Here is a 230686-nt window from a genome sequence, read left to right on the forward strand (position 1 = left end):
TGGCGAACTGGGAGGGCCCGGTACGCCAGCACGGCTCCCCCGACGGCGTCCGCTACCGCTTCCTGACCTGGCTGAACGACGGCGTCCGGCTCATCGCGGCGGCCAGCGACGACGGCGACGAGGAGAAGCTGGTCATCCTGGAGGGCGGCGAGGGCGGCCCCGGCACGGAGGTGGCCCGCCTGGGCCGGATCAACGACCTGGTGCCCGATCCTGCCCATGACCGGGTCGCGGTCGTCAACCACCGCCACGAGCTGCACCTGCTCGACCTGGAGACCGGGTGCGCCGAGCTGGTGGAGGCGAACCCGCACGGCCCGCCGGAGGACCCGGCCTGGTCGCACGACGGCGAGTGGCTGGCGTACGCGAGCCCGCTCAACGCCCAGACCACCGCGATCAAGCTGTACCACCCCGGAACGGGACGCACGGCGCAGGCCAGCGAGCCGGTGCTGAAGGACTCGGTGCCCGCCTTCGACCCGCAGGGCCGCTACCTGTACTTCGTCGGCCAGCGCGCCTTCTCCCCCGTCTACGACCAGCTCCAGTTCGACCTGGGTTTCCCGCTGGGCACCCGCCCGTACGCGGTGGCGCTGCGCGAGGACGTGCCGGACCCGTTCGTGCCCCGGCCCCGTCCCCTGCACGACAAGGACGACGAAGACGACGAAGAGGAAGAGGAGGACGGCGAGGAGCCGCTGCGGGTGGACGTGGACGGTCTGGCCCGGCGGGTCACCGCGTTCCCGCTGCCCGAGGGCCGCTACGAGCGGGTGGCGGGGCTGAAGGGGAAGGCGCTGATTCTGACCAGCCCGCTGCAGGGGGACGACACGCTGCATCTGTTCGACTTCGCCAAGGGCGAGAGCGAGACGTTCGCCGACGGGGTGAGCGGGTTCGAGCTGGGGCGCGACCACCGGACGCTGCTGTACCGGGCGGGCAACCGGCTGCGCGTGGTGAAGGCGGGCGAGGTGCCGGGCGAGGAGGAGGCGCCCGGGCGGCAGAGCGGGTGGATCGACCTGTCGCGCATCAAGGTGTCGGTCTGCCCGGAGGCGGAGTGGCGGCAGATGTTCAGGGAGGCGTGGCGGCTGCAGCGGGAGAACTTCTGGACCGAGGACATGGCCGGCGTGGACTGGCCGGCCGTGTACGACCGGTACCGGCCGCTGGTGGATCGGGTGACGACCCGGGGCGAGTTCTCCGACCTGCTGTGGGAGCTGCACGGCGAGCTGGCCACCAGCCACGCCTACGAGAGCGGCGGCGAGTACCGCCCCGGCCCCGACTACAGCCAGGGCAAGCTGGGCGTGGACTGGCGGTTGCGTGACGGCGTCTACCACATCGCCGCCATCGTCACGGGCGACCCGTGGGACCCGCTGGCCACCTCGCCGCTGAACCGGCTCGGGCTGGACGTCCGGACGGGCGACGCCGTGCTGGCCATCGACGGCGCCCCCATCGGGGTGGGGACGGCCACCCCCAACGAACGGCTGGTGAACCAGGCCGGCGAGGAGGTCGAGCTGACGCTGCGCCGCGAGGAGCGCGTCTTCACCGTCACCGTGCGGGCGCTGGCCGACGAGCAGCCCGCCCGCTACCGCGACTGGGTGAACCTCAACCGCGCCCAGTGCCACCAGCGCTCCGGCGGCCGGATCGGCTACCTGCACGTGCCCGACATGGGGCCGGACGGGTTCGGCGAGTTCCACCGGGGGTTCCTGGCCGAGTACGACCGGCACGCGCTCATCGTGGACGTGCGCTTCAACGGCGGCGGCCACGTCTCGTCGCTGCTGCTGCAGAAGCTGGCCAGGCGGCGGCTGGGCTACGACTACCCGAGGTGGGGCGACCCGGAGCCGTACCCGCCGGAGTCGCCGCGCGGCCCGCTGGTGGCCGTCACGAACGAGTGGGCGGGCTCCGACGGCGACATCTTCAGCCACACCTTCAAGCTGCTGAGGCTGGGCCCGCTGGTCGGCAGGCGCACGTGGGGTGGCGTGATCGGCATCTGGCCGCGGCACACGCTCGCCGACGGGACGGTGACGACGCAGCCGGAGTTCTCCTTCGCCTTCGACGATGTGGGCTGGCAGGTGGAGAACTACGGCACCGATCCCGACATCGAGGTGGACATCACCCCGCAGGACTACGCCAGAGGCGTGGACACGCAGCTGGAGCGGGCCATCGACGTCGCGCTGGAGCTGCTGGCCGAGCACCCGCCGCATACTCCCGATCCCCGGCATAGGCCGCGCATGCAACCTTGATGACCTTTCTGGCGTCTAAAGATCATAGGTGGGGAAAGTGCATCGGGGATGAACAGAGTGCACTCCGCCGACGGAGAGACAATCGGCCGGTGGTGAGGCAACCGTTCTCACCACCGGCCACGTGTGTTGAGACTGCTTCCGCGACTAAGGGGGATCTTCCAGGTGCGCGCACTGGCACGCAAGGGCAAGTCGGCGATGCGACGGCTCTATCGGGGTTACAACCGGCGCAAGGCGAGCAGCGCCCCGCCGCCGTCGACCCGGCAGGTACGCATCCTCCTGCTGCACGCCTACGGGATGGGCGGCACGATCAGGACCGTGTTCAACCTGGCCAGCTACCTGGCCGAGAACCACGACGTCGAGATCGTCAGCATCCTGAAGGAGGCGGAGGAGCCGTTCTTCCCCATCGACCCGCGCGTCAAGTTCCGCTTCCTGGACGACCGGGTCGATCCCGGGCATGACCCCGTACGCGCGATGTTGTCGAAGCTGCCGAGCAGGCTCATCCCCAAGGAGGAGTCGGCCTACCACCGCTTCAACCTGTGGACCGATCTGAGGCTGGCGCGTTACATCCGCTCGCTCGACACCGGCGTGCTGATGGCCACCCGCCCGGGGCTGAACCTGGCGATGGCCCAGTTAGCCCAGCCCGGGGTGATCACGATCGGGCAGGAGCACGTGGCCCTGCGCACTCAGCCGGAGCCCGTCCAGGAGCTGATCAAGTGGCGTTACCGCCGCCTGGACGCGCTGGTCACGCTCACCAAGGCCGACCTGCGCGACTACCGCGAGACCCTGCCGAAGAAGCCGCGCAGGCTGGCGCGCATCCCCAACGCCGTGCCGCCGATGACGGGCGACATCTCCAAGCTGGACGCCAAGGTGGCCGTGGCGGTCGGCCGGATGACCCGCATCAAGGGCTTCCACCGGCTGATCACCGCCTGGGAGACGGTCGCCGCCGCGCACCCCGACTGGAAGTTGCGCATCTACGGCGCCGGCCCGCAGCACGACAACCTCGCCCAGCAGATCGCCGAGGCGGGCCTGGAGGGCAAGGTCGAGCTGCCGGGGCCCACCACCGACGTGGGGGCCGAGCTGGAGAAGGCGTCGATCTACGTGCTCAGCTCGCGGCACGAGGGCTTCCCCATGACGATCCTGGAGGCGATGGCCAAGGGGCTGGCCATCGTCAGCTTCAACAGCCCGCACGGGCCCAAGGAGATGATCACGAACGAGGTCGACGGGCTGCTGGTCAAGCCGCGCACCAACGCCAACCTCGCCCAGTCGATCATCCGGGTGATCGAGGACGAGCAGCTGCGCCGCAGCCTGGCCGCGCGGGCGCTGGAGACGGCGCGCACGTACGACGTGGACGTCGTCGGGCGGCAGTGGGACGACCTGCTGGACGACCTGCTGGCCCGCCGCGAGGCCAGGTCCCGCCCGGCCGTCACGCCGGAGCAGCCGCCGCCCTGCCCGTGAGCCCTCCTGCGCGCCCCTCCTGTGAGCCCCTTCTGCGAGCCCCTTCTGCGAGCCCCTTCTGCGAGCCGCAGCGTCACACGCCCGTGCCCGTGAGTTCCACGGGCTCGGCGATGACGTCCACGAGTGCGCCGTTGCGGTGCACGGTGATCGGCAGCGGCCGGCCGATCGCCTCGGCGAACATCAGCCGCTGCAGGCTCTGCGCGTCCTCCACCGGGGCGCGCCCGGCGCTCAGCACCAGGTCGCCGGCGCGCAGCCCGGCCTGGTGCGCGGGCGAGCCCGGCACCACCTCGACCACGCGCAGCGCCCCGTTCTGCCCGGTGCGCCGGCGCAGCTCCTCGGGCAGCGGCGCCGGCGAGGTCACCAGCCCCAGGAACGCCCGCCGCACCCGGCCGTCCCTGATCAGCGCCGCGATGATGGAGCGGGTCGTGCCGTTCATCGGCACGGCCAGCCCCACCCCGACCCCGGCGACCGCCGTGTTGATCCCGACCACCCGGGCCCGTGAGTCGGCCAGCGCCCCGCCCGAATTGCCGGGGTTGAGCGCGGCGTCGGTCTGGATGACGTCCTCGATCAGTCGCACGTTGGCACCGCTGCGCGCGGGCAGCGAGCGCCCTAACCCCGACACCACCCCCGCCGTCACCGACCCGGCCAGCCCGAGCGGGTTGCCCACGGCCACCACGAGCTGGCCGACCACGAGCTCGTCGCTGTCGCCCAGCTCGGCGGGCGGCGGCGTGGCCGACTGCGCCCTGATCACCGCCAGGTCCGACAGCGGGTCCCGCCCGATCACCTGGAAGTCGCCGGACGAGCCGTCGGCGAACGCCACGCTGCCGGACCGGGCTGAGCCCACCACGTGCGCGTTGGTCAGCAGGAACCCGTCGGCGGTGAACACCACCGCGGACCCGCTGCCCCGGCGGGTCCGCACGCCGGCCACCTTGGGCAGCAGCTCGGCCGCCACGGACGACACGACCTGAGAGTAGGCGTCGAGGGGGTCCGCCATGGAGTCCTCCTGATGATTACCTGCTTACACGGTAACTCCTCAGGGGCGTGCCTCGTAGACGATGTTGAACGGCGTCTGCGCCACCCGGCGGAACCGGCCGAACCCCGCCTCCGCCGCCAGCCGCCGCACCGGCTCCTCCCCGGCCTGCGCGCCGAGGGCGTAGCCGCCCTCCTGCGACAACGCGTTCGGCACGCACAGGAACGCCGAGAACGCGTAGTAGGCGCGGCCCACCGGGTTGAGGTTCTCGCTCAGCGACGAGCCCGCCGCCGGCTCCACGATCATCCAGGTGCCGTCGCCGGTCAGCTGCCCGCGCACGCGCCGCGCGGCGCCGAGCGGATCGCCCATGTCGTGCAGCGCGTCGAACGTGGTCACCAGGTCGTAGGGCCCGTCGTCGAAGGTCTGCGCGCTGCCCTGCCTGAACGCGACCCGGTCGCCGAGCCCGAGCGACCCGGCCCGCTCGCGGGCCTGCTCCACCGAGGCGCCGTGGTAGTCCCAGCCGACGAACGTGGACGCGGGGAAGGCCCGCGCCATGAGCGTGGTGGACGCGCCGTGCCCGCATCCGACGTCGGCGACCCGGATCCCGGCGCGCAGCCCCGGCTCCACGCCGTCGAGCGCGGGCAGCCAGGAGCCGACCAGGTTCGCGGTGTAGCCGAAGCGGAAGAAGCGCTCGCAGCCGGAGAAGACGTCGGTGTGGTGCTCGTGCCAGCCGAGGCCCTCGCCGGTGCGGAACGCCTCGGTGATCCGCGGCTCCGCCTTCAGCGCGCCGAGGGCGAGCTGGAAGCCGCCCAGCACCGGGCCGTCCGGGTCGGTCAGCGCGTACGCCTGCTCCTCGGTCAGGAAGTAGCGCCCGGTCTCGGCCTCGTACTCGACGTAGCCGCCTGCGGCCTGCCCGCGCAGCCACTCCTCGACGTAACGCGGCGCCGTGCCCGTGCGGTCGGCCAGTTCCTTCGGCAGCTGCGGCTTGTCGGCGAGCGCCTGGAAAAGGCCGAGCCGATCGCCGATCAGGACACCGCCGGCCGCCATGGTGGCGCCGACGTCGCTGACGAACCTGCCGAGGAACTGCATCAGTCGTTCTTCGTTCATCGCTGTGAACTCCCCTGTCGCGTGCTGGTTCAGTGAGATGCGGTGCCGCGGACCGCCCACGCTGCGGCCGTCAGCGGGATGGAGCCGTCCGCGGCGGTGGGCAGGCGGGCGCGGAGCGACTCCCGCAGGGCGCTCCGGTGCTCCTGCGTGAGGGACGTGACGTAGCCGGGCGCCGGTCCTTGGCCGCCCAGGAACGGCCGCCAGTAGTCGTCGAAGCCGGTGAACGTGGTGGCCGTGCCGATGGCCAGGACCGTCACGCCGTCCAGCCCCGCGTCCGTCCACAGCTCACGCAGCCGGTCCGGCCGGCACAGCGGGAAGCGGCGTCCCTCGTCCAGCTCGGCCGCCGCCGGGTCGAGCGCGGTGGCCGCGTCCCAGAAGTGCCGGATCAGCCGCATGCCGCCCGCGTAATCCCACACGTAGGCGGCGACGGTGCCGCCCCGTGCGGCGACCCTGACCGACTCGGCCACGGCGCGGGCCGGCTCAGGGACGAAGTTGAGGGCCAGGCCGCTGACCACGGCCTCGAAGCGGTGTGCCGGCCAGGGAAGCGCCCGCATGTCACCGGTGCGGAAGGTGACGCGCGGGTCGGTGACGCGGGTGCGGGCCGTGGCCAGGAACCCCTCCGAGGTGTCCAGGCCGACGAGCCGCGCGGGGTCCGCCGTGGCGAGGATCGCCGTGGTCAGCGCTCCCGTGCCGCAGCCCGCGTCCAGCCATCGCCCGCCGGCCGGGAGGCCCAGCCAGCGGACGAAGACCTCGGCGACGGGCCGGCTCCAGCGGCCGACGTACGCCTCGTAGGCGTCGCCGGTGTTCCAGATCTCCGTGGCCATCACGCCCCCCTCTTCCTGGGGGCGTGACATTCCGTTCCATCGGGCGGGGCCGGGTCACCGGCCGCGCCGGGACGGGCCCGCTAGCGCGCCGTCACGCTGCGGGCGACGGCCTGGGCGGAGGCCCAGATGAGGCCGGCGTGCGCGGCGGGCGCCTGGGCGGTGATGACGAGCGCGCGCCCCGCCCCGAACGGCACCAGGTGGTGGGACTGCCGCCAGCTCTCCCCCTCGTGCCGGTACGCCAGGTCCACCGACGACAGCTCGGGATCATGCTGCTCCGACAGCATCGTCTGGCCGGGCCCCGCCAGCTCGACGAGCGGCGGGATACGGCCGCGGTCCAGCGGGCCCTGCGGGTAGATGAGGCATTCGTCCGGCCCCCACAGGTAGAACGGCGTGGAGTCGCCGGTGGGCGCGGACTCGATGGCGAAGGCGTCCGGCCAGATCACCGAGTACTGCGAGGTCTCGATCCGCCAGACCCGCTCCTCGGGCCCCGGCAGCACGTCCACGACCTGCTCCACGGTGCGCGCGTCGGTCACGTCGACGGTCGCGGTGCGGGTCGACTCGCCCGCTCCCTGGATGACGGTCACGACGTCGGGGGTGTCGGGGGAACGCTCGAATCCGTAGGGCCACCAGGGCACCAATGTCACTCCGTGCCCAGCCAGCCGCGCAAGCACATGACCCACGTGTCGTCCCTCCCGCCGGTGATCATACTGCCTGGGCCAGCGCCGCCCCGCAGAAGGCCGCACCCAGCCCGGCCACCACGGAGGCCACCGCGTTGGCGACCGCGTGGAAGCGAGCGCCCTCCTCCACGAGCCGCACCGTCTCGTACCCCAGGGTCGAGTACGTCGTCAGCGCCCCGCAGAAGCCTGTGCCCGCCAGCGCCATCGCCCACCCCTGCGCAGGTAGCGCGGCCAGGAAACCCAGCAGCGCCGAGCCGGCGACGTTGACCGTCAGCGTCCCCCAGGGGAAGACGGTGTCGTGCCGCGCCTGCACGGCCCGGTCCGCCAGGTAGCGCAGCGGCGCCCCGACCGCCGCCCCCAGCACGACGAGCAACACCGTCACCGCGCTCCCACCACCGCTTCCAACACCGCTTCCAACACCGCTTCCAGCACGTCGGGCGCTGTCACCGTGCGGCCGCTCTCGCCCAGGCGGCGGCGCGCCGGGTCAGCCACATGCCGGCCGCCACGGCCGCGAGCGCCGCCAGCATGGTCGCGGCCAGGTAGACCAGCCCGGTCACCGGCGCGCCCGCCGCGACGGCACGCCGCACGTCCACCGCGTAGGTGGAGAACGTCGTGTACCCGCCCAGCACCCCCACCCCCAGGAACGGCCGCACCAGCCGGTGGGCCCGGCGCACCTCGGTGATCACCACCATGAGCACCCCGATGAGCAGACAGCCCGACACGTTGACCAGGAACGTCGCCCACGGAAAGTCGGCGGGGCCGTTCGGCAGCGCCGTCTGCGCGCCGAACCTGGCCAGGGCGCCGAGCGCCCCGCCGGCCGCGATCGCGGCGAGCACCGGCCCAAGCGGCTCGGCCCGCTGCGCCGGCACGTGCAGATCGACATCCGGATCGATGGGACGATCAGTCATACCGGGCACGTTACCTCTAGGTACAAGGAGGTAACGTGCCCGCCCGGGTAGCAGCTCATACCGGGCGTGTGAACCGAGCGGCGGCGGGGGGCGGCGGGGCGGCGCGCCGCGCAGCAGTAGCGGCCTGCCAGGAGGCGGCGATCTGCTCGGCGCTGGCCTTTCGCCACCAGATCTCCCTCCAGGGGCGATGCAGCAGTGGCTTGGCGGCCGCCATCGGGCCGCCGGGGCAGAAGGTCTCCAGCCGGGCCGACCACATCGCCATCACCCCGGCCGCCTCGGCGGCCGCGCTGGCCCAGGCGGCCGTGTCGTCGAGGGGGATCGCCGCCATCTGCTCACGGGCCCGGGCGATGGCACGGACGGCCCGCGCCCATTCCGGCTCGCCGAACCGGTCCCGGTCGCCCGCCCTGCTCACCTCGATCGCGATAGCACTGGCCGGGCGTGCTGGTGCCCGCATGGCAGGCCTGGCCGGCGTGCCGGTCAGCAGATCCACGCTGCTACGGATCCTGCGGGCGCTGCCCGATCCCGAGATAGGGCAGGTCACCGTGTTGGGCGTCGACGACTTCGCCAAAAAGCGCGGACACTCTTACGGCACCGTCCTGGTGGACATGGACATATACCGTCCCATCGATGATGACCTGGCCGCGTGGCTGAAGGACCATCCCGGGGTGCAGGTGATCTGCCGAGATCGGGCCGGCTCCTACGCCGACGGCGCCCGTGAGGGCGCGCCCGACGCCATCCAAGTCGCTGATCGCTTCCACCTGTGGCAAAACCTCGCCACGGCACTGGAGAAGACGATCCGTGCGCACCGATCCTGCCTCCAGGAAGTCTCCGGCCAAGACGCTCCGATCAGAGATGACCTCGGCAGCGGGACCGAATCCGTCCAGGAACCCGTCCAGCGGCCAAGACCCTGGACTCCTACGGCAACGAACGGCCGATGGTGGCGCGGACACACGAACGCTACGCCCAAGTCCAGGAGCTGAGGGCCAAAGGTCTCCTGGCCCCCGACCTTCGCCCGCCCAGCAAGCTGGATGAATTCAAGCCCTACCTCACCCGCCGGTGGAACGAGGGCTGCAGCAACGCCGTCCAGCTCTATGCCGAGATCAAGCTCAGGGATTCACCGGCAGCCGCCGTGCCGTCCAAGGCGGGCTCCAGCCACTGCGCGGATACCAGGAAGTACAGCAAGAACCATGTCCACCGCCCGAACCCCGCCGCGTCACCGGCTGGCTCATGACCCATCCCGACCGGTTGGACACCGAGGAGAAGACGAGACTCGAACAAATCCTGGCCCGCTGCCCCGAACTCATGAACACCGCCGAGCTGGTCCGCAGCTTCGCCGCGACGATGACCAACCGCGACGGCCACCTGCTCGACGACTGGATCGCCGCCGCCGATACCGGAGCCTCGCCTTACCTGGCCACTTTCGCCACCGGCCTGCGACGCGACCACGCCGCAGTGCAGGCCGGGCTGACACTCGATCACAACAGCGGGGCAGTCGAAGAACCGTCAACAAAATCAAATCTTTGAAGCGGCAGATGTTCGGCCGCGCGAACTTCGACCTTCTACGGGCCCGCGTCCTCCGCTACTCCTGACACCCTGCACGTTCTGTCACCGAGATCATCGAGAGGGAGCCGGAGCCGGTTCTCGGCAGTGGCTCGCGACAAGTTGGTGGTCAGTGAGGGTGACACTCCGTTACTGCGCTTCTGGAGGCGCAGCCGGGCGGTGCGCGGCAGGGAAGCCCGTCTCGCGGTGCGTGTGTGTCGACCGGTGCGCTGGGTCGGTGGTCGAGACTGAAGCGGGCGTGCCACCGGCCCCAAGGAGATCCACTGGATCGAGGGTGCCAGCCACGTGGACCTCGAGGACAAGAAGGAGCACATCGACGCCACCGTGGACAAGCTCACCGGCTTCTTCACCGCCCACCTCACCAACGGTTGAGGAGCATGCCGCTCCGGGCTACCGGATGGCCGGCTCCAGGACTCGTGATGGTGCAGCTCGCCCGCCGGGATCTCGGTGTGGAGGCGCTTTCGCATCCCGGCGGCGTCGGTATTTCCTCAGGCAGGGTGATCTCCGGCGATCGGCTGGAGCATACCGGTCGTTCTCCGAGGTGCTAGCCGACCGGGCCCGAGGCGCGGAAGGTGCGCCGGTACGCCGATGGCGCCACGCCGGCCTCCGCCGCCAGGTGCCGCCGCAGGGAGGTGGCGGTGGCGAAGCCGACCTCGTGGGCGACCCGCTCCACCGGCAGGTCGCTGGACTCCAGCAGATGCCGCGCCCGCCGCAGCCGCTGCTGGGTCAGCCAGCGGCCGGGGCTCAGCCCGGTCTCCTGCCGGAAGCGCCGGGCGAAGGTGCGGGTGCTCATCGCCGCGTGCGCGGCCATCTCCTCCAGCGACAGGGGCAGCTCCAGCCGCTGCAACGCCCAGTCGCGGGTCGGCCCCGTGCCGGTCTCGCTCGCCGGTGGCAGCGGCCGTTCGATGTACTGGGCCTGACCGCCGTCCCGGTACGAGGGCACGACGCAGGACCTGGCGACCTGGTTGGCCACCTCCGCGCCGTGGTCCTGGCGTACCAGGTGCAGGCAGACGTCCACCCCGCTCGCCGCCCCCGCCGAGGTCAGCACGTCGCCGTCGTCCACGAACAGCACTCCGGCATCCAGCTCGACCTGCGGAAACAGCTCCTGGAAGACGTCGGTGAGCGCCCAGTGGGTGGTGGCCCGCCGCCCCTCCAGGAGACCGGCGGCGGCCAGCAGGAAGGCGCCGGTGCAGATGGACACCAGGCGGGTGCCGGGACGTACGCGGGCCAGGGCGGCCAGAGCCCGCGGGTCGGGGGACAGGGCAGAGTCGCGGGAGAGCGCGTACGGCGGGATGACCACGGTGTCCGCCTCGGCCAGCACCTCGGGGCCGTGGGCGGGGGTGATGACGAAATCGGAGTCGGTGCGTACGGGCTGGCCGTCCACGCTCGCGCTCACCACCTCGTAACGGCCGCTGGCGGAACCCAGGATGCGGTGCGGAATGCCCAGCTCGAAGGGGTAGACGCCGTCGAGGGCGAGGACGACGACCTTGTGGGAGGACATGGCAAGAATGTATCGGAGGATGACCTTCTTGCCATCGCCCGGGGCGTGACCGTACGGCCAGGATCGAGGCATGACTTCGACGAACGTTCCGAAGATGCTTGCCTTGCACCAGACCGAACTCGGCGGACCGGAGGTGTTGCGGCTGACTGAGCTGCCACGGCCCGTGCCTCGCGTCGGGGAGATCCTGGTTGCGGTGCACGCCGCCGGACTCAACCCCACAGACTTCAAGCACCGCGCCCGGCGCATCTTCCTGCCGCCCCCGCCGCTGACCCTCGGCTGGGACGTCTCCGGCACCGTGGTCGAGACGGGCCCGGGCGTCACCCTTTTCCAGCCCGGTGACGAGGTGTTCGGCATGTTGCCCTACCCGCACGGAGCCGGCTCCCACGCCGAGTACGTGACCGGCCCCGCCCGCGCCTTCGCCGCCAAGCCCGCCGGGATCGACCACGTGCACGCCGCCGCCCTGCCACTGGCGGCGCTCACCACCTGGCAGGCCCTCGCCGAGACCGCGGGTCTGCGGGAAGGGCAGCGGGTGCTGATTCACGCAGCGGCGGGCGGGGTGGGGCATCTCGCCGTACAGATCGCCAAGGAGCGCGGCGCCCACGTCACCGGTACGGCCAGCGCCCCCAAACACGACTTCCTGCGCGAACTCGGCGCGGACGCCTGCATCGACCACCGCACCGAGGACTTCACCGACGCCGGCGAGCGCTACGACGTCGTCCTCGACGCCCTCGGCGGGGAGACCGCCACCCGCTCCGTGGACGTGCTCCGCCCCGGCGGCGTCCTCGTCTCCCTCGTGCCGGGCGCCGAGGACACCCCGGCAGCGGCGGAGAAGGCGCGGGTCCGGGCCATCGTCATGATCGTCGAGCACGACCAGGCCGGCATGCGCGCCATCGCCGACCTCGTCGAACGCGGCAGGCTCCGCGCCCACGTCTCCGGCACCTTCCCCCTCGCGGAAGGCGCACGGGCCCACGAACTGGGGGAGACGGGGCGTACCACCGGCAAACTGGTGCTCACCGTGCGCTGAGGTGCTCTCGGACTTCTCGATCGCCTCGCAGGACCCTCCCGGATCCTCCCCCTCGCCTGACCACCGGCGACGTCCTGCGAGGCGCCGTCATCCACACCAACCTCGAGCGGCCCGGCCGCATCAAGTGCGCCAAATCCATTTACCGCCGGAACTCACACTCTGCTACCGACATCAGCGTCGCGGGACCGGGGCACTCTCCTGCGGCTCAACAGCGAACGACAACGGATAACAGTCGGCCCGACACCGGTGTCAGCAAGATCCCTCACTCTTCGTAACCTCTGGGCCGTTGCGGGACTTTGAGCGCTGAAGGTTCAGGTTCGGGACGATCCTGTAGGGAGTAGGCCGAGTCCGGCTGCGAACCGATCACAGGTCTCCCGCATCCGGTACCAGTTGCCGCGCATCTCGGGGACTCCTCCGTCCTGCCTCGCGAGGGTGGCCACCAGGCGCACGTGGTCGCAGGCGTGCCGAAGTGCGATCCATCGGCAGGGTGCGCCGCGCGGCCGGGATCCGCCGCAGAAGTCGTCAATCCGCGAACGCCGCCGTGTATGACGCCACACATGTCTCCGGCGTGGCACGTGACGCCACGACCTGACCGTCGATGGTCAGCGGCGGGTTGAACGGCACGTGGAGCACCCGGCCGGCGCGGGGGCCGGTCAGTTGCTCAGCCGGCATCAGCGTCCAGCCCGCAGGGTCGCGGCCGACCTCGTACAGCACGTTGAGCAGGTCTCCGGCGGGAGGCCGTGGTGGCGGCGAAGCCAGCATGGCGAGGATCGCGTCGTGCAGCGGAGGGTCACCGTCGCGGGCGGGGAGCCGCAGGCCGTGCGGGTCGAGGTCGTGCAGACTGACCGTGGGCTTGTCGGCGGCGGGGTGGCTGCTGGACAGCACCGCGTGCAGGGGCTCGGACCAGGCGCGGACCACCGTCAGCGCCGGGGCGGTGACCGCGCCGCGGACCAGCGCCAGATCCAGCTCGCCGTCGCGGACGGCGTCGAGGCGCGCGGTCACCGGCAGGTCGATCAGGATCGGCTCGGCGGGGCGTTCGCTGTCGCGCAGGCGAGCCAGGGCGCGCTCCAGCCGTTGGGTGAGGCAGGACGCCACCCCGATCCGCAGCGCGGCTGCCGGTTCGCCGGCCACCACCCGGACGCGCGCCGCCGCGGCCAGGGTCTCCCGGGCCGCGGCGAGCACCCGTTCGCCGGCCGGGGTGAGTCGCACCTTGCGTGAGGTGCGGTCGAGCAGGCGCACGCCGAGCTCGCGTTCGAGCCGGGTGATCTGCTGGCTCACCGCCGGCTGCACGATCCGCAGCCGTTGCGCCGCGCGTCCGAAGTGAAGCTCCTCGGCGACGGTCACGAAGTAGTGCAGGGCCCTCAGTTCCATTCCTTCTGATCTATCACATGATGTGATCGTTGCGGGTGGTGTGTGGCCATTGTTCGCGCAGCTCACTCCGGCTGTGATGGGTGACGGCCCGCCCGGCGCGGGCCTGGACATGAGCTGTCGCGACATCTGGAATCACCCGAACGGAGACAAGAAGTGAGCACAGTCACTCTCGGCATCATCGGCACCGGAATGGTCGGCGCGGGAGTCGCCCGCCGGGCCGTGGACGCCGGCCTCGACGTCATTCTGAGCAACTCGCGCGGTCCGCGGACGCTGGCCGGGCTCGTCTCCGAGTTGGGCCGGCAAGCCCGCGCGGCCACTGTGGCGGAGGCGGCGCGCGAGTCCGACCTGGTCCTCGCGTCCCTGCCGCTGGCCGCCCGCGAGCGGCTGCCCCGCGCGGAACTCGCCGGGAAGACCGTGATCGACCCGATGAACTACGCGCCGAAGCCCGGGTGGAGGATCCCGGAGCTCGACAGCGACGAGCTGACCTCCAGCGAGCTGGTGCAGCGCCACCTCGCCGGCGCCCGGGTGGTGAAGGCGTTGCACAACATCGGCCCCAAGCAGGTGCTGGAGCTGTTCCGCCCGGCCGGCGCCCCCGACCGCACCGCGCTGCCGCTGTCCGGCGACGACCCGGCCGCCAAGAAGGAGGTGCAGGACCTGCTGGACATCCTCGGCTTCGACGCGGTGGATCTCGGCTCGCTGGCCGACAGCTGGCGCAGCGGACCCAACACCCCGCTGTACGCCTTCCCGTACGTGGGGCAGCCGCCGTCCGGTCTGACCGTGCACGAACTGGTGGCCTGGGTCCAGGCTGCACCCGGTGTGCCCGTATCCGCCGCCAGGGTCAAGGAACTGGCCGCCGTTACGGTGCGTGGGCCTGCCGGTTTCGAGATGTAGCGGCTGACAGGTGAACCACGGGCAGCACCAGGGCGGCCTGCTCGTCGTGGATGCGTGGCCGTGGCTGCGCCCGGAGGCGCCTCAGGGGGAAGGCCGGTCAACCGCTCGGTCAGTTCCAGCAGCAGGCTCGTCCGGTCGGTGAAGTGCAGGTACAGAGCCTGCCGGGAGACGCCGGCCCGCTTGGCGATCTCGTCCATCGACAGCCCCACGAGCCGATGGATGAGCGGGCTGGGACGGTGCCGCTCGTGGCTGACCAGGCTGACGTGTTCGACACTGTCGGATACGTCACGATGCCGGTCGTCCTGCTGCTGCTACTGCTGCTGCTGCTGCTGCCAAGATCAAAGTGTGCGTGAGCACTTCCTCGCGATTCGGTTATCAAGAGGTAGATCGGGCCTCCATAATCGCCTCTCAGCGCTTGGTTATGGATCTTGACTACGGACTTGTGTGCATGTGCTGCCCGGTCGCCTAAAGTGCCGCCACGATAGGAAGCGTGGTTGCGGGACAGGCAGGCGGATCGCGGCCGCGGACGATCGGCGTCGCGGTGGCTGTCGTGGTGGCGGTGTCGCTGTGGCAGTCCCGCACCGGCCCCCGGCCCTCCCCACCGGCCGTTGACCCCGCCGTTGACCCCGCCGACGCCCCCGCTGTCGATCCCGCTGTCGCTCCCGCAGAGCAGGGCGAGCGGCGCGGCCATCCCGCACCACCGGGGTCCGGCCGCGCTGTGACCAGGTCTTCGCGTGCGGCGGCGTCATGGAGAATCCGGCTTCGTCCTCGAAGACGAGCCAGGGCCCACGGGCCGCCGCGAGTCTTCCGCGCAGGGCCACACCTCCTTGACCCACCCGGCCACCACCCCGTCGTCCCGCTCCATCGCCCGTCGGGCCGGGACCTTCCAGGACCAGCCGTTACGCGCCAGCAGTTTCCGCACGCCCTGGATCGTGTAGGCATGTGAAAGCGCCGACCGATCACCGTCTTGATCCGCGCCAGTGTCCAGCGCTGGTCCTCCCAGCCGTGCGCGGTCGGCCCCTTGGCCAGCTCCGCCTCCAGCTGCGCGAACTGCTCCTGGCCCAACCTCGGCAGCGATGTCGGCCCCCGCGACCGCAGGGCCCGCGGACCGCCCTGCCCCCACTTCTGCCGCCACCGTTGTACCGAGCGGACGTTGACGCGCAGGGCCTTGGCGATGACCGAGGTGATGACCGAGCTCGCCTCGCCCTGGGCGAACCGCTCGGCCGCCTTGAGCCGTAACTCCTCGCGGAACTGCTGCCGTTCGGCAGTCAGCCCGCCTCCTTGTGGATATCGCCTGCTCCGGTGATACCGCACGGACGACAAGCCATCAGCCCTACGACACCACGAGTTCAACCTCAGGTAGTGCCGGGGGGCCAAAGGCACCACGGGCCCGCCAGTTGATGCTGGCGGGCCCGTGGTGAGCTCCACATCTGCGCGCTCAGCGTGGTCGGGAGGGTGCATACTCAGCCCTTCCTCACCGCGGCCAGAGCAGCATGGCGGGCGCGCTGTTCTGGCCGCGGCTTGTTGACGACCTCGTTGTCGCAGCCGGACGGGCTGGCGAGGCAGTGCACGTGTGGGCTGATGGAGCCCAAGGGCGTGAAGGTGTTGCCCTCCGGATCGGAGGACAGCACGACCTTGGCGTCGTCCGGCCACTCTGAGGCGGGTAGGCAGGCCTCGAAGAGCAACGCCCCGCGGGCCCCCGGCCGGGTCTGCGCCAGCGTCTGGGCCGACATGACGCCGAGCGAGCAGCCGGCGTACACCATCTCGTTCGGCAGGGTGTCGGGGGTGCGGACGCCCTGCTCCAGGAGCTTGTCGAAGCCGATCTTCTCGGCGTGGGCCAGGCCGTCGTCCAGGCCGGCGAAGGTGCGCCCGGCGAAGAGGTCCGGTGTGTGCACGGTGTGCCCGGCCTGGCGTAGCTCGTCGGCGAAGGCGAGGAACCCGGTCGTCTGCGGTGATCAGGTAGCGGTCGATCTGCCGTTGCAGGCAGGTGGACCCGCCGGCGTAGGGCGTGTGGCCGTCGCCGTCCCTGGTCAGCAGCACGCCCTCGGACAGTTGCTCCGCCAGCCTCCTGGCCAGCGCGTACGGCGTCGCCGGGTCGCGGATCGTGCCCACCGCCACGATGGGGGCGAGCCGTGGGCCCGAACCTTCCTGGCGCACCCCTTGCCTTGACCGGCCGGAGATGCCCGGGCCGCCGAAGGCGAGCACCAGCGAGCCGATCTTCCTTCCCGCCGCGGGCGGCCGGATCAAGCTGGACTTCATCTGCTTGCCGCCGGCTTCGTATGGTCCAGTGGACCTTCAGTGAGGCGCACTCGTACCCGTTACCGCACGCCGGCCAGGCCGGCCGCTGCCCGTAATAGTCGAAGGACCGGCCGCTCGCCGTGCCGGTCACACCGGTCACGGCTGCCAGGGCTGCTTGCGGTCACGGGCGACATGGTGGTGATGAAACGTCGCATCCAAGACAAGCTGATCGCTGACCCTTGCGATCCTCTCAACGACGCTGGAACGGATCGCCCGCCGTCACCCGGCCGGGCGGCGGTAGGCGCCGTGCCACCAGATGCGGCCGAGCTCGCGGGCGAAGGAGGCGTCGCCGCTGCCGTCGTCGACGCTGATGTGGCGGGCGATGGCCTGCGCGCCGCCCCAGACGATGATCCGGCTCGCGGCCGCGGCGTCCAGGTCGGCGGGCGTCGTTCCGGCCTTCTGCTCGGCCAGCAGGGTGCCGAGCACGTGCTCGTCGAAGCCCTCCAGGTCGGCGGTGTAGAAGTCGCTGACGTCGGGGTCGTAGGCCGCCACCTCGCGGACGGCGGCGATCACCGGCCAGTGGGCGCGGTGCATGGTGATCACCTCCGCGAAGAACCGGGCGTACCGGTCGGCTCCGTCCTCCCCCGCGCCCGGGTCCCACTGCCGCGCCATCTCCAGGAGCGACGCGTGCAGGCGGCGGGCCAGGCGCACCAGGAGTTCCGACTTGCCCCGGAAATGCGCGTAGAACGTCGCCCGTGACACGCCGGCCTCGCCGATGATGCGCTGGACGCTGATCTCCGTGAAGGGCTCACCCCTGCCGAGCAGCCGTTCCACGGCCGACAGCAACTGGGCCTCGCTGGCGGCCGAGCGCATGGCCTGGTTGCTGGGCTGGTTGCCGGCCTGGTTGCCGGCCTGGCGCCGAGTAACAGAACGCATGAGCACCTTCCGGTCGTCACGGTCGAGCAGGTCAGGTCGCGCGGGGCGCGGCTGACAGGAAACCTACGCCGTTCCGGCGGCCTGGGTGTTCGTCGCGATCTCCACCAGGACCTTCGCGAACTCCTCGGGGTGGGAGTAGAACGGCGCGTGGTGGCCGGGCACGCGGTACACCGTGTCGGCCCGCTTGGCCATGCTCTCGGCGATCGTGCCGGTGAGGGACACGTCGGCGTCAGGGATGACGTAGCTGTTGGGGACGGTCTTCCAGCCCGCCCGCGTCACCGTCTCGTAGTCGGCACGCACCGTCTGCGGGACGAGCCGCGCGGACGCCTCGGCCGTCTCCGGGTTCGCGGGGTCGCCGTCGTAGAAGGCGGCGGGCAGGTTCAGGTCGGGGTTCTCCGGCGGACGTAGCCCGGCGAGCGAGTCGGGGGCGGACAGGCCGTGGGTCTGGAACATGCCCTCGCCGACGTCGAGCATGTAGGCCGCGACGTACACGGCGTGCACGACGTTGGAGGCGTCGGCGATCGCCTCGGTGACAGGCACGCCGGCGTACGAGTGCGCGACCACGATCACGGGGCCGTCCATCTCGTTCAGGGTCTGCTTGATGATCCGGGCGTCGTCGTACATGCCCGGCAGGGGCTCGGAGGCCGACGGGTCGGTCACCGCGCTGGCCAGGGTCACCGTGCGGGCGGCCCAGCCGCCGGCGGCGAGGACCGCTCGCAGCCGGTCCCACACCCACGGCCCGTGGTGGCCTCCCGGCACCAGCAGAAACGTCGGACGTTCCACACTCTCTCGCACAGCATCTCCTCATGCCACGGGCGGCCCCTCGCGGGCCGCGCCGGGCACGGGGCAACCGCCTGACCGGACCCCCGTGCCTTCCGGCAAGTGACCATACATCATGTCTAGTCACATTGTTCAGGCATGTGGTGAGTTCAGGGCAAGAGCAGGCCGCGAGTACCGCGGTAGCTGATCTCGACGTCCCTGGGGGCGGAGCCCTCCCTCCGCGTGCGGGCGCGCGCGAGACCGTGCACATGCACGATTGGGAGAGCGAGCGCGGGCAGAGCGTGGAGGGGCGTGCTCGCCGGCGTCCGGTGGGAGGCCAGGCGCGCCGGGCGCTGGAGCACGGTGTCGAACGCGAGGGCGAGGCGCACACCATCCCGGTCGGCGACGCCGAACGCAAGGGGCGGCACGGAGCAGGCCGGCGGGTGGTGGCGGCCTGCTTCGGATGAGGCCGCCGAAGTGAGCGCGTCGGGTGAGGTGGGGCCGAACGATGGCCGGAATGGCGGGGAAATATCGGGATAAACCAGGGCCACTTTAGTGCCCTCGGTCACAACCTCCTCAACGACAGGCTCGTACGGTGCGGGAGAGGCGTCGACATCATCGCGGCCATCCGGCCGGACAAGCAGACAACCGGGGAACGGGGTAGAGATGATCAGGAAGCTCGTGACCGCCACGACGACGGCGGGTCTGCTGGCCACGGCCATGGTGACGTTCGGCGGGACGGCGGCAGGGGCGGCTTCGTGCACGGGGAGTTGCATTGAGAAGTCTGCGGCGGCGGCGCCGAGCGTGGCGCGGCAGTTCCCCTGGGAGGCATCCGGTGCCCCCATCTCGCCGGACGGCGGGTACCAGCCTGACGGCGGTTATCACAATGACTGACGCCCACGGGGGCGAAGGAGCCAGGCGTGGCGGCCGAACCTTGCGGAGTTGAGGTGCTTGTCGTTGAGCGGCCGTCAGGGTAGCAGAGCCAGGTAGCGGCGCCGCTGCCTGGCGAAGTGCGGAGGGCTTGAGCGCTCCTGACAGCGGACCGGGTAACCCGCACACTGAGGAGCACGACGAGCAAGCCGGACTCCAAAGTCGTGCTGCACAGATGTCCGGAGTCCCCTGCACGCAGCGGTGGGCGTCAGTTGGATTGACGGTGGGCTGTCGATGGCTTCAGGCACATGGCCGCAGAGCTGTGGGGCGCCTTCGGCCTTGTGGTCACGCTCCCAGAGGCATGTGTCGCGCTCGGTTCGCCCGTACCACCGGGGCAGGCTGGCCGAGTGGCGTGCCCGGCCCTGGCCGAGGACCTGACCGTCGGCCCGCGCAAGGCCGGGCAGCGCCACGCCGTGCCCGCCTGGACTCGCATCTGGCCTGGCGTAGGCCCGACAGGGTTGGCGACAACGACTCCCTGTCCAATCCTGAAATCCGTCCGGCCCCATCGGCACCGTCGTTCACTTGATCGCGCGGATACCCTCCGCGATCTTCTTCAGCTCGCTCAAGCCATCGATCTCCTTGGCGTACCCGGGGCCGATGAATACCTTGACGGCCACGTCGTCACGGAGCTTCCAGGTGATCGTGGGCGTGCTCGGCCCGCCGGCGGCGCCGGAATCACCGTCCTTGGACAGCCGCGCCGGCCTGCCGCCGATGTCCATGATCTCGACCTGCGATTCAGGCATGAAGTTGTACAGAGCATCCGCGGACGTGCCATGGGCCACGATCACCTGGACGGAATATTCACCCTCGGGAGCCCCCGGCTTCTGGTAGCTGGTGGTGTAGCTCTCGCCGGCACCGATCACATCGTCGTTCGACCATTTGCCCCATTCGAGACCCGCGGGCAGGTAGGTGAGCCGGATGCCGCCGAACTCCCGCCCGTCGCCGAGGTCTCCCAGCGCCTGCGGCCTCGGCGCGGACGGGAGTTGGGCGAGCTTGATCGGGCTGCCCCATGCGACGACCGTACCGGCGGCGGGCTCCTGCCTGATCACCTTGCCGTTGTGCACCTCCCTCCCGGACAGCACGGCCTTCAGCCCGGCGTCGCGGAGCGCCTGCACCGCCTCGGTGGTGCGCCGGCCCGTCACGTCGGGCACCGTCACGTTGTCGCGTATCACGACGCGGTCCTGGCCGGTGGCGGTCTTGGAGGTGTTCGCGGGTTCGCCGAAGTTCACCATCGCTGGCAGGGCCACGGCCACGGCCGCCGTGACAAGTGCCGCCCCCGCCACGCGGAGCCTGATCACGTGCGCGCGATGCCTGCGGCGTACGGTGCTGCCCAGGCTCGGCGCGGCCTCAACGCCGGAGACATGCGCCGCCATGGCGTTCGCGAGGTCGTCCTCGATCGTCATCTGGTCACTTCCTTTGCGACATCCATGCTTTCGCGGATTTTGGCGAGCCCACGCGCCGCCTGACTCTTGACCGTCCCCACCGAGCAGCCGAGCATGGCCGCGGTGGCCTGCTCCGACTGGTCCTCCCAATAGCGCAGCACGAGCACGGCCCGCATCCTGGGCGGCAGCCTGCGCAACTCACCGATGAGCGTGTCGCGCAGATCGAGGTCGGGAGAGTCGGCGGGGGTCTCAGGCGGCCGGGCGAACATGATCTCCTGGACCACCTTGCGTCGCCGAGCCCTGCTGATCGCCGCGTTCACGATGACCTTCTTCGCGTACGCCTCGGGGTTGCTGTGCCTGATACGGGGCCAGTTCCGGTAGACCCTCTCCAGCGCGTGCTGGACCAGATCCTCGGCGTCGTGCCGCGTCGCCCCGCACACCAGGATCGCCGTACGCAGCAACGAGGTGCTCCTGGCGGCGAGGAACTCGTCGAAGGCCGCTTCGTCATCGTCTGTCATCAGTGAGGATCCCCTTTCGCACTCCCCAACGCGCGAACCCGTCCAGAGGTTGAGTGCCTGTCTCGAGCGACAAGAGGACGGCACGTCCCCTGCGCCAGGTCACGGATGCGAGAGACACGCCACCGGATCGAATCCGGACTCGAGCTACTCCTCACACGGTCGTCTCGGACCTGAACCAAGTGAGCGGCTCAGGTCTCGGATCTGGAAGGCCCAGCGTGAGCGCGGCCGCTGCGTTCACCGGGCCGAGAACCTCCAGGGATCATCTACTCATCCGCCCGAAACGCCCCCGGTGTGCGAAGCAGAGGACGTCGACAAGAAACGTGTCAGTGCGCCATGGAAAGCGCTGTTTGTCCGAATGGAGGTGGAAGACCACCATCGCCCGGCTGTCGTAGCGGCGGGGTGAAGCAGGAGGCAGCCTGAGCCGGGGATCACCGGGAGGGTGGGAGCAGCCTCGACGAAGTCGGGTCGGTCCAGCACTGCCGGATGGGCCGGGCCCGGTGAGCGAGACGGGAAGGTACACGCGAGGAACCGGTGTCTTACGCCTCTTGAATTCTTGCCAGCTCCAACCCGGTGGATGTGGGCTGGTCAGCGGTGCGTACTCGCTCCTCATTACGGGCGAGGAACTTCTGGTCGGGTATTGGCAGCCTGGGCTGGGAGGTCACGGTGAAGGACTACGGCGTGGCCGTGGTGAGGCCGCAGGGGTGGAGCCGGGTGCCTGACCCGTTGATCGGACAGCAGTGAACATGGGAACCGTTCGGGTTCGTTCTCCTGCTGCTTGCCTTTCCAGGCGGGCGGCGGGAGATAGGTGTGATGCCCGCCGAAGGCCCGAGCGGGGCGGAGCCGCCGTAGTACTCGGAGCCGGGGAGAGCCCGGCACGTGGGGAAGGGCGGCAGCGTGTCAGCCAAGGAGAAGAGTGCAATGTCCGAAGATGCGCCGGTGAATGCCGGCGCCGTGAGGTGGCCGGATGCTGAGTCGGCTTACCTGGCGGTACGGAGGATGCAGATCAAGTTGCACCGGTGGGCGGTCGAAGACCCTGACCGCCGGTTTGGTGACCTGTTCAACCTCGTCTATGACCCGGCGTTTCTGATGCATGCGTGGGAACGCGTGTCCACCAACACCGGAGGACGAACTCCGGGAGTCGATCGGGTCACAGCCTTCCAGATCGAGACCCGGATCGGGGTTGAGGCTTTCCTGGCGCAGATTCGCACCTCGCTGAAGTCGGGCGAGTTCGAACCTGCTGAGGTGCGGCAGGTGATGATTCCCAAGGCGGGCGGCAAGTTGCGCAAGCTGGGCATCCCCGCCATCGCCGACCGAGTGGTCCAGACCAGCCTCAAGGCGGTGCTGGAACCCATCTTCGAGGCGGACTTTCTGCCGTCCTCATATGGGTTTCGCCCCAACCGGCGAGCACACGACGCCGTCGCCGAGATCCACCATCTGTAACCCGTCCCTGGCCGGCGTCTATCGCGTGCTGGGCCAGGAGGGCCAGAGCTGACGCGCCGAGTCCGGCAGGCCAGGAAGGTCCTGGAACAGAACGGCCTGCCGCCCGGCCTCACGACCCGTCTCAATCGCACATCAGATGGTCCATCGCGTCGTTGATCAGCTTCTCGATCGGAAGCGCGTTCTCGTTCGGCTGCCACAACGTGGTGAACAGGACCATCCCTCGACGCCCGTCCTCGGTGAACCCACTGTGAGCGGTGTGGCCCGGCGTGTTTCCGGCGTGACCCCAGTACGTGCCACCCGAGGATGGGAACTGACCGATGCCCAGCCCGTAGCGCGCGCCGGGCCAGATGAGATCCCATTCGGCGGCGGGGACGGTCTGTTTCATCGCGGCGAGCTGCGCGGGCTGGAGGAGCTCGCCGCCGAGCAGGGCCTGCCAGAACCGCACGAGGTCGGCTGCCGTGGTGATGAGGTCGCCGGCGGCATCGCACGGGGTGAGGTTCATCTCCGTGGTCTCCACGGGTTCGGCGCTGTCGGGGAACTCGGTGTAGCCCTTCGGATGCGGGTCAGGAAGCCGCGGATCGTCGCCGGGCGCGAAGGTGTGGTCCAGGCCGAGGGGCCGGATGATCCGGTTCGTCACCTCCTGTGCTCGCGAGTTTCCGGTGACCTTCTCGATGATCATCCCGGCGAGGACGTAGTTGGTGTTGGTGTAGCTCCAGCGCTGATCGCCCGGTTCGGGCAGCCACTTCGGTTCATGCCGCATGGCGATGGCCACGAGTTCTTCGGAGGTGTAGGAGTCGTAGCGATGCTCCAGGAAATCGTTCGCCGTGAAGATCGGAACGTCGTAGATGTATTCCGCGAGCCCGCTGGTCTGCTGGAGCAGCCGCCTGACGGTGATCTTGGTGCCGTCGTTGCCGTTGCCGCGGACCACGCCGGGCAGCCAGTCCTCGACGGTGTCGTCGAGGCTGAGCCGGCCCTCGCCCACGAGCTGGAGCACGAGCGTGGCGGTGAACGTCTTGGTGGTGCTGCCCATCCGGAAGTGGCTGCCGTGGGCGATCGGCACATCCGAGGTGCGATCGGCCGAGCCGTAGCCGACGGTGAGCAGTTCCCGGCCGGTGTGTGCCGCGGCGAGCAGCCCGGGGACCCCCTTGGCGTGGATGGCCTTCAGGTCGGTCTCCAGCGTCGATCGGTCGTATGTCTGAGGTGAGTTCGTCATGGATCCGATGCTGGGCCCCTGACGCAGGGTCAAGGTCAAGCCTTTGTGCGCTGCCGGTCTCGAAGGAGCGTGTAGAGCCTCTGGATACCCGGTGATGAGCTGTCGATCAGACCGTCGATCAGGGCGGTGGCCGCCGGCTGGTCCTCACTGGCGGCTGGGCCGGAGCGGGAGATCCAGGTCATGATGCGATCGGCGAGCCGCGGAAGCCGGGGGTCACTCGGCGGCCAGTCGAAGGCTTCGTCCAGGGCGAGGTAGATGCCCTGGGACCCGGGGTCGGCGAGGACCTCCTTCTTCGTCCTCACCCATGCGGACACCGACTGCGGTGACAGCGCCGTCAGCAGGATCCAGACGTCACGCTCGACGTGTACCTGTCGTTCACTGATGCCGATGCCGCGCAGCACATCGAGGAGCTCGATGACGTCGGCGGGCAGAAAAGCCCGGTCTCCGGCGGCGAGCCTGGTGATCCGGCGGCGGTGCTCGGTGAGCTCACTGATCTTCCGCAGCAGGGACGCGTCGATCTCGGTGACGGCCTCGGCGAACTCCGCGGGAGCCGCGCCGATCAACTCCTCGACGCGGGCGAGGGGGACACCGGCGTCGGCGAGCGTTCTGATCTTGATGAGGTCGACGACGGCCTGCGCGTCGTACCTGCGATAGCCGGACTCGTCGCGGGCGGGCTCGGGCAGGAGGCCACGCTGGTGGTAGTGGCGTACAGCCCGAACCGTCACCCCGGCATGGGCGGCGAGCTGACCGATCGTGAGCACGATCCCTCCCGGTCAGAGGCGTCGGGCGGCTGGATGGCGATCTTCGCACATCGCCCTCGATCCCGTCGAAGTGCTCCCATGTGGCCGACAGGGCAGGGGCTGACGGCCCGTGCCGCGGCCGATGCCTTCCTCGACACCGTGGCCAACCCCAACTCCGTGAGCGCCTACGCCGCCCGCGTCGGCAAGACCGCGCTGCGGCTCGGCGAGCAGCGACCGCTCGCGGCGGTGGCCGATGACGAGATCGGCGAGGCCCTGGAGGCGCTGTGGGGCAAGGCGGCGGTCAACACCTGGAACGCCCGCCGCGCCGCCATACTGTCGTGGCTGGCCTGGTGCCGCGAGCACGGCCATGCCGCCCCCGCTGTGCCCGCCTGGGCCAGGCGGCTGGCCGCCCCCGACAGCCAGCCCCCTGCCCGCTCCAGCACCGCGATCGACCGGCTGATCACCCGCCGCGACGTCGGCGTCCGGGAGAAGCCCTCTACAGGCTCCTGTATGAGACGGCCGCCCGGGCTGAGGAAATCCTCACCCTCGACATCGAGGACCTGGAGCTGCCCACCCGCCAGGCACGGGTCAAGGCCAAGGGCGCCCGCGCCAGGACCCGCCGCTTAGGAAAGCACGAGCCTTGTGAGGACGGTCAGGTCGAAGGGCAGGCCGCTCGGCGCGCCTCCCGAGTGTCGTCGTATCGCAGACGGAACTGTCCCCGCCCCGATGACACGCCATGAGGCCAGGCACGCGCTAACGGTCGCTTCAGCGCCGAAGCCGGATGACAGAAGTAGCGGTGATTACAGAGAGCTACGTTGGGGCTGGTGACAGCTTCGGGAGCGGAGGGCCGGCATGTGAGCCAGGCCCAGGTTCGTGACATCGCGGTGAGCACGGCCAAGATGTTGCGCTTGGTCTCCACGGACGTGCTGAGCTTGCGGCCGCCGGCGTGGGGCTGTGGACGGTGGTGCCGGAGAAGCCGCGGTCGATGTAGCTCCAGTCCTGGGGAGCTGCCGGGGAATTCCCGGCAGCCCTGCCTGATCTCCGGTGTAGCGATGTCGCCGGCCGCCCCGATCCGGTCGGTCACTTGTTGTTCGTCTCCACCCGGCGCCTCTTGGGCCGTTTCTCGAAGACGCTGTCGGAGCTGGAGCTGTCGTTCGCGTCGTTCTCCATGGCCGCAGTCTTGGCCCGTTCCACCTCGTTCTTGGAAGGCAGGATCTGGTAGACGATGCCGAGCTCGTGAACATCCTCGGGCCGCAGTTCCTTTGCGCCCTTGGGCCGCTGGATGTTCTCGCCGCCCTTCGTCACGTGAATCGTTCCAGCTCTGGCAAGCTGAAGGGGCGTCTGTGTACCTGCCTTTCTGGTGATCGGCTGGTAGGTGTCGGAGAAGTAGACGCGGTCATAGGTGTCGAGCCACTCGGTGAAGCTCTCCGACACCTTGGCGTTCTCGACGGGTTCGTTGGCCGCCTTCGCGTTCTTCGACTGGGTCCAGTCCGAGGTGAAGAAGACGCCCACGGCCAGGCGAACGCAGTCGGCGTGCTGCTCGTCGACCTCGTCGAGTTTGGCGACGTCTTTCTCGAAGTCGTTTCTGAAGTCCTTGATCCGGCCGAGTGACTGGGTCTTGATCTCGACGATGACTTCGTTGTCGTAATACTTGGCGACTGTGCCGTTGAGCACGAAGTCGGCCATCTTCGGCTTGGGCGCCTTCGTGGTGTAGACCGCTCGCTTGCTCGGATCTCCCAGATCCATCCAGGCGGTCTGGATGTCGTCCTGGGCGTAGGCGGCAAGCGCAGTACGCAGGGAATCCTCCCAGCCCTCTCCCGGCATCGCCCAGTATTTTGCGATGGTGTCGAGATTTTTGTCGGCCCACCGGACCAGCAACTCCAGGAATCCGTGCACGGTGAGGAGCTTGGCTTGCGATTCGGACTCCACCGTGAAGGTAGTTTCGGTCATTTCTCGTGCCCCTCTGTCTCCAGGTCGTTCGTTCGATCCATCAAGGTGCTGGAGTCCGTTCAACAGCTGATTGGCAAACGCTTGGTTTGCTGGTCTGGGGTGGTCTCGATCACGAATTCGCGGCGTCACGGGTCCGTTCACCCTGATCGCGGTGAATGTATGTCATCGGCGTCAAAGAACAGCGGTGCAATCCATAGAGCACTAACGTGCGGTAATTGTCTTGTCCCCGCCGAGCGATCGTTATCTCGATCGGGCTTGACGCTCTGGACGGCGTTCAGTTCGTCATCGGTGCACCAGGCGCAGCGCTTGACCGGGTCGGCCTCGCCGGTCCGGAGCACGCCGTCAGCGCCCTCCGGCGGCTGGTCGACCGCAGCTGGACAGGCGTCGGCACGCTGGCGCCCGGCACCTCGAGCAGCAGAGGTGGGGAAGGCTGCGCCGCGCTGGCGGGGACCTGGTCGACGGCGACCTCGAGGGGCTCGGCGGGCTCCTGCGGAAGACCGTTTCGGGAGGACCGCGAGAGGGAGCGTCAGCCCTCGCCGCGGACCTGCTCGTCCAGGATCCGGAGGAACGTGCGCCAATGTGATCGAAAACCCCTGGTCGAAGCGTGAGCAACACATCGCCGACAGGGGCAGAAATCAAGGCCCGTTGGCAAGAATGGCGCCACACAACCAAACGAGCTGCATAGCGGCAGGTCACGGTATGCAACTGCGGCCCCCACCGAGAACGGTTTCAGTCCGGACGTTCGGGGATGAGTCCGGCGGCGCGCAGTAAGGCGATGACGATGCGTCGCGCGTTTCGCGCAGCCCCCTGGCCGGCTACTGCATCAGCTCGGTGTGCGGATGCTCCGGCGCCGCCGGGCAGACGTAGAGCTGCTGGTTGTCGCCGCGGCCGATGTGGACTGCGGTCGGGTGGCTCGGGTTGGGATAGCCGTAGCCGGTGGACGACACGGCGGCTTGGTCCTCGTACGGGATCCAGCTGTGGTTGCCGGCGTCCCACTCGCACGTGGCGATGGTCAGCAGCGGCTGCATGGATGCGCCACACGCTGGACAGTTCTGAGGAACAGGGTCGGTGAGGCCCCAGCCCGCCCAACCGCCGACCTTCCAGCCGGGTGCGACGGACAACTCATACTGGTAGGTGGCCTCGCCCTCGTCGTCGTCGTTGTCCGGCTTCTTATGCCGCGCACCCCACTCTTCCACCTGCTCGCGAAGCTCCTCGTCCAGTTGGAGAGGGTTGGGGTACTCGGTGACCTGCTCCGGGTCGATCAGGCAAGGCTCGAGCACGTAGTCGTCGAACTGCACCGTGTGCGGCTCAGGGGGCGTGTTCAGGATGTTGGTGACCGCAGCTGTGGACCGCCAGAACAGCGCGGTCTTGGGCATGATCGGGTGGTCGAAGGGGCACCACAGCACCTGGAGCAGGTCCGCCCCTGCGGGCGCGTGCAAACCGGGCACGTCACGCACGTACAGCTGCGCGACCGGCAGCATCGCCATCGAACCGTCATACGGCTGGGGAACCGCCGACTTCAAGGGCAGACCGTCCCAAGGGGGACGGATCCGGTCGAGGGTCTCCCGCTCCTGCGGTGTCATGCTCCTGCCGTTGGCGGCAGCACGGATCCGTCGTTCCAGCCGTACGTCCGCCAGGGACCTGGGCGGGTTCACTCCATCCACTTCGTGGGGGCCGTCGCAGTGCGGCCACGGCTCGGTGGCCGGCCACAGCAGCGGACCGCCGATCGAACTGTCGCGGGTGGACGGCGATCCGGGGCGGGGGTGCAACCGAGTCGCCGTGCGCGCCAGCGGCGCCAATTGGGGGAAGACCGCCGTGATGTCGACTGGCCGCGGGGGCGTGGTGCGGGTCATGCCGACTCCTGGTGACATGGGTTTGTTTCCGAAGTTGATCCACTGGCGAGCTCAACGGCGCCGAGCGGTGGGGCATCACGTTCGTGCTCACCCTCGACAACGGCGAGAAGAAGACGATCCTCCGCCGGCGCGACGAGAACCGCCAGCCCTGGCTCACGAAGAAGGACGCGCAGAAGGCGGTACGCACCGCTCTCGGCAAAGCCGAGAAGGGCGAGTGGATCGACCCGTCGAAGCAGACCGTCGGCGAGTACCTCGACACCTGGGCCGCCGGCCTGCGCCTGGCCGCCACAAGCGGAACATCCGTCTACACATCAAGCCGTACATCGGCGGCCTGGAGATGGCAGTGCTGACCTCGGGGAAGCTCAACGAGATGTACCGCCTCCTTGAAGACAAGGACCACCGCAACCACAAGGGGGAGCTCGACGGGAAGCCGCTCAGCGCCCGCACGGTGCGCTACGTGCACACCATCATCCGCGCGGCGCTCCAGGCCGCCGTGGAGGGCGAGCCGCCGCTGCTCGGGAAGAACGTCGCCGACAAGGCCAAGCCGCCATCGGCGAAGGAAGCCAAGGCGCCGGAGATGCACCGCGACAGTTGGCCGCGTTCCTGGCGTGGACGAAGGGCCACAGCTTCCTGCACGCAGCCTGGTGGGTCCTGGCCATGACGGGCATGCGCCGCGGCGAGCCGCTCGCGCTGCGCTGGCGCGACCTCGACCTCGACCTCGCGGCCGGCACGGTGAGCATCCGCCGGTCGGTGGGCGTCGTGCAGGTCAAGAGCCAGAAGCCGTATCTCGAGGAGGGCCCCACGAAGACAGCGAAGACGCGCGTGGTGGACCTCGACGCGAGCACGGTCGAGGTGTTCAAGGACTGGTACGTCGAGCGGGCGGCACTCTCGGCCGAGCTGGTGCGCGACGACGCGCTCATCTTCGGAACCGAGGAGGGCGGGTGGAGGCACCCTCACGGGTTCTCCACCCGGTTCAAGAAGACGCTCGCCCGGTTCCGGAAGGACCAGGAGAAGGCCGGCGCCGTGCCGGTCCCCGAGGTGCGGCTGCACGACCTTCGCCGCAACCAGCGTGACGCCGCCCATCAGTTCGCTGCCCTCATCGCGGACGCGGGGGTGGGAAGTATCACACCCGTATCAGAGACGGTCTCCACCGCCCCGTAGGCGCTGCTGTCAGCGCCTGTACCAAGGGATTCGCCGAAGCCCGAAGGCGGGGACGATGGGACGATCAGTCACATAACCCTCCCCGTGTCAGAACAGCCGATGCCGGGAATTTCTCTAGACAACCTGGAGCTCACGGAGGCACGTTTGAGCACCAAGGACACCGTCGCGGTCCTCGCCGGAGCCATCATCGTCATTTCCTTCATCGGCAGCGCCAAGACCCCGCCGGCGACGGCGGCCAGCCCCCTGGGCAACATCAGCGGCACTCTGCCGGGTCTGGCCCCCATCATCTCCGACACCGAGAAGTCGGAGGCACGGGGGCTCATCAAGCGCCTGCGGGTCAAGGAGCTCGGCCCCAACACCGGCTACGCGCGCACCCGGTACGGCGAGAACTGGGCCGACGACGCGACCGGGGTGCCGTACGCGCGCAACGGCTGCCGCACCCGCGACGACCTGCTGGCCCGCGACGGGCGGAATGTGAAGCTGAGGGCCGGGTCGAGCTGCGAGGTCGTGTCGATGGAGCTGACCGACCCCTACACCGGGCGGCTGATCCACTGGCACAAGGACAACGCCGACGAGGTGCAGGTCGATCACGTGGTGCCGCTGAACTACGGCTGGCGGATGGGGGCGCCGCGGTGGCCGATGTCCAAGCGGCTGGACTTCGCCAACGACCCGCTCAACCTGCTGCCCGTCGACGGCGACACCAACGAGGAGAAGGACGCCTCGGGGCCCTCGAACTGGCTGCCGCCCCAGCGGGTCGTGCGGTGCGCCTACGTCACCCGGTGGGCCCAGGTGGCGCTGAAGTACGACATCCCGGTCACACCGGCCGACAAGAAGGCCATGCTCGCGCAGTGCCGCTGACGCGGGCAGCATCGGCGCGAGCCGATGGCCGGCTCAGCGCGGGTCGATCCAGGAGAAGCCGCGGGCGTACGTGCGCTCGGCCAGCACCCGCTGCCCCGCCGTGTTGGGGTGGAAGTAGTCCCACTTGCTGACGTGGTCGAGCGTGAACGGGTAGGAGAAGACCGCTCCCCCGTCGGTACGGCAGCGCGGCCCGTACGCGGCGCAGGCCGAGGCGGCGGCGTGGTTGAAGGCCATCACCCGGGCCCGCACCCGGCTGCGGCGCTGCACGTCGGCCCGCTTGGTGGAGGTGGGCTCGGCCAGCATGGACTGGCAGATGCGCCCGGTCGTCCAGAACGTGCGGGCCAGCGCGTTGCCCTTGCCGACCTGCCACAGCCGCCGCACGTCGGGGATGCTGGCGATGAGCACCCTGGCCCCCGGCACGCCGCGGCGCAGCTCGGCCAGCGCCGTGTCCAGGCGCTGCCGGTAGGTGGCGGCGGGGGTCATCGATTGCTCGGTGCGGGTGCAGGCGTCCTGGGCGCCGATGAGGATCGTCACGTAGTCGGCCTTGGCCGCGACCGCCTTCCTCATCTGGGCGAGCAGGTCGGCGCTGGTCGCGCCGGGGGCGGCGTAGTTGAGGTTGTGCCGCTGGAGCGTTCCAGAGAGCTTGGTGAGGCGGGCGTAGTGGCTGGTCACCTCGGCACTGTCGCCGGTGGACCAGGAGCGGGCGGTGCAGGAGACGTACCACCCGCAGGCGTTGAAGCCGGTGGAGATGGAGTCGCCGAGAGCGGCCATGACGGTGGGCACGGGCTGGGCGGAGCTTGCGGCCAGCGCGGGCGGCATGCCGGTGAGGACGACGGCGGCGGCCAGCACGGGCCCCAGGCGAGCGATCATGAGCACCAAGGTAGGGAGCCGATCAACGCCCCACTATGGCCTCGGGGCAAGGCCTGCCAGTTCAGGACCGACTTCATATCGCCGCTTGACAGTCCAGACCGGATCTGGTCCGTCCCAATACTCCTTGGCATCCGGTTTTTTGTGGGTTCTTTGCCCGTAACCGCGCATTCACGGGGGTCCGAGTCGAACGTGTTCAGTTCCCGCATAGAGTGTCTTGGGTGAGTGTCGCGCTCGGAACAACCCGCCCGCTGCCGGTTCGCACCACCCTTGTCGGCGACCCCGGTGACCTGCTGGCTTCCCTCCCCCGTACGGCCCCCTACGCGTGGATCAGAAACGGAGAGGGCCTCGTCGGCTGGGGAGAGGCCGCCCGTGTGGCTGTGCCGCCTGGGCCCGGCAGATTCGCCTGGGCCCGCCAGTGGCTGGCCACCGTGCTCGGGGACGCGCAGGTGCACGACGACGTGCGCACCCCCGGCTCCGGCGCGGTCGCCTTCGGCAGCTTCACCTTCGACGAGGACGCCCACGGCTCCGTCCTCGTGGTCCCGCGGGCGCTGCTGGCCCGCCGCGACGGCCACGCCTGGCTGACCACGATCGGCGACGCGCCGCTGGAGACGTTCACCCCGGTCCGCGACCCGGGCCGGATCAGCTACGGCGACGGCAGCCTGACCGCGCCCGAGTGGGAGCACGTCGTGGCGCGCGCCGCGCGGCGCATCCGCGAGGGCGAGCTGGAGAAGGTGGTGCTGGCCCGCGACCTGGTCGCCACCGCCGAGCGGCCGATCGACGTGCGGCTGCTGCTGTCCAGGCTGGCCGCCCGCTATCCCGAGTGTTACACGTTCTCAGTGGCGGGCCTGGTCGGGGCCACGCCTGAGCTGCTGATCCGGCGTACGGGGCAGGAGATCGAGTCGCTGGTGCTGGCCGGCACGGCCGCGCGCGGCACCAGCGCCGCCGACGACCTCGCGCGCGGGGCGGCGCTGCTCGCCTCGGCCAAGGACCGGCACGAGCACGAGTGCGCGATCGCCTCCGTACGCGAGACGCTGTCGCCGCTGTGCTCCGCGCTGACCACGCCCGACGAGCCCGAGCTGCTCATGCTGCCGAACGTGCAGCACCTGGCCAGCCACGTCACCGGGCGGCTGGCCGACGGGGCGTCGGTGCTGGACGTGGTGGCGGCCATGCACCCGACGGCGGCCGTCGGCGGCACCCCGACGAAGACGGCGATCCAGGTCATCCGCGAGCTGGAGGGCATGGACCGCGCCGGCTACGCCGGTCCGGTGGGCTGGATCGACGCCAACGGCGACGGCGAGTGGGGCATCGCGCTGCGTTCCGGGCTGGTGCAGGGGCGGCGGGCCAGGCTGTTCGCGGGCGGCGGGATCATGGGCGACTCCGACCCGGCCGCCGAGCTGGCCGAGGCGCAGGCGAAGTTCCGCGTCATGCAGTACGCGCTGGAGGGCTGAGAGAGCCTCCCGAGCGGGCCACTCAGGCGGGCCACTCAGGCGGGCCACTCAGGCGGGCCACTCAGGAGGGCCACTCAGGAGGGCCATTCAGGCGGGCCATTCAGGCGGGCACGTGGAGGTCGGCGCCGATCTCCACGCGCGCCCGGCCCGCCGTCAGCGTGGCCACCCAGTCGGCGAACGCGGCCACCTCGTCGTCCCCCACCGCCACGTCGAAGGTGACCTGGCCGGCGTACGTCACCTCCCGCACCGCGTGGCGGGAGGCCCGCAGGTCGTTCTCCACCCGCCCGGCCTGATCGTGCGCGACCGCCACGCGTACGAGCTTGGCGGGGACCATGCGCACGGGGTCGGCCCGGTCGAGCGTCTCGGTGACCGCCGAGCCGTAGGCGCGCACCAGCCCGCCCGCCCCCAGCAGGGTGCCGCCGAAGTAGCGCGTCACGACCGCCACTACGTCGCTGAACCCCCTGCCGACCAGCGCCTGCACCATGGGCGTGCCCGCGGTGCCGCCGGGCTCGCCGTCGTCGTCGCCCTTCTGGATGCGCTCCCCGATCACGTACGCCGTGCAGTTGTGCGTGGCGGCGGGATGCTGCCGCCGGCGCTCGGCGATGAAGGCGGCGGCCTGCTCGACGGTGCTCGCCGGGGCCAGCGCGCAGATGAAGCGCGAGCGCCGCGCCTCGGTCTCGTGCTCGACGACGGTCTTCAAGGTGAGGTACGAGGCAGGCACATTCGCAAGGGTATGCCCTCGCCGCCGGAACTTCGGGAGCTACCATCTCGTCATTCCATACGGACCTATTGGGAGGGTCTCATGGACACTGCGGATGATGTCATGCCCTTCGTCACGGCGGCGATCGACGCCTACGGCACCGGGGTGCTGGCCAAGACCAGCGAGCTGGCCGCGGACACGGAGGTGGCCCGCGGCTCACGCATTCTGCAGCGCGTCTTCGGGCGGGGAGACGCGCAGGCCCACCGGGTGATCGGCCGGGTGGCCGGCGCGAAGCCCGACGACGAGTCGGGCAGGGCCGCGTTGCGGCGCGCGATCCTGGCGGAGTTCCAGGCCGATCCGCTGCTGCGCCGGGAGGTGGCCGCGATGCTCTCGCGCGTGCCGGTCACCGCCTCCGGTGAGCGGTCGGTGGCAGTGGGGGGTCACAACAGTGGCCTGATCGTCACGGGCGACGCCAACCGGATCGAATCCGCCCGCTGAACCCCGGCGGGATGCGGCGGGATGCACTGCCGGCGGGATGCGGCGGGATGCACTGCCGGCCGGGCGGGGATGTGCGGCCCGCACACCGCGGCGGGCCCTGACTCCTCGTACGGTTCTCGGCATGAGCTATCGCGTCGCCATGGACATCGGCGGCACCTTCACCGACGTCGTCTGCTACGACGAGCGGTCGGGTGCCGTCACTGCCTCGAAGGCGCCCACCACTCCGGGCGATCTGGCCGAGGGCGTGTTTGCCGCGCTGGGCCGGGTCGTGGACGATCCGGCGGGCATCTCGTTCTTCGTGCACGGCACCACTCAGGGGCTCAACGCGCTGCTGGAGCGCAAGGGCGCCAGGGTGCTGCTGCTGGCGAGCAGGGGCGGGCGGGACGTCTACCAGATCGCCAGGGGCAACCGGGACCGCATGTTCGACCTGCGTTACCGCAAGCCGGAGCCGCTGGTGCCGCGCCAGGACGTCATGGAGGCGGGCGGCCGGCTCGACTACCAGGGGCGGGAGCTGACGCCGCTGGACGAGGAGTCGGTGCGCGCGGCGGCGCGGCGGGCGCGGGCCGAGGGGTTCGACGCGGTGGCGGTGTGCCTGCTGTTCTCCTACGTCAACCCGGCGCACGAGGTCAGGGCCGGTGAGATCCTGCGGGCCGAGCTGGGCGAGGACGTGCTGGTGGTGCTCTCGCACGAGGTGGCGCGGGAGTGGCGGGAGTACGAGCGGACGTCGTCGGCGGTGCTGGAGGCCTACACCGGGCCGGTGGTGCGCCGCTACCTGACCGGGATCGAGCGGCGCTTCGCCGAGCGCGGGCTGGCCGTGCCGGTGCACGTGATGCAGTCGTCGGGCGGGCTGGTGAACGCCTCCTACGCCAGGCGCCGCCCGCTGCAGACGCTGCTGTCGGGGCCGGTCGGCGGCACGATGGGCGGGGTGGCCGCCTCCCGGCTGCTCGGCCGCGGCAACGTGATCTGCGTCGACATGGGCGGCACCTCCTTCGACGTGTCGCTGGTCGTGGACGGCCGGCCGGACGTCAACAGCGAGGCCCGTATCGAGGGCTACCCGGTGCTGATGCCGATCGTGAACCTGCACACGATCGGCGCGGGCGGCGGCTCGATCGCCTACGCGGAGGCGGGCGCGCTGCGCGTCGGCCCCGAGTCGGCCGGCGCGGTGCCGGGGCCCGCCTGCTACGGCAGGGGCGGCACGCAGCCGACCGTCACCGACGCGAACGTGGTGCTCGGGCGGGTGGATCCGGCGTGGTTCGCGGGCGGGCTGATGGAGCTGGACGTGGAGGCCGCCGGGGTCGCGGTCGCGGAGCTGGCCGGGGAGCTGCGGCTGGATCCGCTGGCGCTGGCGGAGGGCGTCTGCGACGTGGCCAACGCGAAGATGGCGCAGGCGATCCGTACGCTGACCGTGGAGCACGGGGTGGAGCCGCGGGAGTTCGCGCTGGTGGCGTTCGGCGGCGCGGGGGCGATGCACGCGGCGTTCATCGCGCGGGAGCTGGGCATCTCCGAGGTGGTGGTGCCGCGCTTCCCCGGGGCGTTCTCGGCGTGGGGGATGCTGGAGGCGGAGGTGCGCAGGGATCTGACGCATCCGTACTTCCGGCCGCAGGACACGCTCGACGGCGCCGACATGTCCGGAAATCTCGTGACTCTGGAGCGGGAGGCGCTCGACGCGCTCGCCGGGCAGGGCGTCCCGGCGGAGCGGCGGCGGGTGGAGCACGCCGTGGACCTGCGCTACGAGGGCCAGGACTACACGCTCACCGTGCCGCTGCGCGACGCCTCCGAGCCGGCCGAGCCGGGGTTCCTGGCGGAGATCGCGGCCCGGTACGCCGAGGCGCACACCGCGCGTTACGGGCATGCCACACCGGAGGCGCCCGTGGAGTTCGTCATGCTGCGCAGCACCGGGTTCGGCTCGTTCCCGCGCACCGCCGCCCCGGCCGTCGCCGCCGCCGGGCAGGAGACTCCCGACGTACGGGATGTGATCTTCGACGGAGCGGTGCACCGCACCCCCGTGCTGCGCCGCGCGAGCCTGGACGGCGAGCTGGCAGGGCCGGCGATCGTGGTGGAGGAGACCGCGACCACGGTCATCCCGCCCGGCTGCCTGGCCACCGTGGACGACAACGGCTTCCTCATCCTGAAAGTGGACACGTGATCGACCCCGTCACCACCGAGATCATCCGCTGCGCGCTGCTGCAGGCGGCGGAGGACATGAACACCACCCTCATCCGCAGCTCCTACACCCCCGTCATCTACGAGGCCAAGGACTGCGCGGTCGCGCTGCTCGACCGCGACCACAACGTGCTCGGCCAGTCGTCCGGGCTGCCGATCTTCCTGGGCAACCTGGAGGTGTGCACCCGCGAGACCGAGCGCCTGTACGGGCGCGAGGTCTGGCAGGAGGGCGACGTGTGGGTGCTCAACGACTCCTACATCGGCGGCACCCATCTCAACGACGTCACCGTCTACGGGCCGATCTTCGCCGACGGCGAGCTGGCCGGGTTCGCCGCCTCGCGGGCGCACTGGCTGGACGTCGGCTCCAAGGACCCGGGCGGCTCCATGGACTCCACCTCCATCTTCCAGGAGGGCCTGCGGCTGGGCCCGGTGAAGGTGTACGCGGGCGGCGAGCCCTGCCGCGACCCGCATGAGGTCATCTCCCGCAACGTCCGCTTCCCGCACGCCACCCTCGGCGACCTGCGGGCCCAGGTGAGCTGCGCGATGACCGGGCAGCGGCGGCTGAAGGAGATCATCGGCCGGTGGGGCCTGGAGACCGTGCTGGCCGCCCGCGACGAGATCTTCGCCCAGACCGAGCGCATGGAGCGGGCGGCCATCGCGGCCATCCCCGACGGCGTGTACGAGGCGTCGGGCTTCCTCGACAACGACGGCATCGACCTGGCCACGCCGCTGCCGGTGACCGTGCGCGTCACGGTGTCGGGCCAGAGCATGCACGTGGACCTGACCGACTGCGCCGACCAGGCGCTCGGCCCGGTCAACTGCGGCGCGGCGCAGGCGGTGGCGGCCGTGCGGGTCGGCTACAAGCTGCTGGTCTCCGGTGACGTGCCGCTCAACGGGGGCTCGTTCCGGCCGCTGTCGGTCGAGACCAGGCCCGGCTCCATGCTGGCCGCCGAGTCGCCGGCCGCGTGCCAGTACTACTACTCGCACCTGGGGCTGCTCATCGACCTGGTGGTCAAGGCGCTGGCCCCGGCGCTGCCGGACAAGGCGGCGGCCGCCTCGTACGGTGACTCGATGATCGTGCAGTTCACCGGGACGGACCCGCGCACCGGCAAGCTCTACGTCTCCCAGGAGGCCACCGTCGGCGGGTGGGGCGCGTGGGAGGGCGGCGACGGCGAGACCTGCCTGATCAACAACGTCAACGGGTCGCTGCGGGACATGCCCATCGAGGTGCTGGAGACGCTGTTCCCGGTCCGCGTCACCCGCTACGAGATCCGGCCGGACACCGGCGGGGCCGGGCGGTGGCGCGGCGGGAACGGGGTGGTGCGGGAATACGAGTTCTGCGGGGACACCTCGTTGTCGCTGTGGTTCGAGCGGTCGGTCACACCGGCGTGGGGGCTGGCGGGCGGCCTCGCGGGCGCGCCCCCGCGCGTCACGCTCAACCCGGGGACGGATCGGGAGCGGGAGATGCTGAAGGCCAACGCGCTGCCGGTGCGGGCCGGGGACGTGCTGCGGTGCGAGTCGGGCGGCGGTGGCGGTTACGGGCCGCCGGAGCTGCGCGCGGCCGAGGCTGCGGCGGCCGACCGCGCCCAGGGCATGATCACTCGCTGACCTCCGGCACGCCGGCCACCGCACCCGGCCCCCGGCGCACCGCACCCGGCCCGCCATTCGCCGCGCCCGGCCCCCGGCGCACCGCACCCGGCCTGCGATTCGCCGCGCCCGGTGCGGGGGCCGAGGGGGCGGGGCCGGTGCTCTCCTCTGGTGCCGGGGCGGCGGGGCGGCCCCGCAGCCGGTCCATCTCGCGCCACTCCGGGCGCAGTCCGGTCACCCCGGTGGCCACGGCGTAGGCGGCGCCGCAGGCCAGCAGGACCGGTGCCAGGCCCGCCAGCGACACCGCCGCCCCTGCCAGCAGCCCGCCGAGCGGGATACCGGCCCAGGCCAGCGAGGTCTGCAGCGCCCCCACCCGCCCCAGCAGCGAGCGCGGCACCCGCTCGTACGTGATCGCCCCCAGGATCGGGTTCAGGAACCCCCCGGCGAACCCGCCCACCGCGAACACGGCCATGATCCCCCACACCGGCAGATCGGCGGCCAGGACGAGGAACCGGGGCGGCCCGGCCAGCAGGAACGCCACGAAGAACACCGGCCGCCGCCGCATCCGGTGCGCCACCGCCGCCGCGACCAGGCTCCCGCCGACCGCCGTCAGCCCCATCACGCCGCTGGTCAGCCCGAGCACGGCGGGCCCGTGCCCCGACTCCTTGGCCCACACGGGCGCGAGCACCTGGGAGAAGGCCGCGTCCAGCAGGTTCGTGATCCCGACCACGACGATCAGGGCGAGCAGCAGCGGCTGGCCGCGCAGGAACACGATCCCCTGCCGGAACCGCCGCCAATACCCCTCCTCCACCCCCCGCCCGGCGGCCGGCTCACGCGCGAGCGCCCGTTGCCCCCGTTGCCCCCGTTGCCCCCGTTGTCCCATGCCCCGGGGCAGCGCCCACGCCACGATCACCGAGCCCAGCCCGAAACACCCGGCACTCAACCCCAGGCTCGTGATCGGCCCGAACGCCAGCACGATCGCGCCCCCGGCCGCCGGCCCCACCGTCTGCGCCAGCCGTTCGGTGACCCCCATCAAGCCGGTCGCCCGCTCCAGCGGCACCCACCCGCGCTCCGCCGCCTCCGGGACCATGACCTCCTTGGCCAGGTCCCCCGGCCCCCTGGCCGCCCCGATCACCGCCACGAGCGGCACCAGTGTCCCCAGCGACAGCAGCCCGAGCGCATGCAGCAGCACGACCACCGCCGCGGCCGCCGCGCTCACCACGTCGGTCACCCACGACACCCGGCGCGGCCCCACCCGGTCGATGATCGGCCCGGACAGCGCCTTGACCAGCACGTACGGCGCCATCTCGGCGAACGCCACCATCCCCGTCTGAGCCGCGCTCCCGGTGCTCACGTACACGAACCAGGGCAGCGCGATGGCCGACACCCGCGTCCCGGTCAGCGCCACGGCGATGGCGGCCAGCACCCCGGCCAGCGACCGCGACCTCACGACGGCTCCGGCAGGACCTCGGTGATGAGCGAGACCCGGGCCGCGCCCTCGGGAGCCGGCGCACCCGGCTCGTCGCGCCGGTAGCGGGCGATCACCTCGTGCAGGTCCGCGCGCAGCCGCGCCGCCTCCTCCGGGGTCAGGCGCAGCGCGTACGAGCTGAGGTCCAGCGCGTTGCGCCACTCCTTCGGCATGGTCTGCATCTCGTTGAGCGCCTGCTGGGTGCGCAGGTTGTACAGGGCGGCGATGGACTGCATGTACGCCAGCACCGCCTCCGGCTCGCTCTCGGCCAGCTCCTCGTCGCTCAGCCGGGTGATGCGGTGCACCGAGCGCCACCACCGCTCGCGCGCGTTGCCGCGTTCGAGGTCCTCCTCCACGAACCCGGCCGCGCCGAGCCTGCGCAGGTGGTAGCTGGCCGTGCCGGAGTTCACCCCGAGGCGCTCCGCCAGGCGGGTGGCGGTGGACGGGCCGTGCTTGCGCAGCAGGTCCACGAGCTGCACGCGCACCGGGTGGGCCAGGGCCCGCAGGCCCTTCGCGTCGAGGACGACGACGTTCTTGTCGGGTTCGGTCACATTCCGGAGACTAGACCGCAAACACTCCTTCGCAAAGAGTTCTTCGCGAAGAAGTGTTGGCGATTCCTGGATTGGAGTAAACGTCCGATCTGGACATATCATCCGACGCGTGACGCAGACAGACCCGCGCGTGCGGGCGTGGTCGCCCGTGTGCGCGGCCATCGCCAAGCTGCTGGCCCCGCATGCCGAAGTGGTGCTGCACGACCCCGCCACCGACCGCGTCCTGGCCGTCTGGAACCCGCTGACCAGGCGCGGCGCGGGTGACCCGTCGATGCTCGGCGAGCTGGACCGCCTCGACCCGGCCGCCGACGACGTCCACGGCCCGTACGAGAAGACGCTGCCGGACGGGCGGCGGCTCTCCTCCGTCAGCGCCGTGCTGCGCGACGACGGCGGCGAGCCGTCGGCCGTGCTGTGCGTGAACCTCGACCGCACCCCGCTGGAGCAGGCGGCGGCGCTGCTGGCCGCGTTCGCCGCGCCGACCGCGCCGCGCCCCGAGGCCCTGTTCGAGCAGGACTGGACGGATCGGGTGCACCAGGTCGTCGGCGGCTACGTCCGCGAGCACGGGCGCGCCGTCGAGCGGCTGACCCGCGACGACCGCCTCGCCGTGCTGGCCGAGCTGGACGCGGCGGGCGTGTTCGCCGTGCGCCGCGCCGTGCCCGTCGTCGCCGGCGCGCTGAGGACCTCCCGATCCACTTTGTACGCGCTGCTCGCCGACCTCAGAAGGAGCCGACCATGAGCCGACTGCCCGACTTCCGGCTGGAGGTCTACTTCTCCCGCTGGGAGTTCACCGCCCGGCACCACCTGACCGCCTCCGACGCCCAGACCATGAGCATGGCCGAGCTGCTCGCCCTCGCCGGCCCCGACGACCTGCGCGCCTGGGAGACGCTCACCCTCGGCTACACCGAGACGTTCGGCGACCCCGGGCTGCGGCAGGCCATCGCGGAGACGTACGAGCACGTGGGCGCCGACGACGTGATCTGCTTCTCCGGCGCGGAGGAGGCGCTCTACCTCGCCATGCAGGTGCTGCTCGGCCCCGGCGACCACGCCGTCGTGATCACCCCCGACTACCAGGCCGCCGAGACCGTGCCCCTGTCGCTGTGCGAGGTCACCGGCGTCGCCCTCGACCCCGATCACGGCTGGGCGCTCGATCTCGACGCCGTCGAGGCGGCCCTGCGGCCGGGCACCCGCGTGGTGTCGATCAACTTCCCCAACAACCCCACCGGCGCGCTCATCCCCGCCGCCGACCTCGCCCGGCTCGCCACGATGTGCCAGGAGCGCGGCATCCACCTGTTCAGCGACGAGGTCTACCGGGGCCTGGAGCTCGACCCCGCCCGCACGCTGCCGCAGGCCGCCGACCTGTCGCCCACCGCGCTGTCGCTGAACGTCACCTCCAAGTCGCTCGGCCTGCCCGGCCTGCGCATCGGCTGGATCGCCTGCCGCGACCGCGAGCTGCGCGCCCGCCTCGAACGCGCCAAGCACTACACCACCATCTGCAACTCCGCGCCCAGCGAGGTGCTCGCCCGGATCGCGATCAAGGCCAGGGACCGGATCCTGGAGCGCAACCGGGGCATCATCGCCGCGAACCTGCCCCGGTTCGAGGCGTTCTTCACCGAGTTCGGCGACCTGTTCGAGTGGCGCGCGCCCGACGGCGGCTGCGTCGCCTTCCCGCGCTACCTCGGGCGCGACGGCGTCGAGGCGTTCTGCACCCGCCTGGTGGAGCAGGCCGGCGTGCTGCTCCTGCCCGCGAGCATCTACCGCTCGCAGCTCACGGACACGCCCGCCGACCGCTTCAGGATCGGCGTCGGACGCGCCGACCCCGGACCCGCCCTGGACGCCTTCGCCGCCCACCTCAAGGGGCTATGAGCTCGGCAGCACGTCGCGCAGCAGGCGGCGGTTGCCGGGCCGGGGCTTCCACTCCCTCGGGTAGCCGAGCGAGACCTCCTCGAAGCGCACCCCGTCGTACCAGGTCTCGCGCGGGATGTGCAGGTGACCGTAGATCATCGCGGCCGTGCGGTGGCGGCGGTGCCAGTCGCGCGTGGCCGTGGTGCCGCACCACTGCGCGAACTGCGGGTAACGCAGGACGTCCGTCGGCTCGCGTACCAGCGGGTAGTGGTTGACGAACACCAGCGGCACGTCGTCGTCCAGCTCCGCCAGCCGCCGCTGCGTCAGCGCCACCCGGGCACGGCACCAGGCGTCCCGCGAGGGGTACGGGTCGGGGTGCAGCACGTACTCGTCGGTGCAGACCACGCCCGTGCTGTGGGCGTAGGTCAGGGCGCTCTCCTTGGTGTGGTGGCCAGGCGGCAGGAACGTGTAGTCGTACAGGAGGAACAGCGGCACGATCCGCACCGGCCCGCCCGCGCCCGCCCACACCGGATACTCATCCTCCGGCGTGACGACGCCCAGCTCACGGCACATCCGCACCAGGTGCTCGTAACGCGCCACGCCCCGCAGCTCGGGCGGCTCGCCCGGCACCGTCCACAGCTCGTGGTTGCCCGGCACCCACACCACCCGCTCGAACCGGCTCGCCAGCAGGCTCAGCGCCCACGCGATGCCGTCGAGCCGCTCCCCCACGTCGCCCGCCACCAGCAGCCAGTCGCCGGGGGTGACGGGTTTCAGCTCCTCCACGATGGCCCTGTTCTCGGGGTAGCCGATGTGCAGGTCGCTGACCGCCAGCAACCTGCTCGCGCCTGACAGCTCCGCCTCCGCCAAGGGGATCTCCTTCCGGGGGTTCCGGTACGAGCATGCCATGCGCGTTCTCAGCGCAGCATCACATGGCAGGCGAGCTGCAACGCCAGGCGGGTGGCGGCGTCGTCGAGATCGAATCCGGCGGACTTGATGCGGTCCAGCCGGGTGGTGATCGTGTTGCGGTGCACGCCCAGCCGCTCGGCCGCCTTCAGCGCGCCGCCCTCGTCCAGGACCGCGCCCAGCGTCTCCAGCAGCGTGCCGTCCCTGTCGATCGCCAGCAGCGGGCGCAGCACCACCGCCGCCGGCGCCCGCAGCGCGCCCGTCGGGAGCGCGCCGAGCAGCTCCGCCGGGCCGATCCGATCGGCCCGCTGCACCATGCCCGCGCCCGCCACGTACGCCGCCGCCTCCGCCCCGAGCAGCGACTCCGCCATCACGTCCAAGCCCTCCACCTGGGCACCCACTCCCCCGGCGCACGACCACGGCATGCTCAGCAGCACCTGCCGGACGCCTTCCGCCAGCTCGGGCGGGCCCAGCGCCGACCAGCCCGCCCAGCCGTCGCCCCTGGTCATGACCGGGACCTGGCCGAGGGTGGCGGTGATGAGCGTGCAGGCGAGCGGGGCGTCGCCCGGCTCGGTCAGCGGGCGGATCCGGTACGCCGTCAGCGGGCCCCTGACCGGCCAGCCGAGCGCGATCGCGGCGGCCCGCACGCTGCCGTTCGCCGGCGGCTCGGGTTCGGGCGCGGACGCGGGCGTGGGCGTGGACGCGGGTTCGGGTTCGGGTGCGGGCGTGGATTCGGGTGCGGGCGGGGGCGCGGGTTCTGGTTCGGGGGTGGGTGCGGGTTCCGGCTCGGTGAGGACGCGTTCGGCGAGTGACGCCTGCCGGGTGAAGTCGCGCGAGGCGCGCAGGCGTTCATGCGCCGCCCACGCCGTCAGCGGCGCCACCGCCAGCTCCAGCACGGTACGCACCACCGCCGGCCACCCCGGCGACCGCGAAGAACCGGCGGCCACCAGCGTCCCCAGCGCCTCACCGTCGTCGTCGGGCACCACCACCTCGGCCGACCACCGCGCCCGGCCACCGGGCGAGCCCGCCTCCGCGTCGGGCCGCCCCCGCCCGCCCGCCGGATCGCCGAGCGCGTCCCGGCGGCCCGCGAGCGGCAGCCCGTACCGGTCGACGAAGGCGACCGACGTGCCCGGCAGCTCCGCGTTCAGCACCCCGAGCACCCGCCGCGCCGACGCCCCCGCCTCTGCCAGCCTGGTCGCGCAGCGGGCCACGAGCTGGGTGCGGGCCGCGTCGGGACGGGACGCGGCCGACGCCACCCGCACCGCCACGACCAGCGGATCCTCGTCCACGAAGATCAGCGTCACGCCGAGCCGCTCCGCCAGCACCGCCCCCGAGCCCTCGCTCAGCCCGCCCGCCGGCGCGATCACGCACGCCGCCGCCTGCTCCCAGGCCCGGCGCATCGCCATCTCCACCGCCCAGCCGCCGCTGGCCGCCGTCCCGATCAGCACCACCGCCGTGTGCGGCGCGACCGTGGCGAACACCGACGGCTCGTCCACGATCCGCACCCCGCGCACGGGGTTCTCGCCCGCGCCGTACATCCGCGCCCCGGCCAGCGGCCCCGCGTTGACCAGCTCCGCCACCGTGACCGGCGCCTCCCAGCCCGGCCCCCGCACCCCGCTCACAGCGTGATCCCGAACGCGCGCGGCCCGCCCAGCGCCAGCCCCCGGTCCGTGTGCCACACCGGCGCCGCCTTCACCACCATGATGTCCACCTCCAGGCCGGGCTCGGCCTTGTCCACGTCCACCACCATCCCGTCGGCGGTCGAGACCATGCAGATCAGGTCCGGCACGGTCGCCACCACCGCCCCGTCCGCCAGGGCCAGCACGATCTCGTTGTGCGCCTCCAGCCGTACCAGCCGCCGCAGCCCCTCCGACTCCCGCAGCACGATGCTCGACGGCAGCGACGGCAACGCCAGCTCACCCCCGTGCCCGGTGCTGCCCTCCACCGCCTGGATCCGTCCCCGGCACAACGTCCGCACCCCGTACGGCGCCGCCGCCGACCGCGGCGCCCCCGGCTCGCCCGCCCGCATGAGCAGGCTCACCGTGCCCGGCACCAGCACCCGCGCCAGATCCCCCGCCGCCATCGGATAACACGCCGCCACCGCCCACCCACCGACCGACAGCACCACCGGCCGCAGCAGCTCCTCCACCCGGTCGGCCGCCGTCTCCAGCAGCACCAGCTCCCCCGACCCGCCCGCCAGCGCCAGCGGGGCCGCGCTCATCCCGCCCAGCGTGTACGTGGTCTGCTCCACCAGCGGGAACACCCGCCCCGTACCGTCCCCGTCCACCAGCGGCAGCCCCAGCCCGGCAGCCGCGATCAGCGGGATCAGCGCGTTCTCCGCCGCCAGGTTCAGCGCCACCACCGCCCCGGCCCGCTCCCCCAGCCTGCGCTCCAGCGCCCGCACCGCCCGCTCGGGCTCGTCACCGGCAGGCAACTGCTCGCCCAGCGCCGTCGTCGACCCCACCAGGCTGACCACCATGCACAACGTGCCCGGCGCCAGCTCACCGGCCGCCACCAGCTCCACACCCCGCCCGACCACCGACGCCGCCCAGTCGTAGGCCAGGTTGTACGACGACTGCGCCGCCCCCGTCGCGAACAGCCGCGCACCCGCCGAGAACCGGCCGAGCCCCTCCAGATCGATCAACCGGCCCACGGCCGCCCGCCCGCCGTCACCCGCACCCGATACAGGCCGTCCGGCAGGTACGACAGCGGGTTCACCGTGACCTCCTCGATCCCGGCCGACCCCGGCGCCGCCCCCGCGCTGACCACCCGGGTGAGCGCCTCGTCCCTGGCGTCCCGCAGCACCCGGTCCAGCTCCGCCCGGCCCCTGGCCTGCACGATCCGCTCCACGTGCGCCTCCGGCCGCTGGATCGCCACGCCGTACGCGGCCGCCACCCCGTCCGGAACCCTCGCCCCAGGCCCCAGCGCCACGTCGGAGACCCCGTGCTGGATCTCCACGCGGCCCGCGCCCTCGTCGAGCGCCGCCCGCCCCCGCACCAGGCTCGCCGCCGCGCCCCGATCGCACGTCAGCGGAAAGCGCCGGAAGTAGTGCGCCGACACCAGCCCACCCCCCGACCTGGCGAAGTACGCGGGCACCCCCGGCAGCTCCCGCGCCACCTCGTCCGCGATCCGCCCCGCCCCCGGCCCCAGTGCCGCGTTCCGGATCGCGTCCGCCTCCCGCTCCCGCAGCCCCGGATAGCCGAACTCGTACGACAACGTGATCCGCGCCTGCGGCACCTCGGCCGCCACGATCGCCGCCACCGCCAGCTCGTGCTCGGCCAGCATCGGCGAGCCCGTCGCCGTCACCGCGAAGTCCACCAGCCCGCACGTGGCCGCGAACCGCCGCACCGCCTCGGTGTCCAGCGGCGCCAGCGGCCGGCCCGTCACGCTGTGCCCGCCCCGCACGATCGTGGCCACCCCCGACCCCACGACCGGCCGCAACGCCTCCGGGCACGGCCCGCCCACGCGGATCGCCGCCACCGGAGCCGTCGGCACGCCGCCCAGGTCCGCCGCCACGCACACCCGCGACGCCGTCCTGGCCACGCCACGAGCCACCGGCCAGGCCGCGACGCCGCCGCCGACGGCCACGACCGTCGGCGCGGCCTCTGCGAGGGCGACGCCGAGGATCACTCCAGCTCGCGCCCTTCCGTCTCCGGCAACGGCACGGCCAGCAGCGCGGTCGCCACCATGAACGCGTTGATGATCAGCATCGTAGCGGTGAACCCGGTGGCGTTCGCGAGCAGCGCGCCCACCGCCGACGGCGCCACCGTGGTCGCCACGAGCTGCGCCGCCGTGGCCCACGAGTAGCCGGTGCCGCGCAGGGCGGTCGGGTAGAACTCGCCGTTCCAGGTGTTCCAGACGCCCCACGCGCCCATGCTGAAGAACGCCAGCACGAAGTTGCCCGCGTACAGGCCGAAAGAGGACTCGGCGGTGGCGAACCAGAGGCCGCCCAGCGCCGCCGCCACCACGTAGACGAGGAAGACCGGCTTGCGGCCGAACCGGCCGGTCAGCAGCGACGCGCTGACGTACCCGGGGATCATCATCAGCGCGCTCAGCGCGGCGAACCCGAGCGAGGCCGACAACGTCAGGCCGCGCTCCTGCAGCAGCGTGGGCAGCCACGTCTGCAGCCCCCAGTACCCCCAGTTGAAGACGAAGTTCAGCGCCAGCATCACCAGGGTGATCCGCGCCAGCCCGCCCTTGAACAGGTCCAGCGGGCGCCCCACCCGCTCGCTCGCCACCGTGAACGTCGCCTCGGCGTCGGGGCTGCCCAGCGAGCGCAGCACCGCCCGCGCCTCCTCCTGCCGGCCCCGCGCCGCCAGCCAGTACGGCGACTCTGGCACCCACGCCCTGATCGCGAACGCCCACAGCCCCGCCACCGCGCTGGCCACCACCACCACGTGCCAGCCGAGCTCACCCAGCGCCATCGACGCGCCGATCGCGGCGAGCATCCCGATCGGCCACCCGATCGACAGGTACACCGCCGCCCGGCCGCGATGCCGGGTCGGCAGCAGCTCCAGGAAGAACGGGAACGTGATCGTGTAGACCCCGGCCAGCGCCAGCCCCGAGGCCACCCGCAGCGCGATCAGCACCTCCGCGTTCGGCGCGAACGCCGAGGCCAGCGCGACCACCCCGTACGCCAGCAGCGACCAGAACGCCGTCGGCCTGCGCCCGATCCTGTCGGCCACCGGCCCCCACACCAGCACCCCGGGGATCATGCCGAACGCCACCGCCGACAGCACGACCCCGATCCCCGCCTCGCCGAGCCCCAGCTTCGTGCCGAGGTCACCGGAGACGTACACGAGGGCGAGCTGCTCCCACGACTCGATGACGAACGCGACGAACAGCGCCAGCGCGATGAGCACGTGCCTGCGTGTGAACGGCATGCGGTCGAACGCCGCGCCGATCGGCATGGTCGGTGAGTCGATGGCGGTCATGGTGCTCCTACGAAGGGGGGCGGAATCTGGCCGCACCCTACGGCGAGCCCGCACGGCGGGAGCTGTGCGAACCGCCCTGACCAGTGCCCCCGGCCTGTGCGAGCCGCACTGGCGGCCGCCGCTCACCGGCACCCTCCAGCCGGTGCGGGCCGCGCCGCCGCTCCGGGACGCCCGGTGCGGGACGCCCGGTGCGGGCCGCTTCCGTCGCGCGGCCCGCCTGCTCCGGGCGGCCGGGGTAATAACGGCCCCGGGGGTCGCCCGGGCCACAGCTCCACGCCCGGCGCCTTACTCGGTGGATTCCGTCCCGAGCCACCGCCGGAGCATGCCGGTGGCCAGCTCCATGGCCGTCTTGTTGGCGTTCGTGTCGCGCAGCAGGTCGACCATGGCGAAGTCGTGCACCATCCCCGCCAGCCGCACCGCGGTCACGTCGTTGCCCAGCTCGCGCAGCCGTCCGGCGAACGCCTCGCCCTCGTCGCGCAGCACGTCCGCCTCGCCGTTCAGGACGAGCGCGGGCGGCAGGCCGCGCAACTGCTCGTCCTCGGCGCGCAGCGGCGAGGCGTGCGGCTCGGCCCGCTGGGCGGGGTCACTGGTGTACTGGTCCCAGAACCACTTCATCCCGTCGCGGTTGAGGTAGTAGCCGGTGGCGAACTGCTTGTAGGAGCCGGTGTCGAAGTCGGCGTCGGTGACCGGGTAGAACAGCGCCTGGCCGAGCAGCCGCACGTCGCCGCGCTCCTTGGCCATCATGGCCAGCACGATCGACATGTTGCCGCCGACGGAGTCGCCGCACACCGCCATCCGCGACGGGTCGAGGCCCTTCTCCCCGCCGTGCTCCATGACCCACTGGGCGGCGGCGTAGTTCTGCTCGATCTGGGTGGGGTACTTCGCCTCGGGCGCGCGGTCGTACTCGGGGAAGACCACGGCGGCCCCGCAGCGTACGGCGAGCTCGCGCACCAGCCGGTCGTGGGTGCGGGCCGAGCCGAACACCCAGCCGGCGCCGTGGATGTAGAAGATGACCGGCAGCGTGCCGGTGGCGCCCTTGGGCTTGACGATCCGCACCGGGATGACGCCGGTCGGGCCGCCCTGCACCTGGATCCACTCCTCGTCGATCTCGGGCTTGGGCACGTTCGGATCGGACTGGAGCTTCTCCAGGATCTCCCTGCCCTGCTCGGGCGGGAGCTCGTAGATGAAGGGCGGCTTGGCGTTGGCGTCCGCGAACTGCTGTGCCGCCCGCTCCAGCACGACCTGCTTGCTCATCATCGTGGTCATACTGCTCTTGTGCCTGGCCGGCGCTCCAGGCGACCACCGTGACACGTCAAGAGTCCGCCAAGCTCACTCGCGGCCGAGCTCGTGCGCCAGCTCCTCCAGCTCCGCTCCGCCCGCCATGAGCGTGGTCAGCTCCTGGGCGGTGATCTCGCCCTTGCCGTACTCGCCGATGCCGGTACCCCGGTTGAGCAGCAGGAACCGGTCGCCGACCGGGTAGGCGTGATGCGGGTTGTGGGTGATGAAGACGACGCCGAGCCCCCGGTCGCGGGCTCGGGCGATGTAGCGCAGCACCACGCCCGCCTGCTTGACGCCGAGCGCCGAGGTGGGCTCGTCGAGGATGAGGACGCGGGCGCCGAAGTACACGGCCCTGGCGATGGCCACCGACTGCCGCTCGCCGCCGGACAGCGTGCCGACCGGCTGGTCCACGTCCCGGATGTCGATGCCCATGGCGCGCAGCTCCTCGCGGGCCACCCGCCTGGCCTTGGCCACGTCGAACGCGAGCCCCTTGCGCGGCTCGGAGCCGAGGAAGAAGTTCCGCCAGACCGACATGAGCGGGATCATCGCCAGGTCCTGGTAGACGGTGGCGATGCCGCGGTCGAGCGCGTCGCGGGGGCTGGCGAAGCTCACCTCCTGGCCGTCCACCAGGTACGCGCCCGCGTCGTGCCGGTGCACCCCCGACAGGATCTTGATGAGCGTGGACTTGCCGGCGCCGTTGTCGCCGAGCACGCACGTCACCTGCCCTGCCGCCACCCTCATCGACACCTCGCGCAGCGCCAGCACCGAGCCGAACGTCTTGCCGATCCCCCTGGTCTCCAGGATCGCCTGCGGGGTCAATGTCTCACCTCCTCGGCGTACCGCCGCACCAGGCGGTTGGCCAGCGTCGCGAGCAGCAGCATGCCGCCCAGGAAGAACTTGAACCAGTCGGCGTCCCAGCCCAGGAACACGATGCCCTTGTCGGCCATCCCGAAGATGACCGCGCCGATGGCGGCCCCGATGGCGGAGCCGTACCCGCCGGTGAGCAGGCAGCCGCCGATGACGGCGGCGATGATGTAGATGAACTCCTGGCCGATGCCGATGTTGGCCTGCACCGAGGTGTAGCGCAGCGCCAGGATCGAGCCGACCAGCCAGGCCGCGAACGCGGTGGTCATGAACAGCGCGATCTTCGTCCGGGCGGCGGGCACGCCCACCGCGCGGGCGGCCTGCTCGTTGCCGCCCACCGCGAAGATCCAGTTGCCGGCCCTGGAACGCATGAGCACCCAGGTGGCCAGCGCGGTCACCAGGATCCACCACAGGATCGCCACCCGGAACGAGGTGCCGCCGATCTCGAAGGTGCCGGCGAAGATCGCGTTCGCCGCTTCGAAGCCCTCGGCCCGCCGCAGGCCGCTGACCTGCACCGTCCCGGTGATCGCCTTCGTCACGCCGAGGTTGATGCCCTGCAGCATCAGGAACGTGCCGAGCGTCACGATGAAGCTGGGCAGCCGGGTCCGCGTGACGACGAGCCCGTTGGCGAGCCCGACGGCCAGCGCCACGACCAGGCCCACGAGCATGGCCAGCCACACGTTGAAGCCGAACCGGGTGGCCAGCGTGACGAGGATCAGCCCGCTCGTCCCCGTCAGCACGCCCGCCGACAGGTCGAACTCGCCGCCGATCATCAGCAGCGCGACCGCGACCGCCATGATGCCGAGCGTGGCGGCCGGGTCGAGCCAGTTGGCGATGCCGGCCGGCGAGCGGAACACCGGCGACTGCGCGGCGAAGAACACGAACACCGCCACGAGCCCGACCACCGCGCCGAGTTCGGGCCGGATGAGCAGGCGGCGGGCCAGCCCGACGTGGGCGACCCGCTCGTCGCCCGCCGCCTGGGCCGGCACCGTCATCGAGTGCCCGCCTCGGCCAGCTTGGCCACCTGGGAGGCGGTGTCCTTGGTGACGAACCCGGGCCCGGTGTTGACGGCCAGGCCGCCGCCGACCGTGTTCAGGTTCGTCTTGTAGAGCCGGAGGAACGTGATCGGCAGGTAGCCCTGGAGGTACTGCTGCTGGTCCACCGCGAACAGGACCTCGCCGTCGTTGATCGCCGTCACCACGTCGGCCGACAGGTCGAAGGTGGCCAGCTTCGCCTGCGAGCCCGCGTCCTTGATGGCGTCCCTGGCGGCGATCGCGATGGCCGGGTTGAGCGACAGCACGCCGTTGACCTGCTGGTCGGACTGCAGCTTGGCGGTGACCTTGGAGGTGACGTCGGCCAGGTTGCTCACGTCCACCTGCAGCCGCTCGACCGTGCCGCCCAGCGTCTGCTCGGCGCCCTTGCAGCGCTGGTCGAGGCCGACGTTGCCGGCCTCGTGGATCACGCACAGCAGCTTGGTGACCCCGGCCGCCTTGAGCTGCTCGCCCGCGCCGCGCCCGGCCACGTCCTCGGACTGCCCGACGTGCGTGATCGCGCCGAACTCCTTGGACGAGTCGGCCCCCGAGTTGATCGTCACGACGGGGATCTTCGCGGCGACGGCCTTGCCGATGGCCTCCTTCAGCGCGTCCGGATTGGCCATCGACACCACGATGCCGTCCACCTTCTCGGAGACGGCCTGGTCGATGAGCTGCGACTGCTTGGCGGGGTCGCCGTCTCCCTGGTAGGTGACCGTCACCCCGTACTGCTTGCCCGCGGCCTCGGCGCCGTTCTTGACCACGTCCCAGAAGGAGTCGCCGGGGGCGCCGTGGGTGATGACGGCGAAGCTCCCGCCGCCTGTCTGGGGAGCGGCGGCGGAGGTCGCGGGCGGGGCGGCGCTCTGCTGTCCTCCCGCTCCCGAGGAGGAACAGCCGGTCACGGCAAGCGCGCCCAGCAGGGCCAGCACGATCGGGGTACGTCTCACAGGACACCTCCAAGACCAACGGGCTCGCCCTGGTTCTACCTCAATGTCATCTGTTTGTATAGACATGCTGACTTATGCGCGGTACGTTCACTCCGCGTTCACGGTTGTCGATGATCGTGAGGAGATGCCTGTGCGTGCCTTCTTATCCACGGTCCTCCTGCTTGTCACCCCCCTCGCCCCGGCTGCGGCGGAACCCGCCGCCGTCACGGCCGCCACGGAGACACCCCCGCTGTACGACGACGAGGCGGGCGGCTACGCCAACGGCGACGACCCGGCGATCTGGGTGCACCCGACCCGCCGCGGCAGGAGCATCGTGATCACCACGGCCAAGGAGGGCGGCCTGTACGTCTACGCCCTGTCCGGCGCCCAGCTCCAGCACCTGCCCGCCCAGCCGCCGCCCGGCCCCGGCCACGAGCCGGGACGGCTGAACAACGTCGACCTCGTCCGCGGCTTCCGCCTGTCCACCGGCGCCAAGGTGGACCTCGCGATCGCCTCCGACCGAGGCCGCGACCAGCTCCGCGTCTACGCCATCGACCCGGCCGCGGCCGCCGCCGGCCGTCCCCCGCTGACGGACATCACCGACCCCTCGGTGCCGTTCGTCTTCAACGCCACCCAGGAGGAGGTGGACGAGGCGCACACCGCGTACGGGCTGGCCACCAGCGGCACCCGCGTCGTGGTCAGCCGCCGCAACGAGACCACGATCGGCCTGCTCCAGCTCGCCGCCGCCCCCGGCGGCAAGGTCACCTACCACCGCGTCCGCACCCTCGACCTGCCCGCCACCTTCCCCCTCCCGGACGGCACCACCTGGGTCCCGTGCGGCGAGCCCGGGGAGCTGCCGCAGGTCGAAGGCATGGTCGTGGACCGCGGCACCCTGTACGCCGCCCAGGAGGACGTCGGCATCTGGCGCCTGCGCGCCGACCTCACCGGCCGCCCCGTCCTGATGGACAAGGTCAAGGAGTACGGCCGGCAGGACACCTACGACCCGGCGACCGAGGAGTGCCTCCCCGGCCAGGACCGCGGCCACGGCGGATCCCACCTGTCGGCCGACGCCGAGGGCCTGACCGTGTACGAGGACGGGGACGACGGCTACCTGCTGGCCTCCAGCCAGGGCGACGACACCTTCGCCGTCTACGACCGCGACGACAACGACTACGTCGGGCAGTTCCGCGTCGCGGCCGGGAGCCGGGTGGACGGGGCCGAGGTGAGTGATGGGGCGATGGCTACCAGTGCCGCACTGGGGAGCGGGTATCCCGAGGGGATGCTGGTGGTGCATGACGGGGTCGATGCGCCTGGGGACGGGGATCGGGAGGTGACCAACTTCAAGTTCGTGGACTGGCGGTTGGTCGAGGACGCGATCGGCTAGCGTCCGAGTGCTCGGCCGCGGGGCGGGATGTCCGTGCTCCGCGGCCGGCCGGCCTCATCCGCCGCCGATCACGATGATGATGACCGCTCTTTCCAGCGTTGATGTTCTTCCGGCGAGTGCCTTCCGCAGATCCGGCACGTCATGAAGCTCCCTGGGGTCATACGGTTCGATGGACAGGTCCGTGCCTGCCCATCGCTCTGATCGCATCAGAACCCACCCTGGTTTCAGGTCGGCCTCGATCACCCACTCTCGCGCCTGCAAGAGATCAACGGCCTTGTCGATCGCGCCTCGCGAATCCGCCGCACCCACGTCGACGACCAGGAGATTACTGATCTCCGTGCGCCCGCCGACGTCGCTCTTCATCTCGCTCTCACCGTTCACCGCGCCCACGGCGCGGATCTCGTCGAGCGCGCCCGGATCGACCCGCAGGGGTCCCAGGAGCACCCCGCAGCCGACGGCGAGAGGGAGCAGGCAGAGGAGAAGGGCCACCCCGAGGCGACTCCTGAATGACCGCATGGGGCTCATGTTGCCCGAAAGCCCGCTCGGGCGCACCATCGGCCAGATGCAGAAGTCGTAGGCGAAAAAGCAGCCGATGCTTGGTGGTCGGCGCAGCAGGTCGCCTCCACCGGCCATGGCTCGCGAGCCTCGGTCAGGCAGGCGTCGGAGCCGTCCGTCCCGGGCAGGCTTGAAGCGTGCGGTTGTCGCGTGCTGCGCGGCCGGCGGGCCGGACACGGCGGGTGCTGCTGGTGCTCGCGGTGGTTCTGCTGGCACTGGGGCTGGCCGGGTTCCTCGCCGGTGCGCTGGGCGTGCCCGATGACGTGGTGGCGCTGCTGGATCAGCGTGCCAGTGTGATCAGCATGGTCGCCGGGCTGGCCGGGCTGATCGTGCAGCTACGGGTGCCGGCGAAGGCGCCGTCCCCGCGGATGGTGGGCTTACCCCGGCCGCCCGCCCGGCGGTTCGTCGGGCGCGATCACGCCCTGCGGCGGCTCATGGCCGCGCGGGAGGGTGGGGCGGGGGTGCGTGGCCGGGTGATCTGCGGGCTGGGCGGGATCGGCAAGAGCGAGCTGGCCCTGCAGTACGCGCACGCGCATCGTGCTCGTTACGAGCTGGTCTGGTGGATCCCGGCGGAGAGTGCCGGGCAGGTCAGGACCGGGTTGGCCGAGCTGGGGCGGGCGCTGGCCGCGGCGGCGGCTTGTCGCGGGCCGGACGGGCCGGGGTCGCTGGCGGATCGGGATGCGGTCGCGTACGCGCTGGCCTGGCTGGGCGGGCATGGGAAGTGGCTGCTGGTGTTCGATGACGTGCGGGATCCGGAGGAGCTCGAGCCCTACCTGGGGCGGCTGGAGCGGGGGGAGGTGTTGATCACCTCACGGCGGACGACCGGCTGGGACGCGGTCGCCGTCCCGATCTCACTGCCCGCCCTGCCTCCGCAGGCGGCCGTGACGTTGCTCACCGACCTGATCGGCGGCGCGGGGCTGGACGCGGCGGAGGTGCGTGGGCCGGCCGACGGCCCAGGGTCGGAGACGGCGGACCTGCGGGGCCCGGCCAGCGGCTCAGGGACGGAGGCCGCGAACCTGCATGACGCGACCGGCGGCTCGGAGCTGGAGGTGGCGGGCCTGCGTGGGCTGGTTGACGAGTTGGGCTGCCTGCCGTTGGCGCTGGTGCAGGCCGGCGGGTACATCGCCAGGACTCCCGGCATGACCGTGACCCGTTACCGGCGGCTGCTGGCCGCCGCGCCCGGCCGGATGCACGCCGCCGCGCCGCCGGGGCAGAGCGCGGCCGACCGGCACGTGATCGCCCAGGTCTGGCAGGTCACGCGGGACACGCTGGCCGCCCGCGACCCGCTGACGGTCGAACTGCTGCGCCTGCTCGCCTGCTACGCCCCCGACGTCCTGCCCATGAACGCGCTCGGCACCTCGGTGGACGTGGCCGAGTCCGTAGCCCTGCTCGCCGGCTACAGCATGATCACGCTCACCGGGCCGGGCGAGACCGCCGGGCAGCCGCTCATCGGCATGCACCGCCTGGTTCACGCCGTCATCCGGGCCGAGCTGGGCGACGACGACCGCCGGGCGCTGCGCGAGCGGGCCGCCCGGCTGATCGAGGCCGCCCTGCCTGGCGGTCCGGAGGACCTCAGCCGCTGGCCGCTGTACGCCCGGCTCCTCCCCCATGTCCGCACCGTCCTGACCCCGGACTCTCCCGGGACGGCCGAGGCGATCCAGTACCTGGCCGCCCGCGGCGACCTGCGTACCGCACACGCCTGGCAACGTGACCGGCACACCGCCCTGCACGCCGCGCTCGGCCCCGAGCACCCCGGCGTCCTCGCCGCCCGGCACGACCTCGCCCACTACCAGGGCCGGGCCGGCGACGCGCGGGCGGCTCGCGACGAGTTCGCCGCGTTGCTGCCCGTCCGGGAGCGCGTGCACGGCCCGGAGCATCCGCTGGCGCTGGCCACCCGGCACGCCCTCACCCTCTGGACGGGGCAGGCCGGCGACCCGGCGGCGGCCCGTGACGGCGCCGCCGCCCTCCTGCCGATCCGCGAACGCGTGCTGGGAGCGGAACATCCCGACACGCTGATCACCCGGCACGACCTCGCCTACTGGACCGGGCAGGCCGGCGATCCGGAGTCGGCGCGTGACCAGTTGCTGGCGCTGCTGCCCGTCCGCGAGCGGATCTTCGGGCCGGAGCACCTGCAGGTGATGGCCTGCCGGCATGTGCTGACCGTCCTGATCGGCGTGCTGGGCGACGCGCCGGCGGCTCGCGACGAGTTCGCCGCCCTGGCCCGCGTGCAGGAGCGCCTGCGCGGGCCGGACCATCCGGTCACCATGAACGCGCGGCACGAGCTGGCCCGCTGGACGGGCGAGGCAGGGGACCCGCGTTCGGCGCGCAGGCAGTTCGCCGCGCTGTTGCCGGTGCGCCGCCGGGTGCAGGGGCCCGATCACCCCGACACCGTCCTCGCCCGCGACGCGCTGGCGTACTGGGAACAGCGCTGCCGGACGGCGCGGAGGCGTTTCACCGTGGCCCGATCCCGCCCACGGCCACGGACTGGAAGAGCGGCCGCGACCCGCCGGTCTTGATCGGGCCGTGCAGCAGCGCCAGGTCGCCGTCCGGCTCGACGGCGAACGTCAGGAGCTCCGAACGCAGCGTGCTGACGTAGGCCCGCCGCCCGTCGGGGCCCAGCGCGATGCCGACCGGGCCGCGTCCCGCCTCGAACGGGGCGTTGGGGACGGGCTTCAGCGACCCGTCGGCGGCGATGGCGAAGCCCCAGACCTTGGTGGCTAGGTCCGGGTTGACGTTCAGGCCGCCGCTGGTGACGTAGAGGTGCTCGCCGTCCGCGGTGACGGCGGTGCTGATCGGCACGTCGGGGGCGGTGTACGGCGAGCCGGGGACGGGCGTGAGCGAGCCGCCGGCGCCGATGGCGAAGCCGAAGAGCTGGCGTTTCGACACGCTCGTGAGCGCCTCGCAGGCCACGTAGAGGTGGCGCCCGTCAGGGGTGACCGACATGCCGAGGGCGCCGCGCTCGACCGGGACGGGCTTGCCGGCCTTGCTCAGCTTGCCCTCCGGGCCGACCTCGAAGACGACGACGAGGCCGGGCGGCTCGGTGTCCTCCGGGGTGATCGCCGGGCGGCCGTGGCTGACGTACAGGTAGCGGCCGTCGGGGGTCATGGCGAGGCCGCGCGGGCTGTTCTCGCCGGTGGGGACGGGCCGGCCGAGCTCGTACAGTTGCCCGTCGAAACCGATGGAGAACACCGACACGGTGCCGTCGGCGGTGTTGGCGGTGTAGAAGGTCCGGCCCGACGGTGCGCGGAGGCTGCCGAACGGGGAGTCGCCCGTCCGGACGGGGGGCGCGAGGACGGTCAGTCTGCCGTCGTCGCCGACGCGGTACTGGTGGACGCTGTCGTCCAGGGCCGTGGCGACGTAGGCGGTGCGGCCGTCGGTGGAGAGGTGGAGCTGCCTGGGCTGCTGGCCGGTCGGGATGAGTGGCGGTTCGAGTGCGGGCCTGCCTGTCGAGTCGAGGCGGAAGAGGGAGATGTCGTTCGAGTCGCCGTTGGTGACGTAGAGGGTGCCGCTGCCGATGGCGGCTCCGGCCGGTGCGCCGGCGAACAGGGCGGCGGCGGCCAGCGTGGCGAGCGCGGTCAGGGTCAGGCATGGTCCGCGCAGGCGTGATCGGAGTGTGGCGGGATGTCGTGGGGGGCGCGTTGAGTGCATGGGTGTCTCCTGTCGGGATTGTCCGCAGGCTGGCAGTCGAACACGGCCCGTCTTCAAGTCCGCTTCAGTGCGGCTTCACCCCCGCACGGGCCCTGGCCGATCAGCCGACCACGCGCCCGTACCGGCTCCCGGCCGATCAGCGCGACTGCACGCCCGCGCCGCTGATGACCCGGCCGGACGTGGCATAGCCGGGTGAGGCTCGCGCGCCTCCGGTGAGCAGGGCCGTGACGCCTCGCCGTCCAGTGGCCTTCGCGCCATGCGGACAAACCGCCGCCGCGAGGTCCCGCTTGTCCCCCGTGCGAGCTACCGGCGAATGTCCACCGAGCGGGGACGATCTCGCGCCGCCGAATCCGTAGCGTTACGCCGCAATCACCTCACTCCCGCCTTTACTGGAGGACCTCATGCTCGGCAAAATCAGGACCCCCGTCGCGGCCGCGCTCTGCTGCGTCCTGCTCGGCACGGCGGTCGCCGGCTGCGGCGGCGACGCGCTGGAGAACTGGGACCCCCTCGCCCCCGCCACCCCCACCACCACCGCCCCGATCTCCGGCCCCCAGAAGATCAAGGTCGCGGGCCGGTCGGTCAACGTGTCCTGTTCGGGCACCCCGGAGGCGGGCAGACCGGTCATCGTCCTCATGCACGGGGGAGGCGACGGGCTGGACAAGCTGGCCGCCCTCCAGAAGACGCTCAGCGGCGAGCACCGCGTCTGCTCCTACGACCGGCTCGGCGCGGGCGCGAGCGATCAGCCGGAAGGCCCCCAGGACTTCGCCGGCGCCGGGAAGATCCTGACCGGGGTGCTGGAACGGGTCGCCGGCGACGACCCGGTCGTCCTGGCCGGTCACTCGCTGGGCGGGCTGATCGCCGCCAGGTACGCCCCCGACCACCAGGACCGGGTCAAGGGGCTGGTCCTGATGGACGCCACGCCGCCCACGATGCTGGCCGACATCACAAAGTCGATCCCCGAGTCCGCCAAGGGCCCGGCGGCCGAGTTGCGCGCGCAGAACCTGGCGGTCTTCCAGGGCCAGAACCCGGAGCGGCTGGTCATCACCGACGGGAAGGTCCGCTCCGCCGGGGACATCCCGGTGGAGGTGATCCAGCACGGCAAGCCGTACCTCAAGGCTCTGCCCGAGTACGGGCCGCGGTTGGAGCGGGCCTGGGCCGCGGGCCAGCGCAAGTGGCTGGCGCTGTCCAGCCGCGCCGAGCTGAGCACGGCGGCGGGCAGCGAGCACTACATCTACGTCGATCAGCCCGAGGTCGCCGTCCAGGCCATCGAGCGGGTCGCCGCGCAGGCAGCGAAAGGTTAAATGACCGGCTATCCGGTATATGCGCAGGTAGACGACTTGCTGACGGGTATACGCGGTGGAAGACTGGAGCTGACGGAGGGGGACGTCATGATCGAAATCAAGAGCATCGACAAGCCCGACGAGCGCCGCGACTTCCCCAGGGGGCATCTCGAAGTGTGCAACCTGTCCGGGCTGAGCTTCGGCACGGCCACCTTCGAGCCGGGCTGGCGCTGGTCGGAGTCGGTCAAGCCCATCGCGGGCACAGACTCGTGCGAGGTGCACCACAACGGGTTCGTGGTGCGGGGGCGGCTGCACATCCGCATGAACGACGGCACCGAGGCCGAGGTCGGCCCGGGGGAGGTCTTCGTCTGCCCGCCGGGTCACGACGCCTGGGTGGAGGGTGACGAGCAGGTGGTGATGTACGACTTCGCGGGCGGGGCCGCCGAGTACGCCAAGGCCCGCGACTGAGGCTCGACCGGTTATGCGGAAAAGGACGCGGGCCAGCGCTGAACTCGCCTGACCTGGATCGCCGTACAAGCTCTCGTGTGAAGCCGCCGACCGGCTTCACGGAGAGGAGAGATCCATGTTGCGGCGTATCGCAACGCTTCCCCGCCTACTGCACCGCCGAGCAGTGCAACGCGAACGAGATCCGCGTGGTCTACTCGCTCTACCTGGCCAGGAGCTACTTCGGCGGCGGCGGCCACCGGCACGATTTCGAGTACGTGGAGGTCGTCTGGAACAAGGACGCCAACGGGTCCTGGTCCAGGTCCTGGTTCCTGATGAGCACCCGTGGCAAGCATCGCGGCCTGTCCCGGGACCGGGCGGAGAGCGTGAGCGGGTCCGACCGCACCACGGTCGGGCGGGGGCCGGCGCACCCGCGCGCCTACGTCGGCTGGGGCTCGCACGCGATGTTCAACAGCAAGGGCGGGCTGAAGGACATCGTCTCCCAGCTCTACTGGCGTGAATACCGCTCCGACACCTACTCCTCCTGGGCGACGGAGAGCGGCGGGCCGGTCGAGGTGGCGGACGGCAGCGAGCCGGCCGCGCGGTTCGACGCCGCCGCCGGGCACTTCGGCAAGGCCGACAGCGATCCGGCCAGGCTGGGCAGGGAGCTCTGCTCGCACCGGATCGACGTCGACGCCTGACGTACAGCCGCACTGCCAGACGGACGGCCCTTGTCTTTTCTCCCCCCAGGACGCATCATTTCGATCATCGGCTGGGGCGCCCAGGAAGCCGCTGAACCTTTCGTACGCTTCCCCGCGAGCTGGAAGGACAATTCATGATCCGTCGCGTACTGGCCGTCGCCGCGCTGGCGAGTGCCGCGCTCGCCACCGTACCGGCCGCCGCGCAGGCCGCCCCCATCTGCCAGTCCGGCTACCTGTGCAACACCCAGTACTTCTCCGACCCCGCACGTACCAACCTGGTCGGGGTCAAGACGGAATTCTGCAACGGCGAGGTCTCGACCTGGGGCAGGGTCACCGGCTACATCAAGTGGTCCGCGAGCCCCTGCAACTGAGCCCGGGTCGGTGCTGGGCCGGCCCCCCGCGAGCCGGCTCAGCGCCTCCGTCCGGGCTGAGCGCCGTTGTCACCGGCGGCCTTGTCTCCGCGGCCCCCTTCCGCTATCCCGATAGCCATGACTGACGGGGGCGTGGAGATCCGGGTCCTGGGGCCCATCGAGATCCGGCACGGGGGCAGAAAGACCCGGCTCACCGCGCCGAAGGAGTGCGCGCTGCTGGCCGCGTTGTTAGCCGGTTCGGGGACGTCGGTGCCCGCCGCCCGGCTCATCGACGCCCTCTGGCCCGGCGACCCGCCCCCGTCCGCGGCGCACAATGTGCGGCTCTACGTCGCCAGGCTGCGCAGGCGGCTCGGCGACGGCGACCGCATCGTGCATGCGGGGCAGGGGTACGCCCTCATGGCCGGGCCGGAGGAGATCGACGCGCTGCGGTTCGAGGAGCTGCTGGGCACGGCCCGGCGGGCCTCCGGCACCCCGGCGGACGCCGCCCGCCTCTACCAGGAGGCGCTCGCGTTGTGGCGCGGCAGCGCCTTCGAGGGCGCCGGCCTGAGCTCCGGGCCCGCGCGGGACTACGCCGTACGGCTGGACGAGCTGCGCGCCGCCGCCGTCGAGGAGTGGGCCGACGTCGAGCTGGACCTCGGCCACCACCGCTCGCTCATCAGCGAGCTGCGCGGGCTCACCGCCGCCGCTCCCCTGCGCGAGCGGCTGCACGCGCAGCTCATGCTCGCCCTCTACCGCTCGGGACGGCAGGCCGAGGCGCTGGACGCCTACCAGACCGCCCGCAGGACGCTCGCGGTGGAGCTGGGCCTGGAGCCCGGCCCCGAGCTGCGCGCCCTCCAATCGGCCATCCTGTCCGCCGATCCGGCGCTCGACCACGCCGGAGCCACCCACCTCGCTCCGGCGTCCGATCAGGTCGAAGCCATCCGCCCCGCTCCGGCGGTCGACCACCCCGAAACCATTCGGCCCGCTCCGGCCCTCGACCACCTCCAAGCCACCCGCCCCACGCTCGTACGGCTCACCCGTGCCTCCCGGCCCTGGGCGATCGCGGCCGGGCTCGTCCTGGCCCTCACGGTGATCGCCGGCTACCTCACCCTCCCGAGGCTTGAAGAGCCGGCCCCACGCACCACCCCGGCCGTGGCGGAAGGCGGCGGGGACGGCGTCCTGACCGTGGGCACCCTGCTGCCACGCACCGGCCTGCTGTACTTCATCGGCTCCTCCACCAGCAACGGCGCCAAGCTCGCCGTCGCGGACGTGAACGCGGCGGGCGGCGTGCTCGGCAGGCCGGTCCGGCTGCTCGACGCGGACTCCGGCGACACCGAGCCCGACATCGCGACGAGGGGCGTGGCACAGTTCATCGACCAGAACGTGGACCTCATCGTCGGCCCCGCCTCCAACAAGCTCTCGCTGAGCATCCTGGACCCCGCCGCCGACGCCGGCATCGCGATCATCTCCCCCTCCACCACGGCCGGTTACCTGAGCACGGCCTACGACCAGGGCATGTACTTCCGCACCTCGGCCGCCGACACCCTGCAGGGCCGGTTGCTCGGGCTGCTCGCCGCCGAGGACGGCAACCGTACCGCGACGATCGTCACCTTGGACGACGACTACGGCGCGGAGGTGGCCGACGCGGCGGAGCGGTCGCTGGCCGCGCAGGGCGTGCGGCTGCTCGACCGCCTGGTGTTCGAGCCGGGGACGGACGGCTTCGCCCGGCACGTCGCCACGATCGCCGAGACCCGCCCCGACGCCCTGGTGATGATCGGGTACGAGGAGACCGTGGCGCTCGTCCGGGAGCTGCACGAGCAGGGCTTCACCGCCAGGAACCAGAGCTGGTACCTGGTGGACGCCAACCTGATCCACTACGCGGGCGAGGTGCCCGAGGGAGTGATGGCGGGCGCGAAGGGCACGCTCGCCGGGGCCGAGGCCACCGGCGCGTTCGCGGCCCGCATGCGGGCGGCCGATCCTGGGCACGACGACCTGAGTTACGCGGCGGAGTCGTACGACGCGGTGGTGCTGGGGGCGCTGGCGGCCGAGGCCGCCCGCAGCGATCTCGGCCAGTCGATCGCGGCGCGGCTGGCGGACGTCAGCTCGGGCGGGCGGCGGTGCACGTCCTACCGGGAGTGCGCCGAGCTGGCGCGCGCGGGCGTGGACCTCGACTACGACGGGGTCAGCGGGCGCATCGAGTTCGACAGCAACGGTGATGTACGGGAGGGCGCCTTCGGCGTCTACGCCTACGACGAGTCGGACGACTACGAGCTGGTGACCACCCGCCTGGTCAGGGGCTCCTGACCCCGGGGGCCGGCTCAGTCGTCGTGGGCGATGAGCATGAGCTGCCGCCACAGCAGCACGACGAACACCGCGGAGCCGGCGAAGGCGAACCAGAAGGGTGCCGCGACGCCGAACCGGGTGGCCAGGACCCCGCCGATCAGCGAGCCGACCACCAGCCCCGCGTAGACGCAGATGGTGTTCACGCTGCCCACCCGGCCCTGGAGCTCGTGCGGGACCGCGCGCTGGCGGACGGTCGTCGAGGTCGTGCCCCAGATGAACGCGTGCGCACCGAAGACCAGGAAGATGCCGCCGGCGACCCACGGCGAATGGGTCAGGGCCAGGCCCAGGTGGGTGAACGTCTCGATGATGAGCCCGATCCGCATCAACGCGCCCAGGCTCACCTTGCGGGTGATGGCCCCGTACAGGCCGGTGCCGATCAGGCCGCCGATGCCGCCGATGGTGGTCATCAGGCCGAAGCCCACGGCGCCGAGGCCGAGCTGTTCCTGGGTGTAGAGGACGAGCACCGACCAGGCCGCGCCGAACGTGAAGTTGAAGATGAGGATGGTCAGCGCCAGTGTGCGGACCGCCGCGTGCCGGACGGTCCAGCGGAACCCGGCGACCAGCTCCCGCACGGTGTCGGGCTTGGAGTCGCCGGTCCGCCGGCCGTGCGGCGGCAGCACGATCCGGGAGACCAGCACGATGCCCGCCGCCACCAAGAGCAGCTGGCTCGCGAACGGCCAGGTGAAGCCCAGCCCGAACAGCGCGGCGCCGATCGGCGGCCCGGCGAGCTGGTTGAGCGTGATGAAGCCCGTGCCCAGGCGGGCGTTGGCGACGACGAGGTCGTCCCTGTCGACCATCATGGGCGTCAGCGTGGCCGTCGCGTTGTCGGCGAACACCTCGGCGACGGACCGCAGCGTGAGCGCCACCAGCGCCGTCGCCACGGTCACGGTGCCGGTCACCATGAGCGCGACCAGCGCCGCCAGCACCAGCGCGCGCACCGCGTTCGCGACGAGCACGATCCTGCGCCGGTCGTGGCGGTCCGACAGCACGCCCGCGTACAGGCTGAACAGCAGCGGCGGCGCCCAGCTCACCAGGGCCGACAGCGAGATCAGCAGCGGGTCGCGGGTCAGCGTCGCGATCAGCAGGGGGCCCGCGGCGGCCGCGATCCCGTCACCGAGATTCGTCAGCCAGCTCGAGGCCAGCAACCATCGGAAGCCTGTCCCCAGCCGGGCAGGCAGAACGCGCTCCACCACTGTGATCACGAGCGCACCACCATACTTTCCGGCGGTAACTACGGCAACGCGTTTTTGGCCCGGTGTGGGTGGTCACCAGGGAAAGGGTCGGGCCGTGGGCCGCGAATCCGGACACCATCCATCTCTCGGCATCCGATTCAAGCCACGGCCGCACGATCAGGCGATGTAGCCCCGATATGCCGAAATTGTAGGAAAATCGATCAACGTGAACACCGGGCGTCCGCCCGGTCGCACCGTTTTCCCGAGATGCCCGAGATGAAGGGACCGCATTGTCCGACGAAGCGATCAACCGCCGTAAGCTCATCACCCTGGGTTCCGCGGCGGCCGCCGGCAGCCTGTTGGGGCTCCCGCTCGCCACAGGCGAGGCCCAGGCCGGCACGCGTGCCCGCCGCAGCGCGGCCACGTGGGAGAACATCGTCGAGAAGACCTCCTTCAACAGCACCACGGCCTTCACCCAGGAATGGAACTACGGCTATCCCTGGGGCCAATACCACAACGGCGCCGCCAAGATGCTCCCGGGCAAGGTCACGCTGTCCGGCGGGGTGCTGACCCTGACCGCGACCCGGCTGAGCCAGTCCACCGAGCAGAGCCCCAGCGCGCCGAACGCCCCGATCTGGTGGCACTCCGGCACCGTGCACGCCAAGGAACCGATCGTCATCAACGACCAGTTCCCCGAGTACGACATCGAGGGCGAGTTCCGCACCCAGACCGGCGTGGGCATCTGGCCGGCCTTCTGGACCACCGGCATCTACCCCGACTGGCCCCCGGAGAGCGACATCCTGGAGTACGTCGGCGACTCCACGAACCTGTTCAACACCTGGACCAAGGAGGCCGGCGAGAACGACCCCGCCGAACGTCACGAGCTCACCGGCCACGACCCCGGCACCTGGCACAAGTACCGGGTCTGGATGGAGAAGGACGGCGACGACGTCCTGCTCGACTACTACTTCGACGGGGTGTGGAAGGCGAGCCACCGGGGCGTGGGCTGGGCCGGCATCCCGCAGTACCTGATCATCAACCTGCAGATGGGCTCCTGGGCCTCGGGGGTCGAGCAGGGCGACCCCCTCTGGAGCCAGCAGCCCGGCCCGTCCGGCAACACGACCTTCCAGGCACGTAACGTGTGGTTCGGGCGTACGCGTAGCTAGTCGTCGGGGCCGCCAGGGGGCGTGACGGCGTACGGGAACCTGCTCGTGCTCTGCTCGTGATCCGCCTGCGGCAAGATCACGGCTTGTGCGAAAGACGACGATCACGGCCCTGGTGGCCTGCGGCTGCCTGCTGGCGGCGGCCGCCCCCGCCCAGGCCGCCCCCAAGGATCCCGTACGCGCTCTCAAGGCCGAGCTCACCTCCGGCCGCGGCGTACGGTTCACCGAGACCACCGTGCTCTCGGGCGACCGCAAGACCAAGATCCAGAGCCGCAAGGGCACGTTCCAGTTCAACGCCAAGGGGGTGGCGGCCTCCGACATCACCGCCACCCCCGTGGGCCGTCCCCGCGAGCGTACGATCAGCATCGGCGACACCAGCTACACCTCGGGCGGCATGTACTCCGAGCGGTTCCCGGTCGGCGAGGCCTGGCTGAAGGGCAAGGCTCTGCTCGGCGGCGGCAGCGGCTTCTACGGCCAGGTCATCAACCCCGCCGAGCCGAAGACGCTGGCGGCGCTGGTCAAGAAGGGCAAGCTGCGCGGGAGCACGCTCACCGGGAAGATCACCTTCAAGGAGCTGGAGAAGGTGTCGCGCTGGTTCGGGGCCTCGATCCCGCTGCGCATGCACGACGACACGAAGGTCTCCTACACGCTGACGCTGACCTCCGCCGGGCTGGTGAGCAGGGTGAAGTCGTCGTACGCGGCCACGGGCGTGTTCGACACGAACGGGTTCGACGGCAAGACGATCACCATCGACAGCCGCTTCACCGGGTGGGGCGCCAAGGTGTCGATCAAGGCGCCGGATCCCGGGACGGTGACCACCGGCTCGGACGGCTGACCGCCCCTCCCCCTCGCCTGCGGCAGGTCTACTGGCGGTCCGCCTTGCCATGGGTCGTCCGTATGACGGCTGGCGCTGACGAAGAGCTATCGTGTGATCGCACAGGAAGGCCCCGGAAAGGAGCGGGATGCCGGAAATCCGCCCGCTCCGGCCGAGCGATCCCGAACGGGTCGGCCGCTGGCGGCTCGTCGGCGTGCTCGGCTCCGGCGGCCAGGGAACGGTCTACAAGGCGGTCGGCGACGACGGGCGCGAGGTCGCCGTCAAGCTGCTGCACAGCCATCTGAGCGGCGACGGCACCATCACCCGCGGGTTCCTGCGGGAGGCCGAGGCGGCGCGGCGGGTGGCGGCGTTCTGCACGGCGGCGGTGCTGGATGTCGGCACGGCCCACGAGCAGCCGTACCTCGTCAGCGAGTACGTCCCCGGCGACACGCTGCAGCAGGTCGTCCGGTCGTCGGGACCGCGCGCGGGCGGGGCGCTGGACCGGCTGGCGATCTCCACGCTGACCGCGCTGGCCGCCATCCACCAGGCCGGGATCGTGCACCGGGACTTCAAACCGGGCAACGTGCTGATGGGCCCCGACGGGCCGATCGTCATCGACTTCGGGATCGCCAAGGCGCTCGACGCCACGACGATGACCTCCGGGGTGGTGGGGACGCCGACGTACATGTCTCCTGAGCAGTTCGAGGGGCTGCGGGTCGGGCCGGCGTCGGATGTGTTCAGCTGGGCGGGGACGATGGTGTTCGCGGCCACGGGGCAGGCGCCGTTCGCCGGGGAGACGGTACCGGCCATCCTGAACGCCGTGATCAGCGGGGCTCCTGATCTGCGTGGGGTGCCGGCGCGGCTGGTCGAGGTGCTGGGGGACTGCTTCGCCAAGGATCCGGCGGCGCGGCCGGCGCCCATGGAGGTGCTGAAGCGGCTGACCGGCCGCCCGGGGCCGACCGGCGGCATGGGCTCGGCGCCCGACGGTGCGCCGGGGCCGCGACCGGGCGACGGGGTCCACCCGGGTCGAGCGCACGTGGGACAGGCAGGCGCGGGGCACGCAGCGGCGGGGCTCACGGGCGTGGGGCACGCAGCGGCGGGGCTCACGGGCGTGGGGCACGCGGGCGCAGGGCAGGCGCACCCCGGCCAGGCGGGCCCGATGCCGCCGCAGCGGATCGGCTTCGGCGAGGCTGAGACGAAGCCGGGCGGCGGCAGGAAGCGGGTCAGCCGCCGGGCCGTGCTCAGCGCGGGCGCGGCGGCGCTGGCGACGGCGGCGGTGTCGGCGTTCGTCGTGTTCAGACCGGACGAAGGCGGCGACCGGCGGAGCCCGGTGACGGAGCAACCCACCGACCTCACGTCGCCTGCCACCTCGAAGTCCCCCGAACCGGCCCCCACCGCCGAGCCGCTGGGCACGCCGATCGGAGAGCCGGTGGCGCTGCCCTCCGGCGCGGGCACCCCCACCGCGATGACCGCGAGCGAAGCCGCCGTGGCGTGCGGCACGGGCAACGGCTCCATCCTCACCTGGGATCTCACCACGACCACGGTCACCAGGCTCGGCGACGGCGGCGCGGGCACGGCGGCCATCGCGTACGGGCGGCGTGACGGCGCACCGGTGATCGCCTCCGGCCACACCGACGGCAGGATGCGGCTGTGGAGCCCGTCCGGGAAGAGCCTGGACACGGCCGAGGCGGGCGACGCGATCATCGCGGTGACGGTAGCGGGCGAGCGGGTGGTCGCGGTGTCGCAGCGGTACGACGGCATGCGCGACCTGCACGGCACCGTACGCCTGTGGGACGTCACCACCGGCGAGCAGCTCGGCCCCACCAGCACCGACCACTTCCAGGGGATCAGCGGCCTGGCGTTCGGCCGCCTCGGCGGTGCGGACGTGCTGGTGACGGGCGACGGGGCCAACCGGGTGCGGGTGCGCCGCCTGGCCACGGGCGCGGTGACGCACACGTTCAAGACCGAAGAGGTCGGCGGGATCGAGCGGCTGGCGTGCGGCGAGGTGGGCGGCAAGCCGGTCCTGGTCTCCACGCACCTGGACGCCAGCCTGCGCGTGTACGACCTGGCGACGGGCAGGCGCAGGAAGAAGTGGTCGTTCAGCGATCGCAGCCCGGACGATCGGGGCACCGCCGCGCTGGTGGTGGGGACGGCCGGCGGCGTCCCTGTCGCGGTGGTGGCCCACGCGCCGCACGGCGAGGACGCGTTCGTGGCGGTGTGGAGCCTGGACGACGGGGAGATCGTCGGCGAGTTCGGGCATGGTGCGGGGGGTGGCATCCTTGCGCTGGCCCTGGGTGAGCGGGCCGGGCAGCCCGTCGTGGTGACGGCCGGCAAGGACCGGCTGTTACGGCTGTGGAGCCTCGGTCCCGCCTAGTCGCGGGTCTCGCGCGAGGCGTCCCGCTGCCGGCGGGCGGCCTCCCGGCGGCCGTGGCGGGAGTGGGTTAACCGCTCCGTGCCCGGCCGGTGCACGAAGTCGTTGATGGAGCGGAGGTTGAGCTGTGCGCCCGTCTTCTGCCCGGGCCCGTTGGCGGTGGCCTGCTTGGGCGCGTGCCCGTCGAACGCGATCTCCAAGCGCCAGCCGTCACGCTGCAGGATGACGACGGGTCCGGAGGATCGCGGGACGGTGTGCACGTCCCAGCCGTTCCGGTGTGCCCGGTGGGCAAGTGCGCGCGGATTCACCGAGTCGTACTCCTTGTGTCGAACGGGGGTGGTCCAGCGGAGTTTGGCTGCGGGGTGTCACGGGACGGGTGCGGTTGGTGGACGGTCGGCTGATCCCTTCTATGAAAGGGACGGTGGTAAGTCCGGTTCGGGTTCCATCGCGCGCTTTTTGGTCCCGTCCGGACAGGAGGACGTCAGCGGATGCGGCGCCCGGTCTCGGCGCACGAGTACCCGCCGAGCGCCTCCACGGCGGCGCGGAAGCCCGGCCGCTCCAGCAGCTCCCACAGCGGAGCCAGCAGCTCCTCGGCCAGGGTCCCGGTGCGCAGCACCAGGTCGTACGGCTCCTGGGCCACCGGCACGAAGTCGAGCCCGAAGGCGCGGGCGGCGGCGAGGATGCCCAGGCCGGCGTCCGCGCGCCCGGCCGCCACGGCGGCGGCCACCGCCAGGTGGGTGTGCTCCTCGCGGGAGTAGCCGGACACGTCGCCGGGGTCGATGCCGTGGCCCGCCAGCTCGTGGTCCAGCAGCGCCCGGGTGCCCGCGCCGCGCTGCCGGTTCACGTAGCGCAGGTCGGGGCGGGTCAGGTCCTTGATCCCGGTCAGTTCGAGCGGGTTGCCGGGGGCGACGATCAGCCCCTGGTCGCGGTGGACGAGCCGGATGACGGCGACGTCGGTGCCGCCGCCCATCAGCCGGTCCACGTAGGGCAGGGTGTACTCGCCGGTGGCCGGGTCCAGCAGGTGGGAGCCTGCCAGGTGGCACAGGCCGTCGCGCAGGGCCACGAGGCCGCCGAGGGAGCCGACGTTCGAGGAGGCCAGGGTGATCAGCGGGTCGGCGGCGCGCAGGGCGGAGGCGGCCAGGTCGAGCACCATGTCGTGCGAGCCGATGGCCACGATGGTCCGGCCGATCTCGGACAGGCCGCGCAGCAGCTCGACCCTGACCTGCTCCCCCGCGTGGTGCCCCTCCACCCCGGCGGGCACGACGAGCAGGCCGTCGGCGCGCACGAGCGAGGTGAGCACGCCGGCGCCGCGCGGCAGCGGGGTGGCCACGAGCCGGTCGCGCACCCGGCCCAGGCGCACCCGCACCCAGTCGTCCATGCCGATGGAGGAGGGCAGCTTCCTGGCCAGGTGGGCGGTGGTGGCGGGGCGTTCGCGGGGCGCGGCGCCCTCCAGCTCGGCGAGCATCGGGGCCGCGAAGATGTCGAACGTCAGAGCCGCCGACACCGGGTAGCCGGGGACGCCGATCACGGGCGTGCCCTCGGCCGCGCCGAGCACGACGGGGTGGCCGGGGCGCACGGCGACCCCGTGGACCGCGACGACGCCGGTCGCGGCGACGACGCGGGCGGTGTAGTCGTCGCGGCCGGCGCTGGAGCCGGCGATGAGCAGGACCAGGTCGGCCTCGCGGGTGGCCGCGCGCAGCGCCGCGGCGATGGCCTCGGGGTCGTCGGGGACGATGCCGGTCACCCGGGCCTCGCAGCCGGCCTCGCGCGCCTGCGCGGCCAGCATCGTCGAGTTCGTGTCGAGGATGTCGCCGGGGGCCAGCTCGGCGCCGATCGGGCGGATCTCGTCGCCGGTCGGCACGATCACCACGCGCGGCGCGCGGCGCACGCCCAGCTCGACGGCCCCGGCCGCCGCGCAGGCCGCGACGTCCACGGGGCGCAGCCGGTGGCCCTCGGGCAGCAGCAGCTCGCCGGCGCTGATGTCCTCGCCGATGGAGCGGACGTGCTGGTACGGCGGGACGGCGGCACGCAGCTCCGCCTCGCCCGCGGCCGTGCGGTGCACGTGCTCGCGCATGACCACGGCGTCGTAGCCCTCGGGCAGCGGGTCGCCGGTGTCGACGACGGCGAAGGCCCCGGCGGGCAGGAGCACCGGGGTGGTCTCGGCCGCGCCGACGGTGTCGGCGGCGCGGACGGCGATGCCGTCCATGGCGGCGGAGTCGAAGGCGGGCGAGGAGCGCACCGCCCAGACCGGCTCCGCCGTCACCCTCCCCACGGCGGCGCCGACCGGCACCCGGAGCGGCTCGGTGCGGGCGGGGCAGCCCGCCGCGGCGCGCGCCTCGCGCCAGGCGGCCAGGGCCTGCGCCGCGGGGACGTCGGAGACGAAGGGACTTTCCGCGCTCATCAGTACAGGACGACCTCTACTTCGGTGCCCGCGTCCAGCCCGGTGGCCGGCTCGGGCACGATCACGTAGCCGTCGGCGCGGGTGAGCACCGACAGCAGCGCCGACGGGCCGAAGATCGGCTCGGCCACGCCGTCGCGTACGGCGACCTGGACCACGTCGAGGCGGCCGGCCGCCGAGGCCAGGTCGCGCGACAGCCGCGCGCGGGTGCTCGGCTGCGGCGGCGGGCTCTCGCAGCCGCCGATGCGCCACAGCAGCGGCACCCCGACCTGCCCGAAGACGACCAGCGCGGACAGCGGGTTGCCCGGCAGCCCGATGAGCGGGATGCCGGAGCACTCGGCCAGCAGCGTGGGCTTGCCGGGCTTGATGGCGATGCCGTGGCACCAGACCTCGCCGACGGCGGCCACCGCGCCCGCCGTCTCGTCCCTGGCGCCGACCGACGAGCCCGCCGACACGACCACCAGGTCGGCTCCGGGCAGGACCGCCTCCAGCCGTTCCTTGAGCGCGCCCGGCTCGTCGGGGACGATGCCGGCGATCACGGGCTCGCCGCCCGCGTCGGCGACCAGCCCGGCCAGCGCGGAGGCAGTGGCGTCGCGCACCTGCCCGGCGGCGAGCCGCGCGGTGCCGGGCGGCACCACCTCGTCGCCGGTGGAGATGATCGCCACCCGGGGGCGGCGGTGCACCGACAGCTCGGTCACACCCGCGGCGGCCAGGAAGCCGAGGTCGGGGGCGCGCAACGGCCGCCCGCCCGGCGCCAGGACGCCGCCGGGCGCGACGTCCTCGTCGGCCCGGACGACGCCGCCGCCGGGCGCGACGGGCCTGGTCACCTCGATCGTGCCGGGCATCGTCTCCGCGGTGTACTCCACCATGACCACCGCGTCGGCGCCGGCCGGGAGCACGCCTCCGGTGGGCATCGCGACGCAGCCGCCTGGCCGGACCGCGACCGTGGGCTCGGCGCCCATGAGCACGGCGCCGAGCAGGTCGAGATAGGACGGCAGCGCGTCGGAGGCGCCGTAGGTGTCGGCCGCGCGGACCGCGAAGCCGTCGACCGTGGAGCGGGCGAAGCCGGGCAGCGGGCCGGGCGCGGTGAGGTCGGCGACGGGCACCCGGTGCAGCGCTCCGGACAGCGGGACCCGCTCGGCGGGCGTGCGATGTGCGGGCCGGAATCCGGAGCGGACCTCGGCGAGGGTGCGGGCGGTGAAGAACTCTCTGCCGGTCAACGGTCCGGTTGCTCCCTCGCCCCTTCCGGCCTGGGCTGCGGGCGGGCCGCCGCGCCTCCCTTGCGCAGCCCGAGCACGGACACGACCGGGCCCAGCGCCACCTGCCCGAGCCCGCAGATCGAGGTCTTGCGCATGGTCTCCTCAAGCTGGAGTATCCGGTCCCGCCGTACGTCGTCCAGCGTAGACCCGGAATCCAGCACGTCGCGCAGCACCTCGTGCGCCTTGGTGGAGCCGACCCGGCAGGGCACGCACTTGCCGCACGACTCGTTGCGGAAGAAGCGCAGCACGTTGGTGGAGGCGGCCAGCAGGTCGGTGCCCTCGGCGAGCACGACCAGCGCGCCGGAGCCGAGCATGGTCCCGGCCTCGGCGAGCGTGCCGAAGTCGAGCGGCAGGTCGAGCCGGTCGGGGCCGATGAAGTTGGAGGAGGCGCCGCCCGGCTGCACGGCGCCGACCCCGGCGCCGCCGAGCACGCCGCCGGCCAGGTCGATCAGGGCGCGCACCGTGGTGCCCATCGGCACGCAGTAGACGCCGGGGCGCTCGACGTGCCCGGACACGGCGAAGAACTTCCAGCCGACGCTGTCGCCCGCGCCCTGCTCGGCCCACCATTCGGCGCCGCGCTGGAGGATCACCGGCACGTCGGCGAACGTCTCCACGGAGTTGATCAGGGTGGGGCGGCCGTGCAGGCCGTAGTTGCCGGGGAAGGGCGGCTTGTTGCGCGGCTCCCCGCGGTGACCCTCCATGCACTCCAGCAGTGCGGTCTCCTCGCCGAGGATGTAGCCGCCCGGCGAGACGAAGATGTCCAGGTCGAGGCGGCGGCCGCTGCCGCAGGCGTTCGCGCCGATCACGCCGGCCGCGCGCAGCGCCTCGATCTCCGCGTGCAGCACGCGCTCCTCGGGGCCGTACTCGTGCCGGATGAAGATCCAGCCCTGCTCGGCACCGACCACGGCCATGCCGATCAGCAGCCCCTCGATCACCAGGTGCGGCTGGTCGGTCAGGATCTGCCGGTCCTTGAACGTGCCGGGCTCGGACTCGTCGGCGTTGCAGATCGCGTACTTGACGCCGCCCGGCTCGGTGGCGGCGACCAGGCCCCACTTCTTGCCCGTGGGGAACCCGGCGCCGCCCATGCCGCGCAGCCCGGAGGACTCCAGGGTGGCCACCACGCTCTCTCCGGTGATCCGGCCGGCCAGCAGGGCGCGCAGGCTCGCGTACCGGGAGGAGACGTCCGAGCCGACCGGGTAGGGGTCGTTCGGCCACGGCTCGGCGCGTCCGGTGACGGCGGCCTCGGCCAGGTTCTCCTGCCGTGCGGCGGTCACCAGCGCATCGGCGCCGGAGACCGGCGCCGGGTGCTCGTTGACCGCGAGCGCCGGAGCGCTGTCGCAGCGGCCCAGGCAGGACACCTCCGTCAGCTCGATCTCGGTGTCGGCGCCGTAGCGCTCGCGCAGCTCGGCGATCCGGTCGTCGGCCGAGCGCAGCCAGCACGACAGGTCGTGGCAGACGCTGAGGCTCACCTTGGCGGGCGGGGTGGTGCGGAAGTGCGGGTAGAAGGAGACGAGGCCCTCGATCTCGTACAGCGGCCGGCGCATGGTGCGCGACAGCTCCTCGAGCTCCTCGCGCGGCAGCCAGCCCAGCCGCGCCTGGATGGCGTTGAGCGCCGGGATCAGCGACGGCCCGGGGAACTTGCCGGCTCGGGCCTCGACGCCCGGAAGCCGCCGGCGTCCCAACTCGAAACTCAGGGTCATTCAGACACTTCCCATGTTGCCGGGGGCTTCGGCGCCTGCCATGCTCAGCGCCTCGACCTGGATCGCGCAGAACTTGAACTCGGGGATCTTGCCGTAGGGGTCGATCTCGTCGATCGTCAGCAGGTTCGCCGCCGCCTCCCGGAAGTGGAACGGGATGAAGCAGTTGCCGAGCTGCTCACGGTGGGAGACGCGGACCTGCAGCGTGATGGTGCCGCGGCGGGAGCGCACGCGGGCGAGCTGGCCGTGCGACAGGCCGCGGTCGGCGGCGTCCTTGGGGTGCATGTACACCTCGGCGACCGGCGAGATCGTGTCCAGCGCGTACGAGCGCCGCGTCATCGAGCCGGTGTGCCAGTGTTCGAGCAGCCGGCCGGTGTTGAGCACCAGCGGGTACTCCGCGTCGGGCAGTTCCCTGGCCGGCAGCCACTGCGCGGGGACGAGGTGTGCCAGGCCGTCGTCGGTGTTGAACCGCTCGTCGAACAGGACCACGGTGCCGTCGGAGTGCTCGGGGTCGGCATTGGGGTAGAGCTTGCCGGAACGCCCGAGGTTGTCGTGGCGCAGGTTCGCGTACGACGGCATGAGCGCCACCATCTCGTCGAACACCTCGCTGGGCGAGGAGTACGACCAGTCGAGCCCGATCCGGCGGGCGAGGTCCTGGATGATCTCCCAGTCGACCCTGGCCTGCCCCGGCGGGTCCATCACCTTGCGGCCGAGCTGCACGCGCCGGTCGGTGTTGGTGTAGCTGCCGTCCTTCTCCAGGTAGGACGACGCGGGCAGGATGACGTCGGCGAACTCGGCGGTCTCGGTGAGGAAGATGTCCTGGACCACCAGGAAGTCGAGCTGCGACAGCGCCTTGCGCACCTTGTTGATGTTGGGGTCGGACAGGAACGGGTTCTCGCCCAGCATGTACATGCCGCGCACGCCGCCCGGCTTGAGCACCGACCCGATGATCTCGGTGACCGTGAGCCCGCGGTTGGGGTCCAGCTCGGTGCCCCACGCCTGCTCGAACCGGCGGCGGGTGTCCTCGAGGTCGACGCCCTGGTAGTCGGGGTAGAACATGGGGATCAGCCCCGCGTCGGAGGCGCCCTGCACGTTGTTCTGCCCGCGCAGCGGGTGCAGCCCCGTGCCCGGCCGGCCCACGTTGCCGGTGATCGAGCAGAGCGCGATCAGGCAGCGGGCGTTGTCGGTGCCGGTGGTGTGCTGGGAGATGCCCATGCCCCAGTAGATGACGCCGGCCTTGGCCTCGCCCCAGACGCGGGCGACCTCGCGGATCAGGTCCGCGTCGACGCCGGTGATCTGCGCGGCGCGCTCGGGCGGGTAGTCGTTGACCGTGCGCACCAGCTCCTCGAAGCCGGAGACCCGGGCCTTGATGAACTCCATGTCGATCAGGCCGAGCCTGATCACCTCGTGCATGACCGCGTTGTAGAACGCCACGTCGGTGCCGGGCTTGACCTGGCAGTGGTAGTCGCTGTGCTCGGCCACGACGCTGGCACGCGGGTCGACGTAGATGATCTTCGTGCCGCGGCGGCGGGCCTGCTTGAAGAAGGAGCTGGCGACGGGGTGGTTCGCCGTCGGGTTCGAGCCGGTGATGATCACGACCTCGGCGTTGGCGACGTCGCCGTACGTGGTGGAGACCGCGCCCGAGCCGACCCCCTCGAACAGCGCGGCCACCGACGAGGCGTGGCACAGGCGGGTGCAGTGATCGACGTTGTTGGTGCCGAACCCGGTCCTGATCAGCTTCTGGAAGAGGTAGGCCTCCTCGTTGGAGCACTTGGCGGAGCCGAAGCCGGCGATCGCGCCGGGGCCCAGCTCGGCGTGGATCTCCTTGAGCCGGCGGGCGACGAGGTCGAGGGCCTCCTCCCAGGTGGCCTCGCGGAAGTGCGGCAGCACCTCGTCGTAGTCGACGAGGCCGCCCGGCTTGCGCCCGCGGTCCTTGCCGTTCCTGCTCAGCCTGGCGCTGCGGTTGCCTCCGGCGCCCGCGCGGCCCCGGTCGTGGTCCGTGTCGCCGCGTACGTCGGCCGACAGCGGCCCCTTGGGGTAGGACGAGTCCTTCCTGATCAGGGGCACGGTGAGGCGCTGCGGCGAGGCCGCGTAGTCCCAGCCGTAGCGGCCCTTGACGCACAACCGGCTCTGCGAGCCCGGCTGGTCGCGGCCCTCGGCGAAGGCGATCGCGCCGCGCGAGCGGTCGACGTAGTAGGTCAGGGCGCAGCCGACGCCGCAGTACGGGCAGACGCTGTCGACCGCGTCCAGCTCGTGGCGGGGCCGGATGGGGATGTCGTTGATCGGCTTGTTGGTCAGCGCGCCCGTGGGGCAGGCCTGCACGCACTCGCCGCAGGTCACGCACGAGCTGGCGCCCATGGGGTCGTTGAGGTCGAAGGCGATCCTGGTCGAGTAGCCCTTGCCGGAGCGGCCGATGACGTCGTTGCCCTGGATGTCGTCGCACGCGCGGACGCAGCGGTCGCACAGGATGCACGCGTCGTGGTCGACCGTGATCACCGGGTTGGAGGTGTCGAGGCCCCGGCCGGAGCCGCACGGCAGGTCGGTGGTCTCCTTGGCCACGTCGAACCGGTCGGCGAGGTCGAGCAGCAGGTTGTCGCCGGTGGTGGTCTGCTTGCGGTCCTCCTCGCGCGGCGGCTGGTCCGCAAGCAGCAGCTCGGTCAGGGTGGCCCTGTTGCGTTCCAGCTCCGGGGTGCTGGTCCTGACCTGCATGCCGTCCTCGCAGGGGCGCACGCAGGCGGCGGCGAAGGCGCGCCCGCCCGTGTCGACCACGCACATGCGGCACACCCCGACGGGGTCGTAACGCTCGTTGTGGCACAACACCGGAATGTCGATGCCGACCTGCTTGGCGGCATCGTAAATGCTGGTGCCTTCGGGCACGGTGACAACCTGGCCGTCGATCTCGGCGGTCACGGTCCGTACGGCAGTCGCCGGTTCTTCGAGCGTCGTCATCTCAACCTCAGCTTGGCATACAGAATACGGCATACACCATGCCAGCAATCTACCTCCGCGAGTGACCGGTCTTCTACCCCCTCCCTCCGATCTTCTATCCGTCCAGCAGGAGATCGTGGAGGTCGGCCGCCTGCACGCGGCCCTCGGCGTCCAGCCCCCGGGCGGCGTAGTAGCCGGCGACCATCGAGCGCAGGCGGTCGGCGTCCAGTGCCGCGCGGCGGCCTGAGCCCAGCTCCAGCGGCGTCTCCAGCATCCGGGCGGGCAGCGTGTCGTCGGCCGCGGTGGCCCCCTCGCGCAGGTTGAACGCCCGTTTGGCGCGGACGATGCGCCGGGCGGCGGCGCGCAGCTCGGCCGCGTCCAGCGGCCATCCGGTGACCAGCGCGAGCAGCCGGGCCCATTCGGTGAAAGGGTCGTCGAAGACGCCGCGCAGGAACTTGCACAGGATCATCGAGTCCATCACCGCGGCCCGATCCTCGGTGCCGACGGCGGCGGCGACGTGGGCGGCACCGCCGGACAGGCGGTCGAGCTCGCCCGACAGGTCGGCCTCGTAGGCGCCGGAGCGGTTGTGGTCGGCTCCCCTGGCGTTCACCGCGAGCCCGAGTGCCATGGCCTGGAGGCTGCGTGGCTCGTAGCCGGGCAGCTCCAGCCCCTTGACCTGCGGCGCGAAGTCGATCGAGGAGTGCCCCACCACGGCCGCCGCCCGGCGTGAGCCCTGCGCGAGCAGCTCGCCCAGGCCGGGCGAGCGCTCCCCGATCGCGTCCAGGGCGCGCAGCAGCGCGGCGCCGTCGCCGAAGCGCAGCCACGGCTCGTCGAGCAGGCCGCGCTCGGCGCACTCCATCGCCCACGCGATCGTGCCGCCCGCCGAGATGGTGTCGATGCCCAGCTCGTCGCAGCGGGCGCTGGCCGCGAACACCTCGTCGGGGTCGGACACGCCGCACAGCGGGCCGAGCGCGAAGACGTTCTCGTACTCCATGCGCTGCTTGCCGCCGCCCTTGCGGGAGTAGATGTGCTCGCAGCCGATGGAGCACGACGCGCAGCTGTTACGGGCCACGCCGCGCAGCTCGTGCAACTCCTCGGCGGCCAGCCGGGGCGCGCCCTCGAACGTCGCCGCGGTGAAGTTGCGGGTGGGCAGGGTGCTGACGGCGTTGAAGGCCAGGAGGTTGGCCAGCGTGCCCAGCTCACGGTACTTGGCGGTGGCCGGGCCGAAGCTGCGCCGCCGCAGGTCGCGGGCGGCGGCCAGGACCCCGGGCTGGTCCGCCACCGAGACCTTGGTCGCGGCCCTGACCAGCACGGCCTTGAGGTTCTTGGCGCCCATCACCGCGCCCAGGCCGCCCCGGCCGGCGTGGCGGCCGTCATGGCTGATGGTCGCGAACCGCACCTGGCGCTCGCCCGCCGGGCCGATCGCCGCGGTGCGCCAGGTGCGGCCGAACCGCTCCCGCGCCGCGCTCTCCGCCTCGGCCGCGGACATCCCGGCCAGCTCGGGGGCCGGGACGAGCCGCACGCCGTCGCCGTCGATCAGCAGCACCGACAGCTCGTCGGCCCGGCCGCGGATCACGATCGCGTCGTGGCCGGTCAGCTTGCCGGCGATGGCGAACTGGCTGGAGGCCAGGGCGTCGGTGAGCAGGCCGGTCAGCGGCGACTTGGCCACCACGGCGAACTTCGCGCTGGTGGTCAGCGGGGTGCCGACCAGCGCGGAGAACACGAAGGCCAGCGGCGCCTCCGGGCCCAGCGGGTCGGCCCCGGCGGGGGCCAGGCGGTGCAGCAGCCACGTGCCGAGGCCCACGCCGCCGAGGTAGGCGCGCAGCACCCGCTCGTCCAGCTCGTAGGGGGCGGCGCTCGCCTGCCCGCCGCTGACGTCGATGAGCAACGCTTGTCCGAAGAACCCGCCAGGCGTCATGTCCCGACTCTACGACCAGGCGGGCGCGCTCTCAGCCACCGGAACCTCTCCGGGCGGGAGGCTCAGCCGCCGGCGTCGGCGGACAGGAAGGCGACGGTGTCTCCGGTCACCAGCGGCAGGGCGGTGTCGCGGGTGACCTGGTCGCCGTTGAGCGCCGCCACCACGTGCCGGTCCAGGGTCAGCCCCACGGCGGCGGCCGCGGCGCCCAGCGTGGCGGCCCGTACGGCGTGCGGCCGGTGACCGCCGTTCCTGGCCAGCGCCCCGAACCGCTCCACTGTCACCTCGGGCGGCTCCCGGTCACGGGCCGCCGCGTAGTCGTCAGGGGAGTTGACGTTCACCACGGACTCCAGCTCCGGATCGTGGCGGGCCAGCTCCCTGTCGGCCAGCAGCTCCTCGTCGCTCAGCCGGCCGACCTCGCAGTGCTTGAACAGCATGCCCGGCCGCAGGTCCCCCTCGGCGAGCAGGCCCGCGACCAGCCCCGCCAGGGCGGTCCGGTACCCGGCGGCCAGCGGCTGCCTGAAGCCCCTGGCCACCGGCAGTGCGACGTCTGTGCCGGGGGTCAGGGCGCGCAGCACCCGCCGGACGAAGGCCGGGTGCAGGAACGGCATGTCGGTGGAGCACACGAACGCCGTCTCGGCCCGGTCGGCCACCGCCGCGAGCCCCACGGCCAGCCCCTGCATGGGGCCCAGCCCCTCGACGGGATCCTCGGCCACCGAGACGCCCTGCGGCAGCGGCGGCAGCTCCTGCCCCGGCGCGGCGACCACGACGACCGGGCCGTCCACCGTCCTGGCGAGCACCGCCGTCGCCCGGTACAGCAGCGTCGAGCCGTGCCATTCCAGCCAGGCCTTCGGCCGCCCCATCCGGGTGGAGCGCCCACCCGCCAGCACCACGCCCGCAGCAGTCCGCATGCTCGCATGCTAGGCCACGCGGTGGATCAACCACGCCCCGGCGGAGATCCGCCGGCCGCGGGGCGTGCTGCCCTTGACTGCGCCGATTTTCCCTGTCTACTGGTAGGAAGACACGGAAAGGGTGGTGGTCGCATGCCGTACGGCGAACGGGGACGGGCGGACCTGCCGGGCAGGCGCGCGCTGCTGCGCACGATCCCGGCAGTGGGCGGGCTCGCCCTGCTGGGCGGGCCGCTCGCGGGCAGGGCGGCAGGCAGGACGGCGGGCAGGACGGCGGGCCCGCCGATCGTCAAGCCGCTGATCGACGCGGCGGCCTGGCGGTTGCGGGTGCACGGCTCAGGGGTACGGCGGCCGCAGGAGCTGAGCTACGGCCAGCTGCGCTCGATGCCGTCGGTGGCCCTGGACGCGGCGATCGAGTGCGCGGGCAACGGGCGCTCGTTCTTCGCCACCCAGCGGGGCCAGGAGGCGTCCGGCACCCCGTGGCGGCTCGGCGGGATCGGGGTGGCGCGCTGGCGCGGCGTGCCGCTGCCGCCCGACCACGGCTTCCCCGTGCGGGTGGTGGTGCCGTCCTGGATCGGGATCGCCTCGATCAAGTGGGTGGGCGACCTCCAGGTGTCAGCCGAGCCGCTGTCCTCGCCGTGGGATACCCGGTTCTACCGCTTCTTCGGCCCCGGCTACCCGGAGGGTGGCAGCCCGCCGCTAGCCGAGCAGGTCACCAAGAGCGCCTTCGAGCTGCCCTGGGGGGCCGCCGTGCCGTCCGGCTCGCCGTACCCGCTGCGCGGCAGGTCGTGGTCGGGGTGCGGGCGGATCGTCCGGGTGGAGGTGAGCACGGACGGCGGCGCCCGCTGGCGGCCCGCCAGGCTGCCGGACGGCGGGCGCGGCTCGGCGTGGACGCGCTGGCGGGCGACCTGGCCCGACCCGCTGCCCGGCGAGCGGCGGCTGCTGGCCCGGGCCACGGACGAGACCGGGGCCGTGCAGCCTGCCACCACGCGCTTCAACGAGCTGGGTTACCTGTTCGACGCGATCGTCGCCCACCCCGTGCAGGTCAGCTAACGGCGCTGCCGGGGGCGTCGAAGTGGGCGGTGCTGTACTCCACCAGCATCGCCCGGCCCTTGATCTCGGCCGCCGCCTCGGCCCCGACGAGCCCCTGCCCCGGTAGCTGGCCCGCGCCGCGCTCGGGGCCGAGCGGGACGAGGATCACCGCGGGCTGGGGCTCGTAGGCGACGGCCTCGCCCTCGCCGGTGATCAGCGCGCGCAGGTTCGCGGCCAGCAGCTCGGCCTGCCGCCCGGCGAAGCCGGCCATGTTCCTGTCGGCGTCGGAGATGTCGCCGATGGCGTAGACGCGCTCGTGCCCGAGCACCCGCAGGGACGGGTCCACCCGTACGTAGCCCTGGGCGTCCCTGGCCTCGGCGAGGCTTCCGCGCAGGTAGCCGGTGCGGGGCTCGACGCCGAAGCAGCGGAACCAGACGTCGGCGGTCAGCTTCTCCCCCGCCTCGGTCGCGATCGCGATCGGCGCGGCGGTGGCGGGCGGCGCCTCGGGCAGCTCCCGCAGCGGGCTGCCCAGCTTGAGCTCGACGCCCAGCTCGTCGAGCTGCCTGCGCAGCTCCTCGCGCAGCTCCTGCTCGAACGGGCCGGGCAGGATGTCGGGGGCGGCGTCGGCGAGCGTGACGTGCTTGCCCGGGAACGTGGCCTTGATCTCCCCCGCCAGCTCCAGCCCCACCGGCCCGGCGCCGACCAGCAGCACCCGCTCGGCTCCCGCCAGGGCCTCGTGCGCGGCGCGCGCCTCGGCCTTGGCCAGCTCGGCGTCCGGCTTGCCGGCCTTGGCCGGGAACGGGTACGCCGACCCGGTGGCCAGCACCAGGTGGTCGGGTCGCAGGACGGCCCCGGAGGCGAGCGTGACCCGCGTGCCGTCCACGGCCACCGCGTGGTCGCGCAGGAACCGGCCGTGCGTGAGCAGCCGCCGGTACGGCACGAAGATCCGGTCCAGCCACTCCGGCTCGACCAGCGCCCGCCAGGCGGCCACGTTGTGCATGAACGCGTCGGACGGATCCACCAGCGTCACGTCGGCCACGTCGTCGAGCAGCCTGGCCACCTTGGACCCGCCGTAGCCGCCGCCCAGCACCACGATCTCGGGACGCACTCGCGCCTTCTCCCCCATCACGGTCTCCTTACTAGTCATCGAGATGCGCCTAGGTTATTCAGATGGGCTAGCAAAATCAAAGTGACCATGTTTCTGGTAGCTCGGACCTCGCTTGAGAATCGCTTGCGTATCTAAACGTCGTGATCTACGGTGTCCTGCGTTAGATACGGATGCGTACCCTAAACAGTCTTCAAGAACAGGACGCCCTGATGAGCGTGGCCGAGCAGCCATCGAACGTGAGCACCGCCGGGATGCGGCGGATCCTGCCGCCGGAGGTGGTGGAGCGAGGGCCCGACCCCTTCGCCCCGCCGCCGGGCCTGCGGGGCGGCGGCCCGGTCCGGCCGCTGGACCTGCTGAACGGCGCGCGGGCGTGGCTGGTGACGGGGTTCGAGGAGGCCCGTACCGTGCTGTCGGACGCCCGGTTCAGCGCCGACAAGCTGCGCCACCGCGACGCCACGTCGCCGCGCCCGCCCGCGGAGCCGCCCCGGGGCGCGCGTGCGGACGGCGCGTTCGTCTTCATGGACCCGCCGGAGCACACCCGGCTGCGGCGGCCACTGACCAGCCAGTTCACGGTGCGGCGGATGCGCGAGCTGGAGTCGCGGGTCAGGGAGATCGCGGTCGGGCACATCGAGGCGATGCGGGCGGCGGGCACTCAGGCCGACCTGGTGCCGGCGTTCGCGCTGCCGCTGCCGTCGCTGGTCATCTGCGAGCTGCTCGGCGTGGACTACGCCGACCGCGCGGAGTTCCAGGAGCGCACGGCGGTCGGGCTGAGCGCGAGCGCGACCCCGGCCGAGCAGGCCGTGGCGCGCGCCGGGCTGCATGCGTTCATGGGGCGGCTGGTGTCGGCCAAGCGCGCGAAGCCCGCCGACGACCTCCTGTCGGGCCTCGTCCACGACACCGACCCGCCCCTGACGGACGCGCAGCTCACCGACGTCGCCCTGCTCCTGCTCACCGCGGGCCACGAGACCACGGCGAACATGCTGGGCCTGGGCACGTTCGCGCTGCTGGAGCACCCTGACCAGCTCGCGGCGCTGCGGGCCGAGCCCGGCCTGATCGACAACGCGGTGGAGGAGCTGCTGCGCTACCTGTCGATCATCCAGCTCGGGGTCAGCCGCGTCGCCACGGAGCCGGTGACGCTGGGCGGGGTGGACCTGCCGGCCGGCGCCACCGTCGTGATCGCCACGCCCGAGGTCAACCGGGACCCGCGGCACTGGACCGACCCCGACGTGCTCGACCTGCGGCGCCCGCGCACGCCGCACCTGGCGTTCGGGCACGGGGTGCACCAGTGCCTGGGCCAGCAGCTCGCCCGCATCGAGCTGCGGATCGGGCTGGGCGAGCTGCTCTCCCGCCTGCCAGGCCTGCGCCTGGCCGTGCCCGCCGGGCAGGTGCCCCTGCGCGACGAGATGCTCGTCTTCGGCGTACGCTCGCTGCCCGTCACCTGGTCCTGAGAGCGGGGGTCACGCCGCCGTCAGGTAACGGGTGAACATCGCGACCAGCTCGTCCTCCAGCCGCCGCAGATCGACGGGCTCGTGCTCGGCGACGACCTGGTGCACGACCAGCTCGATCGTGGCGTTGATGATTCTGGCGGCAGTCTCGACGTCGGACACCCGCACCTCCGGGTAGCGGCCCAGCAGGTCGCGGGTGTGGGCGTTGCGCATGTCCTTGGTCTCGTAGACCTTGCGCACCAGCTCGGGCGAGCGTGGCGCCTGCTCCACCATGACGCGCAGCAGCCGCGGGTCCTCCAGGTGGTTGGCGATGGCGGCCTGCACGAAGACCCGCATGAGCCCCTCCACGGTGCCGGGCAGCTCCTCAGCCTGACGGCGGGCGGACTCGGCGGCGCCGCTGTCGAGGTGGCCGCGCACCAGCTCCAGGAGGATGGCGTCCTTGTTCGGATAGTACTGATACAGCGATCCGATCGACACGCGGGCGCGCTCGGCGATCCGGTTGGTGGTGCCGGCGGCGTAGCCGTACTCGGCGAAAACGTGAGCAGCCGCCTCGAGGATGCGCTTGCGGGTGAGCTCGGCGCGGACCTGCCGCGGCTGTTTGCGCGGGTGGAGCGGTTGTTCCCTGGGCATCGCCGGTCTCCTGTCGCAGGGCGGGAAAGCGAGTAGTCAAAGAACTGAAGAATTACTCATAATAGTGCTCTGAGCAGGCAAAACGCGACATTCATCGCGCGCTGCCACCCCGCCTCGCCATCGATCCGTGAGGAGAACATCAGGTGCTGCCCAAGGTACGCCTGCCGGAGACCCGACACATGATCACCCTGGAGGTCGTCAGGAACACCAGGCTGAGCCCCCACTTCACCTCCGTCACCCTCGGCGGCCCGGAGCTGGAACGGCTGCACCCGATGGGCTTCGACCAGACCGTACGGCTGTTCTTCCCCCGGGAGGGGCAGGCCGGGCTCCGGATGCCGACGCTGTCCAACGAGGCCTGGATGGCGCAGGTCCTGCTGCTGCCGAAGTCGCGCCGGCCCTGGGTGCGCAACTACACGCTGCGGCGGGTGCGGCCCGAGGTGAACGAGGTGGACATCGAGTTCGCTCTGCACGGCACGGAGAGCCCGGCCTCGGCGTGGGCGCTGCGGGCCCGGCCCGGCGAGCCGGCCGGCATCTTCGACATGGGCATCAGTTACCTGCCGCCGGCGGAGGCCGCCTGGCACCTGCTCGTCGCGGACGAGAGCGCGCTGCCCGCCGTCCTGGCGATCCTGGACAGCGCGCCCGACTCGCTCGTGGCCGAGGTCTTCCTGGAGGTGCCCGAAAGTGCGGACATCCGGGGGGACGTGCGGGGTCCGGCGGGCGTACGGATCCACTGGCTGCCCCGCGACGGCGCCGGCACCATGCCGGGGCAGCTGGCGCTGGAGACCGTCAAGCGGGCGGTCCTGCCCGGCGGGCGCTTCTACACGTGGGTGGCGGGCGAGTCGCGGCTGCCGACCGGGTTGCGGCGGCATCTGGTGAACGATCGGGGGACCGCCAAGGGGGACATCGCGTTCCTGGGCTACTGGCGGCACGGCCGGTCGAGCCCGGGCTGAGTATCGACGATATCTTTTTTGTGGTTCCATCGATATTTCCAGTGATACTCTTCGAGGTGTTTCCATCGGAGGATCACTGGAGTGCGACATGATCATCGTGACCGGCGCCACCGGACAGCTCGGGCGCCAGATCGTCGAACGGCTGCTGGCCCGCGTACCGGCTGACCGGATCGGGCTGAGCGTCCGCGACCCGCGCAAGGCGCGGGTGTTCGCCGAGCAGGGCGTGCGGGTGCGGCGGGGGGACTTCGCCGACGCCGGGAGCCTCGCCCACGCCTTCGAGGGGGCCACCCAGGTGCTGGTCACCTCGGTCGACCGGTTCGGCGGCGAGGCCGTACGGCAGCATCGGGCCGCCATCGGCGCGGCCGTCGCGGCGGGCGCCCGCCGCGTGCTCTACACCAGCCACATGGGGGCGGGGGCGTCCTCACGGTTCCAGGCGTGCCGCGATCACGCCGCGACGGAGGAGGTGCTGCGCGGGTGCGGCGTGCCGTACACCGCGCTGCGCAACGGGTTCTACGCCGCCGCCGCGCTGCAGTTCCTCGGTCAGGGGCCGCAGTCGGGCGAGATCGCGTTGCCCGCGGACGGGGCGGTCAGCTGGACCTGTCATGAGGATCTGGCCGAGGCGGCTGCTGTGATCCTGGCTGATGAGGGGTGCTTCGAGGGGGCTACTCCGCCGCTCACCGCGGGGCGGGCGTTCGGCTTCGACGATGTCGCCCGGGTCGTGGGGGAGGTCACCGGGCGGGCCGTCAGCCGGAGTGTCGTGAGCGATGGCGGGTTTCTGCGGCAGTTGATGGAGCATGGGGTGCCGGGGGAGCGTGCGCAGCACCTACTCGATGTGTTCCTCGCCAGCCGGGCGGGCGAGTTCGCCGCCGTTGATCCGGCGCTGGGCCGCTTGCTGCGGCGCGAGCCCCTCTCGCTGGACACCGTGCTGCGCAAGCACCTGGCCGCCGCTTGAGGCGGCGACCGCCTGCGTGAGCGCCGGCCGCCGTCAGCGCTCGCCGCCGTCAGTGCCGGGCGGCGGCCAGGCGGTCGAGCCATTCGGCGAGGAGCCGCTGCTCGGCCTCGCTGAGCGCCGTCTGCTGGGGCAGCACGGCACGCAGCGCCCGGGCGGCGCCGGCCGGGCCGGGGTCCTGGACGGCCGGTTCGTCCGTCGTGACGGCGGCGACCATGGACTCGCGCAGCGTGCTCAGCAGGGCCGGGTCGCGCCCGTCCTCGGGGAGCGAGAGCCAGGTGAGCACGGCCCCGCGCGCGGTGGCGTGGATGAGGGCGGCGGCGAGCGCCTCGTCCACGCGCAACCGGCCGGCGGCGGCGAGGCGGCGGATGCGCCCGAGGAGGATCTCCATGCCGGCCCGGAACGCGGCCGAGTCCGTGCCGCGCCGGGGCTCGCCGTACATCACCGCGTAGAGCGCCGGGTTGGCGAGCCCGAACTCCACGGCGAGGTCCCAGCCCGCCCGCAGGTCGTCCACCGGGTCCTCAGGGGCGGGGACGGCGCGCTTGGCCTCCAGGAACCGGGCGTAGCCGTGCTCGGCCACGGCGTCGAGCAGCCCGTCCATGTCCTCGAAGTGCCGGTAGATGGCGGGCGGCTGCACCCCGGCCGCCGCGGCGACCGCCCGGGTGGTGACCGCCTCCCTCCCCTCGCGCGCGAGAAGGCCGGCGGCGGCCTCGATGACCCGCTGGCGGGTCAGCTCACGCCCGCCCGCCCCCTCCGGTACGGCGCCCGTCTTCGATCTCCTCGGCATGGAGGCGATGATACCGGTGGCTTCGGATCAGCGTGAGTATCACTGGAACCAAATGAGGGCCGGTCAGGCGGGGGTCTCGGCGGTCGCGGTCAGGACCGCGCGGCCGAGGAGGTGGCCGGCGATGGTGAAGCCGAGGTAGGCGGGGGTGGCCTCGGCCGGGACGCCGATGGTCTCCACGTCGAGGGCGTGCACCACGGTGAAGTAGCGGTGCGGGCCGTGGCCCGCCGGCGGGGCGGCGCCGATGAAGCGGGCCAGGCGGGCGTCGTTGGGCAGCTGGTAGGCGCCCGCGGGCAGGCCGGAGCCGGTGTCGTCGCCCGCGCCCGCCGGCAGCTCGGTGACCTCGGCCGGGATGTCGGCCACGGCCCAGTGCCAGAACCCGGAGCCGGTCGGCGCGTCCGGGTCGTACACCGTCACGGCGTAGCTCTTCGTGCCCTCCGGCGCGCCGCTCCAGGACAGCTGCGGGGAGACGTCCCGACCGGACAGCTGCTCGGCGGGCCAGGGATCGCCGTCGGCCAGCGTGGTGCTGGTGACGGTGAAGGAGGGCACCTCGGGGAGGCGGGCGAAGGGGTTGTTCGGGTTCGTCACGTCGTTCCTCTGCGATGTTGCGGCGGCGCCGCCAGTGGCGCCATCCGGACAGGATCGACGATAACACGAATAATCGATTATTTGGCAAATGGTCTATGCTGAAGGCATGACGCGGACGGCCGACCCATCGTCGAAGCAGATGCTCTCCGAACGGGTGCACGCCCGGCTCCAAGAGGCGATCATGAGAGGCGAGTACGCCCCTGGCGAGGCGCTCAAGCCGCAGGAGCTGGCCCAGCAGCACCAGGTCAGCCTGGCCGTCGTCCGCGAGTCCCTGGTGCGGCTGGTCGGTGACGGCCTCGCCGTGCGGCTGACGAACCGCGGCTTCGCGGTGCCCGACTTCTCCGACCGGCGCTGGGAGGAGATCGCCGAGGCCCGCCGTACGGTGGAGCCGGTCATGCTGCGCCTGGCGATCGAGCGCGGCGACCTCGACTGGGAGGCCCGCGTGCGCGCGGCCCACCACCGCCTGGCCCGCACCCCGGCCCACGTGCCGGAGGAAGGCGAGCATTACAGCAGCGCGTGGTCGGAGGCGCACCGCGTCTTCCACCGGACGCTGCTCGACGGGTGCGGCAATCCCGTGCTGCTGGAGACGTTCGACCGGTTGTGGACCGCCAGCGAGCTGGCCCGCCGCTGGTCCGCCCGCCGCATGCCCGGCCGCGACGGCGTCGCGGAGCATCGCCGCCTGGAGGAGGCGGCCCTGGCCCGCGACGCGGACACCGCCGCCGAGGTGCTGGTCAGGCATCTGACGCTGACCGTCGCCGGGCTGACCTCCTGCTCCTGAAGGCCCGCACGGGGACGACTCCTGAAGGCCCGCACGGGGACGACCTCCGTCGGAGAGCCGCGGCCTTGCGGAGACCCACCGCCGGCGGCAACGATCACAGGGCCGTCCGGCACCGGTACCGTCTCCGCTCACCGCCGACCGTGGTGACGCCTTTCCCTGGGGGCCCGCATGCGCTGGGAAGAGCTCGATCTCACCGACCCGGGCACGTTCCTGCTCGGCGCGCCGCACGAGCTCTTCGCCCGGCTGCGCCGCGAGGACCCGGTCTTCCTGCACCGCCGTCCGGACCGGCCGCACTTCTGGGTCGTCACGGGCTACGCGGACGTGGTGCGGATCTCCCGCGACTGGTCGTCGTTCTCCGCCGGACGCAACGGGGCGTTCCTCGACGAGCAGCCCGATGACGGCGCCCGGACGATGGCCAGCCTGGACCCGCCCGAGCACGGCGAGCTGCGCGCCCTGATCGACGGCGCGTTCACGGCCGAGGCCGTCGCGCGGCGTGCGGGCCGGGTGCGCGCGCTGTGCGGGCAGGTCCTGGACCGGGTCTCCGGACGCGGCGAGTGCGACTTCGTGCGGGACGTCGCGGCCGAGTTCGCGATCGCGGTGCTGGCCGACCTGGCCGGGTTCCCCGACGAGGAGGACCGGCACAGGGTGCTGCGGCTGACCGGCGTCCTCGACGACCCCGAGGAGCCGCCCGGCAGCGCGGCGCGGGCCACGATGGGGATCTTCGAGCTGGCGCACGAGCTGGCCGACTGGCGGCGCCGGGCGCCGGCGGACGACCTGATCAGCGTCCTGGCCGGCGGGCCGCTGTCGCGCCGCGCGTACGAGCTGCTGTTCCTGCTGCTCGCCACGGCCGGGCAGCTGAGCACGCGGCACCTGCTCTCCGGCGCCATGCTGGCCCTGGCCGTCCATCCCGAGCAGTGGCGGCTGCTCGTGGCGGATCCCGGCGTGCTCGGCACCGGAGTGGAGGAGATGATGCGGTGGGTGACACCGGCCATGCGGTTCCAGCGCACGGCCACCCGCGACACGACGATCGGCGGGCGGCGCGTGACGGCGGGCGAGCGGGTCGTGCTCTACCTGATCTCGGCGAACCGGGACGAGAGCGTCTTCGACCGGCCGGAGCGCTTCGACCTCACCCGCACGCCCAACCCGCATGTCGCCTTCGGCGGCGGCGGGCCGCACGTGTGCCTGGGCGAGCACCTGGCGCGGCTGTCGGCCCGGGTCCTGTTCGAGGAGCTGGCCCGCCGGATGCCGGACCTCGAGCTCGCGGGTGCGCCGGAGTACCTGTGCTCGACCTTCGCCAACGGCATCCGGTCGATGCCGGTGCGGTTCACGCCCGGCGGCTGACCACCTTCGAGCCACTGCGGCAGGCTCGTCCCCGCGCCGGGCGGGACGCCGCCGCTCCTGCTGGTCAGCCGGCGGTGACGCCGCTCCCGGTGCTCAGCCCGCGGTCGCGACCTTCCACAGGTAGCCGTCGGGGTCGCTGAAGCAGCCGGAGTAGCCGCCCCACTCGGCGGCCTCCGCCTCCTTGAGAACCGTGGCGCCCGCCGCCACCGCGGTGCGCATGGTCTCGTCCACCTCCTGCCTGGTGGCGGTGATGAAGTGGAAGGAGACGCCGCGGAAGCCCGAGCCCTCGGCCGGGACGCCGGCGTCCTGGGCCACCGCCTCCCAGTCGTAGAGCGCCAGCTTCGAGGACCCCTCGCCCAGGCTGCACCTGACGAAGCCCGGGTGGTCCTGCTCGATCTCGGCGCCCATGCCCTCGACGTAGAACTTCCTGGCGCGGTTCACGTCCTGGACCCCGAGCATGATCACGCTCGCCTGCAGTGACATGGTGGTCTCCACTCGCCCGATGCGGTTCCTGACCTTGCGGGGATCACGCTAGGGGGCGGGCGCCCGGGTCCGCTTCTTGAATCCTGACCGGTCGCGCCGCGGTGAAGACGCGCAGCGCGTCCAGGCCCGACACGCCGTAGACCTCCTCCACCGCGTCGGCCAGCAGGTGGCAGGTCATGAACCGGTCGAGCGGGGTGAGCCCGAGCCGGGTCAGGTGCAGGTAGGTGTAGTTGAGCAGCACCCGGTAGCGGCGGAAGGCCGGGGCGGCGAAGATCGCCTCGTGGTAGGCGGGGTTGTCGAAGACCAGGCGTTGCAGCTCGGTGGGCTCGCGGTGGGCCGGCGGGGGCGGGTCGCCGGGGCGGGTGCCGAACGCCTCGCCCGGCTCGACCGTGGGCTGGACGAGCCGGCCGTCGTCCATCATGGCCGCCACTCGAAGCGGGACTCCGGCGAGTCCAGCGCGTAGCCGATGAAGGCGATCTCCTCCGCGTACGCACGCAGCTCCACCTCGCTCAGCCCGTGCGCCCGCGCCTGCCGCGCGTCCACCACGAACCGCTGCTCGGCGAGCCGCCCCACCAGCCCCTCGACCATGGCCCGCCGGTCGCCAGGAAGGTCCGCGGTGAGCTCGGCCAGCGTGTGGCGGCCGGTCAGCACGGGTGCCAGCCGGGAGAGCCAGGCGTACGCCTGCCGCCCGCGTAGCGTGCACGCACCGTAGTCGCTGTGGACGTAGGCGCCGTCAGGGCATTCGACGAACCGTACGTCGTCCCGTAGCTGCGGTCTCATGGCCGGATCGGCTTTTGGGAGCGCTCCCATGAGCGGGATGTTACGAATGGAAAGCGTTTAAGTAAACCCCATATCACCCCTTTTAAGTGCATCTAATGACAGTTATGATCGCGAAATTCCCCTATTGAATTACGGAATGTCACCTACCAGATAAGGGGGTCAGGTGATCTCGATGTTGGCCATCATGCCCATGTCCTCGTGCTCGGCGTTGTGGCAGTGGAAGAGGTACCGGCCCCGGTAGCCGTCGAAGCGGGTGATGATCTCCACGGACTCCCCGGGACGCAACGAGACGGTGTCCTTCAGGCCCGCGTCGTGGGGCAGGGGCGGCCGGCCGCTGCGCGCGAGCACGCGGAAGCCGGCCAGGTGCAGGTGCACGGGATGGTGCACGTCGGCCACGAGCCGCCACACCTCGACGTCGCCGAGCGCGGTGGTGACGTCGGAGCGTGCCGGGTCGAACGGCAGGCCGCCGATCAGCCAGCCGTGACCGCCGTGCATCCGGCCCGTGCGGAAGGCGAAGTCGCGCACCCGTACGGCATCGGACCGGCGCCAGTCCGGCAGGTCGGCGGCCAGGGCGGCGGGGATCCGGCTGTCGTCGGCCGCCGCGCGCGCGACACGGAAGGCCATCACGTCGCGGGTGCGGCCGGTGCCGAGCCGGTTCAGCAGCCTGACGCGGCCACCGATGGGGACCCCCTTGAAGTCCACGACCAGGTCGTAGCGTTCGGCGGGGGCGATCGGCAGCAGGCGGTGGGTGACCGGCGCCGCGAGCAGGCCCTGGTCGGCGCCGATCTGGACGAGGTCGAGCCGGCGGCCGTCGTCGGTGACCGCTTCGAGCTCGTAGTGGCGGGCGTTGGAGGCGTTCAGCACGCGCAGCCGGTAGCGGGCCGCGTCCACCTCGTGCACGGGCCAGGGGGCGCCGTTGACCAGGATCACGTCCCCCATGACCCCGGCGAGGTAGGGGTCGCGGACGCCGGGCCGCGCGCGCAGGCCGGGGTCGAGCGCGGGGTAGTCGAGGGTGCCGTCGGCGGCGAAGGCGCGATCGGCGATCATGAGGGGCAGCTCGCGGGGCCCCGAGGGCAGGCCGAGCGCCTCCTCGGCGTCGTCGCGGACGATGTGCAGCCCGGCCAGGCCGCGCCAGATCGCCGGGGCGGTGAAGTCCATCCGATGGTCGTGGTACCACAGCAGCGCCGGGCGCTGGTCGAGCGGGAAGGTGTAGTCCCTGGTCAGCTCGGTCACCACCGCTCTCGGGTCGGGCATGCCGTGCCCCGCGTGGCCGCCTGCATGCGTCCAGTTCCGGGGCAGGACGAGGTCGGTGGGGTAGCCGTCGGAGGCGGCCGGGGTGCGACCGCCGTGCAGGTGCACCACGGTCGGCACGGGCAGCTCGTTGCGGTGCGTCACGGTGACCGGCCCGCCGCGTCGCGACTCGATCGTCGGGCCGGGGAAGGTTCCTCCGTACGTCCACAGCGGTGTCCTGACGCCGGGCAGGATCTCCGCGCTCGCCTCGCGCTGGACGATCTCGTACCGGCCCTGGGCGGTCGGCTGCAGGGTGGCGGGGATCGGCAGCGGCACCTGGTACGGGGGCGGCAGGGGCACGGCGCTGGTCAGCTCGGCGCCGGTGATCGACGGGCGCCTGGCCAGCGCGGCCGAGGTCGACAGGCCGGTGGCCGCGATCAGCCCGAGCGCCCCGCCGATGCCCAGGGCCCGCCTCCTGCTGACGCCGCGCTCACGCATCACGGGCCTCCTTCTGCGCGAGCTGCCGACCCCGGACGTCCTCCTGTACGAGCGTCCGACCCCGGACGGCCCCCTGTGCGAGAGGCCGGCGCCAGACGGTGGCGAACAGCCCGGCGAGCGCCACCACGGTGATCACGCCCAGCGGCAGGTGCAGCCACAACGCGCCGTCCAGCCCCGCGAAGTACTGCACGGTCTCGGCCGCCACCACCGCCGCCGTGGCCACGAACGGCCAGGCCAGGCGCAGCCGTACCCACACGACGATCGCCACGACCACCTGCACGTAGCCGAGCGAGCTGACCACGTCGGCGCCGATCGCGTGCCAGCGCAAGCTGTCGTAGTCGCCGGTCAGATACACCCCGGCGAACACCGGCTGCCCGGCGATCGCGGCGACGTGCGCGCTGACCACGGCGCGCAAGGTCCATCCCGCCGGTGTCGTGCCCGATCGCGGGCGGTCGGCCACGGTGGCCATCAGCTCCTCCTCATTCGGTTCCTTGAGCAGCACCGACGATATGCAGATCTGGCTATCCTGTCTAAGATCAATATCGCTATGGCGTTATGTGCGGGGAGGCATGATGGACCTGAACATGCTCAGGCAGTTCGTGGTGGTGGCCCGGCTGGAGCACCTCAGCCGCGCCGCCGACGAGCTCCGGGTCGCCCAGCCGTCGCTGAGCCGTACCATCGGGCGGCTGGAGAGCGAGCTGGGCGCCCCGCTGTTCGACCGCTCAGGCCGGCTCCGGCTGAACGAGACGGGCAGGCTCTTCCGTGGGTACGCCGAGCGCTGCCTCGGCGAGCTGGACGCCGGGCGGCGGGCCGTCGCCGAGGCCGTCAGCGAGGGGGCGGGCAGCGTGCGGCTGGCCTCGGAGACGTTCCTCACGCTCACCGGTCCGCTGGCGGCCTTCAAACGCGAGCATCCCGACGTCGAGGTCGGGCTGCACTGGACCCCCGCCGAGGAGATGGCGCGCCGGCTGCGGGCCCAGGAGATCGACCTGTGCGTGGCCTCGCAGCCGATCCACGCGGACGGGCTGGAGTCGGCGCGGCTGTTCGACGAACCCGTGGGGGTGGGCACGCCGGTCGGCCATCCGCTGGCGGAGCGGGCCGCCGTGAGCATCGACGAGCTCGCCGGCCAGCCCTTCGTCACCGCCCGCCCGGGGCACTGGATCCGCCGGCTGCTCGATCGGCTCTTCGCCGCGCGTGGTCTCACCCCGAAGATCGTCTGCGAGAGCGACGAGCCGAGCGCCATCGCGGAGCTGATCAGCGCCGGGCTCGGCATCGGGCTCGTCCCGGCCTTCGCCCGCCGCGCCGCCGTACGCACCGCCGGGGTGTGGGTCGCCGTCGACAGCCCCGACTGCCGGCGGACGGTCACCCTGTACTGGGGGGCGGACAGCCACCTTTCGACGGCCGCCCGCCTGATGCGCGGCACGATCACCGGCTGGGACTGGGGCACCGGCGAGCCACACGCCTGACCGGCCGACCGCGCCACGCCGGGACGCGGTGCGCACCCGCGCACGCCGACTTGTAGGGTTCCGGCGTGACCGGCACCCCTGATCCTCGACGCGTGGCCGAAGCGATCCTGCGTGAGCATGGCGTGGATCCAGGCGGCGCCCGGCGCGGCCGGGGCTGGACCAACGCCACGTGGCTGACCGACGAGCTGGTCGTCCGCGTCGCATCCAGGCCGGGCACGGCCGACCTGCTGCGCGAGAGGCGGCTGGCGGAGCTGCTTCCGGCGAAGGTCGGCTATCCCCCGGTCGTGGACGCCGGCGTCCGTGACGGTCACGAGTGGGTGCTGACCCGCCGGGTGCCCGGGGAGAACCTGGAAGAGGTGTGGCCGAAGCTGGACGCCGCCGCCCGATCCCGCGCCGTCGAGCAGCTGTGGCAGCGAGCCCGCCACGTCCACCGCGTGGACGTGGCCGCCGCCGCACCGCACGCCCGCGCCCGCTCCCCCTTCTTCCCCGAGACCCCGGCACAGGCGGCGGAGGCCCTGGAACGGCTCGTCTCGGCGGGCGGGCTCACCCCGGCCGAGGCCGAGGGGCTCGGCCGGACGCTCGACCGGTTCTGGGCCGCGCTGCCCCAGGCGCCCGTGGCGCTGAACCACGGCGACCTCTGCACGCCGAACACCCTGTGGCACGACGGCGAGGTCGTCGCCCTGCTCGACTTCGAGTTCGCCGTCGTCGCGCCCGTAGCCATCGACCTCAACGAGATCGTCAAGCTCGCCTTCGGCCCCGGCGACCAGGCGGAGCGGGCGCCGCTGCAGGCCGCCGTCCGCCGCGTCGCCGCGTCGGCGCTCGACGTCGCGGGCGGGCCGGACGTGCTCGTCGGCTACTCCGTGATGCTGGAGATGTGGGTGCTGGAGAACGAGCTCACCGCCGACGATCCCGACGAGAGCGACCGCGCCGACGCAGCCGCCATGCTCGCGGCCTTCGCCGAGGGGGACGGCGGCTACTTCGCTCCGCTCCTGCGCTGATCCCCCGCCGCCGGGCCCGCCCGCACCACCTCAGGGATCTTCTGTCCTGACATGTCGTGACTTGCTTCGAGTTTCGGCGGAAGCCCAACTGGATCGAGCCGGTCACCTGACCGGCACGGGCCGCCCGCCCCTCGGGACGGGCGGCCCGCTCACCTGCAGCACCCCCGCCTAGCCACGCTCCGCCCGCAGCTCCGCGCAGGTCTCGCGGAGGATGTCCAGCACCTCCTCGACCCGGTCCCGGTGCGTACGGTGGCTGACGACGCACACCCCGATCATGTACCGGCCACCGATCCGCGTGCTGGACAGCAGGGCGCGGCGGCGGGCCGTGACGCGGCGCAGCAGCTCGGCGTTGAAGGCGTCGGCGTCGCCGTGCTCCGGCACCCAGCGGAAGGCCACGGCGGTCAGGTCGGGCCGCCACGGCACCTCGAAGCCGTACTCGCGCAACCCCTCGTACGCCAGCTCGGCCAGGTCCAGCTTCTCGTCCAGCGCCTGGCGGAAGGCGGCGAGGCCGTGCAGCTTGATCGGCAGCCACAGCCGCAGGCCGCGCCACTCGCGGGTCAGCTCGGGCGAGTACTCGGTGAAGTTCGGGATGTCCGCCTCCTCGCCGAGGTCCTGGAGGTACTCGGCGCCCACGTGGTGGGCCTGGCGCAGCCGCACGCCGTCGCGTACCAGCAGCGCGCCGGTCCCGTACGGCAGGAACATGGCCTTGTGCGGGTCGATGGTGATCGAGTCGGCCAGCTCGATGCCGCGCAGCCGGGACCGGCCGCGCTCGGTGAGCTGGAACGGGCCGCCGTAGGCGGCGTCCACGTGGAACCAGGCCCCGGCGTCGCGGGCGGCGGCGGCCAGGTCGGCGAGCGGATCGACGGCCCCGGTGTTCGTCGTCCCCGCGCTGCCGATCACCAGGAAGGGCCGCAGCCCGGCCCGCCGGTCGGCCTCGATCGCCGCGGCCAGCGCGTGCGGGTCCATCGCCAGGTTGTCCCGCGCCGGCACCACGCGTACGTGCGCGCGCGGGATGCCCGCCAGCAGGGCCGCCTTGGCGCAGGAGGCGTGGGTCTGGTCGGTGACGTAGGCGGTCCCGTCGAGGAAGTCCTCGCCCAGCAGCGTCGTACGGGCGGTGACGATGGCCGAGAAGTTGGCCATCGAGCCGCCGGAGGTCAGAATGCCGCGCGCCTGGGCCGGATGGCCGAACAGGTCGCAGAGCCAGCGCACGGCCGTGGCCTCGATCTGGGCGCAGGCGGGTGCCAGCTGCCACACGGTGACGTACTTGTTCAGGGCCGCGACCAGGAAGTCGGCGAGCGCCGCCGTGTACAGGCCGCCGCCGGGCACGTACGCGAGATAGCCGGGCCCGGCGCTGATGGCACCGGAGCGGGCCGCCGCGGCCACGGTGTCCAGCAGGCCGGGTAACGCGCTGCCGTGCTCGGGCGCCGGCTCGCGCAGGGCGGCGGCGAGGGCGGCGGCGCCGTCGAGCTCGAAGGCCGGCAGCTCGGGCAGGTCGTCCAGGAACCGCTGCACCAGGGCCAGCACGGCCTCTGCCATCGCGCGGGTCTCGGCGGGGCCGGGTTCGAGTGGGTACTCCTTGGCATCGGACATGATGCGTATCCTGCCGCGATCCAGGACTACTGTGGGCGCACGGGTGAGCACTCCCTGCACCTCCCGTCGGGTGCGAGCGCCGGACGGGCGGGCGCCAGGTCACGCGCGGGCGCCGCCGTCCACCTTGAGCACCGCGCCTGTCACGTAGGAGGCGCGGTCGCTGAGCAGCCAGGCGGCGGCCTGCGCGATCTCCTCCGGGTCGGCGGTGCGCCGCAGCGGGATCCGCGGTGTGAGCCGCTCGACCAGCCCCGGCGAGTACGTCTCCCACGTACGGATCATCTCCGTCACCGTGCCACCGGGGGCGATCGCGTTCACCCTGATCCCCTCCGGGCCGTACGTCACGGCGGCCGACTCGGTGAGGCTGTTGAGCGCCCGCTTCATCGCCCCGTAGGCGGGCAGCTCGGGGTTGCCCGCCCAGCTGCCCACGCTGGAGTTGTTGACGATGGCCCCCGTGCCGGCGGTGGCCCGGATGGCGGCGATCTCGGCCGACATCGCCAGCCACGGCCCCCTGAGGTTGACGGCGTAGAGGTGGTCGAAGTCGGCCTGGCTCACCTGGTCGAGCGGGCCGGGCGGCGTGATGGCCGCCCCGTTGTTGAACGCCACGTCGAGCCGCCCGTACAGCTCCACGGCCCGATCGACGGCGGCGCGCACGGAGTCCGGGTCGGCCAGGTCGCACACCACGTAGGCGGCGGTGCCGCCGGCCGCGCGCACCTCCTCGGTCACCTCCTTGAGCTGCGCCTGCGTACGGGCCGCGAGCAGGACCTCGGCGCCCTCCCTGGCGAACAGCCGCGCCGCGGCGGCGCCGATGCCGCGCCCGGCGCCGGTGATGAAGGCGGCCTTGCCCGCCAGCAGGCCAGGGGACGTGTCGTTGCTGGAATGGGTGTTGTGCATGGCAACGAGCCTGTGGCAGCGGGCGGGGCGCATCCAGGTACAACCAGTACACCCCTGTCCTGCGCGAACTCGGGCAAGCTGGAGCCATGGACAAGCAAGAGCTGGCGGCCTTCCTGCGCAGCAGGCGGGAGCGGATCACCCCCGCCGACGTGGGGTTGCCCGCCGGGCCGCGCCGCCGTACGCCGGGGCTGCGCCGTGAGGAGGCGGCGCAGCTGGCGTTCATCTCGACCGAGTACTACACGCGCCTGGAGCAGGCCCGCGCGCCGCGCCCGTCGCACGAGGTGCTGGCCGGGCTGGCCCGCGCCCTGCGCCTGTCGGACGCCGAGCGCGACCACCTCCACCACCTGGCCGGCGCGCCGCCGCGACCAGCGCCGGGGCCCTCGCGCGAGGTCCGTCAGAGCATCCTCGACCTGCTGCGGCGGCTGCCGCAGGCCGCCGCGTTCGTGACGTCCGCGACGATGGAGGTGATCGCCTGGAACGACCTGGCGGCCGCTCTCATGGAGGACTTCTCCGCCCTGCCGCGGCGCGACCGCAACCTGGCGCGCCGCACCTTCCTCGGGCCGCACCCGCAGGGACGGCGGCTGTTCGGGGTGTCGGACGTCGACGAGTTCGCCCGCCGGTCGGCCAGCCACCTGCGTGCCGCCGCCGCCCGCTACCCCGACGACCCCGAGACGGCCGAGCTGGTGCGCGAGCTGCGCGAGGGCAGCGCGGAGTTCGCCCGGCTGTGGGACTCGCACGACGTGGCCGTCGCGCCCGTCATGATCAAGACGTTCCGGCATCCGCTGGTCGGTCCTGTCACCGTCAACTGCGACGCGCTCGACATCGCCGACCGGGACCAGCAGGTCGTCATCTACACCGCCGTGCCCGGCTCGCCGTCGGAGCAGGCGCTGCGCCTGCTGTCGGTGATCGGCACGCAGCGCATGGACGTGCCGACCTGAGCGCGGCCTCCGCGCATGGCCCGGTGGGTCAGCTCTCCGGCAGCCGCCCCACGTCGGACACCGGCCCGAGATGGCCGAGCTTGTCCGGGTTGGCCACCGAGTGGACCGCCTGGACCACCCCATCGACGACGTCGAGCCCGACCACGCTGGCCACCCGCCCCTCCGCGTCGTACATGACGGCGCCCGGCCGCCCGTTGACCCAGGCCGGCCGGTAGGAGACGCCGAGCTTCGCGACCCGGCGCAGCCCGGCGACGAGCAGCCGTGCGACGTGGTGCGCGTCGGTGGCCGGTCGCGCGATCGCCTGCGCCTTGCCGCCGCCGTCCCCGTGCAGCACCGCGTCCGGCGCGAGCATGCTGAGCAGCGCGTCCATGTCGCCGCCCGCGGCGGCGTCGAAGAACCTGCGGGCCAGTTCCTCGCCCCGCGCCCGCCGCGCGGGAGGCGGCGGGCTTCCGGGCGCCCGCCCGCCGGCGGCGACGCGTTGCCGGGCCCGGGCGAAGATCTGACGGCAGTTCACCTCGGTCTTGCCGGTGATCCGCGCCACGTCCTGGTAGTCGTAGCCGAACACCTCGCGCAGCATGAACACCGCCCGCTCCACCGGCGTCAGCGACTCCAGCAGCACGAGGAACGCCATCGACAGCGAGTCGGCCAGTTCGGCGTGCTCGGCCGGCCCCGGCGCGCCGGCGGGCACGACGACCGGCTCGGGCAGCCAGTCACCCACGTACGTCTCCCTCCGCACCCGCGCCGATCGCAGATGGTCGATGCCCAGCCTCGTGACCGCCGTCGCCAGGTACGCCTTCTGGTCGGCGATCGCCGTCCCCGCCTGGCGGGCTCTGGTCAGGCCGAGGAAGGCGTCCTGCACGATGTCCTCGGCGTCGCCCACGGACCCCGTCATCCCGTACGCGATCGAGAACAGCAGTGGCCGGTACGCGGCCGCCCCCGTCTCATCCGCCGTCCCGAGCATGCTCTTCCTCCTGTCGATCCGCGGCCTACCAGGCTATGGGGCCGAGGCGGTCGACGAAGAGGCCGGTCGGCCCGTCGGGGCCGAGCGTGGCCAGCCTGACGATCGAGTCGGTGCCCTCGGTGACCGTCAGCTCGCCGGTGTGGTTGTTCATGTCGGTGGCGGCGAACTTGCGGTTGGCGACCTCGCCGGGTGTGGCGAGGTTGAACTTGATGTCCGGCAGCGCCTGGGCGTACCGGAGGGTGACCATGTTGAGCGCCGTCTTGGACGAGGTGTAGGCGAGCTCGTGGAACTGCGAGGCGGCCTGCCGGGGATCGGTCACGACGGAGAAGGCGCCGACGGCGCTCGACACCATCACCACGCGCGGGTTCTCCGCCGCCTGCAACAACGGCAGGAAGGCGTTGGTGACCCTGATGGGGCCGTACACGTTGGTGTCGTAGACGGCGTGGATCTCCTCGGCCGTCGCCTGCGCGGGCGGGGTGCCCCGGCCCGGCGCGCCGGCGTTGTTGATCAGCACGTCCAGGCAGTCGGTGTGCTCGCGGACGAGCCGTACCGCGCCGGCCACCGACTCGTCCGAGGTCACGTCCAGCGGCACCATGACCACCGCGGAGCCCTCCGCGGCGAGCTTGGCGGCGGCCTCCCGCCCGCGGCCCTCGTCGCGCGAGCCGAGGAAGACCGTCCAGCCGAGCGCGCCGAGCCGCCTGGCCGCTTCGAGACCGAGCCCCTTGTTGCCTCCGGTGATCAGCACCGAGGTCTGTTCCTTGTTCGTCATGCCCTCTGAAGACGAGACCCCCTCCCTGCCTGTGACGCAATGTGAGCGACGTCACAGAATCACCGTGATGGAACACGCTTCCCTGAGCGGTGGCCGTGTAAGCGGTTCAACGTGCCGGCGTCCGGTGGCCTTCTGCTGCGATCATGAGAGACTGCGGGTGGCGACGGCCTGGAGGCGACGGTGCGCAGGAGAGTGCTGGCATTCTCAGGGGTGCTCGCGCTCGCGGGCGCCCTGGTCGCGGCGGTGGTGGCCGTCCGCGATGGCGGTGAGCGGCGGTTCCTCGGCTCGGCCGCGGAGATCGAGGTCTACGCTCGTGGTGTGGCGGAGGGCGATCGGCTCGGTCCTCGCAGCGTCGGCGGGATGGAGTTCGAGGAGATTCGCCGCGAGCGCGGGGTGGTCGTCTTCCAGCAAGGGGAGCGCGAGCACAGTCCCTACGGGTACGCCTGGAGCCCGCACGGTGACCCCGCCCGGCTCCTCGCGGACGTGGAGTGGTCGGCGGATCACCTCGATCACCGTTTCGAGCACCTGCAGGGCGCCTTCTACTCCTGGCGGGGCAGCCGCTGAGGGTCGGCGCTCAGGGCCTGCCGGCCGCGCGGCGGGTGAAGCCGCGGGTGGTGGGCACCAGGGCCGCGGCGGCCGGGGCGAGGAAGCACACCAGGGCGCATCCGGCCAGGACCGGTTGCGGGCCGAAGGCGTCCATGGCCGGGGCGAGGAAGGCGAGGCCGACGGGGGCCAGGCCGTAGGAGACGAGGAAGTCGAGTGAGGAGACGCGGGCGAGCAGGCGCGGCTCCACCTCGCGCTGGGTGGCGGTGAACCAGGGGACGTTGAACAGCTCGATGCCCAGCCCCGCCACCGCGTAGGCGGCGAACACGGCGGCCGGGTGTGCGGGGAGGAGGAGGCTGAGGGGGGCGAAGCCGTACAGGGCCAGGCCCGCCAGGGCGGTCCAGCCCTGGGCGCGGGGGTTCCAGCGGGCCACGAGCACCGCGCCGGCCAGCGCGCCGAGGGTGTAGGCGGTGAGTGCGGCGGCCAGGATCGCCTCGGTGCCGTAGCGGTCGCGGCTGATCAGCGGGAGTGCTACGCCGGTGGCCGAGTAGCCGGTGAAGATGACGGCGGCGAGGGCTGCCAGGCCGGCCAGGAACCACGGGTGCCGGCGGGCCTCTCGGATGCCCTCGCCGAACTCCTCCAGGAGCCTGATCCGCTCGGGCGCGGGAGCGAGCGCCGGTCCGGGCGCGGGCGCCGGTCCGGGTGCGGGCACGGGTGCCGGAGGGCCGCTGGGGGCCGGGAGTCCTCGGGGTGGGAGGAGGGCGGCGAGCAGCCACAGGAGGCCCGTGCCGACCAGCAGCATCCAGGTGTCCAGGACGACCGCCAGCAGCGCCGTGCCCGCCGGCGCGATCAGCGTGGTGACGCGTACGGCGAAGGTGATGGCGGCGTTGGCCTGCCGCCGCCGCCCGTCATCGACCACCTCGGCCGTGAGCGCCTGGAACGCGGGCCGGCACGCCCCCTGACCGGCCCCGACGACGGCCGCCGCCACCGCCATGAGCAGGACGGAGCCGCCCTCCCCCACCGCGACGTCCGGAGCGGAGAGCCCGGCCGCGACGCCCGAGGCAGCGTGCCCGGCTGCGACGGCCGAGGTGGCGAGCCCGGCCGCGATGGCCGGGGTGGCGACGGCGGCGGCCAGGCCCGCCCAGAGCACCACGCCCCGCCGCGAGTACCGATCGGCGAGCACCCCGCTGATCGGCACCGCGACGAGGAAGCCGACGGTGCGAGCGGCCAGCACGACGCCCAGCCCGGCCGCGCTGAGGGACCGGTCGAGAACGGCCAGCCCCAGCACGAAGGGCAGCGCCCAGGTGGCCAGCCCCGAGGCGGTGGTGCCGCACCACAACCGGACGAAGCTCCCGTCACGCAGGATCGACCGCGACCGGGCCGAGGCCGGAGCGCCTCGGCTCACGTCCCCAGCTCCCGCAGATAAGCCCCGAACCCCTCCAGCCCGTCGATGTTGCGCGGCCCGCTGATCCCCTCGTTGTAATCCATCACGTAGAACCGATCCTCGACCACAGCAGGCAGCTTGCTGGTCGTGGGGAACTCCTTCAAGAACTTGATCTTCTCGGCCGCGGGCTTGTCCCCGTAGTCCAGGATGATGATCACCTCCGGCTCGGCCTCCACCACGGCCTCCCAGGTGACCTCCCCCCACCGCGCGTCCAGCTCACCGAACACGTTCCGCCCGCCGGCGAACCGGATGATGTCGTTCGGCGGCACCTGGCTCCCGGCGGTGAACGGCTTGTCGGTGCCGGAGTCGTACAGGAAGACCGGCACAGGATCCCCCTGGGGTGCCTGCGCGCGGACCGCCTCGACGCGCTTGCGGTAGCCGTCGATCAAGGTCCGTGCCCTGTCCTCGACGCCGAAGATCTTGCCGAGGCGTTCGAGGTCGGTGTAGAGGGCTTCGAACGGGGTGACGCGCTCGGGGTAGCCGGGATAGTTGAAGCACGACTCGGTGTGCATGAAGCTCTGGATCTTCAGGCCGTCGAGGATGGCCGGGGTGATGCCGCGCTGGTCGCTGAAGCCTGAGCGCCAGCCGGCGACGACGAAGTCGGCCTTGGCGTCCACGACCAGCTCCCGGTTGAGCAGGTCGTCGCTGAGGAACGTGACCTTGGCGTACTCGCTCGCCCAGGGCGACTCCGTGACCGGCGGGTTGGCCGGCGGCATGACGTAGCCGTGGACGTGCTCGGTGAGCCCGAGGGCGAACAGCTTGTCCGCGCTGCCGCCCTCGTAGACGACCGCGCGCCGCGGCGTGGTGTAGGCGATGTCCTGTCCGCATCGCTTGACCGTCACCGTACGCGCGGCGGCGGCGGTGCCGCCCTCCACCTGCGCGCCGCAGCCGGCGAGCAGGAGCATGCCCGCCAGCAGCGCGGCGGAGGTACGTGTGTTCACGCGGGATTTCCTTCCATGGTCGTGGCGGTGCCCAGGTCGTAGAGCACCTGGGGGACTCCGGTGAGGGGATGGGGGACGACGCTGGCCTCGACGCCGAACACCTCGCGCAGCAGCCGGGAGGTCAGGACGTCGGCGGGCGGGCCGCAGGCGACGAGGGCTCCGTGGGAGAGCACGGCGAGCCGGTCGCAGGCGGAGGCGGCGAGGTTGAGGTCGTGCAGGGTGACGAGCACGCCCGGCCCCGCGTGCCTGAGCATCGACAGCAGCCGGATCTGGTGGTGCAGGTCGAGGTGGTTGGTCGGCTCGTCGAGCACCAGCACCCGCGGCTCCTGCACGAGCGCCCTGGCCACCAGGACCCGCTGGCGCTCTCCCCCGGACAGCGACAGCACGCCGCGCCCGGCCAGGTGCAGCACCTCCATCCGGGCCATCGCCTGGCGGCACAGCTCGCGTTCGCGGGCGCTGAGCGGCTGGTTGCCGCGCAGGTGCGGGGCGCGGCCGAGGCCGACGACCTCCTCGACCGTGAAGTCGAGGTCCGCGCGCCCCTCCTGGGTGAGGGCGGCGACCAGGCGGGCGCTGTCACGCAGCGGCATCGCCGCCAGATCCTGCCCGTCGATCCGGACGGCGCCGCCCGCCGGCCGCAACGCCCGGTACACGCACCGCAGGGCCGTCGTCTTGCCCGAGCCGTTGGGCCCGACCAGCCCCACCACCTGGCCCGGCTCGACGGCCAGCGTCAGCTCCTCGACGATCGGGGCGCCGCCGATGGACACCGACAGCTCGTCCAGCAGCAAGCGAGCCATCAGCGTCCCCCGAACAGGTAGCCCCGGCGGCGCAGCAGCACCACGAAGACCGGCACGCCCACCAGCGCGGTGATCACACCCAGCGGCAGCTCACGCGGCGCCACCAGCGTCCTGGCCACCAGGTCGGCCCACACCATGAAGATCGCCCCGGCGAGCGGCGCGACCGTGAGCACGCGGACGTGCGCCGCCCCCGTCCACAGCCGCACGAGGTGCGGCATGATCAGCCCGACGAACCCGATCGCGCCGCTGACCGCGACCATCGCCCCGGTCGCCAGGGACGTCAGCACGAACAGGCCGCGGCGCAGCCTGACGGTGTCGACGCCCAGGCTCGCCGAGGTCTCGTCGCCCAGGGCGAGCACGTCCAGGCTGCGGGCGAAGCGGCGCAGCAGCACGACGGTGGCGGCGGTGACGACCGCCACGACGGGCAGCGCCCCCAGGTCGCCGCGCCGAAGCCGCCCATCGACCAGAACAGCACGGTGCTCGTCGACTCGCCGTCGGGCACGAAGTACACGATCAGGCTCATCACCGCCTGGAAGCCGAACGCCATCGCCACCCCGGTCAGCACCAGCCGCAGCGGCGAGAGCCCGCCGGCGCCGCGCGAGGCCAGGTAGACCAGCGCGGAGACGAGCAGCGCCCCGAGGAACGCGCCGGCCGAGACCGCGTAGATCCCCAGCGCGGTGAGCGTGCCCGTGACGCCCACCAGCACCGCCCCGGCCGACGCCCCCGAGGACACGCCCAGCACGTACGGGTCGGCGAGCGCGTTGCGCACCATGGCCTGGATCGCCACGCCGACCACGCTGAGCCCGGCCCCCACCAGGACGGCGAGCAGCACGCGCGGTGTCCGCACCTGCCAGATGATCTGGTACGCCGTGACCTCCTCGGCCGTGATCGACCCGGCGGTCACGGCCGCCCACAGGAAACGCAGCGTCTCCCCCGGCGGCACGGCGGCGGCGCCCAGCCCGATCGCCAGCAGCACCGACACGGTGAGGACGGCCGCGAGCACGGCGACGACCAGCGGCATCACGAAGGCGGGGGGCGACTCGGGCAACGTTCTCAAGGACACTCCAGAAAACGAGAATCATTTTCGATGGAAGACCGTATCACCACAAACCGCCGCGATCTCCCCGTACGGCATGAAGACGGTTATCGTTTGCGTAGCGGATCAGGACGTCGGCAGGAGAAACACGTGCGAGGACGAGCCGCGACGATCGTGATGGCGCTCCTGGTGGCGGCCCTGTGGGGGTGCGGCGGCCAGGAGCCGGCCGGGGAGGGCGAGCGGCGGCTCACCCTGGCCGCCCCGCGCGACCTCGTCGCCGGCCCCGAGGACCCCTACTACGCTCACCAGACGTTACGGATCTGGGAGCCGCTGGTGACCGTGGACGACCGGTTGCGGCCCGTCCCGGCGCTGGCCGCGTCCTGGGCGGTGGCGGAGCAGGGGCGGCGGTGGACGTTCACGCTGCGCGAGGGGGTGCGGTTCAGTGACGGCACGCCGCTGACCGCCGAGTCGGTGGTGGCCAACGTGGAGCGATTCGTCCGGATCGCGCCCCGGCAGTCGGCCTTCTTCAGTCTCGACGCCGGGATGGAGGCCGCGTACGGCAAGCTGGACGACGTGCGGGCCGAGGGCGGCAAGGTGGTGTTCGAGCTGAAGGAGGGCGTGGCCGACCTGCCGGGCAGGCTGGCCGGCTTCTCCAGCATGGTGCAGTCGCCGAAGGCGTTCGCCGCCTCGGGGGGCTTCGCCGGCGAGCCGATCGGCACGGGGCCGTACACGCTGGCGAGCTGGACCAAGGGGCAGCAGGCCGTGCTCGCCGCGAACCCGCACTACCACGGCACGGCCCCCGCCTACGACACGATCGTGGTCAGGGTGATCCCGGACGCCAACGCGCGGGTCGCCGCGTTACGGGCCGGCGAGGTGGACGGGCTGATCGACAAGGGCGCGCTGCTGCCCGGCCAGGTCGCCGCGATCGCCGGTGACAGCGGCTTCCGGGTCGTGCGCAGCCCCTCGGTGCTGACGCACTACCTGACCTTCAACGCCTCCCGCGAGCCGTTCTCCGACCCCCGGCTGCGCGAGGCCGCCGACCTGGCCATCGACCGGCGGGCCATCGCGGGCACCCTGCTGGCCGGCACGGCCACGCCGGGCGCGGGCTTCCTGTCGCCGGTCTTCGGCGACCTCGCCGACCCCGGCATCACCGCCCCGTACGACCCGGGCAGGGCCCGCGCGCTCGTGGCCGAAGCGGGGCCGCCGGCGCAGCCCGTCACCATCCTCATCTCCTCGGCCGAGACCGGGCAGTTCCCCTACACCGACGTCGCCGAGGTGTTGCGCGCCGCGTTCGAGCAGGCGGGGCTGCCGGCCGAGGTGACCGTGGCCGAGGCCACCAAGGCCGTGATGGAGGCCGGCGACTACGACGTCTTCCTCAGCGCGTACAGCGTGCCGAACGGCGACGCCGACTACCTGTTCCGGCGGTTCCTGCGCTCCGACGCGTCCTGGAACGTGGAGCGCCGGCTCGGGTACCGCGACGCCGAGTTCGACGAGCTGGTGGACCGGGCGGCGGCGCGCACGGACCCGGCCGGGCGCCGCGAGCTGTACCACCGGATCCAGCGGCTGCTGGCGGCGGATCGGCCGATGGTCGCGCTGGCCTACCAGGACAACGCCATCGTGACGACCGCCAAGGTCGGCGGGGCGGCCCAGAGCGCGGCGTACGTGGTGGACCTGGGCAGGCTGGCGCCGGCGAAGTGACGGCCGTCGTCCTGCGGCGCGCCGCCGAGCTGCTGCTCGTGCTGCTGGTGCTGTCGGTGCTGGTCTTCCTGCTGACCTCGCTCGCGCCGGGCGACCCGGCCGAGGAGATCCTGCGGCGCGGCGGCGTCCAGCCGACGGCGGCCGGGGTGGCGGCGCTGCGCGCGGAGCTGGGGCTCGACCAGCCGCTGTTCACCCGCTACCTGCGGTGGCTGCTCGCCGCGCTGCGCGGTGACCTGGGCCGCTCCTACGTCGATCGGTCACCCGTGGCGGCCGGGATCCTGGCGCGGCTGCCGGCCACGCTAAGGCTGGCGGTCGCGGCGGCGGCGGTCGCGGCGGGGCTGGCGTTGCTGGTCGTGCTCAGGGCCGCGGTCCGGCCGCGGGCGCTCGACAGCCGGGTGCTGGCGTTCGTGACGGTGGCGATCGGGGGTGTGCCGCCCTACATCGTGGGGATCCTGCTGATCAGCGTGGTGGCGGTGGGGTGGCGGTTGCTGCCCACGAGCGGGGACACCGGCCCCGGCGCGGTGGTGCTGCCCGCGCTCACGCTCGGGCTCACCGGTGCCGCCACGCTGCTGCGGCTGCTGCGGGGCGATCTGGCGCGGGCCCTGCGGCTGCCGTTCGTCCGGCTCGCTGCCGCCAAGGGGCTGGGGCGGCGGCGGGCGGTCACCGTCCACGCCCTGCGTGTGGCGGCGCCGAACGCGGTCACGGCCGTCAGCCTGGTGCTGGTGGAGCTGGTGGCCGGGGCCGTGGTGGTGGAGACGTTGTTCGCCTGGCCCGGGGTGGGGCAGCTCGCCGTGGTGGCGATCAGGCAGCGGGATCTGCCTGTCGTGCAGGCGTACGTGCTGGTGGTGGCGGTGGCGACGATCCTGGTGCTGGCGCTGGCCGAGCTGTGCCTGTCGGCCCTGGACCCCCGGCTGCGCCGCCGATGACGCACCCGTTGCCGAAAGGCCGTGGGGGTGTTGTCACCCTCGGGCTGGTGGTCCTGTTCTGCCTGCTCACCCCCTTGCTGACCGGCCACGACCCGTACCGTCCCGACCTGACACGCGCCCTCCTGCCGCCCGGCCCCGGCCACTGGCTCGGCACCGACCAGCTCGGCCGCGACCTCCTCACCAGGACGGCCACGGCGGGCCGCACCTCCCTGCTGATCACGTTCGTCATCACCGCGCTCACCACGGCCCTCGGCACGATCGCCGGCGCCGTGGCGGGGCTGGCGGGCGGGATCCCCGACCGGCTGCTGCGCTTCGCGGCCACCGTGGCGCTCGCCCTGCCGGGCCTCACCCCGGCACTCGCGCTGGCAGGCGTGCTGCCGCCCGGGCAGCTCACCGTGCTGGCCGCGCTGGTGCCGCTCGGCTGGGTGAGCTGCGCTCTCGTCGCCCACACGACCACCCGCCGGGTGGCCTCCGCCGATCACGTGCTGGCCGTGCGGGCGATCGGCGCGTCGCCGTTCTACCTGCTGCGCCGCACCATCGGCCCGCATCTCGCGGGGCCGGTCCTGACCGTCGCCACCGCCGACTTCGCCCGTACGCTGGTCGCCGTCACCTCGCTCGGCTTCCTCGGCATCGGCCTGCCCCCGCCCGCCACCGACTGGGGCGGCATGGTGAGCGAGGCCACCGCGCTGCTGGTCACCGCGCCCCGGCTGGCGATCGTGCCCGCGCTCGCGCTCGCCGTCACGGGGCTGGCCGTCGCGCTCGTGGCCGACTCCCTGCACGCCACCAGGCGGACCTGAGGCCCTTCAGTCCAGACGCAGGCTGGACGGCGGCGGGTGCGGCAGCTCGCGCCCCGTATCGACGGTGATGCCGTCGATGGCCAGCTCCAGGTAACGGCGCCAGGCCTCCGGCTCGGCGGCGAGCAGCGGCTCGGCCGTGTGCTGGACGCCGCTCACCAGCAGGACGACGTCGATGCCGGTGATGCCGGGCCGGACCGCGCCCGCCTGCCGGGCGCGGGCGGTGAGCCGCTCCGCGACCTCGCACAGGCGATGGATGGCCTCGCGCACCTCCGCGTGCTGCAGGGACGGCCGCCCGACGGTCTCGCAGAACGCCCGGTCACCGACGAAGGTCTCCACGCAGACCGTCATGAACCGGCGCAGCGCCGGACCGGGGTCGCCGTCCGCGAGCAGCTCGTCCCCGGTGTCGGCGAGCCGGCCGAGGATGCCCAGCATGATCGCGGCGAGCAGCTCGTCCTTGGCGGCGAAGTGCCGGAAGACCGTGCCCTTCCCCACCCCGGCCCGCTGCGCGATCTCTCCGATGGACACCTCCACGCCGCGCTCGGCGAACAGCTCCGCCGCGGCGTCCAGCAGCAGCCGGCGGTTGCGCACCGCGTCGCTGCGCGACGAGGCGGCGGGCGTCGTCCCAGCCATGTCTCTCCCTCCCGCGATCAGTCTAGCGCAAGGTGACCAGCCGGTCCGTTTCATCCGTTACGCTGAAAGTGACCGACTGGTCCGCTAGTTCCGAGACACTTGGAGAGCCAACACATGAGCACCACGTTGCACGGCAAGGTCGCCCTCGTCACCGGCGCGTCCTCGGGCATCGGCGAGGCCACCGCGCTCGCCCTGTCCGCGGCGGGCGCCTCCGTCGCGGCCGGCGCCCGCCGCGCCGACCGGCTGAAGCTCCTGGCGGACCGGGCGCCGGGCGAGCTGCTCCCGCTCGACCTGGACGTGACGGACCAGGAGTCGGTACGTGCCGCCGTCGCGGCGACCGCCGAGCGCTTCGGCGGCCTGGACATCCTGGTGAACAACGCCGGGGTGATGCTCAGCGGCCCGATCGCGGGCGCGGACACCACGCAGTGGACCCGCATGGTCGAGACGAACCTGCTCGGCTCGATGTTCACGGTGCACGCGGCGCTGCCGTACCTGCTGGAGCGCAAGGGCACCGTCGTGCAGGTCTCTTCGACCTCCGGCCGGACCGCCTCGGCCTACGGCGCCGTCTACGCGGCGACGAAGTTCGGCGTCACCGCCTTCTCGGAGGCGCTGCGGCAGGAGGTCACCGCGCAGGGTGTCCGGGTCGTGGTCGTCGAGCCCGGCTTCGTCGCCACCGAGCTGGCCGACCACATCACCGATCCGTCGATCCGGGCGATGGCCCGGGAGATGGCCGAGTCCATGCGCAGCCTGCGGCCGGCGGACATCGCCGCCGCCGTCACGTACGCCGTCACCCAGCCGGCGCACGTGGCGGTCAACGAGCTGCTCATCCGCCCCACCGACCAGATCAGAGCCTGAGCATGATCTTCCTGCCCCCTCGCCGTCCTGGCTATTGTTGATCTCCACACGGCGGAGGGGGATCATCACTGATGGCTCAGGGCGGGGCCGGAGCGTCGCTGGGCAGCCGGTACGTGCTGCTCGACGAGATCGGCGGCGGCGCGATGGGGGCGGTCTGGCGGGCGCGGCAGCGCGACACCGGGGAGATCGTGGCGGTCAAGCTGCTGCGCGACGGCCTGGCCGGGGACAGCGACCTGGTCCTGCGGTTCGTGCAGGAGCGCAACGTGATGCGCGCCCTGCGCCACCCGCACATCGTCACCGTCCGCGACTTCGTCATCGAGGGAGAGCGTCTCGCGCTGGTCATGGACCTCGTCGAGGGCGGGGACCTGCGCGGGCTGCTCCGGCAGCGCGGCACTCTGCCTCCCGAGGAGGCGGCCCGGCTGATGGCCCAGGTCGCCGACGCGCTGGCGGCCGCGCACACCATCGGCGTCGTGCACCGGGACGTCAAGCCGGGCAACGTCCTGATCGACGGGGCCACCGGCCAGGCGCGGCTGACGGACTTCGGCGTGGCCCGCATCGTCCACGGCCCCGGCCTCACCCAGACCAGCGCGGTCATCGGCACCCCGGCCTACCTGGCTCCCGAGGTGGCCGACGGCGCCGCGGCGGGGCCGGCCGTGGACGTGTACGCCGTCGGGCTGATCCTGTACGAGCTGCTCGCGGGGCGGCCGCCGTTCGTCGGCGATCATCCGATGGCCCTGCTCCGCCAGCACGCCACGGCCACGCCGCGCCGGCTGCCCGGCATGCCCGACCCGTTGTGGGCGCTCATCCAGGCGTGCGCCGCCAAGGATCCGGCGGGGCGGCCCGGTGCGTACGCGGTGGCGGCGGCGTTGAGGGAGGCGGCCCCGTCGCTGGCCGGCCTGCCCGCCCTGCCCCCTGTCCCCCGGGACGAGGCCGTCTCCACCACCTCCGAGCCCCTCGCCGCCGCGAACCCGCCATCGCCCCCGCCGTCACCGCTCACCCCACCGCCGCACAACGGGGCGCCCATCCCGCCGCCGCACAGCCAGCCGCCCGCCCCACCGGCATCGAGCGCGCCACCGCACGACCAGCCGCACACCCTGCCGCCCGTGGCACCGTCCGGCGAGGACACCCAGACCTCGGCCAGGCGCGGCCGTTCGCGGCAGCGCCTGCTCATCGCCGCCTCCGCCACCGCCGCGCTGGCCGTCGCCGCCGCCGTGGCCGTAAGCGGTCCGTGGCGCACACCGGACGCAGGCGCGGCCCCCGCCCCGTCCACACCCCCGGCCGGCGAGGCGGCGAACCTGTCCGTCATCACGCCCACCCCCGCCACCACCACGCCGTCCGCCAAGCCGCTCGCGAAACGCAAGATCCCCCAGGAGCAGCCGACCACCGAGCCCCCGACCACCCCGCCACCCTCGACCACCCCGCCCACGCGCCGCGTCCGCACCCCCAAGCCGCGGCAGACCTCCCCTCAGGTGGACAAGCCGGTGGAGGAGGACGAAAAGCCGCCGTCGCAGGAGCCGGCGCCGTCCTGGCAGTGCCGCCCTTGGATCGCCACGGGCGGCGGAGCCGAGATGTCGCCCTGCATGGCCGTGGTGGGTGACACCCTGCACCTCAAGGGCCAGGTCAGAGGATCCGTACGATCCGACGTCCACGTGCAGCTCTACGACACCGACGCCGACAGGAACCTCTCCCAGCCGTTCCTCTGCACCGGCCTCACCCCGCCGGCCGGGGGCGGGGTCGCGACCTGCGGCCCGTTCGAGGTGACGGCCCCGCGTACCGGAGCCAAGACCGACGTGCGCCAGCGGTGGCGGGCGACGGGCGGCACGACCTGGGGCGGCGGCGCCGAGAGCCCGTGGGTGCGCTGGTGACCGGTCAGGCGGGAGGCAGGACGCGGCACAGCGCGTCGAGCGCGGCCCCGTAGCCGTGGTCGGGCGGGGTCGCGTAGCCGATCACCAGGCCGTCGCGGGCGGGCATGACGGCGGCCGGGTGGCGGTAGCCGGCGAGGCCCTCCAGCGCGATCGACTGCCGGGCCGCGGCCTTGACGACGGCGTGCTCGGTGCCGGGCGGCAGGTGCAGCACCGCGTGCAGCCCGGCGGCGATGCCGGTCGTGGTGAGGTGCGGCGCGCGGGCGGCGAGGGTGGCGACGAGGCGGTCGCGCCGGTCGCGGTACCGCTGGCGCATGCGGCGGAGGTGCCGGTCGTAGTGGCCGGAGTCGATGAAGTCGGCGAGCGTGAGCTGGTCCGTCACGCCCGTCCAGGCCTCCCGCTCGCCCTTGGCCGCCAGGACGGGGGCGAGCAGGTGCTCCGGCAGCACCATCCAGCCGAGGCGCAGCGCCGGTGAGATGCTCTTGCTGGTCGAGCCGAGGTAGACGACCCGCTCCGGGTCCAGGCCCTGGAGCGCGCCGACGGGCTCGCGGTCGTAGCGGAACTCGCCGTCGTAGTCGTCCTCCAGGATCAGCCCGCCGCCGGAGCGGGCCCAGGCCACCGCGGCCACGCGCCGCTCGGGGTGCAGGGGCCCGCCGGTCGGGAACTGGTGTGCCGGGGTGAGCAGCGCCGCCCTGACACCCTTGAGCCCGTCCAGCTCGGTGGTGCGGGCGCCGTGCTCGTCGAGCGTGAGCGGCACCGTACGGACGGAGGCCGCCGCCAGCACGGCGCGGTGGAAGGCGAGCCCGTAGGACTCCACGGCCAGCGGCCCGCGCAGCACCCTGCCGCCGAACAGCAGCCGCAGCGCGTGCGCGAAGCCGGCGCAGACCACGATCCGCTCCGGCGTGGTGCGCACGCCGCGGGCTCGCGCCAGGTACTCGGCCAGCGCCCGGCGCAGCTCGGGGCGGCCCTGCGGGTCGCCGGGGCCGAAGGCCTCGTTCGGGGCGGCGTTCAGCGCGCGGCGGGCGGCGGCCAGCCAGGCCGAGCGCGGGAACGAGGCGGCGTCGGGCCGGCCCTGCCGCAGGTCGTGGACGGGCGGGGACGGGCGCGGGGGAACCCTGCCCGGCGCGCGTGGCCGCCGGGCGGGCTCGGCGCGGGACGCCACCCGGGTGCCCGAGCCCTGCCGGGCCACCAGCCAGCCCTCGGCGACCAGCTCGGCGTAGGCGTCGGCGACGGTGTTGCGGGCCAGGCCGAGGTCGGCGGCGAGGGAGCGGTAGGGCGGCAGCCTGGTGCCCGCGGTCAGCCTGCCGTCCCGTACGGCTTCGCGCAGCGCGCGGGCCAGCGCGGCGCGCCGGCTGCCCCGGCCTGCCAGCTCCAGATGCAGATCGGCACCGAGCCGCTGCGCCACATTGACCCAGGAATCCGACACGAAAATGCACCCTATATCGGGTCTTTTCCGACCGTAGCGTTGGGTCCATGAACGCCATGAACGCTATGAACACCTTGCGCACCGCCGTCCGAGGCCCCGTTCTGCTGCCCGGCGACCCCGGCTTCGACACGGCCCACCGCCCCTGGAACCTGGCCGTCGAGCAACCCGTGGCGGCCGTGGTGGAGGCGGCCGACGCCGACGACGTGGCCGCACTCGTCCGTTTCGCCCGCGCGGCGGGGCTGAGCGTCGCCGTGCAGCCGAACGGGCACGGCGCGTCCGGCAGCGCCGCGGGCACGATCCTGCTGCGTACGGGCCGGTTGCAGACCTTGGAGCTCGACCCGGCGGCGCGCCGGGCGCGGGTCGGCGCGGGGGTGCGGTCGGGACAGCTGCAGGCCGCCGCCGCCCCGCACGGCCTGACGGGGCTGCCCGGCAGCTCCCCCGTCGTCAGCGTGGCGGGGGTGGCGCTCGGGGGCGGGCTGAGCTGGTTCGGCCGGGCGCACGGGTGGGTGGCGGACGCGGTCGCCGCGTTCGACGTCGTGGACGCCGAAGGGCGGCAGCGGCACGTCACCGCGGGCTCCGACCCCGACCTGTTCTGGGCGCTGCGCGGCGGGGGCGGCGACTTCGCCGTCGTCACCGCGCTGGAGCTGGCGCTGTTCCCGGCGCCGCGCCTGTTCGGCGGCCGGGTCCTGTGGTCGGGCGAGCACGCCGGCGAGGTCATGGACGCCTACCGCCGGATCACCGCCACCGCGCCCGAGGAGCTGACGGTCTGGCTGGACCTGCTGCACTTCCCCGGCTCCGCCCCCATGGTCGCCGTGGACGCCACGTACCTCGGCGAGCAGGACGCGGCCCGCGACCTGCTGGCGCCGCTGGACCGCCTGGCCCCGCCGCTGTCCGACAGCCGGCGGGTCATGGCCGTCTCCGAGCTGGGCGGCATCACCGCCGAGCCCACCGACCCCGGCCCCGGCCTCTCGCGCGCCGAGCTGCTGACCGGGCTGGACGACGCGGCGGCCAAGGCCCTGCTCGCCGAGCCGATCGCGCCGCTGCTCAGCGTGCAGGTCCGGCACCTCGGCGGCGCGTTCGCCCGGCCGTCGGACACGCCGCAGGGGCCGTTGACCGAGCCCTACGCGCTCTACCTGTTCGGCATCCCCGCCGATCCGGCCGCCGCGAAGGCCGTGGCCGCCAAGCAGCGCGATCTCGCCGGGGTCCTGCCGGTCAGCGGGCGCAAGCCGTTCACCTTCCTCAACCCCGCCGAGACGGCGGCGGACGCCTTCACCCCGGCGGCCCTGGCTCGGCTGCGCGCCGTCAAGCACCGCCACGACCCGCACGGCGTCTTCCGCGCCAACTTCCCCGTCGGCGGCTGACGTTCCGGTCAGGGCTTGCGCGCGAAGACGATGGCTCCGGGGGCGCGCTCGTCGAGGTCGAGCAGCAGCTGGGCCTCGACCGTGAACCCGGCGTCACGCAACCGGTCCGCCACCTGATCGGGGGTGCGGCGGTGGATGTACACCTTCATGGGATGCCCGCCGTACCCGCGCGTCTTCAGGTGCGACTCGTCGCCGGCGTGGAAGCCGACCAGCAGCGGCCCGCCGGGCCGCAGCACCCTGCGGAAGTGGCCGAACACGCCGGGAATCGCGTCGTCGGGGACGTGGATCAGCGACCAGAACGCTAGCAGGGCACCCACCGAGGCGTCGGGCAGGTCGAGGTCGGTCATCGAGCCCACCTCGAACCGCAGATGGGGATGGTCGCGCCGGGCCACGTCGATCATGGCCGGGGAGAGGTCGAGGCCGAAGGCGTCCACGCCCAGCTCGTGCAGGTGCGCCGTGACGTGCCCCGGTCCGCAGCCCACGTCCGCCACCGGTCCGCCGCCGGCGGCGCGTACCAGGTCGGCGAACAGGGCCAGGGCCGCGCGCAGGTAAGGGCGCTCGCCGAGCGCGTCGCGCAGTTGGTCGGCGTAGCTGACGGCGACCGTGTCGTAGGAGGCGCGGGTGTCCTCCAGCCAGTTGTCCGCGTTCATGGGCCGACACCCTAGTACCGACGTGATCGGGAACGGCCATGATGAGGCGTGGCCGCGACCGGGAATGTCGGTGGCCGCTGCCATACTGCGGCACATGTCGATGGAGACGGTCGTGCTCACCGGCGCTGCGGGCAGCGTCGGTTCCGTGCTGCGTGAGCCGCTGCGGCGCCGGCTGCGCCGGTTGATCTCGGTCGACCGGGCACCGCTGACCGCCGGTGGGCCGGGCGAGGAGGTCCGGCAGGCCGAGCTGGGCGGCGTCGAGGACGTCCGGCCGCTCGTCGAGGGCGCCGACGCGATCGTGCACCTGGCCGGGGTGCCCGACGAGGCGCCGCTCGCCGACCTCCTGGAGGGCAATGTCCTGGGCACCCACCACGTGCTGGAGGCGGCCAGGCTCGCCGGGGTCGGGCGCGTGGTGCTGGCCAGCAGCAACCGGCTGACCGGCTGCTACCCGGCCGCGCAGCCGGTCTCGGCGGAGATGCCGCCGCGGCCCGACGGCGTGTACGGCGTCAGCAAGGTCGCCGTGGAAGCGCTGGGGCGGCTGTACGCCGACAAGTTCGGCCTGGAGGTGGTGTGCCTGCGCATCGGCAGCCTGGAGCCCGAGCCGAGCGAGCCCCGGCATCTGGCCACCTGGCTGAGCCCGCGCGACTGCGCCGGGTTCGTCTGGGCGGCGCTGACCCGGCCTGGCCTCGGCTTCACGGCTGCGTACGCGGTGTCGGCCAACACCCGCCGGTTCTGGGAGCTCGACGACGACCTCGGCTATCGGCCCCTCGACGACGCGGAGACCTACGCCGGCCGCGTCCCCGGCGCCGCGGAGTTCTTCTCCGACGGCCAGTTGCAGGGCGGTCTCTATGCCGGCGCCGACTACACCCTGCGGCACGCCTTGGGCGGCACGCCGTCCTGATCGCAGCGGTTCGGCTCGGACCGTCCACGGCATGGCGATCGCCGCCCCGGCGACCGCGCACCGTCCCGCGGGCGGCGCGCGGGCGGCGCGGGGACGCAGGCGGCGCGGGGGCGCAGGCGGCGCGCGGACGTGTGGGCGGCGAGGCATCCGGCGTCCCGCCTGACCTCCGCGCGCCCACGCACGTGCGAATGGCCGCAGACGTGCGAATGGCTCGCGCACGAACGGGCGGCGGAGGCGTACGGACTGCTGCCCGACCCCAGCGCGGGCGTCGGCGGGCTGCGGCGTAATCTGTCGTGGTCCTCTTGATCCCAGGTCCGAAGGAGGCCGCTGTGGACGACGTCAGGAGCCGGCATCGGATGCTCGCGGTGCTGACGCGCCGGGCGGCCGAGGGAAGCCGGCCCGGCGAGCGGACCGACGGCCACCGGGTGGCGCTGGCCATCGAGGGCGGCGGGATGCGCGGCACCGTGTCGGCAGGCATGGCGCTGGCGATCCAGCAGCTCGGCCTGCTGCCGCTGTTCGACGCCGTCTACGGCGCCTCCGCGGGGGCGATCTCGGGGGCGTGGCTGCTGAGCGCCCGCCCCGAAGGGCTGCGCGGCTGGACCGACCCGGTGTTCGCCAAGGCGCTGATCCGCCGCGGCAACGTACTGCGCGCTCGTCCCGTCGTGGACGTGCGGGGCCTGATCGAGACGGTCTACGTCCGCGAGTTCCCGCTCGACTTCGCCTCGGTGCTGGCCGCGCCGATCGAGTTCCATCCGCTCGCCACCGACGTGCTGACGGGCGAGGCGGTGGACCTGCACGCGGCGCTGACCGACGAGCGGGCCCTGCAGCTGGCTCTGCGGGCGAGCGCCGCGCTGCCGCTGCTGGCCGGGCCGCCCGTGGCGTTCGGTGACCGGCTGCTGTACGACGCGGGCGTGGCCGAGTCGATCCCCTTCCGCCAGGCGCTGCGCGACGGCGCCACCCATGTGCTCGTCCTGCGCTCACGCCGCCTCGTGGACAGTGCCTCCCCGCGTACGTCCCCGTCGTGGGGCGCGCGGCTCGTCACCGGCGTCGGCCTGCGCCGGCACAGCGCGGCACTGCGGACGGCGTTCCTGTCGCGGGACGCCAGGCTGGCCGCCGACGACCGCCTCCTGGCCGAGCACGATCTCGACGGGCCGTCCCTGAGCGACGGTCCCGCCGTCCTGTCCATCCGCCCGCCGGACACCTCGCCGGCCATCAGCCGTCTGGAGAGTGACGCGGCGCTGCTGCGGACGGCCTTCGAGGTGGGTCACACCGCCGCGACGGCGGTGCTCAAGGGCGTTTCCGTCTCTTGAGGCAGGCGGCGCTCGAAGGACGTGCCCCCTTGAAACTAGAGCAATTCTTTAGAAAGATGCTCTGCCATGGCCTCTGTGATGGTGGTGACCGGCGGGAGTCGCGGCATCGGGCACGCGGTGTGCGAACGCCTGGCCGGCGACGGGCACCGCGTGCTGCTGGTCGCACGGGACCCGGAACGCGGCCGGCAGGCCGCGGCGGGCATCCAGGGGAACGTCGAGTTCGTGGCGGGCGACCTGACGACGGTCGCGTCGGTGCGGCGGCTGGCCGAGGAGTTGCGGGAGCGGTGCCCGCGCGTGGACGTACTGGTGCACAACGCCGGGATCTGGCCCAGCCGCCGCGTCCTGACGGCCGATGGGGTGGAGGAGTCGTTCGCGGTCAACCACCTGGCGCCGTTCCTGCTCAACCGGCTGCTGGAGGATCGGCTCGGGCGGGTGGTGCAGGTCAGCGCGGGGCTCTACGTCAAGGGCAGGGCCGAGCCCGGCCGCACGTCCGTGGGGGCGGACTTCTCGTCCTTGCGGACGTACGCGGACACGAAGCTGTGCAACCTGCTGACCGTGCCGCTGTTCGCCGAGCGGTGGCGGGAGGCGGGTGTCACGATCGACGCCGTGCACCCGGGCGTGATCCGCACCGGGCTCGGTGACCGCAGCGGTCCCGCCGGGTGGCTGCTCAAGGTCGTGAAGCGTAGGTGGGCGACGGTCGAGCAGGGCGCGGGGCCGGTCGTGGCGCTGGTGGGCGGCACCGGCACCGGCCGCTACTTCGACCAGACGGCGAAGGTGCCACTTCAGGGGCCGGCGCTGGACGGGGAACTGGCGCGACGCATCTGGGACGAGGCCCAAGCGCTAACGGCAGCCAGATGAACCCGCGTGACCGGGCGAGACGCCGGCGGCGACGCGACGAACCCGCGCACGCGGGGCGACGCCGGAGGTTCGGCCACGGCGCGGTGAGCCCGTTCACTCGAACCACGGCGGTGGCGCGATGACCCGGCACAAGCGCAGCGAGGAGACGATCAGGAGGCTGCTCGACACGGCGCTGGACATCTACCCGGACGACTTCACGCTCAGAGCGCTGACCGCGCGCAGCGGCGTCAGCATGGGCAGCGTGTACCACCACTTCGGCAGCCTGGAGGGATTGGCCGCCGCGCTCTACAGCCGGTGCATGGGCGCGCTGCTCGACACCTTGATCAGCGCCGTGGACCAGGCCACGGACGCCCGCGACGGCGTGCGCCGCGCGGTGACGGCCTATCTGGGCTTCACCGCCGACCATCCCGGCGAGGCCCGTTTCATCCATGCGGCACCGTACGCGATCGACCTCGGTCCGTACGCCGAGCGGATCGCGGCGGACAAGGCGCCGCGACTCGAGCGGCTGAACGGCTGGATCCTCGGGCACATGGACGCCGGCACGGTCGCCCGCCTGCCCGTGGCGCAGGTGGAGATGCTGCTGATCGGGCCCGTCGCCGAGGTGACCAGGCGGTGGCTGGCGGGGGCGCCGGAGATCGACCTGGCGGAGGCGGCACAGGTCCTGCCGGATCGTGTCTGGCGCTCGCTGAGCGCACGGCTGTGAATTGTGGGACCGCCGGGAATTACTTCATCGATCCGCTCCGAAGAATCACCGTCGAGCGCGTATTAGTGCATAGAGCGGAATTAGCGGCCTTCCTATGGTGAGAATCAATCTCACGGAAAGGAAGGGATCATGCGAAAGCTCCTCGCGAGCGGCGTCCTCGCCGCCTCGTTGGCCCTTACCGGACTCGCCACTGCGGCTCCCGCACAGGCCAGCGTCGCCGCCGACGCCACCGCGGTCAGTGCCACCGTGAAGTGCCCGAGCGGTTACTACTGGCACAAGCACTGGTACAAGAAGTGGTACAAGGCCGGTCACTGGTACAAGGGCCACTACCACAAGAAGGGTCACTACCACTACTACTACAAGTGGCACTGCCACAAGAAGCGCTGATCCACTGAAAGGGCCCGCCGACATTCTGGTCGGCGGGCCTTTTCGCGTTCATGAGAATTCCAGGAACGCGGGGGGACCACTTTCGGATTCGGTCAGCAGAGTGAAGGATCATCAGGTGAGTCTGCCCGGTGGGCGCGGCAGCAAGACGCTGACCGTTGTTGCCAGGTCAGCCCGCGCGGTCGGCCAGGTTCTGGACCCAGGACGAGACGCCCTGCATGAGGACGTCCAGTTCCTTGCGCAGGGCTTCGTTCTCGGTGCGCAGTTCGAGGTTCTCCTCGCGCAGGGCGGTGTTGTCGGCGCGCAGTTCGAGGTTCTCCTCACGTAGGGCGGTGTTGTCGGCGCGCAGTTCGGCGTTCTCCATGCTCAGTGGGGCGAGTCGGGCGCGCGGGACGGTGGTCTCAGCGGTCGTACCGGGCGATCCGAGGTGCTCGGCGTCTTCGCGGGCCGGTGCGGTGGCGTCGGGAGGCTGGTTCGTGGTTGGCGAGCGTGGGGGCTCGTGCTCCGCGTGGCTCGTCCGGGCGGGCGCGGACGGGCGGAACGCGTCCCGCCAGGGGCCCAGCTCCTCGTGCCCGATCCGCACCGGGGCAGGCGGCCAGGCCTGGGTGGCGGTCGTGACGGGCGGCTCGGCGGGAGGCCGGGCCGGTGCGTCCGAAGCCGGGGCCGCCGCACCGACCGCGCCTGCCGGGTGGGCCGTGGACGCTGCCGGTGAAGCCGGCGACACGGCCAGGGAAGGCGGGGACACGGCCCCGGAAGACGAGGACACGCCCCCGGCGGGCAGGGGCGCGGCCCCAGCGGGCGAGGATGCGGGCGCGGCGGGCGAGGATGCGGGCGCGGTGGCGGGGCGGGGCCTGGGCAGGGTGAGGGTCACGAGGGCCGCGACCAGGGCGACACCGCAACCGACCAGCAGCACCGTCCGGAACCCCCACTCCGACGGCAGCACGTGCCCACCCATGCTCACCGTCAACTGCGACAGGATGACCCCGACCACCGCGGCCGACACCGAGGTGCCGATGGAGCGCATCAGGGTGTTGAAGCTGTTCGCCGAGGCGGTCTCGCTCTGCGGCACGGCGCCCATGATGAGCGCGGGCATCGCCCCGTAGGCCAGGCCGACGCCGATGCTGCCGACGCTGCCGGCGACCATCAATCCCCATGCCCAGCCCATCAGCCCGACCGCGGCCCCGTACCCCATTGCGATGATCAGCGCGCCGACGAACAGGCTCGTCCTGGGCCCCCGGGCGGCCGACAGGCGGGCGCCCAGGGAGGAGACGGCCATCATCATCAGCCCCGACGGCGCCAGCCACAGCCCCGCCGCGAGCATCGACTGGCCCAGGCCGTAGCCGGTCTCCGCGGGGAGCTGGAGCACCTGGATGACGACGAGCGACTGCGCGTACATGGCGAAGCCGATGAGGACGGAGGCGACGTTCGTGAGCAGGACCTGAGGACGGGCGGTGGTGCGCAGGTCCACGAGCGGGTCGCGGACGCGCAGCTCCCACATGCCCCACAGCAGCGCCACCACGACGGCGGTGCCGAGCAGCCCGAGCGTGGTGCCGCTGCCCCAGCCCCACTCGGCGCCCTTGGACACGCCCAGCAGCAGGCAGACCAGCGCGACGCCGAGGCCGGCGGCGCCGGCGACGTCCAGGCGGCCGCGGCCGTGGGCGGGCGTGGCCGGGACGAGCAGCCAGATCAGCACGGCGACCAGCACGCTCAGCGCGGCGGCGCCCCAGAACAACATCCGCCAGTCGGCGTACTCGGCGACGGCCGCGGAGATCGGCAGGCCGAGTGCGCCGCCGATGCCCATGGACGAGCTCATCAGCGCGATCGCCGGGCCGACCCGCTGCGGGGGCAGCAGGTCGCGCAGCGCGCTGACGCCCAGCGGGATCATGCCGACGCCGAGCCCCTGCAGGCCGCGTCCGGCGATCATCGGGAGCAGTGATCCGGCCAGCGCGCACACCACCGATCCGGCGACCAGCGGCACCGAGCAGGCGAGCATCATGCGGCGCTTGCCGTACAGGTCGCCGAGCTTGCCGACCACCGGGGTGGCGACCGCGCCGACCAGCAGCGTCACGGTGATCACCCAGGAGGTGTCGGCCGCGTCGGCGTCGAGCAGCCGGGGCAGCTCGCCGACCAGCGGCACCACCAGGGTCTGCATGAGGGAGCCGACGATGCCGGCCACGGCGAGCACGCTGACGATGCCGCCGCCGGAGCGCGAGGTAGGCGCGGAGTGCACTTTATGTCCCCTTATTGCCCGTTAAGTCCGTTTGGACTATACACAGGATGTGTAGAGTGCACATGGACAGGGTGCGGGAAGTCCCGGCGGCGCGTGCTAGGCTGCCGATCGTTCGGTGTTGGATCTCGGATGAGAGGGAGGTGAGGTTTGATGACCGCGGTGAAGACCGCTGCCGTGTGCAGCGCCCGGACATTCCTCACGTCCCGGGCCCCGGTCTGACCCTTTTCTCCCCCTCGCGGTAGCCGTCAGGCGTACGGCGCGAGGCTGGTGGCTGCGTCTCGTCGGGGCCCCTTCCCGCAAGGTGTCTCACGTTGTCCAACTTCACAAGCGATCCCTCCGAGTCCGGGCTGTCCCGGTACGGATGGACGCAATCACTCGACCACGCCTTTTCCGAACATCGCGCGGCCGGGCTCGTACCGGCTCGTGTCGCCCGCGTCGATCGCGGCCGGTGCGCGGCGATCACCGGGTCGGGCCCGGTGCGGGTCGCCCTCGCGGTGCCGCACGCGTCCGACCCGCTCCTGATGCCGTGCACCGGCGACTGGGCCGCGCTGCGCCCAGGCCGCGAGCCCCGGCTGGTGGCGCTGCTGCCGCGGCACAGCACGATCGTGCGCTCCTCGGCGTCGCGCACCTCCCACGGGCAGGTGCTCGCCGCCAACGTCGACACCGTCGTCATCGTCGTCTCCCTGGCCACTTCCCTGGACGCGGCCCGCCTGGAGCGGCTGCTGGCCATCGCCTGGGACAGCAGCGCCCAGCCGCTGATCGTCCTGACGAAGGCGGACCTGGCCGCCGACGCCGACGCCGTGCGCGCCGAGGCGAGCACGCTGGCACCCGGTGTCGACATCCTGGTCACCAGCGCCACGACCGGCCAGAACCTCGACGTGCTGACCGCCATGCTGAGCGGCACCACCGTCCTGCTCGGGTCCTCGGGCGCGGGCAAGTCCAGCCTGGGCAACGCGCTGCTCGGGGACGAACGGCTGGCCATCGGCGAGGTACGCGCCCAGGACGGCAAGGGCCGCCACACCACCGTGCGGCGTGAGCTGGTGCCCCTGCCCGGCGGCGGTGTCCTCATCGACACGCCGGGGTTGCGCGGGATCAGCCTGTACGACGCCGCCGACGGTCTGGAACAGGTCTTCGCCGAGATCGAACGCCTGGCAGAGGACTGCCGGTTCGGCGACTGCGCGCACGGCAGCGAGCCGGGCTGCGCCGTCCAGGCCGCCATCCGGGCGGGCGAGCTGGCCGAGCGCCGCCTCGCCAGCTACCGCAAGCTGCTGCGCGAGAACGCGTGGGCGGCGGCCCGTACGGACGCGCGGGTGCGCGGCGAGCGCGCCGATCAGCAGAAGGCCATCACCAGGCACCTGCGCGCGACGTACCGGTTCAGGGACCAGCAGTCATGACCAGCATCCGCCACGTCCTGCGCACGCAGGACAGCACAGGAACGGAAACCCACCAGCGATGACCACCAGCACCTGGACCACCCGACCCGAGACCACCGCCGACCTCGCCGCCATCCGCGAGGTCAACCTGGCGGCCTTCCCCACCCCGCACGAGGCCGACCTGGTCGAGGCGCTGCGTGCCGACCCGGCGGCGTGGCTGCCCGGCCTGTCGTGGGTGGCGCAGCGGCCCGGGGAGCCCGTCGCCGGGTTCGCGTTGCTCACGCGCTGCCACGTGGACGGCGCTCCGGCTCTCACGCTGGGGCCGTGCGCCGTCCGGCCGGAGGCGCAGGGGCGCGGCGCCGGGGCCGCGGCCGTCCGCGCCGGGCTGGAGGCGGCCCGGGAGCAGGGCGAGAGTCTCGTCCTGGTGCTCGGCCACGCCACCTACTACCCGCGTTTCGGGTTCGTGCCCGCCTCCCGTTACGGGATCAGGGCGCCGTTCGAGGTCGAGGATCAGTACATGATGGCCCTCGTCCTCGATCCGGAGCAGCCGGTGCCGTCCGGGACCATCCGTTATCCGGCGGCGTTCGGTGTGTGAGGCGGCTGAGGCCGAAGAGGCGCTGAGGCGTCCGGCGCAGGCGAGGCCGTAGCGGGCGTCCCGCCGCCGGTGCGAACACGACCGGCGGCAGGACGTCCCTGCGTCACGCGCCGTCGCGCGGCGACGGGCCCAGCGGTGGTGCGGAGGTCAGGAAGTCCTGCAGCTCGCGGTGCCGGAACTGGTACGTGGCTCCGCTGACGCGCAGCAGCCGCGCCTCGCACGCCCAGTCGAGGAACGTCCACAGCCGCAGCGGCAGCAGCCCGCGCGTGGCGGCGACGGCCAGCCCGATCATGGTGCGGGTCCAGGCGACGGCCCCGAAGGCCAGGCCGAAGGTGACGCCGCCGATGAGCGCGCACGCCAGCGACACCGGCACGTCCTGGTTCATGACGAACACCAGGAACGCGGCGACACCGCCGGTGAGCCCGAAGGCCAGCCCGATCGTCGGGTTGCGGTGCAGGGCCTCGCGCGGATGGGCCAGCTCGGCGTCCATGCTCCACCCGCCGGTGGCGATCTTGAAAGCCACCCCGAGCGCGACGGCCAGGACGAACGCGGCGCTCAGCCCCGCGACGAGCGCCACGGGGCCGGCGTGGGCCAGCCGCAGCGGCGCCAGCCCCGTGAGCGCGCCGCAGAGCCCGAAGCCGAGGAGCGTGACGGGTTCGGCGCGGATCGCCTCGGAGGCGGTCATGCGCTCGGCCCCGATCCGGCCGGCGGCGGTCAGCCCGATGACCGCGCCGAGCGTCAGCCCGCCCGTGCCGCCCGCGACGACGGCGAACCCCGGCCCGAAGATCCTGCCCTCGGTCATGGCGAGCCCGGACAGGCCGCCGAGCACCCCCACGGGCACGCCCGCCAGGGCACCGAGCAGGGCGCCCGTCAGGCGTCGCCGGGCGGGGACGTTGGTGCGCCCGCCCGCCGCGGCCGGCCACGACGACAACGACAGGCCGGCCGCGATGCCCACCCAGGACGCCATGAGCGCCAGTGTCAGCGTCTGCTCCGGGCCGGGCTCCCGGTGCAGGTCGCCGAGGTCGTCGATGGCGGAGCCCGTCCAGAAGGCCAGCATGGCGGTGATCGCGAGGAGCACGCAGCACCCGCCGTGCAGCACCCGCACCAGGCGCCGGCCGCCGACCGGCCACAGCAGGTGCGGGACGAGGTCGATCGCCGTCAGGCCGGGCGGCGGCCGCTCCTCCTCGGTGGTGCGGGCGGCCTGCCAGCGCAGGTGGTCCGCCAGGTGCACGAGCCAGGAGCGCACCTGTTCCGGCCGGTACGGGGTGCCGTGCGCGGCGCGCGGCGTGAGGCGGGTCGCAGCCGGGACGTAGGCCTCCAGCAGCCGGCGGGCGATCCGGTCCGCCCCGTCGTGGGGGTCGGCGGCCGGGTCCGCGCGCAGCAGCTCGGCCGGGTCGGCGCCGGACTCCACGGCGGTCACGGTCAGCAGCAGCCGCCATGGTGTGGCCAGCGCGGTGTGGACGGCCTTGCCCGCCGGCCCCGACAGTGCCGCGCGGACGGTGTCGCGGTGGCGGGCGCGGGGGTGGCCGTCCGGCCAGCGGTCGCCGAGGTAGGCGGCGATCTGGTCGACGGTCAGGTCGTGGAGGTGGATCAGGGCGGCGTTGTCGAGGCCGGCACCGGCCTGGCGCAGCTCGGCGTGGCGGTCGGCCCGGCAGGTCACCACCGCGGCGCCCGGCCGGCGTCCGGACAGGTCGCTGTAGCGGTTCAGCTCCTGGAGGAGGCCGATCGCGCGGCGGGGGGTGCCGCCCGGTCTCGGCTCGGGGTCCAGCTCGTCCAGGCCGTCCATCACCGGGAGGACACGGCGGTCGCGGACCAGGCGCCGTGCGTCCTCGGAGGCGAGACCGAAGTCCTGGGTGAGCTGCTCGGCGAGCCAGGGTTCGAACGGCCTGCCCAGGGTCCATCGGGCCGCGTTGAGGCGGACGGGCACCATGCGTGGCTCGTCGGGGGGCTGCCGGTCTTCCAGGAGCTGGAGGACCAGCTCGATGGCGAGAACCGTCTTGCCCGCTCCCGACTCGCCCACGACCAGCAGGCGCTGGGGATGCAGGGCGTCGAAGAAGCGGCCGATCGCCTGAAGGTCGTCCGGTCCGGGGCCGGAGTCCCGGTCGGGGGCAGGGCCCGGTTGCGGGCCGAAGGACACGGGCGCGATGTCGTAGCCGCCGAGCAAGCCCTTGCGCGCGCGGTCCTCCTCGCGCACCACGCGCCGGACGAGCAGCTCGATCGCGGGGTCCGGGTCGCGACGGCCGGTTCCCTCCGCCGTGGGGCCGGGCCAAGGCCGCGCGGGCGCCTGCGCTTGATGCGACGCGGGCGCCTCCGCTTGGAGCGACGCGGACGCCTCCGCTTGGAGCGACGCGGACGCTGCCGCCTCAGCGTGAGGCGGCGCCGGTGCCGTTGCGTCGCTCGTGTCCGGCGCTGTCAGGGCCGCCCTGGCCGCCCGCCAGCGTTCCAGCTCCCCCGCGATCGACTCCTCCGGATACTCGCAGGACCGGAGGCAGGCCGTCACGAACGCCCTGACGAACTCCCACCGCGGCAGCCGATCGTGCTGCCGCAACACGTGCGAGGTCGTACTCTTCGGCAGCGCGTCCACCAGGGAGCCGTCCGAGGCGGCCACCTGGCCGCCGAGCGAGCGCAGCCTGCTCAGGGACGGCTCCCCCGCCCACCGCCTGAGCCGGGCCAGCGCCTCGACGAAGTCGGCCACGCTGCCGGCCGCGCCGGGATCGGGCGGCCGGGGACGATCCGCGCCCGTCACCGCCCCGTCCTGACCAGCGCCCACGTGAACCTCCCCCGCCAACGCCTGGGCCGGCGCCGCCCCTCGACGCACACGCCCTGCAGCGTCTGCACGTGGCGGGACTCCATCAGGAAGTTGCGTGCCTCGTCGGCCTCCACCAGCTCCCTGCCGACCGCGATGGGCACGAAACCGTGCCTGGGAATGTAGACCCACCGCCCGCGATCCCAGTCGTAGGGGTCGAACCAGCGGTGCCGTACCGTGCCGGACACCCGCACCTCCCGCCCGTCCCTGGTCAGCACGAACGAGCCCTGCGAGCGCAGCAGGCTCATCCGGCTCACGTAGAACAGCTCGGTGCCGATGAACGCGTTGATCCGCGCGTCCCAGTGGTCGTGCAGCCAGGCCGAGCCGTGCTCGTCCAGGGTCGCCGCCCGCCGTACGAGCTGGCGCTCGAAGCGGCGCTGGTTCTTGTGCTCGGCCTTCCTGATCACCTTGAACGAGCGCAGCCACCGCAGCGACATCGTCCGGGACGCGCCGGCACCGTCCATGAAGTGCTCGAGGAAGTCGGAGGCGATCGGGTGGAAGTCGCGGCCACCGTCCACGATCGAGCGGAACAGGGTGACCAGCTCCGGGACCGGCCTGCCCGTCCGGCGGCGCAGACCTCGCAGGAACATGCTGGCTGCCTCCGTGGTGCGGTCGAGGATCACGGACACGTCGGGCGGTACTCCTCCTGCGGGACGAGGCTCCGCCATTCCTCGCGGGTCAGGGAGCGGCCCGCGTTGGCGCAGGCGGCGCCCACCAGGTCGGCGGGCTTGCCGGCGTTCCACAGGCGGGCGGTGCCGTCGCCGGCGACCGTGGCGACGGCCGTCCCGTCCCGCTGGTAGGCGAGCGCGGTCACGCCGCTCGTGTGGCCCGTCATCGGGGTGCCGAGCGGCCGGTGGGTGCGCAGGTCCCACAGCAGCACGTCGCCGCGCGAGGTGCCGGTGGCGAGGATCTCGCCGTCCGGGCTGAAGGCGAGCGCGGCGGGCGTGTCGTCCTCGGCGATCAGGGCGATGCCCGCCGGGCGGCGGCGCGGCACGTCCCACAACCGTACGGCGGCGTCGGCCGCCGTGTACGCCAGCGTCCGCCCGTCGGGGCTGAAGGCCAGGTCGTTGACGAGCCCTGCGGCGACCGCGGGCGGGTTGCCGCCCAGCTCGCGGCCGGTGGCCACCTCGAAGATCCGCAGCCGCGAGTCGAAGCCCGCGCTGGCCACCAGCCTTCCGTCGGGGCTGATCGCCATCCCGGTGATGACGCCGGTGTGGTCGCCGGCCCGGATGTGCGGGCCGAAGCGGCGGCGGGTCGCCACGTCCCAGAACACGATGCCCTGCTCGTGCTGGACGGCGACGAACCTGCCGTCGGGGCTGAGCGCGTTCACCCCCGACAGCGTGGCGTCGTGCGCGAGCTCGCGGCGGGTGGCGACGTCCCAGAGCCACAGCCCGTCCAGGCTGGAGGACACGAGCGTGCGGCCGTCGGCGGTGAAGTCGATCATGGCGACGGCGCGGCGGGCGCCCTCGGGGCTCAGCGGGGGGCCGAGGGGCCGCTGGGTGGCCACGTCCCAGAGCTGGATGCCGGGGCGGCCGGCGATGCCGGTGGCCAGGACACGGCCGTCGGGGCTCAGCGCGACGGCCGACTCGGCGGGCACCGGCCGGCCGATCTGCAGGTGGACCTGCGGGTCGGCGAGCCGCACCACGCCGTCGTCACTGGCGGCGGCCAGCAGCTTGCCGTCCGGGCTGAACGCGACCCGCTCGACGCCCATGACGTTGTCGGCGAGGGCGACCAGTTGCCGGCGGCTGGCCGTGTCCCACAGGACGGTGCGTCCGCTGCGGCCACCGGTGGCGAGGCGGGTGCCGTCGGGGCTGAAGACGATCGCGTTGAAGCCGGTGTTCCTGTCCCTGATGACGCCCGTCTGCTTGCCCGATCGCATGCTCCACAGGCGCGCGGCGTTGTCGAAGCTCACGGTCGCGAGCGTGCCGCCGTCGGGGCTGAGGGCGAAGTCCAGGACGGTCTCGCGCTGCGCGGCGATCGGGGCGCCGCGCGGCCGGGACGTGGCGGGGTCCCACAGCCGCACGGACTTGCCGCTCGCCACGGCCAGGGTCCGGCCGTCCCGGGTGAACGCCATCCTGCGGACGATGCTCGCCAGGTCCCGCCCGTGGTCGGGACGGCCCATGGGAGGTCCGTGGGGGCGGTGCGTGGCCGCGTCCCACTGCCGGGTGACGCCCCTGAAGTCGCCGGTCACGACCGTCCTGCCGTCGGGGCTGTACGCCAGCGCCGAGACGACCTCCTCGTGCTCCAGCGGGGAGCCCACCTCGCGGCGGGTGGCCACGTCGTAGAAGCGGACGGTGCTGAGGCACGCGGTGGCCAGCGTCCGGCCGTCGGGGCTCAGCGCCAGTTGCACGCTGGAGCAGTCGAACCTCGCGCGGGTGATCGGGGCGCCGAGCTGCCGCCGCGTCGCCGTGTCCCAGAGCCGGGCCGTCCCGTCGTCGCTGCCCGTCGCCACGATCGAGCCGTCGGCGCTGAACGCCAGGGACATGACGCCCCTGGTGTGCCCGGTGAGGTTGCCCCGCCCCGTGCGGGTGGCGGCGGACAGCACCCGGTTGCGGGCCTCGTCCGTGCCCGCGATCTTCCAGGCCGCCACGGCGAGCAACGAGGACAGCGGCACGTCGCCCGTCACCTCGCTCTGCGCGGCGAGCTGGCGGGAGATCGCCAGCCTGCGTTGCCGGTCGGCCTCACCGGCGGCGTTGACGGCGGTGGCGGCGGCGGCCAGGGCGAGCACCGCCAGCAGCGCGAGGCCGCTCACGGCGAGCCTGCGGCGGCGGCCCGCTCGCCTGGCCTCGCTCGTGGAGGCGGCCAGGAAGGCCTCGACGACGGGGCCCGGGGGCGGGAAGCTGTCGGGGTCGCGGTCCCAGCGGGGGCGGCTGTCCTGGACGGCCAGCAGGCGGGCGCCTCGGTAGAGGAAGGCCTGGTCGCGGTGGTGGTCGGACCATTGGGTGGCGGCTTCCAGGAGGCGGTCGTAGACGGATTGGGCGGCCAGGTCCGGTTCCAGCCATTGGCGTAGGGTGGGCCAGGCGGTCAGCAGGGCGTCGTGGGCGATCTCGACGGTGTCTTCGTGCAGGGTCAGCAGGCGTCGGTCGGCGAATGCGGAGAGCAGGTCCGCCATCTGATCACGCGGCTGTGTTGTGGCGGCTCGGGCCGGCGGCCGGGCGGGGGTGGCTTGGGTTTCCGGGTGCTCGCGGGGCCGAGCGGAGGCGGCTCGGGCCTCCGGTTGCTCGTGCCGCTGGGGCGAGGCTTGAGTCTCCGGCTGCTGCCAGGGCTGGGGCGAGGCGGCTGGAGTCTCCGGCTGTGTGCGCCGCTGGGCGGAAGCGGCGGCGTGGATCTCGGCCAGGCGGGCGCGGCGCCGGGCCACCTGGCCGCCCGCCGTGATCAGGGTCAGCCGGCGGAAGATGCGCAGCGCGCTCCTGCGATCCTCGGGCGACAACCGGTCGAGGACCTCGTCGGCCGTGCGCCGTACGGAGTCGCGGACCCGGCCGGACTCCTCGTACCCGCGGATGGTGAGCATGCGGCCCGCACGTCTCTCCCACGTGTTGCGCAACGCCTGGGAGAGCAGGGGCAGGGCACCGGCCTCGTAACGGTCGCCGGCGGCCCGGCCGGCGCGCAGCTCGTCCAGGATGAGCTCCACCAGGCCCGGCTCGATCGTCAGCCCCGCCGCGGTGGCGGGCCCGGTGATGGCCAGCCGCAGGTCCGACTCCGTCATCGGCTCGACGATGGCCTGCCCGTCCTGGATGGCCTCGGCGAACTGCGGGTAGGCGGCGCAGCGGTCCCAGTAGTCGGCGCGCACCCCGATCACCACCGCGGCGCCGTCCGGGCCGTCGGCCAGCGCGTGCAGGGCCGCCACGAACGCCTGCCGCTCCCGCTCGTCGGTCACCAGCGTGAACAGCTCCTCGAACTGGTCCACCACCAGGAGCAGCCGTTCGCCGGGCCTGAGCGTCGCGGCCATGGCCCGTTCCGGATCGTTCCGTAACCGCTCGGCCACCGCGCCCCTGTCCCGATCGGACGCGCATTCGTCCCGGCTGGACGCGTATTCGTCCCGGCCGGACGCGTATTCGTCCCGGCCGGACGCGTGTGCGAGCGCGCGGAACGGCTGTGCGGTGGGCGTGGTGAGCAGGCACCGCCACCGCTGTGCTCCCGGCAGCTCGCCCCGCGCCGCCTCCGGGATCAGCCCCGCCCGTAACAGCGACGACTTGCCGACGCCCGAAGCCCCGGAGACCAGCAGGATCGTGCCATGCCCGGCCAGGCGCTTGCCCAGGCGTTCGAGGAGGTTCCGGGTGGCGTGCGCGCGGCCGAAGAACAGCTCGGACATGCCTGCCTCGAACGGCGCGAGACCTTGGTAAGGGCACAGCTCGTCCGGATGATCCCCCCGCTCGCCCATGGCGGTCATTCTGACAAACGCGGCTTTCCCCATCAAACGAGTACCGTCCGATTTCGTCCAATGTCGTCCCATCAGTGGCTTGAACGGCGCGAACGCGGTTTCGATGGACCTGCTGTCAATCGGCCGAGAGGGCCCGGCTTCGCGGGGGCGGGCCGGCGGCCCTTCACTGGACCATCGGGGGAACACCTTGCACTCAGCACGATCCGCTCTGCTCGACTCCGGGCGGAGCGCAGCCGCCGCGCCTTCGTCGGGGGCGCTGCTCCGGGGGTGGCGCAAGCGAGCGTTGCTCACGCAGGAGCAGCTCGCCGAGCGGGCGGGGCTGAACGTCCGGACCGTGCGGCGGCTGGAGAGCGGTGGGCTCTGGCAACCTCGTACCACGTCGGTCCTGCTGCTGGCGCAGGCGCTGGAGCTGGACGGCGAGGAGCGGGCGCTGCTGGCCGCCGTGGCGCGCGGCGCGACGCTCCCCGTCCCGGGCGGCCCGCCACGTGCGGCGGTGATCGTCCCCCGGCAGTTGCCCGCCGACGTCCCGGCGTTGGTGGGACGGGAGCGCGAGCTGGCCTTTCTGGAGGACGGCGGCGCGGGCGCGGCTACGGTGGGCGGCAGCGCACGTGCGGTTGAGGTTTGCGGCGGTGCGGTGACGGTGGACGGCATGGCGGGGGTCGGTAAGACGGCGCTGGCGGTGCATGCCGCGCACCGGCTCGCACCCCGCTTCCCCGACGGGCAGCTCTTCGTGGACCTGCGCGGCCACTCCCCCGGCGCGGCCCCGGTCGAGCCGGGCGAGGCGCTGGCCCGCATGCTGCGCGCGCTCGGCGTGCCCGACGAGCGGATCCCCGGGCACCTCGACGACCGTGCCGCGCTGTACCGGAGCGTGCTGGCCGAGCGCAGGATGCTGGTCGTGCTGGACGACGCCGCCGGCGACCACCAGGTCCATCCGCTGCTGCCCGCCGGCACCGGCTGCCGGGTGATCGTGACCAGCCGGCGGCGGTTGAGTTGCCTCGGGGAAAGCCTGTCGCTGGATGTCCTGCCGGTGGTGGAGGCGGTGGCGTTGTTCGTGCGCGCGGCGGGTGCTGGGCGGGTGGCGGGCGTGCCGGAGGGTGTGCTGCGGGAGGTCGTGGTGCGGTGCGGGCTGCTTCCGCTGGCCGTTCGCGTGGCCGCCGCGCGGTTGCGGGCACATGCCACCTGGGGCGTGGGGTACCTGGTGGAGCTGCTGGCGGGCGATGGCCGGCTGGGCGAGCTGAGGGCCGGACGTCACGACGTGGCCGCCGCACTGGACCTGTCCTACGAGAGGCTGTCTGGTGATCAGCGGCGGGCGTACCGGCTGCTCGGCACGGACGCGGGCGCAGGCGCGGGTGCGGGTGCGGGTGCGGGTGCGGGTGCGGGTGCGGACTTCGGCGTCGGCGAGGCCGCCGTCCTGCTGGGGACGACCGTCCCTCATGCGGGCCGGCTGCTGGAGGGGCTGCTGGACGTGCACCTCCTGCGGGAGTCCGCCCCCGGCCGCTACCGGCTGCACGAGCTGGTACGCGACCATGCCGCCCGGACGGCGGCGGCAGGCGGGAGGTGACCGCCCGGCCGCCGGAGGAGTGCGGCAGGACGGTCACCGGCTCATCACGCGGGCGAGTCGCTCAGGATCTTCGCCTCTTCCTCCTCGATCCGCTGGTTCCACTCCCGCTTGGAGGACTGCCAGCCGTCCTCGTCCCGCCCCAACCGCCAATAGCCGGAGATGGACAGCTGCTCCAGCGGCACCCCCCGCTCCACGCGCAGGTAGCGCCGCAACTCCTTGACGAACGTCGCCTCGCCGTGGACGAAGGCGTGCACCGTCCCGTCGAGGAACTTGGCCTCCCGCACCGCCCGCACCAGCGCCTCGCCGACCTGGCCGCCCCGGCGGTGCAGCCACACGATCTCGGCTGCGCAGGCCGTCGGCAGCTCCTGCTCCTCGGCCGGGTCCTCGACCTCGACGAAGACCTTGGCGGGCGCTCCCGCGGGCACCCGCTCCAGTGCCGCGCCGATGGCCGGCAGGGCGCTCTCGTCGCCGGCGAGCAGGTGCCAGTCGGCCTCTGCGCTGGGCGCGTAGGCGCCGCCGGGGCCAAGGAAGCGCACCACGTCACCCGGCTCGGCCTGCATCGCCCACGGGCCCGCGAGGCCCTGCGCGCCGTGGCAGACGAAGTCGATGGTGAGCTCCCGCGCCTGCGGGTCCCAGGAGCGGACGGTGTAGGTCCGCGTCACGGGCCACTGCTCGCGGGGCAGCTCCGCGCGGATCACCCCCATGTCGAACGGCTCCGGGTACGTCACCCCCGGCACCGGGAACAGCAGCTTCACGTAATGGTCGGTGAACTCTCCCGCGCTGAACGCGTCGAGCCCTTCGCCACCGAGCACCACGCGGATCATGTGCGGGGTCAGCTGTTCGGTGCGCAGCACCACACTGGTGGTGCACCGAGGGGCACGCCGGGCCGGTTCCGTCGCCATGGGGACTCCTCCTCGCTAGATTAGGTAAGCCTAACTTAGCTTCTTGACCGCCATGTGCCATGGCAGAAGGCCAAGCTGGCGGCAGATGTGGTAGGCCTGGTCCCGCAGCCCGTCGAGGGGGCGTTATCGCGGCGAGGTCGGGCTCGAAGCGGCGTTCTGCGCGACGGCGAGTGGGGGTGAGGGAACGTGCCTCGCCCAGCGGAGTGGTGCTCATACCGACGGGGCGGGCGAGCCGGGCCCGACGGGGCGCCGGACCTAGCGCGGCGGGCACGGCCGTCGCGGCGGCGGGCGCCGGGCAGGTGGTGGACGCGTTCGGCGCGCACGGGGGCTTCGCGCTGGCAGCGGCGGCCACTGCGACGATGGCGGCGCTGGCGGGCGGGTACGCCCTCACCCGCGCCAGACCCCGCTCACCCGCGAACGGTACGAGCGCCTCAACGACGCGTCGAGCCTGACGCCGCAAATCCGCGGGAACCTGGAGACCTGGCACCGACGCCGTTCCCGGCAACTTCGCCCGGCCACCCGGCGTCTAACCCGCCGTGGAGCCATTGCTGGCGGGGGACCCGCCTCGGATCGGAGCGTACTGGCTGGCCGGGCGGCTGGGCTCGGGCGGCCAGGGCGTCGTCTACGAGGCCTACGACGCGGCGGGGACCAGGGTGGCCGTCAAGGTGCTGCACGCCGAGGCGCGCGACCGCTTCGCCAAGGAGGCGGAGGCGGCCCGCCGGGTGGCGTCGTTCTGCACGACCAGGGTGCTGGACGTCGAGCTCGGCGGGGACAGGCCGTACATCGTCAGCGAGTTCGTGCCGGGGCGGAGCCTGCGCCGGGCCGTACAGGACGGGCGCAGGTTCGCCGGTGACGACCTGCACCGGCTCGCGACCGCCGTGGCGACGGCGCTGACCGCCATCCACGACGCCGGCGTGATCCACCGCGACCTCAAGCCCGACAACGTGCTGCTCGGCCCGGACGGGCCGCGCGTGATCGACTTCGGCATCGCGCGCACCGCGGACATGTCGCTGACCGGCACCGGCGAGATGGCGGGGACGCCCAGCTACATGGCGCCCGAGGTGTTCACCGGGCAGCGGGCGGGCACCGCGGCGGACGTGTTCGCCTGGGGCGCGGTGGTGGTGTTCGCGGCGACCGGCGAGGACCCGTTCCGCGCGGACCATCTGGGCGCCGTCGTGCACCGGGTGCTGACGGCGCAGCCCGACCTGAGCGCGCTGCCGGACCGGCTGGCCACGCTCGTCCGGGCGGCGCTGGACAAGGACCCCGCCGCCCGCCCGGCCGCGCGCGACCTGCTGCTGGCGCTGGTGGCGGGCGACGGCTCCGACATGGGCAGGCTGCTGGCGGCGGGCAGCCGCTCGGCCGCCGGCATGTACGTGCCGCAGACGGCCGACCCCGAGCTGGGCGCCATCGCCGAGGACGTCTACGCCTCCCTCGCGCCCGAGGAGCGCGACCTGGCGGCCGAGGTGTTCCTGCGCCTGGTGACGGTCACCGAGGACGGCCACGAGACGATCCGCTGGGCGACGCTCGACGAGCTGGCCGACGGCAGGCCCGAGATCGAGCGCATCCTGGAACGCTTCGCCTACCTGCTGACCCAGCGCGACGGCGCGGTCGCGCTCTCGCGTCCCGCGCTGCTGCGGGCGTGGCTGCGCCTGCGCCTGTGGGTGGACGCCGACCGGGAGGGGCTGGCCACGCTCGCCCAGCTCTCGGCCGCCACCCGCCACTGGGTCGAGCACGGCCGCAAGGACGGTGACCTGCTGCAGGGCAGCCGCCTGGAACGGGTGCTCACCTGGGCGGCGGCCGGGCGCACGCACGTGCGGCTGACCAGCGCCGAGCGTTCCTTCCTGCACGCGGCCACCGCGCTGACCCGCAGACGCGCCACGCGCCGCCGCACGATCACGGCGGCGCTGGCCGGGCTGCTGGTGGTCACGGTGGTGGCGGCGGGCGCGGCCTTCGTGCAGGCCGAGCGGGCCGCCGAGCAGAGCAGGGCCGTCGCCCTGCAGCGCGACCAGGCCGTGGGCCGCCAGATCGCGGCCGAGGCGGACCGGTTGCGCACCACCGACCCGACCGTGGCGAGGCTGCTCAGCGTGACCGGGTGGCGGCTCGCGCCCGGACCCGACACCAGGCGGAGCCTGATGGGCTCGCTGACCATGCCGGAGCGTGCGGCCTTCCGCGATCCGGCCGTCAAGGGCGTGTCGGCGGCGGCGACGGCCGCCTCGGGCCGGATCAGGGCCGTGGCCGGTGAGGACGGCGTGCGCGTCCACGACGTGCCGGGCGGGCGGCAGCGCGCGTACTGGGCGTGGCCGCGCGGGTTCGCCGCGCTGCCGATCAGGGCGGCGCTCAGCCCCGGCGGCGCGACGCTGGTCGTGCTGAACGGGCTCACCATGTCCGCCTGGGACACGATGACGGGCAGGAAGCTGCGCGAGCGGGCGGTGGGCGCGGGCACGTCGCCTGACCTGGCCTTCGGCGACAACGAGGACCTCGTGAGCGTGACGCGGATGGGCTCGGTCGAGCTGGTCTGGAACGTCAGGACCGGCCGCACCCACCGGCCGCGCATGGAGGCCGGGCCGCTTCCCGTCATCTCGTCCTCCGGCGCGTTCATCGCGGGCATGGGGCTCAACGACGGGATGCGGGTGATCCGCCTGTCCGATCTGTCCGTGCTGCCGTGGTCGCCGAAGCAGTGCCACGCGATCGCCTTCTCCCCGGACAGCACCCGCATGTACTGCGCGAACGGCAGCATCCAGGCCTGGGACACGCGTACCGGCCGCCGGATCGCCGACGCGGACGAGCCGTTCTGGAACGCCCTCGACCACGGCGCCCGCCTGTGGGTGTCGGCGGACGGGACCCGGCTGCTCGGCCTGTACCAGAACACGATCAGGCTGTGGGCCGCCGAAAGCGGCGACGAGCTGTTCACCTACCACGCCGAGGGCGAGCCCGAGCACGCGTGGATCGACGGCGCGGGCACCGTGCGCTACCTGCTCGGCACCTCGGTCGTCACGCTCGACGCCGGCTCGCGCGGCCTGACCGACACGCTCCCCGGCCGTGCCAGGGTGATCAGCCTCGGCGACGGCCCCGCGATGATCGCCGCCAGGCCGGACGACTTCCTGCGCACCTGGGACGGCAGCAAGCTGGGCCCGCCCCTGCCCGGCTCGCAGGAGGCGGCCGGCGTTCAGCTCGACCCCCAGGCCAGACGGCTGGTGGGCGTGAAGGACACCAGGACCCTGCACGCGTGGGACGTGGCCACCGGGCGGGCGCTGTGGACCTGGCCGGTCCCGCCCATGCAGGACATCGTGGCCATGACGTTCACCCCGGACGGCGGCAGGCTGGTGCTCTCGCTCGCCGAGAACAGCCAGCGGGACGCGCGCAACGAGCTGCTCGTGCTCGACGCCGCCGGAGGCAAGGTGCTCGAGCGGCACCGGCTCGACACCGCCACCGGCGACCTCGCCGCCGTGCACACGGGCAAGGCCGTGGTGACCAGCGTCGGCAGGATGCTCGACCTGGACACCGGGCGGCTGACGGGGGCCGGCTTCAGCAGCGGGGAGATCGGCGCCATCGCGGCCGCCCGCACCAGGCCGCTGGTCGCCTTCGGCTTCACCGCGGTGCAGCTCTGGGACCACGCCGAGGGCGTCGAGCTGCCGCCCGCGCTGCGCCCGGCGGGTGCCGTCAGCATCTCCGACATCGCCTTCAGCCACGACGGCACGCTGGTCGCCGCGGTCAGCAGCACGCGGCAGGAGGAGTACTTCGTACACGTCTGGGACGTGGCCACCCGGCAGGAGCTGGCCGCCGTCCCGATCGGGTTCGGCGACGAGCTGCGCTTCAGCGCCGACGACAGCGTGCTGCAGGCCGGCGTGCGCAACTACCGGACCGTCACCACGATCCCGGTCGAGGGCGACGCGGTGGCGGCGCAGGTGTGCGAGCGAGCCGGCCGCACGCTGTCGCGGCAGGAATGGTCCCGGTACCTGGGCGGCGTCCCCTACCGCGACCCGTGCCCGCACCGGTAAGCCGCGACGTCGTGCGGCTTGCCCAGTGGCTAAGCTGCGCGCATGGCACGCGTTCTCCTCTTGCACTCGATGTACGGTCTCCGGCCCGCCGTCCACCAGGCAGCCGACCGGTTGCGGGCGGCCGGTCACGGGGTGCACGTCCCCGACCTGTACGACGGCCGGGTCGTGGACACCGCCGAGGAGGGGCTCGCGATCAAGGAGGAGATCGGCCGCGACGAGCTGCTGAAGCGGGCCGTGGCCGCCGCGGCCCCGCTGTCCGACGAGCGCCTGGTCTACGCGGGCTTCTCGCTCGGCGCGGCGATCGCGCAGAACCTCGCCCTGGGCGACGAGCGTTCCCTCGGCCTGCTGCTCATGCACGGCACCTCCGACATGGCCGAGGGGGTCTCGGCCGACGACCTGCCCGTCCAGCTGCACGTCGCCGACCCCGACACCCACGAGCCGGTCGACTGGCTGAACACCTGGTACCTCGGCATGCGCAGGGCCAGGGCCGACGTGGAGGTCTTCCGCTACCCCGGCGTGGGGCACCTGTTCACCGATCCTGACCTGCCCGACTACAACGCCGAGGCGGCCGAGCGCGCCTGGGCGATCGCGCTGGACTTCCTCGCCGACCTGTGATCCGCCCTTCGGCGGAGGTGCGGCGGCCCGCAGGGGGCGGGATCCGCCGAACGGCGGATGGGCGCGGCGCCCGCCCGGCCTGAGGCTGGGGTCATGCGGAAATTCATGGCGAGCTGGCCCCGGTGGGCCGGGTACGCGGCGGCCGCGTGGTCGCTGGGTTACGGGGTGCTGGGGCTGTTCTGGGCGCTCGGCGGAAGCGGGTTCCCGTTCGGCAGGACCGATCCCGACTGGGAGCCCGGCCTGTCGGTGCTCGGGGCGGCGACCCCCGAGGTGGCGGCGCCGCTGATCGCGGTGCTGGGCGCGCTGGGGTCGGTCGCCGGGCTGGCGATCGCGCGCGGGGTGCGGCGGGGCCGACCGTTGCTGCTCGGGTTCGCCTGGGTGGCGGCGGCCGGGCTGACCGTGGTCGTGCCCGACAACCGGGTGCTGATGCTGGTGGCGTACGCGCCGCTGCTGGCGGTGTTCGTCTTCACCGGCGTGCCGGGCGGGCAGCCGATGGCCGAGCTGGTGCCGTGGTCGCGGGTCAACCTGTTCATCGTGCTGGCGGGCGGGCTGCTGTGGGCGCTGGCGGCGCTGGCCTACCAGCGGCGGACGGCCGGTAGGTGCGTGGCCTGCGGGCGGGGCGGGCACCGTACGGCACGCTGGGCCACCCCGGCGGCGGCGCGGCGCTGGGGGCTGTGGGCGGTGGTGGTCGCGGCGGCCATCCCCGCCGTCTACGACGCCAGCCGCTTCGCCTGGGCGGCGGGCATCCCGCTGGGGATCACCGAGGAGTTCTGGCGGTGGCTGGACGAGTCGGGGCTGCGCTGGGCCGGGCTGTTCCTCAGCCTGATGGGGCTGGGCGGGGCGATCCTCACGCTCGGGCTCGTGCAGCGCTGGGGTGAGGTCTATCCGCGGTGGATCTGGTTCAGGGCTGGCCGGCCGGTGCCGCCGATGCTGGCGGTCGTGCCCGCCTCCATCGTGTCGGTGATCGTGCTGTCGGGAGGGCTGACGTTCTGGCGGCTGCGCATGGTGCACGACTACGCATGGGACATGTGGGCCACTTGGGCGCCGTCGCTGGTGTGGCCGGTGTGGGGGGTGGCGCTGGCCGTCGCGACCCTCGCCTACCACCTGCGCCGGCGAGGGGCGTGCCGGTCTTGCGGACGCGGCGGGCCGGCGGACGCGCACAGCGGACCTCAGGAGGCGCGGCTGGTGGAAGCACCCGAGGAGCCGCAGGAGGTGCGGCCGGTGAACGCCCCCGGCGAGCCCCAGGAGGCGCGGCCGGTGGCCGTGCATGGTGAGCAGCCGTAGGTGGCTAGGCTCGCGGTCGTGAAGCGGTACGGCGAGGCGAGGGTCACGGTGGCCGGGGTGGCGGGGGTCGCCGGGGCGCTGTCGCTCGCGGTCACGCTGGCGCATCCGCTGGCCGGGTGGGCGGGCGTCAACGCGGCGGCGCTGGTGGTGGAGGTGTCGGTGCTCCTGGTGCTCACCGTCCTCACCGTCCGGCGCTCCCCCGCCCGCCAGGCAGCCTGCTGCGCGGCGCTGACCGGCTCGGCGGTGGCGCTCATCCTGCTGCGCGCCGTGTGGCAGGGCCCGCCGCCGCTGGTGCTGGGCGCGTGCGCCGCCTGGGCGCTCGGCGCGGTGGCGGCCACCGGGGTGGGCCTCTACCTGCGCAGATTGGACGACAACCGCCGGCGGGCCATCGCGGAGGCCACCCGGGCGCAGCGGCTCGGGCTGGCCCGCGACCTGCACGACTTCGTCGCCCACGACGTCAACGGCATGCTGGTGCAGGCCCAGGCCGCCCAGGTGGTGGCCGGCTCGCTGCCGGAGCCGGTCGCCGACGCCCTGCGCCGCATCGAGGACGCGGGGCAGCGGGCGCTGGCCTCCCTCGACCGTACGGTGCACGCGCTGGGCGAGCGGGGGCCGGGGATCGAGGGGCTGGCGCGGCTGGCCGACGCGTTCTCGCCGGGGGTGCGGGTGGAGCTGGCGGTCGAGCCGGGGCTGGCGGCGCGGCACGAGGTGTCGTCCCTGGCCTACCGTGTGGTGACCGAGGCGCTCACGAACGTGCGCCGGCACGCGCCACGGGCCACGTCCGTGGTGGTGGAGGTCCGTGAGGAGGGTGGTGTGCTGCGGGTGCGGGTGGCGGACGACGGTGGCGGCAGCTCGCCGAGCACGAGGATCGGCGGGTTCGGGCTCGCGGGCCTGGCCGACCTGCTGGAGGCGCGCGGCGGGCGGCTGACGGCGGGCCCGCATGGTGGCGGCTGGCAGCTCGACGCGGAGATCCCCGCATGACGGCCCGCCAGGACGCGCGTGCGCCGCGCGAGGCGACTCACACGCGGGCGCCACGCAAGGCACCACTCGCGCACGCTCCACACAGCAAGACGGAGACCCGGGGAGTGCGATGACGACGCGGATCCTGCTCGCCGACGACCAGGAGGACGTGCGGATCGGCTTCCGGCTGATTCTCGACGCCCAGCCCGACATGACCGTGATCGGCGAGGCCGCCGACGGCACGCGCGCGGTCCAGCTGGCCCGCCACCTGCGCCCCGACGTGGTCCTCGCCGACATCCGCATGCCCGGCCTGGACGGCCTGGAGGTCACCAGGCGGCTGGCGGCCGAGACCCGCGTGATCGTCGTGACGACGTTCGACCTGGACGAGTACGTCCACACCGCCCTGCGCGAGGGCGCCTGCGGCTTCCTGCTGAAACGGTCGGGCCCCGCCCTGCTGGTGGAGGCGGTGCGCGCGGCGATGGCGGGCGACACCCTGATCAGTCCCCAGGTGACCGTACGCCTGCTCCAGGGCCTGACCCGCAAGCCACCACCACCGCTGGACGACCCGCTCACCGCCCGCGAGCTGGAGATCGCCCGCCTGGTGGCGCGCGGGCACACCAACGCCCGGATCGCCGGCGAGCTGACCATCAGCCTGGGCACGGTGAAGACGCACATCGGCCACATCCAGCGCAAGGTGGGCGCCGCCAACCGGGTCGGCATCGCCGCCTGGGCCTGGAGCACCGGACAGGTGACCTGACGCGAGAGAGGACCACCAGATGATCGAGACGGCCGACCACGGCGGCATCGCCGTGCTCACCCTGGCCAACGGCCCGGTGAACACCCTGGACCTGGAGCTGCTGACCGCCGTTCCCGAGGTGCTGGAGAGCGTCGCCGGCGCCCGCGCCGTCGTGCTGACCGGCGCCGGGCGGGCCTTCTCCGCGGGCGTGGACCTGAAGCGGATCGTGGACGGCGGCTCCGAGTACGTGGAGCGGTTCCTGCCGGCGCTCAGCTCGGCGGCGCTCGCCCTGTTCGGCCATCCGAAGCCGGTCGTCGCGGCCGTGAACGGGCACGCCCTGGCCGGCGGCTGCGTGCTGGCCGCCGCCTGCGACGTGCGGCTGATGTCGGGCGGCACCATCGGCCTGACCGAGCTGGCGGCGGGCGTGCCGTTCCCCACGGTCCCGCTGGAGATCATGCGGCACGCCGTCGGCCCGGCGCTGGACACGATGGTGCTCGGGGCCGGCCGCCTGCCCGCCGGCCGGGCCGTCGAGATCGGCCTGGTGCACGAGGTCGTCGAGCCCGACCGGCTGCTCGCGGAGGCGCTGCGGCACGCCGAGGGGCTCTGCGCGGTGCCGTCCGAGGTGTACGCCTTCTCCAAGCGCCAGCTCCACACGCCCGCCCTCGAGCGGGTCCGCGACTTCCAGGCGGCCGACGATCCCGAGGTGGTCAGGATGTGGAGCTCCGAGCACACGATGGCGACCCTGCGCGGCTACCTCGCCTCGCTGCGCCGCGCCTGACGGGCTCAGTACGTGATGAACCCGTAGAGCGCCAGGTGGTTCGACTTGGTGCCGCTCACCGTGTGGTCGACTGCCGACGGCCGCACGGCGCCCTTGACGAACAGGTAGTCGATCTTCCTGGGACCCATGGTCGCCTTGGCTCCGTAGCCGGTCATGCCGAAGCCGCTGAGCGTGGCGGGGGCGATGCCGGTGCGGTTGGCGTCCACGCCGATCACGCGGATCGCCGAGGCGTTCATCAGGCTCGTGGCGTCGGCGCCGAGGCGGATGCCGGAGTTGCCGACGCCCCTGTCGCCCGCGCCCGCGCAGGCGTTCGCCCCGTTCTGCTCGGGCAGGTGCATGGTGGCGGCGAAGACGGACGTGCCCGTCGCCCTGATCGTGAACCGCGCGGCGATGGCGCTGGTCCGCTTCCACTTGTACGTGTACGCGGCGCCGTCGTCGTTGCTCGGCGGCTTGTACAGCGTGCATCCGGCCCCGCTGTCGTAGGCCGTGCCCGGCTTCAGCCAGCCCGCGCTCCAGTATTTGGCGGTGTCGGCGAGGCTGAGCGTCCTGGTGTTGTAGAGGATCGCGTTGGTCTGCTTCTTCTTCAGGTCGCCGAGGTCCTGCTGGCTGCAGTGGTGGGAGCCGCCCCACGGCTCGGGGTCGTCCCAGGCCACGATCGCCCCGAACGTGCCCGCCGGGTAGCCGAACTTGGCCGAGAGCTGGTCGGCGTACGCGCCGGCCTGCCCGGTGCCGCGTACCTGCTGCACGATGAGCAGGTCGGGGGCCTGCACGCCGGAGGTGCCGGTGGCGCCGTTGTCGTCGACCAGGATCGAGCGCAGGTGGTCGGGGCCCGAGATCCGGGTGCAGGTGCCGTCGGCGTTGTTGCGTACCAGATTCTCGATGTTGTTGCTGTAGACCCTCAGCACGCGCTCCGCCGCGGCTGCGGGCGGCGGCTGAACGATGGCGGTCGTGGTGAGCGCGGCGGCGGCGAGTGCCACCGCGCGGGACGAACGAGAAGTAGGGGGCATTCTGGCAGAGTAGCGATGGTGGTGTCAGGAGTTGCCCGGGATGCCGAGGCTGCCGCCCAGGTGCCGGGTGAAGAACCGGATCGAGCTGTCGATCTCGAAGGACGGGACCCGGAAGTGGCCGCCGGGGTTGGCGTGCAGGGTCTTCTCGGCGGAGCCGAGTGCGTCGAACAGCTTCATGACCGAGTCGCGTGGACTGCCTTCATCGTCCCACTGCAGCAGGAACTCGACGGGGATCGTGATCCGCGCCGCGGTCTCGATGAGCCACTCGCTCGCGGTGAGGCCGAGGACCGCGGCGGTGATCCGGGGTTCGGCCGCGACGAGGCGGATGCCCATCTCCCCGCCCTGGGACAGGCCGTAGTACCCGACGGGCCGGCTGTCGCCGACGGAGTCCAGTTTCCGCAGCGCGTCCAGGGTCGTCCGCCAGTCGGGGATGAGCTGCGCCGCCACCGTTTCGTTGAGGGCGGGCCAGGCCGGGCCGAAGGGCTCGCCCGCGGCCTCTCGTTCCTGGATGAGCGCCACCAGCCGCCGGATCTCCGGGTGCTCCGGCCTGTCGCCGGTACCCGGCGCGTCGATCGCGGCGACCGCGAAGCCGCAGGAGGTGACGTAGGGGAAGGCCCGGGAGACGACCTCCCAGCCCTGCTTGTGCGACCCGCCGCCGTGCCCGATCAGGACCAGCGGGCGGGGGCCGGAGCCCCCGGCGGGCGTCCAGAGCACCCCGGGGATGTCCGCGATGGTGAAGAGCTGTTCGCGGATGCCGTCGCTGATCGTTTCCGAGGTGATGCGCATGGCGAGATTACATCGGCATTCCCGCTGACGCGTCGAGTCGTTTTCCGGGGCGGCGCTCTTCAGCCCCCTCTCAGGAGCCCGGGGCCAGGCCGGACAGCAGGGCGGCGGCGTCCAGCGGCGTCCAAAGGAAGCACACCCAGGAGCCGCCTGATCGGCACCTTACTCGCTCGACTCACGAAATGTCGCACCTCTCCACCCTGCTCCTCCCCTTCCGCCGCTTGAGTCGCACGCCCCCGACCGGCGGGCGCCGGGCGTACAGGAACGTCCGGTGCGGCCCGTTCGTCGTCATGGCGTGACCTTCTTCACCGGGCTTGACGCGCGGCTGCGTGAGGCGGCCGCCAGGATGCACCGCGCCGAGCACGTCCGGCGCCTGCGTGATGCCACCGCGCAACAGATCCAGGACGTCCGTCACGCCCTGGTGGAGCTGGAGGCCGAGCTGGCCAAGGAGGAGCGTGACGTCGCCCGGCTGAAGGGCGGGCTGTCCGCCGTCGTGGCCCGCATGCTGGGCAACCGCGAGGAGCGGATGGAACGCGAGCGTGCCGAGGCGGTGGTGGCCAGGGAACGCGTGGACGGTCACCGGGCCCGGCTGGCGCAGCTCGAAACCGATGCCGCGGCGGCAGCCGCCGAGCTGGCCGACCTCGGCCCCGCGTCCCGTGACTATGCCCGGTTGCTGGCCGAGAAGGAGCAGCAGCTCATCAGGAGCGGCGGTCCCGGCGCGCGCGAGCTGGCCGACCTCGGCGCCGCACTCGACCGGTTGGAGGCGGAGCTGCGCGAGTGCGAGGAGGCCCGCCAGGCGGGGCAGGGCGCGCACGAGGCGCTCGGCGTCGTGCTGCGCTTCCTCGACTCCGCCAGCGGCGCCTCCACCTTCGACGTGCTCGGCGGCGGCCTGCTCGCCGACGCCTTCGAGCACGACAGGCTGACCAGCGCCGACAAGGCCGCCTGGCATGCCCAGCGGGCGCTGGACGTCTTCGCCCGCGAGCTGGCCGACACCGGGATCGCGGCCGGGCCGGTGATGCCGAAGGTGGACACGCGGTGGTTCGTGGACGCCTTCTTCGACAACATCATCAGCGATGTGCTCAAGCATCAGCGCATCCAGAAGACCAGAACCGAGGTGAAGGAACTGGCGCAGTGGGTGCGCGAGACCGTGGCGTACCTGAAGGCGCGCCACGCCCAGCTCATGACCGAGCACTCCCGGCTGCTGACCAGGCGCAGGGAGCTGCTGCACCCCGCCTAGCCACCCGTCGAGGGCCTCTCTGACAGCGGCGAGTACGGCTTCCGGCAGGAGGCCACCCTGTACGACGACACCATCGAGCCCTACGGCCGGACCCTTGCGCCGGGCAATCGCCTGAACTACCGTCTGGACACATGTCCGGCGAATTGATGGAGTCCACCCGCCGCCGGCTGTCCGACCGGCAGGCCGACACCGTGCGCCGGCTCACCGACGCGGCGGTCGAGGAGGTCAGGGCGACCGGGTTCGACGGGTTCACCGTGCGCAACGTGGCACGCCGCGCGGGGGTCGCGCCGGCCACCGCGTACACGTACTTCACCTCCAAGAACCACCTGATCGCCGAGGTGTTCTGGCGGCGGCTGCGCGCGCTGCCGCCGATCCCGCCGGCGCCGGAGGAGCCGCGGGAGCGGGTGATCGCGGTGCTGCGGGAGATCGCGCTGCTGGTCTCCGACGAGCCGGAGCTGGCCGCCGCCTGCACGACCGCGCTGCTCGGCACCGATCCGGACGTACGGGAGCTGCGGCTGCGCATCGGCAGGACCGTCCACCGCCGGCTGCTGGCAGCACTGCGGCCCGGCCTCGCCCCCGGCGCCGAGCGCCCGTCGCCGGAGCAGACCCGCGTGCTGAACGCGCTGGAGTTCGCCTACGCGGGCGCCCTCGTGCACGCGGGCATGGGCTACAGCTCCTACGCCGAGATGGCCGACCGGCTCGCCGAGGTGGCCGAGCTGCTGTTCTGAGGTGGTGATCGCCGTGCAGGGCAGTCCGTCCTACGACCCGTACGACTACGCGATCCACGAGGACCCGTACCCCGCCTACCGGCGGCTGCGCGACGAGGCGCCGCTCTACCGCGACGACGGGCTCGACTTCTGGGCGCTGTCCCGGCACGCGGACGTGTCGGCCGCCTTCCGCGACCACGAGCGCTACTCCAGCTTCAACGGCGTCTCCCTCGACCCGAGCGCCTGGGGCCCGGCCGCGCACCGGACCATGTCGTTCCTGGCCATGGACCCGCCCTCGCACACCAGGATGCGCGCCCTGGTCTCGAAGGGCTTCACGCCGCGCCGGGTGCGTGAGCTGGAGGGCGACATCCTGCGGCTGACCCGGCGCCACCTCGATCCGGCCGTGGCCGCGGGCGGGTTCGACGCGGTGGCCGACTTCGCCGGCAGGCTGCCGATGGACGTCGTCTCCGAGCTGATGGGCGTGCCGGAGTCCGACCGCGACGAGGTGCGGCGGCTGGCCGACCTGGTCGTGCACCGGGAGGAGGGGCTCAACGACGTCCCGCCGGCCGGCATGGAGGCGGCGCTGGTGCTGGCCGGCTACTACCAGGACCTGGTGGCCGAGCGCCGCCGCAGGCCGCGCGCCGACCTCACCTCCGCGTTGCTCGCCGCCGAGGAGGGCCGGGACCGCATGACCGGCGAGGAGATCGTCGCCTTCCTGTTCCTCATGGTCGTGGCCGGCAACGAGACCACCACCAAGCTGCTGGCCAACGCCCTGTACTGGGGCTGGCGCAACCCGGAGCAGCTGGCCGGGCCGCTGGCCGACCCGTCGCGGGTGGCGGCTTGGGTGGCGGAGACGCTGCGTTACGACACCTCCAGCCAGCAGCTCGCCCGTACCGTCACCCGCGACACCGAGCTGCACGGCACGCTCGTGCCCGCGGGCGCGCGGATGTTGCTCCTGATCGGCTCGGCCAACCGCGACGAGCGCGTGTTCGCTGAGCCCGACACCTACGACCTCGACCGCGACACCTCGCCGCTGATCAGCTTCGGCGGCGGCCGGCACTTCTGTCTCGGGGCCGGCCTGGCCCGCCTGGAGGCGAGGCTGGCCCTGACCGAGTTCGTCCGCCGGGTCAGGGCCTACGACGTGGACGCCGAGAAGGCCGTACGCGTGCACTCCGTCAACGTCCGCGGCTTCGCCGCCCTGCCCATCACCGTCACCCCCCGATAGGAGGTCCGCCTCCATGCCCCGATTCGCCCCCCACCCCGAACGCCGCCCCGCGCTGGTCAGCGGGGCCTCGTCCGGGATCGGCGCGGCCACCGCCACCCTGCTCGCCACCGCCGGCCATCCCGTGGCACTCGGCGCCCGGCGCGTGGACCGCTGCGAGCAGCTCGCCGCGGCCATCCGCGAGCGCGGCGGCCAGGCGGTGGCCCTGCCGCTGGACGTCTCCGACTCCGACTCGGTCAAGTCCTTCGTGGCGGCGGCCACCGACGCGCACGGCGACCCGGAGATCGTCGTCTCGGGCGCGGGCGACCTGGCCGCCACCCGCGTCCACGAGCTGGACCCGGAGGCGTTCGCCGCCCAGCTCCAGGTGCACCTGGTCGGCGCGCACCGGCTGGTCGCACAGGTGGTGCCCGGCATGGTCGCCAGGGCGCGCGGCGACGTGGTGCTCGTCTCCTCCGACGTGGTGCCCTCGCCCCGGCCCCGCATGGGCGCGTACGTGGCGGCCAAGCACGGCCTGGAGGGCATGGCCCGCGCCATGCGGATGGAGCTGGAGGGCAGCGGCGTGCGCACGTCGCTGGTCAGGCCGGGGCCGACGATGACGGGGATGGGCATGACGTGGGACGCGGAGACGACCGCGACCGTGCTGGAGGAGTGGGTGCAGTGGGGGCTGGCGCGGCATCCGTACTTCCTGCAGCCGGAGCAGGTCGCGGCGGTGATCGTGACGGTCGCGACCGCGCCGCGCGGCGTGCACCTCACGCTGGTGGAGGTCCAGCCGGAACGGGCGGTGGAGCCATGACGGCGCCCGACGGGACGCACGAGCGCGCGCTGAAGGAGCCCGCCCTGGTCTCCGGCGGCCCCGACCACCTGGAGGAGCTGCGCGGCGATCCCATCGGGCTGATGCGCCGGGTGCGCGAGGAGTGCGGCGACGTCGGGCGGTTCCTGCTGGCCGGGCGGCCGGTGGTGCTGCTGTCGGGGGCCGAGGCGAACGAGCTCTTCTTCCGCGCCCCGGACGAGGAGCTCGACCAGGCGGAGGCGTACCCGTTCATGACGCCGATCTTCGGCACGGGCGTGGTCTTCGACGCCACCCCCGAGCAGCGCCGCGAGGCGCTGCACAACCAGGCGCTGAAGGGCTCCTTTCTCAAGGGGCACGCCGCCACGATCGCCGCGGAGGTGGACCGGATGGTCGCCGGGTGGGGCGAGGAGGGTGAGCTCGACCTGCTCGACTGGTTCGCCGAGCTGACCATCTACACCTCCTCGGCCTGCCTGATCGGCAAGCGCTTCCGGGAGCAGCTCGACCGCCGCTTCGCCGGGCTGTACCACGACCTGGAGCGGGGCACCGACGCGATCGCCTACGTCGACCCGTACGCCGACATCGACAGCTTCCGCCGCCGCGACGCCGCCAGGGTCGAGCTCGTCGCGCTGGTGGAGGGCATCATGGCCGGCCGGGCCGCCGCTCCGCGCCCGCCGCGCGCGGAGCGGGACCTGCTCGACGTGCTCATGTCCATCCGGGCGGACGACGGCACGCCGCGCTTCTCCGCCGACCAGGTCACCGGCATGTTCATCTCGATGATGTTCGCCGGGCACCACACCAGCTCGGGCACGGCCGCCTGGACCCTGATCGAGCTGCTGCGCCACCCCGGCGTGCTGGCCGGGGTCGTGGCGGAGCTGGACGAGCTGTACGCCGGCGGCTGCGAGATCAGCTTCCAGGCGCTGCGCGAGATCCCGCTGCTGGAGTCGGCGATCAAGGAGGCGCTGCGGCTGCACCCGCCGCTGATCCTGCTGCTGCGGGTGGCCAAGACCGAGCAGGAGGTGCTCGGTCACCGCGTCCCGGCCGGGACGCTGGTCGGGTGCAGCCTCGCCGTCTCCAACCGGATCCCGGAGGACTTCCCCCGGCCCGACGCCTTCGACCCCGCCCGCTACGCCAAGCCGCGCGAGGAGGACCTGGTCAACCGGTGGACCTGGGTGCCGTTCGGCGCCGGCAGGCATCGCTGCGTGGGCGCCAACTTCGCGATGATCCAGCTCAAGGCGATCTTCTCGGTGCTGCTGCGCGACTGGGAGTTCGAGCCCGCCCAGCCGCCGGACTCCTACCGCGACGACCACTCCAAGATGGTCGTCCAGCTCGCCCGGCCGTGCCGGGTCCGCTACCGGAGGCGCCGATCGTGAAGCTGCGAGCCGACCTGGACCTCTGCCAGGGGCACGCCATGTGCGAGCTGGAGGCGCCGGACGTCTTCGAGGTGCCGCGCAAGGGCAAGGTGCGCGTGCTCGTCGAGGAGCCGGACGAGTCGCTGCGCGCCCAGGTGGAGGCCGCCGTCCGATACTGCCCGACCCGGGCGCTGAAGTTGGGAGGCTGATGGTGTACCCGCGTGACGAGCTGGAGGAGATGGTGCGGCGCTGGCTTGCGGCCAACCGGCGCTGCGAGGAGCTGGGCGACTGGCGCCCGCTGGCGGAGCTCTACACCGAGGACGCCACCTACGGCTGGAACATCGGCCCCGGGCAGGACTTCATGGCGGTCGGCCGGGACGAGATCCGCGACCTCGCCCTGGGCTCGGAGATGGGCGGCCTGGACGGCTGGTCGTATCCGTACCAGAGCATCCTCATCGACGAGCGCCAGGGGGAGGTGGTCGGCTTCTGGAAGCAGGTCGCCGACGCCCGCCGTCCGGACGGCGGCGCGTACGAGGTGCCGGGGATCGGGGGGAGCTGGTTCCGGTACGGCGGTGACTTCCGGTGGCGCTGGCAGCGCGACTGGTTCGATCTGGGGAACGTCACGGCGGTGTTCGTCGAGATGATGAAGGCCGGGGTGCTGTCGGATGGGATGCGGCGGCGCTTGGACCGGGCGGCGTCCGGCGCGCCGGTGCCTGGTTACTATCCGAGGGCGGAGACCCCTGTGCCCTTGTGGTGACGGCGCCGGCCTGGTGGCGGCGGCGGCCGGTGGCGGCGCTAGTGCGGGATGGCGTCGATGAGCTGGCGGGCGCCCTGGCGGAGCAGCGCGACGGCGACGGACGTACCCAGCGTGGCCGGGTCGAGCGGGCCCGCCCACTCGTGGGCGTCCAGGACCGTCTTGCCGTCCGGGGTGAAGACGCGGGCGCGCAGCGACAGGCGCCCGCCGCGCTCGGCGCGGGCGTACCCGGCGATCGGGCTGTTGCAGTGCCCCTGCAGCACGTGCAGCAACATGCGCTCGGCCGTCACCTCGCGCCAGGTGTCGGCGTCGCCCAGGGCCGCCACGGCCTCGATGGTCTCGGCGTCGTCCTCCCTGCACTGCAGGGCGAGCACGCCCGCGCCGATCGGCGGGCACATCGACTCCAGCGGCAGCGCCTCGGTGATGCGGTCGCTCATGCCGATCCGCTCCAGGCCCGACACGGCCAGCATCAGCGCGTCGGCCTCGCCGGCGTCGAGCTTCTCCAGCCGCCGGTTGGCGTTGCCGCGCATCGGGACGCAGCGCAGGTGCGGGTGCGAGGCGGCGAGCTGCGCGATGCGGCGCACCGACGACGTGCCGATCGTGGTGCCCGGCGGCAGCTCGTCCAGGGGCAGGCCGCCCGGGTGCACGAGGGCGTCGCGCAGGTCGTCGCGCTTGAGGAAGGCCGCCCAGGTCGTCCCCGCGGGCAGCGGCCGGTCGGCCGGGACGTCCTTGACGCAGTGCACCGCGAGGTCGGCCTGGCCCGTGAGCAGGAGCGCGTCGACCTCCTTGGTGAACGCGCCCTTGCCGCCGAGCGCCGACAGCGCGCCCTGCCACCTGTCGCCCGACGTCGTGACCGGCACGACCTCGGTGCGCACGCCGGGGTGCAGCGTGGTGAGCTCGTGCCGGACCCGCTCCACCTGGGCGAGCGCCATGGGAGAGGAACGGGTGGCGATGCGGATCAGCTCAGGGACTGCCATCCGCCGATGGTAGCGCCCCCGGGCACGGGTTCGGGCGCATCACCCCGCCGGGGCCTCGGCGAGTGACAGGCTGTTGCCGTCCGGGTCGAGGATCTCCACGTGGCGTACGCCGTTGCCGTAGGTCTCCACGGGCTCGTGCCCGATGCCGTGCGCGGCCAGGCGGGCCAGGATGTCGTCGAGGTCGCGCACCCCGAAAGTGATCATGGTGCCGCCCACTCTGGAGGCCCGTACCGGCCGGTCGTCGAGGACGAGCCAGGCGTTCTCCCCTGTCTGCCACAGGAGCTCCGCGCCGATGATCTCGTCCGCCGGCCGGCCGAAGAACACCTCGTACCACTTCTGCGCGGTCGCCAGGTCACTTACGCAGACCACACTGTGCATGTCCATGGAGCCGTTCCTTCGAGTCGTCACGAAGGGTGGACCTCCTGCGCGGCCGGAACTCATCGGGCCGCCGGAACGCATCGCACAACCGGGCCGGGAGGCCGCGGCGGAACGCGCCGACGCGGGCGCAGCCCCATCACGGCACGTGCGGGATGCCGTCACGGTAGGTGCGGGGTGCCGTCGCGCATCGGTGGGAAGCGGAAGCGGGCCGCGGTGGTGGCGCGGGTCATCCCGGTGATGGGCGCCTCGCCGACGGGTTCGGTCTCGTCGTCGATGACGACCTCCCAGCGGCAGTGCGGCACCCGGTCGCCAGGCACGCGCGGCGGCCGGTGCACCGGACGGATGCGGGCCCTGGGGTTGACCGCCTGCGCGGTCCAGTCGAAGGTGCCGTCCTCGATGTGGTGGCACATGCCGCGCACCGCCCGCTCGCCGAACGGCTCAACGTCGAGCAGCGCCCCGCAGGTGCGCAGCTGGAAGAAGCCGTGCCGCTCGTCGATCAGCTCGTACTCGACGTCCATGTAGTGCTGGGCGAAGCCGGGGTCGAGCTGCAGGCACTTGAAGATGGCCGAGACGCCGTCGCCCTCGATCCGCATGATCTCGCGGATCCGCTGGGTGTAGACCGGGCTGGCGCCGCGCCACTCCTGGACGGCGATCTCCTCCACGGCCTCCTGGCCGTACCTCATCCCGACAGCGATGAGGCTGGAGCGGTCGAGCAGGTGGACGATGAGGGCGTACTCCCTGACCAGGCGCACGAGGGCCGCCTTCGACAGGTCCTCGAAGCGGAAGCCCGGGTCGAACGCGCCGGAGTAGTCGTCACGGGACACGGGCCCCTCCTTCGATTCCCCCTTGCACGGTCACTCGTGAACTGTAGTCTGGACAGGTGTCCATAACAAGCGGTCGCTTGCTCAATGGCTGGGCGGAGCAGGGCTCTCCCCTCCTGATCGGCGGCAGCCTGGTTCCGGGCGAGCAGTGCTTCCAGACCGTCGACCCGGCCACCGAGGAGGTCATCGGCCTGGCCGCCGACGCCACCCCCGGCCGGCTCGACGAGGCTGTCGCCGCCGCCCGCCGCGCGTTCGACGACTCCGGCTGGAGCACCGACCTGGCGCTGCGCGTCCGCTGCCTGCGCCAGCTCAGGCAGGCGCTGGAACGGCACGCCGAGGAGCTGCGCGCGCTCACCATCAGGGAGGCCGGCGCGCCCCGGTTCCTGACGTACGGGGCGCAGCTCGACGCCCCCGTGGCCGACCTGGGGTGGGTCGCCGACCTGGCCGAGAGCTACGAGTGGACGCGCGACCTGGGCCGGGCCGCGCCGATGGGCATCGCCAGCGACCGGCGCGTGCTGCGCGAGCCGGTGGGCGTGGTCGCCGCGATCACCCCGTGGAACTTCCCGCACCAGATCAACCTGGCCAAGCTCGGCCCCGCGCTGGCCGCCGGCAACACCGTGGTGCTCAAGCCCGCCCCCGACACGCCCTGGTGCGCGGCGGCGCTCGGGCGGGTCGTCGCCGAGGAGACCGACCTCCCGCCGGGCGTCGTCAACATCGTCACCGGCCGCGACCATGCCCTGGGCGCTCTCCTTGCCGCCGATCCGCGCGTGGACCTGGTCTCGTTCACCGGCTCGACGGCGACGGGGCGCGCGGTGATGCGCGGCGCCGCGGAGACGCTCAAGAAGGTGTTCCTGGAGCTGGGCGGCAAGTCGGCGTGCGTCGTGCTGGACGACGCCGACCTCGCGGGGGCGTGCACGTACGCCGCCTTCGCCGCGATCTCCCACGCCGGGCAGGGCTGCGCGCTCACCACGCGGCTGCTGGTCCCCCGCGCCCACCACGACGAGGCCGTGCGGATCACCGCCCGCACGATGGCGCGGCTCGGCACCGGCGACCCCGCCGACGAGCGCACCGTCTGCGGCCCGGTCATCTCCGCCCGCCAGCGCGACCGCGTGGAGGCGTACCTGAAGCTCGCGGTCGCGGAGGGCGGCTCGTTCGCCACCGGCGGGCGCCGGCCCGATCGGGACAGGGGCTTCTGGATCGAGCCCACGCTGGTCACGGGGCTGACCAACCGGTGCAGGGCCGCCAGGGAGGAGATCTTCGGGCCGGTGCTGGTGGTGCTGCCGCACGACGGTGACGACGACGCCGTACGGATCGCCAACGACTCCCCGTACGGGCTGTCCGGCGCCGTGCACGCCGGCGACCCGGAGCGGGCGCGAGCGGTGGCGCGGCGGCTGCGCACCGGCACGGTCAGCGTCAACGGCGGCGTCTGGTACGGGCCTGACGTGCCGTTCGGCGGCTACAAGCAGTCGGGGGTCGGCCGCGAGATGGGGGTCGCGGGCTTCGAGGAGTACCTGGAGATCAAGTCGATCGCGGAGGGAGCGGGATGACCGCGCGGAGATCAGCGGGCGCAGGCGGCACGATCACCGCACACGGATCGGCGATGGAGTTGGCGCGATGAGGCGATTCGCCGGGAAGGTGGCGATCGTCACGGGCGCCGCCCAGGGCATCGGAGAGGCGTACGCGCGGGCGCTGGCCACCGAGGGCGCCGGCGTGGTCGTGGCGGACGTGGACGAGCGGGGCGCGAAGGTCGCCGACGACATCGGGGGCCTGTTCGTCAGGACCGACGTGGCCGACCCCGCCTCCGCCGAGGCGATGGCGGCAGCGGCCGTGACGGCATTCGGCGGCATCGACTACCTGGTCAACAACGCCGCCATCTTCGGCACCATGAAGCTGGACTTCCTGTTCACCGTGGACTGGGACTACTACCGCAGGTTCATGGCCGTGAACCTGGACGGCGCGCTGCTGTGCGCCCGCGCCTGCCACGCCCGCATGGCCGAGCGCGGCGGCGGCGCCATCGTCAACCAGTCCTCAACCGCCGCCTGGCAGTACGCCGGTTACTACGGCCTGGCCAAGGCCGGCGTGAACAGCCTCACCCAGCAGCTCGCGCACGAGCTCGGCTCGCTGAACATCCGCGTCAACGCCATCGCGCCCGGCCCCGTCGACACCGCCGCGCACCGGGCCGTGGTGCCCGGCGGGATGTCGGCCAGGATCGTGCGCGACAAGCTCGCGCTCAAGCGGCTGGGCACGCCTGACGACCTCGTCGGGATGTGCCTGTTCCTGCTGTCGGACGAGGCCGCGTGGGTCACGGGACAGATCTTCAACGTGGACGGAGGCGAGGTGTTCCGCGCATGATGTACGGCTTCGTCGGGCTCGGCCAGATCGGCGCCCCCATGGCGGCCCGCCTGGCCGGCCCCGGCCTGATCGTCCACGACCTCCGGTCCGAGGCGATGGCGCCCCTGGTCGAGCGGGGCGCGCTGCCCGCCGCGAGCCTGGCCGAGGTGGCCCGCGCCTCGATCGTCTCGCTCATGGTGCGCGACGACGCCCAGGTGCGCGAGGTGGCCGACACCCTGATCCCCGCGAGCGCCCCGGGCACGATCCTCGCCGTCCACTCCACCATCCGCGCCGGCACCGCGGTCGAGCTGGCCGAGGCCGCGGTGCCGTACGGGGTGGAGGTGGTGGACGCCCCCGTCAGCGGCGGCTTCATGGGCGCCGCCGAGGGCACCCTGGCGGTCATGGCCGGCGCGAGCGAGGCGGCGTTCGCACGGGTGAAGGAGGCGTTCGCCCCCTGGGCGGGGCTCGTCCTGCACATGGGCCCCGTCGGCGCCGGCACCCGCGCCAAGCTGGCCCGCAACCTGCTGCACTTCGTGTCCTTCGCCGCCGCGGCCGAGGCTCAGCGCCTGGCGCAGGCCGCCGGGATCCCGCTCGGCGCCCTCGGCCGGATCGTCCGCCACTCCGACGCGGTCACCGGCGGCCCCGGCGCCCTCATGATCCGCGACACCACCTCACCGCTGCCTCCCGGCGACCCGCTGCGCGCGATCATGAGCCACGTGCTCGCGCTCGGCGACAAGGACCTGTCGCTCGCCCTCGAGCTGGCCGGCGAGCTAGGCGTCGACACCCCGCTCGCCCGGCACGCCCACCAGCGCCTGGCCACCGACCTCGGCCTTGAGGAGCCCGCATGACCGACGACAGACGGCAGCGCGGACTGGAGATGATGGGGCGGGTCTACGGGTGGGAGATGCGCGACGGGCCCGGCGACTTCTTCGGAATCACCGTGGATCACCTGTTCGCCGACATCTGGTCCCGGCCGGGGCTGTCCATGCGTGACCGGCGGCTCCTCCTGGTCGGCGTGCTGGCGGCCAAGGGGCTGAACGACGTGCTCGACATCCAGATCCCGGCGGCGTTGCGTAACTCCGAGCTGAGCGCCGAGGAGTTGCGTGAGATCGCCATCTTTCTCACGCATTACATCGGCTGGCCGCTGGGGGCCAGGCTCAGCGTGCAGATCGACACGCTGGTGGCGCGGCACGAGAAGAGCTCCGAGGGTGGGACGGACGGGTGACACGGGGGCTCAGCCGTCGAAGCCGCGATTCAGCCGGAAGGCGGCCAGGCCCTTCTGGGTGGCGGCGAAGATCACACCTGTCTCGGTCATCGCCAGGCCCATGATCCTGGCCTCCACGTCGATGCTCAGGCTTCGCCCGCGTTCGCCGAGCTTCCAGATCTCGAGCTGGTCCCTGTGGTTGGCCAGCACCACCCGCCCGGCGCGAGCGGCGAAGGCGGCGCCGCTCATCGGGATCGGCTCCTGCTTCCCGCACCGGCGCCCTTCGTAGCGGTAGACGTGCAGTCTGGGCTCGTCGACGAGGCGGACGACGAGCCACAGGGCTCCGTCGGCGATCGTGCAGGCGACCTTCTCGATGCCCGCGGCGCGATCCGGGTGAGGCAGCACCGACAAGGCTCTGCGCCATCGGGGCAGTACGGTGAAGCGGGCCAGGAGCCGGTGATGGTAGAGGTCCCAGATCGCCACCCGGAAGTCGTCGCCGCCTGTCACGGCGATCGGGGTGCCGTCCGGCAGGCATCCCGTCTCCACCGTTCCGACCCAGCCCGAGTGAGCGCGCAGCGCCGCGATCGCGCGGCCCTCGTCGAGGTTCCAGACCACGGCGTCGCTGCGGTGCCCGCCGGTGACGGCGATGCGCTCCCCCGTGGGGAGGCGGACGGCGGCGGACGCCTGTGGCCAGTAGACCGGATCAGCTTTGCACCTTTGCAGGAGAAACTGCCACGACCAACTCATCGTTCGGCTGACGTCGCAGGTGTGATCCGCGTAGAAGGTCACGAGCACCGGCTGGTCGTCGCCGTCCACGAGGGTCCGCGTGGTGGTCTCGGTGCGGCTGCCCAGCACCAATTTCCACTCCTGCCGTAGTGACACGACCAGGGTGTCGTTCCAGGCATCCGGATCGGCCTCCCGACCACAGGCCTGCCCCAGCTCTGTGCCGTCGTCCAGGACGACGGCCCGCACTTCGGCCGCCTGGAAGATCCCGGGGTGCTCAGCGGAGTCCTGCTGGTCGGTGTGGTGGAAGTCCCAGAGTCGCACCGTCCCGTCCTCGCCGCCGGTGGCCACGATCTCGTGCCTGTCCGGGAGCAGCGCCACGTCATGCGCGGTGACCGGGCCGTTGTGACCGGCCAGCGTCACCTGCCTGCCGGATGACGGCAGAGTGAGCGAGACGTCAGGGGAGACGGACATGTCCCGTCGCGATCCCACCGACGCGCCGCACACCGACAGTTGCCTGTCGTCCAGGTACCAGGCGAACCTGTCCAAGAACCTGTGCTCTCTTCTCCGGACCAGTCTGCGATTGCCCGCCACGATCGTCTCGGAGACGTCGTGCCGCTGTGTCTCTCCCCCGATCTCTCTGTCGCGGGCAAGATCCCAGATAAGCATGTTGTTCTTCTCATGGATGACCGCGAACAACGCTGTGTCGCCGTCCACCAGGTATTCGACCTTGCGCCCTCGCCGTTGGAGATGCGGCAGGGCAGAACGGCCGGTCTCCGGGTCGTAGAGAGCCCCGAACCTGGCGATGAGCACGTTCTTGCCCGTCTCCAGCCGTCCGGGAGCCAGGTCGGCCGCCGTCACCCGGCCGGGCAACGAGAGGAGTCTCCGAGCGGCGGCGAGGTCCCAGATCTCCGCGGGGAGAGCGGTGCCACCCGACCTGACCAGGACGGCACGCCCGTCGAACCAGCGATTGAAGCCCATGGTCAGGTTCCCCGGGAACCGCCAGGCCGCGGCGGGCGGGATCTGCCACTTGAAGGCCCCGGAAGCCACCTCCCAAACCGTGCACGCGCCTTCCGCGTCGAGCAGCACGACGACCTCTCCTGACGGGTCGATCCGCGCGTCCAGCGCCGGGCGCTTCGAAGGGCCGAGCAGATGCGTCGTCAGTTGCTCACCCGTTCGCAGATCCCACTTCCGTATCGACCTGTCGACACCCACGGAGATCGCCACCGGCTGCCCGGTCGTCGAGCAGCGAAGGTCCGTCACGCTGCCCGCATGCCCGGTGAGCACGCGGTGGGGATGCTCTTCCGGCCACTGGGACCACAAAGGTGTCCACGGCTCCTGCTCACCTCTGATCTGGATGCGGTACGCCAGCTTGCCGGCGCCTGCCCGGTATGCGGCCAGCCGCAGATAGGCCAGCCATTCCTGAGGTCGCTTGGTCCTGATCAGATGCAGCGCCCGCCTATAGGCCGCGCCCGCCCGCCTGTCCTCGCGGTCCATCAGGTAGGGCAACGCCGCCAGGAGCGGTGCGGGCGTGGCCGCGAGCAGGAACGCGGGATCATGCACCAGCTCGCCCAGCATGTCGGCCGACCCGAGTATGGCATGCGTCGCCAGATGGTCGAGGGTGTAGCGGTCGGCCCGAGCCCAGTCGGTCCGGCCCTGGTCCTTGGGCGCCCGGCCGGCGAAGAAGGCGGTGAAGCGCCGATGGACGAACTCCGCGTCGCGGTACTGACGAAGGTACTCGGCCAGCGCCGTGTGGTAGAGCCGGTAGAGCGACTCCCCGTCCACCACGGTCTCCACGACGTAGTAGCCGGCGTTCCGCAGCAGCCACTCGACGTTCTCGTTGGTGAACGGGTGGTGGCCGAGCCGGGAGGCGAGCGGCGCCCACACCCTTCCCCAGGGCAGGCCGGACCCCTGCGCGAAGGCCAGCGGCGTGAGCAGATCCCTTGCTTGCTGCGCCAAGTCCCCGAGCCTGGTCTCCAGGTCGTTGTGCATCGCCTCGGCCGCGGTCGCGGGCAGCGACGCTCGCCAGGCCTGGTCCCTGGGCTCCGGCACCGTCGGCTGCGCCGCCAGGGTGCGCGAGACGATCAGCGCGACCAGGAAGGACCGGCCGGCCGCCGCCGCGACCGCGTCCGCTACCTCGCGCACCACTTCCGCCGGCACGCTCGCGTACGGTGAGCCGGGCTCGATCTCCACCAGGCAGCGTGCGGCGTACTCGGACAGGCTGGCGGGATCGGCGTAGCTGGAGTCGTCCAGGTCCAGCACGTCCTCCTGCGGGAGCGGGAGACGGGGCAGCAGGTGGCGGCGGCTGCCGATCAGCAGGCGGAGGCCGCGCTTGGGCCCCGCCTCGATCAGCGGGTAGAGGATCTCGTCCGCCAGCTTCTCGTAGTCGATGGCCTCGTCGACCGCGTCGATGGCGGCCACGCACGGCCCTGGGATCGCCCCCAGCAGCTCGCCGACGCTCTGCGGCCGCAGCCCGAGCCCGGCGCAGAGCGCGTCGAGCACGTCCAGGGGCGTCATCAGGCGGGCGTGGATCGCCACGTCGATCGACCTCTCCGGCGGGACGGCGGCTCTCGGCACGTCCTCCAGAGTGATCTGGCCGCGCCGGGCGGGATCGCTGAGCACCGCCAGCCTGGCGATCATCGAGGACTTACCCGACCCGGGATCGCCCGTCACCACCCGGGATCTCCTGCCCTCCTTCAGCCAGGACACCAGGTCTTCCAGCGCCGCGTGCCTGCCGACGAACCGCGAGATCCGCGGCAGCCAGTGCTCGGTGAAGTCCCGGTCGCGGGCCTGCCTGTGCTGGATCCGCAGCTTGGTGAGCATGTCCAGATCAGCCAGTTCGGGATCGTAGCGGGGGTTCTTCAGAAACGTGTCCGGCGCACTCTGGTGGGCCACGTGGTGCGCCACCGTCTGCCAGTCGGGAGTGTGCCGGTTCATGGAGCCCACCAGCTCGCTGATCCGCAGGTATTCCGGCTGGTAGCCGGCCACCGACAGGTCGGCCAGGGCACGTTCGAACGCCTCGGCGAACGTGCCCGCCTCGATCTGCTCCTTCGGGTGAGCCGCGGTGACGATGATCAGGGTCTTGTCGTCGCGGTTCATGGCCTTCATCGCGGCGCCCAGCGCCTCGCCCGCCCCTTTCCCCGCGTGACAGCAGTCAAGGACGATCATCGCGTGGTGCAGCGGTGTGTCCTCCAGCATGAGGTTGGCCAGCTTCGTCGTGGGCACGGTGCTCGACACGGGGTCCTCCGTGTCGCCCATCCACAGCGCGTGCTCGTCGGAGACGAGTCCCGCGTGCCCGGTGTGATAGAGCACGACCAGGTCGTCGGGCTCCGTCTCGTCGCGGCAGAACCTGCGCAGCTCGGAGCGGAACGTCTCGCCGAGAGGATCCACGTCGAGAGCGGTTCTGCGCTTGTAGCCGAGCCCCTGCAAGAGCCGGACCATGCGTTCCACCGACTCCACGATCGATTCACCGGTCTTGGGCAGCTCCCTGGTGACGCCGGTGGCGATGAGGTGACGCCGTCCCATGGGATCATTCCAGTCCGTCCAGGATGGCCTGCCCCGTCAGGCGCTCGGTGAGATAGGGACGCAGGTCGTGAGCGTGGGAGCCGTTGTACACGCGGATCTGCCTGATCTGCGAGCCGAAGAGCGGACGCAGGTCCTCCACCGCGGCGACCACGTCGCCGGCGTCCACGACGTTGGTCCACGCCTTGACGGCTCCCGGCCAGCCGCCGGGCTTCGGCCGCAACCGGTCGAAGATCAGGTTGGGCAGGCCGAGCGGGGAGCCGAGCGTGACGAGTGCAGCCACCGGCCACTCGGTGTGCGCACACAGCGCCTCGTAGGCGACCACGGAGCCCAGCGAGTGCCCGACGACGACTCTGGTGTCGGCCGCGAGTCTGCGTTCCACGGCCTCGCGAGCCCACTGGCGCACACTCTGATCCTTGAAGTAGGCGCTCACCTGCTTCAGATCCCCGATGAACAACTGCTCGGCGACGCGGCTGAGGAATCGCGAGCGGCTCATCGCGACCAGAGCACCGCTTACCCAGGACGGCGTGCGGGCCAGGACCTCCCGGTCCGGCGGGACCACCCGGCCGTCCACCTCTGCGGCTCGCCGCCACCAGGCCAGGAGCAATTCCTGCTCGTACCCCTCCGCCACGTCGTGTGCGTCGTAGTAGAGGTCGGGCGCCATCACCTCCGCAGGGGGCCGGAACAACTCGCCGTACGCGGCGAAGTCAACCTGCTCGGGCAGCACGTCACCGCCCGCCAGGCGCACGCCATCGCGCAAGGCGGGAAAGAGACGCTCGCGCAACGTGTGCTCGCCTCTGAACTGCTGGCTGATCCCGTGGATGACAACGATGGCGGCCACGGTTCCCCCTTCACACGGGGACGCTTTTCCCAGAGTGTGCATAGGAAGAACTCGGCTGGCAACCGGGAGGGGCCATGCTGGCGAACCCCGCCCTGCGGCACGTCAGGCTCACCGATCGACTGCACGAGTGGCGCAGACAGGCGGAGAGCCGGCTGGTGGTCTGGGCATCGGGAACGGTGGCCCTGGTGGCGATCTCCTCGCTAGGGCTGCTCATCAGTGGTGCAGGTGTCAGGGATCTACCTGGATTCGCGAGCACGCTGACACCGGTCGCCGCAGCGTATGCCGCGCTCGTGGCGCTTCTTCCACACGGGCGCGCGCTGCTGCGCTGGTGCATCATGGGAGCACTGGCGACGGGAGCGCTTGTCCCCTTCCTGCCCGCCTCTCCGCAGCGCCCGTCACAGGTCGAGGTGGCCGCCGAGTGGCTGGTGGGCAACCCCTTCGTGGCACTGCCCATCGGGCTGGCCGCGCTGTGGCTGCTCCCTGGCAGCTTGATGTCCATTCGCCTTTCACGTATCCGCTTCTCTCGGTTGCGGCCGGGCCCGGTCGGCATCGCGCGGCGTGTGCTCTCCGGCCTGCTCATCATGGCCGTTCTGGCCGGCGTGCTCGCCGCGGGAGGCAGCGTGCGGGACACGCTCGGCGGTCCTGGACTCGCCGGTGACGTACTCCTGGCCTGGCTGGTGCCACTCACCGTGCTGGTCTGTGCGGCTTGGAGCAGGAGGGCAAGCCGGTGGTTCTATCACGTCGCCCTGCTGACAACGGCAGGTCTCGGACTGCTCATGGGTGCCCCTCCCATGCTCGCAGGTCCCGGCTTGTGGCCCCTGATCATGATCGTCCTGCCTTGTGCGATCGTCACCTCAACGATGGTGAGCAGTCTTTTGCGATGGCCGCGTATCTAGTGTCATCCCCCTGAGATTCATCGGAGATATTCGCGCGGGATTCGAGGATCTCCACTGCGGACAGTCCTGGAGACACCACTGGCACTGTGCTGCGGTCCCTCACAACGGGGTGACCGGGGTGGCGCGCGGCACGTACACCAGCGCGTCGTACGCCCGCGCCGGCACCATGGGCACCGTGTAGGTCCAGCTCAGCATGCTGTAAATGGACCGGTAACCGTCGCCGACGCTGCCCATGCGGATCTCCGAGCCGAGTAACCGCCGGTTGGCGGGGGTGGCCGAAGCCTGTGCGAGGTTCACGTAGCCCAGGGGCTGGGCGCCGAACAGCTTGGCCAGGGGCGAGTCGTGGCTCACGGTGAACTGCTCGCGTTCGCCGGAGGAGTCGTCGCGGCTGAGGAAGGTGCTGGTGGCGAACTCGGTGCCGATGGCGAAGTAGCCGCCGCCGTACGTCCTGGCCAGGCGGCGGCCCATCGACTCGAAGGAGAACGCCGCGCCGGTCTTGTCGAGGTGACTGTTGTGACCGGCCACGATGACGTGCTCTCGTCCGGTGCCGATGATCCAGTCGACGGCCTCGGCCATCCAGGCGTCCCGCTTGCGGGCGTAGTCGGCCCCGGAGAGCTGCAAGCGGGCGCCCCGGCCGATCGTCTCGGCGTGGTGCAGCGCGACGGCGAACGACTCGGGAGAGCTGAGCCGCACGTACGTGGCCTCGTGGTCGCGCATGCGGGTGGTGATCCGTTCGGCCGCGGTGGCGGCGGCGGCGATCTTCGTTTTGTCCTGTACGGACCTGGTGGCGTCGGTGAGGTCGGCCAGTGCCTGCTGGACCGGGCGGACCTGGGCGGGCTCGACCGTGGCGAGGTAGCGCAGCAGCCGCTCCTTGTTGCGGTCGTAGCGCTGCATGTCGAAGCCGTGGAGGCGCACCTTGGCGGGGGCGGCGACGGCGGCGTTGTGGTCGTGGAGCCACTGGAGCAGGCTTGCGGTCTCGCGGGTGCGGTAGATGTCGAAGCCGAGCGCCGCGGCCGCCTGCTCGGCAGTGCCCAGGCCCTCCACCACGTAGTCGTCGGCGACGGCGGTGCCCCCGAAGTCGGCCTCCAGGGCGACCGTGCGGAAGCCGTGCTCGCGCACCAGCCGCTGGATGACCAGCATGCGGGCCTGGACGAACTCCTTGTTGCCGTGCGTGGCCTCACCGACGCCGACCACCCGCTTGCCCGCGGCGTCGGCGAGTGTGGCCTGGTCGAGGGGGACGACGGCGCCGGACGTCACCCCCGCGGTGTCCGCGCCCCCGCACGCGGTCACGGCCGGCACGATCAGGGCGAGGCCCGCGAGCAGGCGGGCGAGTGTGTGCGCCATGTCAGCTCACGCCGACGGAGTCGATCTCGATCATGCGTCAAGTTCATCGGACGCGCGGTCGCCCGTCATCGGAGTCAGGTCGAGCGTGCGGTGGCGCAGGGCCAGATCGTGGACCACCGGTTGTAGACCTTCGGCGCCCAGATGTGAACCTGGGTCGCTAGGCCAGCCACCGGCCAGGCGCCTAGGCTGCGGGACGTGCCTTACCGTCCAGCGACCCAGCAGCTTCAGGGCCGATGGGGCACCGCGCTGCCGTACGTCTGCGCCGTGCTGCCGATGCTGTTCCACACGGCTGTCATCGGCGGGGTCGTCTCCCAAGCCCACGACCGGCTCCCGCAGGCGGTGCTGGACGTGGGGCTCGGCGTGCTCGGGCTGGTCCTGCTGGGCTGGCGGCGCCGGTGGCCGTGGCAGATCGCGCTGGTCACGACCCTGCTGAGCGGCGTCTCCAGCGTGGCCGGCGGTCCCGCGTACGTCGCATACGTCTCCCTGTGCGCGCATCGCCGGTGGCGGCAGATCGTCCCCGTCGCGGCGGTGCACCTGGCCGGGCTGGTGGCGTACAGCACCTTGCCGGCCGCGACCGAGGCGAGCGACGTGGCGATCACGACCGGCACCGTCGTCCTCGGCGCGCTGACCGTCGTCGGCCTCTACCATCGCGGGCGGCAGGATCTGGCCGCCTCGCAGCGGGAGGCCGCCCGGCTGGCCCACCGCCAGCAGGCGCAGCTGATCGAGCAGGCCAAGCTGGCCGAACGGCTCAAGATCGCGCACGAGATGCACGACGTGCTGGCGCACCGGATCTCCCTGTTGTCGATGCTCGCGGGCGGCCTGGCCTATCGCAAGGACCTGACGGGTGAGGAGGCCCGGGAGGCCGCGCTGGCGATCCAGGAGAACGCGCATCAATCGCTGGACGAGCTGCGCGCCGTGCTCGGCATGCTCCGGCGCGACGGGTGCGGGGGTGGTGGCGGGGCTGGTGGCGGCGAGGTGGAGTCGCCTCAGCCGGACCTGAGCCGCTTGAACGCGCTGTTCGCCGAGGTCCGGGCCGTCGGCCAGCACGTCGAGGCGGAGGAGACCATCACCGCCCGGGAGCTGCTGCCCTCGCAGACCGGCCGCCACGCGTACCGCATCGTGCAGGAGGCCCTCACCAACGCGCGCAAGCACGCGCCCGGCAGCCCCGTGCGCGCCGAGATCAGCGGCCGGCCGGGAGCGGAGCTGCGGATCCGGGTGAGCAACGAGGTTCTCGCGGGCGCGCCGGCGGGCTCCGGGGGGCGACTGGGCCTGGTCGGCCTGGCCGAACGCATCCGGATGGCCGGCGGCATGATCGCCCACGGCGTACGGGACGGGCGCTTCGTCCTCGACGCCTGGTTACCCTGGGAGCCCTCTCAGCGTGCCCCGACGGCCGACAGCGCCGCCGCAGACATTGACACGCCGTTGACCACAGTCACAGAAGCCGCGATCTGAGGCTGCCAGCCGAGCACCGGCTCCTCGCCGTCCTCAGAGCCGAATCATGCGGCCATCCGGTCACGGCCTTCGATCACGCGCTTGACGTCGTCGCGGCGGCTACAACTTCGACATTCGCCATCACGACCGTCGCCGCGGTGGCGCATGTGTGCACGGTGACAGCGCCGAAAGGCCGCACGCCATAAAATGTGATCATGCAGCCTCTGCCGGTGATCACCCCCGCCACCGTGGACGTGATCGAGGCCCTGACGACCGACCTGAACCCGCGCTGGGGGCTGGCGATCGCCAAGGCGGCGGGCCGCTCCCCCGGCACCGTCTACCTCGTGCTCGACCGGCTCGAACGCGGCGGATGGGTGATCTCCACCTGGGAGGCGGACTCCGCGCGGCAGGGCCCGCGCCGGCGCCTGTATCGGCTGAAGGGGGACGCCCTGCCCGCCGCACGCCGCGCCGTCGCCCGCCGCGCCACCGCGCACCAGCCGATCACCCAACCACTCCCCCACCCGGGGGTTTGAGGTGAACCCGCTGGTCAGAGGCGTCATCGTGACCGCGGCCGCGATTTTGCCCGGCAGGGCGCGGCGGGAGCGCTACCTGGAGCAGTGGCTGGCCGACGGGGAGGGGGCGGCGGAGGCGGGAATGGGCTCGCTGGCCGTGGCGCTGGGCGCGCTCAGGGCCGCCCTGGCGATGAACCTGACCCGCCGCTCGGCCGTGCCACTCGCTCTGGCGGCCGTTCTGGTGATCGGCGGGGCGCGGCTGGCCACGACCTCCTCCTCGCAGGTGCTCGGCATCGCCATCGCCATGGCGGGGGTGGCGTTGCCGCTCCTGCTGCTGGTCCTCCGCAGGTTCACCGAGCGCGACACGCTCGGCGACTGGGAGGACACGCTCGCCGCCAGGCAGGCGGGGCTGTCGAGGGGGCGGCCCGCGGATCGGGGGGCGGCGGGGAAGCGGCTGCTCCCCCTTCTCCTGGGTGCCGCGCCAGTGATCCTGGCGGCGGTGCTGCTGCTCGTCTTGTTCCGGTGAACGGGTCCTTCGGATGACTGCGGCTCGGAACCGCCTGGCCGGGGAGTTGCGCGTCGTGCTCATCGGGACGGGGGCAGCCGCCGTGGCCGCGGCCCGGGTCTTGGTGCACCGGGGTGTGCGCTCGTTCGTCCTGGCCGACGCCGGGTCGCGGCGGGAGGAGGCGTCGGCGGAGCTGCGGTCGCGGCCCTCGCCGGTGGTGGCGGAGGGGGCAGGACCGCTGGCGGCGGAGGGGGCCGGGCCGGAGCAAGACCGCCCGGCCGTGACGGCGCTGGCGAGAGAGGCCGGGCCGGAGCTGGACCGCTCGGCCGTGACGGCGCTGGTGGAGGGCGCGGGTTTGGTGATGGTCACCGCCGGTTGGAGCTTCCCCGCCGTGCACCATTGGGTGAACGAGAGCGGCGTGCCCGCCCTGCACGCGGCGTTCGGCGGGTTGCGCGCCAGGATCGGGCCGCTCGTCCTGCCCGGTGCGGGGGCGTGCTTCCTGTGCTGGCGCATGCGGGCAGTGGCCTGTGAGGACGACTTCGCGGCGGCCATGGCGCTGGAGGAGGAGGGCGATCGCGTCCGTGGTTTCCGCGAGCCGCCGCCGGTCCCGCCCGTGCTGTCCGCCTGGGCGGGGGCGGTCCTGGCGCATGAGGCGCTGGCGGCCACCGTCGGCCCGGCCCGGCCGCGGCTCGTTGGGCACGTGCTGGAGCTGGACGGGGCGGCCCGCACCGGGACGCTCCACCCCGTACTGCCGCGTCCCGACTGCCCGGCCTGCGCAAGACGTCCCCAGCGGAAGGGACCGGCGGCGCCCGACGAGCCCCACCCAGCCGCAGCGCAAGCATCAGGCGAGCCCAGCCCCACCGCACCGCGAGCGCCCGACGACCCCCGCCCCACCACAGCGCAAGCGCCCGACGAGCCCAGCCCCGCCGGGGCGACGGGCGCCGGAGGTCGCGGTCTGGCGGAGGTCACCCGGCAGGTGACCAGCCCCCTGTGCGGGCTGGTCCGCCGCCTGGACGACGTACGCAAGGATCCCACCGAGCCGAACCACCCGTTCATCGCCCGCGCCGAATTGTCCAACGCCCGCTTCATCAACGGCAGCGACGCGTTCGTAGCCTGCTCGGGCAAGGGCATCACCAGAGCGGAGGCCCGTGACGGCGCGATCGGCGAGGCGCTCGAACGGTACGCCGGCCTGACCTGGCAGCCGGCCCGGCAAACGAAGGCCAGGCGCGCCGACCTGGACGGCCCTTCACTCGACCCGCACGACCTGGTCCTGTACGCCGACCACCAGTACGCGGCCCTCCCCTACCCCCGCTACACCACCGACCAGCCCCTGACCTGGACGACCGCCCGTTCCCTGGCGACCGGCGGCGAGGTGTGGGTGCCGCTGCTCGCCGTCCCGCTCGCACCACGGCTGTCCGGCCCCGGGGAGTACTTGTTCGCCCCCACCTCCAACGGCCTGGCCGCCGGCTCGTCCACCGGTGACGCCCTCCGGCGGGCGCTGCTGGAGGTCGTCGAGCGGGACGCCTTCCTCATCGCCTGGGCGCACCGCCTGCCGGGCCGGTCGCACGACGCCCTCGACGTCCCGGACCGGGAGACGCGGCGCGTCGCCGCCGCCTACGCCGCCCGTGGCGTCACGATCACCGTGCATCGCCTGCCCACGGACGCCGCCGCCGAGGTCGTGCTCGCGATCGGCTGGAGCGACGAGCCGCCGGCGGCGGTGGCGGGGCTCGGCGCGCACGCCGATCCCCGGCTCGCCGCCCGGCGCGCGGTGCTGGAGGTGGCCCAGGTACGCCCGGCGCTGCTGGCCCGGCTGCGTGTGCCCGGGACGGCCGCCCGCATGGACGCACTGGCCGCGGACCGGCTCCCGGTCACCGGCCTGGACGACCACGACCTGCGTTACGCCCATCCGGACGCCGCCGCCCACGGCCTGCATCACCTGCGCTCGGCTCCCCTGACGCCGTGGGAGGCGGGCACGCGGGCGGGTTCGCTGGTCGAATCGCTGGTCGCGGCGGCCGGTGACGTCCTGTACGCGGACGTCACGCCCGCCGACGTCGCGGCGGTGGGCGTGCGGGTGGTGCGTGCAATCGTGCCGGGGTTCCAGCCGATCGCGTTCGGCGCGGCGCACGCGCGGCTCGGCGGGCGGCGGCTGTACGAGTTGCCGGAGCGGCTCGGCCTGCGCCCGGGGACCGCCACGCTCAACCTCGACCCGCACCCCCTGGCCTAGCGGAGACGGTGCGTCAGCGGCCGAGCTGGGCGAACCTGTCGAGAGCGGACCGTTCGCCGGAGGCCGCGTCGCCCGGCGCCAGGTGCGGGGAGGACCTCCAGCACAACCGGTCGTCCGAAGCCAGGCTCGGGGAGGACCTCCGGCACAACCGGTCGTCCGGCTGTACGGCGTACCGGTCCGTCGGGTCCACGGCGTGCTGAGCGGGCATGGCCATCCTCCAGTGCCGATATGAGCGCATGTATAGCACCGGCGGGCGATCGGGGGAAGCGTTCGCGCTCGTTCCCGGAGCCGGTGCGCCCTATTCTGTGGCGATGAACATCGAGTTCACCGGCGAGGTGTGGTTCTGGCGGGGGCCGGCGCCCTGGCATTTCCTCACCGTGCCCGACGAGGAGTGCCAGGACCTGGAGACGATCGCCGCCTCGGTGAGCTACGGCTGGGGCATGATCCCGGTGACGGCTCAGATCCGGGAGACCAGGTGGCAGACGTCGATGTTCCCCAAGGACGGGCGTTACCTCGTACCGGTGAAGGCGGAGGTGCGGCGGGCCGAGGGGCTGGACGTGGGAGACGTCGTGACCGTCCGCCTGACCGTCGGCGCATAGAGCCGCGCGCGGCCGGGATCGCGGCGATCACCGGCCCCTGGGGATGCGCCTTTCGCCGGCCATGGTCGAACGCCGTTACGAATGACCAAGAAAGGTCACTCCATTACGGAGCGACACCGGCTGAATAGACGAAATGCTGATCCGCTTCCGGGTGACGGCGAAAGGCGCCGGAGAAGGCCGCGGAACGGCCTTTTGGGTCTCCGTCATTGTGCGCGGCGCCCGGTTCGAGCAGGGCGGTCAAGCCGCGAAGCATGATCGGGGTGGCCGCGCACCCCAGGGCGGGATGAGAAGGGTGCCCGCACGCGCGGCGGCGCCGCGCGCGGAGGGCGCGGAAAGCCGCCTTATCCACGGCACGAAAGACCGCCTTTCGCCCTAACCCTTTCAAGGATAAAAGCACGCGCTCGCAGGGCTTTCGACCTCGCGACGGCTTTGGCGCAAACCCTGGCACAGAGGGCCCCCTCCTGTCTACAGTGTGGACAGCGAAATGTGGATTTCCCTGACATCTGATTACAGATCGGACAGACGTCGATCTCAAGTTCGCAACAGTATGGACTCGGCTATTTGTCCGAAACGTTGGCCGATGATCCTGTTGCGCATTAACCAGCAGCGCTGACCCTAGTTCGGACAAAGGAGAGCTGTCGTGACCCATAGGCGGAGACTTGGGAGATTCCTCACGGCGGTGACAGCAGGTGCGCTTCTGCTGTCCGCTTGCGGGCAGAGCGGCAACGAGGCCAGCAAGCCGACGCAGTCGGCCACGGGCGGCGCCGCCTCGGGGCAGACCATCACCTACGCCGGTGAGCAGGAGTTCAACTCCTACAACAGCATCGCCGTGAACAACCTGGTCAACAGCACCGCCATGCAGCGGGTGCTGCTCGGCTTCTGGTACTACGGCGAGAAGGGCGTGGTGACCCCCGACAAGGACTTCGGCACGTACACGAAGACGTCGGACTCGCCGCTGACCGTCGACTACGAGTTCAACGCCCAGGGCGTGTGGTCCGACGGCAACCCGATCGACTGTGACGACGCTCTGCTGTACTGGGCGGCCAAGTCCGGCAAGATCAAGGGCTTCCAGGTCGACGGCACCACCGGTGTCGAGCTGGTCAAGGCTCCGGCGTGCAAGGCGGGCGACAAGAAGTTCACCTTCGAGTACTCCGAGCCGTTCGCCGACTGGGAGAGCAACGGCCCCGGCGCCGCCGACGTGCTGCCGGCCCACGTGGCGTACAAGGCCGCGGGCATGAGCGAGGCGGACTTCATCGCCGCGGTGCAGGCGGCGGACACCAAGAAGCTCGAAGCGGTGATCAAGTTCTACAACGAGGGCTGGGTCATCGAGGGCGGCATCAAGGACATGTCGCTGTTCCCGGCCTCGGGCCCCTACAAGATCTCCGCCATGGAGCCCGGCCAGTCGCTGACCCTGGCCGCCAACGACAAGTGGTGGGGCGCCAAGCCGGCCACGCCGACCATCGTGATGCGCGTCATCTCGCAGGAGGAGCAGGCCCAGGCCCTGCAGAACCGCGAGGTCAACCTGATCGAGCCGCAGCCGAACCCCGACCTGCTCGCCCAGCTCCAGGGTATGCAGGGCGTGACGGTGAAGACCGGTGACGCCTACACCTACGAGCACCTGGACTTCAACTTCGACTCCAGCGAGTTCAAGGACAAGACGCTGCGCGAGGCGTTCGCCAAGTGCGTGCCCAGGCAGCTCATCGTGGACAACCTGATCAAGCCGCTCGCGCCGCAGGCGCAGGTGCTGCAGGTGCGCAACACGCTGCCGTTCGAGGCGGACTACGCCACCGTCTCCCAGGGCAGCGGCTCCGAGACCTACGCCCAGCCCGACGTCGAGGGCGCCAAGGCGCTGCTGGAGAAGGCCGGCAAGGTCGGCATGGAAGTGAAGATCGGCCACAACCTGCCCAACCCGCGCCGTACGCAGGAGGTGCAGCTCATCGCCGACTCCTGCAACAAGGCGGGCTTCAAGATCACCGACGCCGGTGACGAGAAGTTCTTCGAGGCCGGCGGTCCCCTCGCCACCAACACCTACGACGTGGCGCTGTTCGCCTGGACCGGCTCGGCCGAGGTGAGCGGCTGGAGCTCGACGTACACCACGGTCAAGGAGTGCAGCGAGGCCGGCAAGGAGAACAACAACGGCTGCTACTCCAACAAGGAGGTCGACGAGCTCATCAAGAAGCTCAACGCCGAGGTCGACAAGACCAAGCACCCCGCGATGATCGCCCAGATCGAGAAGGTGCTCTGGCAGGACCTGGCGACGATCCCGCTGTTCGCCCACCCGAACATGCTGGCCTGGGACGAGAAGCTGCAGAACATCGTGCCGAACCCGGCCCAGTCGTCCGTGACCTGGAACATGGACAAGTGGAGCCTGGCCCAGTAGCCGCCCGATCACTCTGAACCACCCGGCGCGGAGCGGAGGAGTCCCCGAGTCCTCCGCTCCGCGCCAGCACCACCTATGAACCAAGGGGGATAGCGAGTGATCGCCTTCATCGCGCGAAGACTGATCGTCTCCTTCTTCGTGCTTCTGGCGGCCACCATGGTCATCTACGGGCTGACGGCGCTCGCGGGCGACCCGCTGGAAGACCTCAGGGAGCTCCCGGGCCCTGACCGGGAGCGCAAGATGGCCGACCGCATCGAGCGGATGAACCTCGACGTTCCCCTCCCGCTCCGATACCTGACCTGGCTCGGGAACCTGTTCCGCGGCGACCTCGGCGTCAACCGCGACGGCCAGGACGTGGCCGTGCTGCTCGGCAACGCCCTGTCGGCCACGTTGCAGCTCGTCGTGGCCGCCACCGTGCTCGCGGTCGTCATCGGCGTCATCGTGGGCATCGTCTCCGCGCTGCGGCAGTACAGCGCCTTCGACTACTCGGTCACCTTCACCGCCTTCGTCTGCTTCTCGCTCCCGCTCTTCTGGGTCGCGGTGATGCTCAAGCAGTACATCGCGATCGAGTTCAACGACTGGCTGCGCGATCCCGTCATCCCGCCCACCGTCATCGGCGTGATCTCCCTGGTCGCCGGGCTGATCTGGGCCACGCTCTGGATCGGCGGCCGGCAGACGCGGCTGGCCGCGTTCGGGCTCGGCGCCGCCGCCACGGCCGTGACGCTGACGCTGCTGTCGGCCACCCGGTGGTTCGCCGACCCCGGCATCGGCGTCGTCCTCCTGGCGATCCTCGCGGGTGGCACGGCGGTCGGCCTGACCGCGCTGATCTCCGGGCTGCGCTACCGCGATCCGCTCTACGCCGCCCTCTCGGCCGCGGGGATCGGCGTGATCCTCTCCCAGCTCCTGGATCCCGTCCTGACCGATCCGAGCTGGCTGGAGATCTTCGGTCTGGCCCTGCTGACGGTGGCCGTCTGCGTGGGGCTCGGCTACGGCCTCGGCGGGCTGCTGCGCCGCCAGGCGATCCTCGCCTCCGTCCTGACGGGGCTGGTCACCGGCGGGCTGATCTTCCTCGACCGCATGCTGCGCGGTTTCGCGGACTACAGCGAGTACGTACGCGGCCGCCCGATCGCCACGATCGGCTCCAGCACCCCCAACTTCGAAGGCGACTTCTGGCAGACCAACCTGGATGTGGCGGGCCACCTCCTGCTGCCGACCATGGCGCTGATCCTGATCTCGCTGGCCACCTACACCCGCTACAGCCGCTCCAGCATGCTCGAAGTGATGAACCTCGACTACGTGCGCACCGCGCGGGCCAAGGGCCTGCCCGAGCGCACGGTGGTCACCAAGCACGCCTTCCGCAACGGGATGATCCCGATCACCACACTGATGGCCTTCGACTTCGCGGGCGTCATCGGCGGCGCGATCGTGACCGAGAACGTCTTCGGCTGGCAGGGCATGGGCAGCCTGTTCCTGCGCGGGCTGCAGGAGGTCGATCCGGCCCCGGTCATGGCGTTCTTCATCGTCTCCGGGACGGCGATCGTGCTGTTCAACATGCTGGCCGACATCATCTACGCCTACCTCGACCCACGGATCAGGTTGTCATGAGCGGGCAGTTCACACCCACAGGAGAGCCACCCATGGCGATCAGCGCGCAGGTCCCCGGGGCCGCGCAGGGCATGACGGTCGTCGCCCGCACCCAGAGCCAGCTCGTCCGCCGCCGCTTCTTCCGGCACCGGGCGGCGCTGGCCGGCATGCTGGTCTTCGGCTTCGTCGTCGTGCTGGCGTTCACCTCCATCGGGTTCGGGCCCATCCCGGGCTGGTGGGACAAGAGCTACCTGGCCACCGGGTCGGTGGTCGACCAGGGCAGGCCGACGCTCAGCCTGGTGCCGGAGTTCCTCGGCGGCGAGGGCATCCGCTGGGGCGAGCACCCCTTCGGGCAGGACAACATCGGCATCGACTACTTCGCGCTCACCATGCGCGGCACCCAGCAGTCGATCATCGTGGCGTTCATCGTGGGCATCGTGGCCACGACGGTCGGCACGCTGGCCGGCGCCTTCGCCGGATATTTCCGGCAAAAGGTGGAAGCGATCCTCATGCGGCTCACCGACGTGATGATCACCATCCCCGTCCTGATCATCGCCGCCATCGTCGGCCGGTCGTTCGGCGACTCGGGCATCGTCATCCTGGCCGTCTGCATCGGCCTGGTGACCTGGCCCACGCTGAGCCGGCTGATCCGCGGCGAGTTCCTGTCGCTGCGCGAGAAGGAGTTCGTCGAGGCCGCGCGGGCGCTGGGCACGTCCTCCCGCCGCATCATCTTCCGGCACATCCTGCCCAACACGGTCGGCGTCATCATCGTCAGCGCGACCCTGGCCATCGCGAACGCGGTGCTGCTGGAGTCGGCGCTGTCCTTCCTCGGCGTCGGCGTGCAGCCGCCCGACGTCTCGCTCGGCCAGCTCATCGACACCTACCGCAGCGCGATGACGACCCGCCCGTGGCTGTTCTGGTGGCCGGGCGTGTTCATCATCGCGATCGCGCTGTCCATCAACTTCATCGGTGACGGTCTGCGCGACGCGTTCGACCCTCGACAGACCCGGGTGCGTGCTTGACATGAAGGATTACCCCACCGAGGTCCCCGGCGAGATCCTGCGCGTGGAGGACCTGGCCGTGGAGTTCCCCACCGAGGACGGCGTCGTCCAGGCGGTCCGCGGGGTCTCCTACTCCCTGCACGAGCGCGAGGTGCTCGGGATCGTCGGCGAGTCCGGCTCCGGCAAGTCCGTCTCGTCGCTGGCCGTGATGGGGCTGCTGCCTCGCGGCGCCCGCGTACGGGGCAAGATCTTCTACCGCGGCGACGACGTGCTGAAGGCACCCGCCCGCAAGCGGCGCGACCTGCGCGGACGCAAGATCGCCATGATCTTCCAGGACCCGATGACCGCGCTGAACCCCGTGCACAGCATCGGCGACCAGCTCGCCGAGGCCGTGCTCGCGCACGACCTGGTGCCCCGCAAGCAGGCGCTCGCCCGCGCCAAGGAGATGCTCGACCTGGTCGGCATCCCGCAGGCCGAGCAGCGGCTGCGCAGCTATCCGCACGAGTTCTCCGGCGGCATGCGGCAGCGCGCGATGATCGCCATGGCGGTCATCAACAACCCGGACGTGATCATCGCCGACGAGCCGACCACCGCGCTCGACGTGACCGTCCAGGCGCAGATCCTGGAGAAGCTGCTGGAGGTCAAGGACGCCGTCAACGCCGCGATCGTGCTCATCACGCACGACCTCGGCGTGGTGGCGGGCATCGCGCACCGGGTGCTGGTCATGTACGCCGGCAAGCCGGTCGAGATCGGCGACACCGACACGATCTTCTACCGGCCGCGCATGCCGTACACCGCGGGGCTGCTCGGCTCGATGCCGTCCCTGGAGACCTCCGGCGGGCGGCTGCGCCCGATCAAGGGTGCCCCGCCCTCCCTGATCAACCTGCCGTCCGGCTGCCCGTTCTCGCCGCGCTGCCCGCTGGCCGACACCCGCTGCCACAGCGAGGAGCCCGCGCTGGTGGAGGTCGACGAGGGCGGGCACTACGCCGCCTGTCATCACTGGGACCAGCTGGCCGCGGTGGCGGATCCCACCGCGCTGTTCCGTACGGAGAGTGAGCCCGTCACATGAGCGATCAGGTCACGCAGGAGCACCTCCTCGAGGTGGAGGACCTGGTGATGAGCTTCCCCGTACGCGGCGCGGGGTTCCTGCGCAAGGTGGCGGGCCACATCCAGGCGGTCAGCGGCGTCTCCATGCACGTGGACCAGGGCGAGACCCTCGGCGTGGTGGGCGAGTCGGGGTGCGGCAAGTCGACGACGGGCCGGGCCATCCTCCAGCTCCACAAACCCACCTCCGGCTCGGTGCGCTTCGAGGGCACCGAGCTGACGACGCTGACCCCCAAGCGGCTGCGCGCCGTGCGGCGGGACATCCAGATCGTCTTCCAGGACCCCTACGCCTCCCTGAACCCGAAGCTGCCGGTCAACGACATCATCGCCGAGCCGCTGAAGGTGCACGACCGGTGGAAGGACACCGGCCCCGGCAAGGTGTCGGAGCTGCTGGAGCTGGTCGGGCTGAACCCCGAGCACGGCAACCGGTACCCGCACGAGTTCTCCGGCGGCCAGCGCCAGCGGGTCGGCATCGCCCGCGCGCTCGCGCTGGAGCCCAAGCTGCTCGTGCTGGACGAGCCGGTGTCGGCGCTGGACGTGTCGGTGCAGGCCGGCGTGATCAACCTGCTGGAGGACCTGCAGGACACGTTCGGGCTGTCGTACATCTTCATCGCGCACGACCTGTCCGTGGTCAGGCACATCTCCGACCGCGTCGCGGTGATGTACCTGGGCAAGATCGTCGAGACCGGCCCGCGTGACGACGTCTACGACCGCCCGGTCCATCCGTACACGCAGGCGCTGCTGTCGGCGGCGCCGACGGCCAACCCCGAGGAGGAACGCCGCAGGCAGCGGATCATCCTCACCGGGGAGGTGCCCAGCCCGCTGGACCCGCCGAGCGGGTGCCGGTTCCGTACGCGCTGCTGGAAGGCCCAGGAGATCTGCGCCACCGAGGAGCCCGCCCTGATCGACCGGGGAACCGGACACCCCGCCGCCTGCCACTTCCCGGAGGTGAACACGGAGGTGGTGTGATCGAGGTGGTCGTTCCTCGGGTCGCGCTGCGACGGCGTGGCCGCCGTGCTGGCAGTCGTCGGCGGTGATCCCGGGCTCCTGTGGCGGCCGACCATGTTCCACGAGGCCGAGGACGTCTCGCTCACCTGGCAGAACGTGCTCGTGCTGGTGCTGCTGGGCGCCCTGTCGAGACCACGCTCGGGTACTTCAACCGGCCGGCGGGGGACTTCATGGGGCTCAGGAGCGGTGCGCCCATCTCGCCGGCGTGGTTCGTCGCCGGGTGCCTGTGCTCGGCCGGGTTGCTCTGGTGGGCACGCCTTCTGCGGCGGGCGCCAGCAGAAGGATCAAAACCCCTTCTGGGGCGGGGGGCGCGTCTAGCGTGACAGTGAAAGCGGGATTCAGGACTATCCGGGGGGATGATTCTGTGACGTTCTCAACTGTCTTGGCGGTGTTCTTCGTGATCGCTGTCGTGGTCATCGCCGTGAGCATGTTCGCCTCGCTGACCAGCCGGCCGTCCAAGCGGCGGGTGTCCGGGCGTCGCCACCATCACCACCACGGCACCGTCTTCGGTGGCGGGACGGGGTGGGGTGGCAGTGACAGCAGTAGTTACTCGGGGGGTGACAGCGGGGGTTCCGGCGGGGGCGATGGTGGCGGGGGTGGGTGCGGCTGACGGCCGGCGGCGACCAGGGGCGGAGGTCGGCGGTACGGGCTGTGCTTCTCAGGCCGCCGACCAGCCGCCGTCCACCGGCACGATGGCGCCGTTGATGAACGAGGCCGCGTCCGAGGCGAGGAACAGGGCGGCGTCGGCCATCTGCTCGGGCTGGGCCAGCCGCTCCCCGAGGGCGAGCACCGGGCCGAGGCGGGCGGCGCCGGTCGGGTCGAAGGAGGTGCCGTCGGCGATGTTGGTCATCGTGGGGCCGGGCAGGATGGCGTTGCAGCGGATGCCGTCCTTGGCGTAGGCCCAGGCGACGCTCTTGGTCAGGCCGACGACGCCGTGCTTGGAGGCGGTGTAGGCGGCGCCGGCCGCGCCGCCGCGGATGCCGGCCTCGGAGGCGGTGTTGACGATGGCGCCGCCACCCTGGCGCAGCATGTGCGGCAGGACCGCGTGGGTGACCAGGAAGGTGCCGGTCAGGTTGACGCGCAGGACGCGTTCCCACAGCTCCAGGGGGATGTCGGCGGGCAGGGCCATGGTGTCCATGATCCCGGCGTTGTTGCACAGCACGTCGATCCGCCCGTACGTGCTGATCGCCGTTTCGACCAGCGCGGCCACCGAGGGCTCGGCGCTGATGTCGGCGGCGACGGCCACGGCCTGGTCCCCGATGGCCGAGGCGGTCTCGCGGGCGTTGTCCTCGTTGACGTCACAGGCCACGACGCGGGCGCCCGCCTTGGCGAACGCGACGGCCATCGCCCTGCCGATGCCGGAGCCCGCACCCGTCACGAGGGCGACGCGGTCGTCGAAGGTCATGGTCAAGGATCGTCCTTTCGATCGGGCTGAGCCGCTCCCGGGCCAACCGGACTGGATCGTCCGGTCGGTACCATAACCGTTGTGACCGCCGCCCGTCGACCCAACCGAGGCCCCAAAGCCGCAGCGCACAACCGGGCGGCGCTCATCGCGGCGGCCCGCGAGGCGTTTGCGACCACCGGCTACGACGCCTCGCTCACCGATGTCGCCCGGGCGGCCGGGGTCGGGCAGGGCAGCCTCTACCGCCACTTCCCCGATCGCCTCAGCCTCGCCCTGGCCGTCTTCGAAGACAGCATCGGCGAGCTGGAGGCGCTGGCGGCCGAGCCCGGCACGACCCTGGAGGAGGTGCTGGCCCTGGTCACCGAGCAGGCCATCGCCTCGACCACGTTCGTGCGGCTGGTCACCATGCCGCCGCAGCCCGACCCCCGCATTCTCGCGATCCGCGAGCGCCTGGCGCGACTGCTGGCGGCCGGGCTCGCCGAGGCTCAGCGTGCTGGGCGCGTGCGCGGCTCGGTGACGACGGGTGATCTAGTGCTGGCCGTCGGCATGATGGCGCTGATGCTCGCGGAGGTTCCGGCTGCCGAGCGTACGGAGACGGCTGGGCGGATCTGGGAGTTGCTGCGGCACGGGATCGAGCGCTGAAGCGTGGAGCACATGACGGCGCAGGCGCCTTCGTCAACCGGACTGGGTCAGCCGCAGGTTCGGTCGTCGTATTTGGCACGTTCCAAGGCGGAGTCGGTGATGAGCGCGGCGACTGCGGCGGGGTCGTCGGACATGCACACATGACCACATCCCGGCAACGACCCGACGTAGGCGCGGGGCGGGAGTTCGTCCAGGTGGCGGGCGATGCCGGGCAGGAGCAGCAGGTCGCGGGAGCCGAAGGCGACGGTCGTCGGGACGGTGAGCGGCGCCCCCGCGAGGTAGCGGCGCCTGGCGGTGGCCTTGTAGGTGGCGGTGAAGCCGGGGCAGCGGCCCATGGCCACGATGCCGGCGCGGGCCTGGGCGGGGGTGACCTGGGTGGAGCGGGCGTGGGTCTGGCCGAGGACGAGGACGCGTCCCAGGCGGTGGTTGACCAGGCGGCACAGCGGGCCGGTGGCGTGCTCGGTGCCCCAGCGGATCAGGCGCAGGCTGATGCGCTGGTAGAGCGGCGTGGTGCCGCGCCACAGCCCCGCCGGTGACACCAGGGTCAGGGAGGCGGCCGGGTGGATGGCGGCCAGCTCCAGTGCCATCCAGCCGCCGAGCGAGTGGCCGGCGAGGTGCGCGGAGGTGATGCCGAGACCTTGCAGGAAGTCCGCCACGATCGCCGCCAGGGCCGCCGGCAACGGCTCGATGCGGGGCGGCAGCGGCTCGGAGTCACCGAAGCCCGGCAGGTCCACGGCCACGACGTCGAAGCGTTCGGCCAGCAGGGGGATGACGGGGTTCCAGGAGTCGCGCATGGAGCCGAGGCCGTGCAGCAGCACCAGGGGCGGGCCGGCGCCTTGACGGGTGTACGCGAGTGACGACATGTGCCCTCTCTCCTCTCCAGAGCCTGTGGCTCTTCAGTGGTTGCGGGGGATCCGGCGGAGTTTGTCGGGGTTGACCACGAAGTCGATCTCGGTGATCAGGTCACCGGCCACGGTGAACCCCATCACCCCGACGACCGCCCCGTCCGCCTCGAACACCAGCCCCGCCGAGCCGTTGACCAGGCTCGGTCTCGGCGTGACGGCGTGCCTGGCCGCGACGCCGAGCAGCAGCCGCGCCACGTTCAGCGCGCCGGTGACGGGGCGGCGCGCCACCCCTGGCACCAGGCCGCCGCCGTCCGAGCGCAGCACGACCTGCGGGTCCAGCACACGCACCAGGTCCTCGACGCCGCCGTGGAAGCACGCGTTCGAGAACGCCTCCACCGCGTCGGCGTGCTGCCCGCGGTCGGGGGTGAAGCGCGGGGCGCGGGCACGGAGATGGCCCTTGGCCCTGGCCACGAGCTGGCGGCAGGCCACCTCGCTGCGGCCCACCGTCCGGGCGACCTCCGGGTAGGACAGGCCGAAGACCTCGCGCAGCACGAACGCCGTCCGCTCCGCCGGGCTGAGCGACTCGAGCAGGACGAGCACCGCCATGCTGACCGACTCGTCCAGGGTCACCCGGTCCTCCGGGCCGGGCTCCGGCAGGACGCCGACGAGCGGCTCGGGCAGCCACTGCCCGACGTAGCTCTCGCGCCTGGCCCTGGCGGAGCCCAGCTCGTCCAGGCAGATGCGGGCGACCACCGTGGTGAGCCAGGCCCGCACGTCCCGCAGGTCGCTCCCCCGCGCCCGGGTGAAGCGCAGGTACGCCTCCTGGACGGCGTCCTCGGCATCGGCCAGCGTGCCGAGCATGCGGTAGGCGACCTCGGTGAGGTGCGGCCGGTACCGCTCGAACTCGTGGGCGGTGTGCATACCTGTTAGACGACGAAGCCTGCTGCCCTGTGACGTCGTCCACCGGCCACCGCCGGGGCCGGAAACTTTCACGTCAACAGGGATTGATGAAGAGAACTTTCGAGGATATCTTCACGATCAAGCCGCCCCTCCTCCGGGGCGACGCGATCGGGCGTTCGACCGTACCCCCTCCACCCCTTGATCCCTGATTCACGAGGTGAGCATGCCCAAGATCGGAAAGCCCGTGCTGCCCCTGGCCTTCGCCCTGGTGGCGGCGCTGTTCCCCCAGCCCGCCTCAGCGGACCCCGTCGAGGCCCTGGCCACCACGCACAAGAGCCCGTTCAACTGCGGAAAGACGTTCAACGCCAACAACTGGTACCCCGACCACAGCCCTTCCGGTTCGATCGACTGGCAGGACTACGGCAGCGACGACATCAACGGCGAGACCGTACGCGCCACCGCCGCCGGCACCGCGTACTTCTACGACGCCGGCAACACCAGCTACGGCAAGTGGATCGAGATCCGGCACGGCGACGGCACCAGAACCCGCTACGCCCACCTCGCCACCATGGCGCGGGCGGCCGGCGGCTCGATGAGCGTCGGCCAGGGCACCGTGATCGGTACGGTCGGCTCCACGGGCGGCTCCAGCGCCCCGCACCTGCACTACGAGCAGCGGACCTCCAGCGGAGGGGTGGACACCAGCCCCACGGTGGACGGCGTGACCGTGGCCCTGGGGCAGAAGAAGGCCATCACCAGCACCAACTCGTGCGGTGGCAACCCGTACACGCCCGAAGAGGTCTGCGGCAGCGGCTACGCCGTCATCGACTCGGCCGCGCTCAGCGGTGGCCGTACGTACCTGCTCTACAACTCCGGGAACGGGAACAACTGCGTCGCGACACTGAAGACGACGAACGTCGGAACGCCGTCGTCGATGTCGGCCTTCCTCGAACCGCAGGGCGAGAGCAGGGCGACGAATTCGGGCAGCTTCAGCTACTACGCGGGGCCTGTCGTGCGGTCGGCCGCCGGGCAGTGCGTCAAGTGGGGCGGGTCGATCGGGAGCAGCTCGTACACCAGCCCCTTCGAGCACTGCGGTTAGGCGCCGCGCATCGCGTCCGAGACCGGTTTGGCGCCCCGGTGGGCCGTGTAGCCGCCGTCCACCGGGATCTCGGCGCCGGTGATGTACGAGGACTCGTCCGAGATGAGGAAGACCACCAGCGGGGCCACGTCGTCCACCGTGCCGGACCGGCCCAGTGGCGTCTGCGCGAGGTTGGCCGTGCGGAAGGCGTCCGGGGCGGAGGCGGTCATCGGGGTGTCGATGAAGCCCGGATGGATGGTGTTGACGCGGATGCCGCGCGGGCCCAGCTCCAGGCTCGCGGCGGCGGACAGGCCACGCAGGGCCCATTTGCTGGTGGTGTAGGCGACGGGGTGGTGCGCGGTGAGCGCCGCCGCGGAGCCGATGTTGACGATGGACGCCCCTGGGCCCATGAGCGGGGTCAGGTGCTGGATGCCGAGCAGCGGGCCGGTGAGGTTGACGGCGTGCACGCGGGCCAGGTCGGGCCCGGTCACCTCGGCCAGGCGGGCGCGCCAGGTGATGCCGGCGTTGTTGACCAGGCCGTGGACCTGGCCGTGTGTGGCGCGCAGCCAGGTGGCCAGGTCCGCCCAGGAGGAGGCGTCGGTGACGTCCAGGCGGCGGGCGGTGATGCGACCGTCGTCCCCAGCGGCGCCTCCGTCCAGGGCTGGTGGGGTGAGGTCGGTGGCGATGACGTGGGCGCCCTCGCGCGCCAGGGCGACGGCCGCCGCCGCGCCCTGGCCGCCGGCGGCGCCGGTCACCACGACGACCTTGCCTCGCACGCGGCTCATGCCGGACGCTGCCGGGGACGGGGACGCGCCTTGGGCAGCGGCAGCGGGTCCGCGCCGGCGACGACGGTGTTGCGGACGGTGCCGATGCCCTCGACGGTGATCTCGACCACGTCGCCCGGCTTGAGCGGCGGCGGGTCCTGCCGGCCGCGCAGCCCCCACAGCTCGGCGAGGCAGCCGCCGTTGCCGCAGGTGCCGGAGCCGAGCACGTCGCCGGGGCGGACGCGGGTGCCGCGCGAGGCGTAGGCGACGAGCTCCTCGAACGGCCAGCCCATGTTGGACAGCAGGTCGCGGCCGATCTCCGTGCCGTTGACGCTGACGGTGAGCGCCAGACGCAGGAAGCCGTCGGCGTCCCGGTACGGCTCCAGCTCGTCCGCCGTCACCAGCCAGGGGCCCAGGGTGGTGGCGGTGTCCTTGCCCTTGCACGGGCCCAGGCCGACCTGCATCTCGCGGGACTGCAAGTCGCGGGCCGACCAGTCGTTGAAGACGGTGTAGCCGTAGATGTGGTCGCGGGCCTGCTCCGGGGTGAGGTCGGCGCCCTCCTTCCCGATGATCGCGGCGACCTCCAGCTCGAAGTCGAAGGCGTGGCAGCCGGGCGGGATCGGCACGTCGTCGTGCGCGCCGATCATGGCGTGCGGGTTGCCGAAGTAGAACGTCGGGGCGTCGTACCAGGCGTCGGGGACGCCGCCGCGCCCCTCCACGCTCCTGCGCACGCCTTCGACGTGCTCCTCGAACGTGACGTAGTCGCGGACCGACGACGGCTGGACGGGCGGCAGCAGCCGCACCTGCGCCAGCGGGACCGGCTCGCCCGTCCGCACGTCTCCTGGCACGTTGAGCGGGCCGATCCCGTCGGGCAGCGGCCTGATCGTGTCGCCGTCCACGAGGCCGCAGCGGGTGCGGCCCTCGTGGGTGTAGGTAGCGATCCTCATCGAAGCGGCCCCTAGACCGGCGGGGCGACGAACACGCCGCGGTCGACGTCGTTGAAGGACTCCTTGGCCACCAGCTCGTTCATCGGGTTCGCGGTGCCCCACTGATCGGTGACCTCGGGCTCGGAGAAGTCGTAGACGTGCGGGTGCCAGGCGTCCTCGTCGAGCTCCTCCAGCTCGGTGGTGTACTCGATGGTGTTGCCGTGCGGGTCCAGGAAGTAGGAGAACGTGTTGTCGCCGGCCAGGTGGCGGCCGGGCCCCCAGATCATGCGGACCCCGGCGCGCAGCAGGCGTCCCGTGCCGTACATGTACTCGTCGAGGCCGCGCAGCTCGAAGCTGATGTGGTGCAGGCTGGCGTGCGGGCCGCGGGCGATGGCCATGCTGTGGTGCTGCGGGTTGCAGCGCATGAAGTGCATGACCTGGCCCATGCGGGGGTGGGCGAGGGTGTCGGACAGGGCGAAGCCGAGGTGGGTCTCGTACCAGACGCGGGTGGCGTCGATGTCGGGCGCGTTGAGCACCACGTGCGACAGGCGGACCGGGACCGACTCCTTGGCCTCCAGCTTGCGGTGCTTGCGGACGGCGACGTCGGCGGAGATCTCCACGGTACGGCCGTCGAGGTCGAAGAAGCGGAAGCCGTAGCCGCCGCCGGGGGTGTCCAGCTTGCCCGGCTCGGAGATCAGCCGGACCTCGGCGGCGCGCAGCCGCTCGGCCAGCGCGTCCACGTCGGCGGGGGTGGCGGCGCCGAAGGAGACCAGGTCGAGCCGCTTCTCCTCCGCCTTGCGCAGCCGGACGACGTACTGCTCCGGCGAGCCCTCGGCGGCCAGGAAACTGAGGCCGGAGTCGCCCGCGACCTCGGTCAGCCCCCAGACACCGGCGTAGAAGTCGCGCTGCTTGTCGTAGTCGGGCACGGCCAGGTCCACGTGCCGCAGGTGCGTGATGAGTCTCATGAAGGATCCTTCAGGTCGAACAGCCGGACGGCGTTGCCGCCACGGATGGAGGTGTCCGAGAGCCCGGCCGCGCGCAGGGCCGCGAGCGGGTCGGGGTCGCCCAGGTCGAAGGGGAAGTCCGAGCCGAGCAGCACCCGCTCGGGCCCGGCGACGCGGACCAGCTCGCGCAGGGCTGCCGGGTCGTGGGTGAGGGAGTCGAAGTGCAGGTCGCGCAGGTAGCTGCTGGGCTCGCGGGCGCAGCCGCGGGCGTCGGGCCGCACCCGCCAGCCGTGGTCGGCGCGGCCCAGGTAGTACGGCAGGTAGCCGCCGCCGTGCGCGGCCAGCAGCTTGAGCCCGGGATGCCGGTCCAGGACGCCGGAGAAGATCAGGTGGGACAGCGCGACGGCGTTCTCGACGGGCTGGCCGACGAGGTTGGACAGGTACCAGCGGTCCAGGCGCTCGTCCAGGGTGCAGCCGAAGGGGTGCAGGAACACGACCGCGCCCGTCTCGGCGGCGTGCGCCCAGAAGGACTCGTAGGCCGGGTCGGACAGCTCCCGGCCGGGGGCGTGCGAGGAGATCTCCACGCCCTTCAGCCCCAGGCCGAGCGCGTGGTCGAGGGCCTCGGTCAGCAGGTCAGGATGCTGGAGCGGGGCCAGCCCGAGTCCCTGGAGCCGGTCGGAGCCGCAGTGGGCGGCCACGCCCTCGTTCGCCAGCCGCCACACCGTGCGCGCCAGGGCGGGATCGGCCCAGTAGTGGTAGTGGGACGGCGACGGCGAGACGACCTGCACGTCCACGCCCGCCGCGGCCATCGCCGCCAGCCGGTCGCCGACCCGGGTGAGCAGGCCGATCCGCTCGCCGATCATCGCGCCCGACACGGCCAGCGCCTCGGGCCCGTTGCGGCGGGCGTCCAGCTCCCGGTGCGCGTCGTGGCCGGGACGCCCCGCCACCGCCCGCTCGATCTCCGGCAGCAGGACGTGCGCGTGCACGTCAACGGTGATCATGGGCGCTCGCTCACCATCGCCGCGATCGTGCCCATCAGGCCGGGCACGTCCGCGTCCCGCACGCCGTCGAGCTGCCAGCGGGCGAGCCGCACCGACGCCTCGACCACGGCCTTCACCCGGTCGTGACGGCGGTCCATGAACGCCTCGAACAGGTCCTGGTCGAGCCGGTCGGCGGAGAGCAGCAGCTCGGCCAGGACGGCGGCGTCCTCCAGGCACTGGGCGGCGCCCTGGGCCAGGGTGGGCGGGCAGGCGTGGGCGGCGTCGCCGATCAGGACGGTGCGGCCGCGGTTCCACGGGCGCGGCACGAGCAGCGACTCGAACCAGGTGTAGTTGATCCGGGCCGGGTCGGTGATGTCGGCGCGGATCTCGTCCCAGGCGCCGCCGTACCCTTCGGCCAGCGCCCGCATGTGCGCGGCCTTGTCGCCGACGGCCTCCCTCGGCCTGGCCTGCTCGACCAGGTACGCGTACATGGTCTCGGCGCTGGTCGGGCAGTAGCCGGCGATGAAGCAGGGGCCGCCGTAGACCAGGTCGGTGCGCTCGACGTCCTTGGGGCGGCGGGTGTGGATGCGCCAGATGCCCATGCCGACCGGCTCGGGTACGGCCTCGACGCCGATCAGGCGGCGGACCTGCGAGCGGATGCCGTCGGCGCCCACCACCAGGTCGTGGCGCCCGGTGGTGCCGTCGGAGAACCGCACCTCGCCGCCGTCCGACACGGCGTCCACCGTCAGGCCGTACCTGACGTGCGCTCCGGCGTCGCGCACGGCGGCGGCCAGGATGGCCGCCAGGTCCGGGCGGTTCATGCCCAGGGTGGCGGGCAGGTCGGGGCCGCCGGTGCGGGCGTCGGGGACCTCGGCGAGCAGGCCGCCGTCGGGGGTGCGCAGCCCGAGCGTGTCGAACGCGAACCCGGCCGCGCTGACCTGCTCCCACACGCCGAGGTCGCGCAGCACCCGCAGCGCGTTGCCCTGCAGCGTGATGCCCGAGCCGAGCGTGGCCGGGCCCGGCTCGATCTCCGCGATCTCCACGGCGACGCCGGCGCGGGCGAGCAGGATGGCCAGGGCGGAGCCGGCGGTGCCGGCGCCGACGATCAGGACGTTCTCTACTGCGGGCATGATCGCCTCACTTGATGGCCAGGGGGTTGACGGGGGATCCGACCGCGCCGGTGACCGGCAGCGGCGGGGCGGTGAGGAAGAACTCGTACACACCGTCGGCGGCGCAGTCGGCGGCGAGCGCGTCCAGGTCCCACATCTCGCCGACGAGCAGGCCGAGGTGCGGGATGACGACCTGGTGCAGGGGCTGGAACGCGTTCTCGAACTCGTTCGGCCGCACCTCGAAGCCCCACGTGTCGGTGGCGATGGCGGCGATCTCGCTGCGGTGCAGCCAGCCCGCGCTCCAGAACGACAGGCCGGGCGCGGGGCCGCCCGCGTAGTCGCCCCAGCCCTCGCGCCTGGCCCTGGCGAGGCGGCCGGTCCGCACGCACACCAGGTCGCCGCGCCCGACCCGGACGCCGTGCGCCTCGGCGGTGGCGGTCAGGTGCTCCTCGGTGATGGCGAAGCCGTCCGGCAGCTCCCCGTACACCGCCGCCACGTCCAGCAGCACGCCGCGGCCCGCCACCGGGGCGGCCAGGTGCTCGATGCCGGTGACCTGGTCGCCCTCGCTGGTGACGACCTTGTCGGCGGGCCGGCCGTTCCACGCCCGGCCGTGGTCGAAGATGTGGCCCAGGCCGTCCCACTGGGTGGAGCACTGCAGCGGCATGGCGATCACGTCGTCCGCGCCGCCGAAGCCGTGCGGGAAGCCCTGGTTCCCGTGTACGGCGTCCAGGCCGGTGTCGGTCATGGTGTGCACCGGGTTGGTACGGCGCCGCCAGCCCTGCTGCGGGCCGTCGGTGTCGAAGCTCTGGGAGAGCGAGAACGACGCGCCGCGCCGGACCAGGCGGGCGGCGGCGGCTCTGGTGGCCTCGTCGATGAAGTTCACGGTGCCGAGCACGTCGTCCTCGCCCCAGCGGCCCCAGTTGGAGTACGCGGCGGCGGCCTCGGCGATGGCCTGCTCAGCGTTCATCGCGGCACCTGTTCCGCTGGGTGCCGAGGCCGGTGATCGTGCCCTCCATGACGTCCCCGTCGCGCAGCAGGCGGCCGTGGTGCAGGCCGTTGCCCGCCGGGCTGCCGGTCAGCACCAGGTCGCCGGGCAGCAGCTCGACGGTCTGGGACACGTAGGACACCAGCCGCGCCACGTCGAAGATCATGTCCTTGGTGGACTCGTCCTGCATGACCTCGCCGTTCAGCTTGAGCGTCACCTGCAGCTCGCCCGGGTCGCCGACGAAGGCGGCCGGCACCAGGTACGGGCCCAGCGGGGTGAAGGTGGGCGCGTTCTTGGCGCGCAGCCAGTCGGCGCCGATCTCCGGCATGTCGCGGCGGAAGACCAGCTCGCGGGCGGTGACGTCGTTGGCGATCGTGTAGGCCGCGACGTGTTCGAGAGCCTGCTCCGGATCGATCCGGAACGCCGGGCGGCCGATGACGGCGGCCAGCTCCAGCTCCCAGTCCGGCTTCGTGCACCACGACGGGAGCACCACGTCGTCGTACGGGCCGGTGACCGAGGACGGCAGCCCGATGAACACGTACGGCTGGTCCTCAGCCGCCCGCCGGTCCATCATCGCCGCGACCTCGGCCCGCACCTGCTCGGCGGGACGGCCGCCGGTGGGCTCGTGCGCCACGGCCAGGTCGATGACGTGGGTGCGGTAGTTGGCGCCGGACTGCAGGATCTGGCGCGGCTCGACCGGGGCGTGCACGCGCAGCTCCGCCAGCGGCAGCCACTCCCCCGGCGCCGTCGCGGCGTCGTGCAGCAGGGGCAGGACGTCGTCCCAGCGCTCCAGCAGCGCGCGGGTGCTGGGGCCGTGGGCGCTCAGGTCGAGCACCCGGTCGCCGGCGACGAGACCGGGAAAGGCGGGGCCGGGACCGGCCGAGAAGGTGCCGAGCACGAACGGGCCGGCGAGAGACGGGGATGTTTCCACGAGGTTTCCTCCGGATGCGGTGCCTTAACCTTGAGCCATCCGGAGGAATCTGGGAAATCGATTCTTTGAATCCCTACCATCCACTACATGGATAGGCACGTGAACCTCGCCAACCTCGACCTCAACCTCGCGGTCGCCCTGCGTGCCCTGCTGGAGGAGCGCAACGTCACCAGGGCGGGCCAGCGCGTCGGGCTGAGCCAGCCCGCGATGAGCGCCGCGCTGGCCAGGCTGCGCCGCCACTTCTCCGACGAGCTGCTGGTCAGGCAGGGCAACCGGTACGAGCTGACCCCGCTCGGCACCGCCCTGCGCGCGCCCGTCGCCAACGCCTGCGCGGTGCTGGAACGGCTGTTCACCAGCCGCGCCGACTTCCGGCCCGGCGTCGAGCGGCGCGACTTCACGCTGCTCTCCTCCGACTACGCGATCGCCGTCTTCGGCGCGCGGCTGGCCCGCGTCCTGCACGAGGAGGCGCCAGGGGTGCGGCTGCACTTCCGGCACGTACCGCGCGACCTCGTGGAGAACCCGGAGGCCCTGCTTTCCGGGGTGGACGGCATGCTCATGCCGCACGGGGTGATCTCCGGCATGCCGGCGGTCGAGCTGTACCGCGACGAGTGGGTGTGCCTGGTGTCGGACGAGCATCCCGGCGACGTCACCATGGACGACCTGGCCCGCCTGCCGTGGGTGGTCTACCAGCGCACCTTCGACGCGCCCGTCACCCGGCAGCTCACCATGCTCGGGCTGGAGCCGCGCGTGGAGGTGTCGGTGCAGAGCTTCCAGCTCCTGCCGGCGCTGGTGGCGGGCACCCGGCGGGTCGCGCTCGTGCAGCGGCGGCTGGCCGAGCTGCTGCGCGGGCTGGCTCCCGTACGGACGCTGCCGTGTCCCTTCGAGGCGGTGCCGTTGCAGGAGGCGCTGTGGTGGCACCCGGTGCACACCCACGACGCGGCGCACAGCTGGCTACGGGAGACGGCCGCCCGCGTGGCGGCCGAGCTGGGCGACCTGCCGGGCGCATGACCACGAGGCTCGGCGAGGCGCCGCTGCGCGGCGGGCGCGCCCCGCGCATGCCGCGCCGAGCGCGCCGCCGCCCCGCGTCAGTGGCCCTCGAAGGCAGGCTTGCGTTTGGCGAGGAACGCCTCCACCGCCCCCGCGTGGTCGGCCGTCAGCCCGAGGCGCGCCTGAGCCTGCCCCTCGGCCGCCAGCGTCGCGTCGAGCGGCCGCCCCCACGCCGCCGCGATCAGCCGCTTGGACTCCGCGTAGGCGGCGGTCGGCCCCGCCGCGAGCCGGGCCGCCAGCGCCCGCCCCGCCGCGCCCACTTCGTCACGCGGCACCACCCGCCCGGAGATCCCCCACGCGACCGCCTGCTGCGCGTTGAACGGCTCCGCCAGCAGGACGAGCTCCCTGGCCCGCGCCTCGCCGACCGACCGGGTGAGCGTCGCCGACAACCCGGAGTCGCAGGTCAGCCCGATCGCGCTGAACGCCGTGCCGAGGACGGCGTCCTCGGCGAACACGCGCAGGTCGCAGGCCAGCGCGAGCGCCAGCCCCGCGCCCACGCAGGTGCCGTTGACGCCCGCGACGACCGGCTTGTCCATCGTGGCGAGCAGCCGGACGACGGGCGCGTAGTCCTGCTCGACGGTGTCGAACGCGTGCGCGGCGTCCTCGCGCAGCGCCGCCGCGTGCTCGGCCAGGTCCTGCCCCGCGCAGAACGCGCCGCCCGCCCCGGTCAGCAGCACGGCCCTGACGGCCGCGTCGGCCGCGACGTCCTCCAGCGCGCCGCGCAGCTCCGCCTTGGTCTTACCGTCCAGCGCGTTGCGGCGCTCGGGACGGTTCAGCGTCACCACGGCCACGGCGCCGTCGCGCTCGACGAGGACCGCGGCGCCCTCCACGGGCCCGTCCATGGGGCCGCTCACCGCTCGTCCCACGTCTTGGCGACCAGCGTGAGCACGTCGTACGTGGCGACCGGCCGGCCCTCCTGGTTGGTCACCACGGCGTCCCAGCGGACCTCGCCGTAGTCGGCGTTGCTGCGCGGGGTGATCTGCTTGACGGTCAGCGTCACGGCGATGGTGTCGCCGGCCTTGACCGGGGTGAGGAAGCGCAGGGAGTCGACGCCGAAGTTGGCCAGCACGGGCCCGGGCGCGGGATCGACGAACAATCCGGCGGCCAGCGACACGACCAGGTAGCCGTGCGCGACGATGCCGCCGAACAGCGGGTTGCGGGCGGCGGCCTCGGGGTCGGTGTGCGCGTAGAACGTGTCGCCGGTGAACTCGGCGAAGTGGTCGATGTCGGCGAGCGACACCGTGCGTGACGCGGACGCGATCGTGTCGCCGATCCGCAGCTCCGCCAGCGACTTGCGGAACGGATGCACGCCCGTGTCGGCGCGGGCGGCGCCCGTCGTCCACCGTCCGGTGATGGCGGTGAGCTGGTCGGGTGCGGCCTGGACGGCGGTGCGCTGCATGTGGTGCAGGACTCCGCGGACGCCGCCGAGCTCCTCGCCGCCGCCCGCCCGCCCGGGGCCCCCGTGCACGAGGACCGGCAGCGGGGAGCCGTGGCCGGTGGACTCCTTGGCGTCGTCCCGGTCGAGGACGAGGACGCGGCCGTGCCAGGGCGCCAGCCCGAGCACGACGGAGCGGGCGACGCCGGGGTCGTGGGTGGCGACGGAGGCCACGAGGCTGCCCTTGCCCCTGGCGGCCAGCGCGACGGCCTCGTCCAGGCCGTCGTAGCCGATCACGGTGCTCACCGGCCCGAACGGCTCCACGTCGTGCGGCTCGACCGCGCCCGGCCGTGCGCGCAGGACGAGCGGGGTCACGAACGCGCCGCGCTCGGGGTCGCCGTCGAGCAGGCCCGCGCCCTTGGGGTCGCCGAAGACGACCTCGGCGCTGGTCATCAGCGCCTCGACGGCCTTGCGTACCTCCTCGCGCTGGCCGAGGCTGGCCAGCGGGCCCATCCGCACGTCGGGGTTGCGCGGGTCGCCGACGCTCACCTTGCCGAGGCGGTCGGCGAGCGCGTCGACCACCTGCCCGGCCATCCCCGTGGGCACCAGCACCCGGCGGATGGCCGTGCACTTCTGCCCGGCCTTGACCGTCATCTCGGTGACGACGCCCTTGACGAACAGGTCGAACTCCGGATCGTCGGGCCGCACGTCAGGGCCGAGGATGGAGCAGTTGAGCGAGTCGGCCTCGACGTTGAGCGCGACGCCCTCGTCGAGCACGCCGGGGTGGCGGCGCAGGATGCCGGCCGTGTGCGCGGAGCCGGTGAAGGCCACGGAGTCCTGGGTCGTCAGCTCGTCGAGCAGCCCGCCCGCCGAGCCGGCGAGGAGTTGCAGCGTGCCCTCGGGCAGCAGGCCCGACTCGATGATCCGCCGTACGGCCAGCTCCGTGAGGTACGCGGTCTGGCTCGCGGGCTTGACGATCGTGGGCAGCCCGGCGAGGAAGGCGGGGGCGAGCTTCTCGAGCATGCCCCAGACGGGGAAGTTGAAGGCGTTGATCTGGACGGCTACGCCCGGCCGGGAGGTGTAGAGGTGCTGGCCGACGAACGTGCCGCCCTTGCCCAGGCGCTCCAGGCCGCCGTCGAGGACGATCGTGTCGTTCGGCAGCTCCCTGACGCCCTTGCTGCCGTAGCTGAACAGGGTGCCGATGCCGCCGTCCACGTCGACCGCCGTGTCGCGCGCGGTGGCGCCGGTGCGCGCGGACAGCGCGTACAGCTCCTCCTTGTGCTCCAGCAGGTGCTTGGCCAGCGCCTTGAGCAGGGCCGCCCGCTCGTGGAAGGTCAGGGCTCGCAGTGCCGGGCCGCCGGTGTCGCGGGCGTGCCTGACCATGGCCGCGACGTCCAGCCCCCGGCTGGAGATCCGCGCGACCTCCTCGCCCGTGGCGGCGTCGAGCAGCGGTTCACCGTCGTCCGCCGCGCGGAACCATCGTCCGGCGGCGTAGCTCTCCAGCAGCGCGCTCACGCTGTCTCCTTTCCCCGGGACCTGTTGCGCGAAGACCCCGACCCGTGTCACGGTATTACTGACCGAGCGATAAGTAAATAAGACTGATGTGTCTCGGAGGGAAGATGACGACGACCCCGGCGGAGCCGGACCTGCAGGCCGCGTTCGACGCGACCATCGACCGCCACGACCGGGTCGAGCCCCGGGACTGGATGCCGGACGCCTACCGCAAGACGCTCGTCCGCCAGATCGCCCAGCACGCGCACTCCGAGATCATCGGCATGCAGCCGGAAGGCAACTGGATCGGCCGCGCGCCGTCGCTGCGGCGCAAGGCGATCCTGCTGGCCAAGGTGCAGGACGAGGCAGGGCACGGGCTCTATCTGTACTCCGCGTGCGAGACCCTGGGCGTCTCCCGCGCCGAGCTGACCGAGTTGCTGCTCACCGGCAGGCAGAAATATTCCTCGATCTTCAACTACCCCACGTTGTCGTACGCCGACGTCGGCACGATCGGCTGGCTCGTGGACGGGGCCGCGATCTGCAACCAGGTGCCGCTCTGCCGCACCTCCTACGGCCCGTACGGCCGGGCCATGATCCGCATCTGCAAGGAGGAGTCGTTCCACCAGCGGCAGGGGTACGAGCTGCTCATGACCATGATGCGCGGGACCGACGAGCAGCGGGCGATGGTGCAGGAGTCGGTCGACCGGTTCTGGTGGCCGGTGCTGATGATGTTCGGGCCGCCGGACGCGCAGTCGCCCAACAGCGAGCGGTCCATGGCGTGGGGCATCAAGCGCAACTCCAACGACGAGCTGCGGCAGAGGTTCGTGGACATGACCGTCCCGCAGGCCGAGGCGCTCGGCGTGACGCTGCCCGACCCTGACCTGCGATGGAACGAGGAGCGCGGGCACTACGACTTCGGGGAGCCGGACTGGCGGGAGTTCGCCGCCGTGATCCGGGGTGACGGGCCGTGCAACGCGCAGCGGCTGGCGCACCGCAGGGCCGCGCACGAGGAGGGCGCCTGGGTACGCGAGGCCGCCACCGCCTTCGCCGAACGTGAGACCGCCGCCCGCGAGACCGCCGCCCGCGACGAGGCCGCCCGTGAGCAGGCCGCCCGCGACGAGGCCGGGGCCGTCCGATGAGCGCCGACCGGCGGGAATGGCCGCTCTACGAGGTGTTCGTGCGCGGCAAGCGCGGGCTCAACCACGTGCACGTCGGCTCGTTGCACGCCCCGGACGACACGATGGCCCTGCGCCACGCCCGCGACGTCTACACCCGCCGCAACGAGGGCGTCAGCATCTGGGTCGTGCGCGCCGACGCCATCACCGCCTCCAGCCCGGACGAGAAGGACCCGCTGTTCGGGCCGAACGGCGACAAGGTGTACCGGCACCCGACGTTCTACGAGATTCCCGACGACGTCCCCCACATGTGAGGAGCGGACCGATCACCATGAGCGACGAACACGGCAGCGTCTTCGACGGCCTGCTCGGCGGCGACTCCTCCCAGTGGGCCTTCGGCACCGACTTCGAGGACCCGCTGGCCGGCGTCGACACCACGACGCCCGCCGGCGTGGACGGCGCCGAGCTGGCCGCGTACTGCCTCATGCTCGGCGACGACGCCCTGATCATGTCGCAGCGCCTGTCGGAGTGGTGCAGCCGCGCGCCCGACCTGGAGGAGGACATCGCGCTGGCCAACATGGCGCTCGACCTGCTCGGGCAGGCCCGCCTGCTGCTGGCCAGGGCCGCCGCCGCCGACCCAGGGGTGGTGCCCGCCCTGCCCGAGGGCTCGCCGGTGCCGCCGGAGGACGCGCTCGCCTTCTTCCGCGACGATCACGCGTTCAGGAACGTGCGGCTCGCCGAGGTGGCCAACGGGGACTTCGCGCACGTCGTGGTGCGGCTGCTGCTGTTCTCCACGGCCCGGCTGGCGCTGCTGGAGCGGCTGCGGACGAGCCGGGACCAGGTGCTGGCGGCGGTGGCGGCCAAGGGGGTCAAGGAGGTCGCCTACCACCGGGACTGGGCCGGGCGCTGGTTCCTGACGCTGGCGCGCGGCACCGAGGAGTCGCACCGCAGACTGCTCGCCGCCCTCGACGCCCTGTGGCCGCTGCGGGCCGAGCTGGTCGCCCCGCATCCGCTGGAACGTTCGCTGGCCGGGGCGGGTGTCGGGGTGGATCCCGCGTCCCTGCGCGAGGAGGTGGACGGCGTACTCGACCAGGTGCTCGCCGTCAGCGGCGTCCCGCGGCCGGAGTGCGCGCCGCTGGCGGGCGTCGGCGGGCGGACCGGCCGCGACGGGCTGCACACCGAGGGCTTCAGCCGCCTGCTGGCCGAGATGCAGGTGGTCGCCCGCGCACACCCGAGCGGGCGCTGGTGAACGGCGACCGGCGCGCCACCGCCCAGGCGCACGACCCGGAGCCGGCGGATCCCAGGCGGCGGGCGGCCGACGCCAAGGCAGTCAGGCGGCGGGCGGCCGACGCCGGGGTGGCCAGGCGCCGGGCGGCCGAGGTGGCCGGGCAGGTGCGGGATCCCGAGATGCCGATGCTCACCCTCGCCGACCTCGGCGTGCTGCGCGGGGTCGAGGTGGAGCGGGACGCGGACGGCGAGCTCGTCGTCGCCTCGATCACGCCGACCTACACCGGCTGCCCCGCCATGGCGACCATGCGCGACGACCTCGTGCATCGGCTCAACGACGCCGGGTTCGACCGCGTCGAGGTGCGGATCGTGCTCGACCCGCCCTGGTCCAGCGACTGGATCTCCGAACGGGGCCGCGCCGCCCTGCGTGCCGAAGGGCTGTCGGCGCCCGGCCCCGTACGCAAGCGGCAGGGGCCCGTGCCGCTCACGCTCGGCCCGCCCCGCCCGGCGCCGCCCTGCCCGCGCTGCGGCTCGGCGGCCACCCGCCTGACCTCGGAGTTCGGCGCCACCGCCTGCAAGGCCCTCTACCGCTGCACCGACTGCCTCGAACCGTTCGAGCACGTCAAGGAGATCTGATCGATGACCATGCTCGCGCCCGCCCCGTCCAGGGCCGCCGTCTTCCACCCGCTGACCGTGGCGGCCGTGGACCGGCTGTGTGAGGACGCCGTCGCGATCACGTTCGCCGTCCCGGACGAGCTGCGCGACGCGTACGCGTTCCGGGCCGGCCAGTCGCTCACCCTGCGCCGCGTCATCGACGGTCGCGAGCACCGCCGCTCGTACTCGATCTGCGCCCCCGCCGGCGCGGCGCCGCGCATCGGCGTCCGGGAGATCCCCGGCGGGCTGTTCTCCTCCTGGCTCGTGCACGAGGTGCGGCCAGGCACCCGCATCGAGGTCCAGCCGCCCACCGGGTCCTGGCAGGCGGACCCCGCCCTGGGCGAGCGGCACCTGTGCGTCGCCGCCGGCTCGGGCATCACGCCGATGTTGTCGGTCGCCTCCACGGTGCTCACCCATCCCGGCGCGCAGGTCTCGCTCCTGTACGGCAACCGGACCAGCCGCACCGTCATGTTCGCCGAGGAGCTGGGCGACCTGAAGAACCGCTACGGTCCCCGGCTCCAGGTCGTGCACGCGCTGTCGAGGGAGCCGCGCGACGTCGAGCTGCTGTCGGGGCGGCTCGACGGCGACCGGCTGCGCCGGCTGCTGACCGGGCTCGTGCCCGTCGAGGTGTTCGACCACGTCTGGCTGTGCGGGCCGCTGCAGCTCGTGGAGCAGGCGCGGGCGGTGCTCGCCGAGCTGGGCGTGCCCGCGGATCGGGTGCACGTCGAGCTGTTCTACGCCGACGCCCCTCCCCCGCCGCCCCGCCGCGCCGCGGGTGAGCTCTCCGGCGCTACCACCGAGCTGACCACCGTGCTGGACGGCCTGCGTACGACCGCCACCGTCTCCCGCGAGACCACGCTGCTCGACGGTGCCCAGAACAACCGGGGGGATCTGCCGTTCGCGTGCAAGGGCGGGGTGTGCGGGACGTGCCGGGCGGTGGTGCGGGAGGGTGAGGTGGACATGCGCCGCAACTACGCGCTCGAACCGGCGGAGGTGGCCGCCGGGTTCGTGCTGACCTGCCAGACGTATCCGGTCGGGGAGCAGGTGACCGTCGACTACGACGCCTGACCCCGCCTCACGCCCGCCCTGCGACCACCGCACCGCTCACTGACCACCGCTCACTGACCACCGCTCACTGACCACCGCTCACTGACCACCGCTCACTGACCACCGCTCACTGACCACCGCTCTCTGACCACCGCACCGCTCACCGGCCACCGCGCCAATCACCGACCACCGACCACCGACCGCCGTTCACCGTTCACAGGAGTTGCACGTGCCCGAATCCTTCGTCGTCTCCGGCGTGCGGACGCCGATAGGCCGTTACGGCGGCGCGCTCGCCCATGTCCGCCCCGACGACCTGGCCGCCCTCGTCGTGCGGGAGGCCGTCGCCCGTGCCGGGATCGCCCCCGACCTGGTGGACGAGGTGGTGCTGGGGGCGGCCAACCAGGCGGGCGAGGACAACCGCAACGTCGCCCGCATGGCCGCCCTCCTCGCGGGCCTGCCCGACTCGGTGCCCGGCTTCACCGTCAACCGGCTCTGCGCCTCCGGCCTCACCGCGGTCACCACCGCACGCGCCCTCATCGCCGCCGGGGACGCCGACGTCGTCGTCGCGGGCGGGGTGGAGTCGATGACGCGGGCACCGTGGGTGATGGAGAAGCCGGCCAAGGCGTTCGCCAAGCCGGGCGCGGCCTTCGACACCTCCATCGGCTGGCGGTTCACCAACCCGCGCTTCGACGCCGCCACGACCGCCTCCATGCCGCAGACCGCCGAGACCGTCGCCGAGCGGTGGGGGCTGACGCGGGAGGATCTGGACACGTTCGCGCTCCGCTCGCACCAGCGGGCGGTGGCGGCGGCCAAGGACGGCCGGTTCGCCGAGGAGATCGTGCCTGTGCCGGTCAGCAAGGGAGCAACCGGGGAGCTGGTCGAGGTCGACGAGGGGCCGCGGGCGGACACCAGCATGGAGCGGCTGGCCCGCCTGCGTCCGATCCACGGCCCGGGCGGCGTCATCACCGCGGGCAACTCCAGCTCTCTCAACGACGGCGCCGCAGCCGTCGTCGTGGTGAGCGAGCGCTTCCTGGAGCGGCACGGCCTGACGCCGCGCGCCCGGCTCGTGGCCGCCGCGCACGTCGGGGTCCCGCCCGAGATCATGGGGATCGGCCCCGTGCCCGCGACCCGCAAGGCCCTCGAACGCGCCGGCTGGGACGTGGCCGACCTCGACGCCGTGGAGCTCAACGAGGCGTTCGCCGCCCAATCGCTGGCCTGCGTCCGTGACCTCGGGCTCGACCCCCAACGGGTCAACGCCGACGGCGGCGCGATCGCCCTCGGCCACCCGCTCGGCGCCTCCGGTGCCCGCATCCTGGTCACGCTGCTCGGCCGCCTGGAACGCACGGGCGGCCGTCGCGGGCTGGCGACCCTGTGCGTCGGCGTCGGCCAGGGCAGCGCGCTGCTGGTGGAGCGGCCATGAGCGGCGAGCGGGAACCGAACGGCGGACCGGCCACGGACGGCGGACCGGCCACGGACGGCGGGCAGCCCTCGGGCGGCGGACCGGCCACGGGCGGCGGGCCGAGTCTGCTCGTCGAGGAGGGCGCGGACCGGGTCGTGTGGCGGCTCAACCGCCCGGAGGTCCGCAACGCGATCGACCGCGACCTGGTACGCGCCCTGCACGACGCCTGCGCCACCGTCGAAGCAGACCCCAAGGTCGTCCTGATCATCGGCGAGGGCGGCACGTTCGCCGCCGGCGCGGACATCGCCCAGCTCCGCGAACGCGGCCGCGACGACGCCCTGCGCGGCATCAACTCCAAGATCTTCGACCGCATCCACAAGCTGCCGATGCCCACCATCGGCCTGCTCGACGGCTACGCCCTGGGCGGCGGCGCCGAGCTGGCCTACGCCTGCGACTTCCGCATCGGCACCCCGCGCACCCGCCTCGGCAACCCCGAGACCGGGCTCGGCATCCTGGCCGCGGCCGGCGCCGCCTGGCGGCTCGCGGAGCTGGTCGGGGAGCCGCTGGCCAAGGAGATCCTGCTCGCGGGCCGCGTACTGACGGCGGAGGAGGCGCAGTCCGTGCACCTGCTCAACGAGGTCGTGCAGCCGGGCGACCTGCTCGCCACCGGCCACCTGCTGGCCGACCGGATCGCGGCGCAGGCGCCGCTGGCGACCCGGCTGATGAAGGCCGTCTTCCACGCCCCGCGCGACGCGCACCCGTTCGTGGACGACGTGGCGCAGGCGGTGCTGTTCGAGACCGAGGAGAAGCACGCGCGCATGACGGCGTTTCTGGACCGGCGCAACAGGAAAGAGGGCCATCGATGAACGCTGACCTGCCCAGCACCGTGGGAGTCGTCGGCGGCGGGCGGATGGGGGCCGGCATCGCGCACGCGTTCCTCGTCGCGGGCGGCCATGTGGTGATCGTGGAGAGCTCCGCCGAGACGGCCGCCGCCGCGCGTGCCCGCGTCGGCGACAGCCTGGCCAAGGCCGCCGCCAAGGGCACGCTCGGCGAATCCGCCGAGGCCGCCTCGTCCCGGCTGCGGGCCGCCGCCGACCCCGCCGGGCTGGCCGGCTGCGAGCTGGTGATCGAGGCGGTTCCGGAGGACCCGGCGCTGAAGGCCGAGGTGCTCGCGCTCGCCGAGAAGCAGGCTCCCGGCGCCGTGCTGGCCACCAACACCAGCAGCCTGTCCCTGGCCGGGCTCGCCGCCGGGCTGGCGGCCCCGGAGCGCTTCCTCGGGCTGCACTTCTTCAACCCCGTCCCGGTGAGCGACCTGGTGGAGATCGTCGTCGCGCCCCGGACGGAGCCCGAGCTGGTGACGCGGGCCCAGGGATGGGTGGCGGCGCTGGGCAAGACGCCGATCACGGTGGCCGACTCGCCCGGGTTCGCCAGCAGCCGGTTGGGGGTGTGCCTGGCGCTGGAGGCGATGCGGATGCTGGAGGAGGGGGTCGCGAGCGCGGCCGACATCGACACGGCCATGACGCTCGGCTACCGCCACCCCCTCGGGCCGCTGCGCACCACCGACCTCGTCGGCCTGGACGTGCGGCTGGCCATCGCCGAGCATCTGGCCCGCGAGCTCGGGCCGCGCTTCGAGCCACCGCGCATCCTGCGCGACCTCGTCGCCGCCGGACATCTGGGACGCAAGACGGGGCAGGGCTTCTACACCTGGTAAGGCGCAGGCTCAGGTTGCGTCTCCGGGCGCGACCGTCCCGACTGGGGGTCGCGTGCCGGCCGTGATCGGCCGGGCTCAGGGCTCGTGGCGGGCGAGGCCGTCGAAGGCGATGGACGTGATCGCGTCGGCGACCATCGCCTGATCGTACGCACCGTCCGCCCGGTACCACTCCACCAGCGAGTTCACCATGCCGAACAGCAACCGGCTCACCAGCGCAGGCGGCACGTCGTCGCGCAACGCCCCCTCGGCCACGGCCTCAGCGACGAGATCGGCCAGCCGATCGTCCAGCCAGCGCCGCCGCTCCAGCGCGGCCAGCTCGATCTCGCTGTTGCCGCGCACCCGCAGCAGCAGCGTGACCGACGGCTGGTGCGCCACCAGCACCTCCACACTGCGCCGCACCACCTCGCGCAGCCGCTGGTAGGCGCCCACCCCGGGCTGGGACGCCTCGGTCACGACGGAGGTGAGCTCGTCGAGGGCGTCGTCGAGCGCCTGGCCGAGCAGCTGCTCCTTGCTGGTGACGTGGTGGTAGATGGCCGGCTTGGTCAGCCCGAGCTCCTTGGCCAGGTCGCCCATGCTCGTGGCGTCGTACCCGCGCCTGTTGAACAGCTCGACGGCGGCGCGCAGGATCGCCGACTGGTCATGGCCTGGACGGCCCCGCCTGCGGCGGGGAGCCGGTTCGGCATGTTCAGTCGTGGTCATCCTCGCAGCATCTCACGCGCCGGGGGACGCCCTGACCGCCCGGGTGGCGGCCGGCGCCGCCCCTGTCAGGGTACGGCCGTGAGCACGTCGTGGTGGGTGACGGCGGTGTCGTAGGACAGCAGGACGGCCCGGGCGTCCGGCTCGACGACCGCCGTGCCGAGGTCGTCCCCGGCGAAGGCCCTGATCGCGTCGAGGGACTCCCACAGCGTGATGACCTGCAGCTCGACGTGCTCGTCCGTGGACCGCTGGAGCACGTAGGCGCCTCGATGGCCGCCGGTCCTGCGCAGCTCGGGCAGGACGGCGCCGGTGAAGTGGCGCTGGTAGGCGTCGGCGCCGGCCGGGGTGGTGGTCGCGCGCCAGATCCTGGCGATCATCATGGCTCCTGCGGGGATCGTGGGATGTGCCGCCACCAGGATGGCGATCGGCCCTGCCCGCGCGCCAGGGCCCGACCGGCGTTCACGGTGACGCGGAGGCGGGTGCCTGCCAGAGCGCGACGATCGCGCCGATCAGGCCGCCGGCGGTGGCGGACCAGGTGGGGCAGGCATCCGCCAGGCCGTGGCGGAAGAGCCGAGCACGGGACGGAAGGACGGCCTACGCAAGCATCGCGGCGTCCCGCCGCCGGCGACGCGACCGCACCCGTGCGCGTCCGGCCCTTCAGGACGGACGGCCCGCCGGAGGGTGGTCCTCCGGCGGGCCAGGGCCGGGGTCAGGCGCGGTTGTCCACCTCCAGCACGAACCGCGCGAGCTCCAGCCGATCGACATTCGGCCCGAAGGCGCTCGCGTTGCCGAGGACGAGGGATCCGCTCGGGGTGGTGAGGGTGAGCGGGGTGGTCTGGGGCCAGAAGTTGTCCCAGGCGTAGTTGTGCCGGAACACCCCGCGCGTCGTCCCGCCGCCGGTCTCGGCGATGTCGAGGAAGCGGCTGATGACGTCGGTGTTGTACGGGTGCCCGGTGTTCCTGTCGGCGTTGGCGTAGTGCGTCACCAGGACGTACTGGCCGGGCCCGGCGCCGGCCGGGCGGGTCAGGGTGAGCGTGTTGCCCGCGCCGTCGCCGAGGTCGCCCACGTAGGCGCCGGCGGAGGCGTTGGAGCCGCCGGTGGCGCTCACCACGCGGGCGGTGCCGGCCAGGCGCGCCTGCTCGGCCTCGACCCGGTGCACCGCCGTGTCCGCCTGCGCGGCCCGTACGGTGACCAGCTCGCGCAGGTTCAGCCCGGCCGGTCCGCCCACCTCGACCTTGGAGATCCCCGCCGGGAGGTACGCCCGCACGCGCGACGTGCCGTCACCCGGACGCGTGGCCCGCACCCCCGTGACCGCGCGCCCGTCGATGCGCACGTCGAGGTCGCCGGCCGCGCTCGACCGGTAGGAGAGGGTCAGGTCGTGGTAGCCGTCCTGCGCCGCGGCGACGAAGAAGGTGGCGCGGGCGCCGCCGCCCAGGGTGATGGCGGGGCCGGTGGCGGGGCGGGTGAGCCGGGCGCCGCCGGAGAGCCTGGCCTCGTCGGCCGGGTAGGCCGCCCGCGCCGGGCCGGTGACCTCGGTGAGGTCGAACTTGTCGAGGGTGACGTCGCTGCCGGGCAGCAGGCTCGTCCCGTCGGTGCTGGTGCGCAGGGAGAGCTGGTGGGTGCCGGCGGTCAGCTCGACCTCGACGTCGGTACGGCCGCGATAGGTCCAGCCGAGGTTGGCCGAGTACTGGACGACCTGGTCGAGCCTGCCGTCCACGAACAGGGCGTGTCTGCCGGGCGTCTTGTTCGCGCCGTGGTAGACGCCGAGGCGGTAGCGGCCGGCGCGGGGGACGGTGACGGGGAAGGTCACGGCTGAGTCGGGCTTGTTCATGGAGCCGACGTCCCGCTTGCCGGAGGTCGCATACCGCTGGGGGTCCGCTGTCGTGTCCTGGTCGTAGACCTGGGCCGAGGTGAGGGTGGCGGACTCGGCCTCCACGGACGTCGTCCAGGGCGCGTCAGGAACAGGGGCCGGGCCGCTCGACGGGACGATCGTCACCCGGTAGGCGGCCATGACATCCCCGCCCGGCAGGTCCACGCCGAGCCTGCCGCCGGACACGGTGGTGCGGCGGGCCGCGACGACGGGCGGCTTGAGCGCGTCGCCCTCGTACCCGGTCCAGGTCGTCCTGGACACCACGACGTCCACCTGCCTGCCGAAGAGCGCCGGGTCGAGCCCCGTGAGGTCGAGGCGGACGGGCGCGGTGCCGCCCCCGACCAGGACGGTGCCGCGCCGCGCGGGCTCGTCGAGCGCCGCGACGGCCTGCACGGTGTCGGGGACGGCCGGCCGCGGCGGGGTGGCACTGACCGTCTGCCCGGTCAGGTCGGCGTACCACTTGAGCAGCCACCAGCCGCCGTTGGCCTGACGGGTGCGCACGGCGTGGTCGTCCAGGTTACCGGCGTAGGTCCAGTACGCCATGTCGGCGTCGACCTTGGTGTCCTCGAACATGGAGATCCACTGGATCATCTGGCCGGGCACGGACATGTCGCGGCGGTTGCCGTACTCGTCGATGTTGATCGGCAGCGGGCCGATGCCCAGCTCGCGCTCCATGGCGCGGTAGTGCTCGTAGTGCCCGCGGTAGTCGGCCAGGCTGCCGCGCGAGAGCTCGTGCCAGGCCATGATGTCGGGCAGGCGGTCGTTGGCCTCGGCCCAGGTGAGGAAGTCGCGCAGGCGGCCCGGGTTGTACCTGGCCTCGTTCGGGCCGACGATCCTGGCCTGCGGGTCGATGGACCGGATGCGGTCGAACACCGCCTTCCAGTCGCTGAAGAACTTCTCCTTCAGCGTGCCCCAGTCCTGGTACCAGATCCCGTCGGGCTCGTTGAACGGCACCCAGACGAACCTGTCCTTGTCCCGTGGCCGCTCGCGGACGACCTTGCGGACCATCGTGTCGACCTTGGCCAGGTAGTCGTCGATGCCGAGGTTCTCGTAGGGCCAGCGGCTGTAGACGTCCTGCATGTAGACGACGATCTCCTCGCCGCCGGCGGCAAGGAAGCCGTCGGCGATCTTGAGCGCGTCGCCGTTGGGGTGCTGGTCGCCGTCGGGGGCCTTCTGGGCGACGGTACGGGGGCGGGCGCCGGCGAGCAGGGAGTCGCCGGGCACGCCCGGGTCCGACAGGCCGTACAACATGCCGGTGGCGCCGCCGTGGACGGGGCCGGTGCGCTGGGCGAAGTTCACGGTGACCACGTCGGGGGCGGTCGTGGCGCGGGCCGGTGTCATGGTCACGGAGGCTAACGCCAGGGCTGCCGCCACGGTGACGGCCCGCCGGGTCAAGCGATGTCGGTGCATGAGTGGTCCTCTCGGGGGGTTGAGTGTGACCGGTCACACGCCTGCTAGCGTGACCGGTCACACGGCCACGGCGGAAGCCCTCGTCACCGGATCGTTACGCGCAGGTTTCCGCGCGCTGCGGATACAGCGGTTGTTCACGAGAAGTTCGGTGCCCGGTTCCACGACGACACCGAGGTGATGGTCCTCGACGTGCCAGGGTGCGTGGGCTGAAGGCGATCCGGCGCGGCCCGGAGCTCAGCTCGCCGGGCTGCGGGCTCTCACCGTCCGGGGCTCAGCGCGCGGGCTCTCGCGGCTCGGGAAGTTCAGCGTGCCGGGCGCGCGGGCTCTCACGGGCGGGCAGCGCGCCGAGCACGGCGGCGAGCACGGGCAGGGCGACGGCCAGGACGGCGATCGGCGCCCACGGCGTCACGAAGTCCGACCGGGCGGGCGTCAACCAGCTGGTCCGCACCGTCAGCGGCCAGATCAGCAACATCCCGATGGGGCATCCGGCGACCACGCCGAGCACCGTCCCGCACAGCGCGCTCAGCCCGGTCCGCGCGCTGCGCCCCCGCGGGGCGGACAACCGCGCGGCCGAGACCGCCCCGGACGCGATGGCCACGGGGAAGACCAGGAACGCGGCCATGACGAGGTAGCGGAAAAGATCAAGCATGGCGGCATCGTAGTGAGCCGCCAGGACCCGGGAGACGGTGCCGCGTACACCCGCGTTGCGGGGCCCTCATTGCGCAGCCGTTGAGACGGCCACACCCGGACGATCACCCAGCGGCGCGGTCAGGCGGCGCCGAGGGCTGTCGGCTCCTGGGGGAACAGGCCGTCGAAGACCGCGCCCCGGTCGAAGGCCATCGCGCGGGTCCTGGCCCGCAGCTCCAGGTCGTGCCGCTCACCGCCCGACAGCTCCAGCACCACCCGATCCACGGCCTGGACCAGCGCGTCGACGTCCCCCGGCGGGACGATGACGGCGGTGTCGCCGACCGCCTCCAGGGTGCCGCCCGTCGGGGTGGTGACGATGGGCCCGCCACCGGCCAGCATCTTCTCGGCCAGCGCGATGCCGAACGTCTCCACGAAATCGGGCTCGGGCTTGGTCGGCAGCACGTACGCCGCGCACCCCCGCATGAGCAGCGCCTTCTCGCGATCGTCCACGTCCGTCAGGAAGACGACCCGGTCGTCCCCCGCGGCCATCGCCCGCGCCTGCTCCAGCATGGTCCCGGTGCCGGCGACGACCAGCTTGACCCGCGACCGGCAGCGCATCCTGGCGTAGGCGCCGATCAGGTCGTCGATCCCCTTGGCCTTGGTCACCCTGGACAGGAACAGGATGTACCCGTCGCGCTCCAGGCCGCGCCGGTCGAGCGCCGCCCGCAGGGACCCCTCGTCCAGGTCGAGGAAGGCGGCGGAGTCGATCGGCGGGTAGCTGACGGTGACGCGGCGGCGGCACTGCTCGGCGAAGGTGGTGCCGCAGCGGGCGTCCACCTGCTCGGCGGCGGCGACGATCTCCTCGCGGGTGTAGTCGGAGACGGCGACGACCTCGTCGTTGGCCAGGAACGTGGTGAACAGCACGGTCGCCGCGCCGAACCGGCCCTCCCGCAGGCAGGACTTGATCACGTTGGTCACGTCCGAGCCGACCGCCTTGGCGACGGTGCGCACGTGCGGCGCGAACCCGGCCGCGCGCACGGCGGCGACCGCGTCCACGACGACCGCCGTGTGCGGGGCCAGGTACATCGACAGGCAGGTCGTGGCGTACGGCTCGGCGAGCAGCTCGACGAGGCGACCGGTGAGACCGGACTGGAAACGCCCGTCGGGCACCCGGTAGTCCCCGACCGGCTCCGGCCGTTCGACGGTGATCCCGTCGCTGTACGGCAGCAGCCGGTCCAGCGGCTTGAGCGGCAGGCCCGCGGCCCGCAGCGCCGGGATGGGCCAGGTCAGCAGCCGTACGTCGGCGAACCCGCGGCTCAGCGCGACCTCGGCGAGGTTGCGCGCCTCACCGGAGTGGCCGCAGATGACCGGGTCGGCCCTGACCACGATGACGAGACGGCGGGGGAGGTGGGTCATCGCGATTCCTTCGGGGTCGGAAGCGGATGGGAGTCCGGGGACGGAAGGGAGAGTGACGGCGGGCGCGGGCCGCGCCCCCACGCGGACGGTTCCGGGCCCAGCCGCAGCCGCAGCAGCCCGCCCTGGTGCACGGTGGCGGCGCTGAGGTGGGTCGTGTGCAGCGGTTTGCCGTTGAGCGTGGCCTCCTGCACGTACTGCGCAGGCGGGTCACGGTCGAGGCCCTCTGCGCCGATGGGCGTCTCGCGGTGGCCGCTGGTCTCGATGACGAACTCGTTGCCGCCCGCCCTGAGGACGGCACGGGCGAAGGCGGGCGCGTTGACGAGGAACAGGTTCTGGCCCGCGACGGGGAACAGGCCCAGCGACGCCCAGACGTACCAGGAGCTGAGGCCGCCGGAGTCGTCGTTGCCGGGCAGGCCGCCGGGGCCCGTGCCGAACTGCCAGGTCAGCGCCGCGTGCACGACCTCGGCCGTGCGGTCGGGCCGGCCCGCGTAGTGGTAGGCCCACGGGGCCTCCATGTCGGGCTCGTTGTTGAGCCCCTCGAACCGGTTGAGCGCGTACCCGGCGGACATCTCCGCCGGGCTCGGCCGGCGGCCGGGCCGCCCCACCGGCTCCGCGCCGTAGCCGAAGAAGCGGTCGAGCTTCTCGGTGAAGGCGCCGTCGCCGCCGGCCAGGGCGATCCGCGCGGCCATGTCGTGCAGCAGGCGGAAGGAGTAGTTCCACTTGCCGCCCTCGTAGAACTCCGAGTCGCGCAGCAGGCCGGTGCCCGGGTCGAAGGCGTTGCGCCACTGCCTGCCGAGTTCCTCCAGGTCGTCGGCCAGGCCGTGGTCGTTCAGGGCGCGGGCGACCTGGGCGGTGCACTGGTGGGCGTAGGCCAGGTCGAGGGTGTGGGTGATGGGGTGCACCACGCCGCGCTCGTAGAAGTCCTCGCCGTACCCTCGGCGCAGGTCGCCGACCATGTGCACGAGCGCCCAGCTCCAGTCGAGGTCCGCCCGGCCGAGCGCGTGGGCGTCGGCCAGCGCGGTGTGTGCGAGCGCGCTGGCCTGGCGGAAGAACCGGTCGGCGCCGCGCGACATGCGGTAGCCGATGGGGAAGTTGCCCTCCTCCTCGCACACCCTGATCAGCGACTCCAGCAGGCCGGCGGCCCGGTCGGGGGCGATGGCGGCCAGCAGCGGGAGCTGGGTCTTGTAGATGTCCCACATGGTGCACACGTCGAACGCGAACGGGCCGGGGGTGGGCCAGAACGGGCTCTCGTCGTCGGCGAAGCACGGCTTGATCAGCGCGTGGTAGAGGGAGGTGGCCAGCACCGTACGGCGGGCGGGCGTGCCGCCCTCGACCTGGACGCGGTCGAGGTGCTCGGCCCAGCGGGCCCGGGTGCGGAACAGCACGGTGTCGAAGGCCGACTCGGTGTGCCCGCACTCGCGCTCCAGGTTCTGCCGCGCCTGGTCGCAGCCGCGCAGCGAGAAGCCCATCCGCACCTCGACGGTCTGCCCCGGCGCCGCCGGGCCCATGAAGAGCATGCCGAAGGGGCGCAGCGTGGTGTGCCTGATGCTGTCGAAGTCGAGCCGGGTGCCGCCGTCGATGAGGCGCCGGTCGTACCAGAGCATCTGCCGCCAGCCGGGGCTGTCGATCTCGACGTACACCGACAGCGGGACGCCCTCCATCACCACCGTGCCCTGGGCGCGGCCGTGGCCCATGCTCTCGACCTGGGCCCGCACCGGCACGGTCTGGCCGAGGTCGATGGCCAGGCCGCCGCAGGACAGGTCGATCACCACGCGGGCGCTGCTGTGCGCGGGGAAGGTGTAGCGGTGCACGGCGACCTTGGCGCCGACGGTCAGCTCGCAGCGGATGCCGGTGTCCAGGGTGGCCGCGTAGTAGCCGGCCCGCGCCACCTCGTCGTACAGCGGCCAGGACTCGCCGAGTGCGTCGAGCGGCTGCACCATCGGGGTGACCCGGACGTAGTTGTAGTACTTGCGGATGGCGCCGGTGCCGGACTGCTGGAAGTGGGTGAAGCCGGAGGCCTGCAGCCGCTCGAACATCTCCTCCGGCACGCCCTCGGTGTTCTTGGCGTACCGGCCGTAGCCCGTCGGGTACGCGCCGGAGTAGGCGCACGCCGACACCATGCCGAGCGGTGAGGTGGCGCCCGGGTGCGTGTTGCCCACCTGCGGTTTCGGCCACCACCAAGTGGCGGCCAGACCGCGCGCGCGTGGCAGGTCCGTCGCCGCCGTTCCGATGAAGGGGTCAACGTTGTCGAGGATGGCGGGACTCTACCTAGCGCGCCCGGCCCGTAGGTTTCGGCGAGGTGAACTCCTCACCCGGATCCTTTGACCCGTCGTGGAACGCGGTGGCACCGGATGTCACGCCCAGGGTGTGACATGTCATCGAGCTGTCAGGGGAGACCCATGAGGGACCTGAAGAACAAGCTGCTGACCGCCCTGGCCGCGGCGGCGCTGGCCTGCTGCGGAGCCGCCGCCGTCGCCGCTCCCGTCGCCGCCTCCGCCGTCCAGGTCGGCGCGCTGTTCACCGGGACGGGCCAGGACTTCGACGAGGACACCGCGCTCGCCATCGCCGAGGCCGGCGCCCGGGCGGACGCGGCGGCCCACGGGTTCACCGAGTGCGACCCGTTCGAGTCGGTGTCGGCGCAGAGCCAGAAGGGGCTGTGGACCGCGTGGTTCACGGTCCGCTGCCTGGCCGTGAGCCGGTAGCCCCGACGGCGGCGGCCGCCCGGCGGGCGGGCGGACCACTAAGTCGGCGCTACCTGCGGACATTTTCCGATGGTTGCCGGCGGTCCGGGAAAACTGCCAGAGTTTCGACCGGGCGGCCGCCGCGCGGCATTGTCCAGGGGACGGGGACGGGGAATTCGAAACGGGGGAACGCAACGGCATGTCCAGCCTTGCAGACGATCCAGCAGAACATTTTCTCGTGGTGGTGAACGAGGAAGGCCGGCATTCGCTCTGGCCGCAGCTCACCACCCCGCCTTCCGGCTGGACGCCGGTGCACGGCCCTGACGACCGCGCCGGCTGCCTGGCCTACATCGAGGAGCACTGGACCGACCTGCGGCCTCTCGGCCTCCTGAGCCGGCTCGCCGAACCAGGAGGCCCCCGTGGTAACGCACGGCCGAGCTGACTCCATTTTCCGCAACAAGGCTTTCGCCGTGCTCTGGTCGAGCCAGTCGATTTCCTTTCTGGGAACGCAGCTGACTTATGTGGCGTTACCTCTCACCGCTGTCGCCGTGCTCGACGCGACCCCGATGGAGGTGGGCCTGCTGAATGCGCTGGAAACGCTTCCTTTTCTGTTGTTCGGATTGTTCGTCGGGGTCATGGTGGACCGGTGGGCCCGGCGGCCGATCCTGGTCTGGGCGCATGCCGTGCGGTTCGCGGCGCTGGCCTGGATCCCGGTGGCGTACGTGCTGGATGTGCTGACGATCGAGCAGTTGCTGGTCGTGACGTTCGTCGTGGGCGTCATGACGGTCTTCTTCGAGATCGCCTACCTGTCGTACCTGCCGGGCCTGGTCGATCGTGACCGGCTCATCGACGCCAACGGCAAGCTGCAGGCGTCCTCCTCGGTGGCCGAGGTCGCGGGTCCGGGCCTGGCCGGCGGGCTGATCAGCCTGATCGGCGCGCCCCTGGTGATCGCGATCGACGCCGTCAGCTACCTGGTCTCGGCGCTCGCCCTGCTCAGGCTGCCCAGGGACGGCACTCCCCCGCGCCGCGAGCAGTCCGGGCCGCCACCGGTCTGGGCCGCGCTGCGGGAGGGGTTCGCCGTCGTCGGCCGCAGCACCCTGCTGCGCTGGTGCACGATCGCGGTGTTCTTCCTCAGCCTGTTCTTCAGCTCGGTGATGGCGCTCTACTTCCTCTTCCTGATCAGGGAGGCGGGGATGGGCGCGGCGGCGGTCGGCCTGATCGTGGCGGGCGGCAGCGTCGGCGGGCTCGCCGGCGCGCTGCTGGCCGAGCGGCTGAACGCGTGGCTGGGCATCGGCCCCACCCTGGTGACGGCCCTGATGCTGCCGGGCTTCGGCTTCCTGCTGCTGTCGTTCGTCGAGGGCGCCTCGGCCGGCGCCGCGCTGCTCGCCGGGGCCGCCACGTTCGTCGGGTTCCTCGGCATCCCGATCTTCGACGTGACCGTCATCAGCTCCCGCCAGTCGATCACCGCCGAGCACCTCCAGGGCCGGGTCAACGCCACGCAGCGGTCGCTGTCGTGGGGCACCCTGTCCCTGGGCTCCCTGATGGGTGGTGCTCTGGCGGGGGTGCTGGGGCTGGAGGCGACGATCAGGTGGTCGGCGGTCGGGCTGTTCGTGCCCGCGGTGCTGCTGCTGTTGTCCCCGGTACGGCGCATGCGCCGCCTGGCCGATCACGCCGAGCCGAGTTCTGTCGGCTCTACCTGACGGTCCTCTTCCTTGCTTCGTCGGTCGCCGAGCCATGCCCTGTGAAGGAGAGAACGCACGTGGTGCACCTTCCCGATCCCTGGAGCCGGGGCGAGGATCCGCCCGCGGTCCTCGGCCTGCCCGCCGACCGGCTGGCGCCGGAGTTGTGCCCCCCGCGTGGCGGTCCGGTGCCGGTCGTGCTGGGTGGCGCGACCGTCCGGCGGCTCGGTGAGGTCGCGGCCGCGTACGGGACGGACCGGGGCGTTCCGCTGCTGGCGGCGTTCACGCTGCTGCTCGGCCGCTACGCGCGGGCCACCGAGGTCAGCGTGACCCTGGCGACGGCCGGCGAGCCGGCGGTCGTCCGGGCGCGCTGGCACGACGGGCTCACCTTCGCCCGGTTCCTCGCGGCGGTGCGAGCGGGCGTACCGGACGGCGTGGAGGAGCTACGCGCGTTCCAGGTCCCGCGCCCCGCCCTGGAGATGCGCTGGGACGGCGCCGCGCACGGCGTGATCACCTACGACGCGGGCGTCTTCGAGCAGGCGACCATGGAACGGTTCGCCGGGCACTTCGTGACCCTGCTGGAGTCCGCCCTCGCCACGCCCGCGGCGCCACTCCACCGGCTCGCGCACACCACGGCCGCCGAGCGGGCCCTCCTGCGAGCCTGGGGCACCGAGCCCGCGAGAGCGCCGGTCACCAGCGTCGTCGAAAGCTTCCTGGAACGTTCCATCACGACGCCGGACGCCGTGGCCCTGGAGTTCGAGGACGGGACGCTGACCTACGGCGAGCTGCACGCGCGGGCGCACCACCTGGCGATCGCGCTGCGCTCGCGCGGCGTGACGGCGGAGAGCGTCGTCGGGCTGGCCATGGAGCGCTCGTCGGCGCTGGTCGTCGCCATGCTCGCGGTGCTGATGGCCGGGGCGGCCTACCTGCCGCTGGACCCGGGGCATCCGGACGCGCGGCTGGCGTACATGGTGGAGGACAGCGGTGCCTGCCTGGTGCTCACCGACCGCCCCCTCTCCCTCCCAACCGGGGTGCCGACCACCGACCCTCGCACGCTCGTCGGCGCTGCGGTGCCGGACGCCGCCCCTGGAGCGCTGCCGGCCGGGGCCGCTCCGCTCGGAGCGCCGCCGCACCCGGAGCAGCAGGCGTGCGTGTTGTTCACGTCCGGCTCGACCGGCCGGCCCAAGGGTGTCACGATCACCCATCGCGGCATCGTGCGCCTGGTCCGCGACGCCGCCTACCTCGGCTGGGGCCCGTCCGACGTGATCGGGCAGGTGGCGAACACCTCGTTCGACGCGGCCACGTTCGAGATCTGGGGCGCGCTGCTGAACGGCGCCCGGCTGGCCGGCGTCCCCCGGCACGAGGTGCTCTCCCCGGCGGCGCTGCGCCGGCGCATCGAGACGGGCGGCCTGACCTCGATGCTGCTCACCACGTCGGTCTTCCACCGCTGCGCGGACGCGGACCCGGCCATGTTCCGGCCGCTGCGCACGCTCTTCTTCGGCGGCGAGGCGGCCGACCCGCGGCGGGTGCGCGCCGTGCGCGCCGCCGCCCCCGGCGTGCGGCTGGTGAACGCCTACGGCCCGACGGAGTGCACCACGATCGCGACCTGCCACGACGTCACCGCCCTCCCGCCGGAGACGACGGCCCGGCTCCCCATCGGCCGGCCGATCAGCGGCACCGTCGCCTACGTGCTCGACCGCCACGGCGGGCACGCGGGCGTGGGCGTGCCCGGTGAGCTGCACCTGGGCGGCCCCGGCCTGGCGCGCGGGTACGCGGGCCGTCCCGGGCCGACCGCCGAGCGGTTCGTGCCGAGCCCGTTCGGGTCCGGGGAACGGCTCTACCGGACGGGGGACGTGGCCCGGTGGCGGGGGGACGGGCTGCTGGAGTACCTGGGGCGTACCGACGCGCAGGTGAAGATCCGCGGCGTGCGCATCGAGCCGGACGAGATCGCGACCGTCCTCGGCACCCATCCCGGCGTGACGGCGGCGGTGGTCACCGTCATCGGGGAGGGCGAGCAGGCGGCCCTGGCCGCGTACGTCGTCGCGCGCGGCGGCTCGCGGGCCGAGCTGCGCTCGTTCCTGGCGGAGCGGCTCCCCGCCGCGATGGTGCCCGCCTGGTACGTGCCTCTCGGTGAGCTGCCGGTGACCCCGAACGGCAAGGTGGACCTCGCCGCCCTCCCCCGCCCGACGGAACACGACACGGTGCGCGCCGAGCTGCGCGTCCCGCCCCGGGGTCCGGCCGAGGAGGTGGTCGCCCAGGTCTGGGCCGAGCTGCTGCGGCTGCCGGACGTCTGCGCGAACGAGGACTTCTTCGCGCTCGGCGGCGACTCCCTGCTGGCGGCGCAGGCGGTGACCAGGGTCGCGGAGCGGCTCGGGGTCACGCCGAGCGTCCGCGACCTGTTCGAGGCGCCCACGGTGGCGGCGTTCGCCCGCCGGGCCGCGGCGTCCGGCTCCACGCGCGCCCGGCCGCCGATCGTGCCCGCCGGGCCGGGGCCGGCGCCGTTGTCCTTCGCCCAGCAGCGGCTGTGGTTCCTGGATCGGCTGGTGCCCGGTGGCTCGCTCTACAACGTGGCGCTGGCGCTGACGTTCGACGGGGAGCTCGATCAGGACGCTCTGCGTGAGGCCCTGCGGGAGCTGGTGCGGCGCCACGCCGCGTTGCGGACGCGGGTGGTGGAGGGGGTGGATGGGGAGCCGTACCAGGTGGTGGCGGATCTGGAGCTGGACCTGGAGGTGGTGGAGCTGCGCGGGCTGCCCGGCGCCGAACGGGACGCGGTGGTGTCGCGGCGCGGGCGGGAGGAGGCGGCGCTGCCGTTCGAGCTGCTCGCCGGGCCGCTCTTCCGTGTCCGCTTGCTGCGGCTCGGGGAGCGGCGGTGCGTGGTGTTGATGACGATGCATCACCTGGTGTGCGACGGCTGGTCGGTGGGGGTGCTCGTCCGCGACCTCGGGGCGCTCTACCGGGCGGCGCTCGACGCTGCGGGCGGCACTGCGGGCGGCACTGCGGGCGGCACTGCGGGCGGCGCTGGGAGGGGGCCGTTGCCGCCGGTGCCGGTCCAGTACAGGGATTACGCCGTGTGGCAGCGGGCCTGGCTCGGCGGGGCCGTGCGGGCGGAGCAGCTCGCGTACTGGGTGGATCGCCTGGCCGGTGCGCCGCCCGTCCTGGAGCTGCCCACCGACCGTCCGCGCCCGGCCGCTCCCCGGCACGCGGGCGGCACCGTTCCCGTACGGCTGTCGGCGGGGCTGACGGCCCGGCTCGACGAGACCGGCCGGCGACTCGGCGCGACCCGGTTCATGACCCTGCTCGCGGTCTTCATGCTGCTGCTCGGCCGGTACGCGGGGGTCAGGGACGTCAGCGTCGGCACCCCGGTGTCGGGGCGGGGGCGTCCCGAGCTGGAGGACGTGGTCGGGTTCTTCGTGAACACGCTGGTGCTGCGGGCGCGGTGGGACGAGCGCATGACCTTCGCCGAGTTCCTGGCGGTCGTCAGGGACGCGACGCTGGGGGCCTTCGAGCATCAGGATGTGCCGTTCGAGCAGGTCGTGGAGGCGGTGCGGCCGGCGCGCGAGCCGGGGCGGACGCCGTTGTTCCAGGTGATGATGTCGATGCAGGACGTGCCGGAGGGGGTGGCCGTCACACCAGGGGTGTCGATGGGGGTGCGTGAGCTGGTCGGCACGGTGGCGAAGTTCGATCTCACGTTGGTGTGGGACGAGGGGGGCGGGGGTGAGCTGCGCGGGGGGATCGAGTACGACGTCGAGCTGTTCGAGCGGGCGACTGTGGAGCGGGTCGCGGGGCATCTCGTGCGGCTGCTGGAGTGTGCGGTGGCGGCGCCGGAGACGCGGCTGGCCGGGCTGTCGATGCTCGGCGAGGGGGAGGCCGGCTCCCTTCTGGGCGGTCCAAGTGATCCGGGCGAGCGCACGAGCACCGGCACAGGCCGCGAAGCTCCCCCATCTCTGCTGGAGCTGCTCGCCTCGGCGGTCGCCCGATGGGGCGGGCGGACGGCGGTCAGCCAGGGCGGGCGGTCGCTGAGCTACGCCGAGCTGGCCGACCGTTCCGACCGGATCTGCGCCTTCCTGCGCGGACGCGGCGTCGGGCCGGGCAGCTCGGTCGTCGTACGGATGGAGCGCTGCCCCGACTGGCCCGCCGCCCTGATCGGCGTCATGAAGGCGGGCGCCGCCTACGTGCCGGTCGACGTGGCCGCCCCGCGAGGCAGGCTGGAGCAGGTCCTCGCCGACTCGGGGGCCGCCCTGCTGCTGGGCTCGCGGGCGTGCGCCGGACCGACCGCCCACGGGGTGCCCGTCGTCGCCGTCGAGGACGCGATCGCCGAGGGCGGCCCGGTCACCGGCCCTGAGCCCGAGGTCTCCCCGGCGGCGACGGCGTACGTGCTCTACACGTCCGGAACGACAGGCGCTCCCAAGGGCGTCTGCGTCAGCCAGGCGAACCTCGCGCACACCCTCACCGCCGTCGCCGGCCGCTACGGCTTACGGCCCGACGACCGGGTGCTCCAGTTCGCCTCCCTCGCTTTCGACGTCGCGGCGGAGGAGCTGTTCGCCACCCTGATCCGGGGAGCGCGCGTGGTGCTGCTGCCCGAGGGGCCGGTGCCGGGCATCGACGAGCTGACCGGCCTGGTCCGGCGCGAGCTGCTCACCGTCCTGAACCTTCCGGCCTCCTACTGGCACGAGTGGGTGGCGGTGCTCGGACAGCATCCGGTCAGTGACTGCCCCGCTCTCAGGCTCGTGGTGGTGGGCAGCGAACGGGTGGACGCGGGACGGCTGGCCGAATGGCGGGCGGCGTGCCCGCCGGGGGTGCGCTGGCTGAACGCGTACGGGCCGACGGAGGCCACCATCACCGCCACCGTCCACGAACCGGACGAGGCCGACCGGGCCGGTGAGGCGACTGTGCCGATCGGGAGGCCGCTGGCTGGTGTCCGTGCGTACGTGCTGGACGAGCTGCTGCGGCCGGTCCCCCTTGGTGTCCACGGAGACCTTCACCTGGCCGGGGGCGGTGTCGCTCAGGGGTATCTCGCGGATCCCGTGCTTACCGCCGAGCGGTTCCTGCCCGATCCCTGGGGGCGTCCGGGCGAGCGCATGTATGCCACCGGTGACCGGGCCCGGGTGGATGCCGGGGGGACGCTGCACTTCCTCGGCCGCGACGATGACCAGGTCAAGCTGCGTGGGTTCCGGATCGAGCTCGGGGAGGTGGAGGCGGCTCTGGCCGCGCATCCGTGGGTGCGGGAGGCGGCGGTGGTGCTGCGCGAGGACGTTCCGGGCGGGGCTGCGCTGGTGGCCTATGCGGCGCTGTCCGGCGCTGCCACGCCTATCGCGTTGTCCGGCGCCGGCTCACCTGCCGCGCCGGCCGATGACGCCACGCTCGCGGAGCTGCGCAGGCATCTCGCGGCGTGCCTGCCCGGCTACATGCTGCCGGCCGCGATCGTCGTCGTGGACGGCCTGCCGCGCGGCGAACGCGGCAAGATCGACCGGCGCGCGCTCCCGGCTCCGGCGCCTGGCCCCCTGGCACCTCACGCCCCGCCGCCGGACGTCGGGCGCCATCCGGCCGATCCCCCTGCGGCGGAGGCGAGGGAGCGCCCAGCCGGAGTCCCGCCAGCAGGCGCCGAAGACCGGCCGGCTCGGGTGCCGCTGGTGGGTGAGATGGAGCGGCTGGTGGCCGCCGTCTGGGCCGAGGTGCTCGCGGTCGAGCAGGTGGGCGCCGAGGACAACTTCTTCGAGGCCGGCGGCCACTCCCTGCTCATCCTGCGGGTGCAGTCCCGGCTGGCCGAGCGGCTGGGGCGGCGGATCCCGGTGGCGGACCTGTTCCAGTTCCCCACCGTACGGAGCCTGGCCCGGCATCTCGCCGCCGCCGGCGACGCGCACCCCTCCCCCGGCGAGGCGGGGTGCCGCCGCGCCGACGCACGCAAGGCGCATTCGCGCACCCCGGCACCGCGGAGGTCTCCCCGGTGACGCCCGCAACCTTGGAGACAGGAATGACCGACGACATCATGAACGACGGCGCGGTGGCCATCGTGGGCATGGCCCTGCGGGTCCCCGGGGCCGACACCCTGGACGCCTTCTGGGCCAACCTGCGCGACGGCGTCGAGTCGATCACCACGTTCACCGACGAGGAGCTGCGCGCCGACGGCGTCACGCCGGAGCAGGCCGCCCGCCCCGGCTACGTGCGCAGGCTCGGCGTGCTCGCCGACATGGCGGGCTTCGACGCGGCCTTCTTCGGCTTCTCCCGCCGCGAGGCCCAGCTGCTCGACCCGCAGCACCGGCTGCTGCTGGAGTGCGCGTGGGAGGCGCTGGAGCACGCGGGCCTCGCCTCGGGTACGGACACGGTCACGGGCGTGTACGCCGGCGTGGGCGAGAGCGCCTACCTCCACCACAACCTGCTGCCCAACGGCGACCTGGTGGAGCGGGTCGGCGCCTTCCAGACCTCCATCGGCAACGACAAGGACTTCGTGCCGACGCGGATCTCGTACAAACTGGACCTGCGCGGGCCCAGCGTCAGCGTGCAGACCGGCTGCTCGACGTCCCTGGTCGCCGTGCACCTGGCCTGCCAGGCGCTGAACGGCGGCGAGTGCGACGTGGCGCTGGCCGGCGGCGCGACCGTCCTGCCGCAGCGGCGGGGCTACCTGCACGAGCCGGGCGGGATCAGGTCGTCCGACGGGCGCTGCCGCGCGTTCGACGCCGCAGCGGACGGCACCGTGGCCGGCAGCGGCGCCGCGGTGGTGGTCCTGAAGCGGCTCGAGCAGGCGCTGGCCGACGGGGACCTGATCCACGCCGTCATCCGCGGCTCGGCCGTGAACAACGACGGCGCGCGGAAGGTCGGGTTCACCGCGCCGAGCGTCGAGGGCCAGGCCGACGTGATCGCGGAGGCGCTCGCCGTCGCCGGCGTGGAGCCGTCCGGCATCTCCTACGTCGAGGCGCACGGCACCGGCACACCGCTGGGCGATCCCGTCGAGCTCGCCGCGCTCAAGAGCGCCTTCGGCGACGCCCCGGCGGGCGGCTGCGCGATCGGCTCCGTCAAGACGAACATCGGCCACCTCGACACGGCGGCCGGGGCGGCCGGGCTGATCAAGACGGTGCTCGCGCTCAAGGCCAGGCAGCTGCCGCCCTCGCTGCACTTCACCGAGCCGAACCCGCAGCTCGGGCTGGAGGGCAGCCCCTTCCACGTGAACGCCGCCCTGACGCCGTGGCACGGGGAACGGCTGCGGGCCGGGGTCAGCTCGTTCGGCATCGGTGGCACGAACGCGCACGTCGTCCTGGAAGAGGCGCCCGTGCGCGCCCCGGCGGCGGAGGCCGAAGGCCGGGCCGCGCACGTCCTGCCGATCTCCGCCGCGACGCCCGCCGCGCTGGAGCGGATCGCCGCCAGGCTCGCCGGCCATCTCCGGGCGAACCCGGGCGAACGTCTCGCGGAGGTCGCCGCCACCCTGCAGCACGGCCGCCGGTCACTGCCTCATCGCGCCGCCATCGTCGTGGGCGCCGTGGGCGGCGCAGGCGAGGCTGCGGAGATGCTGGGGGCGGGTGTCCGGGCGCGGCACGCCGTGGACGGTGACCGCCCCGTGGTCTTCGCCTTCCCCGGGCAGGGCACGCAGAGCACGGGCATGGCGCGGGCGCTCCACGAGCAGGAGCCGGTGTTCCGCGAGGAGGCCGGCCGGGCCGCGACCCTGCTGCGGTCGCTCACGGGCGTCGACGTCCGCGCGGCACTGGGGCTGGGCGAGCCATCGCAAACCACCGGGCAGGAGATCGACCGGACGGCGCTCACCCAGCCGGCCCTGTTCGTCATGGAGTACGCCCTCGCCCGCCTGTGGCAGTCCTGGGGCGTGCGGCCCGCCGCCCTGCTGGGGCACAGCCTGGGCGAGCTGGTGGCCGCGTGCGTCGCCGGAGTGATGTCCCTGAAGGACGCGCTGCGCCTGGTGGCCGCGCGGGGCCGGCTCATGCAGGGCGCCCCGGCTGGCGCGATGACCGCCGTCCCGCTGCCGGAGGGCGAGGTCGTGCCGCTGCTGGGCGGCGACCTGGACCTGGCCGCCGTGAACGGCCCGCGCGTGTGCGTGGTCGCCGGCCCCTTCGAGGCGGTGGAGGCGTTCGAGGCGCTGCTCGCCGGGCGCGGCACCGGCTCCAGCCGCCTGCGCACCTCGCACGCCTTCCACTCTCGGCTGATGGACGACGCCGCGGCCGCCTTCGAGCGCGAGGCCGGGCGGATCCGGCTGTCACCTCCCGCCATCCCGTTCGTGTCGAACGTCACCGGCGGGTGGATCACCGATGAGCAGGCCACCAGCCCCGCGTACTGGGCGCGGCAGATCCGCGCCACCGTGCGCTTCGACGACGGCCTGCGCACGGCGCTCGGCACCGGAGCGGCGCTGGTGGAGCTGGGGCCTGGCCAGGTGCTGACGAGGCTGGCCCGGGTGGCGGGCGCGGAGGCGGTCGCCACCCTGCCCGAGAGCAACGGGCTGCTCGCCGCGGTCGGTGAGCTGTGGTGCCGGGGGGTCGCGATCGACTGGGCGGCGCCGGCGGGCGGGGTCGTACCGCGCCGCACGGTGCTGCCGGGCTACCCCTTCGAGCGCGAACGGTGCTGGATCGACCCGCCGCGCGCCACCGTACCGAGCCCGCGTGACACCACGGACGAGCCGCACGCCGACGCCCGAGACGTGCAGGCCGGCGGACGGGAGCCGCACCCCACCGCCGCCACCGAGCCGCCGGCGCAGGGCGACCCCACCGAGCTGGAGATCGCCGCGATCTTCGCCGACCTCCTCGGCACCCCCGGCATCGGCCCCGACGACGGCTTCTTCGAGCTGGGCGGCCACTCCCTGCTCGCCACCCAGCTCGTCGCCCGCGTCCGCGCCCTGCTGAACGTCGACATCCCGCTGCGCACCTTCGTCGAGCACCCCACGATCCGCGGCCTGGCACGCGCGGTGCACGCCGCCCGCGCCACGGCCGGGGAGGCGGAGCCGGCGGCGTTGCCGGTCATCGTCCCCGACCCCGGCGCCGCCGGCGAGCCCTTCCCGCTGACCGACGTGCAGCAGGCCTACTGGATCGGCAGGACGGGCGTCTTCGACATCGGCAACGTCGGCATGCACGGCTACGAGGAGTTCGAGGTGGCCGAGCTGGACCTGCCCCGGCTGGAGCGTGCGTTCCGCCGGCTGATCCGGCGCCACGGGATGCTGCGCGCGGTGGTGCTGCCGCACGGCGAGCAGCGAATCCTCGACGAGGTGCCCGGCTACGTGATCGCCGCGCAGGACGTGCGCGGGCTGCCGGAGGCGGAGGTGCGCGCGGCGCTGGAGGCCACCCGTGGCGCCATGTCGCACCAGGTGTTCGTGCCGGAGCGGTGGCCGCTGTTCGAGCTGCGCGCCACCGTCATGGACGGCGGCAGGACCCGCCTGCACTACGGCATCGACGGCCTGATCACCGACGCGCGCAGCTCGAACCTGCTGCTCCAGGAGCTGTCCGCCCTCTACCGCGACCCCGACAGGGAGCTGCCCGAGCCGGAGCTCTCCTTCCGCGACTACGTCCTGGCCGAGAAGAGCCTGGAGGAGAGCGAGCCGTACCGGCGCGCGGAGGCGTACTGGCGCGAGCGCGTGCCGGGCTTCGCGCCCGCGCCCGAGCTGCCGCTGGCCCGCGACCCCGGCGAGATCGACGCGCCCCGCTTCAGCCGGGTGAGCGGGACGCTCGACGAGCGCTCCTGGGAGCGGGTCAGGGCGGCCGCCTCGCGGCGCGGGGTCACCCCGACGGCGCTGCTCGTGGCGGCGTACGGCGAGGCGCTGGCGACCTGGTCGAAGAGCCGCAGGTTCACGCTCAACCTGCCGATGGCGAACCGGCTGCCGCTGCACCCGGGCGTGAACGCCGTCGTCGGCGACTTCACCTCGGTGACGCTGCTGGAGGTCACCGCCGGCGGCGGCTCCTTCGCCGAGCGGGCCCGCGCCGTGCGCGACCAGCTCCTCGCCGACCTCGACCACCGGCTCTTCAGCGGCGTGCGCGTGCTGCGCGAGCTGAAGAAGGTACGTCAGGACGCGGCGATGCCGGCGGTGTTCACCAGCCTCTTCCTGGACCACGGTCAGGACACCGGGATCGGCGAGGAGGTCTACAGCATCTCCCAGACGCCGCAGGTGTGGATCGACGCCCAGGTCTTCGAGTCCGGCGGCCGTCTGGTGCTGGACATCGACGCGGTGGACGGCCTCTTCCCCGAGGGCTTGGTCGCCGCCGTCCACGGGGCCACGCTGGAGCTGTTGCGGTGGCTGGCCGGGGACGAGGCGCGGTGGGACGAGGCGCCGCCGTCCCTGCTGCCGGCCGCGGACCGGGCCATGCAAGAGCGGTACAACCGCACTGCGGGGCCCCGGCCGGTGGGCCTGCTGCACGAGCCGTTCTTCGCCCTGGCCGAGCGCGCGCCCGACCGCCCGGCCGTCGTCACCGGGACGCGCACGCTGACGTACGGCGAGCTGGCGTGCCGGGCCCGGGTGATCGCCGGCCGGCTGGCGGCCCTGGGCGTGCGGACGGACGAGCTGGTCGCCGTGGTGATGGACAAGGGCTGGGAGCAGTGCGCCGCCGTGCTCGGGATCCTCGCCGCGGGCGCCGCCTACCTGCCGGTGGACGCGGACTTCCCCGAGGAACGCATCCGATTCCTGCTCGACCACGGCCGGGTGCGGGCGGTCCTGACGCAGTCGCACGTGGCCGGGAGGCTGGGCGAGGCACTGGGCACCGACACAACGGGCGCGCTCATGGCGGGCGCGCCGCAGGCCGGGCGCGTGGTGTTCCGGGTGGACGCGCTGCCCGCGGGCCCCGCCGTGCCCCCGGAGACACCGTGCGCCACCCGCCCCGGCGACCTCGCGTACGTGATCTTCACGTCGGGCTCGACCGGCGTGCCCAAGGGTGTGATGATCAGCCACCGCGGCGCCCTGAACACGGTCGTGGACGTCAACGACCGCTTCGGGATCGGCGAGCGGGACCGGACGCTGGCCCTGTCGTCGCTCAGCTTCGACCTGTCCGTCTACGACCTGTTCGGCCCCCTGTCCGCCGGCGGCGCCGTGGTCGTCCCCGACGCCGGCGCGCACCGCGACCCCGCCGCCTGGCTGCGGCTGGCCGAGCAGGCCGGGGTGACGGTGTGGAACTCGGTGCCCGCGCTGATGGAGCTCCTGGTCGAGCACCTGATCGTGAAGGAGGAGAGCAGCCGGGCGCTGCGGCTGGTGATGCTGAGCGGCGACTGGTTCCCCGTCACCCTGCCGGAGCGGATCAGGCGGGTGCTGGGCGAGCCGGAGATCGTCAGCCTCGGCGGCGCGACGGAGGCGTCCATCTGGTCGATCCTCTACCCGGTGGGCGACGTGCCCGCCGGCTGGCCGAGCATCCCGTACGGGCGGCCGATGCGGAACCAGACCTTCCACGTCCTCGACGACCTGCTGCGGCCCCGGCCGGTCGGTGTCCCCGGTGACCTGTACATCGGCGGCGCCGGCCTGGCCGAGGGGTACCTGCGTGACGACGAGCGTACGGCGGCGGCGTTCATCCGCCACCCGGTGACCGGCGAGCGCCTCTACCGGACGGGGGATCTGGGCCGGTTCCTGCCGAGCGGCGACATCGAGTTCCTCGGCCGGGAGGACTTCCAGGTCAAGGTGCAGGGCTACCGGATCGAGCTGGGCGAGATCGAGACGGCGCTGGCGCGGCACCCGGACGTGCGCGGCGCGGTCGCCACCGTGCACGGGGAGCCGCGCGGCGCCAAGCGGATCGTCGCCTTCGCCGTCCCGGAGGAGGGGCGCCCGCTCCCGGCCGGCCTGCGGGGCTTCCTGGCCGAGCGGCTGCCCGAGTACATGGTGCCGAGCGCCTTCGTCGAGCTCGCGGCCCTGCCGCTGACCGCGAACGGCAAGGTGGACCGCAAGGCGCTGGTGGTGAGCGAGCGCGCGTTCGAGGACGTGGCGGCGTACGAGGCGCCCGCGACGCCGGTCGAGGAGATCATCGCCGGGGTGTGGGCGGGCATGCTGCGGGTCGAGCGGATCGGGCGGCACGACCACTTCTTCGAGCTGGGCGGCGACTCGCTGATGGCCATGCGCACGGTCGTGCACCTGCGCAAGGAGCTGGGCCTGGAGATCCCCATCAGGGTGCTGTTCGACAGCCCGACGCTGGCGGGCATCGCGGCGGTGATCGAGGAGCTGCGGCGCGGCGGCGGGTCCCCGGCCGTCCCCGGGCCCGTCGCCGGAGAGGGCGGGCGGGACGCCGCCGGGCAGGACCGCGCCGGGCAGGGCGGGCGGGACGCCGTGCCGCTGACGGCCGCGCAGGCCCGGCTCTGGTTCCACGACCAGCTCGCGCCGGGCAGCACCACCTACAACCTGGTGCAGCCGTTCCGGCTGACGGGCCCACTCGACGTGGCGGCCCTGCGCGGCGCGTTCGAGATCTTCGTCCAGCGGCACGACGTCCTGTCCCTGTCCTTCGGGACGGCGGGCCAGGTTCCGCACGGCGGACGGCCACTGGACTTCCACCTCGCCGACCTGGGCGAGGAGCCGGTGGAGCAGGTGATCGCCGAGGAGGCGCGCACCCCGTTCGACCTGGCGGCAGGGCCGCACTTCCGGGTGCGGCTGCTGCGGGCCGCGCCCGAGGAGCACGTGCTGATCGTCTCGGTGCACCACATCGTCTGGGACGGCTGGTCCACCTCGATCATGGTGCGCGAGATCAGCGCGCTCTACCGGGACCGGTCCGCGCTGCCCGCCCCCGGCGTGAGCTACGCCGACGTGGCGGTGTGGGAGGCCGAGCAGTCCGCCTCGGGCGGCTTCGCGGCGCAGCTCGACTTCTGGCGGCGCCGGCTCGCCCCTCCCCTGCCGGTGCTGGCGCTGCCCACCGACGGCCGGATCGACGGCTCCGGGGTGGTGGAGGGGGCGCGCGTGGCGTTCGCGATCGACCCGGACGTGGCCGCCGGTTTCAAGCGGGTGTGCAACGCGGAGCGGGCCTCCACGTTCATGGGCTACCTGGCGGCGTGGCAGGTGCTGCTGCAGTGGTGGTGCCGGCAGCAGGACGTCATCGTCGGGGTGCCGGCGGGCCACCGGGCCCACCCGCAGCTGGAGAGCACGATCGGGTTCCTCGTCAACAGCCTCGCCATCCGGACCAGGTTCGACGGCGACCCCTCGTTCGCGGACGTGCTGCGGCAGGTCAGGGAGCGGGCGCTGGAGGCGTACGCGAACCAGGACGTGCCCTTCGACCACGTCGTGCAGGCCGTCAACCCGGCCCGCCGCGCGGGCGAGTCGGCGCCGCTGTTCCGCACCTGGTTCCTGCTGGAGGACGTGCCGCTGCCGGAGTGGGACCTGCCCGGCGTGCGCGCCGAGGAGCTGGACGCGGAGTTCCTGCTCTCCGTGCACGACATCAAGCTCACGCTCATGGCCACGGCCGGGGGCGGCATGGCGGGTGGCATCGACTACCGCTCCGGCCTCTTCACCGAGGGCACGGTACGGCGGCTGACGCGCTGCCTGAACGCCCTGGTGAGCCTGCTGTCCACCCGGCCGGAGACGAAGCTCGGCCTGATCAACCGCACCCTGGAGGACCTGTGGGAGGGCAAGGCGGAGACCCGCAGGCAGCGCTCCTGGAACGACATCCGCACGCACCGCGTGCCCACCCGATAGAGAACGGGGAACCTTCCATGCTGGATGCCGAGAGCTATCGCGGCGAGCTGGTCCGGCTGGGCCTGCACAAGATCGCCCATCAGGACGAGACGCTGCTCGACCACATGTTCAGGGCCTGCTCGATCATGCAGGACATGCGGGCCGAGGACCACGTGTGCCTCGCGGCCCTCTTCCACGGCGTGTACGGGACCGAGGGCCTGCACAACGACGACGTCGAGGCCATCCCCGAGAGCAGGCGGGCCGAGGTCAGATCGGTCGTCGGCCCCGAGGTGGAGCAGATGATCTTCACCTTCTCGGTCATGAGCTACGCGTCGCTCGGAAAGAGCTTCCGCAACGTGATGCGTGTGAGCGGGAGACCGGAGATGAAGGACCGGCGGACCGGCGCCGACATCCCGCTGGACCGGGCCGCGTTCTTCGACATCTTGCGCATGAAGCTGGGTGACGTGCTGGCGCACATGCCGCAGCAGGCCGGCAACTCCCAGCTCAACCTGCCGGCGGAGTACTCCGGCTTCTGGAAGGTCGCCGCCGAGTACCTCGGCGACGACGCCGTCAACACCTGGAACAAGTACACGGAGAGGCAGCTGTGGATCGACCAGGAGCAGAGCTGATGTCCCAGGAGTGGGCGGGTTTCCGCCTCTCCAAGCAGCAGGAGCACGTGCTCGGCCTCGCCTCGGGCGGCCTGGCCGGCCGGACCGTCGCCGGGGTGGGCCTGCCGGGCCCGGTGGACCGCGAGGTGCTGGAGCTGGCCGCCCGCGACGTGGTGGCCGCCCACGAGAGCCTGCGGACCGCGTACCGGCAGGTGCTCGGCGAGAACAGCACCGTGCTGATGGTGATCGAGGACGACCCGCGCGTCCACGCGGTGGAGGCGGCCGGCGACGGCGCGGCCCTGGCCGCGCTCGCCCGCGCGGAGACGCCCGGGGCGGAGCACGTGCCGCGGCTCATCCTGTTCGCCCACGCCGACGGGCGGCGCTCGCTCGTCGTCTCGGCGCCGCGGCTGAGCATGGACGGCGCCTCGGCGCGGGTGTTCTTCCGTGACCTGGGGCAGGCGTACGCCTCCCGGCTGCGCGGCACGCCGTGGAGCCGCGACGACGTCGTCCAGTACGCCGACTACGCGCAGTGGCAGTTCGAGGAGGGCGCGCCGAGCGACCGCCAGCGGGAGGCCGCGGCCGGCCGCGACGCCCGGCTCGCGGACCTGCCGCCGCTGCACCTGCCGCTGGAGCTGCGCTGCGACGCGGCGGAGCACGAGGACCTGACGTGGACGCTGCCCGCGCCGCTGGCCGGGCGGCTGCGGAGCCTGGCGCGGGAGCTGGACGCGGGGCTGCGCGGCGTGCTGCTGACCGGCTGGCTCGCCGCGCTCTGGCACGCCACGGGACGGCCGGAGCGGCTGGCGGTCTGCGCGACGCTGACGCGGCGGCCGTTCCAGGAGCTGCTCGGCTCGATCGGGCAGTTCGCCACGCCGATGCCGGTCCTGGCCGCGATCGACGAGGAGACGACGCTGGACGGGCTGCTGCGGGCGGTGGACCTGGAGCTGGACTCGGCTGAGCAGGCGGGTGAGAGCGCGATGCAGCCGGCCCGGCAGCACGCCCGCACCCTGCCGGGCTTCGCCTGCCACGACGCCGCCGCGCCGGAGGTGCCGGGCTGGTCGGGGCTGTGGGTGGAGCCGGCCGACGAGGGGCGCAAGGTCGGCCTCTCGGTGCTGGACGTGGACGGCGAGGTCCGCCTGACGCTGCGGCACCAGGCGGGCGGCCTGGCCGAGGGCGGGGCCGAGGCGCTGCTCGCGTGCCTGCGGGCCACCGTGGCGGCGCTGGGGGGCGACCTCTCGGCGACCGTGCACGAGCTGGCGATGCTGGACGAGGAGGCGGCACGCGCGCTGGTGACCGCCACCAATCCCGCAGAACCGCCCATGCGGACGGCGGAGCACTGGCACCGGCGCTTCGAGCGGAGCGCGGAGCGGGTGCCCGGCGCCACGGCGCTCAGATCGGCCACCCGCACCTGGACCTACCGCGACCTCGACCAGGCCGCCGACCGCCTGGCAGGCGAGCTGGCCGACCGCGGCGTGGGCCCGGGCACGCTGGTCGGCCTCCATCTGGAACGTTCCGCCCTGGCCGTCGTCTCGATGCTGGCGATCGCCAAGGCCGGCGCCGCGTACGTGCCGGTCGACCCGAGCCTGCCCGCCGGACGCCGCTTCACCATCATGGCCGCGGCCGGCTTCACCCACGTGGTGGCCACCCAGGAAACGGCGGCGGACCTGCCCGCGGGCTGCGAGGCCGTCCTCGTGGACGAGGACCTGACGAGCTGCGCCGGGCGCCCGGCCGTGCGCCCCGACGTGCGCCCCGACGTGCGCACGACGGACGACGACCCGGCCTACGTCCTGTTCACCTCGGGCTCCACCGGCGTGCCGAAGGGCGTGCGGGTCGGCCACGGGCAGCTGGCCGCCTACCTGGACGGCGTGCTCGACCGCCTCGGGCTGACCGGGCCGGTCGACTCGGTCGCGCTCAGCACCCTGGGCACCGACCTGGGCAACACCGCCCTGTTCCCACCGCTGCTCAGCGGCGGCGAGCTGCTGGTCGTCGCGCCCGAGGTGTCGGCGGACGCACAGGCGCTGGCGGAGCTGCTCAGCGAGGAGAGCTACGACCTCCTCAAGATCACGCCCACGCACCTGGAGTCCGTCTTCGCCGTGGCCGACGCCCCTGAACGGCTGATGCCGCGTCAGGCTCTGGTCGTGGGCGGGGAGCCGTTCGGGTGGGGCGCGTACAACCTGTTCCGCGGCTTTCTCGGCGGCTGCCGGCTCTACAACCACTACGGCCCGACCGAGACGACCGTCGGCGTGCTCTGCGGCGAGGTCACCTCGGGTGAGGCGGCCGTCCTGGCCTCCACGGTGCCGCTCGGCACGCCGATGCGGCACGCGCGCGCGTACGTGCTGGACCCGCGCGGCAGGCCGTTGCCCGCCGGGCTGCCGGGTGAGCTGTGGATCGGCGGCTCGTCCGTGTCGCAGGGCTACCTGTCCGGCACGGCGGAGCAGCGGGAGCGGTTCGCCGCCGACCCGTTCTCGCCGGAGCCGTCGGCGCGGATGTACCGCTCGGGGGACAAGGTGCGGCTGCTGCCCGGCGGGAGCGTGGAGTTCCTCGGCCGTACCGACCGGCAGGTCAAGGTGCGCGGCTTCCGGGTGGAGCTGGGCGAGATCGAGGCGGTCATGCGCCGGCATCCGCGGGTGACCGGCAGCCTGGCCGTGGAGGCGGGCGAGAGCGCGGGCGCGCACCTCGTCGGCTACCTGATCGACGCCGAGGGCGGGCGCGGGCCCGCGGAGTGGCTGCGGCCCTTCCTGGCGGAGCGGCTGCCGGAGTTCATGATCCCGGCGCACCTGGTGGCGCTGGACGCGTTCCCGGTGACGAGCACCGGGAAGATCGACGCCTCGATGTTGCCGGAGCCCGGCAGCTTCGCGGGCGCGGACGCGGCGGCCTACGTCGAGCCGCGCACCGGGACCGAGGCCAGGGTCGCCGGCATCGTGGCGCGGCTGCTGCTGCTCAACCGGGTGGGCGCCGACGACGACTTCTTCGACGTGGGCGGCCACTCGCTGCTGGCGACGCAGCTCATCGCCAAGCTGCGCGACGACTTCAAGGTGGACATCAAGCTGCGCAACCTGTTCGAGCGTCCGGTCGTGTCGGAGCTGGCCGAGTTCATCGACGGGCTCCTGGAGAAGAAGGCGGAAGAGTCATGACGAACCAGACGACGGCGGCGGGCTCCAGGGGGCGCTTCGGCGGCTCGCGCCGATCGATCCCGGTCAGCGGGGAGTCGCTGGTCAGCGTGTCCCCGCTGCTCGACGGGTCGCGGGCGGTGCTGTGCACGCCCACCGTCGCCGGCCTCGACGCGCGGGAGTGGCTGGCCGGCTCGGGCGGCACGCTGGCGCGGCTGCGCGACGAGCACGGGGCCGTCCTGCTGCGTGGTTTCACCCCGCTGGACGCCGGCGGGCTCGCCGCGCTGGCCACCGCGCTCACCGGCGGGCTGCGCGACTACGACAACCGCTCGACCCCGCGCCGGCGGGTGGACGGCAACGTCTTCACCTCGACGGAGTACCCGCCGGACCAGACCATCCCCCAGCACAACGAGATGTCGTACACGGCGTCGTGGCCGGCCACGCTCTTCCTGACGTGCCTGGTCCCCGCCGCCGAGGGCGGCGAGACGCCCGTGGCCGACAGCGCCCGCGTCCTGAGCAGGCTGCCCGCCGCCACCCGCGAGCGTTTCGAGCGCCACGGCGTCATGTACGTGCGCAACTTCGGCCACGGCCTGGACCTGAGCTGGCAGGAGGTCTTCCAGACGCAGAGCCGCGAGGAGGTCGGCGCCTACTGCGCGCGCCACGGCATCCAGGCGGAGTGGCTCGGCGGGGAGCGGCTGCGCACCCGGCACGTGGTGCAGGCCACGGTCACGGCGCGGGCGAGCGGCGAGCGGGTCTGGTTCAACCAGGCGCACCTGTTCCACGTCAGCTCGCTGCCCGAGGAGGTGCGGCACGAGCTGCTGGCGAGCTTCGAGGAGGACGAGCTGCCGCGCAACGCCATGTACGGCGACGGCAGCGCGCTGCTGGCGGAGGACCTGGCGCAGATCCGCGCGGCGTACGACGCCGAGGAGATCGCGCTGCCGTGGCAGGCGGGCGACGTCATGATCGTCGACAACGAGCAGTTCTCCCACGGCAGGCGGCCCTACTCGGGGGCCCGCTCGGTCCTGGTGGCCATGGCATGACCGGCCGGGCCACGTTCGAGGCCGTACGCGAGGAGATCGCCTACGCCTTCGACAACACCGTCTTCTTCCGCAGGCACATGGAGGCCCACGGGCTGCGGCCCGAGGACATCAAGGACGCCGGCGACCTCCTGCGCATCCCGCCGACGTCCAAGCCGCACTACCGGCGCAACTTCCCGGCGGGTGTGCTGGCCAGGGGTTACACCCTCAGCTCCGCGCACGTCATGCGCTTCCAGAGCTCGGGGACGTCCGGCGACCGGCTCAACAGCGCCGTCCTGTCCTACGACCTGGCGCGCCGTCAGGCGACCGCGATCGGCGTGAACCGCCGCTTCGACGAGCTGTGGCGGCCCGGGAACCGTCCCAGGATCTGCCGGTTCGCGCCGCCGAACTGCTCGGATGTGGAGTGCGCGACGGGCTTCTCCACGATGAAGGACCGGACGCTGCCGGACGGCACGCTGGTGCTGACCGTCGCGCACGACCTGCTGGCCACGCCCGAGTGGCAGGTCGTCAAGGCCCTGGACGAGATCGAGCTGTACCAGCCGGACCTGCTGGTGGTGGACCCGACCCACTTCGCGTTCCTGACCAGGTGGGCGCGGCGGCTCGGCCGCGGGATCACCTCGCCGCGCCCGTTGCACGTCGTGTGCGGCTACACGCTGATGACGCGGGTGGCGCGCCGCCAGATCGAGACCTTCATGGGGCCGCGGTGCCCGATCGGCGACATGCTCGGCATGTCCGAGCTGGGCTACCTCGGGTTCGAATGCCATCTCGGGCGGCGGCACATCAACGACAGGGACTTCTACGTGGAGTTCGTCGAGGACGGCGAGCCGGTCGAGGAGGGGCGGCCGGGCGAGCTGTATGTCACGACCGTGGACGACGGCCTGGTGCCGCGCATCCGGTACGCCACCGGCGACTGGTTCACCCCCGTCGGCGGCGCGTGCGCCTGCGGCAGCGACCTGCCGGTGGTGCGGGTGGAGGGCCGGGTCACGCACATGATCAGGCTGCCGGACGGCCGCACGGTCACGCCGGGCGCGCTGGACGCGGTGGTCGGCGACGCCCCGTGGATCGACCTGTACAAGCTGGAGCAGGACCGCACCGGCGCGTGCGTCTTCCGGTACGTCCCCGCCGCAGGGAGCACGCCGGACGAGACGCTCGCGCCGCGCCTGACCCGGGCCCTGGCGCCGAACCCGGTCCGCGTCGAGGCCGTGGACTACCTCCCCTGCGAGCGCAGCGGCAAGTTCCAGTCGTGCGTCTCCCATCTCTCCGCGGAAGGCGGTGCGTGATGAGCCATCGGGACGACTTCCCCGCCCTGCGCCGTCAGATCGACGGGCAGGCGATCGCGTACCTGGACAACGCGGCCACGACCCTGAAGCCGCGCCCGGTCATCCAGGCGATCACCGACTACTACGAGGGCAACGGCGCGAACATCCACCGCGGCAAGCACCGGCTGTCGGAGGAGGCCTCGGACGCCTACGAGGCCTCCCGCGTGTCGATCGCCGGTCACCTGGGCGCGGCGGCGAACGAGGTGGTCCTGCTCCGCAACACGAGCGAGGCGCTCAACCTGGTCGCCAGCGGCCTCGGCCTGGCCCCGGACGCCTACGTCGTGGGCTGCCTGGACGCCCACCACTCGCAGCTGCTGCCGTGGCGGCGGGCCGGCCGCCTGGAGCTGGCGCGGGTGGACGCCCACGGCCGGCTCGACCGTGACCACTTCCGCGCGCTGCTGCGGGGCCGGCCGGCGGTGGTGGCGCTGACGTACTGCTCGAACGTCACCGGCGTCGTGCACCCGATCCAGGAGCTGGCCGCCGAGGTGCGGGCCGCCTGCGACGCGACGATCGTGGTGGACGCCGCGCAGTACCTGCCGCACCGGCGCGTCGACGTGCGCGCGCTGGACGTGGACTTCCTGGCCTTCTCGATGCACAAGATGCTGGGCCCCACGGGCGTCGGCTGCCTGTACGGGCGCAGCAGCCGGCTGGCCGCGCTGCGCCCGCTGACGGTGGGCGGCGGCATGGTGGACTGGGTCGACCTCGACGGCAGCGTCGAGCGGCGCATCCCGTTCACGTTCGAGACGGGCACGCCCGCGATCGCCTCGGTCATCGGCTCCGCGGCGGCGATCCGCTACCTGGAGGCCCTGGACACGCCGGAGCGCCACGAGCACGAGCGGGCGCTGCGCGCGGCCGTGGTCGGCGGGGCGCTGGACCGGCCCGGGGTGCGCCTGATCGGCCCGCCGGACCAGCGCGACCGGATCGCGCTGGCGACCCTGCGGCTGGAGCGCGGCGTCCCGGCCGGGGAGGTGGCCCGCATGCTGAGCGACTCCTACGGGTTCATGGTGCGCAGCGGCCATCTGTGCGCGCAGCCGCTGGTCACCGAGCTGGCCGGCGGTGAGACGCTGCGGGTCTCGGCCTACCTCTACAACGAGGTGAGCGAGATCGAGCGCTTCTACCAGGCACTGGACGAGCTGCTGGCCTGGATGGGCCCCGTCGCCGCCGGCGCGCGCTGATCCGATCGGGAGGTGTCTGATGGTGTCCCTGGTGTGTCTGCCGCACGCGGGTGGCGGGCTGGGGAGGTTCAGGAAGTGGCGGGAGGAGCTGCCGGACGGGGTCCGGCTGGTGCTGCCCGAGCTGCCCGGCCGGGAGGGGCGCATCGGCGACGACCCCTTCCCGGACGTCGCGTCGATGAGCCGCCACCTGGTCCGCGCGCTGACCCAGGAGATCGAGCAGGGCCACAGCCTGATGATCGCCGGGATCAGCTACGGCGCGCTGGTGGCCTTCGACCTGGCCGCCCGCCTGGAGGAGTCGGGCAGCGGCGTCGCGGCCCTCTTCGTGGCCAGCCAGCGGGCGCCGGCCACCCCGCTGCCCGCGCTCGACTGGCGGCTGCTGGACGACCGGCGGCTGCTGGCGGAGCTGGTCGCGATGGGCGGGCTCAGCCCCGACCTGGGCGCGGACGAGGAGTTCCGCGAGCTGTTCCTGCCGGTCATCCGGGCGGAGCTGCACGCGAGCGAGACCTACCGCAGGCCCGCCGCCGCCCGCCGCCTGCGCTGCCCGATCTTCCTCTACCACGGTGTGGATGACGCCACGATCCCGGCGGCCTCGACGCACGCGTGGTGCGAGGAGACCCCGCACTTCTCGTGGCGGGCGCTGCCGGCCGCGCACTTCCTGCTCGGGCCGGACGGGGCGGACCTGTGGTGGGAGGCGCTGCGCAAGGACCTGGCGCTGTTCATGTCCGGCGCCGACTCTCGTCATCCGAGCGTAGGACAGCGTTCATGAAGGATCACGACACTCCGCCACATGCACATTAAGACCCCGATTTGTCTGGCGGCGGCGAGTTTGTCGGTATTCGCCATGCTCGGCCCTGCTCCCGTGTCCGCCTCCACCGTCTCCAAGCCGTCCGGCCTCGAGCTGTCCCTGCTCGGCCGCTACTCCGCCGGCGCCGTCGGGGCCGGGGCCGCGGAGATCACCGCGTACGACGCCAAGACCCGGCGCGTGTTCGTCGTCAACGCGGAGCAGGGCACGGTGGACGTGCTCGACCTGCGCGACCCGCGCGCGCCGCGCAAGGTGGCCACGCTCGCCACCCCGGGCGCCAACAGCGTGGCGGTGCACGACTCGCTGGTGGCGGTCGCGCAGCAGGCGGCGGACAAGACGGCCGCGGGCAGCGTCGCGTTCTTCGACGCCCGGACGGGCGCCAAGAAGCGGCAGGTCACCGTGGGCGCGCTGCCCGACATGCTGACGTTCACCGCCGACGGCAGGCAGGTCGTCGTGGCGAACGAGGGCGAGGCGGCCTCGTACTGCGCGGGCGCCGTGAACGACCCGGAAGGCTCGGTCAGCGTGATCGACGTGCGGCGCGGCACCGTCCGCACCGCCGGGTTCCGGGCCTGGAACGGCAAGGAGGACGCGCTGCGCGCCAGGGGCGTGCGGATCAGCGGGCCCGGCGCGAGCGCGGCACAGGACCTGGAGCCGGAGTACATCACCACCGCGAACGGCACCGCCTGGGTCACCCTCCAGGAGAACAACGCGCTGGCCGTGGTGGACCTCGCCCGGGCCACGGTGCGCGACATCGTGCCGCTCGGGCTGAAGGACCACGCCGAGCCCGCCGCCGCACTGGACGCCTCCGACCGCGACGGCAGGATCGACATCCGGCCCCACCCGGTCAAGGGCGTGTACATGCCAGACGCGATCGCGCACTTCCGCGAGCGGGGCCGTACGTACCTGGTGACCGCCAACGAGGGCGACAGCCGCGACTGGGACTGCCACAGCGACGAGGTGCGGGTCAAGGACGCCGAGCTGTCGCCGTCCGCGTTCCCTGACGCGGCGGCGCTGAAGCAGGACGCGGCGCTGGGCCGGCTGACCGTCCTCGCCGACTCGCCGAAGGACGCCGAGGGCCGGTACACGGAGCTGCGCGCGTTCGGCGGCCGGTCGATCTCGGTGCGCGCCGCCGACGGCACGCTGGTCTGGGACTCCGGCAGCGAGCTGGAGCAGCTCGTCGCCCGCGAGCTGCCCGCGCAGTTCAACGCCGACAACGAGGAGAACGGCTCCTTCGACTCCCGCAGCGACAACAAGGGCCCCGAGCCGGAGGGCGTCACGGTCGGCGAGGTGCGGGGCCGCACGTACGCGTTCGCCGGGCTGGAGCGGGTCGGCGGCGTCGTCGCCTACGACCTGTCGGACCCGCGCCGGCCGCGGCTGGCCGGCTACGTCAACACCCGCGACTTCGCCGGCGACGTCGAGGCGGGCACGGCCGGGGACGTCGGGCCTGAGGGGGTGCTGTTCATCGACGCGCACGACAGCCCGACCCGGACCCCGCTGCTGGTGGTGGGGAACGAGGTGAGCGGCACCACCGCTGTCTACGAGCTCAGGTCGTAGGGTTCGACGCGCTGCGGCGGAGCCGGCACCTCCCCTGTTCCGGAACGAGGTAGCAGCAGGCGGCGTTCCTCCGATAGCCAAGTAGAAACAGTGTGTCCTCGCGTGGGTTCGGTGACATGAATGGCCGACGAGACCGAACACCAGCCAGACGATCAGGTCCGCTGGGCCGTGGAGAGAGCGCGAGCCGGGATCGCGTCGGCGGTCGCGCGGCTGGCTCCGGCGAGCCTGGTGAAGCTGACCCCGTCCGCACTGCTGGCCGTGCTGTCGGCCGCCGCGCTGGCTCCTCTCGCCGTCGGAACGGGCGGGCCCGTACTGGCCGCCCTCGGGATCGCAGCCGGGGTCGGCACCAACATCCTCAGCGAGGTGATCGGCAAGGCGGTCGAGGCACTGCGCCACCGCGTCGACCCGCCGGCCCGGATGGAGATCGAGGACGAGCTGGAGCAGCGGATCGAGCGCCTGCTCACCACCGGTGGCGAGCAGGCACGGCACGCGCGCGCGGAACTGGCCGCACTGCTGGGCGCGGTCAACACGTCCGAGGTGGCGCTGCGAGCGGCGGTCGACAGCCGCGACCTCGACCTGCAGACGCAACTCGGTACAGCCTTCGCCACATTGAGTGCCGAATTCACTGAGTTCTCCTTCCTGCTGCTCGGCATAGAGACCTCTGCCGCGCAGATCCAGCAGAGCCTGCATCGCCAGGATGCCGAGCACCGGCACGACCGCGAACGGATGCGTGCCCAGTCCACCCAGCTGATGCTCATCCGCGAGGAACTGGCCGCACTCCGGTTCGCCCGTGATGACCGAAACATCTCCAGCGAAACCCGCTGGACGCATGACAGCCCATACCGGGGGCTACTGGCGTTCGAGGCCGACCACGCCCAGATCTTCTACGGCCGCGAGCAGGCGACCGCTCACCTGGTGGAGAATCTGG

Annotated in this window: 200 protein-coding genes and 4 pseudogenes (2 of these 204 running past the window's edge); 107 read left to right on the top strand and 97 right to left on the bottom strand. The window is 72.7% G+C overall.

All coding sequences use genetic code 11. From position 1 onward, the window contains the following. Positions 1–2219 carry the 3' portion of a S41 family peptidase gene (locus tag LCN96_RS32740; RefSeq protein WP_225266290.1) on the top strand. Its footprint begins 907 nt before the window's first position, so only the last 2219 of its 3126 coding nucleotides appear in the window; the start codon falls outside the window, past its left edge; its stop codon occupies positions 2217–2219. Positions 2220–2381: 162 nt separating this feature from the next. Continuing rightward, complete coding sequence (locus tag LCN96_RS32745) at positions 2382–3674, top strand: glycosyltransferase family 4 protein (RefSeq protein ID WP_225266291.1); 1293 nt, start codon at positions 2382–2384, stop codon at positions 3672–3674. 73 nt (positions 3675–3747) lie between these two features. On the opposite strand, the gene LCN96_RS32750 is transcribed toward LCN96_RS32745, so the two are convergent. The 7 genes from LCN96_RS32750 to LCN96_RS32780 form a co-directional block, all read right to left on the bottom strand. After that, the gene (locus LCN96_RS32750) at positions 3748–4668 is read right to left on the bottom strand and encodes a S1C family serine protease (RefSeq protein WP_225266292.1); all 921 of its coding nucleotides are present in this window, start codon (positions 4666–4668) and stop codon (positions 3748–3750) included. A 39-nt stretch (positions 4669–4707) separates the two neighbouring features. Then, positions 4708–5751: a class I SAM-dependent methyltransferase gene (locus LCN96_RS32755; protein WP_225266293.1), complete on the bottom strand. Its 1044-nt coding sequence runs from the start codon at positions 5749–5751 to the stop codon at positions 4708–4710. Between the two features lie 29 nt (positions 5752–5780). Continuing rightward, complete coding sequence (locus LCN96_RS32760) at positions 5781–6575, bottom strand: class I SAM-dependent methyltransferase (RefSeq protein ID WP_225266294.1); 795 nt, start codon at positions 6573–6575, stop codon at positions 5781–5783. 80 nt (positions 6576–6655) lie between these two features. Then, the gene (locus tag LCN96_RS32765) at positions 6656–7210 is read right to left on the bottom strand and encodes a hypothetical protein (protein ID WP_225266295.1); all 555 of its coding nucleotides are present in this window, start codon (positions 7208–7210) and stop codon (positions 6656–6658) included. Positions 7211–7277: 67 nt separating this feature from the next. After that, positions 7278–7634 (bottom strand): fluoride efflux transporter CrcB, encoded by a 357-nt coding sequence (gene crcB, locus LCN96_RS32770; protein ID WP_225266296.1) that lies wholly within the window; start codon positions 7632–7634, stop codon positions 7278–7280. A 61-nt stretch (positions 7635–7695) separates the two neighbouring features. After that, complete coding sequence (gene crcB, locus LCN96_RS32775; protein WP_225266297.1) at positions 7696–8160, bottom strand: fluoride efflux transporter CrcB; 465 nt, start codon at positions 8158–8160, stop codon at positions 7696–7698. A 55-nt stretch (positions 8161–8215) separates the two neighbouring features. Continuing rightward, positions 8216–8572 (bottom strand): hypothetical protein, encoded by a 357-nt coding sequence (locus tag LCN96_RS32780; protein ID WP_225266298.1) that lies wholly within the window; start codon positions 8570–8572, stop codon positions 8216–8218. 40 nt (positions 8573–8612) lie between these two features. Between LCN96_RS32780 and LCN96_RS32785 the strand changes: the two genes are divergently transcribed. Continuing rightward, positions 8613–9140 carry a transposase gene (locus tag LCN96_RS32785; RefSeq protein ID WP_225266299.1) on the top strand — a complete coding sequence of 176 codons (528 nt, stop codon included), beginning with the start codon at positions 8613–8615 and terminating at the stop codon, positions 9138–9140. Between the two features lie 247 nt (positions 9141–9387). Next, complete coding sequence (locus LCN96_RS32790; RefSeq protein WP_225266300.1) at positions 9388–9684, top strand: hypothetical protein; 297 nt, start codon at positions 9388–9390, stop codon at positions 9682–9684. A gap of 580 nt (positions 9685–10264) precedes the next feature. Here LCN96_RS32790 and LCN96_RS32795 read toward each other — a convergent pair. Beyond that, on the bottom strand, positions 10265–11221 hold the full coding sequence (locus LCN96_RS32795; protein ID WP_225266301.1) for a GlxA family transcriptional regulator: 957 nt from the start codon (positions 11219–11221) through the stop codon (positions 10265–10267). 94 nt (positions 11222–11315) lie between these two features. On the opposite strand from LCN96_RS32795, the gene LCN96_RS32800 reads away from it, so the two are divergent. After that, a complete protein-coding gene (locus LCN96_RS32800; protein WP_225266302.1) occupies positions 11316–12245 on the top strand; it encodes an NADP-dependent oxidoreductase in 930 nt (309 codons plus the stop codon). A gap of 522 nt (positions 12246–12767) precedes the next feature. Here the strand turns inward: LCN96_RS32800 and LCN96_RS32805 are convergent. Then, a complete protein-coding gene (locus tag LCN96_RS32805; protein ID WP_311131969.1) occupies positions 12768–13616 on the bottom strand; it encodes a LysR family transcriptional regulator in 849 nt (282 codons plus the stop codon). A 126-nt stretch (positions 13617–13742) separates the two neighbouring features. Here LCN96_RS32805 and LCN96_RS57500 point away from each other — a divergent pair. Further along, positions 13743–14039: pseudogene (locus tag LCN96_RS57500) on the top strand (NAD(P)-binding domain-containing protein); the annotation flags it as partial. 8 nt (positions 14040–14047) lie between these two features. On the opposite strand, the gene LCN96_RS57505 reads toward LCN96_RS57500, so the two are convergent. After that, positions 14048–14704 carry a TetR/AcrR family transcriptional regulator gene (locus tag LCN96_RS57505; protein WP_225276106.1) on the bottom strand — a complete coding sequence of 219 codons (657 nt, stop codon included), beginning with the start codon at positions 14702–14704 and terminating at the stop codon, positions 14048–14050. On the opposite strand from LCN96_RS57505, the gene LCN96_RS32825 reads away from it, so the two are divergent. Continuing rightward, positions 14651–14860, top strand: a complete 210-nt coding sequence (locus LCN96_RS32825; RefSeq protein ID WP_225266303.1) for a hypothetical protein — start codon at positions 14651–14653, stop codon at positions 14858–14860. The genes LCN96_RS57505 and LCN96_RS32825 overlap by 54 nt on opposite strands. 392 nt (positions 14861–15252) lie before the next feature. On the opposite strand, the gene LCN96_RS57510 is transcribed toward LCN96_RS32825, so the two are convergent. The 6 genes and pseudogenes from LCN96_RS57510 to LCN96_RS32850 form a co-directional block, all read right to left on the bottom strand. Then, entirely contained in the window at positions 15253–15642 is a 390-nt protein-coding gene (locus LCN96_RS57510; RefSeq protein WP_404823886.1) for a helix-turn-helix domain-containing protein, read from the bottom strand. Continuing rightward, positions 15606–15968, bottom strand: a pseudogene (locus tag LCN96_RS57515) (helix-turn-helix domain-containing protein); the annotation flags it as partial. The gene LCN96_RS57510 and the pseudogene LCN96_RS57515, both read right to left, overlap by 37 nt. A gap of 2 nt (positions 15969–15970) precedes the next feature. After that, on the bottom strand, positions 15971–16402 hold the full coding sequence (locus tag LCN96_RS32835) for a hypothetical protein (protein ID WP_225266304.1): 432 nt from the start codon (positions 16400–16402) through the stop codon (positions 15971–15973). Positions 16403–16514: 112 nt separating this feature from the next. After that, positions 16515–16766 (bottom strand): annotated as a pseudogene (locus tag LCN96_RS32840) (alpha/beta hydrolase); the annotation flags it as partial. A gap of 258 nt (positions 16767–17024) precedes the next feature. After that, the gene (locus tag LCN96_RS32845; RefSeq protein WP_225266305.1) at positions 17025–17681 is read right to left on the bottom strand and encodes a TetR/AcrR family transcriptional regulator; all 657 of its coding nucleotides are present in this window, start codon (positions 17679–17681) and stop codon (positions 17025–17027) included. A 63-nt stretch (positions 17682–17744) separates the two neighbouring features. Then, the gene (locus LCN96_RS32850) at positions 17745–18476 is read right to left on the bottom strand and encodes an alpha/beta fold hydrolase (RefSeq protein ID WP_225266306.1); all 732 of its coding nucleotides are present in this window, start codon (positions 18474–18476) and stop codon (positions 17745–17747) included. A 233-nt stretch (positions 18477–18709) separates the two neighbouring features. Here LCN96_RS32850 and LCN96_RS32855 point away from each other — a divergent pair, with 233 nt between their 5' ends. Further along, positions 18710–18907, top strand: coding sequence for a hypothetical protein (locus tag LCN96_RS32855; protein WP_225266307.1), 198 nt, complete (start codon positions 18710–18712; stop codon positions 18905–18907). A gap of 199 nt (positions 18908–19106) precedes the next feature. Further along, positions 19107–19334, top strand: coding sequence for a hypothetical protein (locus LCN96_RS32860; protein WP_225266308.1), 228 nt, complete (start codon positions 19107–19109; stop codon positions 19332–19334). 554 nt (positions 19335–19888) lie between these two features. Here LCN96_RS32860 and LCN96_RS32865 read toward each other — a convergent pair. Continuing rightward, entirely contained in the window at positions 19889–20773 is an 885-nt protein-coding gene (locus LCN96_RS32865; RefSeq protein ID WP_225266309.1) for a PASTA domain-containing protein, read from the bottom strand. Next, complete coding sequence (locus LCN96_RS32870) at positions 20770–21270, bottom strand: SigE family RNA polymerase sigma factor (RefSeq protein ID WP_225266310.1); 501 nt, start codon at positions 21268–21270, stop codon at positions 20770–20772. The genes LCN96_RS32865 and LCN96_RS32870 overlap by 4 nt, the downstream gene beginning before the upstream one ends. A 918-nt stretch (positions 21271–22188) precedes the next feature. Here LCN96_RS32870 and LCN96_RS32875 point away from each other — a divergent pair. After that, positions 22189–22710: a reverse transcriptase domain-containing protein gene (locus LCN96_RS32875; RefSeq protein WP_225266311.1), complete on the top strand. Its 522-nt coding sequence runs from the start codon at positions 22189–22191 to the stop codon at positions 22708–22710. Positions 22711–22831: 121 nt separating this feature from the next. On the opposite strand, the gene LCN96_RS32880 is transcribed toward LCN96_RS32875, so the two are convergent. Both LCN96_RS32880 and LCN96_RS32885 read right to left on the bottom strand, forming a co-directional pair. Continuing rightward, entirely contained in the window at positions 22832–23923 is a 1092-nt protein-coding gene (locus LCN96_RS32880) for a serine hydrolase domain-containing protein (RefSeq protein ID WP_225266312.1), read from the bottom strand. A 35-nt stretch (positions 23924–23958) separates the two neighbouring features. Beyond that, positions 23959–24684 carry a MerR family transcriptional regulator gene (locus LCN96_RS32885; protein ID WP_225266313.1) on the bottom strand — a complete coding sequence of 242 codons (726 nt, stop codon included), beginning with the start codon at positions 24682–24684 and terminating at the stop codon, positions 23959–23961. Positions 24685–24762: 78 nt separating this feature from the next. Here LCN96_RS32885 and LCN96_RS32890 point away from each other — a divergent pair, with 78 nt between their 5' ends. Further along, positions 24763–25290 (top strand): hypothetical protein, encoded by a 528-nt coding sequence (locus LCN96_RS32890; protein ID WP_225266314.1) that lies wholly within the window; start codon positions 24763–24765, stop codon positions 25288–25290. A 453-nt stretch (positions 25291–25743) separates the two neighbouring features. On the opposite strand, the gene LCN96_RS32895 is transcribed toward LCN96_RS32890, so the two are convergent. After that, a complete protein-coding gene (locus LCN96_RS32895; protein WP_225266315.1) occupies positions 25744–26613 on the bottom strand; it encodes a hypothetical protein in 870 nt (289 codons plus the stop codon). An 815-nt stretch (positions 26614–27428) separates the two neighbouring features. Then, a complete protein-coding gene (locus LCN96_RS32900) occupies positions 27429–28466 on the bottom strand; it encodes a hypothetical protein (RefSeq protein ID WP_225266316.1) in 1038 nt (345 codons plus the stop codon). Between the two features lie 83 nt (positions 28467–28549). On the opposite strand from LCN96_RS32900, the gene LCN96_RS32905 reads away from it, so the two are divergent. The 4 genes from LCN96_RS32905 to LCN96_RS32920 all read left to right on the top strand — a co-directional run bounded on the left by LCN96_RS32905 (position 28550) and on the right by LCN96_RS32920 (position 30485). Further along, positions 28550–28816: a hypothetical protein gene (locus LCN96_RS32905; protein ID WP_225266317.1), complete on the top strand. Its 267-nt coding sequence runs from the start codon at positions 28550–28552 to the stop codon at positions 28814–28816. Beyond that, positions 28804–29127 (top strand): hypothetical protein, encoded by a 324-nt coding sequence (locus LCN96_RS32910; protein ID WP_225266318.1) that lies wholly within the window; start codon positions 28804–28806, stop codon positions 29125–29127. The genes LCN96_RS32905 and LCN96_RS32910 overlap by 13 nt, the downstream gene beginning before the upstream one ends. Beyond that, positions 29124–29627: a tyrosine-type recombinase/integrase gene (locus LCN96_RS32915; RefSeq protein ID WP_225266319.1), complete on the top strand. Its 504-nt coding sequence runs from the start codon at positions 29124–29126 to the stop codon at positions 29625–29627. The genes LCN96_RS32910 and LCN96_RS32915 overlap by 4 nt, the downstream gene beginning before the upstream one ends. Before the next feature lie 144 nt (positions 29628–29771). Then, on the top strand, positions 29772–30485 hold the full coding sequence (locus LCN96_RS32920; RefSeq protein WP_225266320.1) for an HNH endonuclease family protein: 714 nt from the start codon (positions 29772–29774) through the stop codon (positions 30483–30485). Between the two features lie 33 nt (positions 30486–30518). On the opposite strand, the gene LCN96_RS32925 is transcribed toward LCN96_RS32920, so the two are convergent. Beyond that, a complete protein-coding gene (locus tag LCN96_RS32925) occupies positions 30519–31355 on the bottom strand; it encodes an SGNH/GDSL hydrolase family protein (RefSeq protein ID WP_225266321.1) in 837 nt (278 codons plus the stop codon). A gap of 218 nt (positions 31356–31573) precedes the next feature. Between LCN96_RS32925 and LCN96_RS32930 the strand changes: the two genes are divergently transcribed. Then, positions 31574–32803, top strand: a complete 1230-nt coding sequence (locus LCN96_RS32930; RefSeq protein ID WP_225266322.1) for an isochorismate synthase — start codon at positions 31574–31576, stop codon at positions 32801–32803. 100 nt (positions 32804–32903) lie between these two features. Here LCN96_RS32930 and LCN96_RS32935 read toward each other — a convergent pair whose 3' ends face one another. Continuing rightward, entirely contained in the window at positions 32904–33524 is a 621-nt protein-coding gene (locus tag LCN96_RS32935; protein ID WP_225266323.1) for a YigZ family protein, read from the bottom strand. Between the two features lie 81 nt (positions 33525–33605). Between LCN96_RS32935 and LCN96_RS32940 the strand changes: the two genes are divergently transcribed. The 3 genes from LCN96_RS32940 to LCN96_RS32950 all read left to right on the top strand — a co-directional run bounded on the left by LCN96_RS32940 (position 33606) and on the right by LCN96_RS32950 (position 37772). Continuing rightward, on the top strand, positions 33606–34001 hold the full coding sequence (locus tag LCN96_RS32940) for a hypothetical protein (RefSeq protein ID WP_225266324.1): 396 nt from the start codon (positions 33606–33608) through the stop codon (positions 33999–34001). Positions 34002–34122: 121 nt separating this feature from the next. Beyond that, the gene (locus tag LCN96_RS32945) at positions 34123–36147 is read left to right on the top strand and encodes a hydantoinase/oxoprolinase family protein (RefSeq protein WP_225266325.1); all 2025 of its coding nucleotides are present in this window, start codon (positions 34123–34125) and stop codon (positions 36145–36147) included. Next, a complete protein-coding gene (locus tag LCN96_RS32950) occupies positions 36144–37772 on the top strand; it encodes a hydantoinase B/oxoprolinase family protein (protein WP_225266326.1) in 1629 nt (542 codons plus the stop codon). Before LCN96_RS32945 ends, LCN96_RS32950 begins: the two co-directional genes overlap by 4 nt. Here LCN96_RS32950 and LCN96_RS32955 read toward each other — a convergent pair. Both LCN96_RS32955 and LCN96_RS32960 read right to left on the bottom strand, forming a co-directional pair. Beyond that, a complete protein-coding gene (locus LCN96_RS32955; protein WP_225266327.1) occupies positions 37762–39201 on the bottom strand; it encodes an MFS transporter in 1440 nt (479 codons plus the stop codon). The two genes, LCN96_RS32950 and LCN96_RS32955, sit on opposite strands and share 11 nt — an antisense overlap. Continuing rightward, positions 39198–39770 carry an ArsR/SmtB family transcription factor gene (locus tag LCN96_RS32960; RefSeq protein ID WP_225266328.1) on the bottom strand — a complete coding sequence of 191 codons (573 nt, stop codon included), beginning with the start codon at positions 39768–39770 and terminating at the stop codon, positions 39198–39200. Before LCN96_RS32960 ends, LCN96_RS32955 begins: the two co-directional genes overlap by 4 nt. A 109-nt stretch (positions 39771–39879) precedes the next feature. Between LCN96_RS32960 and LCN96_RS32965 the strand changes: the two genes are divergently transcribed. After that, positions 39880–40506 (top strand): helix-turn-helix transcriptional regulator, encoded by a 627-nt coding sequence (locus LCN96_RS32965; protein ID WP_225266329.1) that lies wholly within the window; start codon positions 39880–39882, stop codon positions 40504–40506. Continuing rightward, positions 40503–41633: an aminotransferase class I/II-fold pyridoxal phosphate-dependent enzyme gene (locus tag LCN96_RS32970; protein WP_225266330.1), complete on the top strand. Its 1131-nt coding sequence runs from the start codon at positions 40503–40505 to the stop codon at positions 41631–41633. The genes LCN96_RS32965 and LCN96_RS32970 overlap by 4 nt, the downstream gene beginning before the upstream one ends. Here the strand turns inward: LCN96_RS32970 and LCN96_RS32975 are convergent. The 9 genes from LCN96_RS32975 to LCN96_RS33015 all read right to left on the bottom strand — a co-directional run bounded on the left by LCN96_RS32975 (position 41628) and on the right by LCN96_RS33015 (position 51569). Beyond that, complete coding sequence (locus tag LCN96_RS32975; protein ID WP_311131971.1) at positions 41628–42479, bottom strand: metallophosphoesterase family protein; 852 nt, start codon at positions 42477–42479, stop codon at positions 41628–41630. The two genes, LCN96_RS32970 and LCN96_RS32975, sit on opposite strands and share 6 nt — an antisense overlap. Before the next feature lie 47 nt (positions 42480–42526). Further along, on the bottom strand, positions 42527–44137 hold the full coding sequence (locus LCN96_RS32980; protein ID WP_225266331.1) for a PucR family transcriptional regulator: 1611 nt from the start codon (positions 44135–44137) through the stop codon (positions 42527–42529). Next, entirely contained in the window at positions 44134–45159 is a 1026-nt protein-coding gene (locus tag LCN96_RS32985; RefSeq protein WP_225266332.1) for a DUF917 domain-containing protein, read from the bottom strand. The genes LCN96_RS32980 and LCN96_RS32985 overlap by 4 nt, the downstream gene beginning before the upstream one ends. Further along, complete coding sequence (locus tag LCN96_RS32990; protein ID WP_225266333.1) at positions 45156–46145, bottom strand: hypothetical protein; 990 nt, start codon at positions 46143–46145, stop codon at positions 45156–45158. The genes LCN96_RS32985 and LCN96_RS32990 overlap by 4 nt, the downstream gene beginning before the upstream one ends. Beyond that, positions 46142–47449, bottom strand: coding sequence for an MFS transporter (locus LCN96_RS32995; RefSeq protein WP_225266334.1), 1308 nt, complete (start codon positions 47447–47449; stop codon positions 46142–46144). Before LCN96_RS32995 ends, LCN96_RS32990 begins: the two co-directional genes overlap by 4 nt. A 285-nt stretch (positions 47450–47734) precedes the next feature. Continuing rightward, positions 47735–48706, bottom strand: a complete 972-nt coding sequence (locus LCN96_RS33000; protein WP_225276109.1) for an alpha/beta hydrolase — start codon at positions 48704–48706, stop codon at positions 47735–47737. A gap of 72 nt (positions 48707–48778) precedes the next feature. After that, positions 48779–49546 (bottom strand): ATP-binding cassette domain-containing protein, encoded by a 768-nt coding sequence (locus LCN96_RS33005; protein WP_225266335.1) that lies wholly within the window; start codon positions 49544–49546, stop codon positions 48779–48781. Beyond that, positions 49543–50586, bottom strand: coding sequence for an ABC transporter permease (locus tag LCN96_RS33010; protein ID WP_225266336.1), 1044 nt, complete (start codon positions 50584–50586; stop codon positions 49543–49545). Before LCN96_RS33010 ends, LCN96_RS33005 begins: the two co-directional genes overlap by 4 nt. Then, complete coding sequence (locus LCN96_RS33015) at positions 50583–51569, bottom strand: sugar ABC transporter substrate-binding protein (protein ID WP_225266337.1); 987 nt, start codon at positions 51567–51569, stop codon at positions 50583–50585. Before LCN96_RS33015 ends, LCN96_RS33010 begins: the two co-directional genes overlap by 4 nt. A 124-nt stretch (positions 51570–51693) precedes the next feature. On the opposite strand from LCN96_RS33015, the gene LCN96_RS33020 reads away from it, so the two are divergent. Beyond that, positions 51694–52932 carry a phytase gene (locus tag LCN96_RS33020; protein WP_311131974.1) on the top strand — a complete coding sequence of 413 codons (1239 nt, stop codon included), beginning with the start codon at positions 51694–51696 and terminating at the stop codon, positions 52930–52932. A gap of 54 nt (positions 52933–52986) precedes the next feature. Here the strand turns inward: LCN96_RS33020 and LCN96_RS33025 are convergent, their stop codons facing one another. Continuing rightward, positions 52987–53565: a hypothetical protein gene (locus LCN96_RS33025; protein ID WP_225266339.1), complete on the bottom strand. Its 579-nt coding sequence runs from the start codon at positions 53563–53565 to the stop codon at positions 52987–52989. Positions 53566–53624: 59 nt separating this feature from the next. Between LCN96_RS33025 and LCN96_RS33030 the strand changes: the two genes are divergently transcribed. Beyond that, positions 53625–56003, top strand: a complete 2379-nt coding sequence (locus tag LCN96_RS33030) for a tetratricopeptide repeat-containing protein (RefSeq protein ID WP_225266340.1) — start codon at positions 53625–53627, stop codon at positions 56001–56003. Here the strand turns inward: LCN96_RS33030 and LCN96_RS33035 are convergent. Next, entirely contained in the window at positions 55939–57135 is a 1197-nt protein-coding gene (locus LCN96_RS33035; RefSeq protein WP_225266341.1) for a lactonase family protein, read from the bottom strand. The two genes, LCN96_RS33030 and LCN96_RS33035, sit on opposite strands and share 65 nt — an antisense overlap. A 401-nt stretch (positions 57136–57536) precedes the next feature. On the opposite strand from LCN96_RS33035, the gene LCN96_RS33040 reads away from it, so the two are divergent. From LCN96_RS33040 to LCN96_RS33060, 5 genes are all read left to right on the top strand, one after another. Further along, entirely contained in the window at positions 57537–58436 is a 900-nt protein-coding gene (locus LCN96_RS33040; RefSeq protein WP_225266342.1) for an alpha/beta fold hydrolase, read from the top strand. Positions 58437–58523: 87 nt separating this feature from the next. Further along, entirely contained in the window at positions 58524–58883 is a 360-nt protein-coding gene (locus LCN96_RS33045) for a cupin domain-containing protein (RefSeq protein ID WP_225266343.1), read from the top strand. Between the two features lie 185 nt (positions 58884–59068). Next, entirely contained in the window at positions 59069–59560 is a 492-nt protein-coding gene (locus tag LCN96_RS33050) for a hypothetical protein (protein WP_225266344.1), read from the top strand. A gap of 134 nt (positions 59561–59694) precedes the next feature. Next, complete coding sequence (locus LCN96_RS33055; RefSeq protein WP_225266345.1) at positions 59695–59931, top strand: DUF6289 family protein; 237 nt, start codon at positions 59695–59697, stop codon at positions 59929–59931. A gap of 117 nt (positions 59932–60048) precedes the next feature. Next, positions 60049–62214: a BTAD domain-containing putative transcriptional regulator gene (locus LCN96_RS33060; protein WP_225266346.1), complete on the top strand. Its 2166-nt coding sequence runs from the start codon at positions 60049–60051 to the stop codon at positions 62212–62214. A gap of 14 nt (positions 62215–62228) precedes the next feature. Here the strand turns inward: LCN96_RS33060 and LCN96_RS33065 are convergent, their stop codons facing one another. Beyond that, on the bottom strand, positions 62229–63455 hold the full coding sequence (locus LCN96_RS33065) for an MFS transporter (protein ID WP_225266347.1): 1227 nt from the start codon (positions 63453–63455) through the stop codon (positions 62229–62231). A gap of 260 nt (positions 63456–63715) precedes the next feature. On the opposite strand from LCN96_RS33065, the gene LCN96_RS33070 reads away from it, so the two are divergent. The 3 genes from LCN96_RS33070 (at position 63716) to LCN96_RS33080 (ending at position 67776) form a co-directional block, all read left to right on the top strand. Continuing rightward, complete coding sequence (locus tag LCN96_RS33070; protein WP_225266348.1) at positions 63716–64591, top strand: glycoside hydrolase family 16 protein; 876 nt, start codon at positions 63716–63718, stop codon at positions 64589–64591. Between the two features lie 85 nt (positions 64592–64676). Next, positions 64677–65423: a hypothetical protein gene (locus LCN96_RS33075; protein ID WP_225266349.1), complete on the top strand. Its 747-nt coding sequence runs from the start codon at positions 64677–64679 to the stop codon at positions 65421–65423. A 127-nt stretch (positions 65424–65550) separates the two neighbouring features. After that, complete coding sequence (locus tag LCN96_RS33080; protein ID WP_225266350.1) at positions 65551–67776, top strand: WD40 repeat domain-containing serine/threonine protein kinase; 2226 nt, start codon at positions 65551–65553, stop codon at positions 67774–67776. On the opposite strand, the gene LCN96_RS33085 is transcribed toward LCN96_RS33080, so the two are convergent. The 7 genes from LCN96_RS33085 to mobA form a co-directional block, all read right to left on the bottom strand. Then, the gene (locus tag LCN96_RS33085; protein ID WP_225266351.1) at positions 67773–68081 is read right to left on the bottom strand and encodes a hypothetical protein; all 309 of its coding nucleotides are present in this window, start codon (positions 68079–68081) and stop codon (positions 67773–67775) included. The two genes, LCN96_RS33080 and LCN96_RS33085, sit on opposite strands and share 4 nt — an antisense overlap. A gap of 173 nt (positions 68082–68254) precedes the next feature. Then, a complete protein-coding gene (locus LCN96_RS33090) occupies positions 68255–70174 on the bottom strand; it encodes a molybdopterin biosynthesis protein (RefSeq protein ID WP_225266352.1) in 1920 nt (639 codons plus the stop codon). Beyond that, positions 70174–71391, bottom strand: a complete 1218-nt coding sequence (locus tag LCN96_RS33095) for a molybdopterin molybdotransferase MoeA (RefSeq protein ID WP_225266353.1) — start codon at positions 71389–71391, stop codon at positions 70174–70176. Before LCN96_RS33095 ends, LCN96_RS33090 begins: the two co-directional genes overlap by 1 nt. Continuing rightward, positions 71388–73130: an NAD(P)H-dependent oxidoreductase subunit E gene (locus LCN96_RS33100; RefSeq protein ID WP_225266354.1), complete on the bottom strand. Its 1743-nt coding sequence runs from the start codon at positions 73128–73130 to the stop codon at positions 71388–71390. The genes LCN96_RS33095 and LCN96_RS33100 overlap by 4 nt, the downstream gene beginning before the upstream one ends. Next, positions 73131–76076, bottom strand: coding sequence for a formate dehydrogenase subunit alpha (fdhF, locus tag LCN96_RS33105; protein ID WP_225266355.1), 2946 nt, complete (start codon positions 76074–76076; stop codon positions 73131–73133). 94 nt (positions 76077–76170) lie between these two features. After that, a complete protein-coding gene (locus LCN96_RS33110; RefSeq protein WP_225266356.1) occupies positions 76171–77973 on the bottom strand; it encodes an aldehyde ferredoxin oxidoreductase family protein in 1803 nt (600 codons plus the stop codon). Between the two features lie 62 nt (positions 77974–78035). Continuing rightward, positions 78036–78881 carry a molybdenum cofactor guanylyltransferase gene (gene mobA, locus LCN96_RS33115; RefSeq protein ID WP_225266357.1) on the bottom strand — a complete coding sequence of 282 codons (846 nt, stop codon included), beginning with the start codon at positions 78879–78881 and terminating at the stop codon, positions 78036–78038. Between the two features lie 132 nt (positions 78882–79013). Here mobA and LCN96_RS33120 point away from each other — a divergent pair, with 132 nt between their 5' ends. Then, positions 79014–79931 (top strand): molybdopterin-dependent oxidoreductase, encoded by a 918-nt coding sequence (locus tag LCN96_RS33120; protein WP_225266358.1) that lies wholly within the window; start codon positions 79014–79016, stop codon positions 79929–79931. On the opposite strand, the gene LCN96_RS33125 is transcribed toward LCN96_RS33120, so the two are convergent. Continuing rightward, positions 79924–81057 carry an NAD(P)/FAD-dependent oxidoreductase gene (locus LCN96_RS33125; protein WP_225266359.1) on the bottom strand — a complete coding sequence of 378 codons (1134 nt, stop codon included), beginning with the start codon at positions 81055–81057 and terminating at the stop codon, positions 79924–79926. The genes LCN96_RS33120 and LCN96_RS33125 overlap by 8 nt on opposite strands. 170 nt (positions 81058–81227) lie before the next feature. Between LCN96_RS33125 and LCN96_RS33130 the strand changes: the two genes are divergently transcribed. Beyond that, a complete protein-coding gene (locus LCN96_RS33130) occupies positions 81228–82466 on the top strand; it encodes a cytochrome P450 (protein ID WP_225266360.1) in 1239 nt (412 codons plus the stop codon). A gap of 9 nt (positions 82467–82475) precedes the next feature. On the opposite strand, the gene LCN96_RS33135 is transcribed toward LCN96_RS33130, so the two are convergent. After that, a complete protein-coding gene (locus LCN96_RS33135) occupies positions 82476–83093 on the bottom strand; it encodes a TetR/AcrR family transcriptional regulator (protein WP_225266361.1) in 618 nt (205 codons plus the stop codon). Between the two features lie 179 nt (positions 83094–83272). Between LCN96_RS33135 and LCN96_RS33140 the strand changes: the two genes are divergently transcribed. Together LCN96_RS33140 and LCN96_RS33145 are read left to right on the top strand one after the other, a co-directional pair. Beyond that, positions 83273–84043, top strand: a complete 771-nt coding sequence (locus LCN96_RS33140; RefSeq protein WP_225276110.1) for a siderophore-interacting protein — start codon at positions 83273–83275, stop codon at positions 84041–84043. Positions 84044–84131: 88 nt separating this feature from the next. Beyond that, positions 84132–84995 (top strand): NmrA family NAD(P)-binding protein, encoded by an 864-nt coding sequence (locus LCN96_RS33145; RefSeq protein WP_225266362.1) that lies wholly within the window; start codon positions 84132–84134, stop codon positions 84993–84995. A 49-nt stretch (positions 84996–85044) separates the two neighbouring features. Here LCN96_RS33145 and LCN96_RS33150 read toward each other — a convergent pair whose 3' ends face one another. Beyond that, complete coding sequence (locus LCN96_RS33150) at positions 85045–85779, bottom strand: TetR/AcrR family transcriptional regulator (protein ID WP_225266363.1); 735 nt, start codon at positions 85777–85779, stop codon at positions 85045–85047. Between the two features lie 63 nt (positions 85780–85842). Next, the gene (locus tag LCN96_RS33155) at positions 85843–86364 is read right to left on the bottom strand and encodes a YbhB/YbcL family Raf kinase inhibitor-like protein (protein WP_225266364.1); all 522 of its coding nucleotides are present in this window, start codon (positions 86362–86364) and stop codon (positions 85843–85845) included. 106 nt (positions 86365–86470) lie between these two features. On the opposite strand from LCN96_RS33155, the gene LCN96_RS33160 reads away from it, so the two are divergent. Beyond that, a complete protein-coding gene (locus LCN96_RS33160; RefSeq protein ID WP_225266365.1) occupies positions 86471–87142 on the top strand; it encodes a GntR family transcriptional regulator in 672 nt (223 codons plus the stop codon). A gap of 168 nt (positions 87143–87310) precedes the next feature. Continuing rightward, positions 87311–88483, top strand: coding sequence for a cytochrome P450 (locus LCN96_RS33165; protein ID WP_225266366.1), 1173 nt, complete (start codon positions 87311–87313; stop codon positions 88481–88483). Between the two features lie 93 nt (positions 88484–88576). Here LCN96_RS33165 and LCN96_RS33170 read toward each other — a convergent pair whose 3' ends face one another. The 5 genes from LCN96_RS33170 to LCN96_RS33190 form a co-directional block, all read right to left on the bottom strand. After that, on the bottom strand, positions 88577–88966 hold the full coding sequence (locus LCN96_RS33170) for a VOC family protein (RefSeq protein ID WP_225266367.1): 390 nt from the start codon (positions 88964–88966) through the stop codon (positions 88577–88579). 43 nt (positions 88967–89009) lie between these two features. Then, positions 89010–89387: a lantibiotic dehydratase C-terminal domain-containing protein gene (locus LCN96_RS33175; protein WP_263657348.1), complete on the bottom strand. Its 378-nt coding sequence runs from the start codon at positions 89385–89387 to the stop codon at positions 89010–89012. After that, positions 89384–89746 (bottom strand): hypothetical protein, encoded by a 363-nt coding sequence (locus LCN96_RS33180; RefSeq protein WP_225266369.1) that lies wholly within the window; start codon positions 89744–89746, stop codon positions 89384–89386. Before LCN96_RS33180 ends, LCN96_RS33175 begins: the two co-directional genes overlap by 4 nt. Before the next feature lie 159 nt (positions 89747–89905). Further along, positions 89906–91474, bottom strand: a complete 1569-nt coding sequence (locus tag LCN96_RS33185; protein ID WP_225266370.1) for a multicopper oxidase family protein — start codon at positions 91472–91474, stop codon at positions 89906–89908. After that, positions 91467–91976, bottom strand: coding sequence for a hypothetical protein (locus LCN96_RS33190; protein WP_225266371.1), 510 nt, complete (start codon positions 91974–91976; stop codon positions 91467–91469). Before LCN96_RS33190 ends, LCN96_RS33185 begins: the two co-directional genes overlap by 8 nt. Positions 91977–92043: 67 nt before the next feature. Between LCN96_RS33190 and LCN96_RS33195 the strand changes: the two genes are divergently transcribed. Together LCN96_RS33195 and LCN96_RS33200 are read left to right on the top strand one after the other, a co-directional pair. Continuing rightward, positions 92044–92937: a LysR substrate-binding domain-containing protein gene (locus LCN96_RS33195; protein WP_225266372.1), complete on the top strand. Its 894-nt coding sequence runs from the start codon at positions 92044–92046 to the stop codon at positions 92935–92937. 92 nt (positions 92938–93029) lie between these two features. Further along, positions 93030–93935: a phosphotransferase family protein gene (locus LCN96_RS33200; protein ID WP_225266373.1), complete on the top strand. Its 906-nt coding sequence runs from the start codon at positions 93030–93032 to the stop codon at positions 93933–93935. 168 nt (positions 93936–94103) lie between these two features. Here LCN96_RS33200 and LCN96_RS33205 read toward each other — a convergent pair whose 3' ends face one another. Both LCN96_RS33205 and LCN96_RS33210 read right to left on the bottom strand, forming a co-directional pair. After that, the gene (locus LCN96_RS33205) at positions 94104–95525 is read right to left on the bottom strand and encodes a pyridoxal phosphate-dependent decarboxylase family protein (protein ID WP_225266374.1); all 1422 of its coding nucleotides are present in this window, start codon (positions 95523–95525) and stop codon (positions 94104–94106) included. A 99-nt stretch (positions 95526–95624) separates the two neighbouring features. Continuing rightward, positions 95625–96416, bottom strand: coding sequence for an SDR family NAD(P)-dependent oxidoreductase (locus LCN96_RS33210; RefSeq protein WP_225266375.1), 792 nt, complete (start codon positions 96414–96416; stop codon positions 95625–95627). An 86-nt stretch (positions 96417–96502) separates the two neighbouring features. On the opposite strand from LCN96_RS33210, the gene LCN96_RS33215 reads away from it, so the two are divergent. After that, positions 96503–97354 carry a helix-turn-helix transcriptional regulator gene (locus LCN96_RS33215; RefSeq protein ID WP_225266376.1) on the top strand — a complete coding sequence of 284 codons (852 nt, stop codon included), beginning with the start codon at positions 96503–96505 and terminating at the stop codon, positions 97352–97354. Between the two features lie 28 nt (positions 97355–97382). Here LCN96_RS33215 and LCN96_RS33220 read toward each other — a convergent pair whose 3' ends face one another. Both LCN96_RS33220 and LCN96_RS33225 read right to left on the bottom strand, forming a co-directional pair. Then, entirely contained in the window at positions 97383–98315 is a 933-nt protein-coding gene (locus LCN96_RS33220) for an RNA polymerase sigma-70 factor (RefSeq protein ID WP_225266377.1), read from the bottom strand. A gap of 25 nt (positions 98316–98340) precedes the next feature. After that, the gene (locus tag LCN96_RS33225; protein ID WP_225266378.1) at positions 98341–99084 is read right to left on the bottom strand and encodes an SDR family NAD(P)-dependent oxidoreductase; all 744 of its coding nucleotides are present in this window, start codon (positions 99082–99084) and stop codon (positions 98341–98343) included. A gap of 192 nt (positions 99085–99276) precedes the next feature. Between LCN96_RS33225 and LCN96_RS33230 the strand changes: the two genes are divergently transcribed. After that, on the top strand, positions 99277–99648 hold the full coding sequence (locus LCN96_RS33230) for a hypothetical protein (protein ID WP_225266379.1): 372 nt from the start codon (positions 99277–99279) through the stop codon (positions 99646–99648). A 10-nt stretch (positions 99649–99658) separates the two neighbouring features. On the opposite strand, the gene LCN96_RS33235 is transcribed toward LCN96_RS33230, so the two are convergent. The 4 genes and pseudogenes from LCN96_RS33235 to LCN96_RS33250 all read right to left on the bottom strand — a co-directional run bounded on the left by LCN96_RS33235 (position 99659) and on the right by LCN96_RS33250 (position 103827). Next, positions 99659–101032 (bottom strand): MFS transporter, encoded by a 1374-nt coding sequence (locus LCN96_RS33235; protein ID WP_225266380.1) that lies wholly within the window; start codon positions 101030–101032, stop codon positions 99659–99661. After that, entirely contained in the window at positions 101029–101976 is a 948-nt protein-coding gene (locus tag LCN96_RS33240; RefSeq protein WP_225276111.1) for an ABC transporter substrate-binding protein, read from the bottom strand. The genes LCN96_RS33235 and LCN96_RS33240 overlap by 4 nt, the downstream gene beginning before the upstream one ends. Before the next feature lie 32 nt (positions 101977–102008). Continuing rightward, positions 102009–102806 (bottom strand): ABC transporter ATP-binding protein, encoded by a 798-nt coding sequence (locus tag LCN96_RS33245; RefSeq protein WP_225266381.1) that lies wholly within the window; start codon positions 102804–102806, stop codon positions 102009–102011. Continuing rightward, positions 102806–103827 (bottom strand): annotated as a pseudogene (locus LCN96_RS33250) (FecCD family ABC transporter permease). The gene LCN96_RS33245 and the pseudogene LCN96_RS33250 overlap by 1 nt, the downstream one beginning before the upstream one ends. 165 nt (positions 103828–103992) lie before the next feature. Between LCN96_RS33250 and LCN96_RS33255 the strand changes: the two are divergent. The 3 genes from LCN96_RS33255 to LCN96_RS33265 are packed head-to-tail and all read left to right on the top strand — an operon-like array spanning position 103993 to position 107263. Next, positions 103993–105540 (top strand): ABC transporter substrate-binding protein, encoded by a 1548-nt coding sequence (locus tag LCN96_RS33255; RefSeq protein ID WP_225266382.1) that lies wholly within the window; start codon positions 103993–103995, stop codon positions 105538–105540. Beyond that, on the top strand, positions 105537–106466 hold the full coding sequence (locus LCN96_RS33260) for an ABC transporter permease (RefSeq protein ID WP_225266383.1): 930 nt from the start codon (positions 105537–105539) through the stop codon (positions 106464–106466). The genes LCN96_RS33255 and LCN96_RS33260 overlap by 4 nt, the downstream gene beginning before the upstream one ends. 47 nt (positions 106467–106513) lie before the next feature. Continuing rightward, complete coding sequence (locus LCN96_RS33265) at positions 106514–107263, top strand: ABC transporter permease (protein WP_225266384.1); 750 nt, start codon at positions 106514–106516, stop codon at positions 107261–107263. Between the two features lie 6 nt (positions 107264–107269). Here the strand turns inward: LCN96_RS33265 and LCN96_RS33270 are convergent, their stop codons facing one another. Beyond that, the gene (locus LCN96_RS33270; protein WP_225266385.1) at positions 107270–107893 is read right to left on the bottom strand and encodes a TetR/AcrR family transcriptional regulator; all 624 of its coding nucleotides are present in this window, start codon (positions 107891–107893) and stop codon (positions 107270–107272) included. Positions 107894–108007: 114 nt separating this feature from the next. Between LCN96_RS33270 and LCN96_RS33275 the strand changes: the two genes are divergently transcribed. Together LCN96_RS33275 and LCN96_RS33280 are read left to right on the top strand one after the other, a co-directional pair. Further along, positions 108008–108748 carry an SDR family NAD(P)-dependent oxidoreductase gene (locus tag LCN96_RS33275; RefSeq protein ID WP_225266386.1) on the top strand — a complete coding sequence of 247 codons (741 nt, stop codon included), beginning with the start codon at positions 108008–108010 and terminating at the stop codon, positions 108746–108748. A gap of 71 nt (positions 108749–108819) precedes the next feature. Then, entirely contained in the window at positions 108820–110613 is a 1794-nt protein-coding gene (locus LCN96_RS33280) for a serine/threonine-protein kinase (RefSeq protein WP_225266387.1), read from the top strand. A 4-nt stretch (positions 110614–110617) separates the two neighbouring features. Here the strand turns inward: LCN96_RS33280 and pdxR are convergent, their stop codons facing one another. After that, positions 110618–112036: a MocR-like pyridoxine biosynthesis transcription factor PdxR gene (gene pdxR / locus LCN96_RS33285; RefSeq protein ID WP_225266388.1), complete on the bottom strand. Its 1419-nt coding sequence runs from the start codon at positions 112034–112036 to the stop codon at positions 110618–110620. A 47-nt stretch (positions 112037–112083) separates the two neighbouring features. On the opposite strand from pdxR, the gene LCN96_RS33290 reads away from it, so the two are divergent. Then, positions 112084–113397: an FAD-binding oxidoreductase gene (locus tag LCN96_RS33290; RefSeq protein WP_318528320.1), complete on the top strand. Its 1314-nt coding sequence runs from the start codon at positions 112084–112086 to the stop codon at positions 113395–113397. 8 nt (positions 113398–113405) lie between these two features. Here the strand turns inward: LCN96_RS33290 and LCN96_RS33295 are convergent, their stop codons facing one another. Beyond that, on the bottom strand, positions 113406–114047 hold the full coding sequence (locus LCN96_RS33295) for a class I SAM-dependent DNA methyltransferase (RefSeq protein ID WP_225266389.1): 642 nt from the start codon (positions 114045–114047) through the stop codon (positions 113406–113408). A 94-nt stretch (positions 114048–114141) separates the two neighbouring features. Between LCN96_RS33295 and LCN96_RS33300 the strand changes: the two genes are divergently transcribed. The 5 genes from LCN96_RS33300 to LCN96_RS33320 all read left to right on the top strand — a co-directional run bounded on the left by LCN96_RS33300 (position 114142) and on the right by LCN96_RS33320 (position 118206). Continuing rightward, positions 114142–114948: an NAD-dependent epimerase/dehydratase family protein gene (locus LCN96_RS33300; RefSeq protein ID WP_225266390.1), complete on the top strand. Its 807-nt coding sequence runs from the start codon at positions 114142–114144 to the stop codon at positions 114946–114948. A gap of 329 nt (positions 114949–115277) precedes the next feature. Then, complete coding sequence (locus LCN96_RS33305) at positions 115278–116258, top strand: patatin-like phospholipase family protein (RefSeq protein ID WP_225266391.1); 981 nt, start codon at positions 115278–115280, stop codon at positions 116256–116258. 66 nt (positions 116259–116324) lie between these two features. After that, the gene (locus LCN96_RS33310; protein ID WP_225266392.1) at positions 116325–117116 is read left to right on the top strand and encodes an SDR family NAD(P)-dependent oxidoreductase; all 792 of its coding nucleotides are present in this window, start codon (positions 116325–116327) and stop codon (positions 117114–117116) included. A gap of 118 nt (positions 117117–117234) precedes the next feature. Further along, positions 117235–117819: a TetR/AcrR family transcriptional regulator gene (locus LCN96_RS33315; protein WP_225266393.1), complete on the top strand. Its 585-nt coding sequence runs from the start codon at positions 117235–117237 to the stop codon at positions 117817–117819. A gap of 129 nt (positions 117820–117948) precedes the next feature. Next, complete coding sequence (locus LCN96_RS33320; protein ID WP_225266394.1) at positions 117949–118206, top strand: hypothetical protein; 258 nt, start codon at positions 117949–117951, stop codon at positions 118204–118206. A gap of 166 nt (positions 118207–118372) precedes the next feature. On the opposite strand, the gene LCN96_RS33325 is transcribed toward LCN96_RS33320, so the two are convergent. Next, positions 118373–120433, bottom strand: coding sequence for an MFS transporter (locus tag LCN96_RS33325; RefSeq protein ID WP_318528321.1), 2061 nt, complete (start codon positions 120431–120433; stop codon positions 118373–118375). 311 nt (positions 120434–120744) lie between these two features. On the opposite strand from LCN96_RS33325, the gene rsgA reads away from it, so the two are divergent. Then, a complete protein-coding gene (rsgA, locus tag LCN96_RS33330) occupies positions 120745–121827 on the top strand; it encodes a ribosome small subunit-dependent GTPase A (protein ID WP_225266395.1) in 1083 nt (360 codons plus the stop codon). Positions 121828–121885: 58 nt separating this feature from the next. After that, positions 121886–122401, top strand: a complete 516-nt coding sequence (locus LCN96_RS33335; RefSeq protein ID WP_225266396.1) for a GNAT family N-acetyltransferase — start codon at positions 121886–121888, stop codon at positions 122399–122401. Positions 122402–122504: 103 nt separating this feature from the next. Here the strand turns inward: LCN96_RS33335 and LCN96_RS33340 are convergent, their stop codons facing one another. The 3 genes from LCN96_RS33340 to LCN96_RS33350 are packed head-to-tail and all read right to left on the bottom strand — an operon-like array spanning position 122505 to position 129588. After that, positions 122505–125171, bottom strand: coding sequence for an NACHT domain-containing protein (locus tag LCN96_RS33340; protein ID WP_225266397.1), 2667 nt, complete (start codon positions 125169–125171; stop codon positions 122505–122507). Then, positions 125144–125836, bottom strand: a complete 693-nt coding sequence (locus LCN96_RS33345) for a hypothetical protein (RefSeq protein ID WP_225266398.1) — start codon at positions 125834–125836, stop codon at positions 125144–125146. The genes LCN96_RS33340 and LCN96_RS33345 overlap by 28 nt, the downstream gene beginning before the upstream one ends. Continuing rightward, on the bottom strand, positions 125827–129588 hold the full coding sequence (locus tag LCN96_RS33350; protein ID WP_225266399.1) for a WD40 repeat domain-containing protein: 3762 nt from the start codon (positions 129586–129588) through the stop codon (positions 125827–125829). The genes LCN96_RS33345 and LCN96_RS33350 overlap by 10 nt, the downstream gene beginning before the upstream one ends. Positions 129589–129775: 187 nt before the next feature. Between LCN96_RS33350 and LCN96_RS33355 the strand changes: the two genes are divergently transcribed. Beyond that, positions 129776–131149: a helix-turn-helix domain-containing protein gene (locus LCN96_RS33355; RefSeq protein ID WP_225266400.1), complete on the top strand. Its 1374-nt coding sequence runs from the start codon at positions 129776–129778 to the stop codon at positions 131147–131149. 44 nt (positions 131150–131193) lie between these two features. Here LCN96_RS33355 and LCN96_RS33360 read toward each other — a convergent pair whose 3' ends face one another. Further along, the gene (locus LCN96_RS33360; protein WP_225266401.1) at positions 131194–132051 is read right to left on the bottom strand and encodes a siderophore-interacting protein; all 858 of its coding nucleotides are present in this window, start codon (positions 132049–132051) and stop codon (positions 131194–131196) included. Positions 132052–132587: 536 nt separating this feature from the next. On the opposite strand from LCN96_RS33360, the gene LCN96_RS33365 reads away from it, so the two are divergent. The 6 genes from LCN96_RS33365 (at position 132588) to LCN96_RS33390 (ending at position 140419) form a co-directional block, all read left to right on the top strand. Further along, positions 132588–136049, top strand: a complete 3462-nt coding sequence (locus LCN96_RS33365) for a serine/threonine-protein kinase (RefSeq protein ID WP_225266402.1) — start codon at positions 132588–132590, stop codon at positions 136047–136049. Between the two features lie 42 nt (positions 136050–136091). Beyond that, positions 136092–136664: a dienelactone hydrolase family protein gene (locus LCN96_RS33370; RefSeq protein WP_225266403.1), complete on the top strand. Its 573-nt coding sequence runs from the start codon at positions 136092–136094 to the stop codon at positions 136662–136664. 93 nt (positions 136665–136757) lie between these two features. After that, the gene (locus LCN96_RS33375) at positions 136758–137948 is read left to right on the top strand and encodes a hypothetical protein (RefSeq protein ID WP_225266404.1); all 1191 of its coding nucleotides are present in this window, start codon (positions 136758–136760) and stop codon (positions 137946–137948) included. Then, the gene (locus LCN96_RS33380; RefSeq protein WP_225266405.1) at positions 137949–138926 is read left to right on the top strand and encodes a sensor histidine kinase; all 978 of its coding nucleotides are present in this window, start codon (positions 137949–137951) and stop codon (positions 138924–138926) included. Positions 138927–139035: 109 nt separating this feature from the next. After that, complete coding sequence (locus LCN96_RS33385; RefSeq protein ID WP_225266406.1) at positions 139036–139662, top strand: response regulator; 627 nt, start codon at positions 139036–139038, stop codon at positions 139660–139662. Positions 139663–139681: 19 nt separating this feature from the next. After that, positions 139682–140419 (top strand): enoyl-CoA hydratase/isomerase family protein, encoded by a 738-nt coding sequence (locus tag LCN96_RS33390; protein WP_225266407.1) that lies wholly within the window; start codon positions 139682–139684, stop codon positions 140417–140419. Positions 140420–140424: 5 nt separating this feature from the next. On the opposite strand, the gene LCN96_RS33395 is transcribed toward LCN96_RS33390, so the two are convergent. Further along, on the bottom strand, positions 140425–141426 hold the full coding sequence (locus LCN96_RS33395) for a hypothetical protein (protein ID WP_225266408.1): 1002 nt from the start codon (positions 141424–141426) through the stop codon (positions 140425–140427). A gap of 24 nt (positions 141427–141450) precedes the next feature. Then, positions 141451–142212: a dienelactone hydrolase family protein gene (locus tag LCN96_RS33400; RefSeq protein ID WP_225266409.1), complete on the bottom strand. Its 762-nt coding sequence runs from the start codon at positions 142210–142212 to the stop codon at positions 141451–141453. A gap of 292 nt (positions 142213–142504) precedes the next feature. Between LCN96_RS33400 and LCN96_RS33405 the strand changes: the two genes are divergently transcribed. The 7 genes from LCN96_RS33405 (at position 142505) to LCN96_RS33435 (ending at position 148271) form a co-directional block, all read left to right on the top strand. Then, positions 142505–143446: a hypothetical protein gene (locus LCN96_RS33405; RefSeq protein ID WP_225266410.1), complete on the top strand. Its 942-nt coding sequence runs from the start codon at positions 142505–142507 to the stop codon at positions 143444–143446. Positions 143447–143577: 131 nt separating this feature from the next. Continuing rightward, positions 143578–144174 (top strand): TetR/AcrR family transcriptional regulator, encoded by a 597-nt coding sequence (locus LCN96_RS33410; protein ID WP_225266411.1) that lies wholly within the window; start codon positions 143578–143580, stop codon positions 144172–144174. Positions 144175–144187: 13 nt separating this feature from the next. Beyond that, complete coding sequence (locus tag LCN96_RS33415; protein WP_225266412.1) at positions 144188–145378, top strand: cytochrome P450; 1191 nt, start codon at positions 144188–144190, stop codon at positions 145376–145378. 13 nt (positions 145379–145391) lie between these two features. Beyond that, positions 145392–146168, top strand: coding sequence for an SDR family oxidoreductase (locus LCN96_RS33420; protein ID WP_225266413.1), 777 nt, complete (start codon positions 145392–145394; stop codon positions 146166–146168). After that, positions 146165–147535 (top strand): cytochrome P450, encoded by a 1371-nt coding sequence (locus tag LCN96_RS33425; protein ID WP_311131978.1) that lies wholly within the window; start codon positions 146165–146167, stop codon positions 147533–147535. Before LCN96_RS33420 ends, LCN96_RS33425 begins: the two co-directional genes overlap by 4 nt. After that, positions 147532–147723, top strand: coding sequence for a ferredoxin (locus tag LCN96_RS33430; RefSeq protein ID WP_225266414.1), 192 nt, complete (start codon positions 147532–147534; stop codon positions 147721–147723). Before LCN96_RS33425 ends, LCN96_RS33430 begins: the two co-directional genes overlap by 4 nt. After that, complete coding sequence (locus LCN96_RS33435; protein WP_225266415.1) at positions 147723–148271, top strand: Cif family virulence factor; 549 nt, start codon at positions 147723–147725, stop codon at positions 148269–148271. Before LCN96_RS33430 ends, LCN96_RS33435 begins: the two co-directional genes overlap by 1 nt. A gap of 38 nt (positions 148272–148309) precedes the next feature. Here LCN96_RS33435 and hemC read toward each other — a convergent pair whose 3' ends face one another. The 3 genes from hemC to LCN96_RS33450 all read right to left on the bottom strand — a co-directional run bounded on the left by hemC (position 148310) and on the right by LCN96_RS33450 (position 150447). Further along, positions 148310–149245 (bottom strand): hydroxymethylbilane synthase, encoded by a 936-nt coding sequence (gene hemC, locus LCN96_RS33440; protein ID WP_225266416.1) that lies wholly within the window; start codon positions 149243–149245, stop codon positions 148310–148312. 39 nt (positions 149246–149284) lie between these two features. Further along, positions 149285–149629, bottom strand: coding sequence for a VOC family protein (locus tag LCN96_RS33445; RefSeq protein ID WP_225266417.1), 345 nt, complete (start codon positions 149627–149629; stop codon positions 149285–149287). A 152-nt stretch (positions 149630–149781) separates the two neighbouring features. Next, positions 149782–150447: a hypothetical protein gene (locus tag LCN96_RS33450; RefSeq protein WP_225266418.1), complete on the bottom strand. Its 666-nt coding sequence runs from the start codon at positions 150445–150447 to the stop codon at positions 149782–149784. A gap of 77 nt (positions 150448–150524) precedes the next feature. Between LCN96_RS33450 and LCN96_RS33455 the strand changes: the two genes are divergently transcribed. The 4 genes from LCN96_RS33455 (at position 150525) to LCN96_RS33470 (ending at position 154000) form a co-directional block, all read left to right on the top strand. After that, entirely contained in the window at positions 150525–151991 is a 1467-nt protein-coding gene (locus LCN96_RS33455) for an aldehyde dehydrogenase (protein ID WP_225266419.1), read from the top strand. A gap of 67 nt (positions 151992–152058) precedes the next feature. Continuing rightward, positions 152059–152796, top strand: coding sequence for an SDR family oxidoreductase (locus LCN96_RS33460; RefSeq protein WP_225266420.1), 738 nt, complete (start codon positions 152059–152061; stop codon positions 152794–152796). After that, entirely contained in the window at positions 152793–153623 is an 831-nt protein-coding gene (locus LCN96_RS33465; RefSeq protein WP_225266421.1) for an NAD(P)-dependent oxidoreductase, read from the top strand. Before LCN96_RS33460 ends, LCN96_RS33465 begins: the two co-directional genes overlap by 4 nt. Continuing rightward, positions 153620–154000 (top strand): carboxymuconolactone decarboxylase family protein, encoded by a 381-nt coding sequence (locus tag LCN96_RS33470; protein ID WP_225266422.1) that lies wholly within the window; start codon positions 153620–153622, stop codon positions 153998–154000. Before LCN96_RS33465 ends, LCN96_RS33470 begins: the two co-directional genes overlap by 4 nt. Positions 154001–154009: 9 nt before the next feature. On the opposite strand, the gene LCN96_RS33475 is transcribed toward LCN96_RS33470, so the two are convergent. Together LCN96_RS33475 and LCN96_RS33480 are read right to left on the bottom strand one after the other, a co-directional pair. After that, the gene (locus LCN96_RS33475) at positions 154010–158227 is read right to left on the bottom strand and encodes a caspase family protein (RefSeq protein ID WP_225266423.1); all 4218 of its coding nucleotides are present in this window, start codon (positions 158225–158227) and stop codon (positions 154010–154012) included. A 4-nt stretch (positions 158228–158231) separates the two neighbouring features. After that, positions 158232–159065, bottom strand: coding sequence for a GPI inositol-deacylase (locus LCN96_RS33480; protein WP_225266424.1), 834 nt, complete (start codon positions 159063–159065; stop codon positions 158232–158234). A 74-nt stretch (positions 159066–159139) separates the two neighbouring features. Between LCN96_RS33480 and LCN96_RS33485 the strand changes: the two genes are divergently transcribed. Beyond that, positions 159140–159961, top strand: a complete 822-nt coding sequence (locus LCN96_RS33485; protein WP_225266425.1) for a hypothetical protein — start codon at positions 159140–159142, stop codon at positions 159959–159961. A gap of 99 nt (positions 159962–160060) precedes the next feature. Here the strand turns inward: LCN96_RS33485 and LCN96_RS33490 are convergent, their stop codons facing one another. Continuing rightward, a complete protein-coding gene (locus LCN96_RS33490) occupies positions 160061–161305 on the bottom strand; it encodes an erythromycin esterase family protein (RefSeq protein ID WP_225266426.1) in 1245 nt (414 codons plus the stop codon). A 195-nt stretch (positions 161306–161500) separates the two neighbouring features. Between LCN96_RS33490 and LCN96_RS33495 the strand changes: the two genes are divergently transcribed. The 4 genes from LCN96_RS33495 to LCN96_RS33510 all read left to right on the top strand — a co-directional run bounded on the left by LCN96_RS33495 (position 161501) and on the right by LCN96_RS33510 (position 165977). Then, on the top strand, positions 161501–162757 hold the full coding sequence (locus LCN96_RS33495; RefSeq protein WP_225266427.1) for a sensor histidine kinase: 1257 nt from the start codon (positions 161501–161503) through the stop codon (positions 162755–162757). Between the two features lie 194 nt (positions 162758–162951). Further along, a complete protein-coding gene (locus tag LCN96_RS33500; protein ID WP_225266428.1) occupies positions 162952–163269 on the top strand; it encodes a PadR family transcriptional regulator in 318 nt (105 codons plus the stop codon). A 1-nt stretch (position 163270) separates the two neighbouring features. Beyond that, the gene (locus LCN96_RS33505; RefSeq protein WP_225266429.1) at positions 163271–163774 is read left to right on the top strand and encodes a hypothetical protein; all 504 of its coding nucleotides are present in this window, start codon (positions 163271–163273) and stop codon (positions 163772–163774) included. A gap of 55 nt (positions 163775–163829) precedes the next feature. After that, the gene (locus LCN96_RS33510; RefSeq protein ID WP_225266430.1) at positions 163830–165977 is read left to right on the top strand and encodes a TOMM precursor leader peptide-binding protein; all 2148 of its coding nucleotides are present in this window, start codon (positions 163830–163832) and stop codon (positions 165975–165977) included. A gap of 13 nt (positions 165978–165990) precedes the next feature. Here the strand turns inward: LCN96_RS33510 and LCN96_RS33515 are convergent, their stop codons facing one another. Continuing rightward, a complete protein-coding gene (locus tag LCN96_RS33515) occupies positions 165991–166185 on the bottom strand; it encodes a hypothetical protein (RefSeq protein WP_225266431.1) in 195 nt (64 codons plus the stop codon). 103 nt (positions 166186–166288) lie between these two features. Between LCN96_RS33515 and LCN96_RS33520 the strand changes: the two genes are divergently transcribed. From LCN96_RS33520 to LCN96_RS57190, 6 genes are all read left to right on the top strand, one after another. Then, positions 166289–166576 (top strand): DUF1905 domain-containing protein, encoded by a 288-nt coding sequence (locus LCN96_RS33520; RefSeq protein ID WP_225266432.1) that lies wholly within the window; start codon positions 166289–166291, stop codon positions 166574–166576. A 679-nt stretch (positions 166577–167255) separates the two neighbouring features. Next, positions 167256–168956: an ABC transporter family substrate-binding protein gene (locus LCN96_RS33525; RefSeq protein WP_225266433.1), complete on the top strand. Its 1701-nt coding sequence runs from the start codon at positions 167256–167258 to the stop codon at positions 168954–168956. Between the two features lie 96 nt (positions 168957–169052). Continuing rightward, the gene (locus LCN96_RS33530) at positions 169053–170561 is read left to right on the top strand and encodes an ABC transporter permease (RefSeq protein ID WP_225266434.1); all 1509 of its coding nucleotides are present in this window, start codon (positions 169053–169055) and stop codon (positions 170559–170561) included. Positions 170562–170593: 32 nt separating this feature from the next. Continuing rightward, complete coding sequence (locus tag LCN96_RS33535) at positions 170594–171562, top strand: ABC transporter permease (RefSeq protein WP_225266435.1); 969 nt, start codon at positions 170594–170596, stop codon at positions 171560–171562. Between the two features lies 1 nt (position 171563). Then, complete coding sequence (locus tag LCN96_RS57185; protein WP_311131979.1) at positions 171564–172610, top strand: ABC transporter ATP-binding protein; 1047 nt, start codon at positions 171564–171566, stop codon at positions 172608–172610. Continuing rightward, positions 172607–173614 (top strand): ABC transporter ATP-binding protein, encoded by a 1008-nt coding sequence (locus LCN96_RS57190; protein ID WP_311131980.1) that lies wholly within the window; start codon positions 172607–172609, stop codon positions 173612–173614. Before LCN96_RS57185 ends, LCN96_RS57190 begins: the two co-directional genes overlap by 4 nt. Positions 173615–174311: 697 nt before the next feature. Here LCN96_RS57190 and LCN96_RS33545 read toward each other — a convergent pair. After that, positions 174312–175058, bottom strand: a complete 747-nt coding sequence (locus tag LCN96_RS33545; RefSeq protein WP_225276114.1) for an SDR family NAD(P)-dependent oxidoreductase — start codon at positions 175056–175058, stop codon at positions 174312–174314. An 81-nt stretch (positions 175059–175139) separates the two neighbouring features. Between LCN96_RS33545 and LCN96_RS33550 the strand changes: the two genes are divergently transcribed. Beyond that, complete coding sequence (locus LCN96_RS33550; RefSeq protein ID WP_225266436.1) at positions 175140–175697, top strand: TetR/AcrR family transcriptional regulator; 558 nt, start codon at positions 175140–175142, stop codon at positions 175695–175697. Between the two features lie 47 nt (positions 175698–175744). Here LCN96_RS33550 and LCN96_RS33555 read toward each other — a convergent pair whose 3' ends face one another. Together LCN96_RS33555 and sigJ are read right to left on the bottom strand one after the other, a co-directional pair. Beyond that, the gene (locus LCN96_RS33555) at positions 175745–176560 is read right to left on the bottom strand and encodes an alpha/beta fold hydrolase (RefSeq protein WP_225266437.1); all 816 of its coding nucleotides are present in this window, start codon (positions 176558–176560) and stop codon (positions 175745–175747) included. Positions 176561–176593: 33 nt separating this feature from the next. Further along, positions 176594–177463, bottom strand: coding sequence for an RNA polymerase sigma factor SigJ (sigJ, locus tag LCN96_RS33560; protein ID WP_225266438.1), 870 nt, complete (start codon positions 177461–177463; stop codon positions 176594–176596). A gap of 202 nt (positions 177464–177665) precedes the next feature. On the opposite strand from sigJ, the gene LCN96_RS33565 reads away from it, so the two are divergent. Further along, positions 177666–178538, top strand: coding sequence for a M23 family metallopeptidase (locus LCN96_RS33565; RefSeq protein WP_225266439.1), 873 nt, complete (start codon positions 177666–177668; stop codon positions 178536–178538). Here LCN96_RS33565 and LCN96_RS33570 read toward each other — a convergent pair. The 7 genes from LCN96_RS33570 to LCN96_RS33600 are packed head-to-tail and all read right to left on the bottom strand — an operon-like array spanning position 178535 to position 185156. Then, positions 178535–179302, bottom strand: a complete 768-nt coding sequence (locus LCN96_RS33570) for an SDR family NAD(P)-dependent oxidoreductase (RefSeq protein ID WP_225266440.1) — start codon at positions 179300–179302, stop codon at positions 178535–178537. The two genes, LCN96_RS33565 and LCN96_RS33570, sit on opposite strands and share 4 nt — an antisense overlap. Beyond that, the gene (locus LCN96_RS33575) at positions 179299–180228 is read right to left on the bottom strand and encodes a fumarylacetoacetate hydrolase family protein (protein WP_225266441.1); all 930 of its coding nucleotides are present in this window, start codon (positions 180226–180228) and stop codon (positions 179299–179301) included. Before LCN96_RS33575 ends, LCN96_RS33570 begins: the two co-directional genes overlap by 4 nt. A gap of 11 nt (positions 180229–180239) precedes the next feature. Continuing rightward, on the bottom strand, positions 180240–181172 hold the full coding sequence (locus LCN96_RS33580) for a VOC family protein (protein ID WP_225266442.1): 933 nt from the start codon (positions 181170–181172) through the stop codon (positions 180240–180242). Then, on the bottom strand, positions 181169–182152 hold the full coding sequence (locus tag LCN96_RS33585) for an amidohydrolase family protein (protein WP_225266443.1): 984 nt from the start codon (positions 182150–182152) through the stop codon (positions 181169–181171). The genes LCN96_RS33580 and LCN96_RS33585 overlap by 4 nt, the downstream gene beginning before the upstream one ends. Further along, on the bottom strand, positions 182149–183261 hold the full coding sequence (locus LCN96_RS33590) for an FAD-dependent oxidoreductase (protein WP_225266444.1): 1113 nt from the start codon (positions 183259–183261) through the stop codon (positions 182149–182151). The genes LCN96_RS33585 and LCN96_RS33590 overlap by 4 nt, the downstream gene beginning before the upstream one ends. Positions 183262–183268: 7 nt before the next feature. After that, a complete protein-coding gene (locus LCN96_RS33595) occupies positions 183269–184207 on the bottom strand; it encodes a cyclase family protein (RefSeq protein ID WP_225266445.1) in 939 nt (312 codons plus the stop codon). Further along, a complete protein-coding gene (locus LCN96_RS33600; protein ID WP_225266446.1) occupies positions 184197–185156 on the bottom strand; it encodes a fumarylacetoacetate hydrolase family protein in 960 nt (319 codons plus the stop codon). The genes LCN96_RS33595 and LCN96_RS33600 overlap by 11 nt, the downstream gene beginning before the upstream one ends. An 87-nt stretch (positions 185157–185243) precedes the next feature. Between LCN96_RS33600 and LCN96_RS33605 the strand changes: the two genes are divergently transcribed. Next, a complete protein-coding gene (locus tag LCN96_RS33605) occupies positions 185244–186164 on the top strand; it encodes a LysR family transcriptional regulator (protein ID WP_225266447.1) in 921 nt (306 codons plus the stop codon). 77 nt (positions 186165–186241) lie between these two features. On the opposite strand, the gene LCN96_RS33610 is transcribed toward LCN96_RS33605, so the two are convergent. Together LCN96_RS33610 and paaZ are read right to left on the bottom strand one after the other, a co-directional pair. Next, positions 186242–187045 carry an enoyl-CoA hydratase/isomerase family protein gene (locus LCN96_RS33610; RefSeq protein WP_225266448.1) on the bottom strand — a complete coding sequence of 268 codons (804 nt, stop codon included), beginning with the start codon at positions 187043–187045 and terminating at the stop codon, positions 186242–186244. Between the two features lie 8 nt (positions 187046–187053). After that, on the bottom strand, positions 187054–189093 hold the full coding sequence (paaZ, locus tag LCN96_RS33615) for a phenylacetic acid degradation bifunctional protein PaaZ (RefSeq protein ID WP_225266449.1): 2040 nt from the start codon (positions 189091–189093) through the stop codon (positions 187054–187056). A gap of 104 nt (positions 189094–189197) precedes the next feature. Here paaZ and paaA point away from each other — a divergent pair, with 104 nt between their 5' ends. The 8 genes from paaA to LCN96_RS33655 all read left to right on the top strand — a co-directional run bounded on the left by paaA (position 189198) and on the right by LCN96_RS33655 (position 196222). Next, positions 189198–190208: a 1,2-phenylacetyl-CoA epoxidase subunit PaaA gene (gene paaA / locus LCN96_RS33620; RefSeq protein WP_225266450.1), complete on the top strand. Its 1011-nt coding sequence runs from the start codon at positions 189198–189200 to the stop codon at positions 190206–190208. Then, positions 190205–190498 carry a 1,2-phenylacetyl-CoA epoxidase subunit PaaB gene (gene paaB, locus LCN96_RS33625; RefSeq protein WP_225266451.1) on the top strand — a complete coding sequence of 98 codons (294 nt, stop codon included), beginning with the start codon at positions 190205–190207 and terminating at the stop codon, positions 190496–190498. The genes paaA and paaB overlap by 4 nt, the downstream gene beginning before the upstream one ends. A 17-nt stretch (positions 190499–190515) precedes the next feature. Then, on the top strand, positions 190516–191433 hold the full coding sequence (gene paaC, locus LCN96_RS33630) for a 1,2-phenylacetyl-CoA epoxidase subunit PaaC (RefSeq protein WP_225266452.1): 918 nt from the start codon (positions 190516–190518) through the stop codon (positions 191431–191433). Between the two features lie 107 nt (positions 191434–191540). Continuing rightward, a complete protein-coding gene (gene paaD / locus LCN96_RS33635; protein ID WP_225276115.1) occupies positions 191541–192047 on the top strand; it encodes a 1,2-phenylacetyl-CoA epoxidase subunit PaaD in 507 nt (168 codons plus the stop codon). Positions 192048–192050: 3 nt separating this feature from the next. After that, positions 192051–193133, top strand: a complete 1083-nt coding sequence (gene paaE / locus LCN96_RS33640) for a 1,2-phenylacetyl-CoA epoxidase subunit PaaE (RefSeq protein WP_225266453.1) — start codon at positions 192051–192053, stop codon at positions 193131–193133. A gap of 208 nt (positions 193134–193341) precedes the next feature. Continuing rightward, positions 193342–194532, top strand: coding sequence for a thiolase family protein (locus LCN96_RS33645; RefSeq protein ID WP_225266454.1), 1191 nt, complete (start codon positions 193342–193344; stop codon positions 194530–194532). Then, a complete protein-coding gene (locus LCN96_RS33650) occupies positions 194529–195377 on the top strand; it encodes an enoyl-CoA hydratase/isomerase family protein (protein WP_225266455.1) in 849 nt (282 codons plus the stop codon). Before LCN96_RS33645 ends, LCN96_RS33650 begins: the two co-directional genes overlap by 4 nt. After that, positions 195374–196222, top strand: a complete 849-nt coding sequence (locus tag LCN96_RS33655) for a 3-hydroxyacyl-CoA dehydrogenase family protein (RefSeq protein ID WP_225266456.1) — start codon at positions 195374–195376, stop codon at positions 196220–196222. The genes LCN96_RS33650 and LCN96_RS33655 overlap by 4 nt, the downstream gene beginning before the upstream one ends. Positions 196223–196297: 75 nt before the next feature. On the opposite strand, the gene LCN96_RS33660 is transcribed toward LCN96_RS33655, so the two are convergent. The 6 genes from LCN96_RS33660 to LCN96_RS33685 form a co-directional block, all read right to left on the bottom strand. Next, on the bottom strand, positions 196298–196921 hold the full coding sequence (locus LCN96_RS33660) for a TetR/AcrR family transcriptional regulator (protein ID WP_225266457.1): 624 nt from the start codon (positions 196919–196921) through the stop codon (positions 196298–196300). 65 nt (positions 196922–196986) lie between these two features. After that, complete coding sequence (locus LCN96_RS33665) at positions 196987–197298, bottom strand: antibiotic biosynthesis monooxygenase family protein (protein WP_225266458.1); 312 nt, start codon at positions 197296–197298, stop codon at positions 196987–196989. A 329-nt stretch (positions 197299–197627) separates the two neighbouring features. Further along, positions 197628–200198 carry a CBM35 domain-containing protein gene (locus tag LCN96_RS33670; protein WP_225266459.1) on the bottom strand — a complete coding sequence of 857 codons (2571 nt, stop codon included), beginning with the start codon at positions 200196–200198 and terminating at the stop codon, positions 197628–197630. 271 nt (positions 200199–200469) lie between these two features. Next, a complete protein-coding gene (locus LCN96_RS33675; RefSeq protein WP_225266460.1) occupies positions 200470–200847 on the bottom strand; it encodes a hypothetical protein in 378 nt (125 codons plus the stop codon). Positions 200848–200966: 119 nt separating this feature from the next. Then, positions 200967–202241, bottom strand: a complete 1275-nt coding sequence (locus LCN96_RS33680; RefSeq protein ID WP_225266461.1) for a glycosyltransferase family 4 protein — start codon at positions 202239–202241, stop codon at positions 200967–200969. Then, positions 202238–204496, bottom strand: a complete 2259-nt coding sequence (locus LCN96_RS33685; protein WP_225276116.1) for a glycoside hydrolase domain-containing protein — start codon at positions 204494–204496, stop codon at positions 202238–202240. Before LCN96_RS33685 ends, LCN96_RS33680 begins: the two co-directional genes overlap by 4 nt. A 144-nt stretch (positions 204497–204640) precedes the next feature. Between LCN96_RS33685 and LCN96_RS33690 the strand changes: the two genes are divergently transcribed. From LCN96_RS33690 to LCN96_RS33755, 13 genes are all read left to right on the top strand, one after another. Beyond that, complete coding sequence (locus LCN96_RS33690; protein WP_225266462.1) at positions 204641–204943, top strand: hypothetical protein; 303 nt, start codon at positions 204641–204643, stop codon at positions 204941–204943. Positions 204944–205016: 73 nt separating this feature from the next. Further along, on the top strand, positions 205017–205364 hold the full coding sequence (locus tag LCN96_RS33695; RefSeq protein ID WP_311131981.1) for an MbtH family protein: 348 nt from the start codon (positions 205017–205019) through the stop codon (positions 205362–205364). Then, the gene (locus LCN96_RS33700) at positions 205342–206622 is read left to right on the top strand and encodes an MFS transporter (RefSeq protein ID WP_225266463.1); all 1281 of its coding nucleotides are present in this window, start codon (positions 205342–205344) and stop codon (positions 206620–206622) included. Before LCN96_RS33695 ends, LCN96_RS33700 begins: the two co-directional genes overlap by 23 nt. Before the next feature lie 59 nt (positions 206623–206681). Then, positions 206682–212549, top strand: a complete 5868-nt coding sequence (locus tag LCN96_RS33705; protein ID WP_225266464.1) for a non-ribosomal peptide synthetase — start codon at positions 206682–206684, stop codon at positions 212547–212549. A 23-nt stretch (positions 212550–212572) separates the two neighbouring features. After that, complete coding sequence (locus LCN96_RS56805) at positions 212573–220177, top strand: non-ribosomal peptide synthetase/type I polyketide synthase (RefSeq protein ID WP_263657349.1); 7605 nt, start codon at positions 212573–212575, stop codon at positions 220175–220177. Between the two features lie 17 nt (positions 220178–220194). Then, a complete protein-coding gene (locus tag LCN96_RS33720) occupies positions 220195–220785 on the top strand; it encodes a DUF6817 domain-containing protein (RefSeq protein WP_225266465.1) in 591 nt (196 codons plus the stop codon). Continuing rightward, positions 220785–223895 carry a non-ribosomal peptide synthetase gene (locus LCN96_RS33725; protein ID WP_225266466.1) on the top strand — a complete coding sequence of 1037 codons (3111 nt, stop codon included), beginning with the start codon at positions 220785–220787 and terminating at the stop codon, positions 223893–223895. Before LCN96_RS33720 ends, LCN96_RS33725 begins: the two co-directional genes overlap by 1 nt. After that, the gene (locus tag LCN96_RS33730) at positions 223892–224911 is read left to right on the top strand and encodes a TauD/TfdA family dioxygenase (protein WP_225266467.1); all 1020 of its coding nucleotides are present in this window, start codon (positions 223892–223894) and stop codon (positions 224909–224911) included. The genes LCN96_RS33725 and LCN96_RS33730 overlap by 4 nt, the downstream gene beginning before the upstream one ends. Then, positions 224908–226188, top strand: a complete 1281-nt coding sequence (locus LCN96_RS33735; protein ID WP_225266468.1) for a phenylacetate--CoA ligase family protein — start codon at positions 224908–224910, stop codon at positions 226186–226188. The genes LCN96_RS33730 and LCN96_RS33735 overlap by 4 nt, the downstream gene beginning before the upstream one ends. Beyond that, positions 226188–227402, top strand: coding sequence for an aminotransferase class V-fold PLP-dependent enzyme (locus tag LCN96_RS33740; RefSeq protein ID WP_225266469.1), 1215 nt, complete (start codon positions 226188–226190; stop codon positions 227400–227402). The genes LCN96_RS33735 and LCN96_RS33740 overlap by 1 nt, the downstream gene beginning before the upstream one ends. Positions 227403–227421: 19 nt before the next feature. Beyond that, entirely contained in the window at positions 227422–228168 is a 747-nt protein-coding gene (locus LCN96_RS33745; protein ID WP_225266470.1) for a thioesterase II family protein, read from the top strand. A gap of 93 nt (positions 228169–228261) precedes the next feature. Continuing rightward, positions 228262–229758, top strand: a complete 1497-nt coding sequence (locus LCN96_RS33750; RefSeq protein WP_225266471.1) for a choice-of-anchor I family protein — start codon at positions 228262–228264, stop codon at positions 229756–229758. Positions 229759–229878: 120 nt separating this feature from the next. Beyond that, a protein-coding gene (locus tag LCN96_RS33755) for an NACHT and WD repeat domain-containing protein (RefSeq protein WP_225266472.1) crosses the window boundary here: on the top strand, positions 229879–230686 show its beginning. 4493 nt of this gene lie beyond the right edge of the window; only the first 808 of its 5301 coding nucleotides appear in the window; its start codon is at positions 229879–229881; its stop codon lies beyond the right edge, outside the window.

The organism is Nonomuraea gerenzanensis (assembly GCF_020215645.1).
Taxonomy (GTDB): domain Bacteria; phylum Actinomycetota; class Actinomycetes; order Streptosporangiales; family Streptosporangiaceae; genus Nonomuraea; species Nonomuraea gerenzanensis.

Excerpts from the sequence above, each read along its gene's own strand:
- LCN96_RS32750 (WP_225266292.1), bottom strand. The coding sequence starts at position 4,668 with ATGGCGGACCCCCTCGACGCCTACTCTCAGGTCGTGTCGTCCGTGGCG.
- LCN96_RS32755 (WP_225266293.1), bottom strand. The coding sequence starts at position 5,751 with ATGAACGAAGAACGACTGATGCAGTTCCTCGGCAGGTTCGTCAGCGAC.
- LCN96_RS32760 (WP_225266294.1), bottom strand. The coding sequence starts at position 6,575 with ATGGCCACGGAGATCTGGAACACCGGCGACGCCTACGAGGCGTACGTC.
- crcB (WP_225266297.1), bottom strand. The coding sequence starts at position 8,160 with ATGACTGATCGTCCCATCGATCCGGATGTCGATCTGCACGTGCCGGCG.
- LCN96_RS32785 (WP_225266299.1), top strand. The coding sequence starts at position 8,613 with ATGGCAGGCCTGGCCGGCGTGCCGGTCAGCAGATCCACGCTGCTACGG.
- LCN96_RS32790 (WP_225266300.1), top strand. The coding sequence starts at position 9,388 with ATGACCCATCCCGACCGGTTGGACACCGAGGAGAAGACGAGACTCGAA.
- LCN96_RS32795 (WP_225266301.1), bottom strand. The coding sequence starts at position 11,221 with ATGTCCTCCCACAAGGTCGTCGTCCTCGCCCTCGACGGCGTCTACCCC.
- LCN96_RS32800 (WP_225266302.1), top strand. The coding sequence starts at position 11,316 with ATGCTTGCCTTGCACCAGACCGAACTCGGCGGACCGGAGGTGTTGCGG.
- LCN96_RS32805 (WP_311131969.1), bottom strand. The coding sequence starts at position 13,616 with ATGGAACTGAGGGCCCTGCACTACTTCGTGACCGTCGCCGAGGAGCTT.
- LCN96_RS57505 (WP_225276106.1), bottom strand. The coding sequence starts at position 14,704 with ATGGACGAGATCGCCAAGCGGGCCGGCGTCTCCCGGCAGGCTCTGTAC.
- LCN96_RS32845 (WP_225266305.1), bottom strand. The coding sequence starts at position 17,681 with ATGCGTTCTGTTACTCGGCGCCAGGCCGGCAACCAGGCCGGCAACCAG.
- LCN96_RS32855 (WP_225266307.1), top strand. The coding sequence starts at position 18,710 with ATGCACGATTGGGAGAGCGAGCGCGGGCAGAGCGTGGAGGGGCGTGCT.
- LCN96_RS32860 (WP_225266308.1), top strand. The coding sequence starts at position 19,107 with ATGATCAGGAAGCTCGTGACCGCCACGACGACGGCGGGTCTGCTGGCC.
- LCN96_RS32865 (WP_225266309.1), bottom strand. The coding sequence starts at position 20,773 with ATGACGATCGAGGACGACCTCGCGAACGCCATGGCGGCGCATGTCTCC.
- LCN96_RS32870 (WP_225266310.1), bottom strand. The coding sequence starts at position 21,270 with ATGACAGACGATGACGAAGCGGCCTTCGACGAGTTCCTCGCCGCCAGG.
- LCN96_RS32875 (WP_225266311.1), top strand. The coding sequence starts at position 22,189 with ATGTCCGAAGATGCGCCGGTGAATGCCGGCGCCGTGAGGTGGCCGGAT.
- LCN96_RS32880 (WP_225266312.1), bottom strand. The coding sequence starts at position 23,923 with ATGACGAACTCACCTCAGACATACGACCGATCGACGCTGGAGACCGAC.
- LCN96_RS32890 (WP_225266314.1), top strand. The coding sequence starts at position 24,763 with ATGTGGCCGACAGGGCAGGGGCTGACGGCCCGTGCCGCGGCCGATGCC.
- LCN96_RS32895 (WP_225266315.1), bottom strand. The coding sequence starts at position 26,613 with ATGACCGAAACTACCTTCACGGTGGAGTCCGAATCGCAAGCCAAGCTC.
- LCN96_RS32900 (WP_225266316.1), bottom strand. The coding sequence starts at position 28,466 with ATGACCCGCACCACGCCCCCGCGGCCAGTCGACATCACGGCGGTCTTC.
- LCN96_RS32910 (WP_225266318.1), top strand. The coding sequence starts at position 28,804 with ATGGCAGTGCTGACCTCGGGGAAGCTCAACGAGATGTACCGCCTCCTT.
- LCN96_RS32915 (WP_225266319.1), top strand. The coding sequence starts at position 29,124 with ATGACGGGCATGCGCCGCGGCGAGCCGCTCGCGCTGCGCTGGCGCGAC.
- LCN96_RS32925 (WP_225266321.1), bottom strand. The coding sequence starts at position 31,355 with ATGATCGCTCGCCTGGGGCCCGTGCTGGCCGCCGCCGTCGTCCTCACC.
- LCN96_RS32940 (WP_225266324.1), top strand. The coding sequence starts at position 33,606 with ATGGACACTGCGGATGATGTCATGCCCTTCGTCACGGCGGCGATCGAC.
- LCN96_RS32945 (WP_225266325.1), top strand. The coding sequence starts at position 34,123 with ATGAGCTATCGCGTCGCCATGGACATCGGCGGCACCTTCACCGACGTC.
- LCN96_RS32970 (WP_225266330.1), top strand. The coding sequence starts at position 40,503 with ATGAGCCGACTGCCCGACTTCCGGCTGGAGGTCTACTTCTCCCGCTGG.
- LCN96_RS32995 (WP_225266334.1), bottom strand. The coding sequence starts at position 47,449 with ATGACCGCCATCGACTCACCGACCATGCCGATCGGCGCGGCGTTCGAC.
- LCN96_RS33000 (WP_225276109.1), bottom strand. The coding sequence starts at position 48,706 with ATGATGAGCAAGCAGGTCGTGCTGGAGCGGGCGGCACAGCAGTTCGCG.
- LCN96_RS33010 (WP_225266336.1), bottom strand. The coding sequence starts at position 50,586 with ATGACGGTGCCGGCCCAGGCGGCGGGCGACGAGCGGGTCGCCCACGTC.
- LCN96_RS33020 (WP_311131974.1), top strand. The coding sequence starts at position 51,694 with ATGCCTGTGCGTGCCTTCTTATCCACGGTCCTCCTGCTTGTCACCCCC.
- LCN96_RS33025 (WP_225266339.1), bottom strand. The coding sequence starts at position 53,565 with ATGGCCGGTGGAGGCGACCTGCTGCGCCGACCACCAAGCATCGGCTGC.
- LCN96_RS33035 (WP_225266341.1), bottom strand. The coding sequence starts at position 57,135 with ATGCACTCAACGCGCCCCCCACGACATCCCGCCACACTCCGATCACGC.
- LCN96_RS33040 (WP_225266342.1), top strand. The coding sequence starts at position 57,537 with ATGCTCGGCAAAATCAGGACCCCCGTCGCGGCCGCGCTCTGCTGCGTC.
- LCN96_RS33045 (WP_225266343.1), top strand. The coding sequence starts at position 58,524 with ATGATCGAAATCAAGAGCATCGACAAGCCCGACGAGCGCCGCGACTTC.
- LCN96_RS33055 (WP_225266345.1), top strand. The coding sequence starts at position 59,695 with ATGATCCGTCGCGTACTGGCCGTCGCCGCGCTGGCGAGTGCCGCGCTC.
- LCN96_RS33060 (WP_225266346.1), top strand. The coding sequence starts at position 60,049 with ATGACTGACGGGGGCGTGGAGATCCGGGTCCTGGGGCCCATCGAGATC.
- LCN96_RS33080 (WP_225266350.1), top strand. The coding sequence starts at position 65,551 with ATGCCGGAAATCCGCCCGCTCCGGCCGAGCGATCCCGAACGGGTCGGC.
- LCN96_RS33090 (WP_225266352.1), bottom strand. The coding sequence starts at position 70,174 with ATGAGCGCGGAAAGTCCCTTCGTCTCCGACGTCCCCGCGGCGCAGGCC.
- LCN96_RS33100 (WP_225266354.1), bottom strand. The coding sequence starts at position 73,130 with ATGACCCTGAGTTTCGAGTTGGGACGCCGGCGGCTTCCGGGCGTCGAG.
- fdhF (WP_225266355.1), bottom strand. The coding sequence starts at position 76,076 with ATGACGACGCTCGAAGAACCGGCGACTGCCGTACGGACCGTGACCGCC.
- LCN96_RS33110 (WP_225266356.1), bottom strand. The coding sequence starts at position 77,973 with ATGACGCCTGGCGGGTTCTTCGGACAAGCGTTGCTCATCGACGTCAGC.
- mobA (WP_225266357.1), bottom strand. The coding sequence starts at position 78,881 with ATGCGGACTGCTGCGGGCGTGGTGCTGGCGGGTGGGCGCTCCACCCGG.
- LCN96_RS33120 (WP_225266358.1), top strand. The coding sequence starts at position 79,014 with ATGCCGTACGGCGAACGGGGACGGGCGGACCTGCCGGGCAGGCGCGCG.
- LCN96_RS33125 (WP_225266359.1), bottom strand. The coding sequence starts at position 81,057 with ATGACTAGTAAGGAGACCGTGATGGGGGAGAAGGCGCGAGTGCGTCCC.
- LCN96_RS33130 (WP_225266360.1), top strand. The coding sequence starts at position 81,228 with ATGAGCGTGGCCGAGCAGCCATCGAACGTGAGCACCGCCGGGATGCGG.
- LCN96_RS33135 (WP_225266361.1), bottom strand. The coding sequence starts at position 83,093 with ATGCCCAGGGAACAACCGCTCCACCCGCGCAAACAGCCGCGGCAGGTC.
- LCN96_RS33140 (WP_225276110.1), top strand. The coding sequence starts at position 83,273 with ATGATCACCCTGGAGGTCGTCAGGAACACCAGGCTGAGCCCCCACTTC.
- LCN96_RS33145 (WP_225266362.1), top strand. The coding sequence starts at position 84,132 with ATGATCATCGTGACCGGCGCCACCGGACAGCTCGGGCGCCAGATCGTC.
- LCN96_RS33150 (WP_225266363.1), bottom strand. The coding sequence starts at position 85,779 with ATGCCGAGGAGATCGAAGACGGGCGCCGTACCGGAGGGGGCGGGCGGG.
- LCN96_RS33160 (WP_225266365.1), top strand. The coding sequence starts at position 86,471 with ATGACGCGGACGGCCGACCCATCGTCGAAGCAGATGCTCTCCGAACGG.
- LCN96_RS33165 (WP_225266366.1), top strand. The coding sequence starts at position 87,311 with ATGCGCTGGGAAGAGCTCGATCTCACCGACCCGGGCACGTTCCTGCTC.
- LCN96_RS33170 (WP_225266367.1), bottom strand. The coding sequence starts at position 88,966 with ATGTCACTGCAGGCGAGCGTGATCATGCTCGGGGTCCAGGACGTGAAC.
- LCN96_RS33175 (WP_263657348.1), bottom strand. The coding sequence starts at position 89,387 with ATGATGGACGACGGCCGGCTCGTCCAGCCCACGGTCGAGCCGGGCGAG.
- LCN96_RS33180 (WP_225266369.1), bottom strand. The coding sequence starts at position 89,746 with ATGAGACCGCAGCTACGGGACGACGTACGGTTCGTCGAATGCCCTGAC.
- LCN96_RS33185 (WP_225266370.1), bottom strand. The coding sequence starts at position 91,474 with ATGCGTGAGCGCGGCGTCAGCAGGAGGCGGGCCCTGGGCATCGGCGGG.
- LCN96_RS33195 (WP_225266372.1), top strand. The coding sequence starts at position 92,044 with ATGATGGACCTGAACATGCTCAGGCAGTTCGTGGTGGTGGCCCGGCTG.
- LCN96_RS33205 (WP_225266374.1), bottom strand. The coding sequence starts at position 95,525 with ATGTCCGATGCCAAGGAGTACCCACTCGAACCCGGCCCCGCCGAGACC.
- LCN96_RS33210 (WP_225266375.1), bottom strand. The coding sequence starts at position 96,416 with ATGCACAACACCCATTCCAGCAACGACACGTCCCCTGGCCTGCTGGCG.
- LCN96_RS33215 (WP_225266376.1), top strand. The coding sequence starts at position 96,503 with ATGGACAAGCAAGAGCTGGCGGCCTTCCTGCGCAGCAGGCGGGAGCGG.
- LCN96_RS33220 (WP_225266377.1), bottom strand. The coding sequence starts at position 98,315 with ATGCTCGGGACGGCGGATGAGACGGGGGCGGCCGCGTACCGGCCACTG.
- LCN96_RS33225 (WP_225266378.1), bottom strand. The coding sequence starts at position 99,084 with ATGACGAACAAGGAACAGACCTCGGTGCTGATCACCGGAGGCAACAAG.
- LCN96_RS33240 (WP_225276111.1), bottom strand. The coding sequence starts at position 101,976 with ATGCTCCTGCTCGCCGGCTGCGGCGCGCAGGTGGAGGGCGGCACCGCC.
- LCN96_RS33245 (WP_225266381.1), bottom strand. The coding sequence starts at position 102,806 with ATGGCTCGCTTGCTGCTGGACGAGCTGTCGGTGTCCATCGGCGGCGCC.
- LCN96_RS33270 (WP_225266385.1), bottom strand. The coding sequence starts at position 107,893 with ATGGCTGGGACGACGCCCGCCGCCTCGTCGCGCAGCGACGCGGTGCGC.
- LCN96_RS33275 (WP_225266386.1), top strand. The coding sequence starts at position 108,008 with ATGAGCACCACGTTGCACGGCAAGGTCGCCCTCGTCACCGGCGCGTCC.
- LCN96_RS33280 (WP_225266387.1), top strand. The coding sequence starts at position 108,820 with ATGGCTCAGGGCGGGGCCGGAGCGTCGCTGGGCAGCCGGTACGTGCTG.
- LCN96_RS33290 (WP_318528320.1), top strand. The coding sequence starts at position 112,084 with ATGAACGCCATGAACGCTATGAACACCTTGCGCACCGCCGTCCGAGGC.
- LCN96_RS33295 (WP_225266389.1), bottom strand. The coding sequence starts at position 114,047 with ATGAACGCGGACAACTGGCTGGAGGACACCCGCGCCTCCTACGACACG.
- LCN96_RS33300 (WP_225266390.1), top strand. The coding sequence starts at position 114,142 with ATGTCGATGGAGACGGTCGTGCTCACCGGCGCTGCGGGCAGCGTCGGT.
- LCN96_RS33310 (WP_225266392.1), top strand. The coding sequence starts at position 116,325 with ATGGCCTCTGTGATGGTGGTGACCGGCGGGAGTCGCGGCATCGGGCAC.
- LCN96_RS33315 (WP_225266393.1), top strand. The coding sequence starts at position 117,235 with ATGACCCGGCACAAGCGCAGCGAGGAGACGATCAGGAGGCTGCTCGAC.
- LCN96_RS33320 (WP_225266394.1), top strand. The coding sequence starts at position 117,949 with ATGCGAAAGCTCCTCGCGAGCGGCGTCCTCGCCGCCTCGTTGGCCCTT.
- LCN96_RS33335 (WP_225266396.1), top strand. The coding sequence starts at position 121,886 with ATGACCACCAGCACCTGGACCACCCGACCCGAGACCACCGCCGACCTC.
- LCN96_RS33350 (WP_225266399.1), bottom strand. The coding sequence starts at position 129,588 with ATGGGCGAGCGGGGGGATCATCCGGACGAGCTGTGCCCTTACCAAGGT.
- LCN96_RS33360 (WP_225266401.1), bottom strand. The coding sequence starts at position 132,051 with ATGGCGACGGAACCGGCCCGGCGTGCCCCTCGGTGCACCACCAGTGTG.
- LCN96_RS33370 (WP_225266403.1), top strand. The coding sequence starts at position 136,092 with ATGGCACGCGTTCTCCTCTTGCACTCGATGTACGGTCTCCGGCCCGCC.
- LCN96_RS33375 (WP_225266404.1), top strand. The coding sequence starts at position 136,758 with ATGCGGAAATTCATGGCGAGCTGGCCCCGGTGGGCCGGGTACGCGGCG.
- LCN96_RS33385 (WP_225266406.1), top strand. The coding sequence starts at position 139,036 with ATGACGACGCGGATCCTGCTCGCCGACGACCAGGAGGACGTGCGGATC.
- LCN96_RS33390 (WP_225266407.1), top strand. The coding sequence starts at position 139,682 with ATGATCGAGACGGCCGACCACGGCGGCATCGCCGTGCTCACCCTGGCC.
- LCN96_RS33395 (WP_225266408.1), bottom strand. The coding sequence starts at position 141,426 with ATGCCCCCTACTTCTCGTTCGTCCCGCGCGGTGGCACTCGCCGCCGCC.
- LCN96_RS33400 (WP_225266409.1), bottom strand. The coding sequence starts at position 142,212 with ATGCGCATCACCTCGGAAACGATCAGCGACGGCATCCGCGAACAGCTC.
- LCN96_RS33410 (WP_225266411.1), top strand. The coding sequence starts at position 143,578 with ATGTCCGGCGAATTGATGGAGTCCACCCGCCGCCGGCTGTCCGACCGG.
- LCN96_RS33420 (WP_225266413.1), top strand. The coding sequence starts at position 145,392 with ATGCCCCGATTCGCCCCCCACCCCGAACGCCGCCCCGCGCTGGTCAGC.
- LCN96_RS33425 (WP_311131978.1), top strand. The coding sequence starts at position 146,165 with ATGACGGCGCCCGACGGGACGCACGAGCGCGCGCTGAAGGAGCCCGCC.
- LCN96_RS33435 (WP_225266415.1), top strand. The coding sequence starts at position 147,723 with ATGGTGTACCCGCGTGACGAGCTGGAGGAGATGGTGCGGCGCTGGCTT.
- hemC (WP_225266416.1), bottom strand. The coding sequence starts at position 149,245 with ATGGCAGTCCCTGAGCTGATCCGCATCGCCACCCGTTCCTCTCCCATG.
- LCN96_RS33445 (WP_225266417.1), bottom strand. The coding sequence starts at position 149,629 with ATGGACATGCACAGTGTGGTCTGCGTAAGTGACCTGGCGACCGCGCAG.
- LCN96_RS33460 (WP_225266420.1), top strand. The coding sequence starts at position 152,059 with ATGAGGCGATTCGCCGGGAAGGTGGCGATCGTCACGGGCGCCGCCCAG.
- LCN96_RS33465 (WP_225266421.1), top strand. The coding sequence starts at position 152,793 with ATGATGTACGGCTTCGTCGGGCTCGGCCAGATCGGCGCCCCCATGGCG.
- LCN96_RS33470 (WP_225266422.1), top strand. The coding sequence starts at position 153,620 with ATGACCGACGACAGACGGCAGCGCGGACTGGAGATGATGGGGCGGGTC.
- LCN96_RS33475 (WP_225266423.1), bottom strand. The coding sequence starts at position 158,227 with ATGGGACGGCGTCACCTCATCGCCACCGGCGTCACCAGGGAGCTGCCC.
- LCN96_RS33485 (WP_225266425.1), top strand. The coding sequence starts at position 159,140 with ATGCTGGCGAACCCCGCCCTGCGGCACGTCAGGCTCACCGATCGACTG.
- LCN96_RS33490 (WP_225266426.1), bottom strand. The coding sequence starts at position 161,305 with ATGGCGCACACACTCGCCCGCCTGCTCGCGGGCCTCGCCCTGATCGTG.
- LCN96_RS33500 (WP_225266428.1), top strand. The coding sequence starts at position 162,952 with ATGCAGCCTCTGCCGGTGATCACCCCCGCCACCGTGGACGTGATCGAG.
- LCN96_RS33515 (WP_225266431.1), bottom strand. The coding sequence starts at position 166,185 with ATGCCCGCTCAGCACGCCGTGGACCCGACGGACCGGTACGCCGTACAG.
- LCN96_RS33520 (WP_225266432.1), top strand. The coding sequence starts at position 166,289 with ATGAACATCGAGTTCACCGGCGAGGTGTGGTTCTGGCGGGGGCCGGCG.
- LCN96_RS33535 (WP_225266435.1), top strand. The coding sequence starts at position 170,594 with ATGGCGATCAGCGCGCAGGTCCCCGGGGCCGCGCAGGGCATGACGGTC.
- LCN96_RS57185 (WP_311131979.1), top strand. The coding sequence starts at position 171,564 with ATGAAGGATTACCCCACCGAGGTCCCCGGCGAGATCCTGCGCGTGGAG.
- LCN96_RS57190 (WP_311131980.1), top strand. The coding sequence starts at position 172,607 with ATGAGCGATCAGGTCACGCAGGAGCACCTCCTCGAGGTGGAGGACCTG.
- LCN96_RS33545 (WP_225276114.1), bottom strand. The coding sequence starts at position 175,058 with ATGACCTTCGACGACCGCGTCGCCCTCGTGACGGGTGCGGGCTCCGGC.
- LCN96_RS33555 (WP_225266437.1), bottom strand. The coding sequence starts at position 176,560 with ATGTCGTCACTCGCGTACACCCGTCAAGGCGCCGGCCCGCCCCTGGTG.
- sigJ (WP_225266438.1), bottom strand. The coding sequence starts at position 177,463 with ATGCACACCGCCCACGAGTTCGAGCGGTACCGGCCGCACCTCACCGAG.
- LCN96_RS33565 (WP_225266439.1), top strand. The coding sequence starts at position 177,666 with ATGCCCAAGATCGGAAAGCCCGTGCTGCCCCTGGCCTTCGCCCTGGTG.
- LCN96_RS33570 (WP_225266440.1), bottom strand. The coding sequence starts at position 179,302 with ATGAGCCGCGTGCGAGGCAAGGTCGTCGTGGTGACCGGCGCCGCCGGC.
- LCN96_RS33575 (WP_225266441.1), bottom strand. The coding sequence starts at position 180,228 with ATGAGGATCGCTACCTACACCCACGAGGGCCGCACCCGCTGCGGCCTC.
- LCN96_RS33580 (WP_225266442.1), bottom strand. The coding sequence starts at position 181,172 with ATGAGACTCATCACGCACCTGCGGCACGTGGACCTGGCCGTGCCCGAC.
- LCN96_RS33585 (WP_225266443.1), bottom strand. The coding sequence starts at position 182,152 with ATGATCACCGTTGACGTGCACGCGCACGTCCTGCTGCCGGAGATCGAG.
- LCN96_RS33590 (WP_225266444.1), bottom strand. The coding sequence starts at position 183,261 with ATGCCCGCAGTAGAGAACGTCCTGATCGTCGGCGCCGGCACCGCCGGC.
- LCN96_RS33595 (WP_225266445.1), bottom strand. The coding sequence starts at position 184,207 with ATGAACGCTGAGCAGGCCATCGCCGAGGCCGCCGCCGCGTACTCCAAC.
- LCN96_RS33605 (WP_225266447.1), top strand. The coding sequence starts at position 185,244 with ATGGATAGGCACGTGAACCTCGCCAACCTCGACCTCAACCTCGCGGTC.
- LCN96_RS33610 (WP_225266448.1), bottom strand. The coding sequence starts at position 187,045 with ATGGACGGGCCCGTGGAGGGCGCCGCGGTCCTCGTCGAGCGCGACGGC.
- paaA (WP_225266450.1), top strand. The coding sequence starts at position 189,198 with ATGACGACGACCCCGGCGGAGCCGGACCTGCAGGCCGCGTTCGACGCG.
- paaB (WP_225266451.1), top strand. The coding sequence starts at position 190,205 with ATGAGCGCCGACCGGCGGGAATGGCCGCTCTACGAGGTGTTCGTGCGC.
- paaC (WP_225266452.1), top strand. The coding sequence starts at position 190,516 with ATGAGCGACGAACACGGCAGCGTCTTCGACGGCCTGCTCGGCGGCGAC.
- paaE (WP_225266453.1), top strand. The coding sequence starts at position 192,051 with ATGACCATGCTCGCGCCCGCCCCGTCCAGGGCCGCCGTCTTCCACCCG.
- LCN96_RS33650 (WP_225266455.1), top strand. The coding sequence starts at position 194,529 with ATGAGCGGCGAGCGGGAACCGAACGGCGGACCGGCCACGGACGGCGGA.
- LCN96_RS33655 (WP_225266456.1), top strand. The coding sequence starts at position 195,374 with ATGAACGCTGACCTGCCCAGCACCGTGGGAGTCGTCGGCGGCGGGCGG.
- LCN96_RS33660 (WP_225266457.1), bottom strand. The coding sequence starts at position 196,921 with ATGACCACGACTGAACATGCCGAACCGGCTCCCCGCCGCAGGCGGGGC.
- LCN96_RS33665 (WP_225266458.1), bottom strand. The coding sequence starts at position 197,298 with ATGATGATCGCCAGGATCTGGCGCGCGACCACCACCCCGGCCGGCGCC.
- LCN96_RS33670 (WP_225266459.1), bottom strand. The coding sequence starts at position 200,198 with ATGCACCGACATCGCTTGACCCGGCGGGCCGTCACCGTGGCGGCAGCC.
- LCN96_RS33675 (WP_225266460.1), bottom strand. The coding sequence starts at position 200,847 with ATGCTTGATCTTTTCCGCTACCTCGTCATGGCCGCGTTCCTGGTCTTC.
- LCN96_RS33680 (WP_225266461.1), bottom strand. The coding sequence starts at position 202,241 with ATGACCCACCTCCCCCGCCGTCTCGTCATCGTGGTCAGGGCCGACCCG.
- LCN96_RS33690 (WP_225266462.1), top strand. The coding sequence starts at position 204,641 with ATGAGGGACCTGAAGAACAAGCTGCTGACCGCCCTGGCCGCGGCGGCG.
- LCN96_RS56805 (WP_263657349.1), top strand. The coding sequence starts at position 212,573 with ATGACCGACGACATCATGAACGACGGCGCGGTGGCCATCGTGGGCATG.
- LCN96_RS33720 (WP_225266465.1), top strand. The coding sequence starts at position 220,195 with ATGCTGGATGCCGAGAGCTATCGCGGCGAGCTGGTCCGGCTGGGCCTG.
- LCN96_RS33725 (WP_225266466.1), top strand. The coding sequence starts at position 220,785 with ATGTCCCAGGAGTGGGCGGGTTTCCGCCTCTCCAAGCAGCAGGAGCAC.
- LCN96_RS33730 (WP_225266467.1), top strand. The coding sequence starts at position 223,892 with ATGACGAACCAGACGACGGCGGCGGGCTCCAGGGGGCGCTTCGGCGGC.
- LCN96_RS33735 (WP_225266468.1), top strand. The coding sequence starts at position 224,908 with ATGACCGGCCGGGCCACGTTCGAGGCCGTACGCGAGGAGATCGCCTAC.
- LCN96_RS33740 (WP_225266469.1), top strand. The coding sequence starts at position 226,188 with ATGAGCCATCGGGACGACTTCCCCGCCCTGCGCCGTCAGATCGACGGG.
- LCN96_RS33745 (WP_225266470.1), top strand. The coding sequence starts at position 227,422 with ATGGTGTCCCTGGTGTGTCTGCCGCACGCGGGTGGCGGGCTGGGGAGG.